The sequence below is a fragment of the Numidum massiliense genome, assembly GCF_001375555.1.
GTDB classification, from domain to species: Bacteria; Bacillota; Bacilli; order Thermoactinomycetales; family Novibacillaceae; genus Numidum; species Numidum massiliense.
The window spans coordinates 1,381,694-1,612,379 of record NZ_CTDZ01000009.1; the positions used below are offsets into that span (position 1 = coordinate 1,381,694).

Annotated in this window: 208 protein-coding genes and 2 pseudogenes (2 of these 210 cut by a window edge); 39 read left to right on the top strand and 171 right to left on the bottom strand. The window is 51.2% G+C overall.

The window, feature by feature from the left end:
- On the bottom strand, window positions 1-784 hold the 5' portion of the coding sequence (locus BN1247_RS07030) for a phosphoenolpyruvate hydrolase family protein (protein WP_054949745.1). The gene continues 35 nt to the left of window position 1, outside the view; the window shows 784 of its 819 coding nt (coding positions 1-784); the start codon lies at window positions 782-784; its stop codon lies beyond the left edge, outside the window.
- 23 nt (window positions 785-807) lie between these two features.
- Complete coding sequence (locus tag BN1247_RS07035; RefSeq protein WP_054949746.1) at window positions 808-2,049, bottom strand: Tm-1-like ATP-binding domain-containing protein; 1,242 nt, start codon at window positions 2,047-2,049, stop codon at window positions 808-810.
- Window positions 2,050-2,268: 219 nt separating this feature from the next.
- Here BN1247_RS07035 and BN1247_RS07040 point away from each other — a divergent pair, with 219 nt between their 5' ends.
- Window positions 2,269-2,655, top strand: coding sequence for a DsrE family protein (locus tag BN1247_RS07040; protein WP_222705237.1), 387 nt, complete (start codon window positions 2,269-2,271; stop codon window positions 2,653-2,655).
- Window positions 2,656-2,903: 248 nt separating this feature from the next.
- On the opposite strand, the gene BN1247_RS07045 is transcribed toward BN1247_RS07040, so the two are convergent.
- The 4 genes from BN1247_RS07045 to BN1247_RS07060 form a co-directional block, all read right to left on the bottom strand.
- Entirely contained in the window at window positions 2,904-3,356 is a 453-nt protein-coding gene (locus BN1247_RS07045) for a DUF441 domain-containing protein (RefSeq protein WP_054949747.1), read from the bottom strand.
- A gap of 227 nt (window positions 3,357-3,583) precedes the next feature.
- Window positions 3,584-5,209, bottom strand: a complete 1,626-nt coding sequence (gene abc-f, locus BN1247_RS07050) for a ribosomal protection-like ABC-F family protein (RefSeq protein WP_054949748.1) — start codon at window positions 5,207-5,209, stop codon at window positions 3,584-3,586.
- A gap of 500 nt (window positions 5,210-5,709) precedes the next feature.
- The gene (locus tag BN1247_RS07055; RefSeq protein WP_054949749.1) at window positions 5,710-6,321 is read right to left on the bottom strand and encodes an NUDIX hydrolase; all 612 of its coding nucleotides are present in this window, start codon (window positions 6,319-6,321) and stop codon (window positions 5,710-5,712) included.
- Window positions 6,322-6,547: 226 nt separating this feature from the next.
- Entirely contained in the window at window positions 6,548-7,111 is a 564-nt protein-coding gene (locus BN1247_RS07060; RefSeq protein ID WP_082415837.1) for a GNAT family N-acetyltransferase, read from the bottom strand.
- Window positions 7,112-7,498: 387 nt separating this feature from the next.
- Here BN1247_RS07060 and BN1247_RS07065 point away from each other — a divergent pair, with 387 nt between their 5' ends.
- Window positions 7,499-8,053, top strand: a complete 555-nt coding sequence (locus BN1247_RS07065) for a DUF3221 domain-containing protein (protein WP_054949751.1) — start codon at window positions 7,499-7,501, stop codon at window positions 8,051-8,053.
- 252 nt (window positions 8,054-8,305) lie between these two features.
- On the opposite strand, the gene BN1247_RS07070 is transcribed toward BN1247_RS07065, so the two are convergent.
- On the bottom strand, window positions 8,306-9,229 hold the full coding sequence (locus tag BN1247_RS07070) for a S66 peptidase family protein (protein ID WP_054949752.1): 924 nt from the start codon (window positions 9,227-9,229) through the stop codon (window positions 8,306-8,308).
- A gap of 354 nt (window positions 9,230-9,583) precedes the next feature.
- Here BN1247_RS07070 and BN1247_RS07080 point away from each other — a divergent pair.
- Window positions 9,584-10,752, top strand: a protein-coding gene (locus BN1247_RS07080) for an IS3 family transposase (protein WP_261796013.1) whose coding sequence is annotated in 2 segments (ribosomal slippage) — window positions 9,584-9,845 and window positions 9,845-10,752 — 1,170 coding nt in all. Because the reading frame shifts where the segments join, the coding sequence is not laid out codon by codon here.
- Window positions 10,753-10,911: 159 nt separating this feature from the next.
- Here BN1247_RS07080 and BN1247_RS17960 read toward each other — a convergent pair.
- The 3 genes and pseudogenes from BN1247_RS17960 to BN1247_RS07095 all read right to left on the bottom strand — a co-directional run bounded on the left by BN1247_RS17960 (window position 10,912) and on the right by BN1247_RS07095 (window position 11,847).
- Window positions 10,912-11,247 carry a hypothetical protein gene (locus BN1247_RS17960; protein WP_054949753.1) on the bottom strand — a complete coding sequence of 112 codons (336 nt, stop codon included), beginning with the start codon at window positions 11,245-11,247 and terminating at the stop codon, window positions 10,912-10,914.
- 31 nt (window positions 11,248-11,278) lie between these two features.
- Window positions 11,279-11,479, bottom strand: a pseudogene (locus BN1247_RS07090) (ATP-binding cassette domain-containing protein); the annotation flags it as partial.
- Window positions 11,479-11,847, bottom strand: a complete 369-nt coding sequence (locus BN1247_RS07095) for a GntR family transcriptional regulator (RefSeq protein WP_054949755.1) — start codon at window positions 11,845-11,847, stop codon at window positions 11,479-11,481. The pseudogene BN1247_RS07090 and the gene BN1247_RS07095, both read right to left, overlap by 1 nt.
- Before the next feature lie 300 nt (window positions 11,848-12,147).
- Here BN1247_RS07095 and BN1247_RS07100 point away from each other — a divergent pair, with 300 nt between their 5' ends.
- Together BN1247_RS07100 and BN1247_RS07105 are read left to right on the top strand one after the other, a co-directional pair.
- On the top strand, window positions 12,148-12,387 hold the full coding sequence (locus BN1247_RS07100) for a hypothetical protein (protein ID WP_054949756.1): 240 nt from the start codon (window positions 12,148-12,150) through the stop codon (window positions 12,385-12,387).
- A gap of 48 nt (window positions 12,388-12,435) precedes the next feature.
- Window positions 12,436-12,885 (top strand): TetR-like C-terminal domain-containing protein, encoded by a 450-nt coding sequence (locus tag BN1247_RS07105; RefSeq protein WP_261796062.1) that lies wholly within the window; start codon window positions 12,436-12,438, stop codon window positions 12,883-12,885.
- 213 nt (window positions 12,886-13,098) lie between these two features.
- On the opposite strand, the gene BN1247_RS07110 is transcribed toward BN1247_RS07105, so the two are convergent.
- The 11 genes from BN1247_RS07110 to BN1247_RS07155 all read right to left on the bottom strand — a co-directional run bounded on the left by BN1247_RS07110 (window position 13,099) and on the right by BN1247_RS07155 (window position 29,535).
- Window positions 13,099-14,007 carry a Gfo/Idh/MocA family protein gene (locus BN1247_RS07110; RefSeq protein ID WP_054949758.1) on the bottom strand — a complete coding sequence of 303 codons (909 nt, stop codon included), beginning with the start codon at window positions 14,005-14,007 and terminating at the stop codon, window positions 13,099-13,101.
- 96 nt (window positions 14,008-14,103) lie between these two features.
- Window positions 14,104-15,351 (bottom strand): DegT/DnrJ/EryC1/StrS family aminotransferase, encoded by a 1,248-nt coding sequence (locus BN1247_RS07115; RefSeq protein ID WP_054949759.1) that lies wholly within the window; start codon window positions 15,349-15,351, stop codon window positions 14,104-14,106.
- Window positions 15,352-15,432: 81 nt separating this feature from the next.
- Complete coding sequence (locus BN1247_RS07120) at window positions 15,433-17,250, bottom strand: hypothetical protein (protein WP_054949760.1); 1,818 nt, start codon at window positions 17,248-17,250, stop codon at window positions 15,433-15,435.
- A 132-nt stretch (window positions 17,251-17,382) separates the two neighbouring features.
- Entirely contained in the window at window positions 17,383-20,946 is a 3,564-nt protein-coding gene (locus BN1247_RS07125; protein WP_054949761.1) for a heparinase II/III domain-containing protein, read from the bottom strand.
- A gap of 152 nt (window positions 20,947-21,098) precedes the next feature.
- Window positions 21,099-22,715: an extracellular solute-binding protein gene (locus tag BN1247_RS07130; RefSeq protein WP_054949762.1), complete on the bottom strand. Its 1,617-nt coding sequence runs from the start codon at window positions 22,713-22,715 to the stop codon at window positions 21,099-21,101.
- A 65-nt stretch (window positions 22,716-22,780) separates the two neighbouring features.
- A complete protein-coding gene (locus BN1247_RS07135; protein ID WP_054949763.1) occupies window positions 22,781-23,671 on the bottom strand; it encodes a carbohydrate ABC transporter permease in 891 nt (296 codons plus the stop codon).
- A 14-nt stretch (window positions 23,672-23,685) separates the two neighbouring features.
- Window positions 23,686-24,645 carry an ABC transporter permease gene (locus BN1247_RS07140; protein ID WP_054949764.1) on the bottom strand — a complete coding sequence of 320 codons (960 nt, stop codon included), beginning with the start codon at window positions 24,643-24,645 and terminating at the stop codon, window positions 23,686-23,688.
- A 113-nt stretch (window positions 24,646-24,758) separates the two neighbouring features.
- Window positions 24,759-26,036 (bottom strand): DegT/DnrJ/EryC1/StrS family aminotransferase, encoded by a 1,278-nt coding sequence (locus BN1247_RS07145; protein ID WP_054949765.1) that lies wholly within the window; start codon window positions 26,034-26,036, stop codon window positions 24,759-24,761.
- A 198-nt stretch (window positions 26,037-26,234) separates the two neighbouring features.
- A complete protein-coding gene (locus tag BN1247_RS07150; protein ID WP_054949766.1) occupies window positions 26,235-27,437 on the bottom strand; it encodes a response regulator transcription factor in 1,203 nt (400 codons plus the stop codon).
- Window positions 27,438-27,467: 30 nt separating this feature from the next.
- The gene (locus BN1247_RS17655) at window positions 27,468-27,623 is read right to left on the bottom strand and encodes a hypothetical protein (protein WP_157360853.1); all 156 of its coding nucleotides are present in this window, start codon (window positions 27,621-27,623) and stop codon (window positions 27,468-27,470) included.
- A 151-nt stretch (window positions 27,624-27,774) separates the two neighbouring features.
- Window positions 27,775-29,535: a sensor histidine kinase gene (locus BN1247_RS07155; protein ID WP_054949767.1), complete on the bottom strand. Its 1,761-nt coding sequence runs from the start codon at window positions 29,533-29,535 to the stop codon at window positions 27,775-27,777.
- 562 nt (window positions 29,536-30,097) lie between these two features.
- Here BN1247_RS07155 and BN1247_RS07160 point away from each other — a divergent pair.
- The gene (locus BN1247_RS07160; protein ID WP_231633188.1) at window positions 30,098-31,222 is read left to right on the top strand and encodes a mandelate racemase/muconate lactonizing enzyme family protein; all 1,125 of its coding nucleotides are present in this window, start codon (window positions 30,098-30,100) and stop codon (window positions 31,220-31,222) included.
- Between the two features lie 110 nt (window positions 31,223-31,332).
- Here BN1247_RS07160 and BN1247_RS17660 read toward each other — a convergent pair whose 3' ends face one another.
- On the bottom strand, window positions 31,333-31,509 hold the full coding sequence (locus BN1247_RS17660; protein WP_157360854.1) for a hypothetical protein: 177 nt from the start codon (window positions 31,507-31,509) through the stop codon (window positions 31,333-31,335).
- 280 nt (window positions 31,510-31,789) lie between these two features.
- Between BN1247_RS17660 and BN1247_RS07165 the strand changes: the two genes are divergently transcribed.
- The 3 genes from BN1247_RS07165 to BN1247_RS07175 all read left to right on the top strand — a co-directional run bounded on the left by BN1247_RS07165 (window position 31,790) and on the right by BN1247_RS07175 (window position 35,145).
- Entirely contained in the window at window positions 31,790-32,080 is a 291-nt protein-coding gene (locus tag BN1247_RS07165; RefSeq protein ID WP_054949768.1) for an ACT domain-containing protein, read from the top strand.
- Window positions 32,081-32,090: 10 nt separating this feature from the next.
- On the top strand, window positions 32,091-33,452 hold the full coding sequence (locus tag BN1247_RS07170) for a PFL family protein (RefSeq protein WP_054949769.1): 1,362 nt from the start codon (window positions 32,091-32,093) through the stop codon (window positions 33,450-33,452).
- Window positions 33,453-33,951: 499 nt separating this feature from the next.
- On the top strand, window positions 33,952-35,145 hold the full coding sequence (locus BN1247_RS07175) for an MFS transporter (protein WP_054949770.1): 1,194 nt from the start codon (window positions 33,952-33,954) through the stop codon (window positions 35,143-35,145).
- A 132-nt stretch (window positions 35,146-35,277) separates the two neighbouring features.
- Here BN1247_RS07175 and BN1247_RS07180 read toward each other — a convergent pair whose 3' ends face one another.
- The 3 genes from BN1247_RS07180 to BN1247_RS07190 form a co-directional block, all read right to left on the bottom strand.
- A complete protein-coding gene (locus BN1247_RS07180; protein ID WP_197278548.1) occupies window positions 35,278-36,453 on the bottom strand; it encodes a cytochrome P450 in 1,176 nt (391 codons plus the stop codon).
- Window positions 36,454-36,726: 273 nt separating this feature from the next.
- Window positions 36,727-38,163, bottom strand: a complete 1,437-nt coding sequence (locus tag BN1247_RS07185) for a hypothetical protein (RefSeq protein WP_054949771.1) — start codon at window positions 38,161-38,163, stop codon at window positions 36,727-36,729.
- Between the two features lie 48 nt (window positions 38,164-38,211).
- Entirely contained in the window at window positions 38,212-38,691 is a 480-nt protein-coding gene (locus tag BN1247_RS07190; RefSeq protein ID WP_054949772.1) for a helix-turn-helix domain-containing protein, read from the bottom strand.
- 311 nt (window positions 38,692-39,002) lie between these two features.
- Here BN1247_RS07190 and BN1247_RS07195 point away from each other — a divergent pair, with 311 nt between their 5' ends.
- Entirely contained in the window at window positions 39,003-39,872 is an 870-nt protein-coding gene (locus BN1247_RS07195) for an SDR family oxidoreductase (RefSeq protein WP_054949773.1), read from the top strand.
- Window positions 39,873-40,014: 142 nt separating this feature from the next.
- On the opposite strand, the gene BN1247_RS07200 is transcribed toward BN1247_RS07195, so the two are convergent.
- The 6 genes from BN1247_RS07200 to BN1247_RS07225 all read right to left on the bottom strand — a co-directional run bounded on the left by BN1247_RS07200 (window position 40,015) and on the right by BN1247_RS07225 (window position 46,608).
- A complete protein-coding gene (locus BN1247_RS07200; protein WP_054949774.1) occupies window positions 40,015-40,788 on the bottom strand; it encodes a class I SAM-dependent methyltransferase in 774 nt (257 codons plus the stop codon).
- 1 nt (window position 40,789) lies between these two features.
- Entirely contained in the window at window positions 40,790-41,305 is a 516-nt protein-coding gene (locus BN1247_RS07205) for a DUF6886 family protein (protein WP_054949775.1), read from the bottom strand.
- Window positions 41,306-41,473: 168 nt separating this feature from the next.
- Window positions 41,474-42,415 (bottom strand): CvfB family protein, encoded by a 942-nt coding sequence (locus BN1247_RS07210; protein ID WP_315969592.1) that lies wholly within the window; start codon window positions 42,413-42,415, stop codon window positions 41,474-41,476.
- 572 nt (window positions 42,416-42,987) lie between these two features.
- The gene (locus BN1247_RS07215; protein ID WP_054949777.1) at window positions 42,988-44,307 is read right to left on the bottom strand and encodes a helix-turn-helix domain-containing protein; all 1,320 of its coding nucleotides are present in this window, start codon (window positions 44,305-44,307) and stop codon (window positions 42,988-42,990) included.
- A gap of 394 nt (window positions 44,308-44,701) precedes the next feature.
- Complete coding sequence (locus BN1247_RS07220; protein ID WP_054949778.1) at window positions 44,702-45,868, bottom strand: ABC transporter permease; 1,167 nt, start codon at window positions 45,866-45,868, stop codon at window positions 44,702-44,704.
- On the bottom strand, window positions 45,865-46,608 hold the full coding sequence (locus BN1247_RS07225) for an ATP-binding cassette domain-containing protein (protein ID WP_054949779.1): 744 nt from the start codon (window positions 46,606-46,608) through the stop codon (window positions 45,865-45,867). The genes BN1247_RS07220 and BN1247_RS07225 overlap by 4 nt, the downstream gene beginning before the upstream one ends.
- Window positions 46,609-46,892: 284 nt before the next feature.
- Between BN1247_RS07225 and BN1247_RS07230 the strand changes: the two genes are divergently transcribed.
- Window positions 46,893-47,606, top strand: coding sequence for a LytR/AlgR family response regulator transcription factor (locus BN1247_RS07230; protein WP_054951548.1), 714 nt, complete (start codon window positions 46,893-46,895; stop codon window positions 47,604-47,606).
- A gap of 16 nt (window positions 47,607-47,622) precedes the next feature.
- Complete coding sequence (locus BN1247_RS07235; protein WP_054949780.1) at window positions 47,623-48,765, top strand: sensor histidine kinase; 1,143 nt, start codon at window positions 47,623-47,625, stop codon at window positions 48,763-48,765.
- A 111-nt stretch (window positions 48,766-48,876) separates the two neighbouring features.
- Here BN1247_RS07235 and cls read toward each other — a convergent pair whose 3' ends face one another.
- The 7 genes from cls to BN1247_RS07270 all read right to left on the bottom strand — a co-directional run bounded on the left by cls (window position 48,877) and on the right by BN1247_RS07270 (window position 55,068).
- Window positions 48,877-50,394 carry a cardiolipin synthase gene (gene cls, locus BN1247_RS07240; RefSeq protein ID WP_054949781.1) on the bottom strand — a complete coding sequence of 506 codons (1,518 nt, stop codon included), beginning with the start codon at window positions 50,392-50,394 and terminating at the stop codon, window positions 48,877-48,879.
- A 127-nt stretch (window positions 50,395-50,521) separates the two neighbouring features.
- Window positions 50,522-51,064 (bottom strand): RNA polymerase sigma factor, encoded by a 543-nt coding sequence (locus BN1247_RS07245; RefSeq protein ID WP_054949782.1) that lies wholly within the window; start codon window positions 51,062-51,064, stop codon window positions 50,522-50,524.
- 224 nt (window positions 51,065-51,288) lie between these two features.
- A complete protein-coding gene (locus tag BN1247_RS07250; RefSeq protein WP_074011075.1) occupies window positions 51,289-52,278 on the bottom strand; it encodes an ABC transporter permease in 990 nt (329 codons plus the stop codon).
- Window positions 52,271-53,197 (bottom strand): ABC transporter ATP-binding protein, encoded by a 927-nt coding sequence (locus BN1247_RS07255; protein WP_054949783.1) that lies wholly within the window; start codon window positions 53,195-53,197, stop codon window positions 52,271-52,273. Before BN1247_RS07255 ends, BN1247_RS07250 begins: the two co-directional genes overlap by 8 nt.
- Window positions 53,187-53,915 carry an ATP-binding cassette domain-containing protein gene (locus BN1247_RS07260; RefSeq protein WP_054949784.1) on the bottom strand — a complete coding sequence of 243 codons (729 nt, stop codon included), beginning with the start codon at window positions 53,913-53,915 and terminating at the stop codon, window positions 53,187-53,189. Before BN1247_RS07260 ends, BN1247_RS07255 begins: the two co-directional genes overlap by 11 nt.
- Window positions 53,912-54,283 carry a GntR family transcriptional regulator gene (locus BN1247_RS07265; RefSeq protein ID WP_054949785.1) on the bottom strand — a complete coding sequence of 124 codons (372 nt, stop codon included), beginning with the start codon at window positions 54,281-54,283 and terminating at the stop codon, window positions 53,912-53,914. Before BN1247_RS07265 ends, BN1247_RS07260 begins: the two co-directional genes overlap by 4 nt.
- 5 nt (window positions 54,284-54,288) lie before the next feature.
- The gene (locus BN1247_RS07270) at window positions 54,289-55,068 is read right to left on the bottom strand and encodes a hypothetical protein (RefSeq protein ID WP_054949786.1); all 780 of its coding nucleotides are present in this window, start codon (window positions 55,066-55,068) and stop codon (window positions 54,289-54,291) included.
- A 361-nt stretch (window positions 55,069-55,429) separates the two neighbouring features.
- Between BN1247_RS07270 and BN1247_RS07275 the strand changes: the two genes are divergently transcribed.
- The gene (locus tag BN1247_RS07275) at window positions 55,430-55,705 is read left to right on the top strand and encodes a hypothetical protein (RefSeq protein WP_054949787.1); all 276 of its coding nucleotides are present in this window, start codon (window positions 55,430-55,432) and stop codon (window positions 55,703-55,705) included.
- Between the two features lie 91 nt (window positions 55,706-55,796).
- Here the strand turns inward: BN1247_RS07275 and BN1247_RS07280 are convergent, their stop codons facing one another.
- The 5 genes from BN1247_RS07280 to BN1247_RS07300 are packed head-to-tail and all read right to left on the bottom strand — an operon-like array spanning window position 55,797 to window position 62,344.
- Entirely contained in the window at window positions 55,797-56,627 is an 831-nt protein-coding gene (locus BN1247_RS07280; protein ID WP_187119740.1) for a TorD/DmsD family molecular chaperone, read from the bottom strand.
- 44 nt (window positions 56,628-56,671) lie between these two features.
- Complete coding sequence (locus BN1247_RS07285) at window positions 56,672-59,839, bottom strand: molybdopterin-dependent oxidoreductase (RefSeq protein ID WP_231633190.1); 3,168 nt, start codon at window positions 59,837-59,839, stop codon at window positions 56,672-56,674.
- Window positions 59,832-61,271, bottom strand: coding sequence for an NrfD/PsrC family molybdoenzyme membrane anchor subunit (nrfD, locus tag BN1247_RS07290; protein WP_231633191.1), 1,440 nt, complete (start codon window positions 61,269-61,271; stop codon window positions 59,832-59,834). The genes BN1247_RS07285 and nrfD overlap by 8 nt, the downstream gene beginning before the upstream one ends.
- 30 nt (window positions 61,272-61,301) lie before the next feature.
- The gene (locus BN1247_RS07295; protein WP_054949789.1) at window positions 61,302-62,159 is read right to left on the bottom strand and encodes a 4Fe-4S dicluster domain-containing protein; all 858 of its coding nucleotides are present in this window, start codon (window positions 62,157-62,159) and stop codon (window positions 61,302-61,304) included.
- Window positions 62,156-62,344, bottom strand: coding sequence for a twin-arginine translocase TatA/TatE family subunit (locus BN1247_RS07300; protein ID WP_054949790.1), 189 nt, complete (start codon window positions 62,342-62,344; stop codon window positions 62,156-62,158). The genes BN1247_RS07295 and BN1247_RS07300 overlap by 4 nt, the downstream gene beginning before the upstream one ends.
- A gap of 320 nt (window positions 62,345-62,664) precedes the next feature.
- Between BN1247_RS07300 and BN1247_RS07305 the strand changes: the two genes are divergently transcribed.
- Both BN1247_RS07305 and BN1247_RS07315 read left to right on the top strand, forming a co-directional pair.
- A complete protein-coding gene (locus tag BN1247_RS07305) occupies window positions 62,665-65,526 on the top strand; it encodes a DUF2339 domain-containing protein (RefSeq protein WP_054949791.1) in 2,862 nt (953 codons plus the stop codon).
- 400 nt (window positions 65,527-65,926) lie between these two features.
- Window positions 65,927-67,276, top strand: a complete 1,350-nt coding sequence (locus BN1247_RS07315) for an ISLre2 family transposase (protein WP_187119684.1) — start codon at window positions 65,927-65,929, stop codon at window positions 67,274-67,276.
- Window positions 67,277-67,708: 432 nt separating this feature from the next.
- On the opposite strand, the gene BN1247_RS07320 is transcribed toward BN1247_RS07315, so the two are convergent.
- From BN1247_RS07320 to BN1247_RS07330, 3 genes are all read right to left on the bottom strand, one after another.
- Window positions 67,709-69,100, bottom strand: coding sequence for a sigma-54-dependent transcriptional regulator (locus tag BN1247_RS07320; protein WP_054949793.1), 1,392 nt, complete (start codon window positions 69,098-69,100; stop codon window positions 67,709-67,711).
- Between the two features lie 78 nt (window positions 69,101-69,178).
- The gene (locus BN1247_RS07325; RefSeq protein WP_054949794.1) at window positions 69,179-71,278 is read right to left on the bottom strand and encodes a PAS domain-containing sensor histidine kinase; all 2,100 of its coding nucleotides are present in this window, start codon (window positions 71,276-71,278) and stop codon (window positions 69,179-69,181) included.
- Window positions 71,279-71,292: 14 nt separating this feature from the next.
- The gene (locus BN1247_RS07330; RefSeq protein WP_054949795.1) at window positions 71,293-72,321 is read right to left on the bottom strand and encodes an ABC transporter substrate-binding protein; all 1,029 of its coding nucleotides are present in this window, start codon (window positions 72,319-72,321) and stop codon (window positions 71,293-71,295) included.
- A gap of 214 nt (window positions 72,322-72,535) precedes the next feature.
- Here BN1247_RS07330 and BN1247_RS07335 point away from each other — a divergent pair, with 214 nt between their 5' ends.
- The 4 genes from BN1247_RS07335 (at window position 72,536) to lexA (ending at window position 77,468) form a co-directional block, all read left to right on the top strand.
- Window positions 72,536-73,903 (top strand): S8 family peptidase, encoded by a 1,368-nt coding sequence (locus BN1247_RS07335; RefSeq protein WP_054949796.1) that lies wholly within the window; start codon window positions 72,536-72,538, stop codon window positions 73,901-73,903.
- Between the two features lie 287 nt (window positions 73,904-74,190).
- The gene (locus BN1247_RS07340) at window positions 74,191-75,465 is read left to right on the top strand and encodes a BaiN/RdsA family NAD(P)/FAD-dependent oxidoreductase (RefSeq protein ID WP_054949797.1); all 1,275 of its coding nucleotides are present in this window, start codon (window positions 74,191-74,193) and stop codon (window positions 75,463-75,465) included.
- Between the two features lie 212 nt (window positions 75,466-75,677).
- A complete protein-coding gene (locus BN1247_RS07345; protein ID WP_054949798.1) occupies window positions 75,678-76,766 on the top strand; it encodes a tyrosine-type recombinase/integrase in 1,089 nt (362 codons plus the stop codon).
- Between the two features lie 81 nt (window positions 76,767-76,847).
- Complete coding sequence (gene lexA, locus BN1247_RS07350; RefSeq protein ID WP_054949799.1) at window positions 76,848-77,468, top strand: transcriptional repressor LexA; 621 nt, start codon at window positions 76,848-76,850, stop codon at window positions 77,466-77,468.
- 278 nt (window positions 77,469-77,746) lie between these two features.
- Here lexA and BN1247_RS07355 read toward each other — a convergent pair whose 3' ends face one another.
- From BN1247_RS07355 to yfmF, 37 genes are all read right to left on the bottom strand, one after another.
- Window positions 77,747-79,018 carry a methionine gamma-lyase family protein gene (locus BN1247_RS07355; RefSeq protein ID WP_054949800.1) on the bottom strand — a complete coding sequence of 424 codons (1,272 nt, stop codon included), beginning with the start codon at window positions 79,016-79,018 and terminating at the stop codon, window positions 77,747-77,749.
- Between the two features lie 145 nt (window positions 79,019-79,163).
- On the bottom strand, window positions 79,164-80,102 hold the full coding sequence (locus BN1247_RS07360; RefSeq protein WP_054949801.1) for an AAA family ATPase: 939 nt from the start codon (window positions 80,100-80,102) through the stop codon (window positions 79,164-79,166).
- An 87-nt stretch (window positions 80,103-80,189) separates the two neighbouring features.
- Entirely contained in the window at window positions 80,190-80,423 is a 234-nt protein-coding gene (gene hfq, locus BN1247_RS07365) for an RNA chaperone Hfq (protein WP_054949802.1), read from the bottom strand.
- Window positions 80,424-80,467: 44 nt separating this feature from the next.
- Window positions 80,468-81,472, bottom strand: a complete 1,005-nt coding sequence (miaA, locus tag BN1247_RS07370) for a tRNA (adenosine(37)-N6)-dimethylallyltransferase MiaA (RefSeq protein ID WP_231633193.1) — start codon at window positions 81,470-81,472, stop codon at window positions 80,468-80,470.
- Window positions 81,473-81,553: 81 nt separating this feature from the next.
- On the bottom strand, window positions 81,554-82,312 hold the full coding sequence (locus BN1247_RS07375; RefSeq protein ID WP_187119742.1) for a class I SAM-dependent methyltransferase: 759 nt from the start codon (window positions 82,310-82,312) through the stop codon (window positions 81,554-81,556).
- A 127-nt stretch (window positions 82,313-82,439) separates the two neighbouring features.
- Complete coding sequence (gene mutL, locus BN1247_RS07380) at window positions 82,440-84,500, bottom strand: DNA mismatch repair endonuclease MutL (protein WP_054949804.1); 2,061 nt, start codon at window positions 84,498-84,500, stop codon at window positions 82,440-82,442.
- Window positions 84,501-84,628: 128 nt separating this feature from the next.
- Window positions 84,629-87,292 carry a DNA mismatch repair protein MutS gene (gene mutS, locus BN1247_RS07385; protein WP_054949805.1) on the bottom strand — a complete coding sequence of 888 codons (2,664 nt, stop codon included), beginning with the start codon at window positions 87,290-87,292 and terminating at the stop codon, window positions 84,629-84,631.
- Between the two features lie 143 nt (window positions 87,293-87,435).
- Entirely contained in the window at window positions 87,436-88,800 is a 1,365-nt protein-coding gene (locus BN1247_RS07390; RefSeq protein ID WP_054949806.1) for a putative amidoligase domain-containing protein, read from the bottom strand.
- Window positions 88,801-89,030: 230 nt separating this feature from the next.
- Window positions 89,031-89,612 (bottom strand): outer spore coat protein CotE, encoded by a 582-nt coding sequence (cotE, locus tag BN1247_RS07395; protein WP_054949807.1) that lies wholly within the window; start codon window positions 89,610-89,612, stop codon window positions 89,031-89,033.
- Between the two features lie 138 nt (window positions 89,613-89,750).
- A complete protein-coding gene (locus BN1247_RS07400) occupies window positions 89,751-90,191 on the bottom strand; it encodes a YlbF/YmcA family competence regulator (protein WP_054949808.1) in 441 nt (146 codons plus the stop codon).
- A gap of 1 nt (window position 90,192) precedes the next feature.
- Window positions 90,193-91,668 carry a tRNA (N6-isopentenyl adenosine(37)-C2)-methylthiotransferase MiaB gene (gene miaB, locus BN1247_RS07405; protein WP_054949809.1) on the bottom strand — a complete coding sequence of 492 codons (1,476 nt, stop codon included), beginning with the start codon at window positions 91,666-91,668 and terminating at the stop codon, window positions 90,193-90,195.
- A 149-nt stretch (window positions 91,669-91,817) separates the two neighbouring features.
- Window positions 91,818-92,606, bottom strand: coding sequence for a hypothetical protein (locus BN1247_RS07410; protein ID WP_054949810.1), 789 nt, complete (start codon window positions 92,604-92,606; stop codon window positions 91,818-91,820).
- 65 nt (window positions 92,607-92,671) lie between these two features.
- Window positions 92,672-93,634: a dipeptidase gene (locus tag BN1247_RS07415; RefSeq protein ID WP_054949811.1), complete on the bottom strand. Its 963-nt coding sequence runs from the start codon at window positions 93,632-93,634 to the stop codon at window positions 92,672-92,674.
- 132 nt (window positions 93,635-93,766) lie between these two features.
- Window positions 93,767-94,027: a stage V sporulation protein SpoVS gene (gene spoVS / locus BN1247_RS07420; protein WP_054949812.1), complete on the bottom strand. Its 261-nt coding sequence runs from the start codon at window positions 94,025-94,027 to the stop codon at window positions 93,767-93,769.
- 84 nt (window positions 94,028-94,111) lie between these two features.
- Window positions 94,112-94,909, bottom strand: coding sequence for a TIGR00282 family metallophosphoesterase (locus tag BN1247_RS07425; protein WP_054949813.1), 798 nt, complete (start codon window positions 94,907-94,909; stop codon window positions 94,112-94,114).
- 60 nt (window positions 94,910-94,969) lie between these two features.
- Window positions 94,970-96,514 (bottom strand): ribonuclease Y, encoded by a 1,545-nt coding sequence (gene rny / locus BN1247_RS07430; protein WP_054949814.1) that lies wholly within the window; start codon window positions 96,512-96,514, stop codon window positions 94,970-94,972.
- Window positions 96,515-96,866: 352 nt separating this feature from the next.
- Window positions 96,867-97,628 (bottom strand): succinate dehydrogenase iron-sulfur subunit, encoded by a 762-nt coding sequence (gene sdhB / locus BN1247_RS07435; protein ID WP_054949815.1) that lies wholly within the window; start codon window positions 97,626-97,628, stop codon window positions 96,867-96,869.
- Window positions 97,615-99,393, bottom strand: a complete 1,779-nt coding sequence (sdhA, locus tag BN1247_RS07440; protein ID WP_054949816.1) for a succinate dehydrogenase flavoprotein subunit — start codon at window positions 99,391-99,393, stop codon at window positions 97,615-97,617. Before sdhA ends, sdhB begins: the two co-directional genes overlap by 14 nt.
- Before the next feature lie 103 nt (window positions 99,394-99,496).
- The gene (locus BN1247_RS07445) at window positions 99,497-100,102 is read right to left on the bottom strand and encodes a succinate dehydrogenase cytochrome b558 subunit (protein ID WP_054949817.1); all 606 of its coding nucleotides are present in this window, start codon (window positions 100,100-100,102) and stop codon (window positions 99,497-99,499) included.
- A 158-nt stretch (window positions 100,103-100,260) separates the two neighbouring features.
- A complete protein-coding gene (aspA, locus tag BN1247_RS07450) occupies window positions 100,261-101,721 on the bottom strand; it encodes an aspartate ammonia-lyase (protein WP_054949818.1) in 1,461 nt (486 codons plus the stop codon).
- Window positions 101,722-101,752: 31 nt separating this feature from the next.
- On the bottom strand, window positions 101,753-103,075 hold the full coding sequence (locus tag BN1247_RS07455; RefSeq protein WP_054949819.1) for an anaerobic C4-dicarboxylate transporter family protein: 1,323 nt from the start codon (window positions 103,073-103,075) through the stop codon (window positions 101,753-101,755).
- A 351-nt stretch (window positions 103,076-103,426) separates the two neighbouring features.
- Window positions 103,427-104,923, bottom strand: a complete 1,497-nt coding sequence (gene glpK / locus BN1247_RS07460; protein WP_054949820.1) for a glycerol kinase GlpK — start codon at window positions 104,921-104,923, stop codon at window positions 103,427-103,429.
- Window positions 104,924-104,962: 39 nt separating this feature from the next.
- Window positions 104,963-105,781 (bottom strand): MIP/aquaporin family protein, encoded by an 819-nt coding sequence (locus BN1247_RS07465; RefSeq protein ID WP_054949821.1) that lies wholly within the window; start codon window positions 105,779-105,781, stop codon window positions 104,963-104,965.
- 198 nt (window positions 105,782-105,979) lie between these two features.
- Window positions 105,980-106,543, bottom strand: coding sequence for a glycerol-3-phosphate responsive antiterminator (locus BN1247_RS07470; protein ID WP_054949822.1), 564 nt, complete (start codon window positions 106,541-106,543; stop codon window positions 105,980-105,982).
- Between the two features lie 168 nt (window positions 106,544-106,711).
- On the bottom strand, window positions 106,712-108,244 hold the full coding sequence (locus BN1247_RS07475; protein WP_147675204.1) for a solute symporter family protein: 1,533 nt from the start codon (window positions 108,242-108,244) through the stop codon (window positions 106,712-106,714).
- Between the two features lie 3 nt (window positions 108,245-108,247).
- Complete coding sequence (locus tag BN1247_RS07480; RefSeq protein ID WP_054949823.1) at window positions 108,248-108,553, bottom strand: DUF485 domain-containing protein; 306 nt, start codon at window positions 108,551-108,553, stop codon at window positions 108,248-108,250.
- Window positions 108,554-108,755: 202 nt separating this feature from the next.
- Window positions 108,756-109,433: a RecX family transcriptional regulator gene (locus BN1247_RS07485; protein ID WP_054949824.1), complete on the bottom strand. Its 678-nt coding sequence runs from the start codon at window positions 109,431-109,433 to the stop codon at window positions 108,756-108,758.
- 243 nt (window positions 109,434-109,676) lie between these two features.
- Window positions 109,677-110,735, bottom strand: coding sequence for a recombinase RecA (gene recA, locus BN1247_RS07490; protein ID WP_054949825.1), 1,059 nt, complete (start codon window positions 110,733-110,735; stop codon window positions 109,677-109,679).
- A gap of 199 nt (window positions 110,736-110,934) precedes the next feature.
- Complete coding sequence (locus BN1247_RS07495; RefSeq protein ID WP_054949826.1) at window positions 110,935-112,521, bottom strand: DEAD/DEAH box helicase; 1,587 nt, start codon at window positions 112,519-112,521, stop codon at window positions 110,935-110,937.
- Window positions 112,522-112,529: 8 nt separating this feature from the next.
- Entirely contained in the window at window positions 112,530-113,786 is a 1,257-nt protein-coding gene (locus BN1247_RS07500; protein ID WP_054949827.1) for a competence/damage-inducible protein A, read from the bottom strand.
- Window positions 113,787-113,807: 21 nt separating this feature from the next.
- On the bottom strand, window positions 113,808-114,383 hold the full coding sequence (gene pgsA / locus BN1247_RS07505; protein ID WP_054949828.1) for a CDP-diacylglycerol--glycerol-3-phosphate 3-phosphatidyltransferase: 576 nt from the start codon (window positions 114,381-114,383) through the stop codon (window positions 113,808-113,810).
- 80 nt (window positions 114,384-114,463) lie between these two features.
- Window positions 114,464-115,306, bottom strand: coding sequence for a helix-turn-helix domain-containing protein (locus tag BN1247_RS07510; RefSeq protein WP_054949829.1), 843 nt, complete (start codon window positions 115,304-115,306; stop codon window positions 114,464-114,466).
- Window positions 115,307-115,373: 67 nt separating this feature from the next.
- Complete coding sequence (locus tag BN1247_RS07515) at window positions 115,374-116,147, bottom strand: DUF3388 domain-containing protein (protein WP_054949830.1); 774 nt, start codon at window positions 116,145-116,147, stop codon at window positions 115,374-115,376.
- Window positions 116,148-116,306: 159 nt separating this feature from the next.
- On the bottom strand, window positions 116,307-116,558 hold the full coding sequence (locus BN1247_RS07520) for a DUF3243 domain-containing protein (protein WP_054949831.1): 252 nt from the start codon (window positions 116,556-116,558) through the stop codon (window positions 116,307-116,309).
- Window positions 116,559-116,676: 118 nt separating this feature from the next.
- Window positions 116,677-117,426 (bottom strand): elongation factor P 5-aminopentanone reductase, encoded by a 750-nt coding sequence (ymfI, locus tag BN1247_RS07525; protein WP_054949832.1) that lies wholly within the window; start codon window positions 117,424-117,426, stop codon window positions 116,677-116,679.
- Window positions 117,410-118,711: an EF-P 5-aminopentanol modification-associated protein YfmH gene (gene yfmH, locus BN1247_RS07530; RefSeq protein ID WP_054949833.1), complete on the bottom strand. Its 1,302-nt coding sequence runs from the start codon at window positions 118,709-118,711 to the stop codon at window positions 117,410-117,412. The genes ymfI and yfmH overlap by 17 nt, the downstream gene beginning before the upstream one ends.
- Before the next feature lie 3 nt (window positions 118,712-118,714).
- Window positions 118,715-120,001, bottom strand: a complete 1,287-nt coding sequence (yfmF, locus tag BN1247_RS07535) for an EF-P 5-aminopentanol modification-associated protein YfmF (RefSeq protein WP_054949834.1) — start codon at window positions 119,999-120,001, stop codon at window positions 118,715-118,717.
- A 170-nt stretch (window positions 120,002-120,171) separates the two neighbouring features.
- Between yfmF and BN1247_RS18390 the strand changes: the two genes are divergently transcribed.
- Together BN1247_RS18390 and BN1247_RS07540 are read left to right on the top strand one after the other, a co-directional pair.
- Window positions 120,172-120,300: a hypothetical protein gene (locus BN1247_RS18390; RefSeq protein WP_261796032.1), complete on the top strand. Its 129-nt coding sequence runs from the start codon at window positions 120,172-120,174 to the stop codon at window positions 120,298-120,300.
- A 38-nt stretch (window positions 120,301-120,338) separates the two neighbouring features.
- Complete coding sequence (locus BN1247_RS07540; RefSeq protein WP_054949835.1) at window positions 120,339-121,925, top strand: alkaline phosphatase family protein; 1,587 nt, start codon at window positions 120,339-120,341, stop codon at window positions 121,923-121,925.
- A gap of 160 nt (window positions 121,926-122,085) precedes the next feature.
- Here BN1247_RS07540 and BN1247_RS07545 read toward each other — a convergent pair whose 3' ends face one another.
- From BN1247_RS07545 to istA, 3 genes are all read right to left on the bottom strand, one after another.
- Complete coding sequence (locus tag BN1247_RS07545) at window positions 122,086-124,545, bottom strand: S8 family serine peptidase (protein ID WP_054949836.1); 2,460 nt, start codon at window positions 124,543-124,545, stop codon at window positions 122,086-122,088.
- 539 nt (window positions 124,546-125,084) lie between these two features.
- Complete coding sequence (gene istB / locus BN1247_RS07550) at window positions 125,085-125,807, bottom strand: IS21-like element helper ATPase IstB (protein ID WP_054949837.1); 723 nt, start codon at window positions 125,805-125,807, stop codon at window positions 125,085-125,087.
- Window positions 125,804-127,297 carry an IS21 family transposase gene (gene istA / locus BN1247_RS07555; RefSeq protein ID WP_231633401.1) on the bottom strand — a complete coding sequence of 498 codons (1,494 nt, stop codon included), beginning with the start codon at window positions 127,295-127,297 and terminating at the stop codon, window positions 125,804-125,806. The genes istB and istA overlap by 4 nt, the downstream gene beginning before the upstream one ends.
- Window positions 127,298-128,288: 991 nt before the next feature.
- Between istA and BN1247_RS18560 the strand changes: the two genes are divergently transcribed.
- Complete coding sequence (locus BN1247_RS18560) at window positions 128,289-128,570, top strand: response regulator transcription factor (protein ID WP_054949839.1); 282 nt, start codon at window positions 128,289-128,291, stop codon at window positions 128,568-128,570.
- A 21-nt stretch (window positions 128,571-128,591) separates the two neighbouring features.
- Here BN1247_RS18560 and BN1247_RS07570 read toward each other — a convergent pair whose 3' ends face one another.
- Window positions 128,592-129,032, bottom strand: coding sequence for a hypothetical protein (locus BN1247_RS07570; RefSeq protein WP_054949840.1), 441 nt, complete (start codon window positions 129,030-129,032; stop codon window positions 128,592-128,594).
- A 366-nt stretch (window positions 129,033-129,398) separates the two neighbouring features.
- Window positions 129,399-129,770, bottom strand: a complete 372-nt coding sequence (locus BN1247_RS07575) for a hypothetical protein (protein ID WP_054949841.1) — start codon at window positions 129,768-129,770, stop codon at window positions 129,399-129,401.
- Window positions 129,771-130,579: 809 nt separating this feature from the next.
- Between BN1247_RS07575 and BN1247_RS07580 the strand changes: the two genes are divergently transcribed.
- Entirely contained in the window at window positions 130,580-131,560 is a 981-nt protein-coding gene (locus BN1247_RS07580; protein WP_187119743.1) for an ISLre2 family transposase, read from the top strand.
- A gap of 90 nt (window positions 131,561-131,650) precedes the next feature.
- On the opposite strand, the gene BN1247_RS07585 is transcribed toward BN1247_RS07580, so the two are convergent.
- Entirely contained in the window at window positions 131,651-132,271 is a 621-nt protein-coding gene (locus BN1247_RS07585; protein ID WP_054949843.1) for a hypothetical protein, read from the bottom strand.
- 513 nt (window positions 132,272-132,784) lie between these two features.
- On the opposite strand from BN1247_RS07585, the pseudogene BN1247_RS17670 reads away from it, so the two are divergent.
- Window positions 132,785-133,264: pseudogene (locus BN1247_RS17670) on the top strand (transposase); the annotation flags it as partial.
- Window positions 133,265-133,298: 34 nt separating this feature from the next.
- On the opposite strand, the gene BN1247_RS07595 reads toward BN1247_RS17670, so the two are convergent.
- Entirely contained in the window at window positions 133,299-134,147 is an 849-nt protein-coding gene (locus BN1247_RS07595) for a hypothetical protein (protein ID WP_187119744.1), read from the bottom strand.
- Window positions 134,148-134,865: 718 nt separating this feature from the next.
- Between BN1247_RS07595 and BN1247_RS07600 the strand changes: the two genes are divergently transcribed.
- Entirely contained in the window at window positions 134,866-135,750 is an 885-nt protein-coding gene (locus tag BN1247_RS07600) for a DMT family transporter (protein ID WP_054951554.1), read from the top strand.
- A gap of 235 nt (window positions 135,751-135,985) precedes the next feature.
- Here BN1247_RS07600 and BN1247_RS07605 read toward each other — a convergent pair whose 3' ends face one another.
- The 18 genes from BN1247_RS07605 to BN1247_RS07690 all read right to left on the bottom strand — a co-directional run bounded on the left by BN1247_RS07605 (window position 135,986) and on the right by BN1247_RS07690 (window position 154,816).
- On the bottom strand, window positions 135,986-136,918 hold the full coding sequence (locus BN1247_RS07605; protein ID WP_054949845.1) for an ABC transporter permease: 933 nt from the start codon (window positions 136,916-136,918) through the stop codon (window positions 135,986-135,988).
- 1 nt (window position 136,919) lies between these two features.
- Complete coding sequence (locus BN1247_RS07610) at window positions 136,920-137,990, bottom strand: ABC transporter permease (RefSeq protein ID WP_054949846.1); 1,071 nt, start codon at window positions 137,988-137,990, stop codon at window positions 136,920-136,922.
- On the bottom strand, window positions 137,991-139,520 hold the full coding sequence (locus BN1247_RS07615) for an ABC transporter ATP-binding protein (protein WP_054949847.1): 1,530 nt from the start codon (window positions 139,518-139,520) through the stop codon (window positions 137,991-137,993).
- Window positions 139,521-139,601: 81 nt separating this feature from the next.
- A complete protein-coding gene (locus BN1247_RS07620; RefSeq protein ID WP_054949848.1) occupies window positions 139,602-140,678 on the bottom strand; it encodes a BMP family lipoprotein in 1,077 nt (358 codons plus the stop codon).
- Window positions 140,679-140,969: 291 nt separating this feature from the next.
- Window positions 140,970-143,315: a DNA translocase FtsK gene (locus tag BN1247_RS07625; protein WP_054949849.1), complete on the bottom strand. Its 2,346-nt coding sequence runs from the start codon at window positions 143,313-143,315 to the stop codon at window positions 140,970-140,972.
- A gap of 150 nt (window positions 143,316-143,465) precedes the next feature.
- Window positions 143,466-143,693 carry a YlzJ-like family protein gene (locus BN1247_RS07630; RefSeq protein ID WP_054949850.1) on the bottom strand — a complete coding sequence of 76 codons (228 nt, stop codon included), beginning with the start codon at window positions 143,691-143,693 and terminating at the stop codon, window positions 143,466-143,468.
- Entirely contained in the window at window positions 143,690-144,454 is a 765-nt protein-coding gene (locus tag BN1247_RS07635; RefSeq protein ID WP_054949851.1) for a ClpP family protease, read from the bottom strand. Before BN1247_RS07635 ends, BN1247_RS07630 begins: the two co-directional genes overlap by 4 nt.
- Window positions 144,455-144,684: 230 nt before the next feature.
- The gene (locus BN1247_RS07640) at window positions 144,685-146,292 is read right to left on the bottom strand and encodes a ribonuclease J (RefSeq protein ID WP_390622063.1); all 1,608 of its coding nucleotides are present in this window, start codon (window positions 146,290-146,292) and stop codon (window positions 144,685-144,687) included.
- A gap of 200 nt (window positions 146,293-146,492) precedes the next feature.
- Window positions 146,493-147,371, bottom strand: a complete 879-nt coding sequence (gene dapA / locus BN1247_RS07645; protein WP_222705238.1) for a 4-hydroxy-tetrahydrodipicolinate synthase — start codon at window positions 147,369-147,371, stop codon at window positions 146,493-146,495.
- A gap of 12 nt (window positions 147,372-147,383) precedes the next feature.
- The gene (gene dapG, locus BN1247_RS07650; RefSeq protein WP_054949853.1) at window positions 147,384-148,613 is read right to left on the bottom strand and encodes an aspartate kinase; all 1,230 of its coding nucleotides are present in this window, start codon (window positions 148,611-148,613) and stop codon (window positions 147,384-147,386) included.
- A 96-nt stretch (window positions 148,614-148,709) separates the two neighbouring features.
- A complete protein-coding gene (locus BN1247_RS07655; protein ID WP_054949854.1) occupies window positions 148,710-149,744 on the bottom strand; it encodes an aspartate-semialdehyde dehydrogenase in 1,035 nt (344 codons plus the stop codon).
- Between the two features lie 54 nt (window positions 149,745-149,798).
- On the bottom strand, window positions 149,799-150,401 hold the full coding sequence (locus tag BN1247_RS07660; RefSeq protein WP_147675205.1) for a dipicolinate synthase subunit B: 603 nt from the start codon (window positions 150,399-150,401) through the stop codon (window positions 149,799-149,801).
- Window positions 150,401-151,297 carry a dipicolinate synthase subunit DpsA gene (gene dpsA / locus BN1247_RS07665; protein WP_054949856.1) on the bottom strand — a complete coding sequence of 299 codons (897 nt, stop codon included), beginning with the start codon at window positions 151,295-151,297 and terminating at the stop codon, window positions 150,401-150,403. Before dpsA ends, BN1247_RS07660 begins: the two co-directional genes overlap by 1 nt.
- Before the next feature lie 65 nt (window positions 151,298-151,362).
- The gene (locus BN1247_RS07670; protein WP_054949857.1) at window positions 151,363-151,617 is read right to left on the bottom strand and encodes a YlmC/YmxH family sporulation protein; all 255 of its coding nucleotides are present in this window, start codon (window positions 151,615-151,617) and stop codon (window positions 151,363-151,365) included.
- A 92-nt stretch (window positions 151,618-151,709) separates the two neighbouring features.
- Window positions 151,710-151,892, bottom strand: coding sequence for an aspartyl-phosphate phosphatase Spo0E family protein (locus BN1247_RS07675; protein ID WP_054949858.1), 183 nt, complete (start codon window positions 151,890-151,892; stop codon window positions 151,710-151,712).
- A gap of 48 nt (window positions 151,893-151,940) precedes the next feature.
- The gene (gene dut / locus BN1247_RS07680; RefSeq protein WP_054949859.1) at window positions 151,941-152,384 is read right to left on the bottom strand and encodes a dUTP diphosphatase; all 444 of its coding nucleotides are present in this window, start codon (window positions 152,382-152,384) and stop codon (window positions 151,941-151,943) included.
- Window positions 152,377-153,756, bottom strand: coding sequence for a M16 family metallopeptidase (locus BN1247_RS07685; RefSeq protein WP_074011084.1), 1,380 nt, complete (start codon window positions 153,754-153,756; stop codon window positions 152,377-152,379). Before BN1247_RS07685 ends, dut begins: the two co-directional genes overlap by 8 nt.
- 40 nt (window positions 153,757-153,796) lie before the next feature.
- Window positions 153,797-154,816, bottom strand: coding sequence for a polysaccharide deacetylase family protein (locus BN1247_RS07690; RefSeq protein ID WP_054951557.1), 1,020 nt, complete (start codon window positions 154,814-154,816; stop codon window positions 153,797-153,799).
- Window positions 154,817-154,890: 74 nt separating this feature from the next.
- On the opposite strand from BN1247_RS07690, the gene BN1247_RS17675 reads away from it, so the two are divergent.
- On the top strand, window positions 154,891-155,046 hold the full coding sequence (locus tag BN1247_RS17675) for a hypothetical protein (RefSeq protein ID WP_157360855.1): 156 nt from the start codon (window positions 154,891-154,893) through the stop codon (window positions 155,044-155,046).
- A gap of 101 nt (window positions 155,047-155,147) precedes the next feature.
- On the opposite strand, the gene pnp is transcribed toward BN1247_RS17675, so the two are convergent.
- The 3 genes from pnp to BN1247_RS07705 form a co-directional block, all read right to left on the bottom strand.
- A complete protein-coding gene (gene pnp, locus BN1247_RS07695; RefSeq protein ID WP_390622034.1) occupies window positions 155,148-157,301 on the bottom strand; it encodes a polyribonucleotide nucleotidyltransferase in 2,154 nt (717 codons plus the stop codon).
- Window positions 157,302-157,372: 71 nt separating this feature from the next.
- Window positions 157,373-157,642: a 30S ribosomal protein S15 gene (rpsO, locus tag BN1247_RS07700; RefSeq protein ID WP_054949860.1), complete on the bottom strand. Its 270-nt coding sequence runs from the start codon at window positions 157,640-157,642 to the stop codon at window positions 157,373-157,375.
- 251 nt (window positions 157,643-157,893) lie between these two features.
- Window positions 157,894-159,243: an ISLre2 family transposase gene (locus BN1247_RS07705; protein WP_187119684.1), complete on the bottom strand. Its 1,350-nt coding sequence runs from the start codon at window positions 159,241-159,243 to the stop codon at window positions 157,894-157,896.
- A gap of 685 nt (window positions 159,244-159,928) precedes the next feature.
- On the opposite strand from BN1247_RS07705, the gene BN1247_RS07710 reads away from it, so the two are divergent.
- Entirely contained in the window at window positions 159,929-160,783 is an 855-nt protein-coding gene (locus BN1247_RS07710; protein WP_054949861.1) for a C39 family peptidase, read from the top strand.
- Window positions 160,777-162,039 carry a hypothetical protein gene (locus BN1247_RS07715; protein WP_147675206.1) on the top strand — a complete coding sequence of 421 codons (1,263 nt, stop codon included), beginning with the start codon at window positions 160,777-160,779 and terminating at the stop codon, window positions 162,037-162,039. The genes BN1247_RS07710 and BN1247_RS07715 overlap by 7 nt, the downstream gene beginning before the upstream one ends.
- Before the next feature lie 206 nt (window positions 162,040-162,245).
- On the opposite strand, the gene BN1247_RS07720 is transcribed toward BN1247_RS07715, so the two are convergent.
- The 29 genes from BN1247_RS07720 to BN1247_RS07855 form a co-directional block, all read right to left on the bottom strand.
- Entirely contained in the window at window positions 162,246-163,202 is a 957-nt protein-coding gene (locus tag BN1247_RS07720; RefSeq protein WP_054949863.1) for a bifunctional riboflavin kinase/FAD synthetase, read from the bottom strand.
- A gap of 6 nt (window positions 163,203-163,208) precedes the next feature.
- Window positions 163,209-164,135, bottom strand: coding sequence for a tRNA pseudouridine(55) synthase TruB (gene truB / locus BN1247_RS07725; protein ID WP_054949864.1), 927 nt, complete (start codon window positions 164,133-164,135; stop codon window positions 163,209-163,211).
- Entirely contained in the window at window positions 164,132-165,175 is a 1,044-nt protein-coding gene (locus tag BN1247_RS07730; protein WP_082415846.1) for a DHH family phosphoesterase, read from the bottom strand. The genes truB and BN1247_RS07730 overlap by 4 nt, the downstream gene beginning before the upstream one ends.
- A complete protein-coding gene (gene rbfA, locus BN1247_RS07735) occupies window positions 165,153-165,515 on the bottom strand; it encodes a 30S ribosome-binding factor RbfA (protein WP_054949865.1) in 363 nt (120 codons plus the stop codon). The genes BN1247_RS07730 and rbfA overlap by 23 nt, the downstream gene beginning before the upstream one ends.
- 12 nt (window positions 165,516-165,527) lie before the next feature.
- A complete protein-coding gene (locus BN1247_RS07740; RefSeq protein ID WP_054949866.1) occupies window positions 165,528-165,809 on the bottom strand; it encodes a DUF503 domain-containing protein in 282 nt (93 codons plus the stop codon).
- Entirely contained in the window at window positions 165,806-168,220 is a 2,415-nt protein-coding gene (infB, locus tag BN1247_RS07745) for a translation initiation factor IF-2 (protein ID WP_054951560.1), read from the bottom strand. Before infB ends, BN1247_RS07740 begins: the two co-directional genes overlap by 4 nt.
- 34 nt (window positions 168,221-168,254) lie before the next feature.
- On the bottom strand, window positions 168,255-168,578 hold the full coding sequence (locus BN1247_RS07750; protein ID WP_054949867.1) for a L7Ae/L30e/S12e/Gadd45 family ribosomal protein: 324 nt from the start codon (window positions 168,576-168,578) through the stop codon (window positions 168,255-168,257).
- Entirely contained in the window at window positions 168,575-168,853 is a 279-nt protein-coding gene (rnpM, locus tag BN1247_RS07755) for an RNase P modulator RnpM (protein WP_054949868.1), read from the bottom strand. The genes BN1247_RS07750 and rnpM overlap by 4 nt, the downstream gene beginning before the upstream one ends.
- A 67-nt stretch (window positions 168,854-168,920) precedes the next feature.
- Window positions 168,921-170,075: a transcription termination factor NusA gene (gene nusA, locus BN1247_RS07760; protein WP_054949869.1), complete on the bottom strand. Its 1,155-nt coding sequence runs from the start codon at window positions 170,073-170,075 to the stop codon at window positions 168,921-168,923.
- Window positions 170,076-170,123: 48 nt separating this feature from the next.
- Window positions 170,124-170,582, bottom strand: a complete 459-nt coding sequence (gene rimP / locus BN1247_RS07765; protein ID WP_054949870.1) for a ribosome maturation factor RimP — start codon at window positions 170,580-170,582, stop codon at window positions 170,124-170,126.
- A gap of 138 nt (window positions 170,583-170,720) precedes the next feature.
- Window positions 170,721-175,019 (bottom strand): PolC-type DNA polymerase III, encoded by a 4,299-nt coding sequence (locus BN1247_RS07770; protein ID WP_054949871.1) that lies wholly within the window; start codon window positions 175,017-175,019, stop codon window positions 170,721-170,723.
- A gap of 214 nt (window positions 175,020-175,233) precedes the next feature.
- The gene (rseP, locus tag BN1247_RS07775; RefSeq protein WP_054949872.1) at window positions 175,234-176,487 is read right to left on the bottom strand and encodes an RIP metalloprotease RseP; all 1,254 of its coding nucleotides are present in this window, start codon (window positions 176,485-176,487) and stop codon (window positions 175,234-175,236) included.
- 77 nt (window positions 176,488-176,564) lie between these two features.
- Window positions 176,565-177,728: a 1-deoxy-D-xylulose-5-phosphate reductoisomerase gene (locus tag BN1247_RS07780; protein WP_054949873.1), complete on the bottom strand. Its 1,164-nt coding sequence runs from the start codon at window positions 177,726-177,728 to the stop codon at window positions 176,565-176,567.
- Window positions 177,729-177,745: 17 nt separating this feature from the next.
- A complete protein-coding gene (locus BN1247_RS07785) occupies window positions 177,746-178,537 on the bottom strand; it encodes a phosphatidate cytidylyltransferase (protein ID WP_054949874.1) in 792 nt (263 codons plus the stop codon).
- A 31-nt stretch (window positions 178,538-178,568) separates the two neighbouring features.
- A complete protein-coding gene (locus BN1247_RS07790) occupies window positions 178,569-179,339 on the bottom strand; it encodes an isoprenyl transferase (RefSeq protein ID WP_054949875.1) in 771 nt (256 codons plus the stop codon).
- A 123-nt stretch (window positions 179,340-179,462) separates the two neighbouring features.
- Window positions 179,463-180,020: a ribosome recycling factor gene (frr, locus tag BN1247_RS07795; RefSeq protein ID WP_054949876.1), complete on the bottom strand. Its 558-nt coding sequence runs from the start codon at window positions 180,018-180,020 to the stop codon at window positions 179,463-179,465.
- Window positions 180,021-180,746 (bottom strand): UMP kinase, encoded by a 726-nt coding sequence (gene pyrH, locus BN1247_RS07800; RefSeq protein WP_054949877.1) that lies wholly within the window; start codon window positions 180,744-180,746, stop codon window positions 180,021-180,023. It lies immediately after the preceding gene.
- A gap of 159 nt (window positions 180,747-180,905) precedes the next feature.
- A complete protein-coding gene (tsf, locus tag BN1247_RS07805) occupies window positions 180,906-181,559 on the bottom strand; it encodes a translation elongation factor Ts (RefSeq protein ID WP_054949878.1) in 654 nt (217 codons plus the stop codon).
- 156 nt (window positions 181,560-181,715) lie between these two features.
- The gene (rpsB, locus tag BN1247_RS07810; RefSeq protein WP_054949879.1) at window positions 181,716-182,450 is read right to left on the bottom strand and encodes a 30S ribosomal protein S2; all 735 of its coding nucleotides are present in this window, start codon (window positions 182,448-182,450) and stop codon (window positions 181,716-181,718) included.
- A gap of 215 nt (window positions 182,451-182,665) precedes the next feature.
- Window positions 182,666-184,069, bottom strand: a complete 1,404-nt coding sequence (gene hslU / locus BN1247_RS07815; RefSeq protein ID WP_054949880.1) for an ATP-dependent protease ATPase subunit HslU — start codon at window positions 184,067-184,069, stop codon at window positions 182,666-182,668.
- A gap of 21 nt (window positions 184,070-184,090) precedes the next feature.
- Complete coding sequence (gene hslV / locus BN1247_RS07820; RefSeq protein WP_390622035.1) at window positions 184,091-184,636, bottom strand: ATP-dependent protease subunit HslV; 546 nt, start codon at window positions 184,634-184,636, stop codon at window positions 184,091-184,093.
- 38 nt (window positions 184,637-184,674) lie between these two features.
- On the bottom strand, window positions 184,675-186,018 hold the full coding sequence (gene trmFO, locus BN1247_RS07825; RefSeq protein ID WP_054949882.1) for an FADH(2)-oxidizing methylenetetrahydrofolate--tRNA-(uracil(54)-C(5))-methyltransferase TrmFO: 1,344 nt from the start codon (window positions 186,016-186,018) through the stop codon (window positions 184,675-184,677).
- Between the two features lie 64 nt (window positions 186,019-186,082).
- Window positions 186,083-188,155: a type I DNA topoisomerase gene (topA, locus tag BN1247_RS07830; RefSeq protein WP_054949883.1), complete on the bottom strand. Its 2,073-nt coding sequence runs from the start codon at window positions 188,153-188,155 to the stop codon at window positions 186,083-186,085.
- An 80-nt stretch (window positions 188,156-188,235) separates the two neighbouring features.
- Window positions 188,236-189,327: a DNA-processing protein DprA gene (gene dprA / locus BN1247_RS07835; protein WP_054949884.1), complete on the bottom strand. Its 1,092-nt coding sequence runs from the start codon at window positions 189,325-189,327 to the stop codon at window positions 188,236-188,238.
- 17 nt (window positions 189,328-189,344) lie between these two features.
- A complete protein-coding gene (locus BN1247_RS07840) occupies window positions 189,345-189,527 on the bottom strand; it encodes a hypothetical protein (RefSeq protein WP_054949885.1) in 183 nt (60 codons plus the stop codon).
- Between the two features lie 100 nt (window positions 189,528-189,627).
- Window positions 189,628-190,533: a succinate--CoA ligase subunit alpha gene (gene sucD, locus BN1247_RS07845; protein ID WP_054949886.1), complete on the bottom strand. Its 906-nt coding sequence runs from the start codon at window positions 190,531-190,533 to the stop codon at window positions 189,628-189,630.
- Between the two features lie 45 nt (window positions 190,534-190,578).
- A complete protein-coding gene (gene sucC / locus BN1247_RS07850) occupies window positions 190,579-191,739 on the bottom strand; it encodes an ADP-forming succinate--CoA ligase subunit beta (RefSeq protein WP_054949887.1) in 1,161 nt (386 codons plus the stop codon).
- Between the two features lie 115 nt (window positions 191,740-191,854).
- Entirely contained in the window at window positions 191,855-191,995 is a 141-nt protein-coding gene (locus tag BN1247_RS17680) for a hypothetical protein (RefSeq protein WP_157360856.1), read from the bottom strand.
- A 158-nt stretch (window positions 191,996-192,153) separates the two neighbouring features.
- On the bottom strand, window positions 192,154-192,426 hold the full coding sequence (locus tag BN1247_RS07855) for a hypothetical protein (RefSeq protein WP_054949888.1): 273 nt from the start codon (window positions 192,424-192,426) through the stop codon (window positions 192,154-192,156).
- 155 nt (window positions 192,427-192,581) lie between these two features.
- On the opposite strand from BN1247_RS07855, the gene BN1247_RS07860 reads away from it, so the two are divergent.
- The gene (locus BN1247_RS07860) at window positions 192,582-193,046 is read left to right on the top strand and encodes a cupredoxin domain-containing protein (protein ID WP_054949889.1); all 465 of its coding nucleotides are present in this window, start codon (window positions 192,582-192,584) and stop codon (window positions 193,044-193,046) included.
- Window positions 193,047-193,254: 208 nt separating this feature from the next.
- A complete protein-coding gene (locus BN1247_RS07865; protein WP_054949890.1) occupies window positions 193,255-193,743 on the top strand; it encodes a hypothetical protein in 489 nt (162 codons plus the stop codon).
- A 45-nt stretch (window positions 193,744-193,788) separates the two neighbouring features.
- On the opposite strand, the gene hflX is transcribed toward BN1247_RS07865, so the two are convergent.
- A complete protein-coding gene (hflX, locus tag BN1247_RS07870; RefSeq protein WP_054949891.1) occupies window positions 193,789-195,108 on the bottom strand; it encodes a GTPase HflX in 1,320 nt (439 codons plus the stop codon).
- Between the two features lie 100 nt (window positions 195,109-195,208).
- Here hflX and BN1247_RS17085 point away from each other — a divergent pair, with 100 nt between their 5' ends.
- Window positions 195,209-195,532 carry a hemerythrin domain-containing protein gene (locus BN1247_RS17085; protein ID WP_261796063.1) on the top strand — a complete coding sequence of 108 codons (324 nt, stop codon included), beginning with the start codon at window positions 195,209-195,211 and terminating at the stop codon, window positions 195,530-195,532.
- 131 nt (window positions 195,533-195,663) lie between these two features.
- On the opposite strand, the gene BN1247_RS07875 is transcribed toward BN1247_RS17085, so the two are convergent.
- On the bottom strand, window positions 195,664-197,103 hold the full coding sequence (locus BN1247_RS07875; protein WP_054949892.1) for an amidase: 1,440 nt from the start codon (window positions 197,101-197,103) through the stop codon (window positions 195,664-195,666).
- A 245-nt stretch (window positions 197,104-197,348) separates the two neighbouring features.
- Between BN1247_RS07875 and BN1247_RS07880 the strand changes: the two genes are divergently transcribed.
- The 4 genes from BN1247_RS07880 to BN1247_RS07895 all read left to right on the top strand — a co-directional run bounded on the left by BN1247_RS07880 (window position 197,349) and on the right by BN1247_RS07895 (window position 202,470).
- On the top strand, window positions 197,349-198,878 hold the full coding sequence (locus BN1247_RS07880; RefSeq protein ID WP_054949893.1) for a YifB family Mg chelatase-like AAA ATPase: 1,530 nt from the start codon (window positions 197,349-197,351) through the stop codon (window positions 198,876-198,878).
- A 193-nt stretch (window positions 198,879-199,071) separates the two neighbouring features.
- Entirely contained in the window at window positions 199,072-199,902 is an 831-nt protein-coding gene (locus tag BN1247_RS07885) for a transglycosylase domain-containing protein (protein ID WP_054949894.1), read from the top strand.
- A gap of 114 nt (window positions 199,903-200,016) precedes the next feature.
- Window positions 200,017-200,751 (top strand): CAP domain-containing protein, encoded by a 735-nt coding sequence (locus BN1247_RS07890; RefSeq protein WP_054949895.1) that lies wholly within the window; start codon window positions 200,017-200,019, stop codon window positions 200,749-200,751.
- A gap of 177 nt (window positions 200,752-200,928) precedes the next feature.
- On the top strand, window positions 200,929-202,470 hold the full coding sequence (locus BN1247_RS07895; RefSeq protein ID WP_054949896.1) for an aldehyde dehydrogenase family protein: 1,542 nt from the start codon (window positions 200,929-200,931) through the stop codon (window positions 202,468-202,470).
- A gap of 291 nt (window positions 202,471-202,761) precedes the next feature.
- Here BN1247_RS07895 and ytxJ read toward each other — a convergent pair whose 3' ends face one another.
- Window positions 202,762-203,103 (bottom strand): bacillithiol system redox-active protein YtxJ, encoded by a 342-nt coding sequence (ytxJ, locus tag BN1247_RS07900; protein WP_054949897.1) that lies wholly within the window; start codon window positions 203,101-203,103, stop codon window positions 202,762-202,764.
- A 510-nt stretch (window positions 203,104-203,613) separates the two neighbouring features.
- Between ytxJ and trhO the strand changes: the two genes are divergently transcribed.
- Window positions 203,614-204,537, top strand: a complete 924-nt coding sequence (trhO, locus tag BN1247_RS07905) for an oxygen-dependent tRNA uridine(34) hydroxylase TrhO (protein WP_054949898.1) — start codon at window positions 203,614-203,616, stop codon at window positions 204,535-204,537.
- Window positions 204,538-204,614: 77 nt separating this feature from the next.
- Here the strand turns inward: trhO and spoVAE are convergent, their stop codons facing one another.
- Together spoVAE and spoVAC are read right to left on the bottom strand one after the other, a co-directional pair.
- Complete coding sequence (gene spoVAE / locus BN1247_RS07910) at window positions 204,615-204,965, bottom strand: stage V sporulation protein AE (RefSeq protein WP_054949899.1); 351 nt, start codon at window positions 204,963-204,965, stop codon at window positions 204,615-204,617.
- A gap of 30 nt (window positions 204,966-204,995) precedes the next feature.
- Entirely contained in the window at window positions 204,996-205,490 is a 495-nt protein-coding gene (gene spoVAC / locus BN1247_RS07915; protein WP_054949900.1) for a stage V sporulation protein AC, read from the bottom strand.
- A gap of 216 nt (window positions 205,491-205,706) precedes the next feature.
- On the opposite strand from spoVAC, the gene BN1247_RS07920 reads away from it, so the two are divergent.
- Window positions 205,707-206,270 carry a YhcN/YlaJ family sporulation lipoprotein gene (locus tag BN1247_RS07920; protein ID WP_187119746.1) on the top strand — a complete coding sequence of 188 codons (564 nt, stop codon included), beginning with the start codon at window positions 205,707-205,709 and terminating at the stop codon, window positions 206,268-206,270.
- A 75-nt stretch (window positions 206,271-206,345) separates the two neighbouring features.
- On the opposite strand, the gene BN1247_RS07925 is transcribed toward BN1247_RS07920, so the two are convergent.
- Both BN1247_RS07925 and BN1247_RS07930 read right to left on the bottom strand, forming a co-directional pair.
- Entirely contained in the window at window positions 206,346-206,942 is a 597-nt protein-coding gene (locus BN1247_RS07925) for a GNAT family N-acetyltransferase (protein ID WP_054949902.1), read from the bottom strand.
- A gap of 513 nt (window positions 206,943-207,455) precedes the next feature.
- Window positions 207,456-208,529: a tetraprenyl-beta-curcumene synthase family protein gene (locus BN1247_RS07930; RefSeq protein ID WP_231633197.1), complete on the bottom strand. Its 1,074-nt coding sequence runs from the start codon at window positions 208,527-208,529 to the stop codon at window positions 207,456-207,458.
- A gap of 185 nt (window positions 208,530-208,714) precedes the next feature.
- On the opposite strand from BN1247_RS07930, the gene BN1247_RS07935 reads away from it, so the two are divergent.
- Window positions 208,715-209,275, top strand: coding sequence for a hypothetical protein (locus BN1247_RS07935; protein ID WP_054949904.1), 561 nt, complete (start codon window positions 208,715-208,717; stop codon window positions 209,273-209,275).
- A gap of 69 nt (window positions 209,276-209,344) precedes the next feature.
- Here BN1247_RS07935 and BN1247_RS07940 read toward each other — a convergent pair whose 3' ends face one another.
- From BN1247_RS07940 to BN1247_RS08055, 24 genes are all read right to left on the bottom strand, one after another.
- On the bottom strand, window positions 209,345-209,710 hold the full coding sequence (locus BN1247_RS07940; protein WP_054949905.1) for a YraN family protein: 366 nt from the start codon (window positions 209,708-209,710) through the stop codon (window positions 209,345-209,347).
- 65 nt (window positions 209,711-209,775) lie between these two features.
- On the bottom strand, window positions 209,776-210,555 hold the full coding sequence (locus tag BN1247_RS07945; protein WP_054949906.1) for a ribonuclease HII: 780 nt from the start codon (window positions 210,553-210,555) through the stop codon (window positions 209,776-209,778).
- Window positions 210,555-211,421 carry a ribosome biogenesis GTPase YlqF gene (gene ylqF / locus BN1247_RS07950; RefSeq protein WP_054949907.1) on the bottom strand — a complete coding sequence of 289 codons (867 nt, stop codon included), beginning with the start codon at window positions 211,419-211,421 and terminating at the stop codon, window positions 210,555-210,557. The genes BN1247_RS07945 and ylqF overlap by 1 nt, the downstream gene beginning before the upstream one ends.
- Window positions 211,418-212,080, bottom strand: coding sequence for a signal peptidase I (gene lepB / locus BN1247_RS07955; RefSeq protein ID WP_054951561.1), 663 nt, complete (start codon window positions 212,078-212,080; stop codon window positions 211,418-211,420). Before lepB ends, ylqF begins: the two co-directional genes overlap by 4 nt.
- Before the next feature lie 124 nt (window positions 212,081-212,204).
- Window positions 212,205-212,552, bottom strand: a complete 348-nt coding sequence (gene rplS, locus BN1247_RS07960; protein ID WP_054949908.1) for a 50S ribosomal protein L19 — start codon at window positions 212,550-212,552, stop codon at window positions 212,205-212,207.
- A 118-nt stretch (window positions 212,553-212,670) separates the two neighbouring features.
- Window positions 212,671-213,582: a tRNA (guanosine(37)-N1)-methyltransferase TrmD gene (trmD, locus tag BN1247_RS07965; RefSeq protein ID WP_054949909.1), complete on the bottom strand. Its 912-nt coding sequence runs from the start codon at window positions 213,580-213,582 to the stop codon at window positions 212,671-212,673.
- Between the two features lie 6 nt (window positions 213,583-213,588).
- On the bottom strand, window positions 213,589-214,116 hold the full coding sequence (gene rimM / locus BN1247_RS07970; protein ID WP_054949910.1) for a ribosome maturation factor RimM: 528 nt from the start codon (window positions 214,114-214,116) through the stop codon (window positions 213,589-213,591).
- Window positions 214,113-214,526: a YlqD family protein gene (locus BN1247_RS07975; protein ID WP_054949911.1), complete on the bottom strand. Its 414-nt coding sequence runs from the start codon at window positions 214,524-214,526 to the stop codon at window positions 214,113-214,115. The genes rimM and BN1247_RS07975 overlap by 4 nt, the downstream gene beginning before the upstream one ends.
- A 171-nt stretch (window positions 214,527-214,697) precedes the next feature.
- Window positions 214,698-214,925, bottom strand: a complete 228-nt coding sequence (locus BN1247_RS07980; protein WP_054949912.1) for a KH domain-containing protein — start codon at window positions 214,923-214,925, stop codon at window positions 214,698-214,700.
- A 121-nt stretch (window positions 214,926-215,046) separates the two neighbouring features.
- Window positions 215,047-215,331 (bottom strand): 30S ribosomal protein S16, encoded by a 285-nt coding sequence (gene rpsP / locus BN1247_RS07985; protein WP_054949913.1) that lies wholly within the window; start codon window positions 215,329-215,331, stop codon window positions 215,047-215,049.
- Between the two features lie 42 nt (window positions 215,332-215,373).
- Window positions 215,374-216,723: a signal recognition particle protein gene (ffh, locus tag BN1247_RS07990; RefSeq protein ID WP_054949914.1), complete on the bottom strand. Its 1,350-nt coding sequence runs from the start codon at window positions 216,721-216,723 to the stop codon at window positions 215,374-215,376.
- Between the two features lie 12 nt (window positions 216,724-216,735).
- Window positions 216,736-217,077 (bottom strand): putative DNA-binding protein, encoded by a 342-nt coding sequence (locus tag BN1247_RS07995; protein WP_054949915.1) that lies wholly within the window; start codon window positions 217,075-217,077, stop codon window positions 216,736-216,738.
- 169 nt (window positions 217,078-217,246) lie between these two features.
- Entirely contained in the window at window positions 217,247-218,236 is a 990-nt protein-coding gene (gene ftsY / locus BN1247_RS08000; protein ID WP_054949916.1) for a signal recognition particle-docking protein FtsY, read from the bottom strand.
- 27 nt (window positions 218,237-218,263) lie between these two features.
- Entirely contained in the window at window positions 218,264-221,848 is a 3,585-nt protein-coding gene (smc, locus tag BN1247_RS08005) for a chromosome segregation protein SMC (protein ID WP_054949917.1), read from the bottom strand.
- 48 nt (window positions 221,849-221,896) lie between these two features.
- Window positions 221,897-222,592 carry a ribonuclease III gene (gene rnc, locus BN1247_RS08010; protein WP_054949918.1) on the bottom strand — a complete coding sequence of 232 codons (696 nt, stop codon included), beginning with the start codon at window positions 222,590-222,592 and terminating at the stop codon, window positions 221,897-221,899.
- Between the two features lie 5 nt (window positions 222,593-222,597).
- Window positions 222,598-223,839, bottom strand: a complete 1,242-nt coding sequence (gene fabF, locus BN1247_RS08015; protein WP_054949919.1) for a beta-ketoacyl-ACP synthase II — start codon at window positions 223,837-223,839, stop codon at window positions 222,598-222,600.
- A gap of 121 nt (window positions 223,840-223,960) precedes the next feature.
- Window positions 223,961-224,194, bottom strand: coding sequence for an acyl carrier protein (gene acpP, locus BN1247_RS08020; protein ID WP_054949920.1), 234 nt, complete (start codon window positions 224,192-224,194; stop codon window positions 223,961-223,963).
- Window positions 224,195-224,365: 171 nt separating this feature from the next.
- Window positions 224,366-225,115, bottom strand: coding sequence for a 3-oxoacyl-[acyl-carrier-protein] reductase (fabG, locus tag BN1247_RS08025; RefSeq protein ID WP_390622036.1), 750 nt, complete (start codon window positions 225,113-225,115; stop codon window positions 224,366-224,368).
- A 119-nt stretch (window positions 225,116-225,234) separates the two neighbouring features.
- The gene (gene fabD, locus BN1247_RS08030) at window positions 225,235-226,200 is read right to left on the bottom strand and encodes an ACP S-malonyltransferase (RefSeq protein ID WP_187119747.1); all 966 of its coding nucleotides are present in this window, start codon (window positions 226,198-226,200) and stop codon (window positions 225,235-225,237) included.
- Window positions 226,193-227,215 (bottom strand): beta-ketoacyl-ACP synthase III, encoded by a 1,023-nt coding sequence (locus BN1247_RS08035; RefSeq protein WP_390622064.1) that lies wholly within the window; start codon window positions 227,213-227,215, stop codon window positions 226,193-226,195. The genes fabD and BN1247_RS08035 overlap by 8 nt, the downstream gene beginning before the upstream one ends.
- Window positions 227,209-228,204: a phosphate acyltransferase PlsX gene (gene plsX / locus BN1247_RS08040; protein ID WP_054951563.1), complete on the bottom strand. Its 996-nt coding sequence runs from the start codon at window positions 228,202-228,204 to the stop codon at window positions 227,209-227,211. The genes BN1247_RS08035 and plsX overlap by 7 nt, the downstream gene beginning before the upstream one ends.
- Complete coding sequence (gene fapR / locus BN1247_RS08045) at window positions 228,188-228,775, bottom strand: transcription factor FapR (protein WP_054949923.1); 588 nt, start codon at window positions 228,773-228,775, stop codon at window positions 228,188-228,190. The genes plsX and fapR overlap by 17 nt, the downstream gene beginning before the upstream one ends.
- A gap of 241 nt (window positions 228,776-229,016) precedes the next feature.
- Entirely contained in the window at window positions 229,017-229,190 is a 174-nt protein-coding gene (gene rpmF / locus BN1247_RS08050) for a 50S ribosomal protein L32 (protein WP_054949924.1), read from the bottom strand.
- Window positions 229,191-229,232: 42 nt separating this feature from the next.
- On the bottom strand, window positions 229,233-229,754 hold the full coding sequence (locus BN1247_RS08055) for a YceD family protein (RefSeq protein WP_054949925.1): 522 nt from the start codon (window positions 229,752-229,754) through the stop codon (window positions 229,233-229,235).
- Between the two features lie 162 nt (window positions 229,755-229,916).
- Here BN1247_RS08055 and BN1247_RS08060 point away from each other — a divergent pair, with 162 nt between their 5' ends.
- Window positions 229,917-230,686, top strand: partial view of a tRNA(Met) cytidine acetate ligase gene (locus tag BN1247_RS08060; protein WP_074011092.1) — the 5' portion only. It continues 613 nt past the right edge of the window; 770 of the gene's 1,383 nt are visible here — the first part of the coding sequence; its start codon is at window positions 229,917-229,919; the stop codon falls past the right edge of the window.

The following is a 230,686-nucleotide window of genomic DNA, read 5'->3' on the forward strand; positions in this document are numbered from 1 at the left end:
TCGCCACTTCCGTCGGCAAACGTTCCATACTCGAAGCGCCGAAAAATCCGACAACGCCCTCTGTGTGCTTAAGCACGTGGCAGGCATCGTCGGGAGTTGCAATCGGTCCGCCGTGACAGAGGACGAAAATGTCGGGATTCACTTCTTTCGCCGCGTCATGCATCGCTTGCACCCGTTCCACAGCCTCATCGAGCGTCATGGCCGTCTTGGCGCCGATCGTTCCCGATGTCGTCAATCCCATGTGCGGGACGAGCACATCTGCTCCTGCTTCAGCCATCTTTCGCGCTTGCTCTTCGTCGAAAACGTACGGCGCCGTTAGCAGTCCAATGCGATGGGCTTCGTGAATCATGTCGACTTCTAAGTCATACCCCATCCCTGTTTCTTCGAGATTGGCGCGAAAGTTCCCGTCGATGAGGCCAACAGTCGGAAAGTTTTGTACGCCAGTGAAGCCCATTTCCTTGAGTTGTTTCAAAAAAACAGGCATGAGCCGAAACGGATCTGTGCCACATACGCCGGCAAGGACAGGTGTATTTTTCACGACTGGCAACACTTCACCCGCCATTTCGGTAACAATTGCGTTTGCATCGCCATAAGGGAGTAACCCTGCGAGCGAACCGCGCCCAGCCATCCGGTAACGCCCCGAGTTATAAATGATGATCAAGTCGGTACTGCCAGCCTCAGCACACTTGGCCGACAGACCCGTTCCTGCCCCGGCGCCGATAATCGGGCGGCCGGCTTGTACTTCTTGCTGGAGCCGAGTAAGTGCGTCTTCTCTTGTGATCATTGTTTATGACCTCCATTGTTGTCTTATCGTTGTTGATACAGCTCGTGTAAACGATCGGCCATAGCCTCTGCAAAGGCGGGATCGTTAATGTGTGCGTCCACTTCACGTACGTCGACGACATGATCGTCAATTGTTTCCCGCAATGCTTTAATGAGGACGCGGTCAGCTTCCGGATCATAAAATGGCTGCCCCACTTGATCGATAGCAGAAACGCCTTTAAGCGGGATAAAAAGCGTAACCGGCCCTTTGGCCCGATTTAACTTGGCAGCGATGCGTCGCCCCAACTCCGCACATTCCTCGGCGGTCGTTCGCATCAGAGTCACAGTCGGGTTGTGTTCGTACAACAGCCTGTCCGAAAATTTGTCAGGTACAGATGCCTTAGGGCCAAAGTTGACCATATCGAGTGCGCCGAGAGAGACGACTTGGGGAATGCCTATTTCCCCAGCTGCTTCTAGACGATTTGGTCCCGCCGACAGTACCCCGCCTACGAGATCGTCCGCGAGTTCCGTCGTCGTTAAATCAAACGCCGCCGAGATAAAGCCATCTTTTATTAACGCCTCCATCGACTGCCCGCCTGTTCCCGTCGCATGAAAGACGAGCACTTCATAACCGAGCGCTTCAAGCCGCTCGCGACCCGCTTCCACTGCTGGCGTCGTAACCCCGAACATCGTCGCTCCGACGAGCGGCTTGTCTTCTGGCCGTGCCGCGGCGTGCATTAAAGTGGATGTTTCTACCATTCCGGCGATCGCACCAGCTGCATTTCCCAAGATACGGGCAGATAATGCATTAATACCTGCAATGTCGACGACGGAATACATCATCGTTATATCGACCGCGCCAACATACGGACGCGTTTCGCCGGAAGCCATCGTCGACACCATCAGTTTTGGCACCCCGACGGGAAGTTCGCGCATCGCCTGAGTGACGAGCGCGGTCCCTCCCGAACCGCCTAATCCTAAAATACCGTCCAACCGATTGGCACTATATAACTGTTTGACGATAGCAGTGGCACCAGCGGCCATCGCACGAATGGCAGCACCGCGGTCCCCTGCGGCGATAAGGTCCTCTATATTGTAACCGACCGCGCGTGCGACTGCTTCATTCGAAATGTCAGGTTGAACTTGCGGCGCACCGATGACGCCTACATCGACTAACAACGTATCGATGTCTTGCTCATGTAAACAGTCTCGTATAAAGGCATACTCCTTCCCTTTTGTGTCCAACGTACCAAGTAAAACGACGGTCGACCTTCTTTGCTCACTCACCTAATCACACCAATCTACAAAATGTTATCCTTCGTATACCCATATTATATGCGAAAGCCGTCTTTTTACATAATTGAAGCTTAAGTATCACCTGAGCTTCAGTTGTTTACTACTGTCACTACTACGCTTGCATAATATACCTATGGGGGTATATAATGAAGTATGAACAAACACGGTAGCATTGTCACGCTACGAACTAAGTCATACGACGAAAGGAAGATGAACGAGATCATGACATTTCCAACGTTTCTCGCAACGTTAACGGCTGACAAAGAAAACCCAAACAACATCACCATCGCCTTCACGATGGCCCTCAACGCGCAAAAAAAAGGGCACCGCGCGGCTGTGCTACTGTTGTCTGACGCCGTCAAACTCGTGCAAAAAGGTTATTCCGACGACATCGACATTGGGGAACCTTTCAAGCCGATTAAACCATTAATCAATGAGTTTCAAGCTGCTGGTGGAACGATTAAAGTTTGTTCGGCCTGTATGATTCACAACAACATATCCACCGACGATGAGTTACTCGAGGGTATTGAAATCGTCAATGCAGAAGACGTGATCGATTTGCTTGACAACGCGAAAACGACGCTACAGCTCAACTAAGCATCACTAAAGCAGTCGCCTCATACACAAATCTAAGTAAAAGCACTGTACGTAGCAAAAGAGAAGGCCCGGACACTAAGTTCCAGGCCTCTCTTTTTTTATTCGATTACTGTACGGACTACATTAAAAGCTTCCGTCTGATGCTTATACCCTAAAGGAAATTCTCGGCAAAAAATATATTGAAAGAACGTAACCATAGTTGTTGTTTCCTATAAGGTAGCGGGCACATAAGTCCTAAGATCCAAGTCTTAGGACTTCCCAATTAACAAAGAGAGAATCCCAGCGGCAATAAGGGGACCGACAGGCACACCGCGAAATAAGGCCACCCCTAAAACGGTGCCGATGAGTAAGCCGGCGACGATCGTTGGCTGGTGGCTCATTAACGTGACCCCGCGTCCGCCTAAATAAGAAACGAGCATACCGACGGCAATCGCCAGCAGTGATTTCCAGTGCAAAAAAGAACGCAGAATCGTATCGAGCGATATCTTTCCACTGGCGAGCGGCGCCATAACGCCAGCAGTCAAGACGATAATGCCGATCGTTAAGCCGTACTTTTCAATCCATGGGAATGTCTGGTGCAGGTTCATCACGCGCAAAAGTAACAAAATGAGAACCGCAATTGATATGGTAGCGTTGTTGCTCAATAGTCCGATCGCTGCAAAAAGCAATAGCAGCAAGGCTGTAATATCGACGTTTGCCATAATCTGAAATAACTCCTTTAGGTCGCTTAGAACGTTAAGATTGCAGCGGATGCTACAAAATAACATTACCGTATTTTTAATGGGGAAGCAAAAAAAGAAGAGAAGTCAGCGCGTGCACCGCCTGACTTCTCCTTGGTATCGAACGACATTAGACCTCCTCGGCCGGAAAGTCATGGACGGATGGCATAGACCACGCTGATCGCCTTGGAAAATGACCGCAAACCACTTTATAAGCGTTGCTTGCCTCTTGCAAAGGAGTAGTTCCCTTCATACCGCGTCAACTGCTGCTCCGCGAGCCAGTACGTCGTGTCGAAGAGCTGGTCGAGAAAGTAGCGGTCGTGGGAGACGGCGACAATCGTCCCAGGAAACTCACTTAGCGCCTCTTCTAGCACTTCCTTTCCCGCCAAATCTAAATGGTTTGTCGGTTCATCGAGGATTAACACGTTGTGCTGTTGGCAGGCGAGCTGCGCGAGGCGCAACCGCATCCGCTCTCCGCCGCTTAAGTCGCTCACTTGGCGAAACACAGCCGCACCGTAAAAGAGAAACCGCGCCAACAGTCCACGTGCTTCCCCTTCTGCCACGTGGACTTTATCCCGAAATTCCTCCAAGACGGTCAGCTCCGGTGTCAGTTCTTGCCCGTGCTGGGACAACACGCCAATTGATAAGTTGCTGCCCCGCCGGATCTCTCCTTTATCGACTGTTTCCTTACCTTGCAACATGTTCAACAACGTCGTTTTTCCGCTGCCGTTGGCACCGACGATGGCGACGCGCTCTTGAAAGCGGATGGTTAGATTCACCCCGCGAAACAGCGTACGGTTGCCGAATCGTTTGCTGATATCTTCCACAATGAACACGTCGTTGCCACTGCGCCGCTCCGTCTGCTGATTGAGTGCCATTTTGCGTTGTTCCAATGCTGGCTTTGCCAATACGTCGATACGAGCCAACGCCTTTTCCATGCTCTTGGCGCGGCGGTGCATCCCGTCGTTCGGCGGATTGGAACGGTTGGCCCATTCTTTTAACCGTTTAATCGCTTCTTTCATTTTCTTTATTTTCTTTTGCTGGTCGTGGTACTGTTGGAACTCCCGTAATAGCCGTTCCTCGCGTTCGAGAACGTAGGCGGAATAATTACTGTGGTAAACGTGAAGTTCCCCTTGCTCCAATTCGACAATTCCGGTGACGACTTCATCTAAAAAGTAGCGGTCGTGAGAAACGATGACGACCGTCCCGTCGTAGTGCTTAACAAAATCGCTCAACCATTCAAGTGCCGGCAAATCCAAATGGTTCGTCGGTTCATCCAGTAACAGCAAATCGGGGGCCTGTAGCAGTAGTTTCGCCAGCCCTACTTTCGTCCGTTCACCCCCACTGAGCTGCCGCCACTGTTTATGCAGTAACGGCGACAGTCCTAAGCCGCTGGCGATGCGGCTAATGTTGGCATCGATCGCGTACCCGCCATTTTCTTGAAACTGTTCTTGTAAGGTGCCGTACTTTTCCAGTAGTGCCTCTAATGTAGTGGGGTTCTTCGTTTGCGCTAATTCGTTTTCCAACTCGGCTAGTCGTGCTTTCATGTCTAGCAGCTCGCGGAACGCGTCACACAACACGTCGTACACCGTCTCGTGGGGTGGAACTACCGGCAGTTGTTCCAGTAAGCCGACAGAAAGGTCTTTTTTCCAGACGACTTGCCCTTCACTCGGTTCTGTTTTTCGCGCCATTAACTTTAAGACCGTCGTCTTTCCTTCCCCGTTGCGACCGATTAGGCCGATCCGTTCCCCTTGTTTCACTTCACAACTTAAACGACTGAATACTGTATGTGAACCGTACGTTTGCGTGACTTCCTGCATCGAACAAACGATCATAATTTCTCTTCCTCCGTAATGGGAAAGAGACATCAAAAAAAGACGGTAGAGCGACACGCCCCCCGTCTTTACAGCCCTATTTGGCTATACTGATTGGTACTGTGACATTGTACCAATTTGCTGTACTGACTAGCTGTAGGTAGCCGAAGAAAAAATCGATTGGTGTTGTACAGCTCATCACAGCTTTTACAAAAACCGTTTGTGGGTAGATGTCTCTTCCTAGTATTTTTTCTATGCGAATGTGTAAAAAAAGGCATACTTATCCTGTTTCACACGCGCAATAGAAAAAATGGCACGACGGATCCACAAATACTTTTGTATCGCTGTCATGCCGTTACTAGGTTGATTCATCTTCCCCACCTCCTTCGAATGTTAATCACAGTTTAAGCGAAAAATAATAGGGCGTCAAGTCCATTCAACTGCCGTGACGGTCAATTGTCATACGGATGAATCGACTGACATGCCGAAGAATCGTTTGTTACCGGCATTGTTGGTTACCGTTACGGTGTGAGCAATTTTTTCCGTATCAATGTGGCTACTTGCTCGTGCGGCACAAAATCACTCCTGCCAACTGTCTTGTCAATCGCCACCTTTTTCCCGCTCCCGTTAACCATAAATCCCTCGGCGGGAATTTCTTGTGCGCCCCCATACCACAAGTTATAAAAGTCGTCGAACGCGGTACGCAGGATTCCCGCCACTTCCTCTTGTTGTAGTTGGCAGTCGTCTAATGCCTGATCATTTTCGTACAAAAAAACATTCGTCAATTCGCGGTCGACGAACTCGTTGCAGGCGATACAATCTTTAATGACGCCTAAAGGTACTAACTGCTCGAATGCAACTTCGAGCCCTACTTCTTCTTTAATCTCTCTGACACCGTCGGCAATCGTTTCATCAGCTTGCAAATGTCCAGCAACAGTGATGTCTAATAGGTTCGGATAGTCTTTTTGCTCACTGCGAATTTGTAAATAGATGTAGGCGATGTCAGCTTCTAGGCTGACGAACCAACAGTGGAACGTTTCATGCCAATAGCCCGCTCGGTGTACGTCTTCGCGATCTGCTACGCCGAGGTGCTTCCCGTCCCCGTCAAATATGTTAAGCATTTCGTGTGTCATTAGGTCCATTCCTTCTTTGTTATACCGTGTGATAGACTGTCTCACATCATCCAATCTAGTCAACGGAACCCGCTTCTAGTCAACGGAACACACGCGATCTCTACGTGATCCGAATCAGGATTCGTTCCTTCGGACGCATGGTTACCATCGTCGAGCAAGGCACATCTGAAGTAAACTTATACTTGATGGATTTCAGAGCCCCACTCAGCAAATACGGGATTCTCGCCTATGTATTCTCCCCGTTTTTCAGATACAACTGTCTGTACTCGTCTTCCAACATACTCATAATAATTAAGTCGTAATAGCGGTGGTTATAGAAAAGGTGCTCCCTTAATACCCCTTCTTTTGTAAAGCCGAGTTTTTCGTACACGTAAATACCACGTGTGTTATGATCATACACGCCGAGCTCGATACGGTGTAATTGCAACATGCCAAAACCAAAGTCTAACATTAACCGCAGTGCTTCCGTTCCATAGCCTTTATTAAAGTTGGCATGGTCAAAAAGCGCGATACGAATATTCGCGTTGCGTCGCTCGATGTCATTTAAAACAACTTCACCGACCGCTTTATCGTCCATTTGCCGGACGATGACAAAATCGACCCGTGATTCATCGCCAGTCGCGATTCTTTCTAAATGTTGCGCGATTTGTTTTCTTGAGAAGGGCCTTGTTGTTCCCGTAAATAAATTGGACTCCTGCACAAACATTGCCTGATACAGCGTTTCCCGATCTTGTTCCGGTTCATAAGGTCTTAAATATACTTTTTTCCCTTCGATATATTTTATCGACATGAAACGCCCCCCCTTCATTTTGACTCGGGTACAAAGATTGTCATCCCAACTCCCGTTTCGAGATATTTAACTAGCATCTTGATCGTTAAGGACACTCTCAGACATTGAATGCCAGCGGGTCCAAGGAAAATTTTGACGGCGCATCCATCGCTGCGGTTGATTGCAAGTAGACAACTTTCGTGCGATATTTTTTAATCTTACCATATACATTCTAAAATAGAAACATAACTCCTACAAAAAATGAAACTGACGATGACATTGTAAGTGAATCGTCCTTGCAAGAATCAGGAATAACGTGCAACTAATCGCATGCTAAATCGTCTATGTTACAGTAGCGTCAATTGAAGTAGTTCCACAACTTCCATTGAAGGAGGATTGGTTTTCAACGTGAAAACGAATCGGTGGATCCGCCATCTAAGGATAATCAAAAGGAAGCGCTCGATCGTCTTTGCGCTATTGCCGCTATTTACCGTCGGTATTGTCGTAACAGCCCTTGTCGCCTGCGGTACGAAGCCGGAGCAGGGCGGCGACCAACGTCCTCACACCCGAGACGAGAAGGTAAACATCCGCGGAACAGTGACGGATCTAGAACGATACACACACACTAACGTCCCTCCCACCGAGGATCAGGGTAAAAGCAGCAATCCGGATGACTCCGTTTCAAGTGACGATCCCGTAACAGAAACCCCTCGGCTGAAAGACCAGCTTGGGTATATTTTTGTCGAAGGAAAACTGGAAGAAGATACAACCGACGATAAAGCATCGATTAGTGTGAAGAAAAGCACAGTCATTCTCCAGCAACGGAGGAAAGACATTGTTCCAGCCGAGTTTAAAGATTTAGCACAGGGTGCAAAAGTGGAAGTGACGTTTACCGGTCCCGTTCAAGAGTCATACCCAGTCGGTGCCACCGCAGGTAAAATCGTTATTTTGGAGAACGATTAACATTGTCTGGACGATAACGTCTAAGCGTTCGAACCCTTGAACCGGGGGCACCTCCAACGTTACGTGCCACTGCTTTTTTTTTTGGAAAACATGGCAAAAACGATATGGATCCATGTCCCCATTCGTTTTCATCGTTAGCACTCCCGTTTAGAAGAAAAAGCTCATTCATTGAAAACGTATGTTTATGTGTGACAGACAGACGCCTCCTTTTTGCAAACAAGTGACTGCTCGTCAACCGAGTGCATGTACGCGTCATGTACTGACGGTTGGTTCCTGTACCGTTAATGTATTATTTTCCGTATTTAAGTTAACGACGGCACCGATCGGGATCGCGGTTTTGTACGTACCGTGTCCGGTCGTAAGATTGGTCATCAGTGGTTTTCCGAGTGGCACGACGAAATCGGTGATCAAATCTTCGTAAGACTTACCGTAAGCGATTTGACAACCTGTACACTCCCCCATGATAATTCCTATGCAGTCTTTGAATTTACCAGCCAATTTCAAATGATTCATATACCTGTAGACCGTATTGATCGATTCATGAGTGTCTTCTAGGAACAAAATCTTTCCCCTTGTGTCAATTTCATAAGGTGTCCCTAACGAATCGACAAAAGACGATAAGTTACCCCCGACAATTGGACCGGTGACATTGCCGGGGATTCTACTCACAAGTGGAATGTCTGGGGGATTTTGGATGCGCCGCGGAGACGTTAATGTCGATGTGGCGATAAATAGTTGGTCAAAATTGTACGACGGAGTCGCCACCTGGAAGTTAATGAGCATTAAACTGTGAAAAGTAATTAAATTAGCGTACTGATACAGCACATTTAACAAAATGGTTATATCGCTATAGCCTGAAACAATTTTTGGGTGGCGTTGAATCGTATCGTAGTTGAGGTAGGGGAGTATTCCTGCAACCCCTACCCCACCCCTAGAAGCTAAAATCATTTTGACCTGCTCATTTTCAAACATGCGCATAAGGTCTCTGGCTCGCTCCTCGTCCGTACCCGCGAGAAACCCGTTTTGCGCATACACGTGGTCACCTAATAGAACGTTAAACCCCATATTCCGGAGGGTGTTTATGCGTGCGTCAATGACCGTCGCGTCTAGTGGACTACCTAAAGTAACGATCCCAATCGTGTCACCCGGCTGCAAAATAGGCGGTCTAATGGCCATAAGTTATTCTCCTTCCAAGAAAAAGCGTGTTTGCGTGTTGATCGCTGTTAAAAATATATTGAAGAAGGAGCGCAACCATAACCGTAAACCACTTTAATCTAGGATATTGTCATCGTTGCGATTAAACACTCGCTCTTCGCAGCATCGCATACGATGCGCACATATAAATCGCAGTGACTGGAACCGTCCACAGAGCGAGTTCGAAGGCGGAATGACGACTAAACCAGCCAAACATCTCACCCCACCACGCATTGTACGTACAGACGCTAATAGTTACAACCTAGTGCTAGACTAAAAAGTAGACACACCGAATCGGGGGATTATAATAAAACTAAATGATTCGAGGTGTTCTACATGAAACGTCGAAAGAATTACGATCGTGAGTTCAAGCGTCAAACTGTCGAATACGTATTGGAACAAGGTAAAGCCGTGGCACAAGTTGCTCGCGAATTAAGCATATCGGAAAACACACTGTATCGCTGGGTCAATGAGTATAAACAAGACCCAGAAAATGCTTTTGTCGGAAGTGGCAACTTAAAGCCTGAAGATCAAACGATGCGTGACATGCAAAAGCGTATTCGGGATCTAGAGGAGGAAAACGCCATTCTAAAAAAGGCCATGCACATCTTCGCCAAAGACCGGCGCTAATATATTCCTTTATTTACAAACACCGCTTCAAGTTCCGTGTCGAGAAGATGTGCCAGGTGTTCAAGGTTTCCCGAAGCGGTTATTATCGTTGGTTAAAACGACCCGAAAGTGCGCGTGACAAACGGCGAAAGAAACTCGTTAAGCGCATTCATCACTATTACTTTCATTCGCGAAGATTATACGGTGCCCCAAAAATCACCGCATTGTTGCGAAAGGAAGGAGAACAAGTGTCCCAGCGAACGGTTTCCCGCTTAATGAGCCAACATCATTTACGGTCCCGAACGGTTAAGAAATACAAGGCGACGACGAATTCCAAGCATTCGTTTCCTGTTCACGCGAATACGTTAAATCAACAGTTTAGTGCGGAAACACCTAATCGCGTATGGGTCGCGGATATTACCTACGTGCCTACAGATGAAGGTTGGCTTTATCTCGCGAGTGTTATGGATTTATATTCACGTAAAATCGTTGGCTGGCATGTCGCCAAGCGAATGACCACGCACCTCGTATTAAAAGCGCTCGACAAAGCTTATCGTGTACGACGTCCTCAGCCATCACTGCTTCATCATTCGGATCGAGGTAGTCAATACGCGTCACACGACTATCAAGCGCGATTAGCCAAGTACGGTATGCAGTGCAGCATGAGTCGAAAAGGTAACTGCTTTGATAATGCGTGCATCGAATCGTTTCATAGTGTCATTAAACGGGAATTGGTGCACCTAACGTCATTTAGAACCCGTAAAGAAGCTGGGGTGGCTATCTTTGAATATATCGAGCTCTTTTATAACCGCCAAAGAATCCATTCGGCTATTGGCTATGTGTCACCTTGTCAGTTTGAACAAATGTATGATGGCCGCATGGAAGCGATCGCGTAGACGGCTTTATATGGAGAGGCGGGCATGATAGGCTTGTCTGCCAAGCGATCACTCGATACGAGGAGATCGCCCGATCGCTAACAGTCATACCCACGAAGGCTCCGTGTCAAGCCGTCACCTTAACCCGTAGGTAGTTGCATATTTCTCGATTTAATGTGTCTACTTTATTGACATAGTACCAACCGTGACGATCATGAAGACAAACATGCCCACCTTATCGAATCGCTGATATACACTGGCGATGACAAAGCCCAAGAAATACAGGTGGATCATGGAAGTAAAGTAGACACACAGTTGCTCGATCACCGTCCCGTCATTTACATACGGTAAGTGGAAAAAATGTACATCGACACCCCATGCACCTGATAACTTTTCTACGAAAGATAATAGTAGTAACACGATCGTAGAAGCGGCGCTTATGAGGGCGACTGCCGCAGTTGTCCCCCAGAAAAAATCGATCCGCCGTACGCTAAAACCGAGGGCAAACGGAAACATTTGCGCTAAAGTAATAATTCCGATGGCAAACATGTTCTCCGAACACTTTTACCTCGCCATTCGTGGCAAACAACTGCGCTGTCAGCATGCGCATAAGCGTCGTTTTTCCAGCCCCGTTTCTGCCGAGCAACCCGTATATTTTGTTCGCTTCCACCCTAAAGCTGACCGCATCTACCGCTGTAACGTTTCCGTACGATTTTGTTAACTCTCTCACTTCGATCACGTTGCTCATCACACGTTATCTCCTTTCGCGATCATGTCTGTTAGTTGTTTTGTCGTAATCCCTAGTTTTTTCGCTTCGCGGAGCATCGTTACGACATACTGCTCAAAAAACAGTTGCCTTCGCTTCTCCATCAATATGTGCCGCGCCTCTTTAGTGACGAACATTCCAATCCCTCGCTTTTTGTACAAAATGCCTTGCTCGACTAACACGTTCACGCCTTTCGCTGCGGTCGCTGGATTGATCTGGTAATAGGAAGCAAACTGGTTCGTAGAAGGAACTTGGTCCTCTGCGGACAGCCTCCCCTCAATGATGTCGTCTTCGATCCGTTCAGCAATTTGGAGGAAAATCGGACGGCTGTCATCGATCAACACACTCACCCCTTCAGTACTCCTTCGGTTAGTTACTCATGTAACTAACCATATACGTGTTAAACCTCCTCGTCAATAATTATTTTTAAAAATAGATTGGTCTATGACCGTCCCGAACGTCGGCTACTTCGCTTACATAGCAGATGTGAACGGTCTCGTTTTCGGCGTCATCTTGCCGCCCTGATTACGTTGTAGCAGCGAAAGGATACACACCCGATAACAGACTTAAGAATGTTCCGAAATGACCGATTTACGCGGGCGACCTTCGCCGGATACTGATCACATTCGTTTTAGAAGGCTTACTGTTTAATGGTTGCGCAAATGAGTCAATCGCTCAGCGTAGCTACGGAAATGGCGGCAAAACTTGAAACTCCGCTCGGTGAACAACTATTATTAGTAATAGATAATGCTTTTTTGGAGGGGATGAGTGCTGCGCTCTTGACGTGTGTCGGCGTCATCGCGATCGGGATTGTCCTAACGGCTCTCTTCCTCCCTTCGCGCGCCGAGCGCGTTGCCAAAAAAGCGGACCAGACGGAGGTGTCCAGTTAAATTAACCGATGAAAATATCCGACTATACGAACCGCAGACGACATAGAAATCCCCGATACCGGACATACACTAACCGACTTCATTGCGGTGCTGAAGGGCATGATGGACGCAGTTAACGACATTGCAGCTAAGTCGTCGCTAGCGGTGCAAAAAGTTGTTGTCGGCATAATCGACAACGAGCAATTAATGGACGTTTACTGGGAGCAGTTCGCCGCCCCTCGGCGTGAGGCTCTCGCCCACATTTTACAAAAAGGAATCGCCCGCGGCGAAATCCGTCCTGATGTCGATGTGGAAGATGTGATTGACATCGTTGAGGGCGTCTACTTCTATGCATTGCTTTTTAAAAAGGAAAAAATAGACCCCGCACATTGGTTCCAAAAGACGGGTGCACTTCTTATACGCGGTATTTCTAATGAAGCGACGAAAACGGTGAAAAATACGTCGAACGATGCGACGGCAGAACGTATGGACCAGTCACACGACGATGGACAATGCTAAGGGGGACAACACAGCAGAGGACAATGTGGATGAACCAAATGGCATACGAAGCAAACAAACGTTAAAACTTGGACCGGATTTGTACGACATGCGATCAATTAGCTTGCCACTCCTTAGCTACTCGTCAAGGGGTGGCAAGCGTTCGATCACCGTGACGCTATTAACTCTGTTAATTAACTCTGTTACCTGTTGCGGAACAGTACAATAATTCTATTACAAATAAACAACCCTCCCGTCCTTACGGCTTTCGTTAGCCGCTTCGATGAAACGGACGATTTCTAGCGTTTCAGCGGGATCGATCGGCGCTTCCCCTGTCCGGAACATCGTGATAATGTGTTCCAACATACTGGCGTAAAACGGTTTGTCGTCAGCGGACACATCGACGTAAGACGTCGCCCTTTCCCGGTGAAGGAGCGCTCCGAACGCCATGTTCCCTTTGCGATTACCGCGAATCGTACCGATTCGTCCATCCGACCACACCCCGACGACGAGATCGTGATCCTCGTTGGATACGGCGGTTACTTGCCGACACCCTTTACCTAGAGCGGCATACAGCATTTCTACCGTATGAATCCCGTACCAAAACAAACCCGGCTGGGTCGGTTCAATTTCCATCGGACCGTAGGCATCACAGGCAATAATGTCACCGCTACCGCCCGAATCGTTAAGTGCATACGTGAACCCTTCCGAGTAGCGCAAGGCGGAACAACTCATGATCGGAATGCCGTATGTGTAAGCCTCTCGCGCGATCGCCTTAGCTTCGGCGGATGAAACGGCAAAAGGCTTGTCGATAAATACTGGTTTTCGGTAAGGTGCGATGCGCTTAAACTGCTCAAGGTGAACACGGCCGTCGACCGATTCTAACAGTATCGCATCACACTGCTCGGCAACTGCTTCCGGTGAATCGACAATGTTGACGTTGTACCCCTCGCGCAGTTTGTTCGCGATGCCTTCGATGCGCGTGTAACTTAACGCAAAATCGGGAGAGCCACCCGGGAAAGCGGCCACGACTTTGCCACCCGGCACGTGATGCGCGGCGCTTGTATCGTTGAGTAGTTGGGTGAAAGCCGGAACGTGCGACGTGTCACACCCGATGATGCCGATGTTTATGCTAGTAGACATTGTTAATCCTCCATTTGGTGTCAATCCCTCATTAGTTACAGGACAATTTATAGTCGCGATTCGATACATCTGTACATTTTGCAGTACAAAATTGGCTCATTTGGCGTAATGATGGGCGACCTTACGAATCGCCTCAATGATATCTTCGACGTCGCGCTCGGAGTAAAACTCACTAACCGGCATGTTGATTGCTGTCCGTAAAATTGCTTCGGCGTGAGGGCAAAGGCCAGTCTCATAGCGAACGTCGCTCAAGTCGAATGGAAAGTGGCTATTTTCATATGCTTGTCGCTGTCTAAACAGTCCGTGCTCGTAAACGGCGTGCGGGATGTAACCAGGCGAACACGGAATGCCTTCGGCACTTAATGCCGCGGCAAACGTATCCCGCGCACACGTTAGCTCTTGTTCTTCGATTCGAAACATGTAAAACCAATAGGAGCACTTCCCTCCCGCTGTCACTTCGTGTGGGAAAATGCCGGGCAATCCCGAGATACTTGCTGTAATGCGGTCTCCGTAGCGCCGCCTCTTTTCACAAATCGCGGGTAGTTTTTTCAGCTGGGCAATCCCGACCGCACCTTGAAGTTCCGTCATGCGGTAGTTCGGCGCTAATGTGTGAATGCTGCCTGTAACATTTTGGCTAAAACGTCGATAGTTTTTATCGGCAAACGCATGCACGCGATAGTGATCTGCCTCTTCCCCGGAGTTGACAGTGACGATTCCCCCGTCCCCCGTCGAAATGTGTTTAAAATCATTCGTGCTAAAACAGCCGTAGTCACCGATCGTCCCGACAAGTTTTCCTTTGTAGTAAGACAAATAACTTTGTGCGCAATCTTCCACGACTTTTAGCTTATGTTCCCGGGCGATGGCCATGATCTGATCCATGTCACAAGGGTTACCTGCGAGATGGACGACGAGAATCGCCTTCGTCCGCGGCGTAATACACTGTTCAATCGACTTCGGATCCATGTTGTACGTGTGCGGGTGTAGATCGGCGAACACCGGTATCGCGTTTTGATACAAAATGCCGACAAGCGTTCCCATATCCGTAATCGGGGATGTAATGACTTCATCGCCTACCGTTACTCCGGCGGCGAGCAACGCGACGTGAATCGCCGCTGTACCGGAAGACGTTGCCACACTGTAAGGCACACCGTACATCTGATTAAAATCATCCAGAAACGTTTTCACTTTACCCCCGGAGTGGTAGAACAACGTGTTTTGTTCTAGTGCCTCTAACAACTGTCTCGCTTCCGCCAATCCAAACCGCTTACCCGTTCCAAACGACGTCGTTTTAACTTTCGGGCCACCGTCAATCGCTAACGCGTCATTCGTCACGCTCTTATCCATAATTTCGCCTCCTAACTCATATAAAAGAGGTTCGCTTAAACCTCCATTATTTAGGGGGTTCCCCTTACGCGCCTTCCACGGTTAAAAAGCATCCAGTTTAACAGTTTTCTCACCCGGGACGAGATCGACAACTAGCCGCTGGCACGGAATTCCGCGATACATGACGATTGCACTACCCGAATTCGCTTCCTCCGTTGTATCACCTAGTCTTGCATCACCCTTTACCGGTATATAGACGACAGCTTGTTTTAATTCAGCAGCGCTCACAATTTTGATGGCGGACGATCCGTCTGTAGCTTTCACCACTTCGCCGACCACATCATCCGCTTCGGCGCGATCCACGCCTTCGATGTGGACGGTACGGCGCGCCCGCTCCCATTCGTTAATACGTTTCGTCGTCCACCAAGGTATACCGCGTCGCATCGTTTCATGGAACAATGACTTGATCGCTTTTCTTACACTTTCGTTGTTGTGAATGTGCACTTGGTGAAAAAGAAAGTGAGCGACACCGCCGACCCGCTCCACCTGAGCGAGTAAAGGGTACATAATATCACTTCGACCCCAGTAATCCGAAAGGTCTAAGTCTTGTGTGAGGAAGCCGATCTCTAGCACGTTATATAGGCGATTCTCCTCGTCAAACAGTGCAATCGGTCGGTACGGGTGACACGTGCCGAATACGAAACCGCGGTTACCACCTTTGCTCGGGCCCCGCGTCTGGTCAACCTCAATCCCAACATCCTCACACCAGGCAAACAATTCGCCCCACCCTTCAAAACGGGTGTAATGGTTTTTGTTGCTCGTGACTTCTTCTAAACCAGTCGCTTCTCTCAACCAACTGAACTGACGCTTAAATTCTGCTTCCCTCCACTTCCCCCCTTGATCTTCCATGGCATTATAGTGAAAAGCGAGTTCATGTCCCGCTGCTCGCACGCGGTCGTAAATATAGGAGCTGTAACCCGGTTCAATCATGCACCAAGTTGATGTAACACCGAAGGGCTCTAACAGCTTCAACGTCGTCTCTGCCGACTCGTCAATATTGTGATCGCTATCGTGGGATAAGTGGGCGACTGCGCTAATGCCGGCAGGCAAGTATCCTAAAATCGGAACAGTATAGCCCTGTTTTAGCGAAGCGTTTACGATTAAGCGCACGACCGCCTCCCGCCACAAATCACAGTAGGGCAAGGCGAAGTATGCACCTCCCGAAGGGGTAAATCGGCGGTCCCACTCCCAATCTTGCTGCAACGTGTCTTCCGCTTTTAAGATGCCATCGTCGAGTGGCGCCGTACCGTCCGGGGCGGGCATGCCGTCTTCAGTCACTGGCTGATCGCCTTGTTGAAGCAACACCATCGTTCCAAAAACGTCAACGGCGCAAACGATGGCCCTCCCGCGCACGAACGCCGCTTCATAAAACACCGCTTGCAGCGCTGAACCGTGTGGTCCATAGCGTAGTTCACCGGAGGACTTCCAATCAAGTTGCCAGTGCGCGTCTTCGCGGTCACCGACAACGAGCGACTTCGCCCCTAGAAAACGAAGTGGTTCCGGATTGTTCTGCTCGTCTGGCAATGACGCATAGCCAGAAGGTAACTGACGGAGCGTAAACAGACCGAGACGATTACCTAACGCCCCCGCACCGCCAAATTGAATTACCGTCCCGCCAGCGCGGACAAAATCGATGATTTCCGGTACATCTTCCCTTTCTACTAACGAAGCGTCGGGAATAAGGAGCACATCGGTTACCGAGGGACTAATCGTCCGTGGTTTCACGAAATGGTACGATAGCCCGGCATGCTGTAAAACTTCTTGTGCGAACAAGGAAAAACAATTTTTTCCTTCTGTAAACCGCCGCCGATACGTTTCTATAGGGTGAAAGACCCCTAATCTTGCAATATCGAGTCTCACGGACGTCATCTCCTTTATTTCGCCATAACATTTGCCCCATTTATCTTCATTGTGTCGCATCGTATTCTACGGGGCAAGGACTTTAAAGTGGCGTAAATTAGTTTCCCCTCTGCATCCTCGCCCCGTCTATGACTATTTTTGGACCGACCACGTTTTCGTCAGCGGTATTGAAAATGCTGCCCCCTTGGAAATGTCATACACATACCCTTTCGCAAAATCTTCGTCGTCGACAAATCGCCGTACGAGCGTCACATCGCCGATCTTGAGCGTGTAGCGGTTTCCCTTTTTGCGCTTGATCCCTTTAATTTCGTACACCGCGTTGCGCTCCCCGTCGTTGGCGACGTAAATGTAGGCGCCCGTTAGGTTCAGCTGCTTCGGAAGGGCAGATTTGTCAAAGGTTACCTCGATCTCATTCGCTAGGCTGAGATCCTTTGTGAAATTCGTTACTTTTCCATCGAGAGAACCGTAAGGCATGCGCACGAGTGGCTTGTCTTTTTTCGCTAATAAAGTACCATCGTGAAGGTAACTGTGCAGTTGACGGTCGTCTTTTTCGCTATAAACTCCGAAAAAGCCTTTGAACGTAAACGTATCGTCCACCGTGTACGTCGCTTGCGGATTAAGCGAGTTAACGATGTAATCGACCCGCCCGTTTGTAAGTTCTACTTTCACGGCCACCGCTTCGCTCCCGGAAACAACTTTACCCTTCACTTTTAGCGGCACTTGCGTGATTGCGCGAATAAAACGTTCACCTTTATACGGTTCGAGCACTGAAGTAAACAAGCTGTCCAAGTTCTCTCCGCTACGATGGGCGATTAAATAACGTAAGTTTTTCGGATTGCCCGGTTTGTTTTGCGGCGGAACCCCGTCGGCCAAAGCAACTTCATCGAAGTCACCTAGCATCGTCAACCTTAAGTGAACGTCCTCATCTTTTTTTAACACATTCCACGTGTCCACCACATCCCAATCGGCACTAAAACGACTACCCGGATCTTCGTCCCGCGCGGCGTTTGCCAAATAATGAAATCCACTCCCCATATATCCTGGGCCGTCTACACTGTCTACCCGTTCGCCGTACGCCACATCCGGTCCGGCATACGTGCCAGTCGGCTGTTCTACGAGATTGAGCCCATCCGTAGTGACCACACCCTCCGCACCGTGGAAACTGAAATGGTGGTCGTCGCCACCTTTCACGCGGAAAAAGTCAACCGTATACGCATTGGACTCATTCACTTTGATCATCGCCGTCGTCCGCCGATACTGTTCTGTTTGCGGGTATACGTGCGGCGCTTCTACGTCGATCAGCTTGACCACTTCCTCGTCGGAAAAATGGTGCGGAAAGCCACCCCACTGCGCCTGTTGCTTCGATTTATCGACGACGACCGTATTATGGCTCACCGTGTTATTCACCCACTGGTGCCGATGTTTGTCGTTAGCGTCAGCAAATTCGGGATACCCGAGATCAGGTGCTAAATCGAGTCCAAAGGCGTGAAGGCCCACATTTAACGTGTCGCGGTGGCCGTGTCCGCTGCTGCGACCGTAATACGTCCACACATCGCGTAACGTGTTACTTTTACCGGCCATTTCGTCGCGCTCTTTTCGGGCCTCTCGATCTAGCAAGGACAAGTTGCGAATCCCCATTTTGTAATTCGTCGCTGCCTCGTGCTTGCCGATCCCTGTGAAGGTCATCGTATGGGTACCTTCGGTTAAGGTCATAGTGGCAATTGTGGCAAAGTCGTCGGTTCGTTCACCATAAAAGTCAAATTCTCCTACGAGATGATCATCGATCCTTATTTCGTAAATACCGTAAGAAGGCGCTTTAAACGGTAGTAGCGCGATTTCGTATTCGTCCGTTTTTGGCACGTCGATAGCAAACTGAATCATCGCCCCAGTGTCATTCGCTTCCAACTGAATCGTTCCTGAGTCTTCGAAAAATTTATAGTCCGTGTTCTGCTCTACCACTTCCAATTGGGGAAACGGGTAAGTGATGCCGAAGGAATCGCGGACACCCCTCCCATCCCGTAATGCGGTAAAACCGTAACCCGTCAAATGTGAGCTCTTTAAATTTAAGGGGCCGTGTTCATCGATGACAGCTTTAATCCCGTTTGCTACCGCTTCGGGGTGATCAGAGAACACATCACCGTGTAACCCTTCTGTTCGGTTACTATTTAGAAAATAGGCGAGCTGTGCAAAGATCGGATCGCCAAACTTTTCAAAGGCCTTCACCATTTCGTTGAGCTTGAGCACATTTATATTCGGGGCACCAGTTTTTCCGTGATCACCGATTGAAGGTATATATTTTTCACTTAGGAGCAACGGGTACATACTGGAAAACATCTTGCGAAACTTTACATTTTGATACAAATCAGCAACAGGGTAACGGTCATAGTCGTCGAGGATGTCGGCCGTCATTAAAAATTGCTGCAGCCACAGTTGGTTGTATTCGGGCGCTGCTTCGTTGCCATGTCCATCGCGATCAACTAAATTGACGAGTGTCGGAAGTATGTTGCCGCCGGTTACGCGGTAAGGATTCGTTAACCGCGTACCCGCTTGGAAATTAAAGTCGAGCCATTCCTTCGTTTCCGGATTCGTATCGAGAACGACAGCTGCCATGGCGAGGGCACTTTGATGCATGCCGTTGTTACCGAATATTTGTGCCTTCTTCACCGCGGGAAACACTTGGCGTACGATACCGTCTTCGATGTTGCGCCTAATCCCTTGCGCGCTGTCTTTCGGGTTAGTTAACTGGTGTTGCGCCGCTTTTTCCCGCAAAAACGCAATGAGCTGTTCGTCGTCCATCGCCGGGTAAAACGCGTCGTAGGCACTTAACAAGTCTTTCACAAGGGACGTTTCCCAAATGGACCCAATCGCTTTCCCCAAACCCGTCCCACCGTGTGAATTGAGGTAAACCGATTTGTCAAATTGTGCAACGTCTAAAGTCGGATAAATGTCCGCCACGCGATCGAGTAAGATGGAGCCTGCCCGGGCGTATTTGACATCTCCTGTGTACAAATAAGCGTCCCGGAACGCCCGTAACGCATCGTGAATGAGCGCCGTTCCTTGTCCATACCACAAATTCCAATGGACATAGTAAGCGATAAACGTGTACCGGTTACCTTCTTCGTCGACCCAGCCAAACCCGTCGTCTACGCCCCACGTCTCTCCCTTTTCCGGATAGAGCGTGTTGACGAGTAAACGGCGATCGGCTAACTCGGGACGAAAAATGCCCTGCTCGTCCAATCCGCTTTCATAGTAGGCTCCAAAGTCATTCGTCGGAAACTTGTACCCACTACTCGGATCGACAATTTTCCACGGTTCATTTACCGGATCGGCTTTATATGGGTAGTTGCCGTATTTGTCAATCTCCCTTCCCGTAATCGGGCTACCTAACTGCTGATTCACCCCGTAGCTACGTGGAAGCGTTTGTGCGGGGACTGCTTGCCACAAAAAGTCATACCCTTTCGCTAAGTACTTATTCGCTTTTTCCACCGCCCCATCGCGTAAGCTTTTTGCCCAATTGTACTTCGCGACATTTTCCCGGGCCGCTGTCACCTTTGCTTCCGTATAAATGGTGCTGCGGGTTTTATCATTCGTTAGCTCTTCTTTTTTCGCCGCGATAAGCGTGACGGTGGAACTCGTAAAATATGTTCCTAGTAACAAAGAGATAGTTAACGCAACCGGCGCTAGTTTTCTTAACACCTTCATCCCTCCCGTTTATTACCCCTGTTAATAGCCGCATTGTCGCGTGGGGGGGAGTAATCCCTGTCCTTCTCCCCCACCTTGTGCGTTTACTTGAAGACGTGAAATTTTGGTGTAAAATTGTAACTTTATAGCCAGTATTACGAATTCGTTCACTCAAAGTCGGCGATTTCAATGCCTACTTTGCGAATTTGTTCAACGTACGATTGGAACGCTTGTTTCCCCTCATACTTCGTCATCAATTCTTCGCGGTATTTGGACCAGTTTTTCCCCGACTTTTCGTCAAACACCATTTGTGCATGTCGCTCGTGCATCATCGTACGAAAGGCAGCCAAATCGAAGCCGTCGGGAGGTGCGACATTCGTACCGATCGATGGAATCAATTTGTACGAATTAATCGTTTCGGCGATTTTGCGATCGCGCTCGGTCATACGCGGGTCGATCACTTCCAAACCTAGCACTTCTGGTTCCGGCGGCGTGAAGAAATCGTAAATGTCGAGGAAGTTGCCTTGCTCCAAAACATCCTCTTGAATTGCTTCTGGAATAAGCGTAATTTTGTTCCCTTCACGGGTGTATTGCTTGCCTTCCACCCCGTAATGCGTCAACAGAAACCCTTCTTCACTCGCTAGCCAATCCAATATTTCCACTGTTCGTTTAATGTTTTCAGGCCTTTCCTCGGCTGCCGCTTTTGGAAAGACAAAGGGATTACCCGGTAAGTTCTCTGTCCATACACCTGGCTTGTCTGGAAAGGGGTTAAACGGAACCCATGCGGCGTCGGGTTGGATCGCTTTCGTCTTATTGTGAATGCTATTCGGATTAGAGTCGAAAAAGCCGTCTAACACACCACTCGCTACGATACCTACTTTTCCTTGTGCCGCTTTGTCAAAATGGGCACTGCCGTCGTTCAAAAACCAATCGGGATCGACAATCCCTTCGTCCAGCATCGCGATCACGTCATCAATCACTTTCTCGACGCGTAAATCAGTCAACACGTCGATAAACTCTTTATTCTCGATCATAATTGCGCCGATTAAATCGTGGTGGATCCATTGTGGAAAGTCAATAGAAACCACACGTCCTCCACCCGACGCTGACATCCCGTACGTATCGTTCTTCCCGTTTCCGTCTGGGTCTTTAAACGTGAAAGCACGCATGACCTCGATCATTTCGTCGTAATTTTTCGGGATATCCAATTTTAATTTGTCGAGCCAGTCCTTGCGGATGTAGTACGAGCGGTACACATTTCTGGCGAAGGGAATCGGTGCCCGTACGAAGGAATTGTGAATCGCGTAGCGCTCTAATTCCGTCTCTGTCACCCATTTAAAATAGTTTGGCATCGTTTCGGGAGAAACGAAGGGGGTCATGTCACCTAAGATCCCATCAATGGCATACGTCGCGGAACGATTCCCATCTGTTAAAAACATATCCGGAGCGTCCCCACTAGCGAGTTTGACGTTCGTCTGGTTTTTGAAGTCTTCGCCCCACGGTAAATACTCGATGTTCAACTCGACGTTAAATTTCTCTTCAATCGCCTGTTTGACAAAGTCCGCCTTTGCATCAGGTAATACACTCGTCGCCTGATCGACAGCTGTGAACCAGTGTAACGTCAGTTTTTCCCGCGAATCGCCTTTCCCTTTTTTCCCTTCCTTGTCGCTAGCCGGGTTGTCTGCCGCTGGTGAACACGCGGTAACGACAAGGGCAAGTAAAACAAAAAAGACCAACCAACTGTTAAACTTCGTACGAAAAATTCTCTTCTGACCATTTTTCATTGTGTAACCCTCCCACTATTATTTTTTCCGCAAAAACCGTCCTGCAACTAGCCCTTCACCGCACGTCAACCTTTAATCGAACCGAGCAAGAAACCTTTAACGAAATACTTTTGCAAAAACGGATACACGATAATGATCGGGGTAATCGTTACGACAACTGCGGCCATTTTCATCGTTTCCGGGGGCAGTTGCTGAATGAACATCGGATTTTGAATCAGCAACTCCTGGCTCACGTTTTGTGCTTGCACCATATTCCGGAGGACGACTTGGATCGGTTGCAACGCCCGATCCGTAATGTACATAATTCCGGCAAAGTACGCATTCCAATGGCTAATACCGTAAAACAAACCCATCGTCGCCATTATTGGTTTCGATAACGGCAACACGATACGAAATAGAGTTGCCAAATCGCCGCATCCGTCTACTTTAGAAGCTTCTTCAATTTCATCCGGCAAATTTTCAAAGAACGTTTTCATGATGAGCATATTGAAAGCGGAAACTAAACCGGGGATGATTAACGCCCACACTGTATTTAAGAGTCCGGTGGCCCGTACGACGAGATAGAGTGGGATTACCCCCCCAGAAAAGAGCATTGTAAACACGACCGTAAACAGAAAGACGTTGCGGCCGGGCAAGTCTTTTTTCGATAGCGGATAGGCGAGTAAGGTCGTGACGAGCAGATTTAATAACGTGCCGACCACAGTAATAAAAATCGTCACTTTCAGTGCTTGTAACACAACTTCGCTCTTAAAAATCGCAGCAAAGCCTTCAAATGTCATTTTTTCGGGGAAAATGACGAACCCCCCATTTTTGAGTACGACGTCGATCGGCGTCACGGACATTACGAAGACGTAATAAATCGGGAAAAGTGTCACTAAGGCGAACAACGTCAGTACGATGTATAACGATGCGTCGACGATGCGGTCGCCTTTCGTTTTATGCAGAACAAAGGACATCTATATTTGCCTCCTTACCATATGCCGCCACCGAAACGTTTGGCGATGCGGTTGGCACCAATGATTAAGATCAGGCCGATCACTCCTTTAAATAAACCGACAGCAGTGGCGATACTGAATTGCAGCTGCTCTAGCCCTCTACGGAATACCCACGTATCGATAATGTCACCGGTTTCATAGACGCGCGAATTGAGAAAAATGTACACTTGCTCGAAACCGGCGTCCATAATGTGACCGATGCGCAAAACGAGCAGTAAAATAAACACGTTGCGAATCCCCGGAAGCGTAATGTGCCAAATTTGTCGCCACCTGCTCGCCCCGTCGACGACTGCTGCTTCGTACAGGTGAGGATCGATCGCCGCCAGCGACGCCAAATAAATAATCGCGCCAAAGCCGGTACTTTTCCACACGTCTGACGAAACTAAAATTGTGCGGAAATATTCTTTCACCGTCAAGAAGTCGATCGTTTGCAAATCGAAGTTCTTAAAAAAGGTGTTTACTAAGCCGGAATCGGGAGCGAGAAACGCAAACACGAGCGAATAAACAATCACCCACGATAAAAAATACGGTCCATAAGTTATAGTCTGTACGGTTCGCTTAAACCAGCGCACCCGTATTTCGTTCAAAACGATAGCGAGGAGGACATCCGGAATCATCCCGAACACAATGCGGTAAAAACTAATGATTAGCGTGTTGCTAATCGTACGGTAAATGTCCGGCGAAGTAAAAATCTCTTTAAAGTGGTTGAATCCTACCCAAGGGCTGCTCCAAACACCTTTGAACAAGTTGTAATCTTTAAAGGCAATGATCACGCCGCCCATCGGAATGTAATGGTAGATCAAGAAATATAGTAACCCGGGGAGCATCATGACATAATACCAGCGGTAACGGTAGACGGTCCGCCAAAGTTGCGCGCGCGCTCGCTTTTTAACGAGTGGTTCAACGGCCGATTTCGTTGCTACGGAATTGGGCATTGTGTAGGATCAACCCCTTTCTCGTCCAAAATGTGTGCAATACCTACTCTCTTTTTCTACTCTTGAGTCTCTAGTGTTACCCTACATTGTGATTCCTTAGTGCCTCCTATGAGCTACACTGAAAATGCTCCCTCATTGTGTAAACCGCGATACACTTTGACGATCCCGGTAGCTATTTCCTCCAGATCTTGTGCTGTAAGTAGCGGGCTAATCGGTAAAAATACGGTTCGCGGGATTAAGTCCTGCGCCCGGGGACACATATCTTCTGTATAACGTACAGGGTGTTTGAACGGATAATTGAACGGAAAGCGGTCGCGTTCTACCGTCTGTTGCCGGAAGATCTGCGGCGCCATATAAATCGGTTGACCACCGTACAACGTGTAAACTTGAATGTTCTCGGCGTGAAGCGCCTCCGTAAAGCGTGCGGCTATTCCCGGTGTCGGCAAGATCATGCCTAAGTTTGAACCGATGTCTCCCGCTTGATCAACAATCTTGCGGTACGTTAGCTGCGGAATTTCCGCAAGGAGCGCTTGCTGGACTGCGTGACAATTTTCTCTCATTTTTTTAACGATATTGTTTAATTTTGCCCACTGCGCGCGTAATACGGCCCCAGATATTTCGCTCATGCGGTAATTTTGTCCGATAAATGCGTTTGCGCCTTCAGGCGAGTCAATACTGTACCGTTCTTTGTCCCGAAACAGCCCCTGGTCGTGGTAGCGCACGACGCGATCGAAAGTGTGACTATCCTGAGTGACGACGGCGCCACCTTCACCTGCTGTAATAACTTTGTTCATTTGAAAACTAAAGGTGCCGACATGACCGATCGTCCCGGCGTACTTCCCCTTATACATCGTCCCACACGATTGGGCGACATCTTCGATGACGTAAATGCCGCGTGCGTTGGCGAAGGCCATAATCGGATCCATATCGCACGCATTGCCTAAAATGGGCACGGTAATAATCGCCTTCACTTCGTCGTCAACGACTCGTTCCAGGTCGTTCGGATCGACGTTTAAACTGTCGTCGACATCGGCGAACACGGGCACGGCATTGGCACAAACGACAGCGCCAGCCGTAGCGATAAACGTATTGGCTGGGACGATCACTTTATCCCCGTAACCAATCCCTAACGCCTTCAAGGCGACGATCAACGCAGCTGTTCCCGAAGAGACGCCTAATGCATAAGGCACGCCTAAGTCGCGAGCCATTGTCTCTTCAAATTTCCGCACTGCACCTTGCACCTCGGGGCCGTAATAGCGGAACGGCGATTGGGCGAATAACGTTTGCACCGCTAAGTCCACCTCTTCTTTCCCGATGAGGACTGCCCCGGGATAATTTTCTGGAAGGGATTTCCTCCTTGCCGGTGCACCACCGTCAATGGCTAGTTGCATCTTCCATCACCTTCCCACTTTTAATAGTAGTGAATATTTACTCCCCTTTATTATAGTAAAATCACCACCCGCACAAAAAGGTGGTGATTTTAACGTCCTCGTCTATTTTCTTAACTACATGGGGGCGACCGTTTCTTTTTTTGCGCTTAAAGGTGTCTTATTTTGCTCAGTAAATGTGTCGCCTCGACCAATGTTACCCTATCGACTACTCGCTTTACGACGAAACTCACCCGGAGTGACCTTGAATTGCTTTTTAAACAATTTGATGAAATATTTACTGTTGTGATAGCCGACGTGGCTTGCAATATTATAAACTTGCAGGTCTGTTTGCACTAATAATCGTTGTGCCTGTTTTAAGCGGTATTCAGTCAAGTAATCGATAAATGTTTTGCTCATCTGTTTGTAAAATAAGCGGCTCAAATAAGAGGGACTGACGTGTACAACAGCGCCCACCTTTTCTAGCGTCACGTTTTCCATATAATGCTCGTGGAGGTAAGTGAGCGCCTGCTGAATGACGGGATGACGCGCCGCATTCCGCGCTTCTTGCGCTAACCGTTTCGTTAAGCATACCTTTAATTCGTAATACCGCTTACGCAAATGCCCTAATCGGCACGGTTCGGTTGAATATTCACACAGGACGTCTACGCCATTTACATTTTTTCCTTGCCCTCGCGGGCTAGTGAGGTTGGTTACGACTTCCTCTAGATCTTCCTCGGCTAATAGGAGGATGCACCCGTCGCTTACCTCGAACAAGTAAATCTGTTCGCCATTCCCGAGTAACTGGCGAACAACTTCCATATCTGGTAAGGTACGGTAAAGCCCTTCGGGTTGCATACATTTCAGTAAGCCGACATAAAACGGCTGCTTCATCGGATTGTCACTACCGAGTAATTGATCCATTCGGCTTTCTGCAAACCCATTGCGGTCGCTCAACAATTGCTTAACGACTTTCTCGACCATTAAGCGCTTATTTTCCTGCGCCGTCTGTACAACGATCTCTTCGTAACGTTCAATTTTCCTTTTGTAGCGAAGGTCTGCGGCAACCTCTTGAAGAGTCTGTACGAGGTCGTCGGGTGAAATAGTCGGCTTATGAATATAGTCGCGAACACCATGCTTCATCGCTTGACGGACGTAGGCAAAGTCATCGTAACTACTTAACACAATAATTTCACACGGGAGGTGCCGCTTGCGGATTTTCCTGATTAAGGCTAGGCCGTCCATTACCGGCATGCGAATGTCTGTTAAGACGATGTCAATCGTCTGCTCCCGTAAAATGTCGAACGCTTCAGCCCCGTGCGTCGCTTCCGCGGCCAAATGAAAGCCGTGTGCCTCCCAATCGATAAGGGTACGCATACCTGAACGAATGAGGAACTCATCTTCAACTAGTAACACGTTTATCATAAGGCGATCCTCCCCCGTGTTTTTTCATAATCATCCGTTGTTAGTCACTCGTTCCTTACGTCGCTGGCGCTCTGTCTCACGCTCTCGCTCGGTGATACGGTACATGGCATCGCCGACTGTTTTCCACGTTAACTCCGGGTTTTCGGCGCGATAGTCGTTCCCTTCCGAGCCACGGTACCCCCACACGAGATTAGTCTCGACGAATACATTTTTTACAGACGTGGCAACGCTTACATATTTATGCGGTTACATGGCAGGGTAGTTAATTACTATATCACGCTATAGTGAATCGTCAATACAATATACGCTACCTTCTCATTAATCACATATTAAAGACTCATAAACACTCACTGTTAGTAGAATTAGAGGGACATTGTTCGCACGTCTGCGTCTTAGGCCAGATCATACGCACTTCTGTGCCCTTACCGGGCTCACTCGTCACCTTTAACGAGGCGGATTGTCCAAATTGCAGTTGCAAGCGGTCGTACACGTTGCGTAAACCGATTCTGTTAAAACTATCTCCTGGTACTCGAGCTTCTGTAGTAGACAGTATAGTGGCTAATTTCTCTGGTGACATACCGACCCCGTTGTCCCTCACAAGAGCAATATTCATCCTGTCGTCTGTATACAAACATACATCGATGCGGCCCATTATATTTAGTGGCACAATGCCGTGAAAAATAGCATTTTCTACCGCCGGTTGCAAGAGGAATGGAATAACTAGCTGACGGCTCATACCTCCTTCTATTTTCAGGTGGAATGCAAACTGTTCATGCCTCATTTTCATTAAATCGACATAATGGTTAAGGAGATCGATTTCGTGTTGCAAGACGATCAAAGTGTCCTCGTTTTTTGCGCTAAATCTTAAAAGACTGACGAATGAGCGAAGCAAATCGGCCAACTTGTGGTGACCTTCCATCATCGCCACCCAGCGCATCCCGTTTAATGTATTGTACATAAAGTGAGGATTAATGCGCGCCTGTAAAGCATTTAGTTCTGTTTCTTTTTTCTTTCTCTCTTGTACGCGAATTTCTTCGACTAATGTGGCGATTCGTTCGACCATATGATTGAATCCGTTCGTCAATTCCCCAATTTCGTCAGGAGTACCGTCCAGAACCCTCTGTTTACTATGGAAATTCCCATTTTCGACTTCCTTCATGTTCTTTTTTAAGCGCGCTAACGGTTTTACGATTCCAGCGGAAATAAATTGTGCGGAAATTAATGCTAAAATGGTGAGGACTGCGGCGACAGCGATTGTCACATTCCGAATATATTTCGATTCCTGTAATAAATCGTCTTTCACCGTCGCATATGTCGTTTTCCAGTTTGTAAATGGAGAAACTGTACTAACCTGCACCAACTCTTCTTTTTGCACGCGTTCATCCAAATCTCCCCGTGATACGACTGGGTGCCCTTCCTCATCCAAAATGACGAGCTTACTCGGCCCGGTATTAACCCCCGTTAATTCCTCTAACGTTTCAATGTTGACGTTGATCGCCAATACGGCAAGTGGCTTAAACGATTCGAGATCTTTAATCACGCGACTAAAGGTTATGACGTCTTCCGGTTTGCGGTCATACTTGTTGTAAAGTTGGTGTTCTTTCCTTTTTCCACTAATTACCCATGCACCATCTTTCGCCAACGTTTTTTTATACCACGCCTCGGAGGTACTATCAAAGGATGGATTCCAGCTGCGGTGTGGGTGATAGTAGTAGTTGCGTTTATTATTTCCGTAAATGACAATGCTCGAAAGGCCAGGTTTTAAACGGTAAATGCCCTTCAAAAAATGAGCCATTTCTTTTTCCGTCAAGTAATAACTATTCGAAGGTACAAATGATTGCCGCAAGTGGGCTTGTACGAGTGAGCTGCGCATGACGTTGAGCGATAAACTGTCGAGGTCTTTAAAATACTGATCAAACTGCTGGCTAGCGAGCTCCGAGACGGTGTTAAACTGTTGTAGCGCATTTTTTCGTAAAATGTTGGCGCTACCATTATAACTAGTGAGCGCGATTAACGACAAAGGGATAATTAACAAGATGACATAACTAAAAAATATTTTGTCTTTAACTGTGTTAAAGTGTAAAAATCGTTTTTTCACGACGCTCCCCCCGTCACTTGTTTTTTTAAAGCGATATCAACTCTTTCACTACTGGGCGATAAGGGCCACTTATTTGGAGAGAATTACCAAACTATGTTCGCAATTGGCATTAAACTCATTCTACCAGAATTACGACTTTTATAAAACGATATCGTGTTTTCGCCCGGGGGAAGACTTTCTTATGATTCGACATGGTCATACCGCTGAATACACAAAAAAAGTGGCGCAAACTTATGTTTATCTACGCCACTCTTATAATGTTTAGAGTGTATCCTATTTCTTTTTAAAAGTTAAGTAGTCTCTTCAATTCGCCGTTTAAGAAGTTTCCTTGTTGATATGACTTCCTTTTTACTACGACATCTTTACTACGACATCGCGAATAACAACATCCGGTAAAGATGGTGCTTATAACCTTAAACTATCCGGCAAGTCTATTAAATGACTTTTATTAAAAATGCCCCTTTGTAACATATATCGCCCTATTATCGTCAGACGGAATATTGTAAAATACATGTTAAATGCTTGTGAGTTTTAATATAGTAAACCAACAGGAGGGGATCTTTTGAAAATACAACATGTGGAAGCGTTCCCAGTGCTACTCCCGATGAAACGCAACTTCTCGACCTCCCGCGGTTCGGTAGGAAGTAAGCAGACGGGTGCAAGTCACGTTTATGTAAAAATAACGAGTGACGACGGCACTGTCGGATGGGGGGAAGCACGACCGAGTCACCGCTGGAGTTATGAAACGTTAGAAAGTGTGACTAGTACGATTCGCCACTATTTAGGCCCTGCTTTGATCGGAGAGAATCCGCTTCACATACGGCAACTCCATCACATAATGAACCGCGAAATTGCTGCAGGCATCAGTATCGGGCAACCGATTGCAAAATCGGGAATCGATTTAGCCTTACACGATCTCATCGCGAAACGCGAACGTAAACCGCTGCCTCACCTATGGCAAACAGCCGCTACGCAGCCGATAAAATTGTCCTATCTCATTAGCACGAACGATCCGCAAGAAGCCGCCAAACTTGCCACGATAGCACGAGAAGAAGGGTACGAAGGAGTAGATGTAAAAATCGGCTTAACTCCGGCGCGCGATTACGATGTTTTGCAAGCGGTTAAAGAGGCCGCACCTAATCTCTTCTTTCGGGTCGACGCGAATCAAGCGTACACATTGAGCCAGGCGATTGAGCTCATCAAAAAAATGGGGCCACTCGGAGTTGACGTATTCGAACAGCCCCTACCGGCTGACGACTTGTTAGGCCACGCCAAATTGCGCGCCCGCTCAAGTATACCGATCGCCCTCGACGAAAGTGTGTGGTCACCGCGCGATGTGTTACGCGCGATTCGACTAGACGCTGCCGATACGATCGTCATTAAAACGTCGAAGATGGGCGGCCTTTACTACAGCAGACTGAGCGGAGAAATTGCCCGTGAAGCTGACTTATCGCTACTCGGCGGCGGTTTGACGGAGTCGACGCTCGGTTTGACAGCGAGTGCCTATTTGTTTTCGGCCTTACAAATCTCAACGCCCGTCGATTTAAACGGTCCTTTCTTTCTCGCAGACGATGCCATACACGCGGGAGCCACGGTGAGAAAAGGGAATGTGCATTTCCCCGTAGAAGCGGGAATCGGCTGTCTAATCGATGAGGAAAAACTAGCAACATACGCAGCGCCAATTTAAATAAAACCAGGAAGTACATCACGCGAAACGGACGCCTCACAAACGAAGCGTCCGTTTGCACACGGCTTTAACCTTTCGAAGTCATGAAACTATTTGTTCTTTTCCCTAGCTTAAACGGCAATCGTCCGCTCCATGACACCATCTCTAATGCCGATGAGCTCAACGGTCAATTTAACCGTTGGACAGACGTGATTAGGGGCAATTCCGACGACAGTCGCATAAATGGACAAAGCGCAGTCAGCGACAGTGGCGACGCCTTGCGCGACTAAGCCGGCATCGTTAAACACGTATGTACCCGGCCGTATTTCCGTGACCCCGGTCGGTTGTTACAACTGTGTAAACGCCTCATACCGATCAGGCCATAAAATCACCGAATTATAGAAAAAATTTTGTCAAACGGCCGGTCCGACTCGGCAATTTCAGACAGCTTGGCGGACCTAGACAGCTGTCCCCCATTTCATACATATGTAGATTTTCATGAAACGTAATATCACACGCGTACAGTTGACAAGCGCGCTACAATTTCTTAAGCTGTAATAATATTTATGTTAGCTGGAGGTACATGTGATGACGCGTGAACAGAAAAATCGGGCGATTATTAACGTCACCGGCATTGACCGTATCGGGATCATTGCCCGCGTTACAAACATTTTAGCCGAAAACAACGTCAATGTGTTAGATATTCGGCAAACCATTCTCGATGACTTTTTTACGATGATGATGTTAGTTGACTTGTCGACAGCGTCGCTAGCGATTGACGGCGTACGCGACCAATTACACCTTGCTGCCGAGGAACTAGGCGTGACGATTACCGTGCAACACGAAGCCATTTTCCACTACATGCACCGCATAGATTGAGGGGTTGACGATGACGTATAACATGAAAGAAGTCACAGAGACGTTGCGTATGATTCACGACGAAAACTTGGACATCCGCACCGTGACGATGGGAATCAGTTTAGAAGACTGTGCCGACCAGCGTCTCCATGTGGTGCAAGAGAACATCGCGAATAAAATTAAATCGTACGCAAAAAACTTAACCACAGTCGTCGAACAGGTCGAACGCGAGTTTGGCATTCCGATCATTAACAAACGTCTCGCGGTCACGCCGATCGCCAAGTTGGCCGGTCCTTTTTCCGTAGAGGAGTGTGTCCAGCTTGCCCGCGTCCTCGACGAGACCGCTGCCGACTTGGGCGTCGATTTTATCGGCGGTTACTCGGCGCTCGTCCATAAAGGATTTCACCGAGGGGATCGCACCCTCATCAGCTCGTTGCCGACTGCCCTTGCGGAAACGTCGCGATTGTGCGCCTCCATTTCGGTCGCTAGCACGAAGGCTGGCATTAATATGGATGCTATTTACGAAATGGGTCAGGTCATTAAGCAGTTGGCGCACAACACGCGGGATACACGCAGTCTCGGCTGCGCGAAACTCGTTGTGTTTTGCAATCCGGTGGAAGACAATCCGTTCATGGCTGGCGCTTTTCACGGAGCGGGAGAGCCGGAATGCGTGATTAATGTCGGCGTCAGTGGCCCCGGCGTCGTCTTAAATGCAATCAAAAAAGATCCGGACGTCGACTTAGGCACGCTGGCAAATACGATAAAACATACCGTTTTTAAAATTACGCGCATGGGCGAACTCGTCGGGCGCATTACTGCCGAACGCTTAGGCGTGCCGTTCGGGATCGTCGACCTGTCGCTCGCCCCGACGAATGCGGTCGGCGACAGTGTAGCCGATATTATTGAAGCGATGGGATTGGAAAAGTGCGGCACTCACGGTACGACGGCTGCGCTTGCGCTAATGAACGACGCCGTCAAAAAAGGCGGGGCGATGGCGACGTCTCACGCCGGCGGGTTGAGTGGCGCGTTTATCCCCGTCAGCGAAGACAACGGCATGATCGCGGCCGTAGGTGCTGGAGCTCTATCTTTGGACAAGCTAGAAGCAATGACGTGTGTCTGTTCGGTCGGTTTAGATATGGTCGCCGTTCCCGGGAACACGCCAGCCGAAACGATTGCCGCCCTCATCGCCGACGAGGCTGCGATCGGGATGATCAACAAAAAGACGACCGGGGTGCGCATCATACCGGTAGCTGGCGCTAAAGAAGGCGATATGGTTGAGTTTGGCGGCCTGCTCGGTCGCGCCCCCGTCATGCCTGTCCACCCGTTTAGCTCGGCACATTTCGTCGGGCGCGGCGGCAGAATTCCTGCCCCGATTCAGGCGCTAACGAACTAAGTTAGTACGATGAGAGTTAGTGGTTTTGTTAAACGTTTTGTTTACGTTGTTCCAGTTTTTGTACAAAGAGGGGCGATCGTCCCCCTTTGTACACGTGTCTGAGCAGGCGCTGTTGTTGTTGGACACTACTGCGACACAAGCCTCCATGGTAACAAATGACGGATTCGATGTCACAGCTTATATAGCACGGAGACACCATTAGCGATTTGCATCTTGATCCCTTCCTTACTGTAAGTTCTATAAAACTGTAGCTGCTATAAACACTAGCTTCATTGAAAAGTATCGCTACGGCGTACGTGTGAATGCAACCGGATCGCGAGTCGGCCGCGAGTGGCGACTACCTTTTTTAAAGATGCAGCGCACCGTGTTCCCCAGAGCGCAGTGTTGACCAGTTTACAGCATTTCTGCTACGATAGCCCTATGCGCGGAGCATACGTTGTCACGTTTAAAAAAGATTACGCTACATATGATTACGCTACATATAAGGGATGATCCACCGATGACGTCAACGCCGGCAAAGAACAAGCGCGCGTTATTTTTTTTAAAGCCGTTTAATTTTCTCGCCTTCGGGCTCACGGCACTTCTTACCCCGTTTTTGCCACTTTACTTACAGCATCAAGGGTTTAACAGTATCGAAATCGGCCTACTCCTCGCCATCGGACCGTTCACGTCGCTGTTTGCGAACCCGTTCTGGGGTTACTTGAGCGACCGCTGGCAAAATACGCGTCTCGTGTTAATTGCCATGTTGTGCGGCAATTTGCTCATGAGCTTCTTCGTGTTCGGCCTGCATAACTTTTACGCCCTCTATGCAGCTATGATTGGCTTTTTCTTTTGCTACACGGCGCTTTTTTCGATGACGAGCAGCCTCATTTTACACGGCATCGAAGGCACACCCTACCAATTTGGCTCGTTCCGTCTGTGGGGGTCAATCGGCTTTGCCGTTACTGCCCTTGTCGCTGGCCCGCTGATGAAAGGGTTGGGCATTTCCTCCCTCGGCATTATTTACGGTGTCATGCTCGTCGCCAACCTTGCATTAAGCTTTTATCTCCCGCGGCAAGGTAGCCAAGCTGATAACGCGAGCTTGCGCGAATTAGGAAAAGTGTTCGCCAATCGCTATTTCGTCGTGTTTTTGCTGTTAAGTGTACTCGTCTCGATCCCGAACCAGATGAACTACATTTTTTTGCCGCTTCATATGACGGCGATCGGCGGTTCGGAGGCGGCAGTCGGCACGTCTTTTTTCTTAGCCGCCATCGGAGAAGTTATCGTCTTTGTCTTGCTCGACCGCTATTTACCGCCGACGCCGAAAGCGATGACCGGCTTATTGGCACTTACGAGCTCGCTCTTTAGTCTTCGCTGGTTTTTAATGAGTGTGGCGACTGATCCTGTGCAGCTGATCGCGATCCAGTTTCTACACTGTGTCACTTTTGGGACGTATTTTTACATTGGCACCCAATTGTGTGCCAAGCTCGTACCGAGTAACTTCCGTGCCTCCGGTCAGGCGCTGTTCGCGATGACATGGGCCGGGTTCTCAGGCATCGTCGCTGGATCGCTCGGTGGATGGCTGTACGACGCATACAGTGCGCTCGGCATATACGGTGTCGGAAGTGTCATGGCCGCTGCCGCCGCTGTCTGTTTCGGCACGATGTGGTGGCGCTTGTCGACGGCACCAACATCATACAATGAGTTACTTTAGCAGAAGGAGACGTAACAGATGAGTAACGTAACGAAATTAAACCCGCTGTGCACGTTGGACCAACAAACGTGAAGCCCAACACGGCAGGCGACAAGTATTATGCCGTTCGCGGTTGCAGGTCCCCCGTCCAATTTACGCGTGCGTCTCAAATGTAATCGGCAACTGTTTAACGCCGTGGACGACAAAGCTAGGGATCATCTCGAGCGCCGTTTCTCGTACGGAGTGAAACGTGTGGAACTGAGCCAGTAGCGCCTCGAGGGCGATCCGCGCCTCTAAGCGGGCGAGTGGCGCACCGAGGCAAAAGTGTATGCCGTGACCGAACCCAAGGTGTTGATTCGGTGAACGGGTTATGTCGAATGTGTCGGCATTAGGAAACTTTTCTTCATCCACATTGCCGGAGGCGATATAGGCGACGACTACAGCGCCCTCCGGAATGTCGCGATCGCGCAAACGGATCGGCGCCTTCGTTAAACGGGACATCGCTTTAACAGGCGAGCGAAAGCGCAGCACTTCCTCGATCGCGCTAGGAAGCAACTCGCGATTGTCCTGTAGCGCTTGCCACGCCTCGGGGTAGGCGGCAAAACATAGCATCGCATTCGCGATTAAGTTCGTCGTCGTTTCATTGCCCGCGACGAGCAACAGTTCGCAAAAACCGATAATCTCCCTTTCACTTAACTGCTGCCCCGCTTCTTCAACGGCTACGAGCCGACTGATCAAGTCTTCGCGCGGCTTAAGGCGGCGTTCCGCCATGATCCGCGGAAAATATTCCCCCATTTCTTGTTCCGCCTGAATGAATGCCGTCTCATCGTCTTCGACGACCGCATCTGACCAACGCTTAAATTGGTGCAAGTCTTCGCGCGGAATGCCGATCAGTTCAGCGATGACGATGACCGGCAGGGGAAAGGCCAAATCGCGAACGACGTCCATCGCTCCCCGCTTATTTACCGTGGCCAGTAAATCGTGCGTAATGTGCTGAATTTTTGGCGCCAACTGTGCAATCGACCGCGGGGTAAACGCTTTAGATACGAGTGAGCGGAGCTCACGGTGGCGTGGGGGATCGAGATTTAATATACTCGCGTCAATCGGGGAGGTGTGATCCGTCTCCACACCTTCTAACATATATTTTTGTGCCGAAAAAACATCGTAGTCCGATAGCACCCGTTTGACGTCGTCATACTTAAAGACGCGCCACATTCCGGCTTCTTCGTCGTACCACACAGGGTTCGCTAACCGCATGTCCCGATACCACACATAAGGTGCGTTGAAACCACTGTTCGTCACATGCGTTAACGTATCTAATTTCTTCAATTTCGCTTCCTCCTCCTTTTTTTAAGACCCCGTTTCCGTATAACTCCTGACATATTTAATCGTACATTCAGTATGTTTAACGACCTTTGCAGGGATATAGTTTCATTATATTTTTACAATACTTACAGACGTAATAGAACACGACAATTATAACATCACACGCGGCAAACGCGGGGGCTATTTTTCCTTTTTAAAAAGCAATGCATAGAAGTAGGCGCCCCCAACGATGTCAATAACATCTTCGACGTGGGGGCCCACCGATAAAGAAGGCGTCTAATCGTTCGTTTGTTCGGAATTGTACTTCATCGTCATGCGGACGTGATCCGTCTCACATATTTTTCCCGTTAACCCGTCTGCACGAAACGTCAGGAGTCCGTCTTTCGATTCGAGTATTGGTTTTTCAGTGAGTCCGGAAAAGGTCACCTGTAGTATTCCGTCAAACAACGGGTGGTCCCCCGCGCTGACGGTTAGTGCCTGCCCGTCGATCATGTCGAGTTCGCACGCACCGTTCACAAGGCGAAGGTGACGGTTGTGTCGTATTTCCTTAGAGGATAATTTTTGCACATTTTGTGGATCGAAACTTGTGACCCGTAACGGTTCTACACCACCAGTGGAGCTGGCGGAAACAATCTCAACCGTACACTGCCAACCGGACTGTGTCGCAAATTGTCTGCGGGCCTCCGAGCAGCGCCTATGCCAGACGGCAATATCGTTTGCCGCTTGCCTGTCAGCATGTGTGTCTTCAGCTTCAGTAAATATTGCTGCATCCCCACTGTACGATGTGCATGTATCTCGTAACAGTTGATCGAGCGAGCGAAAACGTTCGGTATTCAATGTATCTTTCCACTGAGGGCGGTGGCGGTCGAGTAAAAAAGCGAGTGCCGTACCGATCGTATAACATCGCGAACGCACCGCTTCAGGTGCGAATTCAGCCACCGGAATGGGCACTGTCGTCTGTCCAAGGGCGCGCAACTCGACGTATTGCGCGAGCCCTTCTAGCAACTCCGTCCCCCGTTCAAATTGTACAGATCCTTGTGGTAAGCGCTCAAAGCGGTGTGCGCGCAACGCCATGGCCGTGCGGCACCAGGCCCTGCTCTCCATCTGCTCGTTTGCTTGTATTGCGCGTCGAAGCGCCTCCGTCTCAAGTCGACGCAGTTTAAGCGACTGTTGATCGGGCGCCGGATAGACGAACATTTCCATCGTATCGCTACACCACTCAGGGTGGTGCTGCTGTTGGTAAACGTGAAACATTTCGTGAATGACAATGGCCGCCAATTCCGATAAAGACTGCCTTCGGACAGCTGTGAGCATGACTGTCGCGGTGGCCACCCCGTCTAAATCTATGAAGGAATTTCCGCGAATCGTCGGATGGAGCCCGTCGTATGCGTAGAACATTCCGAATGCGGCTGTTTTTGTGTCAGTTATTGTTGCTCTAATTGCTTCTACAGACTTATTTATAGATTTCACTGTAGATGGTGTTTCCCCTAGTTTAGTGTACGCATGATCTCGATGCTGCCGCCACTCGGCCGAAGGGTGTGGATGATTGAACAGCCACGTCCGCTGACCGTCAAATACGGCGACAGGTATTTTTCTTGGCTCGAACCCCGGCCACCACGGATGCGACGCATGAGCGTTGGCGGAAGCGAGCTGCTCCACTTTTTGCATGATCGTCGCGGGGTTCACATGCTCCATCTCATTATGACACGTCATCACTTGTTCTCCTTCTAAATACGCCATGTGGGATCGTAATCTACGACTTTAACCTTCACGATGATCGTCTTCTTTCTCACCGATCGCCGATAACACTTTCCCGATAAACAGCGGTTTGCCCCACAAAATGTAACGTCCTTTCTCCGCTTCGCCGTCGTAGTGGTATTGAAATTTCGCCTTGCCGCGCGCGGGATCTTCCGCATTCATGTAAGTAATGATAATATCCGCGATCCGCTTCGCTTCCTCTGTCGTCCCGTAGCAATCGAGCACAGAACAAACAGTTAGTTCCCCCGCTTGCCCGCTACTTTCCCCCGTCAGGTAAGACGTTACCTCGTCCAGTGCATGTTGCTGCAGTTCGCCGCCTTTCATGCCGATGAACGCTTCAGCGTCTTCGCGCCGAATGCGCCATTCCCCGCCAATTTTCGTCGCTGCGAGCTTTCCTTCGCGAATGTAGCGGCGAATCGTGCGCGGGTGCATAGAGACGATTTGTGCCAGTTGATCTACGGAAAACAAATCGTGTTCACTCATATGCTAGTCACCCCTTACAAAATAAAAATCGCCTATGTTAGCCCCATACCCTTAAATGACTCATTACCGAGTGTTACCCTTCAACATTAAAACGAAGGTCTTTCTATTACCTTTAGTTACATTTAGACCGAATTAGTACGTATGATTACATTTTAGCACATCATTACCGATATGCAACATTTACTTTTTCCTTCGCGAATAAACGGACGGTTATAATCGCTGAAATGCTACCGTATAAAAATGGTCCGCTCTGGAAAGATGAATAAGACATCGCTTATCGATCGAATCGAAGAAAAGGAGTGTTAACCGACATGCCGACACATACAAATCTCGGCCCCCCGTTTCCGCCACAGCACCAAAACGATCAACCCGGTCTCGAATCACTAATGAACCCGCGCCCGACGTACGACGATCCAAATCTCATCGGCTGCGGCAAATTAAAAGGGAAAGTGGCTATTGTTACCGGCGGCGACAGCGGGATCGGGCGAGCCGTTTGCGTCGCTTTTGCCAAGGAAGGTGCCGATGTCGCTATTGTCTACCTCAACGAGCACAGCGACGCGGCAGAAACGAAACGGGCGGTTGAACAATTAGGGCACCGCTGTCTAACGATCGCAGGAGACGTTGGAGATGAGTCGTTTTGTCAGCAAGCTGTAACCGAAACGGTTACCGCTCTTGGTCGGCTTGATATTGTCGTTAACAACGCCGCCGAACAACACGTGCAAACAGCTTTCGAAAACATCTCGGCGGAGCAATTGCAACGTACCTTCGCGACGAACGTCTTCGCTGCCTTTTATTTGACGAAAGCAGCGCTACCCTATTTACAGCCTGGCAGCGCGATCATTAACACAGCTTCTGTTACCGCCTACGAAGGAAACGAGCAGTTAATTGACTACTCAGCGACAAAAGGTGCACTCGTTACATTTACGCGCTCTCTCGCTAAAGCGCTCGTCGGACGAGGCATTCGCGTCAACGGAGTCGCCCCGGGGCCAATCTGGACGCCGCTCATTCCGGCGTCGTTTTCCGCACAACAGGTGGCCACATTTGGGAGCGACACCCCGATGAAACGGGCAGGTCAGCCAGTCGAGGTAGCTCCCGCGTACGTTTTTCTCGCCGCAGACGATGCTTCTTACATAACCGGACAAATGATCCACCCTAACGGTGGCACAGCCGTAAACGGATAAGCACGAAAAGTACCTGTACGGTACGATCCGGCTTTCTGCGCGTACGCGATTAAGCGAGATCGGTACGCGCACGCCACGCTTAATCCCGCTTATACTAAAAAGTATTTTTTGGTCGTCTACCATCGGTCCACAGATACGTAACCTATTGCTTTTCGGCGATCCAAATCGTCCAGCGGTCTTTCTCGCGGATCGACTCCCTGTCACCGAGCTGCCGTGCAATGAAATCGCACAGATCCGATAACTCGCGATCCGTCAATTCGTGTAAAATCGATCTGCCTGTACGCTGCATTAAATCCGCTTTCAATTGTGCGAAGTTATCATATACTTTGCGCGTTTCCCAATACGACGTTTCGGGTATTACCTTTAAGCCATTATCTTCGAGTCCTCGCGTTACTTTCCTCTGCGAATGACGCCGCTGCAACTCGATGTCCAAAAGACGTGGATACTTCTCAAAAAAATACCCTCTCAGGTGCATAGGACTACCCGGTAGCGCGCAATCTTCCGGCGTTCGGTCTTGGATGATCAGCCTTCCCTTACTTTTCAACACTCTGTTCGCTTCGCGAAAGCATCTGTCTAAATCGCGCAAGTGATGAATGAGGGCGCGTTCTAGTACAATATGGAACGATTTCGCCTCACATCCGGTGTGCAAGGCGTCTCCTTGGATCAATCGGACATTACTAAGTCTACGGCAATTTTCCGCGGCTCCGCGCAGCATTTCTGCGGAATAGTCTACCCCTGTTACACGCCCCCCCGCTTGCGCTAACGCCTTTGTATAGATCCCTCCGCCGCAACCGACATCGAGGATGTAGCTATCTTGAATGTGACAATAGCGATCGATTAGCTCTATCCATTCGTTCGCCGCCCTTCGCGCAGCGTAAGATTCTCGGTTTTTTCGATCGTGAAAATCGATAGACATACTAATGCTCCGTATTCCGAAACCGAATAATCGAAAACTGGCGTAACGTCGAGTTGACGAGTGCATCGCGCAAGCGGTATAAATTCGGGGTAAAACGAAGGTCGACCCCTGTCCGCACAATCGCCTGTATTAAATCCCCCATCGGTTCGACTGCCAGTGGCCGTACTGTGCTATTAGAGACGTAATAGCCAGCGATCTCGTCACACAGCTGAAAATTGCGTCCGTCAAACGTATATTTATAAAGCGTCGTCGACCGGATCGCCTCATACCACTTACTTTCTACAGTAATCACCGTATGCGCTTCTGTATGGCCAAAAAACCGTTCCTCATCTTCCCGACTAATATTTGTTGTGCGCGAGTAGACGATGCGCGGACAGTCGCGTGGGAAGTAATAGTTGACCGCATGAGCCGCGTCAATCGCCCACACGACTGGCTCTAAATGTTTCCGAGAATTAGTCGCGCGCGGGACAAATTCGTCGATATGTGGGTCCTCGCTAAAATGGTATAAGACGTTCATAACGTAGCACCCCTTCGCTTCCTTATAAACATAAGCATACTGCAGTTTCTGCATAAGTAAATAACAAATAAATTATACGATATGATAAGAAATACTTATGTATCTTGTCATGTATCTCATGATCATGTCCTTGCTATCGTCTCACTCCTTTTATGCGTACGGCGATGATCACTCCTCGTCTATATCTATGTCTTTGTCCGGAAACGTCGCCTGTGCCATATGTTTTGTCAAATATGTCCAGCCATCCTCCTGATACACCTTACGCTCTTTCAGCAACTTACCGAGTGCGCGTTTGAACGCTGCTTTACTGATGTGAAAGACGCGTTTAATATCGGCGGGATCGCTTTTGTCGCCGTACGGCATTCGCCCTCTTTGCGCGATGAGATAGTCTAAAATCGCCTGTGCATCATCGGCGTAGGCGTGCTCTTTGCGGGGCAACTGCGAAATGTTTACCCGCCCGTCGCCCCGCACGTAGGCGATGCGTCCTGTTACCTTCTCCCCTAAGCGCACGCCACCCGTCATTTCCTCGCGGTGCAAAAAAGCGATGTAATGTTGATCTGTAAACAAAAAAGCGCCGTCGGCAATGAGTTTGTAGACGGACCCGGTCACCCAATCGTTTAACGCCGTGGACGGTGCCTCGCGCATGAGCGCTGCAAATTCACTTTCTTCCGCTAGGGCAATCAAGAGGCGCCCTTTGCGATCGTCTTTTAAACTGCAGTACAGGTTGTCTTCTACTTGTGGCCACTTCCTGCGGTCGCGCGGCAAGTCGTCTTTGGACAAGAGCACGTCTTTTTGGATGCCAATATTGATGAATGCCCCGAGATGCGGTTCGACCCCGACGACTTTCGCCCACGCAAAGTTGGTAAAAGTCACCTCCGGGATCGTCATCGTCGCCGCCAGGCGGCCGCTGTGGTCGTGATACAAAAACACCTCCACCGTCTCACCTTCTTCCAAGGTGCGCACCGCTTCGTTTTGGTGCAGTAACACATCTTGCGTGCCGTCCGTCAAAAAATAGCCAAAGTCGCTTTTACGCGCCACCTCTAGGTCGACTATTTCTCCCGCTAACAACGTCGTCGTCATCGTTTGTTCCTTCTTTCTTGTTTTAATCAACGTTTATCGCCGATTGATCGGCAAATATGTATAACCCGCACTTATTGTACCACAGCACGGCGACGATCCATGCACATCCATTGACAAGTTTCATCACCTTAAAGATAAGAAAAAAATCTTCAAGAGACACAGGAATAAAACACCACTTATGATCCCTAAAGTAGCGATCGCTAGCCACCAAATGGCATTTTTAAACTGTCTAGAGGTAAATCATATGAAAGGAAGGATAATTAAGGTTATCTAGATTGTCGAGTGGAAACTGTTAAAGCTAACTGATTTTTGTTAAACTGAATCTACGTCAATCTTTTGACATGGATACTGTAGATAATGGTCTATCTGCTTAATAGTATTTTTCATTAATCATAGGTCATCTTCTGCATATCCTCCGGAATAATTATAATATATAATAAGAATGCCCATTTTTGATACAAATGGGCATTTGTCATATTCTTACTTACCCTGCTGGGTCGAGTTTGCACGCACAATAGGTTTAGCATCATCAACAGCAAATGCAGACACTGGGATAGAGAGAACAGCAACAACTACGACGGCAAACAATAGCTTTTTCAAGTTTACAGTCCTCCTCTACTCATTGTTTCAACCAGCATAATCCCCTTCATTGCATCAAGGCACTTGTCCTTATCTCCAATTTTATCGTAATATTGACTTAAAAGGAAGTGCAAATCTTTTGCTTGGTCGTGGAGATCGTGCGTGTCAGCAAGACCGAGTCCTATTTCGCACGTTTCAACATTCGACTTGCCGCTATGCAATTCCATACGCGCCTTAAATACTAGCAAATGTAGATAATCCCTTGGCGTGGTCAAATAACGTTGAAATTCATGCGCTTTCTCCAAGCATTCTTTTGCACGATCATACACCTTTTGATGAAAGTACATTTCACCACACGCAACATAAGCTAATGCCCTACGTTCCTTGTTACCTGTAAGCTTACATAGATCGTGAACAATGCAAAAACATAGTTCTGAATCTTTCCAACGCCGCATAGTCGCATATGCATAACCCATATTTAAATACAGTCTGCTGGCTAAGTCGTTGTCATTATGACATAGGTCAATTCCTTGTCGAAATGCGTCAAGTGCCTGCTCATACACCCCCTGCCGTCTTAAAATAATCCCCTCTAAATTGTATGCGCTCACAATCGTCTGCATGTCATAATATTGCTCACACAAACCTTTAAGTTGAAGCAAACAATGGTACGCACTAGCGTCTTTTCCAGCATGGAACAAATAAATACTCTTGTTAAAGATAGCGTCACCTTTGAGGTATGGCCGAAATCCTTCCGGATCGAACACCTCTAATGCCTTGTCTGCATAGTTCACAGCTTGCATGAAATCATTATCACCATAGAAAGCACAGGCGGACAAACGATTATAAGCAAGCGTCATCACGTTTAACCCAGGGGACGTTCCATATTCCTCCACATCGCTAATAACATCGGTCAATTGAGCATAAGCCTTCTTCCATTCTAGCTGACGACATAGGAGAGACGCATACGCGAGGTTGATACGAATCTTTAAACCCTCATCTTCAACCGCTACTTCATTGCGTTCCAATTGGCAAATTAGTTTTTCCGCACGCTCACAAAGACCACTAGCAATCAGTTGTTCGATGAGCGACAACGTGGACTCAATTTCCCGTTTCGCATCTTTACCGGGAGACATCCTTTCCTTTAATGTGTCTTCATCAAGCCTTAAAGCGTTCATGACATACCGAACCTTGTCACTGCTGGCATTTTGCACAATGCCACGTTCGATGTTGCTAATTGTAGGTACGGAAATACGTTCACTTGCTAGGTCGCTAAGAGTTAATCCCAACTCCTTGCGACGCTGACGAATAATCCTACCAAGCTCAATTCCGTCAATGTTTTTCACTTCCACACTCCCCCTTTAATGACCTGATGAATGTAATATTCGACACGCATCAAAATAATCCTTCTCCTTTTTTAAATAAAATCGTGATCGTAGACAAATATTTAACAATATGGAGATGCGTGACTCAGCTCCTTGTATAAGGCAAACCATGTTGTACTCACATCGGGATTTTAAGCCACATGCACACTACATACTGCTTGCTAATTAAAAACATGGATGAAAATTTCCCTAGTATACACAGGGATGCAGTCATTTAATGTATTTAACGTATTTCGACACGAGCGGCACCATGTCTGTGCCATACACGAAACGGAGGTTTCGCCCAGCGAGAACCTCCGTTTCCGTTCACCCCAACAGCCTGTATACGACGGTCTTGCTACAGATTAAGACAAGATTAAGACTTGCCGAGTACCCACTTCCCTTTTTTGAACATCGCATAGGCGATGCCGAACGTGAGACCGATAAAGACGAGCGAACTGGCAACGACGTAGACGACACTCGTCACATCGTACACGCCGAAAATCAACTGCTTAATTAAGGCACACACGTTCATCACCGGAATGAGGAAGTGGTAGGTCGCCAATTCGTTAACCGACGTATTGATGAGTAAAAAGTACGGCACCATGACGAGCATCGAGATCGGTGCGATATAGTTTTGCGCTTCCTTCATCGTATTCGCGGCAAGGCTGGCGATCATTTCGATGCTGGCGAGTAAAAAGGCGAGTGCCACAATGCCGATGAGTAACGTCCCGATGAAGGGGAACAAACTGTCGTCTAACTTTAACGCCGCCGATAATTTTTCCGTAAAAAAGGTCACCGATACGATTAACGTTACGACGGAGAAGATACCGCTTATGATCCCTAAAGTAGCGATCGCTAGCCACTTGCCGACGATGAGGTGCAGCCGTTTCACCGGAGTCATGAGTAACGCCTCCATCGTCTTCCGCTCCTTCTCTCCGGCGAACAAATCGTTCGCCGCTGGCATGCCGCCCATGAGTACCGCAAACACGATGACCATCTGTGCAAACATGCCAAGCATCATGAGCGAGGCGTGTTCTTCTTCGCCGCCGATATTCTTTTGGGCAAGCTGAAACGGTTCAATCGTCTTTACATCAATATTGTTTGCCGCGAGGCGTTCGTAAATGAGCGTTTGTTTTTTTCCTGCAAAATAACTGCCTAACAGTTCTGCGGCTTCATTCCCCTTTTGGCTTCCCGGATCAATGACGGTAGCGATTTCCGGAGTTTCGTTCGCCGCCATTTTTTTCGCAAAATTGGACGGCACCTTGACAGCAATTGCCGCTTCTCCGTCTTTTACTCGCTGTACGGGGTCACTAACTGCGGTGACACGAAACTTATCTGATTCTTTCAGCCATTCGTGCACCGGGGTGTTGCCTTTGCTCACCGCAACCTTGATCTGATCCGTACTGTCCGCGAACATCACGAACTCAAACAAGAAAATAAGCCCGACCATGAACATAATAGGAAACATAATGCTAAGCAGAAGTGTTTTGCGGTCGCGCATCGTATCGACCATTTCCTTGTAGTAAACGTGCCCCGTCATGCGGTAGCCCCCCTCACGAGTCTCGACATGAAAATGTAGTTCAGATCGTCGCTCTCTTCTTGCCGGAACAGCTCGGCCTTCGTGCCACTGTACACGAGACGCCCTTTGTGGATCATGACGAGAGACTCGCATAGCTGCTCGACTTCGTCCATGATGTGGCTGGAAAAAATAATTGTTTTCCCTTCTTTGCGCAAGCGGTGAATCACTTCGCGAAACATGTTCGCCGACGTGATGTCGAGCCCAGTCGTCGGCTCGTCGAGCAAAATGACGTCTGGATCGTGTAGCAACGTACGCGCGATGGTCACCTTTTGCCGCATCCCTTTGGAAAAGCCGCCGACTTTGCGGTCGAGGTAGTCTTTCATCCCGAAGCGGATCGCCAAGTCGTTAATGCGCACATTCGTTTCGTGCTTACTCAACCCGTACATTTTCGCAAAGTACTTTAAGTTTTCCCGCGCCGTCAGTCGGTCGTACAACCCGGTTTCACTTCCGAACAGCACGCCGATGCGCCGTTTAATTTTTTCTGGCGCACGCGTCACGTCGACGCCGCCTATGGCGATCGTCCCCGCGCTGGGCTCGAGCACCGTCGAGATCATGCGCAGCAGCGTCGTTTTGCCGGCGCCGTTTTCGCCGAGCAACCCGACGACCTCCCCTCGCTTCACTGTAAACGACACGTCTTGTACGGCGTGAATCGTTTTATTTTTCTCCCGGAACTGTCGGGAAACACCGTTAACTTCGATCACGCGAATCGCCTCCCCTGCGGAAAAATGTCCCGCATTATTTTTACGTCGTTAATTTTTTTTCCTTCGGTTTGCGTCCTTAACAACGCGTTTTGAGCTGTCTTCATTATATAAAAGAGCCACTCTAGGGGCTGCGATCCTGTCGCGAAAAGGCCTTTTCTCGTCGCGAATGCGCCAGATGCCGTCGAAAACGTGTTAAAATAGTAAAAGGGATATCCTATAAGTAATAGACGTATGACAAGCGGAACGATTGAAGTGTGAATAGGATGACTTAAATAGTGAATGGAATGATAGAAGGAACGATTAAAGTCGGCTTAGTTGACGACCACCCGTACGATTTGGAAAAAATGTCGCTTATTTTGTCTAAGGAAGACGATGTCGACATCGTCTTTGCGACGAGTGACGCGAAAGCAGCTTACGAAAAGCTCAAAACGGCGAACATCGACTTGCTTATTACCGACATCGAAATGCCGCACCTATCGGGCTACGAACTCGCCGATTTCATCAACAGTTACGCCCTCGACATAAAAGTGATTTTCGTCACGGGCCACAGCGGTTACGCTGTGCACGCCTTTGAGATCGCCGTGCTCGATTACATTATGAAACCTTACTCCAAGGAGCGGCTGTTAAAAGGGATCCAGCGGTTACAACGAACAGAGCCTACCGCCCGCGAAAGGGATAAACTCGTCTTAAAAAGCAAAACTGACATCGTCTTTATTCGCACAAAGGATATTATATTTATTGAACGGACGGGTCGGCGGACGACGATTGTCGCAATCGACGGCGAGTATACGACGTATCAATCGCTCAACGAGTTGGAAGAGCAACTGTCGAAGCGAAACTTTTTGCGTGCACACCGGGGATTCATTATTAATATCCACTTTATAAAAAACTTCTCCTTGTACGCGAAAAATTCGTACACTGTCACCTTTCAACAGACGGATCAAACAGCGATGATTACGAAAGCGAATTTGGATAAACTGCAACAGCAATTTTTTTAAGTAGGAGTAATGATTCGTGATTTCTACCTTGCATTGGCTGACAATCTTCTTTATTTACGCCGGCGCGCTTGCTGCGCTTGCCTTAAACCCGAACATAACGAAATCTGTTTCTGTGCTGGCGAGTGTCTGTACGACGTTCCTCTGTTTTCTATTGTGGTACGGACGCCGTTTACGCCAGCTGCACATTTATTTACGCACATTGCCACCGCGGCTTACCGTACCGTTTTTATGTGTGCAGCTCGTCTTTTTGCTTCTGCTCGCGCTACCCGCACCAACTGCGAGCACACTCGTCAGCTGGTTTGGCCTCCTTCTCGCCGGTGGGTTGCGACAGCAATTGTTTCCACAGTGGTTTCGGGACACCCGTAACGGACAAGCCCTGCGTGCGGAGCAGACTGAGCGCGAGGCGGCGTTTCGCCGCGTGCGCGCCGAGCGGCACGACTTTTTAAAGCACGTTAACGTCCTGCAACATTTGTTAACTGAACGAAAGCATCGGGAAGCAGAGCAATACATCGACGCGCTCTGCGGGGAGTATACAAAAACGAACGCGTCGCTCAAAGGGGAGGAAGGACACATAGCCGCTATTTTGCTTCGTTATGCGACGTTGGCCGAGCGACAGCAAATCGCCCTCACTTACGATTTGCGCCTTCCGCTGTCCCAATTGCCGCTGCCAGCGGTCGAGCAAAGTAAACTCCTCGCTAACTTGCTAGCTAACAGTTTCGAGGCGGCGGAAAAAGTTGCGGAAGAAGTCGCCAGTAAAGAAACGAATGAGGGATCCGAATCGGTCGTCGAAACGACAGTAGAAGCTGCTAAGGAATCCGCTTCCGCAGTGACAGCTGAGACAGTGCCGCAAATACAAATTGACGACGCACTGGGGGAAACGTCTTTCGTCCGTCCTGCGATTGCTCTCAGCACGGAATACTACAGTGGGATTTACATCTTAACGATTAGCAATACGACTCTGCCGATCGCGAGCAACCGCCTCGATTCGTTGTTTAAGACGTTTCATCCATCGGAAAAAGGCGGGGAGCACGAGGGGCTCGGCACGTTCATTATCGCCGACATCGTCGCCCGCCACAGAGGAAAGCTGTCCTTTACGTACGAACCCCCGCTGTTGACGATAAAAATTAAGTTACCAATCGTCGTTAAAGAGCATCAATAAATCAATAAGGGTCAATCCCACGTTCATGAAATCATGTTGGCAGCCGTACGTTAGGGAGTAAGGTTAGTCGTGCGTGCGTCAAAGGTAACGGTTAAACTCTGTACGCTTACACTATAACATTGGCGACAACAAACTCGACAAGTTCTCTTTTAAGCGCTGCCGCACTGGTTTGTTCTTCATGTCGTCGATTGTATACTTCCTACTAGCTGCGAGGTCATTTTCAAAGTCCCGTTTCAACTGTGTGACAGCCTCGTTCTGTTCGTATAGAAAGACCATTAATTCGTGATTTAAGCGAAAACTGCGGAAGTCAAAATTGGCCGTCCCGACTGCGGCGCGCTCCTCGTCGATGAGCACAACCTTCGAGTGGATGAACGAATCGTCGCGGTACGCGTACACTTCTGCTCCCGCGGCGAGCATCGTATCGACGTAGGCGTTACTTCCGTGGAAGGAGGTGAACGCATCACCTTTTCCCGGAAGTAAGAGCTTCACGTCAATCCCGCTCATCGCGACGCGGCGCAAGACAGCTAACGATTCTTCGTCGGGCACAAAGTAGGGCGACGTGATCCAGACGGACGATTTAGCGGAGTCAATTAAATTGAGCATTGCGTCGCGCACGCAATGTTCTTTGTCGTAAGGTCCGCCGTACACGACTTGCGCCCAGTCGTCGCCCGCGCGAGTAGGGTTAAAGTAACGCTGTATGCCTGCTTCGCTAATAAACGGATCCGCAGCACCCGCTTCGTTCTCCATATAAACCCAGTCGGTTAAGAACGCCTCCTGCAGTCCGCGCACACCGGTTCCCTCTAGGCGCAAGTGCGTATCGCGCCAAATTGTAAACTCGTCCGTATTGCTACGGTATTCTTCACCGACGTTCAAACCGCCCGTAAAACCGATCTGTCCGTCGACGACGACCGTTTTGCGGTGGTTGCGAAAGTTGGCCGTACGAGCGACCAAGATAGAGCGAAAGGGATCGAAGGCGTGCACGTCGATGCCAGCTTCGCGCAGCGGCGCCAAAAACGACTCCGTCAAATGTTTGGAACCTAAGTCGTCGTACATAAAGCGCACCTCGACGCCTGCGCGACTTCGCGCGATCAGTATGTCGCGTATTTCCGTACCGATCTCATCTTCGCGGTATATGTAAAACTGCATGTGAATATGGTGTCGCGCTTGCTTAAGTGCCTCTAACATGGCGGGAAACGTTTCTTCGCCATTAGTTAAAAGCTGTACGTCATTGCCATACGCCGCCCGAAATCCCGTTAAATGTTCCATGCGCAGGGCTAGCTCTGGAGCTGTTTTCCCAAAATCGCCGCGTGGCAACGCTTGAACAGCGTCCGATAACTTGGCGATCTCTGACGTTTGGTTGACGTGGAAAGGTCGTCGTTGCGGGTTTCGTCCAAAAAATAAATAACAGAGCACGCCTATAATCGGTAGAATGAAAATGACGGCAATCCAAGCGACTTTAGAATTCGTACTCCGTTTATCCCAAAGGAGTAGTCGCACGGTGATGACCATCCCGACGAGTTCAATGACGATTCCTGTCACGTATAAGATAACGTCCGACCATTGTTTTAAAGCATAGCCAACAATGAGTGTCACAATGACGATCCCTAACAGTTGGAACCTCTTTTTCATACTTACCTGCTCCTTTTCTCAACTCGGCAAGCGTCGTAAGTACGGTTAGACAGTGAACGATTATTTGCATAAAAAGTAAAAAGACGCGCCTGAAGGCAACGTCATTTTACCATATAAGGACAAGCGATTAAAGGCTCGCACTGTTCATCATCCGTTTGCGCTGCATCGAGAGGCGCAACTCTTTTTTTACGCGATACAGTCTCGACTTGACGGTACCGACTTTTAAATCGAGAGCCTCTGCAATCTCGTCGTCTTTTAGTTCGTGTAAAAATTTTAGGATCGCGACCGAGCGCGCTTTCGGACGTAGGGTGTCAATTTTGCGGAGGACTTCCTCAACCGTGAACGCATTTTCTACTTGTCGCTCAACCGACGAGGCAACTTCGCGCCTCATTGCATTCGCTTCGATTATGGCTGTATCTAAAGGCACAGCGGGTCGCCTGCTTTGCTTGCGGACAAAATCGATTGCCGTGCGCGAGGCAATCGTCGCTAGCCACGCCCCTGCCTGTTCACCTTCCGGACACCGCTCAATGTGGCGGAATGCTTTTATAAATGTCTCCTGCAACACGTCCTGCGCTAAGTGGACATCTTTTACGACGTAAAACGCCGTTTGATAGACGCGTTGATAAAACTTTTCAAACATACGCCGCAATTCTTGCTGTTGGTCGTTCATGACGGTAACCTCCTTTGTGCCCTACTAACGAATGGACGCCTCACTTTATATGGCATGGACATGGACGCGTCCGCGAACAGGCAACTGCTTCCTATCGGACATTTACTCCTACGTCCCCGGACGTCGGTTTCGCATAACGTCTATATAACATCTATGTTTTCTTTCGTCTACGTAGCGACTAACGCGACTAAACAGTACGCAAGACGAGACAGTGACGGCAATGACTACGCGGCGACGTCGCGTTTTTTAAACACGAGCAGCGACGTGACGAAAAAGACAGCAAAGTAGATGAGCAGGACGGTGACGGAAAAGCCGAGCGTCATCCCTTCGACGATGGGCTGGCCGTCAAAGTACACGCTAAGATCCGTATTGGCGAACAAAATGTATTTCACCCACTCGTACTTACTTAAGCTGAAGACGAGTGTGTTACCGGTAAACATGAGAAAGATGGACAAGCCAATCGCCAGCGCATCCGTGCGAAACACAGTCGAGATCATGAACGCGAACGTCACCATCATCACGAGACTGACACATTCGAGACTGTACTTCGTGAACAAGTGTCCGACCATGCTCTTTTCGACGACCTTGCCGTCGACGAAGGCGAGATACGGATCCCCCAAACCGCTAAAGCCGAAGAAGATCGCGCCGATAAGGAAGGTTGCTACACATAAGACGATGAGCAGCGTCAGGGCGAACATCAATGTCGCCGCATATTTCGCTAGCAATATTTTCGTCCGCCGCACCGGGCGAATGAGCAACAACTTAACGGTTCCCCAAGAAAACTCCGAGGCGACAATGCCACCCGCCACGATAATCGTAAACAGTGTCACGAGACTGGTGAGGTCGACGCCGTTGTTCATAAAACCCCACAGTGTCGTTTCCGACGGTGGGATGTCGTGTTCGAGGCGGTAGTTGTTTATGGCATACATATGTTGGTCGAAGGCGTCCATGTTATCGCCGATCGCCGCTTCGCCCCCAGCTTCACTTGCTTGACCACCTTCGACTTCGGCTGCCTCTTCCTGTGTCCTCTCCTCAATCTCCTTATTTTGTTCGCGCAATTCTGTTTTCCAATCTCCAGTTTGCTCTTCAAAAAACTTATGGATCATCCCGACGCCGATGACGGCGAGGACGAGTAAGCCAATCATGACATACGTACCGAGACGGCGGTACAGTTTCATATTTTCATTGCGTACGAGTGAAAAGAAATTAGACAACTTGTTTCCCTCCCGTCACTTCGATAAACTTGTCTTCTAACGATTTTTTCACCGTGGCGATTCCGTAGACGCGCACACCTGCTTGCACGAGCTGTGTAGTCAGTTGCGGGATTTGTTCCCGTTCCAGTTCGACGACAAGCGCGCTTTGCTCGCGCTGCACCGTATGTTTCGGGAACGACTGCTGCACGACTTTTTGCGCTTCCGCGAGTGGCTCCACGTTGAACGTTACCGCCATTTGCTGTTCTTCGCTGACGAACGCTTGCACCGTCTGCACGTCGATGAGCCGCCCGTTTTGGATGACGGCGATGCGGTCACACATTAACTCCATTTCCGAGAGCAAGTGACTGGACACGAGCACAGCGACGTTTTCTTCGTGAGCCAGTTTGCGCAAGTACTCGCGAATTTCGCGGATTCCGGCCGGGTCGAGGCCGTTCGTCGGCTCGTCGAGGATGAGCAGTTTCGGCGAGTGAAGCAGTGCCTGGGCCAACCCGAGCCGCTGTCGCATCCCGAGGGAATACGTCTTCACCTTTTCTTTAATTCGCTTCTCGAGCCCGACGAGGCGGATGACTTCGTCGATACGCCGCTTGTCGATCCCCTTAATCATACGCCCATAGTGGACGAGGTTCTGATATCCGCTTAGAAATTTATACATTTCCGGGTTTTCGACGATCGCCCCGACGTGCGCTGCTGCTTGCACGTACTGCTTTTCGATACTGTAGCCGTTAATGACGATATCGCCTCTCGTCAGCCCCATAAGGCCGACGATCATGCGGATCGTCGTCGTCTTCCCAGCGCCGTTCGGACCCAACAGACCGAGTACTTCTCCTGGATAAATGTCGAAGGACAAGTCGTCGATAATTGTCTTACTGCCGATTTTTTTAGTGACGTGTGTCAATTGAACGATTGGTTTAACTGGCATCGTTGCGCCCTCCTAACCCATTTGTTTTTGTTTCATACACATTTTTTAACCAAGCGACTAAACTTTGCCCTGCCACTTCGCGCACCGTTTCCACATCGGACATCGCGACGATCTTTCCGGCGCGAATCGCGACGACGACGTCGAGAATCGTCTCTAACTCCATCAATTCATGGGTCGTCAAGATGACCGTTTGTTTTTCTAAATCGAGAAAGGAAAGTAAACTTTCAACGATGGCACTGCGCACGAATTGGTCGAGCCCAGAGAGCGGTTCATCGAGTAAAATGACCGGCACGTCGCGTGCGAGGACGAGTGCCATCTTTAAGCGGCCGCGGTGTCCTTTTGACAAGTGCGATACTTTTTTTTGCGGGTCGAGTTGCATAAAGTGCATGAGCTCGGTCGCTTTTTGCAAATTAAAGTCACGAAATTGGCTGGCGAAAAAATTGACCGTCTCCGCAATCGTAAACTGGCGGTACAACGTTTCCGACTCGGATAGGTAAGCGACCGTATCGCTAATGCGCCGCGTCGCGGGGCGGCCGCTGATCGTCACCGTTCCTTTGGACGGGCGGATGAGGCCGGCCATTAACTTCAGCAGCGTCGATTTGCCACTGCCGTTTTCCCCGATGACGCCGACGATTTTTCCTGTAGGAAACGTCGCGGTCACATCGTCGACGACGACTTTCGTCAAATACGTCTTCGTCACGTGCTCTAGCTGGATCATCTGTCTCCCTCCCCATAGGCGTCACGTACAATGCGCATCGCTTCCTCGAAGCCGACGCCCATCTCTTTCATGTCGTTAACGAACATGTTTACATGCTCGCGCTTGAGCTGTTCGCGAAGCTCGGCGAGGATAGCTTCATCGCTCGTCACAAATGTGCCTTGGCCCCGTCTCGTCGCCACAATTTCCATCCTTTCCAATTCGCTGTACGTCCGTTGAATCGTGTTCGGATTGACTTTAAATTGCAGCGCCAATTCGCGCACGGAGGGCAATTTGCTACCCGGTTGCAGATGGCCGCGCACAATTTTCTTCATCACCCGTTCAGCGATTTGCAAGTAGATCGGCTTTGAAGTAATGAACTGTTCCCCCATCGCATTCACACCTCTACCGCGTTGTCGATCAACCAGCTGGAGATCGCGAATAAAATGGCGCTCACGAAAATCTGGTAGACGATGTACGGTGCGTTTAACGACATGTTTAAATCGAGCAAGAGGTGAAAATGATCGCCAGATATTTTTAAGGCGGCCTTGTTCATTTCACTTTCCGTGGCGGCGAACAATTGCTCAAATAGAGGCAACGTTTCTAACTTAATAAACAACCAGCCGAGCAAAATCATGAAGGCCAGTGTGAGCCAAAAGCTCCAGCGACCGAACCGCTTGCGCAGCACACAGTAAAACGACCACGCAAATACGTACCAAATGGCGCATCCCACGGAAGCGAGGATAAAGACTGCTCCCGTTTCAAACAAAAACGTTCCCCCACCGACTTTCGCCAGCCAGTCTTCCTCCCAATACTTGCTGATCAACAAGTGCAACAAATATACGCCAGAGATAATAAAGACGAGACCCTTCCCTGTCGCTACGAGTAGTTTGACTGCGAGCAGCTTCCACGCCGGCTGCGGGTTGTGTAGCCATAGTTGCAGCTGTTTCCGCTCTTCGCCGAGGCTTTTCACCGTGAATACAGTGACGATAAACATGCACACCAGCAAAATGACAAAGGAGCCGAGCATTAAAAAGATTTCCGCCCGCGTGCTCCCTTTCGCTATTGGCCAGCTAAAAAGTGTGAGCGCACCGAGCAAGTAAACGCCTGCGAGAAAGAAAAACACATTGCGCGTTAAACGTAATTCTTTACGTAACAGACCAGAAAAAGGGTGCATTATACCACCTACTTTCCAAAATGAGTGAGTGTATTAGTAGCCTCATACACTAGATCGTTAAAAAAGTGCACTTGACGTGCAGCACGTTACGTGTCGCACGCGTGTCGTGTGCAATGCGAGCAGCGATTAGCATTTGGACGGAAGACAGTATGTAGATCTGCGTGTTCGATCAGCTGCTGTGTCAGCACTGTATGAGTGTACTATTTGTATAATACACTCATACAGTTCTAGTTGTCAACTGCTTTTTTGCACGATTTTCGAAAGAGGTGGTTTATATCCTCTCCTACGTCTTTAACTGTTTGTTCCACCATGGACTATAGCAGTCATCTTAATAATTGTTATAATATTAGGAGGTTATTATGTGAAGAGTAATGTGATGATTGACAAAAAAATTGCCGAGAAGGCCAAAGAGAGTGTTGAGAAGCATATTCGAAAAAAATACGAGGGTATAGAAACAGTCGAATTTATACGTGTTAAGAGGAGTTCACTGGGTGGACTAATGGTCGAAGGAATTGTAAATGGTAATGGAGGGTTTTCGGCAAGTGTCGACGAATTGAGCGGTTGTCGAGTTGGCAGTATAGGCGCAAAAAAAAGATTCCCCCAATTGAAGGAAGAGTACTTGGAGGAGGACAGTTAACAGTTAACAATCAATGACTGTCCTCCTTCGTTGACGATCTAAAAAAGCACGGCTTCTTGTGTAATTATTGGAATGAACTAATTAGTGTACGTCACAAAAACTGGGCGTAGTCGCGGGCGATGAAACGGCGCATGTACGCCGCGACGTCGCGCATAAACCCACGCGTCAACTTTTGTCCGACTTGTCTTGCAAACGCATCGACCCAAACGCTCAAGTGTTGCGCTAAAAACGCATGTTGCAACGTGTGTAACTGGGGGCTTTTTTTCGCCTCGCCGTTTACTAAGCTGGCGATCTCGCCTTCGATCAAGAAGTGCATGAACGCTAGTTCGCAGCCGATGTGATCCAACCGCTCCAGTTGGGTAAACGGAAAGTGAAAACCGACCGACGTATAAAACTGACTGAGCTGCTCATACCCTTCCCACGACTCAAGGCGATGGTGTGCTTCAAACGGCGGGACGTAGTGCGGCCCGGGTGCAACGAACAAATTGTCATACTGCAGTTTCAAGTCGAACAGCGACGTGACCTTTAGTTGCCGCACAAGTTTAAGTAAGTCTTGCTCTTCTCGTTCAAGCACGACCGCTAGCGGCTTGGCCGCCTCAACTAACGGTTCGAAGTTGCCAAAAAACGTTTGCGCGAGCAGGAGATAGACGTGACTGCGTGCCCGAAGTATTTCCAAGCGATCGTCGTCGTCAGCTTCTGTCACTTCCTCCCCTTTCCTGCCAGACGCACGACTCCCGTGCAACTTGCTTTCCTTCCCACAGCTTTCCTTCCCGTAGCTTTTCTTCCCATAGTTTTTCTTCTTATGGTCTACGATCTTATGGCCAACTTCCTCGTGGCCTACGTTCACTGTGCACCCGGGTGTACGACCAGTGCTTTCTCTACTTTTCGTCCCACACGCCACTTCCGGCCAAGTGCCGTTCATCTCATCACTACCATCTATAATAGCAGTTCCTGCATTTATACGTTTCACGCCTTCTTCACCTCCACCCGGGTAAACAGTTGCGCCGCTGCGCCTCCAATCGGGTCAAACATCGCGTTGTTGCCGAGGCTCGGATCGATGCTCAATAAGTTGTTGGCGGAAAAGCCGGTGTCGCGCCCTTGCGCGTATTGACGCACCTCGTGCATCGGCTTGGAAAACTCAAACGACGTATGCCCGTACCGCTTCGCCGCTCCGGTCCAGTTGCCGTCGATTTTCACCGGTTTGGAGCCGTAGGCGAAGTGCCCGAAGTTGTAGCTACAGCCGATGACACCAGGTCGGATCCCTTCCGTCACCATCACTTCTCCTTTGGCGGTGAAGCTGTCGGACTTAATTTCAATCCCATCGCCGTTTTTAAGGCCGCGCTGCTTAGCGTCGCGCGGATTCATCCACACTGGGTTAGCGGAGCGAATTTCTCGCAGCCAAGCGGAAGAAATGTTGCGGTGAGTGCCGACGTGGCGCGCCTTCCAGTTCGTCATAATTAACGGGTACTTGCTCTCGTACGCATCGCCGTCGTACATTTTAATTTGTTCCACGAGGGGAATGCCGCTGTAGTACTCCCCGCTGAAGGAATGTTTTTGTCCGGCCACTTTTTCGTCGTAAAAGTCCGCTTGCCCCGCAAACTGGTACTTCAGTTTCTCCCCGACGTATTCGTTGCCCGCCGCTTCAAATCGCCCGCCGCGGTTTAACACGTAGACGACCTTCGCCCACTCTTCCGGCTTCACCGCTTTTTTCCATCGCTCGTCGTCGAAGTAGTTGCCGAGCGCTTTTTGCCGCGCCTTCGCAAACAGTTTGATTTCTTCGCTGTTTGCATCAGGCACCGGTTCGTCGTTGTAGGCGATGTTGGCGGCCATTTTTAAGTAAAAGTCTGCGGCGGAGTCGAGGGGACTGCCGTCCGTAAAGGCGCCCTTGCCGACGCCTGGCAATTTCATTTCCTTTAACAAGTCGATAAAGACGTCTTCGACTGCACGCGCTTCTTTGACGACGCGCGTCACCGGCTGCATCACACTGCTGAGCTTCAGCGGGAGGTTCGGGTAGATCGTCTCTTGCCCCCACCGTTCGAGATACGTCAAGTCGGGTAGCACGTAGTCCGCGTATTTTGCCCCTTCGCTAAGCGTGACGTCAAGTGAGACGAGTAGCGGAATTTTTTGCTGATCCCGTAGCACGTCGATGTTTTTATGGCCAGCTGGCATGGATAAAATCGGGTTCATGCGGTAAATGAACAGTGCCTTCAGCCCGTACGGATAGCCTTCGCCAGCGCTCGGAATGAGTTCGTGGGACGAGTTCCCCGTCGTCGGGAACCACGGCCGGAGCGCCGGATACCCGCCGTCGCGTGCATAGACAGAGCTGTTTTCATACGCTGACTGTTTGCGCGTGATCGGAATGCCCCATGGCGCATGCCCGTTCGGCACGTTTAATAAGTCGTAGTTGCCTTCGAACGGCGCATAATCAGCGCCCCCGGACAAACTGCCGCCCTTCCAGTCGTAGTTGCCGATCAAGTGGTTGAGGCAGTTGATCGCCCGCGTGTTGTAATAGCCGTTCGTATGCATCGCCGGGCCGCGGTACAGCCAGGCGACCGCTTTTTTGCCGTAGGACGTAAATTGTTTCGCCAACTCGATAATTTGCGCCTTACTTATGCCGGTAATTTTGGCGTATTCCGCGAGTGATTTTTTCATCACTTCTTCTTTGTACAGCGCAAAAACTGATTTGACGCGCATCCCTTTGACTGTCGTATCGACTTCCAGCGTGCCCTCCGCCGCTTTGTCACTTACCGTTGGCTTACCGCCTGAAAGGACGACAAACTGTTCCTCTGTGCCGATTCCTAAATCGGAAGCGCGTAATTTCGGCCGCTTCTCGTCGCTCAAATTGACTAAGTGGGTCGCGTCGCTCCACGTCGGTTCGCCGTCTTTCGTCGCTGCCTCGGCATTCGGATTCGTCAAATACCGCTCGTCGAATTTTTTGTGCTCGATCATCCAACGAGCAATCGCGTGTGCCAGTGCCCCGTCCGTCCCGGGAATGATTGGCACCCAAATGTCCGCTTTTTCCGCCGTTTTACTCATGCGCGAGTCGACGACCGCCATCTTCATGCCGCGCTGTTTCGCATTCATCGTTTTCGGGGTCAGCCACGTCGGCCCTTTGTTCGCCACGAGTGGGTTCGTGCCGAAGACGAGCATGAACTCCGCGTTGTCCAAGTCGGCGTACGTGCGCCGCTTACGGTTGACGCTGAACGAGTTTTGGTTGCCGATGACGCTGCTCACACCGCATATGGACCCGTGGTCGTCAAAGTTGACGCTGCCGAACCCTTGTGCCCAAATGCGCTCTTGCATGAAGTCGCGCCGATCGCCGCCGAGGCAAGCGATTTGGTTCGCTTTTGGCCCGAAGTCGGGGTGCTTCGTGTCAATTAGCACATCGCTGTATTTTTTATCGAAGGCTTCTTGCGTCATCTTGCCCTCTTTCACTTTTTCCCAGTCGGCCATCACTTTATCTTCCGGCGCGTACGCCCATAACTGTTTCAAGCCAGGCGTACCGAGGTCGGGACTGCCTTCGAGAATTTCTTTGTACGCTTGCTCCCAACTAATGCTGATCCACTTTTCACTGCCTCGCGGGCCAACCCGCTTCAGCGGCGTGCGGACGCGAAAGGCGTCGTAAGCCGTCTGAATGCCTGCCTGCCCTTTCAAACACGTCCGGCCACCGCGAAACCCTCTTCCCGCTACGGCGACGCTACCCCCGCCGAGCGCCGCTTTGGCGATGGGAGTGTCGTAGTCGATTTGTCCGAACGGTACCATATTGAGTGGACTGTACGGGTTGCCAGCGATTTTGCGTACGAGTGATGTGTGCCCGTTTCGTTTATTTTCCATAATGTACGTTTTGATTGTGCAGTGGGTGTTACATTGCTCGCACGTCGTGTACAGCACGTTTTCCGCCGTGTAATCTTGGTAACTCGTGCCGATGCCGTGATCTTTATCTTCCCACACATTGTGCGTCAACTGGCGCAGCGGACTCGTAAAGAACGGGGAGACGAGCGCCATCGCCCCTAAAATACCGGCCCCTTTAATAAAGGAACGACGCGACATTTTTTTGTCCGACTTCCCGTCATTCTCGACAAGTTCTTGTAGCACACCGTCTGGCGTTTGTTTACGATTGTGTTGATCAGCCACGGGTCATCACCTCTTCCTCTTCCGCTTTATCTTCCACTTCTAGCGGCAACCACTTCGCACCAAACGAGTAAATGATTAAACCCATTGCCACGACACCGATCGACGCTAGCCACTCGACGAGGTTCGGGCTGTAGTACCCGTGCGGCATTCCTTCTAGCGGGTGTACGATTTGCGTCGGGACGACGATGTTGAAGCGCACTCCGATGATGCCGATGACGATGAGGATCGCTGCCGCCATAAGCCACCACACGTTGTCGCGCAATTTTTTGCTGGCGACGATGACGATCGGGACGACGGAACCGAGCAATATTTGTACCCCCCAGAACGACCACGAGAACGGTCCGGTAAACATTACTTTAAAAATTGCCATTTCCGCTGGTTCCAAGTTGTAAAAGCCGACGAGAAACTCGTAAAACTCGAGCAGTAAGTCGATTGCTAGGAAAAAAACCATTAAGTTCGCTAACCCTTTGACCATTGGCACGTCGACTTCGCGGCCGCGCACTTTATTTTGAATGACGTACATCGCTGTAAGTAGCGCCGTGCCGGAAACGAGAGCGGAGACGACGAAGACGATCGGGAAAAGGGCGCTGTTCCAGTACGGCTGTGCTTTGACGAAGGCGAACAGCGTCCCTGTGCCGCCGTGCACGCCGATGATCGCGATCGGAATGCCTAAAATGCCGAGAATTTTCATCCAACGGTGATCTTTCTTCTGCGATTCCTCGGACGTGTCGGTACTGCCGAGTGTCAACCATTTACTGAGCTTCGCCACCCATCCGGTACCTTCGCGGGAACGCGTAATTAAATCGACGCGCATGGAGAAGTACAACTCCGTCATGAGCAGTACGACGTACACAAGGTAAAAGCGCACTTCCCACGACAGCATGCTAAGTATGTTCCAATAAGCGAGTGAGTGCCAAAACCGTTCCATCCGCCCGATGTCGAGAAAGACGAAGGTGAGCGCGACGATCATGCAGACAAAAGCGGTAAATAAAGCGTAACGCCCCACTTTTTCATACTGCTCCATCCCGAATACGAAGATGAGCGTCGACAATAGAAAAGCGCCTGCGCTCAAGCCGACGAAAAAGATGTAAAAAACGATCCACGCACCCCACGGCACGAATTGGTTCAAATTAGTGACGGAAAGCCCTTCGACTAAGCGGTACACGATGGCGCTGCCGCCGATGACGAACAGGACGGCTAGCACAGCGATCCACAGTTTAAAGCCTCGCTGCCCTTTCCGAGACTGAACCGCTTCGGCCTGCTGTGCTTTAGTTCCTGTCACGGTAGACGGCTGCACGCCCGCACCGTTCCTCGTAGACGGCTCTGCCTCGGATGGCTTCTCGGATCGCTTCGCAGCTGGCTCGCTCATTGCCGTGTCCTTCGTTCCGGGGCGCCTTAACCCCCGCATTTTTACACTATCCGTTGTGGACACGTTAATCGCTCCTTTCATTCGTTAATTTGTTCACATTAAGTAAATGACGCGCGGTTCTGTGCCTAACTCTTCCTTCAGGCGGAAGGCGCGCGGGCTGTTGGCCAACTTGGACACGACGCTGTTCGGGTCGTCGAGGTCGCCGAAATAACGGGCGTCGCCGATGCACGTCTCTACACAAGCCGGTTCTTCGCCGCGCTGCAAGCGGTGGAAACAAAATGAACATTTGCGCACGGTGCCAATCGGCGTTTTGTTTTTCTTCCGCTCGCCGCGCTCCATGCCGTACTCCGGCGCCTGTACCGCGTCAAAGCTCGTCATCTCTTCTTCGTAACTGTCGCCGAAATCGTACGTGCGCGCGCCGTACGGGCAGGCGACCATGCAATAGCGGCAGCCGATACAACGGTCGTTGTCGATAGCGACGATCCCGTCTTCGCGCTTATACGTAGCGCGCACGGGACAGACGGCGACACACGGCGGTTTGTCGCACTGCATGCACGGCCGTGGCAAGTTGACGCGGCTGACGTTCGGAAACGTCCCCGTCTCCTCTTCTAACACGACGTTGTAGGACACGCCGGGCGGGGTGCGGTTTTCCGCTTTACACGACACTGTACACGTGTCGCAGCCGACACACTTTTGTAAATCGATCACCATTCCCCAGCGCGGCCCTTTCCGCTTCGACTCTTCTACTAGCTGGAGACGTTCGCCGAACTCTTTTTTCACTTGTGAGTCGTACTTTTTAACAAATTGCTCGCGCGTCATTTTCCCACTTGATAGACGGCGTGCATCTTCGGCCATATTTAAGCCGAGGGCGGTGCTGTACGGCGAGTCGGCGAGAATTTCTTGTGCCCCTTGCACGAAATTGTTCAAAAGGCGATGATAAACGTCCTTCATCGTTTATCTTCCCCCTCTTTTTGTGACTTGTCGCTGTCGTCCGCGGTCAGCTCACGCGTGGCGCGCTTAAATTCTTTCAGCGTCGTCCCGACGGCGCGACCGAGTTCCGGCAACTTACTCGGACCGAATAGAAGTAAGGCGACAACTAATATAATGATCAAACCAGGAACACCGATGCTCGGCATGTGTGATCCCTCCATCACCTGTTTTTGAACGGCTCACCCTATAACAAGCAAGTCGTGTGCCAAGTGCTAAAACAGCTGTATACGCAATGTGTTAGCGCTTTATAACATCCTCGCGATGCCCCACCCTGACAAAATGTCACAGTGCGGTATGACATAATGGCGTATGGACAACTTCCGTTGTTTACGATAGATGGACATAAGGATGTGTACGGGGAAGGGATGCCTTTCACGCAAGATGTGTTGGTAAATGCGTCGGAAAATGGTAAAATGAAAGGAATGATGCTACAAGTTAAACAACGTCGCGATTGGAGGTTGAAACGATGAGCGAATCTGACCGGATCGCAAACATCGAAAAACAGTTGTCAGCGATCCGCCAAGATCAAGCAGAAATTGTCAATGCGATCAAAGGGTTAGAACAATTTGTTCGCGCAGCGGTTGCCCAAGGGAAAAGCAGTGGCGCCGTGCCTAACCGTAGCATACCGCTGTCGTCCCCCGGCCAGCAGTCGCCTGTCGACGCGGTACGGGGACAGCCAGTTGTTCCGCCGCACAGACACGCAGACGATACGCATCCGATCCCGCCGCACGGACAAGCAGGCGATGCGAGAGACGGGCATCCAACCCCGCCACATAGGCAGCCGGGCGATGCGAGACACCGACATCCGGCTCCGCCACCACGAGAACGACCGGGTGACGTTATGTACGGACATCCAAAACAACCGTCTCATGAGCGACCAGTAGATAACAGGGACGGAAAACAAGTGGTGCCACCAGGTGGGCAGCCGCATGATCCGAGACGTGAACAGCCAATCGTACCACCACAAGGTAAACTAGCGGAGCACCAAGGACAACAACCTGTGAAGCCAGGGCAACAGCTTGCTCAACAAAGGCAACATCCCGCACAGCCATCTAAGCGAGATGAACGTCATGTGGCAGCGACTGGACAGCAAGTCCAGCACATGCAGAAACGCGAGCAACAGCCTGTACAGCAAGAGCCACCGCAAGCCGTGCAGCAAAGGCAACAGGCTATGCAACAAGTGTCATCGACTGCCCAGCAAACCGGACGCGCACAGCAGACGCAACGCGTCACACAACAAAAAGATAAGCCGAAGCAAAACTGGGAACAGCGCATCGGTGGAATTTGGCTTAACCGCATCGGCGCGTTTGCCGTCGTCGTCGGACTCGCGTTTTTCCTGAAGTATTCGATCGACCAAAACTGGATCGGTCCAGTCGGACGTGTCCTAATCGGCATCTTTACGGGTCTTGCGATGAACGGGCTCGGGGAAAAATTGGGCAAACGCTACCCGTTGTACGCGCAAGGGCTATTCGGCGGCGGAAGCCTTGCACTGTTCTTTTCCGTCTATGCAGCCTACAACTTTTACGGGTTCATCTCCCCACCTTTCGCCTTTATTTTTTTCGTCTTCATTATGGCGTTCACTGTGTTTATGGCGATTAGACACGATGCGTTACCGATCGGAATTTTAGGGATCGTTGGCGGGTATACGACGCCGTTTCTGATCGGCGGTTTACAAAACCAAGGGCTGCTGTTCGGCTACTTGATCTTGTTGACACTAGGCGTGTTGGCTGTTTCTATTTACAAAAAGTGGGCTTCATTCGTCCATCTTAGCTTTGTTTTCAACCAACTGATCATTTTTGTCGTCTATGCAGCGGACTTCTTGTTCGTGTTCTGGAGGGAACGAGGGCCGATCGGATCGCTATTGACGTTCGTTACGGTCATTTACGCCCTGTATTGGCTCATCGCGAGCGGGTACAACTTCTTACGGAAGAAAAATGCGTCACTCGGGGACATCGTCTTATCGGTAGCCAACCCGGCCATGTTCGTCGTGTGGGCGATGTCGTTGTTTGACAGCTCGCCATTTTTGTCCGACTACAAAGGGGTGTTCGCCGCGTTCTTCGGGCTGACGTACATCGTGTTCGCCCGTCTAGCAGCGCGCCTACTCCCGAAAGATAAGCGCCTGCGCGAAACGTTTTACGGCATTGCCATCGTCCTGTTTACTATCGCTCCACCGCTACACTTTGGCGCATGGTTGGCGAAACTGTTCAGCTTTTTAACGGCTGGCACACTAGCGTCACTCATCGTCTGTATGTATAAAAAGCGGCGCGACTTAGTTATTTTAAGTGCCTATATCACTTTCGTCGTCAACTACTACGCCTTTTTCGCGGTACGGAGCTGGATCACGTTCCACAACCGTTTAGATTTAGGCACGATGTTCTCTTTCTTAGTCGTCATTTTTGCCGCTTACACTGTCTCCGTAACGGGTTATGGCATTTATAAACAAAAGACGCCCGTTTCTAAAGAAGTTGTGGTCTTTTCGATATTCAATGCGTTCGCCTTCGTGTTCGGCAGTACGCTGTTACTCGGCGAGACGTTTATGGCCGGTAACAAAGGCATTTGGATCGCCTTGTGGGCAGTTTTCTACGGCTATCTCGCCTACAGCTGTCACACGCGCCTCCCGCAGGACAAACAACACTTTTATGCACTTGGGGGTACAGCGTTAACCTTCTTAACCGTCTCTATTCCGATGCAATTTGACGGCGCTGTCATCGGCATTGGTTGGGCGATCGAAGCAGTGGCCCTGCTCCTTATACTATACAAAATTGCCGATCGGTACTTGGCTAACAGTGCGCTTGGCATTCTAGCCCTTGCGATGTTGACCGCATTCACCTATTTGGTTGAGTTGTATAGGGAAAGTCGCTTCTTTCTCAATGAGCCGACGTTCCTTTGGTTGGTCGCCTCCGTCGCGCTATATGTGTTTAGTAAAGGCTTAGAACGCGCAAAAGCAAACGTGTACGCGGACTTGAAAGTCGACATTGTCTTCCTTTTACGGGGAGTGCTCCTGTTTTTCATCTTTATCGGACTGTCGTTCCAAAATAACCACTTCTTTACGCTCAAGACGTTCAAGGCACTCGTTTCGCCGGAGCAATTGACGCTCAGTGTGATTTGGCTGACGTACGCGTTCATTTTGTTCGTCCTCGGCGTACGCAAACGGCTTAACTATTTGCGCTACGTCGCCCTCGCACTGTTTGCTCTCGTCATCGTCAAAGCGTTTCTCGTCGACTTGTCCAGTGTCGATACGGTCTTGAAAATCGCGCTATTTTCTTTGCTTGGCGGTTGTCTATTAATCGTTTCTTTCGTCTACCAGAAGAAGAATGACTCGCTGTAGGGGCAGCCGAGAGGTACGGTGTCCGAAATACAGTGTCTAATGAGACGATAAAAGGAGATACTTGTCTAAAATGCGACAAGTATCTCCCCACTTATGCTAACAGGATGGTTAGCTTCGATCCTTTGGATGTAGTCTTCTGAATGACCTTTGGCACTAGTCATTAGGCCGCTCCATTTCTTTTTCTCGTTGTGTTTCAAATGTTTCATGAAACCAAACCCGTAGCTGGTCTTCTCGGCACCTAGTATGTGTAACATTTCTCTCGAAGGGTTTTAGCAGGAATTTGGAGGGAGAATATAGAAAAGGAAGACCTAAATAGTACTCCTAACCACCACGAAAGGAGAGGTCTTCCTTGAAAACCATTATACCAGAAATCGCTACTATCTTGGAACAGTCTACAGATATGTTGTCGTTTTGGGAAAGCTTACGTATTCGCCTGATGGAAGTGATGGCTGATCTGTTCGGAGAATTTTTGGAGCAGCTCGATCAGATGATGACGACGCATTACAAGGAAAAATACGGTTGGAAAAGTGAGCGATTGGACAGCCGGGAGTTCACCAGTTTTTTTGGGACAGTGTCCTATAAACGCCACTTGATGTACGACCGAAACGGAAACGCACATTACCCTGTCGATGAGGCAATCGGTTTAAAACGCCGTAAAAGATACAGCCCAGACCTTATGATGCTCGGAGCAGAGTTAGCTGCAGCGCCGGGAATGACCTACCGCCTCGCCTCAGAGGTCACGCAAAAACTTGCCGGTATAACGATCAGCCATACGACGTTTCAGCGCTTAGTAAAAGAAGCAGGTGAAGCTCAAGCTGTCATGGATGCTGAAAAAAGGGATCGAATTTTTGAGGATACGGTAATTCCTAACTCTCCGTCCGTTAAGCACTTATATTGCGAAGCAGATGGCTTATACGTCAAAGGGAGAGGCAAAGGAATAGAGATCAAAAATATGCTTGCCTATACCGGGTGGGAGCAAAACGGACAGCGTGTCTCGTTAACAGATCGTCACGTCTTTTCTACCGTTGAATCGGTGGATGACTTTTGGGAAATAGGTTATGCAGCGATTCGACATCGTTGGGATCTCTCACATACACATGTGGCGACTAATGCGGATGCGGCTTCATGGATCTCTGAGGAACGCGTTCAAAATACCTTTTCTGAAGCGACATCGGTTGTCCGCCAATTGGATCCTTTTCACGTAAAGAGGAGTATTCGTCGCGGGTTGAGCCGCCAGCCAAGGCTCATTCCTCAAATTGAAAAGGCAATATCCGAAAAAAATAAGGATAGGTTTAAAGCGGTGATTGATACGGCACAGGGAAATGCAGAGACGGAGCGAGAGGAAAAGCGTATCGAGAACATGCAGAAGTATCTTGAAGGGCACTGGGAGATCCTCTGCGACTGGCGTGAGGTTAGTCCAGACGTGCCAAAAAATGCTCGTAGGATGGGATGCATGGAATCGAACCAGAGACGTCTGGCATACCGCATGAAACGTCGTGGCATGTACTGGAGTGAAGAAGGGGCTCAAGCCATCGCCAAAGTACAACAAGGCGTTACCAATGGGACGTTGAGACAGGCATTATTAACTGTCTGGCCCAACCGCCAAGTGACACAAAAACTAAAACGCCATGCGAGGCGAATAGGTAAGTCGGATCACATTGGGGTTCAAGTTGGCAGGATCCAAGTAGGTGCCGCATCAGCTTCAAGTGCTATTGGGTATTTGGATAAGGTGGTTAATCGCCGTCCTTGAAGAGTTAACTCCTCAAGGGCGGACAACAAGTGAACGTTAGGGAATGACATATTTAGGTCTTTAAATCCTTGATCCTGTAAGGTCGTCGAGTAAAGCTTGACACATACCGGCACCTAAAATTTATTCAAATCGTATTTTTCTTATGGTATAATAAGACGGATTCGCTAATAAAGAGGAAAGGGAGTTGATGTTATGACGTGTGGTAATTGTGGTAACGAGTTAATGAAAGCGGATACACTGTGTCCGCAATGCGGACATGCCGTTAATCAAACTGCAATTATTGCAGCAGAGGAGCAAGTGCCTTCGGATCTGTTACAACAGGAATGCTTGTCTGTTTATGTAGGAGAGAAGTATCCGTACTACGCGAAAAAGTGGACGCGTGCAGAAACTAAAAACGGGGGATCCCCGGATCCCCCTCACCAACCTTGCATCTCATTCCTTCAATTCATACTGCTCGATTTTGCGGTATAAGTTACGCACGCTGACCCCTAATATTTGCGCTGCCTCCGTCTTGTTCCACTCGGTATGACGCAACACTTGCCGGATGTGCTCCCGCTCGAGCTCAGCTAAGGAACGGTGGGCGTCATTGGCATCGGCGCCTGCGCCTGCCCCCGCACCTGCGCGCGTGCCAGCAGCTCCTCCGACCGCCTGCTGGGGCAACAAATCGGCAGCTTCGACGGTATCGCCGCGGGCGAGTAAAAAACCGCGTTCCAACAAATGGAACAGTTCTCGGACGTTACCCGGAAAGTCATACGCTTGCAAGGCGGAAAGGGCACTTGGGGAGATGCGTTTCCCTTTCCAGCGCGCCTTGTTGGCAACGTAGTAGTCGACGAGTTCCGGAATGTCTTCCTTGCGCTCGCGCAGTGGAGGCACGACGATTTTGATCACGTTTAAGCGGTAGTACAAATCTTCGCGGAAGCGCCCGGCCGCCACTTCCTCCGCCATGTTGCGATTCGTCGCTGTGACGACGCGCACGTTGACGTGCCGCAGTCGTACGTCGCCGACGCGGCGAAACTCGCCAGATTCTAAAAAGCGCAGTAGCTTCACTTGCACCGTAGGTGGCATTTCACCGAGCTCGTCCAAAAACAACGTCCCCCCTGAAGCGACCTCCACTAATCCTTTTTTGGCCTGTTGCGCACCAGTAAACGCCCCTTTCACGTGGCCGAACAATTCGCTCTCGAGTAGTTGTTCTGGCAATGCGCCGGCGTTAACAGTGACGAACGGTTCGTCCTTGCGGTAACTCCAGTAGTGCAGTGCTTTGGCAAACAGTTCTTTGCCCGTACCCGTCTCTCCTTCGATGGCGATCGGCACGTCACTGTCCGCCACTTGTTTTGTCAATCCTTTAACTTCGCGCATCGGCGCGCTCTCGCCGACGATGTGAAACCCAGACTCTTTCGTCTCGATCAGTTGCTTCATATCTTCATTTTTCTCGCGCAGCCGCTTTTTCTCATACGCTTTGCCGATCACAACCTCCAACTCAGACAAGTTGTACGGTTTCGTCAAGTAATCGTAAGCGCCTAACTTCATCGCCTCGATCGCCGTATCGATTGTGCCGTGCCCCGTGAGCATCAACACTTCCACTTCTGGTTGCAGCACTTTTGTCTTTTTTAGGAGCTGCATGCCGTCCATTTTTTCGAGGCGAATGTCGTAAATCGCGACATCGAACGTTTCGTTTTTTATGAATGGCAGCGCTTCTTCCGCTGAAGTGACCCCTTTGGCCTGAAAACCTTTACGGTTGAGGCGTCGCACTAACAACTGCAGTAGATCAAATTCATCGTCGACGATGAGGATGCGAACATTCTCCGTCTGTCCTTTATCTCCCATATGCGTAACCTCCATCCATTAAGCATCGATCAAGCATCCATCGAGACATCTTGCAGATTAATCGTCTTCCACCTGAGATTATGCGGGGATGCGGATGTCCACTGTCGTCCCCTCGCCAAACTCGCTGTCGATGAGAATCGTCCCGCGAAACTGTTGGATGACACCGTAACAGACCGATAACCCGAGTCCGGTTCCTTTGCCGACCGGCTTCGTCGTATAAAACGGATCGTACAGTTTCGGTAAATGCTCTTTCGGGATGCCGATGCCGGTATCGGCGACGCGAATCGCAATTTCTCCCGCCGCGAACGATGTCGCAACCGTTAATGTGCCGCCGCCCTCCTCCATCGCATCGAGCGCGTTATTCAGCACATTGACGATCACTTGCGTCAATTTGAGCGAATCGCCGGCGACGAACGGCACATCGGGTGCAAGCTCAGTGTAGAGCGTCACCTTGTACCGCGCGAGCACGTAGTGTACCATCGCGATACTATCGCGTACGACTTGATTGACGTCGACTTCGCTCTCCCTCCACTCCGCCTTGCGGGAAAAGTTTAACAAGTTGGTCGTAATGTCTTTACAGCGATCCGTATTGTCTTTAATGACCCGTAAGTAGTCGTCTAACTCGCCGGAGCGGAACAGCGTGTCCCCTTCTTCAACGAGGCGGTCAGCCAAATCTTCGGCGTACACTTTAATCGTGGCGAGCGGGTTGTTCACTTCGTGTGCGAAATTGGAGGCCATCAACCCGAGCGCGCTCAATTTGTCAGTCTGCAATAGGTTCTCCTCCATCTGCCGCTGTTCGGTAATGTCTTCGATGACGATGAGTGCCTCCTTCTCGCCGTCCGACGGATGTTTTAACGGGTAGACGCGGTGTCGGAAAATGCGTTTCTCCCCGTTTGGCTGCATTTTCGTCATGGTGCGGTCGATGTCACACACATCGCTTGCGCCGAAGCCTGGGCAATCTGCACAAGGCGCCGCTCTGTCGTTAAAGAGGGCATAACAAGGGACGTCCGTATCGGATTGCAACCAACTTTGCAGTAGCGGATTCATCCACGTCACGCGGTAATCGTCGCGCACGATCGCCAGCCCAGCGCCGATTCCACCGACAATAATGTCGAGCCGCTCTTTTTCTTGCAGTAACCGTTCAGATTTATTTTTTAGTTCGACGCTCATTTCGTTAAAAGAATGTGCCAGCTCGCCGAATTCGTCGCTGCGGTTCACCTCGACCCGTTTTGGCCATTCGCCCGCTTTTACCCGCCGCATCGCCTGTTGTAGGGTGACGATCGGACGCGTAAAATAGAGCCCTGCGTATACGCTAATTAGGCTGACGGTCAAAATGACGAGTAGTACCGCCAACACACTTCGCTTTACCATCTCGTAGATCGGAGAAAACGCCTCCCGCGTCGGCTGTTCCATCACTAACTCCCAATTAAAATCGTCGAGCGTCGTGTGCACGCCTAACATTTTTTCTCCGTTATCCCCTGTTTGCACCGCTTGTGCGACATGCTGTAGGTTGGAAGGGCCTGATGTGTCGGAAATAACGCGTCCCTGTTCGTCCCGTAAATAGATGCGCTCACCTTTTTGGACGTGTTGCGAAGAGATTTCGCCAACGAGCTTTTGCAACTGCAGTTTAACCCCGATACTGCCCATTAAGCGGTGACCATCGGTGGAGTGAACGGGAACGGCCCATTTCATAACCGGTTGCCCGAAGTCATTCAACTCGATCGGACCGTGTACGCGCTCGCGCTGTTTAATTTTGCGCATCATCTGCTGCTCGAGCCATTGTTCGCCGCTGCCCGCTTCGTTTAACGAGAAGCGAGACACTTTTCGCGCAACGCGTCCTTTCGCGTCGAGTAACACGATTTCTTCGATCGACTCACTTTGGCGGAGTACATCGTAAAACAGCGCCCGCTGTTCATCGATGTGCCTCGCAGTCGATAAAAACGTCATCCGGTTCGACATTTCATTTAGCTCCATTGTCAATTGGTAGGCGATGTTTTCCACTTTTAACGTCTGCCGCGCCGTAATGTTTTCTTCTAAATCACTATTGATGCGCAGCAAATAGTAGCCGCTAATAAGGATGAGCGGAACGGTCGACATGAGCAAACCGAATAGTAACACTTTATTGCGTATTTTTGACAATGATGCCAGCTTCTGTGTCAGTTTCTGTGTCAGTTTCACGCCCGACCCTCCCCTCAATCGTCTGTCGCAATGTGCGGCACAATGTTGGCCATGCGGATGAGCTCCCCATTAATTCGCACGTCCAATCGTTTTCTCACTTCGTCATTCACGCTAAAGGTAATCGTATCCGGCAGTTCGACCGGCACGTCATTCGGGGCACTTCCTTTGACGATCGCGCTCACGTGGCGCGCCGCCTGGTAACCCAAGCTGTAATACGACGCCCCGTAGCCGAACAAGAAACCGCGCGCCACCTCTTGGTCAAAAATGCCCATTAGCGGGACACCGTGTTTTAGCGACAAGGCAGCGAGCGCGTCCGTGCGCGCTTCAATGTGGTAACTCGGTAAGACGAGGATCCCGTCGTTTTTCTTTAGCTTGCCTTCAAGTCGCTTAAGTGCTCCCTCTTCGTCTAAATCGTAGGTGACGATCGGGACACTTAGAGTCTTCGCCGCTTGCCGGGTCGTTTCTAAACTGATGCGGCTCGCCGTCACCCCACCGTTGTATAAAATGATGACACGCTCCATATCGGGCAAGAGCTGTACAAACATTTCAAGCCGTTTTGCCGACAAATCTTTGTGGTAGTTGTCGACTCCGGTAAAAATGTCGCCCGGATGTTTATAGTCGCTGATTAGACCTAACTCTTTCGGTGCGGCGATACCGGCAAAAACAACGGGGACGGAGCGATCCGCGCGTGCGAGTTGCCGTTTCACCTCCAACGTTTCCACCGCTCCTAAACTAACGATGACATCGACCTCTTGCTGCACGAGTTGTTCCGCTTTTTGTACGAGTAGCGTTACGTCATCTCGTGCGTCATACGTGAGAAACTCACAGGAATCACTTGCATACCCTAAATCGCGCAGTCCCGCCTTTAAGCCGTTCAATTTTTCTTGTCGGCTGTTCCCTGACATTAAAATCCCGATGCGACACGTATCGGCATCCGACGTGCGTAAGTCATTAAATACGAATAGTAGCACGAGTAGCACAATACCACTGACTAACAACGTTACACCGATTTTTTTCCTCTGCTTTCTCCTTTTTCCTCGCATGGCGTGGACACAACCTTAAGTGACTTAATGTTATTTAATGTGACTATATCGTATCGGCGTCTAGTTCGTCACCGTAATAACCCACAATTGTTTGAACGTTTCCTTGTCCGGTGTCTTGTACCGCTGCCATCAACTGGATACGTTCCTAAATCCTCATAATTCGCTGCCCGAATACCCACTCTAACAAAAAAGATCAATGTTGGGGTGCAAACACATGCGGAATAAAAGGATCATTGCAGTCGTCGTCGCGTTTGTATTCGTTGTGGGCATTTTCGCTCTCATCCGTCCCGCAAACCGTGGCAATGAGGCGATCCAGAACAATCGCGCGGTGCAACTAAAGGTGGAAAACATTCAACAACCCGGAAAGAAACTTCGAAAAGTCCAATCGTTCAGTAACCGCCCGTTAAAAACGCAACTCAATAAACACCCGCAAATTAAAACGATTGACCACAATGCACGCGCGCAAAGCCATTACTATGTCAATGAAGTGGCGGTTAAATTCGTCGTTCATCCGAACGAGGCACAAATGGCGAAGATCGCGCGAGAAATTGACGGAAAACTCGTCAAAAACACTGGTACACTCTGTGTATTCGCCTCCAAAAACACATCTGCTACAGATATGATTCGCTACTTTAATCAAGACGACAATGTCGCCTACGTCGAACCCCACTACATTTTGATGAAGCAACAGCCGAATGATGAATTGTATAAACCGTATCAATGGAATTTGCCCGCGATTCAAGCGGAAGGTGGCTGGCAGTTTACTCGCGGGGCGGACTTCGTAAAAATCGCAATTATCGACACTGGTGTGGAACTCGACCATCCCGATTTGGCGCATCGCTTGACACGCGGGTACAATGCCGTCGCCGACAACGATCATGCAAACGACGACAACGGACACGGCACGCACGTCGCCGGGATCATTGCCTCGGAAACGAACAATCGCCGCGGTACTGCCGGGATCACGTGGCGCAACCGCATTATGCCGGTAAAGGCGATGAACGCCGACGGTTACGGAGGATCATTTGACATTGCGCGGGCGATTATTTGGGCGACGGACAACGGGGCAGATATTATTAACATGAGTTTAGGGAACTACCAATCTGCTGCAGTCATAAAAGACGCCATCGACTACGCCTTCGCTAACGACGTCGTCGTGATTGCCGCCTCGGGGAACGACAGTACGGATCAACCGAGTTACCCGGCAGCCTACCCGGAAGTGCTCAGCGTATCGGCCGTCGACTGGGACGGAAAACGCGCCGATTTTTCCAATTTCGGAAAATATGTCGATGTCGCTGCACCTGGGGTAGACATTCCGAGTACGTACCTGGGCAAGCATTATGCGATGTTGTCCGGCACGTCGATGGCGGCACCGCACGTAACTGCGCTCGCGGGACTGATCCGCTCGCTCAACCCGCAGCTCACGAATACGGAAGTGATGGCGATCATTAAAAGTACAACGCGGGATTTCGGAGCCGCGGGCATTGATGTGTACTTTGGACGCGGCATCATCGACATCGGACAGGCGCTAAAAACGACGTTCAAACAAAAATACCCCTTACGTGGAATATTTTTACCCTAGAAAGTGTGACGTAACGATCGCTTATTATGAGGCCGCAATGCTGGGCGCACGAGACGCGATCAGCATATGTAACGGCGACTGTCTGGCCCACCCCTGTTTTGTCTGTCGGGTGGGTTTTTCACATATTACAGCCGCTCTCGCTCATCAAACCGCGAGCGCCCAGCAAGCGACCGCCTCTTTCCACTCCCAGACACAATGATGTATCATTACTTAAGTATGCGATGCTTAAAAGCAAAAGTAATAAAATTACCTATTTTATGACATATGGAGAACAGGAGTTATTGGCAATGACTTATGATGTAATTGTAATTGGTGGCGGCCCCTCGGGGCTGATGGCGAGTATCGCTGCCGCGAGGGAGCCGGGGACGAACGTGCTCCTCGTCGATAAAGGCGACCGTCTCGGACGGAAGCTCGGCATATCCGGCGGCGGTCGCTGTAACGTGACGAATGCGAAACCGATCGACGAACTAATTAAAAACATCCCCGGCAACGGACGCTTTTTGTACAGTGCGTTAGCCACCTTTAGCAATGCGGACATTATCGCCTTTTTTGAAGGGTTGGGCATTCAATTAAAGGAAGAAGACCGCGGGCGCATGTTTCCCGTGTCAGACAAAGCGAAGACGGTCGTCCAAGCGTTAATCGCGAAAGTGCGCGCCCAAGGGGTACATATCCGCGTTAACAGTCCAGTGGAACGCGTCTTATACGGAAAGGGGGGCGTCCAAGGGGTGAAGCTAACGAACGGCGAAAGGATTCACGCCACGTGTGTCATCGTCGCTTCCGGTGGAAAATCGGTGCCGCAAACGGGCTCGACCGGGGACGGGTACGCGTGGGCAGAGACGGCCGGGCATACCGTCACTGAGCTGTATCCGACAGAAGTACCGCTTACGTCAGACGAGCCGTTTATCGCCAACCGCGAGCTACAAGGGCTCTCCTTGCGAGACATTACGCTAACCGTTTGGAACCCGCGCGGCAAAAAAATCGTCACCCACGAAGGCGACCTCGTGTTTACTCACTTCGGGCTCTCCGGTCCGACCGCGCTACGCTGCAGCCAGTTCGTCGTCAAGGCACGTAAAACGTTCAATGTACCGACGGTTACGCTGACGATCGATTTATTCCCGCAGCACGCGCTCGATCACCTGCACACGGAATTATCGCATCTAGCGAAACAAGAGCCAAAAAAATCGCTGAAAAACGCGCTCAAACGGTACATACCGGAACGACTTAGTAACGTCGTCTTGCAACAAGCAGAACTTTCACTCGACGTCACTTGCGGCAACGTCGCTAAGCAGAAATGGCTGGAGTTATCACAATTACTAAAAGCTTTTCCGGTGCGAGCAAACGGTACGTTACCGCTGGAAAAAGCGTTCGTCACTGGCGGCGGAGTGCACCTGAAAGAAATCGATCCGAAGACGATGCAATCGAGGCGAATGCCGGGTTTATTTTTTTGCGGTGAAATTTTAGACGTACACGGGTATACAGGTGGCTACAATATTACGGCTGCCTTCACGACTGGCTACAGCGCCGGAAAAAGTGCGGCGGCACAGTGCGCGGCAAACACGTGAGAACCGTTTGCACTACCTGCGGCCCGCGTGACGTACTGCGCACATTATTTCTATAAAGCACCTCGTTACAGTGGCAATGTAGTGCAAATGTACGTTCATCGGCATGCACTTATCCGCTCGACAGTTCTTGCGCTTGTCCTGCATCTCGTTTTCCAATATGCTAAACATACAGCAGAAGATGCCACAATGTCTACGAAGGAGGCGTTCGGCCAATGACGACACACCCTTTCTCCCGGCGTCTTTCGGAAAGTGTCAACCGGATCGTCGCCCGCTTCCCAGCGCCGGTGCAAGAGTTTTTTTATGAAATGATTAGCGCGGAGCGCTCCGAGCGGACGATTGCGAATTACGCCTATGATTTTGACCTCTATTTTACGTATTTAAACGAACAACACGTCGCTTACGACGACGTGTCAGCGCAACACATTCGCGGTTTTTTTCGCCATATTGAAAATGGCTATGAACGGACGATCGAAGTGAAAACGACGCACACCGACCGCGTGACAGGCGAAAAAAAAGAGAAGTGGATCACGCGCACCCACTTTCGGGAAAATACGCGTAGCGGCAAAGCGCGCAAACGGTCTTCCCTCCATTCGCTGTACCGCTTTTTAGATAAGAACGGCTACATTTCTCGCAACCCGATGCAGGATTTCGAGGACAGCTCGCTCAAAACGAGTTCGCAAACGCGGGCGCCAGTCTTCCTCTCTCTCGAGGAAGCGCGGCGCTTAATTCACGCCGTCACTTCCTACTACGACGAAAACGAAGACGACCACCGCTTCCTCCCTGAATTGGCGAGCCGTGATCGCGCGATCATGTTGCTCATGTTAAACACGGGCATGCGCGTCTCCGAGCTCGTTCAGCTCGACGTGCATAGTATCCAAAGGAGTGAGAACGAGTCCCACGTCACTGTACTCGGCAAAGGGAACAAAGAACGGGTCCTCAAGTTGAACAGTACCGCGACCGGAGCGCTTGCGGCGTATGAGGCGGATCGTGCGACGCTCATTCGAGATCGAGAGCAAAAAGCGCTATTCGTCAACCGCTTCGGCCGACGCATGAGTCGAAAAGCTGTGTACGAAGTCGTACAAAAATACGTAGAAGCAGCTGGTTTACCGCCCAAGTCGGCGAAAATATCGCCGCACAAACTACGCCACACACTCGCGACGTTACTCCTAAAAAACGGAGAAAACTTGCGTGTCGTACAAGAGATTCTCGGACATTCGAGCATTCAGACGACTGAAATTTATACGCACGTCATTAATACGGAAAAAGATCAAGCACTCGACCAGCTCGACCGCTTCTTTTAACAATAAGAACTTATGTTTGTCCTTTGTCCACGTTTTTGGTATAATAAAAAAAATGAGCTGCCTCAAGGAGTGTCCACTACAATGACGAATTTGACGCCGCGCCAGCAAGCGATCCTCGACTTTATCCGCGAGCAAGTGCGCGAGAAAGGCTACCCCCCGTCCGTACGAGAAATTGGCGAAGCAGTCGGACTCGCGTCCAGTTCGACGGTACATGGCCATCTGTCCCGCTTGGAAAAAAAGGGGGTTCTGCGCCGCGATCCGACGAAGCCGCGCGCGATCGAACTATTGGATGAAGACAGTGCAGCCGATTTCGATTTACGCGTGACGCGCGTGCCACTACTCGGCAAAGTGACAGCGGGTGAACCGATTACCGCAGTGGAAAATGTCGAAGACTACTATTACTTGCCGAGGCGCATGGTCGGAGACGGAGACAACGCCTTTTTACTGCGCGTGCAAGGGGAAAGCATGATCAATATCGGTATTTGTGACGGTGACTACGTCGTCGTTCGGCAACAGCACGACGCGATTAACGGAGATGTTGTCGTCGCCATGACTGATGAAGACGAAGTGACGGTCAAACGTTTTTACAAAGAAAAAAATCGCATACGCTTGCAACCGGAAAACGATGCGATGGAGCCGATTTTTTTGAGCAACGTGACGATTTTAGGTAAAGTTACTGGACTGTTCCGCACGATTCATTGATGTTTTTTTATAGATGAACACAACCCTGTCAAAAATGAAAGGGAGCCCGACATACGGTAAAGCGGCGGGCTCCCTTCAGCAATCTGTTCTTCATTCCATTCGATTTCCCATGCTTTTCTAGTCACGTGCCTCGATATCCTTAATCTCGATATCCTTAATATCGCGTACGATCTTCCCTATCTCGTACGATCTTCAATATCGGGTACGATCTTCTTTACCCGTTCCCACCTCTCTAGAAACCTATTATGTAAGCAACCGCCTCGACAAGTCGTTAACCGCTAAATAGTTCCTGCTGGTACATCCTTTATCTGTCCTTGCGCCGCCATGTGCGCGAGCGCCGTTTCGAGCGCAATTTTCACGTGAGCGTACGTTAGACCGCCTTGCATATACCCGGTGTGGGGCGGTCGGAGTGGCCCGTCCACTGACAGCTCGATCGTCGACCCTTGCACAAACGTCCCCGCCGCCATAATGACCGGATCTTCATAACCGGGCATTGGACCAGGAACGGGCACCACATGGGCGTCGATCGGCGAGGCCATCTGAATCCCTTGGCAAAAGGCGACGAGCGCCTCCGCACTGCCAAAATTGATCTGCTGAATGAGGTCGGTACGCGTATCATGCCACCTCGGACTCGTGTCAAACCCGAGCTTTTCTAACACAGCAGCGGTTAACACTGCACCTTTTAGCGCCTCCCCGACGACGTGCGGGGCGAGAAAGAACCCTTGGAAGTAGTCGCGCGTGTATCCGTACATGGCACCGCCTTCCACTCCGACACCCGGCGCAGTTAGGCGCGCGGCAACTTGTTCGAGCAAGGTACGCTTGCCGGCGATGTACCCGCCGGATTTTGCCAAGCCGCCGCCCGGGTTTTTGATTAAGGAGCCGGCGATTAAGTCTGCCCCGCGGTGTGGGGGCTCTTCCGTCTCGACAAACTCCCCGTAACAGTTGTCCACAAACACAATGACGTCTCCTTTAATCTCCTTCACGAAGCGGACCATCTCCGCGATTTCTTCCACGGTGAAGGACGGACGGTCGCTATAGCCGCGCGAACGCTGAATACCGATACACTTCGTCTTCGCACCGATGCTGCGCGAGATTGCTTCCCAGTCGGGACGCCCCGCTTTTAGGGGTACATCGTTATACACGATGCCGTAATCTCGGAGTGAACCCCTACCGTCACCTTTTTCCCCGATCACTTCTTCCAGTGTGTCGTACGGCTTCCCGGTTATGTACAACAGTTCGTCACCAGGCCGGAGCACACCGAACAGACTAGCGGCAATGGCGTGAGTCCCCGACGTGATGCTCGGGCGTACAATCGCACCTTCAGTCCCGAACACGCGGGCGTACACCGCTTCTAAGGCGTCGCGACCCGTGTCGCCGTAACCGTAACCGGTCGAGGCCGCGAAATGGAATTCTTGCACGTACTCAGCTTTAAATGCGTCTAACACGCGACGTTGATTTTGTTCGACCTGCTTCGCAATGTGGATAAAAGAGGGTAAGACTTGTTGCTCGATTCGAGCGACGAATGCGACTAACGATGACTGACTGATCATTTCATTCTCCTTCTGCAATCGATAGATCCATTTATCATATCGTGATATCGTGACATAACAACATCACGCGATAACTTAAATAATCACTTAACCGTTGTGGGCATATATAAAAAAACTCCCCCGCGCAGGAGGAGTGTGGCGGACGTCACCTAAGGTCGTTCGCTTCAATTTGCATCAGTTGCTCGCGCGTCGGGACGTCTGTCTGCATGAGTCGGAACGCGTGGCGGCGAATTGCTTTTTCGATTTGGTTACGAACTTCGCGCGCATTGCCGAAATTGTGCAAGGCGTGCGCACTCGCCAGTTGCAAATACTTCCTGAGCTGCTGTTTGGCTTGCGGCGTCATCCGGTATTGCCGCTCTTCGAGCATCGCGTCGGCAATACACATTAACTCATCTAGCGCATAGTCGGGAAAAGTGATCTGAACGGGGAAGCGCGATGGCAGCCCGGGATTGGAGAGTAAGAATTGCTCCATTTCTAACGGGTACCCGGCAAGGATCAATATAAATTTATCTTTTTCATCTTCCATTGCTTTGACGAGCGTGTCAACCGCTTCTTTGCCGAAATCTTTCTCGCCGCCGCGGGCGAGCGAATAAGCTTCGTCGATGAACAAAATACCGCCAAGCGCCTTTTTCACCCACTCGCGCGTCCGTTGCGCCGTGTGGCCGATATACTCCCCCACGAGGTCTGCTCGCTCGACTTCGATTAAATGCCCTTGGCTGAGGACGCCCATATCGCGAAATAAGCGACCGAGCACGCGGGCGACTGTCGTCTTACCGGTACCCGGATTCCCTTTAAACACCATGTGGAGCACTTGCTGCTCGGCGGATAACCCCGCAAGTTGCCGCTTCTGTCCAATTTTGATCAGCGCGTAAATTTCGTACACGAACCGTTTAATCTTTTTTAGCCCGACTAAACAGTTCAACTCTTCCAAGCAGTTTTGCAGCGTACGATCTTCTTGCAACATCTTCTGTTCGCGTTCGAACGGAAGGGCGATCGCCCCGTCGCGCGTGGCCGCAGCATCTTTTCCTTGATGCAACACGACGTGAATACGGTGTTGTTCACGCGTAATGACGTGCTCGCTCACGTGTACTCACCTCAATCGTTGAACTCAACTTAAGTATACGCAAGAGCCCAGATAGAGGTGAAAAACCAAGTGATGAAATCACTTGGTTTATTCGGTCTTATCTTGTACTAACGACACAGAGCGACTCGGTGTAAAGGTGGAAATCGCGTGCTTGTAAATCATTTGTTGTTTTCCGTCACTTTCGATGACAATAGTGAAGTTGTCAAACCCTCTAATGACTCCCCGCAATTGAAAACCGTTTACCAAATGAATGATCACCGGAATACTCTCTTTGCGAATTTGATTTAAAAATGTGTCCTGGATGTTAATCTGTTGTTTCAACGTAGGAACCTCCTATGTATCTTTATATTAGGTGACTATCTCACTTATTCTTTATGCCCTACTAACTTTCCTGCTACAAACTGACAAATTTGTGCAATCTTTTTTTCTCGCGAAGACTCATCCGTCAGATCCCACCAATAAATATCCTTATTGCGGCGGAACCACGACCACTGACGTTTCGCATAACGCCGCGTATTTTGTTTAATCGCTGCGATCGCCTCGCTTAAGCTCCACTCCCCTTCTAAAAACCCTATAATCTCTTTATACCCTAAACCTTGCATGGATACAAGGTCTAATGCGTATCCTTTTTCTTTCAAAGCGCGAACTTCGTCCACCATACCCGCTGCGATCATCTGATCGACGCGGTTGTTAATGCGTTCGTACAGGACGGCGCGATCCATCGTGAGCCCGATCCACAGCAAATCGTACGGCGATTTTTTTTGCTGTGCCGCATGGTACGCGGTCATCGTGTACCCGGTCGTCTCAAAAATTTCTAGCGCGCGTACGATCCGCCGTACGTCGTTCGGATGTAAGCGTGCCGCTGAATCGGGATCCACTTCGCGCAATTTGTCGTGTAGCGCCTCGTTACCGCGCTGTTCGCGATAGTGGTGCCAGCGCGCGCGAACAACCTCGTTCGCCGTAGCCTCGGAAAACGCGTACGCCGAGGTGACAGCCTGCACGTACAACCCAGTACCCCCGACGAGAAGCGGCAGTTTTCCGCGCGCGTGGACATCGCTAATCGCCTCGCGGGCACACTTTTGATACTCCGCCACGGAATACGGGTAATCCGGGTCGACGCAATCGATCAAATGGTGCGGCACTTGTGCGCGCTCGGCCGGCGACGCTTTCGCAGTTCCAATATCCATACCGCGATACACTTGCATCGAATCGGCAGAAATGATTTCCCCGGAAAACTTTTTCGCTAGCGTCAGGCTAAGTGCCGTTTTTCCTACGGCTGTCGGACCGACAAGAACTAACAGTAGCGGCTTATCTCCTCGTTTCTTGTCGTTTTTCACTCGCGTAGGGAGGCGTTCGTCCGTTTCCTTCACTGACACCTCATTTGCTATTACATTATTTACATTATTCGCTTGTCGTGCTTGTTGTTCCTTCACTAGTTCCTCAGTTCCTCACTAAATGATACCGTAACACACACCGTCTGTTTTCTTTGTCAACAGCTCGAAACCTAAGCGCGTAAACTCACCGCTGGCAACTGTCTCTTTTAAAATGACAGCTCGCCGTGCCACCCGCCGCGCCTCGCGTACCGCTTCTTCGGACAAAGGGCGGTCGTCGGCTAAGTGGCGGAGCGGGTTCATATGCGCGGACTGTGTGACGCCGCGGCGAAACATCGGATCAAAATAAACGAAATCATATGCGTTATTAGGGCACTTTCGCAAATAAGAAAGGTGATCCACGGCTCGGATACGCACCCGCTGCATCGCTTCCGCTACTTCCGGCACCGCCGTAGGATAATGGGTAAGTCCGTACGCGACGACAGCGGCGATCCGCTTTTCGCTCTCCAATCCGACGACCGTGCCGCTCCGTCCGACGATGTGCGCCGCGGTAATCGCATCGGCCGCAAAGCCACACGTCGCATCGAGCCACGAGTCGCCCGCCCGCAACCCGACGATGTCATAGAACACATCCCCTTCGCCGCGCAATAACCGTTTAATGCGCACGACCGACAAACTCGGATGATAAGTGAACGCCTCGTCCACACCGACCCAACGCGCCCCGCTTGCGGAGAGGACGATTAACTCCTCGGTACCGAACCGCGCACGTATTTGGGGTAAAGAATACTTCTTACGCTGTTCGTAGGGCCAACCCCACGCGGCAGCAAACGCGCGAGCCTCCTGTTCGAACTGGGGCGTTACGCGATAAGACGTCGTCACAATCATACCATCACCTATTATGGGCGGTTGGGTTTAACTCCAGTTTACCCAAAATCGTTTTTATGCATAATCGTACAGTTTCCAATCATAAACGATAGCGACATTTATTGCAAATTAATGCATAACACTACATGACTCGCTTGAACAACTTTTCCAATTCGTACGCGGTAAATTGGATGAGCACCGGGCGTCCGTGTGGACATGTAAACGGGTTAGCCGCACGTTGCAACTGGGTGAGCAACGAGTCCATTTCGTCTTGACGCAAGTGTCTGTTCGCTTTAATGGCCGCTTTGCACGCCAGTTGAGCCGCGCTCTCATCGCGCAAGTCGGCAAGTGATAAGCGGCGGTGCTCGAGCACCCAATCGACGATCTCGCGGATCAGCGCTTCTTCGTGCCCTTGTGGAAACCACGTCGGATGGGAGCGGACGATAAACGTTTTTTCACCGAACGGTTCGAGTACGACGCCGACCGCCTCCAGCAGCGAACGCTTCTCGTGCAGCACGGCGCTCTCCTCCGCCGTCAATTCAAGTTGCAGCGGAAACAGCAGCTCTTGTAACCGGCGGTCCTCGTTCGCTAAGCGCCGACGAAAGTATTCGTAGTAGACGCGTTCGTGCGCCGCGTGTTGATCAATGAGGTACAGACTGTCCGCCGATTGGGCGACAATATACGTCCCGTGTACTTGGGCCAGTGGCGTTAAGTCGGGAAGGCGCTGCGCGCTTTGCACGGCACTAGCTGGGGCGTCGGACGTGTCTCCAGTCTGTGTGGCTGCGGAATAACTTTGCGTATGCGATGTCGCCCGTTCGGCATGTTGGTCGTTCACATCGTCAGACGTCGCCTGCCGCACGAGATCATCTGTCTGTTCGTGATTCTCTGTCTGTTCGTGATTCTCTGTCTGTGCGCGATCCTCTGTCCGTGTGCCCCCCCAGTCCTTGCGGTTCGCCCTGCTCGATTCACTGTCAGTGGCAGCAGTGGGACGATCCGACGCACGCGGTACGGATGAACCTGTACCTTCCCCCGGGTTTATATCGGGCCTTGCGGAAGTCGGCCGTTGCCTGCTCGCGTTCCCGTTCACCGGCCGAGCGTCGGCCGCAAAATGAGGTTGTTGTTCTTTTATCGCCTCGTGGGTAAATTGGAACTCCGTTTGTACGCTTTTTTGCTGCCGCGGGGAACTCGTATCGAAACGGAGTTGCGGGATGAGCGATTCTTCCATTAACCGCTCTTTAATCGTTTGCGTTAGCCACTCGGCAAGCGTTTTTTCTTTGCTGAAGCGCACCTCCAATTTCGTCGGATGGACGTTAACGTCGATGAGGCGCGGATCCATGTGGATGTTCAATACGGCGAGCGGTAGGCGGTTAATCGGCAACAGTGTATGGTACGCCTCGATAATCGCTTGCGTCAACGCATAGCTGCGCACGTAGCGACCGTTGACGAGTGTCGTCATGTAGTGCCTAGAGGCGCGCGTGACTTCTGGTTTACAAATAAATCCATCCAACGAAAAATCTAAATGTTCTGCGTGTATGCCCAGCATCGCGCGCGCTACCGTCTGTCCGTAGATCGCTTGGATGACGTGCAGTAATCTGCCGTCGCCCAACGTGTGCAACAACGTTCGCCCGTCGTGTTCTAAGCGAAAAGAAACTTCGGGGTAGGCGAGCGCTAAGCGGTTGACCGCATTCACGACGTGACTAATTTCGGTGTTCACCGTCTTTAAATATTTTAAGCGGGCCGGCGTGTTGTAAAATAGGTGGCGTACTTCGATGTCTGTCCCTTGCGGACATGCGACATCTTCTACTTTTTCACTATTGCCACCGTGGATGACAACTTGTGTGCCGACCACCTCGTCCACTGCTTTCGTCCGACATTGCAGTTGGGAAACCGAAGCGATGCTCGGTAACGCTTCGCCGCGAAACCCGAGTGAGCGGATGTTAAACAAATCTTTCGCATGGGCGATCTTACTCGTCGCATGGCGCATAAAGGCACGTGTAACGTCGCCTTTCGCCATTCCGTCTCCGTCGTCGCGCACGCGGACGAGGGTCAAGCCGCCCTCCTCGAGCGCAATGTGAATTTTTGTACTGTGTGCATCTAGTGCGTTCTCCACGAGCTCTTTTACGACGGAGGCGGGCCGCTCGACGACTTCCCCGGCGGCGATTTGGTTCGCCAGCGCCGCGGAGAGCACACGGATCTTTTCCATATAGTGTAACCTCCTGCTTCATTCTTGTACGTCAGCCACCTATGCCTCTCCCCGTATCCTGCCAGCAAGCGTTTGAAACCAACTTGCCCGCCTTAAGTGACGTTGCAAGCCGCCGACGTCGGGCGCCGCTAGCTGTTCAGCTTTTCCCGCATAAGTTTCCGCTGTAGTTCGCTGACGAGCTGAGCCGTCTCTAGCGGGGTGCGGTTATTTACATCCCAAGCCGTCAATTCCGCCAACACGCCACGGACGCGCGGGTCAGTTTCTACGCTTACTTGCCCTGGCGGCGCTGTTAACTGCCGCGCTGGCTCGTCCTCTTGCTCCGTACGACGTTCGGTTTCCGGCTCGGGCCAAGCAAAGCTCAATTGCCCACGCGTCGTCCCTCCCCCGTAACGCCCCCGTTCGAGGTCCTCTAACACTTCTCGCGCTCGCGCGATTAGCGCGTCCGGCAAACCTGATAGCTCGGCGACGTGTACCCCGTAGCTGCGGTCGGCGCGCCCCGGTTCGATGCGGTGCAAAAACAACAGTTCGCCGCCGCGCTCCTCGCAACGGGCGTGCACGTTGCGCACGCGCGGCAGTTCGTCAGCCAGCTGCGTCAGTTCGTGGTAGTGGGTGGAAAATAACGTCATCGCCCCGACGCGGTCGTGAATGTACTCGACGATGGCGTGGGCAATCGCCATTCCGTCGTACGTCGATGTGCCGCGGCCGATTTCGTCTAACAAAATGAGGCTGCGCGCCGTCGCTTGTGTCAGCGCCTGTTCCGTCTCCACCATTTCTACCATAAACGTACTTTGGCCCGAGACGAGGTCGTCTGCTGCGCCGATGCGGGTAAAAATGCGGTCGACGAGCGGTATGCGCGCGGCGCTAGCCGGGACGAAGCAGCCGATGTGCGCCATTGTGGCAATTAACGCCACTTGCCGCATATACGTACTCTTCCCCGCCATATTCGGTCCGGTAATGAGTAAAACTTGCTCTGCTGCCGCATCGAGTGTCGTATCGTTCGCCGTGAAATCACCGCTCGCGATCATCTGTTCGACGACAGGGTGGCGTCCTTCTTTAATTTGCAGTGGCCCGGAAGGGGCGATTTCCGGGCGCACATAGTCGTTTTTGGCACTAACTGTTGCCAGCGACTGCCACACGTCTAACGTCGCCACCCACTGCGCCAACGTTTGCAACCGTTTAATCTCGGTGCCGACCGCTTCGCGCAATTGAATAAACAGGTCGTATTCCACCTCGACGGCCCGCTCTTCCGCTTCTAAAATAAGTGCCTCCTTCTCCTTCAATTCCGGTGTAATGAACCGCTCCGCGTTTGCTAGCGTCTGCTTCCGCACATAGCGCCCTTCCGGCAGCAAGTGTAAATTGGCTTTCGTCACTTCCAAGTAGTACCCGAACACGCGGTTATAACCAACTTTTAACGACTTAATGCCAGTAGCGGCGCGTTCTTCTTGTTCTAAGCGCGTGAGCCACGCTTTGCCGTCGCGCTTTGCCGTCAATAGCCGATCGAGTTCAGCACGATAGCCTTCGCGAATGAGGCCGCCCTCCTTAACGGAAACAGGGGGGTCATCGACAAGGGCAGCCGCTATTTTTTGCTGCACATCTTGGCACAGGTCGGGCACACCTAGCGTCGCGTAAAATGACGGGGCGGCTCGCTTTAGCGTGTTGGCAAGCGTCGGCAACTGTTCTAGTGATCGCTTCAGCGCATTGAGATCGCGTCCATTGGCGGTGCCGTAGGCGATCCGGCCTGCCAACCGCTCTAAGTCGTACACATTCTTTAAAATGTCGCGCACATCTTCCGTAAGCAGCATGTCGTCAACGAACACCTGTACGGCCGTTAACCGTTCTTCAATCGCCTGCACGCTCAAGAGGGGCTTGTCCAACCATTTCTTCAACAGGCGCCCACCCATCGCTGTCGCCGTATGATCGAGTAACCACAATAAAGACCCGTATCGCTTCCCATCGCGAATCGTCGCCGTCAACTCCAAATTGCGGCGCGCAAACTGGTCGAGTGCCATAAAGGCGTCCGTTTCATAACGATGAACCGACTGTAAATGAGAGAAGCCCCGTTTTTGTGTCTTATGTAGATAGTGTAGCAAACAGGCGACTGTCGCATACGCCAGCGGATCGTCGCTCAGTTGTTCGCTCTGAGTTGGAAATTGCGCGTTAAGTAGCGCGCCTGCTCCTTCGGCCGTCAGTTCGTCTGCCGCCAGCACTGTCAGTGGCGCCGAAAAGTGCGACTTAAGCTGCTCGGCATCGTCGGTTGCAAATTCGGAACTCGTCACGATTTCGGCTGGCGCGTACGCTGCCACTTCGTCGAGGAGCGCGCGCAGCGACTCAAGCTCCGTATAAGCCACTTCCCCCGTCGATACGTCGGCCGCGGCCAAACCGTACATATTCCTTCGCTCATCGACAGCTACTAAATAGTTGTTCTGTTTCTCCTCGAGCATTTGGTCTCCTAGCACTGTTCCTGGCGTGACGACGCGAACGACTTCGCGCCGCACCACCCCTTTTGCTTGTGCTGGATTTTCCGTCTGTTCACAAATAGCCACTTTAAAGCCGCGCGCAATGAGGCGGGCAATATATGAATCGGCGGAGTGGTAAGGCACTCCGCACATCGGGATGCGTTCTTTTTTACCGCCGTCGCGGCTCGTCAGTGTAATCTCTAACTCTTGCGACGCGCGGCGTGCATCGTCAAAAAACAGCTCGTAAAAGTCCCCTAGCCGAAAAAAAAGAAAGCAGTCGGGGTAATCTGCCTTAATTTGTAAATATTGGCGAATCATCGGTGTATAACCGCACATGGGCACATCCTCCGTATTAGGTAAAACGTTTATTCTATTAGTATAGCAGGATATTTACAGGCACAAAAGGCTCTTATCCCCATCGCCCTTGCCTATCGCCCACCATAACAACGAGTGGCCCTTCACCTACAGTGCGTGACAGCTTACAATTTGCGGCTGTGGTGAAACGGCGGTATGCGCCACTTCTTCCGAATGTCCTCTGTTTCGTCCCACGTCTTTCCGGATGTTAGCAACTGATAGTACGCATCGAGATTTTTTTGTTCTTCACGATACGTATCGAATTGTGTAAGCGTCCGCCACAGCCGCGGCACGATGTTGCCGATCACTTCTTTATTTCCGTCGTAGTATGCTTTTTGAACCGCAACGTCGCTAAGTGGCCAGTCATTGAAATACGGATAATGGCACGCAATCAGTTTAGCTAAGCCAAATACCCCTTTCGTTAGCGTCGGCGAGATCAGCCAGCTCGGCAGTGTCCGGTATTCGAAGCCGCCGTGCAACTTTTCTCGGAAATCACCGAGAAAGCCGTATTTTGGGCGCCGCTTGCGGCCGCGCCTGTCTTCGACGAGTACGAGCGGGAGCGCCAAATAGTTGTCGAGGGCGCGTAGGAAAGCAAAAGTGAGTGGCACGCGACTGAAGTGAATGTGCCCGCCGATCGGAAAGCCCGGATATGGAAGGGCACCAGCTAACCAGCGCACATTAGGGTCGTTAATTTTTTTGGCCGCTAGCAACATGGCGCGGTGCAAGCTAAGCACGAGTTCCCGCGGACTGTTGCTCGGGCGCGGCCGCAGCTCGACGATCGGCTTATCGGCCCGGTTACTGCCGCGCCAAATCGCATCGCAACCGACGAGTCCGCGGTACGGAAAATAATCGGACGCGAGCTTTAACCTTCCCGTGGCGTCGCCCATAATAAATTCCGGGTCAGTCCCGAGGAGGACATCCTTTGACGACGGCACGATGTCCGGCAAGCGCTTCGCGTAGCTGGCAAACGCCTGCTCAAAAGCGGTCGTCATATAACTCGTTAACTTCGGACGCGCCAACACATCGAGCACGACCGACTTTCCTCCCGTCGCCTTGCCGAGCCGCACGACGCCGTAATCTAATCCAAGGGCGTACACAGCGCGTTTCGCTAACCGTTCTACCGTGCGCACTTCTTTCGTCCGTTCTGCGCGTTTGACAACCTTGAAGCGTTCCGGCGTCTGCACTTTACCGCCCGCGAGCCAGTGCGCCCGATCGTGAGACACATAAGCAAACAGTGCACGACATTGAAACACGCCAATCACGTACTGCCTAACGAGTTGACGGCTCGCGCCGGCATCGGGAACGGGAATCCCGTGTAAGTGTAGGTGTTTGAGGCGGATCAAGCGAGTTGGAAAGCGGGAAATCGTTTCTTCGCTGTTCAATGTATATAATGAAAAGTGGTAACCTTTTTGCAGGTGATCTAACGCGATCGGCGCAGTTAAGCGGTGATCGTCAGTCACAAGCGATTGTTCCCTTTGCACTAGCGTCATGTGGATGCTCCTTTCAGTGAAAAGACGACCCACTTAACGGTGTCTCGTAAACTTTTTGCACTATACTTTTTGCACTATATCGGATAAGTTCAATAGAAAACGGACAGACACATGTTGTGCCTCATAGTGAAAATGACGGTTCGTGTAAAGAAAGTCTCTCGACATGTTATGAAGGGAACAATAAGTTGGTGAAAAAAAGGAAAAGGAGGCGCCCAGAGCCTCCCTAGCGGTTAGCCGTCCAAGTCGTCGAGGATTAGGTCGGGATCGAGATCCTCAAAGTCGGGGCGCTCGTGATCGGTGAACGCTTCCATGCCTAGTTCCTTGTCTTCGTAGCCGTCCAGTTCCCTGTCGACGACGGCGACGTTCAATTTCGTTTCGCCGACCACTTCTACATGAAATTCCCGCTCGACGCGAACGATGACCATATTGGAGTCGTCAGTAATCGTCGCTTCAATACAGTTTGGCGGCTGCGTCGCTAGTGCGGTCACTTCCTCCGATCCTTCTCGCACATTTTTGTCGAAGTAACTGAGCGGCACGTGATCGATGTAGGAGACAGTGCGCTTCACTACGTCGGTCTTCGTGTTTTTTTGGTACGAATACCAAATGTTGATGTCATAATTCCCCGCAATTTCTATGACATCCCCCGCTTTGGTCGCTTCGAAGGAGTGGTTGATAATCCAGGCCCCCAAAATGGTCGAGATCGAATCAGGCGGAGCTAACTGGTGCGCATCCTGTGAAAACTTACGACCTTTGCCACAGACGGCTTTCGTAAGCACTTCCCGGAAGCTAAAATCTGTATCTGTATTCGCCATAATGTTACCTCCTCCAACGTTCGTTCAGTAACATGTTTATGCAGGGCGAATAACTACGGTGCAAAAAAAACCTACAGAAAGATTCTGTAGGTTAGTCAATATGCATACACTAATTGATTGCAAGAGTTGCCTCTATGATCAGCTTTTACAGCCACAAGGGCCGCCGCTGCCACAACCGCTCCGCACCTCGCCACCTGTTTCTACCTCGAGTGCTTGCGACACGCCGGAGGCGATCGTATGTTGGATTAGTTGCAACAGATCGTTCATTTCCACTTGACTCTGCTGGTACTCCCGCACGATCGGCAAGTTGTCCAACTCGTCGTTCAGCTGGGCGAGTTTTTGTTCTAATCGCTGCTTGTAGCCAGGCTTTACGTAATGTTCGGCGTGGACGAGCTCTTTTTGCGTCCGTTTGATGTCCGCGATTAACTGCTGCACGCGTGCACTGTCGTTTACGCTTCGCTCAGCGGTGCGAAAGCGGCTCACCTCATCCGTCAGCTGCAGTTTTTGCGCAAACTGCTCCACCCGAGCCAACACATGCGCGTGTCCACCCGCATGATCCAGACCACGTTCCCGTACCATCTCATAGCGCCTCTCTTTGCGCGTCACAGACGAGTGTACCGCCGAGCGTATACGTCTTCGGTTCGGTAATGCGCACCTCGGCGAACTGGCCGATCAACGTTTTTGATCCCCGGAAGTTGACGAGTTTATTCGAACGCGTCCGTCCAGAAAGCACGTCGGCGTTCTTCTTACTTTCACCCTCGACGAGTACTTCGACGACTTCGCCTCGCAGTTGCTCGTTTTTGCGCAAGCTGATCGCGTCTTGTATTTCGTTCAACTGCAGCAACCGCTCTTTCTTCACTTCCGGCGGTGTCGTATCTTCCCACTTCGCTGCAGGGGTGCCTTCGCGCGGCGAATAAATGAACGTAAACGCCGAGTCGTACGCCACTTCGCGCATGAGCGATAGCGTGTCAGCGAACTGTTCGTCCGTTTCTCCCGGGAAGCCGACAATAATGTCGGTCGTCAGTACGACGTTCGGAATCGCCTTTTTTATTTTTTCGACTAAGCGCATGTAGTCGTCGCGCGTATATTTGCGCGCCATCCGCTTTAACATGAGCGAGTTGCCCGACTGCGCCGGCAGGTGGATGTGCTCGACCAAGTTGCCCCCTTGCGCTAATACTTCGATTAGGTGGTCGTCAAAGTCGCGCGGGTGACTCGTCGTAAAGCGCACGCGCGGAACAGCGATTTTCGCGATGTCGTCCATGAGATGCCCGAAGCGGTAGTCGATGTCGGTCAAGTCCTTGCCGTACGCATTCACGTTTTGCCCGAGGAGCGTCACTTCTTTATAGCCGAGGCGGGCCAAGTCGCGCACCTCGGCGAGCACGTCTTGCGGTAGGCGGCTGCGTTCTTTGCCGCGCGTGTACGGAACAATACAGTACGTGCAAAACTTGTCGCACCCGTACATAATGTTTACCCAAGCCTTTAAGCGGTTCGCTCGCGCTTTCGGCATGTTTTCGACGACGTCGCCTTCTTTCGACCACACCTCGACAACCATCTCTTTCGCAAACAGCGCCTCTTTCAATAAATGCGGCAGGCGGTGAATGTTGTGCGTGCCGAAAATGAGATCGACGTGTTGGTGTTTTTGTAAAATGCGGTTAACGACCGATTCTTCTTGCGACATACAGCCACACACGCCGAGAATTAAATCCGGATTCTCGATTTTGAGCGGTTTAATGCGTCCGATTTCACCGAACACTTTGTCCTCGGCGTTTTCCCGAATCGCGCACGTGTTAAACAAAATGACGTCGGCGCTCTTTTCGTCGTCGGTCGCCGCATAGCCCATCTGTTCGAGAATGCCGGCGATCGTCTCCGTATCGTGTTCGTTCATTTGACAGCCATACGTTTTAATCAAATATTTTTTTCCGACGCCGATGTGCCGTACGTCTTCCGGAATTTGTTCAAAGTCCAAAATTTCGATGTCTTCTTTATATCGTTTCCGCGCTTTTTTTAAGTTAGGCGCGGTAAAGTATTTCGCATAGTCAATCGTACGTTTCGTCACTGCTAAAAACTCCTCTCAAGCAACCTCACCGCTATTGTAACATATTTTCGCCGTGTTTTCGCCGTGCATGATCGTTCTCGGACAAGCGAACAAGGTGCCTTCGGCATGCGACCGGCATGCGGCACTTTGCTCTACAGAAATCGTGCCGCTTACTGGAAGACGGCCATCACTTCTTGCACGTGGCGCGGTACTTTCACCTTGTGAATCGTCCCGTAAAAGCCGTCGCGCGCCGGCTGCAACGTGATGTGAGCGATTATTAAGCCGGCATGTTCGAGGTGGCTAATGTAGCCGAGTACGGTCGCTTCGACGTCTAAGTCTTGTCCACTCAAACGCGTGCGATCGATCCAGTCGTACGTCGCTAAAAATTGAGCCACTTGGTAGAAAGAAATGTCGTCGCGTCGGTAGTGATGTAAAAATTGCAACACAGACAGCAAGATCGGCTTGGCCGTAAATAAACGGTAAATCGACAGCTGCTCCAGCAAGTGCGCTTGCTCAGCAGTATCGCTCGCACGATTGACGCGCTCGAGCAAATTGTGCTGCCATTCGTCAACTGTCGCGGGATCCGCTCCTTCCTCGGTCGGCGAGGTGTGCGTTGCAGTCGCATATGTAACGACCGGGTGGGCGTGTCTAGTGAAAGCTGTATAGCGCACTTTGTTCAGTACTTGATATAAATCCCCCGTCTTGATCAACCAAATACAGACGATCAGTACGAGACCGACGGGACTGAACACAGCTTCAGCGACAAATAAGACGATGTCCTCGATGGAGGTGAGAAACGTCACGAGCCATTTGCCGAAAAAGTTTTGCGGTGTCCCGATCGTTTTTAATAATGCATATAAAATTAAAACGACCATTACCACAAAGATCCCTTTTTTTCCTTTTGATTTTAACCAAGAGAAGCGAAACGTCTTTTTTAATTTTTTCTTCTGCCTTTCCATGCTCGTCCTCCTTTGCTAGCTCTAGTTTAGCGAAAAACAGGCGGTGTGGGAATAGGCTAAACGCTTTAAAGAAAATCGTGGTAAAACCGCAGCCAATTGTCAGACATAAACCGTTTGACTTGCGCCTCCGAGTAATGCTTAAGCAACATCTCGCGTAAATAGGCGCTATCACTCGCATCGATGAGGTTGTCCATTTTCGGTGTGAAGCCGTCAAAGTCAGAGCCGAACGCTACATGATGTTCCCCACCTAAACTGCAAATGTGGTCGATATGTTTTAACAACGTCGTCGCCTGTGCGCGATTGTCGTTTTCCGTACACCGATCGTCGACGAACCAAGGGACGAAGGTCAGGCCGATGACACCGCCTCGCGCGATAATCGCTTTAATTTGCGCGTCGTCCAAATTGCGCGGATGGGAACACATGCGGCGTGCGTTCCCGTGTGAGGTGTAAACGGCAAGCGGTTCCCCTAGCTCGAGTACGTCCCAAAAACCTCGTTCCGATAAGTGTGCCACGTCGAGCAGCACGCTTAGGCGCGCCATTTCCCGCACGAACTGCCGTCCGAACCGCGTCAAACCGCCGCCGCGAGCCTCTTCCACGCCGTCCGCAACTTCGTTCGCCCAGTTCCACGTCAAGCCGATCGACCGTACGCCTAGCCGGGCAACGGTTCGCAAGTTGTACAGTTCGCCCTCTAGGGCGTCGGCTCCCTCGAGGTGGAGCAGTGCCGCTATCTTCCCCTCTTGCCTGGCGACCGCGGCCAGTTCACCGTACGAGGTAACAGCTGTCACTTTGCTTCCATCGCCGACGATGCGCTCATAGAACATATCGATCATTGCTAGCATGGCATGTAACCGCCCGCCGCGCGGAACGTGCGGGGGCACGAACACGGCAAACGTCTGCATAAAGTAATTAGCAGCGATCGCCTTATCATAAGTGACATCGAGTGGGCTAGCGGGATCGTAAAAAGATACTTTTCCTTGTCGTTCGTACATTTTCCATAACACGTCACAGTGCCCGTCAATGTATTTCACACTAACTCCTTCCTTTCTGTACAAAGAAAACCCGGGGTGGCATCCCAGGTTTGTCCGTTTGCAAAATATTTCATATGCGACCCTATTATTTGTACGCAAACCTGCCGAACTGCCATGAATCGTGCCGCCAAGTTAGCGCGGTTCGACGATTAACTTAATCGCCGTCCGCTCTTCGCCGTCGATGACGATGTCGGTAAAGGCAGGAATACAGATGAGGTCAACACCACTTGGTGCTACAAACCCGCGGGCAATCGCTACTGCTTTAACAGCCTGATTTAAAGCACCGGCGCCAATCGCCTGTATTTCAGCAGAACCGCGTTCGCGTAACACTCCAGCAAGTGCGCCGGCAACCGAATTAGGGTTAGACTTTGCTGAAACTTTTAATATATCCATGGTTGTACCTCCTTGAATAATGGCAATGCTACCACTTCTCTAACCATGTATATTCGCGTTGGCGGTATGTAATTCCTGCAATGTTCAATCCATCCACGGGTGGTCGTCGTCGATGCGGATACGGCGGATACTTTCAGCCTGTCCCGTGTCTTTGTTAAGGTCGATGAGGACAGCGTTCAGTTGCCAACGCCCTGTCTGCACCTGGAAGCGCACCGGCAATTGTGTCAAAAACTTCGTGCGTACGACGTCGCGGTCTATGCCGATGACGCCGTCGTAGGCCCCTACCATGCCAACGTCGGATATGAACGCCGTGCCGTTCGGCAAAATGCGCTCATCCGCCGTCTGCACGTGCGTATGTGTACCGACGATCGCCGAGACGCGACCGTCTAAATGCCACGCCATCGCGATTTTTTCTGCTGAAGCTTCGGCGTGGAAATCGACGATAATGTGTGACGTTTTCGGACGTAGTTTATCGATTAATTCGTCTGCTTTGCGAAACGGGCAATCTAGCGGTGGCAAAAAGGATCGCCCCATTAAATTGCAGACAGCAATCGTACGGTTGTCCCGTTCGATGAGCACGTAGCCGACGCCTGGAGTCCCTTCGGGGTAGTTGGCCGGTCGCACGATGCGCGTCTCGCGGTCGAGGAAATCGAATATTTCCTTTTGATCCCATGCGTGATTGCCGAGTGTAATAACGTCAATACCCATTTGATAAAACGAGTGAACAATTTCTCGCGTGATACCTTTACCACTCACATGCGCATTTTCCCCGTTCGCAATGACGAGATCCGGTTTTAACGACTGCGTCAGCTGCTTAAGCATTTGCTTTAACGCGGTCATTCCCGGTTGTCCGACGACATCACCTAAAAATAAGCAACGCACAACGTACAATCCCCTCCTTTCCAGCAATTTTAAAAAAGAAAGTGGCGAAAAATCGCCACTCTATTTCGCGTATTCAACTGCACGCGTTTCGCGGATGACAGTCACTTTAATGTGACCAGGGTAGTCTAATTCGTTTTCTATCCGTTTCGTAACCTCACGCGCCAAGCGGATCGATTCAATGTCGTCGACCTTATCGGGACTGACCATAATTCGAATCTCCCGACCGGCTTGAATAGCATAAGATTTCTCGACGCCTTCAAACGAATTCGAAATGTCTTCTAGTTTTTCGAGGCGACGAATATACGTCTCTAACGTTTCGCGCCGCGCCCCAGGCCGAGCAGCCGACAACGCGTCAGCAGCACAGACTAAGGCAGCAATCACCGATGTCGTCTCGTAGTTTCCGTGGTGAGACCCGATGCCGTTTAACACGGGTTCCGGTTCGTTGTACCTCTTGGCGAGTTCAATACCGATTTCCACGTGAGACCCTTCCACTTCGTGGTCAATCGCTTTGCCGATATCGTGTAACAAACCAGCTCGCTTGGCCAAGTTGACGTCCTCGCCTAATTCACTGGCCATGAGACCAGCCAAGTGGGCGACTTCCATAGAATGGAGTAACGCATTTTGGCCGTAGCTCGTACGGAATTTTAAACGGCCGACAATTTTGATTAAATCGGGGTGTAAGCCGTATACGCCCGTGTCGAATACCGCCTGTTCGCCGTATTCGCGAATGCGCTCGTCGACTTCACGGCGCGATTTATCCACCATTTCCTCAATGCGTGCCGGGTGAATCCGCCCGTCCGCTACTAGTTTCTCCAAGGCTGTTCGAGCAATTTCACGACGCACCGGATCAAATCCGGACAAAATGACAGCCTCCGGCGTATCGTCAATAATTAAATCAATACCCGTCAGCGTCTCTAACGTGCGGATGTTTCGACCTTCCCGCCCGATGATCCGCCCCTTCATTTCATCGTTGGGCAACGTGACGACTGACACGGTCGTCTCCGCCACGTGTTCAGCCGCAAACCGCTGGATGGCGATCGATAAAATTTCCTTGGCGCGTTTGTCTGCTTCTTCCCGCGCGCGAAGTTCCGTCTCGCGAATCATTTGCGCGGTTTCGTGTTTGATCTCGTCTTCCACGTTTTTAAGCAGGACTTGCTTCGCCTCGTCGCGCGTCATCCCGGATACGCGTTCGAGTTCAGCTTTCTGTTCGTGATAGAGCTGATCCACTTTGCGCTGTCTGTCGCGCATTGACGATTCTTTGTGGCTTAAGTTTTCTTCGCGTTTCTCTAGGGTTTCTAATTTCCGATCTAAACTCTCTTCTTTCTGTACCAGCCGCCGCTCTTGCCGCTGCACTTCGTTGCGACGGTCGCGGATTTCGCGGTCCGCTTCTACACGTAAGCGATGAATATCGTCCTTCGCCTCTAACACCGCTTCTTTTTTCTCGGCAGCAGCTTCTTTGCGCGCGTCCTCCAAAATCCCTTGCGCAGCTTCTTCTGCACTCGAAATTTTCGCTTCAGCTAAACGCTTCCTTATAACATAGCCGATTCCGACACCTACAGCAGCACTGGCAAGGAGTTTGAGGATTTCGATTAAGCCCTCAGTCACGTCTTTCACCTCCTCGCCTATAACGTTTTTCTCATGGAACAGTTCATGCGAACGGGAGTTTCCATCCCGTCTTCATCGGTCCTCACGTTCAATCATCGGTTAAAATCCAGCTTTTTGTTTGCCGATTGTGTTCGCTGTATCTTCACATAGGTTAAAAATGAATAGATACAAAATTATTGTATACGTTCAGGAGACGTGTTGTCAAGATACACCAATTTTTACGGCCATCTATCCAATTTAATGCCATCACGGAAAAACCCCGGTCTGCTGTGACCGAGGTGTAAGGTGTACACATTCAAAAGATTCGCTGTAACTTAATTGTCATTTTAACGTTGACACGGAGTTTTTACCGTTAATAAAAGCTGCCAAAGAAATTTTTAAACGACTGCCGCACCGTTTGCCGGTTGAGGTCGGCGAGTGACGTCGTGAGCGAAATTTCTTTCGGGCAGACGCGGACACAGTTTTGTGCGTTGCCACATCCGGTTATGCCGTCTTGGCCCATAATCGTCTGCAACCGTTCTTCCTTATGCATGGCCCCGGTCGGGTGTGCGTTAAACAGGCGTACTTGCGATAGCGGCGCTGGCCCGATAAACGGCGACTTGTCGTTGTAGTTCGGACACGATTCCAAGCATAAACCGCACGTCATACACTTCGACAGCTCGTACGCCCACTGGCGCTTGCGCTCGGGGAAGCGCGGTCCGGCGCCTAGATCGTGTGTGCCGTCAATCGGAATCCACGCCTTCACTTGTTTAAGCGCATCAAACATGCGGGAGCGATCGACTTTCAAATCGCGTATGACCGGAAATTTTGACAGCGGGGCGAGGCGGATCGGTTGTTCCAGTTGATCGACGAGAGCCGAACACGCTTGACGCGGCTCGCCGTTAATGCGCATCGAACAGGCGCCGCACACTTCTTCTAAACAGACTGCTTCCCATTCGACAGGCGACGTCACTTCGCCCGCCGCATTGACCGGATGTTTGCGAATCGCCATAAGTGCCGAGACGACATTCATGCTCGGACGGTACGGAATGACAAACCGCTCCTCGTACGGCTGCGCCGTTTCATTCTGCTGCCGCGTGACGATCAACTCAATCGTCTGTTTATTGTCTGCCACTGTTATTTCCCTCCTTCTTATCGACAGAGTAGTCGCGCTTACGCGGTGCGATCAACGACGTATCGACCGCTTCATACGAAAACTCGGGGCCGTTTTTCTTACTGTTGTACGTAGCGATCGTCGTCTTCAACCACTCGTCGTCGTCGCGTTCCGGATACTCTGGTTTGTAGTGAGAGCCGCGGCTTTCATTGCGCAAGTACGCGCCCTGCGCGACGATGCGCGCCAACTGTAGCATGTATTTTAACTGGCGCGCAAACGATACGCTGCTGTTGCTAAACGTCGTCGTATCGTTAATGTTAATGTGTGCGAAACGCGCCATCAGTTCCTCAATTTGTTCGTCTGCGGCGCGTAGGCGCTTGTTTTCGCGCACGACGCCGACGTGACTCGTCATGACGCGACCGAGTGCATCGTGTAAGGCGAAAACATTTTCCGTCCCGTCAAGGCGGAGCAGCTCCTCGTATGCGTCTGTTTCGCGCCTTAGCTCGCGTTCAAAGACAGATACCGGAATCGCCTCTGCCGTCTTTTCCAACCCGCTCACGTAGTTTAAGACGCTCGGACCGGCCACCATCCCACCGAACACAGCCGAAAGCAAAGAGTTCGCCCCGAGTCGGTTCGCCCCATGCAGCGAGTAGTCGCATTCTCCTGCGGCGAACAGGCCCGGGATGTTCGTCATTTGTTGCTCATCGACCCAAATGCCGCCCATCGAATAGTGCGGGGCGGGAAAAATTTTCATCGGTATTTTGCGCGGGTCGTCTCCTGTAAATTTTTGATAAATGTCGAGCAACCCGCCTAACTTCACGTTTAATTCATCGTCCGGGATGTGCGACACGTCCAAGTACACCGCGTTTTCTCCGTCAATTCCTAAGCCGAGATCGACACACACGTGGAAAATCTCCCTAGCGGCGATGTCCCGCGGCACGAGGTTACCGTATGCGGGGTATTTTTCCTCTAGGAAGTACCACGGCTTCCCGTCTTTGTACGTCCAAATGCGGCCCCCTTCGCCGCGCGCCGACTCGCTCATGAGGCGGTTTTTGTCATCGCCCGGCACCGCTGTCGGGTGGAATTGAATAAATTCGCCGTTCGCGTAATGAGCGCCTTGCGTGTACACTTTCGCCGCGGCATAGCCGGTATTAATCGTCGAATTCGTCGATTTTCCGTAAATGAGTCCTGGACCGCCGGTAGCAATAATGACCGCGTCGGCCGGAAAACTAACGATTTCCATCGTGCGTAAGTTTTGCGCGACGATGCCGCGACACACTCCAGCGTCGTCGATGACGACGGACAGAAACTCCCAGTTTTCATACTTGTTGACGAGGCCGTTCACTTCAGCCCGTCGCACTTGTTCGTCTAACGCATACATAAGCTGTTGACCGGTCGTCGCCCCAGCGAATGCGGTGCGACGATGCTTCGTACCGCCGAAGCGGCGTAAATCGATGAGCCCTTCCGGGGTGCGATTAAACATAACCCCCATGCGGTCGAATAAATAAATGATTTTTGGCGCTGCCTCACACATCGCCTTAACCGGCTTCTGGTTCGCTAAAAAATCGCCGCCGTAAATCGTATCGTCGAAATGTATGTCAGGTGAGTCGTTTTCCCCTTTCGTATTGATGGCGCCGTTAATGCCTCCCTGTGCACATACGGAATGGGACCGTTTCACCGGAACGAGCGAAAACAAGTCGACGGTCACGCCCGCCTCCGTCAGTTTCAGCGTACTCATTAACCCAGCCAAACCTCCGCCGACAACGACAACTCTTCCTTTGCTCACGATCGTCTCCTCCTACACAATTACTCGCTTCCTTGACTAGGACCTTCGTTGAACACGTTTTCCCCTACACGAAGACTAGGACCCCCGTTGAACACGTTTTCCACTACACGAATGCGAATAACGCCGACAAGCCAAACACTGTTATTGCGACGAAAAAAGCTCCCGAGACGTACGCACTCACTTTTTGCGACTGCGGCGTCACCGTGATCCCCCAAGTGATGAAAAAGCCCCACAAACCGTTCGCAAAATGAAACGTCGCCGAAACGACGCCGATCACGTACAACGTCAAGTAAAGCGGATTGCTCACGATGTTGGCCATCATCTCAAAATTGACGGGTGCGCCCAGCGCCGCCTGTATACGCGTCCCCCATACGTGCCAAACGACGAACAGGAATAAAATAACGCCGCTCACGCGCTGTAACAGAAACATCCAATTGTGGAAAAAGCCATATGTGTTCACGTTTTGCTTCGCTTGTAGCGCAATGTACACGCCGTAAATCGCATGAAAAAGAAGCGGCAAAAAAATGACGACGACTTCTAAAAAATAGCGCAGCGGCAAATTGCCCATAAAATTAGCAGCTGCGTTATAGGCGTCCGGTCCACGCGTTGCAAAAAAGTTGACTGTGAAATGAACGATTAAAAAGACGCCGACAGGTATAACCCCTAATAGCGAGTGAAGTTTACGGTAAAAAAATTCCCGCTTACCCATGTCCTCTCCTCCCATTTTTCCCGATTGCCGCAACCCGACTGCCTCTAACTTTCGCTCCACATCCGCCTCAACCGCCTATTAACATAAAAGCCTCTGCGGGACGAACCCTCCCCGCTTTTGCGCGGCAGAAGGGCCCGCTCGCAATCCTTATTTCCCGCTTACTTTTTCAACAGTTCTTTGCCAGAGATGCCGGGGTGAGTCATCTCATACGGATCTAAAATCGTATGGAGTTCTTCCGCGCTAAGCACGTCACTTTCGAGGCACAGGTCACGTACCGAGCGCCCCGTTTCGAGCGCTTGGCCCGCAAGGCGCGAAGCGGTCTCGTAACCGACGTGTGGATTGATCGCGGTGATGACGCCGACGCTCCGCTCCACATATTCTTTCATCGTGTCCGCGTTTGCGGTAATACCGTCTAAACAGTACTCATCAAACACGCGTAAGACGTTCGTTAACACTTTAATCGATTGCAACAAGTTGAACACGAGCACCGGTTCCATCACGTTCAACTCGAACTGCCCTGCTTCCGAAGCTAAGCAAACCGTATGATCGTTACCGATCACTTGAAACGCGACCTGATTCAACACTTCGGCCATCACCGGGTTCACTTTCCCCGGCATGATCGACGAACCGGGTTGCCGGGCAGGTAGCGTTATTTCTGCCAAGCCGGCGCGCGGGCCTGAAGACATTAAGCGCAAGTCGTTCGCCATCTTCGATAAATTGATCGCACATATTTTGAGTGCCGCCGACACTTGCACGAGCCCATCCGTATTTTGCGTCCCGTCGACGAGGTTGTCTGCCGTCTGGAACGGGTATCCGCTTATTTCTTGCATGTGAACGACGACTCGTTCAATGTACTTAGGGTCGGCATTTAGCCCAGTACCGACGGCAGTCGCCCCCATATTGACGGCGTACAGCCCGCGGCGTGCTTCTTCTATTCTTGCGATGTCCCGCGCGATCACTTGTCGGTAAGCGGCAAACTCTTGTCCGAGGCGGATCGGAATGGCGTCTTGCAAATGTGTGCGACCCATCTTAATTAAGCCGTCGAACGCCTGCGCTTTCCGCTGCAACGTCTGGTCGAGGGCTGCAAGGACCTCGAGTAAGCGGTCGAGCATTTCCAATGCCGCGAAGCGCACAGCTGTCGGAAAGGCGTCATTCGTCGACTGCGACATGTTGACGTGTGTATTCGGGCTCAACTGCCCGTAACTGCCTTTCGCTTTTCCTAACAGTTCCAACGCCCGGTTGGCGATCACTTCGTTGGCGTTCATATTGACCGAAGTCCCGGCGCCCCCTTGAATCGGGTCGACGATAAACTGGTCATGCCACTTGCCGTCGATCACTTCTTGCGCCGCTTGCACGATCGCCTCACCCATCGTCCGCTCCAGTTGCCCGACGTCCATGTTGGCCAGTGCCGCCGCTTTCTTCACGATGGCAATCCCTTTAATGAGTGACGGCTCTAAGGCGTAACCGGTAATCGGAAAGTTATCGACAGCGCGCAACGTCTGTACCCCGTAGTAAGCGTCTTGCGGTAGCTTGCGCTCACCTAAAAAGTCTTTCTCGATCCGGTAGTCGCAGTCTGTCGCTAAACGGTCTTCCCGCGCTTTTACCACTGTCTCCGTCATTTTGGTCCGCTCCCATCCACTAAATATTTTTTTAAAACATAAACGTAATAAGTAACATCCCAATGACAACTGCCGAAATCGTTGCTACGAGCCCGGGGAGCATGAAACTGTGGTTTAACACATACTTCCCGATACGCGTCGTTCCGGTGCGGTCAAAGTTGATCGCTGCGACAATCGGCCCGTAGTTCGGGATAAAGAAATACCCGTTGACCGCTGGAAACATCGCAATAAGTAAGGCTGGCGAAATACCTAGGGCGATCCCTAGTGGCATTAGCGCGCGCACGGTCGCCGCCTGACTGTTCAACAAAATGGAAAGGATAAACAAGGCGATCGCAAATAGCCACGGGGCAGCCTTGACGAGCCCTTCGATCGAATCTTGCACTAACTCGAGGTTTCCGTTGAAAAACGTATCGCCCATCCAAGCGATCCCGAAAATAGCGACGACAGCGGTCGCGCCGGCCTGAAAGACGTTCCCGCTAATTACAGTTTCCACTTTTGGGCGGCAAGTGAGAATAATGGCTGCCGCAGCTGTCAACATGACGATCTCAATCGCCGTCGGCATGTCCATGCGCACGAGTTCACCTTCGACGTTCCATACAGGGCGGAGGCTTTCAAACGAACCGAGTAACACGACTAAAAGGGCGGCTGTGAGGAACAGCGTAACCGACACTTTCGCCGCCTTCGTCGGCACGTAAACTGTTTTTTCCTCTTTTTGGGACGGTTCTAGTCCTTCTTTTAACCGTTTTAAGTACACTGGATCTTCATTAAGTTCCTTACCGACCTTACTCGCGACGAACGCACCGAGCATACAGCCGATAAATGTCGCCGGAATAGAAACTTTAAGTATGTCGAGCAGCGAAATGTCAAAACCGGAGAGTAGCGCGAGCAAGGCAACTGTCGCCGCCGAGATCGGACTAGCGACGATCGCTTGCTGCGAGGCGATAACCGCAATCGACATCGGCCGCTCTGGCCGGATCCCCGTTTCACGCGACACTTCAGCGATCACCGGGAGCACCGAATATGCGACGTGCCCCGTCCCAGCACAAAACGTAAACAAGTACGTCACCATCGGCGCGGCGTACGTAATGCGCTTCGGGTATTTACGCAACGCCTTCTCCGCCAAATACACGAGATAGTCTAGCCCCCCTGCCGCTTGCAAACAACCAGCAGCAGTAATGACGGCCAAAATCATTAACATGACGTCGATCGGTGCCGATGTCGGCTGTAGCTGAAAGACGAACGTCAAAATCGCAAGACCGACACCCCCCATTACCCCGAGACCGACTCCGCCGAGGCGTGCCCCGATAAAAATACAGAGCAACAGGATAAAAAATTGCAGCCAAAATAGAAACAACGTCGTCACCACCTCACGTTTTTTTACTTGCACAAACAGGATTTGTCAACAGGTTCATTAGTATCACCATGTCGAAAAAAACAAAAACACCATGTCGAACGAACACACCAAATACGATACACCGTAACAATACGCCGTGTACAATACACCGCATACAATCCTACATGTGATTTATTTCACAAGTGGACATGCCATCGATCCGTTTCATTGAACACGGTGTCAACATCAAAATGAGCGGTAAAAAAAGAGAACTACAGCTCACCGTCTAACTTACAACGATTTACCGTAGATCTCTCCCTGTCTCAACCTGTAATTATGAACCTGTACTTTTAGTATAACATCATTTCGACGCTACAACTTGAAAACTTGTGTCGCTTCAATGGCCTTTTGCCAGCCACGGTACAGTTGTGCTCGCTCTTCCTCCTGCATGTGTACGGCAAAACGGGAATCGACTTGCCACTGTGCAGCGATTTCAGCAGTATCTTGCCAGAAGCCGACTGCTAAGCCCGCTAAATAGGCTGCGCCGAGCGCCGTCGTTTCATTGACGACCGGCCGTTCGACAGGTACACCGAGAATGTCGCTCTGGAACTGCATGAGAAAGTCGTTCTTTACGGCGCCGCCGTCGACTCGCAGCGCTTTTAGATCGATCCCAGAATCGGCTGTCATCGCCTGTAACACATCTTTCGTCTGATAAGCGAGTGACTCCAAAGTCGCCCGCACGAGGTGCTCTTTTTCTGAACCGCGCGTAAGGCCGAAAACCGCGCCGCGAGCTTCGCTATCCCAATACGGTGTCCCTAAACCGACAAACGCGGGCACGACATACACACCGTCGGTAGAGGATACTTTGCTCGCTAATTTTTCACTTTCCGCCGCCGTTTTTAACATCCGCATCCCATCGCGTAGCCACTGGATAGCCGAACCGGCGACAAAAATACTCCCTTCGAGCGCGTATTCAACTTTTCCGTCGACGCCCCAAGCGATCGTCGTGAGGAGTCCGTTCTTAGAGCGCACGGCTTGCTTTCCCGTATTCATGAGCATAAAACAACCGGTTCCATACGTGTTTTTCGCCATTCCTTTTTCATAACAAGCTTGCCCGAACAGCGCCGCCTGCTGATCGCCGGCTACGCCAGCGATCGGTACTTGCTGGCCAAAGAAGTGGTAACCGACTGTCTGTCCATAAATGTGTGATGACGGTTTCACGTCCGGCAGCATCGCCTTTGGCACGCCGAGCATCTCCAGCAAGTCGTCGTCCCACTTTAAATCGAAAATGTTGTACATGAGCGTGCGCGAAGCGTTCGTATAATCCGTCACATGTACCTCGCCGCCGGACAATTTCCAAATGAGCCACGTGTCCATCGTGCCGAATAAGAGATCGCCGCTTTCCGCCTTCTCACGCGCGCCTTCTACGTTGTCAAGAATCCACTTCACTTTTGTTCCCGAAAAATAAGCGTCGATTAACAAACCGGTTTTTTCCCGCACCATCTCATCGTAACCTTGTGCGCGCAGTTCGTCGCAAATGTCGGCCGTCTGCCGCGACTGCCACACAATGGCGTTGTAAATCGGCATTCCCGTATGTTTGTCCCAGACGACAGTCGTCTCCCGTTGGTTCGTGATGCCGATCGCTGCTATTTCTTCTGGCAACGTATTCGTATACGACATCACCTGCGCGATGACCGCTAACACGCTACTCCATATTTCCTGCGGATCGTGTTCGACCCAACCTGGCTTCGGAAAGTACTGCTTAAATTCTTGTTGTGCGACAGAGACGATTTCCCCGTCCTTGTTAAATAAAATCGCCCGCGAACTCGTCGTCCCTTGGTCAATCGATAAAATGTACTTTTTATCCACTAGTATCCCTCCGCATGAGAATAAATTAATAATAGCCTGTTACTGGGTGACTGTGTCAGCACCGCTACCGCGCCCTCGATCGGCGACGCGCGTCAGCAAAACGCTACCGACTGTAATGGCCGTCCACAACCAAAACGACCCGCCGTACGCACCGTCAAAGACGGCCCGATACAAGACAGCTCCGTATATGCCGCCGATTATCGGCCCGACGACGGGAATCCACGCATACCCCCAGTCAGACCCTCCTTTTCCAGGAATAGGGAGGATAAAGTGGGCGATGCGCGGCCCGAGGTCGCGCGCCGGATTGATCGCATAGCCGGTTGGTCCCCCGAGGGATAAGCCGATGGCGACGATGAGAAAGCCGACAATAAACGGGTTCAACCCTTCCGTAAACTCGTTGGAGCCGATCGATAACAAACCGATGAGCAACACCGCCGTGCCGATAATTTCACTTAACAAGTTTGCAGCTGGGTGACGAATGGCCGGCGACGTAGCAAACACCCCTAACTTGACCGCTGGATCGTCAGTCGCTTTCCAGTGAGCAAAAAAGTGGAGATAGACGATTACCCCGCCGATCACGCCGCCGATCATTTGTCCGGCGACATACGCGGGGACGTCGGCCCACGGAAAATCGCCGATTGCCGCAAAGCCGATCGTCACTGCGGGATTGAGGTGTGCACCACTAATTTGGCCGACGGCGTAAACGCCCATCGTCACCCCGAGACCCCAAGCGAGTGTAATTACAATCCAGCCCCCGTTTTGTGCTTTTGACTTGTTTAAACTGACGTTGGCCACGACGCCACACCCTAAAATAATTAAAATCATCGTGCCAAACAGTTCCCCTAAAAACGGTGTCATACTTTCTCCTCCTCAGTCATCTCCATGTTAGGCGATTTGAACGCGAAAAAAAGCAGAGATCCCACAAACTAAACCCTTGTTCAAGCACAAGGATTTCATTGTGGGATCTCCGCTGTCTCCGCTTTCAATATGAACTTCTTACCTTATTAAATCACAGTGCGAAAGCGCCGTCAAGACTTGTTTAATAAAAAACGTTGCTTACGGTGTTGGCTGAAACTGTTTCCACAAATGTTTTGCCGAACTCGTCGCCGCAAGTGCGCCACCGTCTAAGGCAGCCTGTACGTCTTCTGATGTGCGAATGAGACCACCAGCAAAGATGGGAATACGTGTCTTGTCGTACACTTCTTTAATGATGTTCGGCATGATGCCGGGCAGTACTTCAATGTAATCCGGGTTGTTTTTTCCCAAAATTTGGTAACTCGTCTCTAAGGCGAGTGAATCGAGTAAAAACAGACGTTGAACGGCGAGCAATCCTTTTTTCTTCGCCGTCGTGACGACACTGGAGCGGGTGGAAATAATCCCTGCTGGACGAATCTCTTCACAAATAAACTGCGCGCCGTACTCGTCGCCTTTCAGACCACATATTAAATCCGCGTGCAGCAGTAATTTTTTTTCGGATTGCTTCGCGTAAGCGACGATACTTTTTAGTTGACTGATGTGTGTGTCCAACATGATGATGTATTCGTAATGACTCTCGAGCAACCACTCGAAGTCGCGCATTTTGCGCACGGCTGGCACAATTTCTTGTCCAAAAAACGCCACGTCCCTACCCCTTTCCGATTGACAAATACAGCGGCGAGTGGCGCCTTTAAACGGGCGCTCACACGCCGCGTTTAACTCACAAATGGTTACCGGAAAGAGTATAACACAAAACGTGCTGCATTTGTACAAGTGTGACCGCTGATCGTCATTTTGCCCTTTGCACAGGACTCATAGTTCTGCTTCAATGCCCGTATTCGCTTTGACGTACATTTCTTTGTACTTTTCATCCGCTGTTTCCGGACGGCTTAGTAGACAAAAGACGATTGAGGAAAGAAAACCGAGTGGAATACTGACGATTCCCGGATTGGCGAGCGGAAAGATCGCGCTCTCCCCGAGCACACTCGGGCCGAGGACGACGAGTGTCACTGCGGATACGAGACCGACCAACATCCCGGCTACCGCCCCAGTCGTATTGAAGCGTCGCCAGTAAACGGAGAAAATGATCACTGGCAAGTTGGCACTCGCAGCCACCGCGAAGGCCAGCGCCACAAGGTAGGCGACGTTTTGCCCCTTACCTAGTATGCCGATGACGATCGAAATCGCCCCGATGACAAAAGCAGTATAGCGCGCCACGCGAAATTGCGTCTTTTCGGAGGCTTTACCTTTTTTAATGACGTTTGTGTAAATGTCGTGCGCAAACGCACTGGAAGCGGTAATCGTCAACCCGGCGACGACAGCGACGATCGTCGCGAACGACACAGCAGCAATCGCCGCCATAAATAAATCGCCCCCGACCGTGCCCGGTCCGCCGCCGATGGTTTGCGCGAGCAGTGGCGCAGCCATGTTACCGCCAGCGTCTGCAGCAAGAATTGCATCGCGTCCGACGAAAAGCGCGGCACCGAAGCCGAGGAAGGTCGTCATAATATAAAAGAGTCCAATGATGACCATCGCCCAAATAACCGACTTGCGCGCCTCCATCGCTGTCGGCACGGTGTAAAAGCGGATGAGGATATGCGGCAAACCGGCCGTCCCGAGCACGAGTGCAAAACTTAAGGAGACGAGATCGATCGGGTTTTTGTACAGCATCCCGGGTTGTAAAAATTCCACGCCTTGTTTGGCGACAACCTCCCCGAACAGTGCCGAAATGTTGAAGCCGAACGACATTAGTACGAGTAGGCTAATCAACACCGTCGCAAACATGAGCAACACCGCTTTTACGATTTGCACCCACGTCGTCGCCAGCATGCCGCCGAATACGACGTAGACAATCATGAGCACGCCGATGATGAGCACTGACAATTCGTACGGAATGCCGACGAGCAAATGAATAATCGCTCCTGCGCCGACCATCTGCGCAATCATATAAAACGTACTGATTACGAGCGTGTTCACTGCAGCCATCGTCCGTACCGGCTTCTGTTTTAAGCGGTACGCCAACACGTCGGCAATGGTGTATTTTCCCGAATTGCGGAGCGGTTCAGCGACAACGTACAACACGATGAGGTAGCCGACTAACCAGCCGACAGAATACATAAAACCGTCGTACCCGTTCAACGCAATGAGCCCAGCGATCCCTAAAAAGGAAGCGGCACTGAGGTAATCGCCGGCAATGGCGACCCCGTTTTGCCAACCGGAAAGTGAGCGGCCGGCAGCATAAAAGTCGGCCGCACTCTTATTGCGCTGTGACGCCCAATACGTAATGTAAATCGTTATACCGACGATTAGCAAAAACAAGATGACCCCAAACATTTCTGTCGGCATAAATCAAACCCCTTCCCCGTCGTATTTTTGGCGAATATCTTCTGCTTGTGCATCGAAGCGCTTAGCGCGGGCAACGTACAGAAACGCAAGCAGCCACGCCACGAAAAACTGTGACGTAGCAAAGGCGTAGCCAAACGTAATATTGCCGACGACGAACGTGTTCATAAGCGGTTTAACGTAACCGGCCATGAGTGGCAGTGACAAGTAAAACAAAATAAAGACGACGACGATCGGCCAAATGAAACGCGCTTTGCTGCGTTCCAACGCCTTAAACTCGTTGGATGTTGCAATTTTTTCCCACTTATCCACGCGTTGTCCCTCCCTAATGACATATTTGCTCAAACCTGTTGGCGCTCGCCTATTGTAAGTGCTTTCAATAATAAACAAAATTCGTCGCGTATTTGTCATAAGTTGCGCGAATGGCGCTCACCCGTGCGCGAATGGCAAAAAATCGGCCCTGAACGGAGCCGATTCCATTAATTCGCGTCTAATTCGCTGTCGAATGACTAGTCTATTCATTTCCATCGCTACCATCTTCTCCATCGCTACCATCTTCGTCATGGGCGCGGCGTAACTCGCGTAGCGCTGAGGCAATGTCAGAGTAGGAATAACCTTTGCGGGCAAGGAATGAACCGATGCGCCGCTGCACCGTCTGCCAATCGAGGTGACGTACCCGCGCATACCGTTTGAACGCCCATTCGCGCGCGAGATCGGCCTCGTCGGTTGCGGAAAGGTCGGCTAACGCCTCGTCAATTGTCTGTTCCGCAATACCTTTCTGCCGCAATTCCATGCGCAGCAGTTCTCGCGACGCGCCTTTCGTACGGCGCCGTTCCCCGACCCACGCGTTTGCGTAGGCGCGGTCGTCGAGATAGCGGTATTGGGTGAGCCAGGCGATCACAGTCGCGACGATCGCGTTAGAAAAACCTTTTTCTCGTAAATATCTTACGATCTCTTGTTCCGTGCGCGGTTTGTAAGCCACGTACTTAAGCGCCAATTGTTTCGCTTTCGCTTCTTCTTCCTCCCTGAGCACGCCCCGCCAGTCATCTTCGTGTACGGTTTGTCCTTTGTGCAAACGGCACTTAACGAGCACGTCTTCGTGCACACTCAGCGCAAACTCCCCGTCGAGAAAAATATTAAACCGCTCGGGATGGCGTTTCCCCTGCTCAATTTTCGTAATCGTGCGCTCCAAGGTTCCGTCCCCCTCTCCTTACGCTAAGATCATCCGTAGAACTCGCAACTAGGCTTGCCGTATGCAGGAACTACCCGCAGGCGCAAAGATCGCATCCGTATCGTTACTATTAGCATCCGTAGTTTCCCATTAGCATTCGCAGTTACTATTAGCACCCAAGTTACAATTAGCACCCTGGCGAACGACAGGGTGCTAATCAAATGTGTGTTTCTAAAACATGCAAGGTAAAAGCGGCCGTTCCCCCTAATCGAGGAGGGTTGCTTCCTCTTGTTCCTGTTCAGGTGTGTCTTTGTCGCTTCCCGCGGATGCGGCGCCCCCTTCGAGACCGTAGTGGCGACGCACTTTTGTTTCGATCGTTTCCGCAATGTCCGGATGCTCTTTTAAGTAGTCTTTCGCATTTTCCCGACCTTGTCCGAGCCGCTCCCCTTCGAAAGAATACCATGCACCGCTTTTGTTGACGATGTCTAATTCGCTGCCGATGTCGAGCAAGCTCCCCTCGCGGGAGATCCCTTCACCGTACATAATGTCGACCTCGGCCTGTTTAAACGGCGGAGCTACTTTGTTCTTCACGACCTTAATCCGCGTGCGGTTGCCGACCATTTCGTTCCCTTGTTTGAGTGTCTCGGCACGACGCACTTCAAGCCGGACACTGCTGTAAAACTTGAGCGCCCGTCCGCCTGGCGTCGTTTCCGGGTTACCGAACATGACGCCGACCTTCTCGCGCAACTGGTTGATAAAGATGGCGATCGAACGCGATTTGTTTATCGCTCCCGACAGCTTGCGCAACGCTTGCGACATTAAGCGCGCCTGCAGGCCGACGTGTGAGTCGCCCATCTCCCCTTCGATTTCCGCTTTCGGCACGAGCGCTGCCACCGAGTCGACGACAATAATGTCTACTGCGCCGCTGCGTACGAGCGCCTCAGCGATTTCCAGCGCCTGTTCGCCCGTATCGGGTTGCGACAAGAGCAACTCGTCGATGTCGACCCCGAGCTTCCCGGCGTAGACCGGATCTAACGCGTGTTCAGCGTCGATAAACGCGGCTTGTCCACCTTTCTTCTGCACTTCGGCAATCGCGTGCAGGGCGACCGTCGTCTTCCCCGACGATTCGGGACCGTAAATTTCGATCACGCGGCCGCGGGGAAAGCCGCCGACACCGAGGGCAATGTCGAGGGCAAGTGCGCCGCTCGGAACGGTAGAAATCGGCGCGTGCGCCGCCTCGCCGAGTTTCATAATCGAGCCTTTGCCGAACTGCTTTTCAATCTGACGCAGCGCTTGCTCCAAAGCTTGTTTGCGTTCTGACACGTCCACCTCTCCTTTTGTCGTTCTTTCATCTACTATCTATGTTCATCTTAATCGTTTTCCACTCGTTTGCCAACCCTTTTTACGAACATTTATTCCCCTTTTTTTATCGCGTGACCCCTGCCGTGTACTGATGGCCATAACCCAAACAGCAGCTCACATAAACTGGGTACTCCGAGCGTAAACTAGCTAGCATTCGCTGTTAGCGGCGCCCTTCCCGCGGTCTTGCCGGTTCTAAGTTTATGCGAGCGCCGTTGATGCGCGATTTTTGTAACGCTTCGAACACGAACGGGGCCGCTTTTTCCGGAATTTCGACAAAAGCAAAGCGGTCAAAAATGTTAATCTTTCCGATGTCGCGATCAGTGACTCCAGTCGCGGTTTCAATCGCAGCGACGAGGTCGCGCGGCCGGATGTTGACATTTTTTCCGGCGTTAATAAAGAAACGCACCATCCCCGGAGCCGCACCTGTCTCGCCGAAGTGGTACCCTTCCTCGTCTGCGGGACGCTCGTAGAAGGCTAGTTTTACGGCGGCAGCGGCGATCTTCAGCGGGTCGTGCCCAGCTGTGACTAATTCGTGTACTGTTTCGTCGAACAAGTGGGTATCGCCCTCTTCTTCAATCGCATGCGCCAGTTGCTCCACCCAGCTCGCCTGCATTTTCTCTGCCACTTCTTCCGGTGTCGGCAAGTTACGCGGTTCGAGTGACGACTTCGTCGCCCGCTGTAGCAATTGCAGTTGTTTTATTTCCCGCGGCGTGACGAGCGTGATCGCTTCACCGCTCTTCCCGGCACGCCCCGTGCGCCCGATGCGGTGCACGTAGCTTTCCGCATCTTGTGGTATATCGTAATTGATTACGTGCGACACGTTGTCGACGTCGATGCCTCGCGCTGCCACGTCCGTCGCCACCAGTAATTCGACACGTCCCCCGCGAAAATCGTTCATCGCGCGGTTGCGCTGCACTTGGTTCATGTCGCCGTGCAGACCAGCAGCTAAGTACCCCCGCGACTGGAGGGCGTCCGCCAATTCGTCGACTCCTTTTTTTGTGCGGCAAAACACGATGCCGAGTTCGATGTCGTCACAATCCAAAATGCGGCAAAGGCCATCTAATTTATTGCGCTCTAACACTTTGTAGTACACTTGCTTGACGAGTGGCGCCGTCACATCGCCCCTGTTCACCGAAATGCGTTTGGCGTTGTTCATATACCGTTTCGACAAGCGCAACACATCCGGGGACATCGTCGCCGAAAACAACAACATTTGCCGTTCCGCTGGTATGTGGCGCAGCACTTCTTCAATGTCGTCAATAAAGCCCATGTCGAGCATTTCGTCCGCTTCGTCTAACACGATCGTGTCGATCGCCTGTAGCTTCAGCGTGCGGCGGTGGATGTGGTCGAGGACGCGTCCCGGCGTCCCGATGACGATGTCGACACCTTGCTTGAGGGCGCGAATTTGGTGCCCGATCGACTGTCCGCCGTAGATCGGTAAAACTTTAGTCCCCTTATATTTAGCAATGCGACGTATTTCTCCGGAAACTTGGATCGCTAATTCTCGCGTCGGTGTAAGAATGATGCTTTGCACGTGATGGGCGCGCGATTTAACACGCTGGACGAGGGGGATGCCGAAAGCGGCAGTTTTTCCAGTCCCTGTCTGTGCTTGTCCGATAAGGTCGTTGCCGTCGAGTATGTGCGGAATGCACGAGGCTTGAATCGGCGACGGCTCCTCAAAGCCGAGTTGTTCAATGGCGCGTAAAATAGTTTGTTCAATGTGTAGATCTTCAAAACGTTTGGTCAAAGTACACGTCACCTTTCATTTTTGAGCGTATGCGTAAAATATTTGTATAAAAGAAATAGCGCTTGTTTTGCTGCGTTTGCTTGAATTGTCGGCCTTAAGCCAGCCAACTTTAACAATTTAACGACGGTCTCTCCCGTTGGACGGGCTAAGGCGATAAAAACGTGGCCGACCGGTTTATCTTCGACCGCATCGGGGCCAGCAACTCCCGTAATGCCGATGCCGTAATCGCTGCCGAAGCGTTCCTTCGCGCCTTCGGCGAGGAGGCGCGCTGTCGTTTCACTCACCGTGCCATACGTGGCGAGTACCTCTTCTGGAACGCCGAGTAGCTGTCGTTTGCTGGCGACACTGTAGCACACAATGCCGCCGCTGAAGACAGCGCTGCTGCCAGGCACTTGCGTAAACATATGACTCGCAAGGCCCCCCGTGCAACTTTCCGCCACCGCTACCGTTTGCTTGGCAGTGCGCAACTGGTCGACGACGACGTCTGCTAGCGACGTGTCGTTCACACCGTACAAGTAACGGCCGACGCGCGCGCGAATCCGCTTCTCCGTCTCCGCCATAAGTGCCTCTGCCTCCTTGGCGGTAGATGCTTTCGCCGTCAGTCGTACGGTTACTTCTCCTTCTTTCGCCAGCGGTGCGATCGTCGGGTTGCGCTGCGCGCGAATGATGTCCACGATCTCGGTTTCGAGCTGCGACTCGCCGATGCCGAAAAAACGCAACACGCGGGAATGAACGACTTCCTCGGCAGGCAATAAGCTGCGCAAATACGGGAGGACGTCATTTCGGAACATCGGTTTTAACTCGCGCGGCGGTCCTGGCAACAACACGTAATGATGCGCACCTGACGTTAGCGCCACGCCTGGCGCTGTCCCGTTGTCATTCAGGAAAACCGTTCCGCCCGCGAACACGAGCGCTTGTTTACGGTTGTTGTCCGTCATCGTACGGCCGCGCGACGAAAAAAAATGTTCCATCCGCCGCAAGCTTTCCGCATGTATCTCAAGCGGTACGCCGGCAATGTCTGCCACCGTTTCCTTCGTCAAATCGTCTTCCGTCGGGCCGAGACCACCGGAAAAAACGAGCAAATCTGCTCGCGTCTGCGCTTGCTGAATCGCCTCGCACAGCCGTGCGCGGTTGTCGCCGACGACCGTGTGAAAGTAGACGTCAATTCCTATTTTCGCCAGTTCTTCCGATAAATATTGGGCATTCGTGTTTACAATTTGCCCTAACAACAATTCTGTTCCGACTGCAATAATTTCTGCACGCAACTCGTCTCCTCCTCCATTACCTCAAGAGTGCATGAGAATTTCTTTGTTTTTATAAAAATAATCGATACCCGACCAGACGGTAATCACGACGGCAGCCCAAATCGCAATTTGTGAAAACGGAATGGAAAAAATACTAAACGGGAAATTATTCAACATGAGACTAATGACCGCTACAATTTGTATCGTCGTTTTCCACTTGGCGAGTTTGCTCGCGGCGATGACGCGCCCGTTTTCGATCGCGATTAGTCTAAGGCCGGTAACGGCAAATTCGCGGCTAATAATGACAATGACAATCCATGCGTCGATGCGTTGCATTTCGACGAGAGAAACGAGTGCTGCGGTCAAAAGTAACTTGTCGGCTAGTGGGTCGAGCAACTTTCCTAACGTCGTCACGAGTTTGTGTTTACGCGCGATGTAACCGTCTAAACCGTCCGTACTCGCGGCAATAATAAACACAATTACCGCGACTAATTCGCTAACGGTAACGACTGAACCGGCGAATTCTACCTTGCCGAAGTCAAAAGGTACCGATAAAAACACGATAATGACGGGAATTAACACGATCCGCGACAACGTAATTTTGTTAGGGAGGTTCACAGGCGCTCCTCCTCCTTATACGAACGAAAACGCCACAATTTCACAACTATTTCAACCTCACTTTTTTAATCGCTGCCTCGTCAGTCTTTCACCTTCATAAGGAAATCGCGCGGTTGATCATATTTAGTCGATATTTCTTTACCGTTGACTTTAAGCGTGACACCGCTCGTATTGCCGACGCGAATCCACAACCCTTTGTTTGAAGTATATTTTTGTTTAGCGCCTTTTTGCACTTCTTTTGAGGCTAAAACATTTCCGTTGTCTCCGCCATCTTTTACCTCGTACCAGACGCGTTCGTTCGCTTTTAGCTCCAACTCTACTTTTTTCGCCCCAGACACGGCGTAAGTGATCAGACTACCTTGCTCATTAACTTTTTTAACCTTTACAGCTGGCTTAGCCGGCTTCTTTGCTTCTTTCTTATCTTGCTCCGCTGTCTTTTCTTTTCCTTCCTTTTTTACTTGTTCTTGCTGAGGCTTGTCCTGTACCGTTTTTGATTGATCCGAATCAGCGATGTCGCGGTCGCCGAGCGCTGAACCTTTTAGTGCCGTATAAAGAACGACACCGACGAGAATGAGAAATAAGATGAGCACCCCCCGTGAAAACCACTTGGCAAGCGAAAATGACGGTTCGCGGTCACGCTGTTTTTGCTCCGAGAACTGTTTTTGCAACTCCGGGATCTGCTCTAACCCATCCTCTTGCGCATCTTTCAGTTGCTCGAGAATGGACTGAACGTCAACATCGACAAATTCGGCATAAGTGCGAATGAAAGCACGCGTATAGAAGTTACCCGGTAATGATTCAAGTTTATCTTCTTCTATAGCTTTTAAATAGCGCATTTGAATTTTAGTCGCCTCTTGAACGTCGTGCAAGCTTAGGCCTTTCGCTTCACGCGCTTCCTTTAGCATTTGGCCTACACCGGACATCCGTGTACCTCCTTGTCGTCAATCGCGATTATCGGTGTATTCGTTTCGTTAACTAGTGTCGGGTACGTTAACTAATGTCAAATGAAGAAAACCCCGCGTTAAGCGCATCGTAAGTAATTTCTTCGTGCGGCTCGCTCCGCAGTTCGACAATGTAATCGAAGTCATCCAGCGCATACTCTGTTTCGCGCACAAAAACGTCTGGGTGTTCGACCACTTTGCTCACTGGCCGGCGTAATATTTCTCGTACTAACGCTTGATGTTCTTCCGTTCCGCGCATGGCCGAAACGATCCCGTCTATGATGTAGACGTGGTCTTGAGACATCTCGTCAGCAGCCAATTGGCGGCGCACCGTTTGCCGCAACAACGTGGAGGAGACGAATGTCCAACGCTTGCTCGCACACACGCTGGAGGCGACGATCGACTCGGTTTTTCCGACGCGGGGCATGCCCCGAATACCGATCAGTTGATGTCCATCCTTTTTTAACAGTTCGGCTAAAAAGTCAACGAGCAGTCCGAGTTCGTTGCGGATAAAGCGGAACGTGCGTCGGTCGTCTGAACAACGGTCAATATAACGCCCGTGGCGGATCGCTAACCGATCGATAATCGTCGGGTTGCGCAGTGCTGTAACAGTTACTTCATCCACGCGATTTAACAGTTCGCGTAACGCATCAATTTTTTCGTAATCGTCTGTTTGTAGCAACATGCCGCGGCGCCTGTTTTCCACACCGTTTAGCGTTAAAATATTAATATTCATCATCCCGAGAATCGAAGAAATGTCGCCTAACAACCCAGGACGATTTTTGTGAATTTGATATTCTAAGTACCATTCTTGTATATCCATTCACAACCGCCTCATTTTCAGACCTTTTTCCCATTCTCCCTTTACGAATACACATTACAATGATTATAACATAAGAACACATAACAAATTAAACCATCAATTTGCCTTCTAAGCAAGTAAAAAAACGCCCTTCTATGAGGAAGGGCGCAAGACGTTCATTTAGTGGTCATGTTCGACTAATTTAACCATGACACTAGCGAGCGCGCGTTGCTCCTCGTCTGAACTGACGGACCACATGTCTTGTAGCAAGCGCTGTTCGCGGTTTTCAGGGTCAACTTTTTGCGCTAAGTAATCCCCTATTTGGTAAGCGACGTTTGAAATCGTGTCGTCGCTCATCCCCATCCCGTGCGCTTGCTGCACACGATCTTGCAAAAATTGTTTCCAATCAGCGAAGTTATCCATGACTGACATGCATATTCCTCCTTTAACACTAACATAACACGCGATTAAGCATACTATTCCTCAGCTTGCGCGTTTTATGCGTAATGAGGGCATGTCGCACACTATATCGTTACGGCGTACTATGTCGTTACGGCGTGTACCAGCCGCCGTTGACGTGTAAAATTTGCCCCGTCATGTAGCCACTTTCCGGACGGCACAATTGCAACACCCAGTGGGCGACTTCTTCCGCCGTGCCGAAACGGTCGAGCGGGATGTCCGCAGCAGTTGCCGCTCGCTCTGCCGCGCTGAGTGACTGAAGCATGTCCGTATCAACCGCTCCTGGAGCGACCGCGTTCACCGTGATCCCGGATGGCGCCCACTCCGCAGCGAGCGCCTTCGTCAAGCCGTTCAACGCCGCTTTTGCAGCGGAATAAAGTACTTCGCACGCCCCGCCAGCACTGCCCCATATTGAGGAGAGGACGACGACGCGCCCCTGTTTTTGCTGAAGCAAATGAGGTGCACTAGCCTGAAGGACGTGGAAGGCGCCACGCACGTGTGTATCCATTAACGCATCGTAATCGGCGTCGCTCATGTCTTGGAACAGCCCCGTGCGACTAATGCCGGCGTTATATACGACGGTATCGATGCGTCCCCAAACAGATAGGACCGTTTGCACCATGCGGTTAACCGCCTCGCGATCGCGGACGTCGGCTGCGAGACACAGCACGTCGCTCCCTTTGTTCCGGCAGTGAGCAGCAACGGCAGCAGCCTTGTCGTGTGACGACAAGTAGTTTAACGCCAGTCTGGCACCGTGGGCGCTAAACTTTTCCGCAATTGCACGACCGATGCCGCGGCTCGCACCGGTCACGAGGACGACTTGTTCACTGAGTGGCCGCATCGTTCGCAACCGGACGCACGACCGAGGCGCAAAACTGTTCGGCGTTGACGTGATCAGCGAGACGCGCTTGCACGTCCTCGAGAGTCAACTGTTCCAGTACCGGGACGACGCGGAACAGATCGGCCGCGTTAAACCGATAGCGCGTAAATTGGTTGGCGATAAACTCAGGGGAATTGAGCTGCCGCAAAAACTCGCCGATCTTCTTCCGCTTTAACCGTTCGAATTGCGCCGTGTCGATAATGAGGGCGTCAGGTTTGGCGAGTGCCTCTTTCACGCGGTTTAAGAGTGCGTCGGGGTCGTTCGTATCGCCGCCGAACATGCTGAAGGCATAACCCTCTTCGAGTGAATAGTCAAAACCGAAGCCTTGATCGATTAGGCCGTCGTCGTACAGCGACTGGTACAAATCGGAGCTCTGCCCGAACAGTGCTTCCAAAGCAATCGCCGTGGCAAACTCCCGTTTTAGGTATTCGTCGCCTTTCACGTGTACGCCCGTTTCCTTAAAGCCCATCAAACACTTTGGGATACCGACAGACAGTTGCACTTCTTTCAGCGGTTCGGCGACCACTGCGTCCTCCTCAGGGTAAAACCGTTCGATCGCCCCTTTGTCTTTGTACGGTTTAGCCGCTTGGTTGTCGCGAACGAGCCGCATGGTCTCTTCCGGATCGACGGCACCGACGACGAACAAGAGCATATTGCTCGGGTGGTAAAACGTCTCGTAACACGCGTACAGCGTTTCCTTCGTAATCTTGCTAATCGATTCGACCGTACCGGCAATGTCGATGCGCACTGGGTGGGCGGCAAACATCGCCTCAATCAACCCGAAGTAGACGCGCCAGTCGGGATTGTCGTCGTACATGCGAATTTCTTGCGCGATGATCCCTTTTTCCTTTTCCACATTTTCATCGGTGAAATACGGATCCTGTACGAAGTTTATTAACGTCGTCAAGTTTTCTGGTACGCGATCCGTGCAAGAAAATAAGTATGCCGTCCGTTCGAAACTCGTATACGCGTTGGCGGACGCCCCTTGTTCGGAAAAGTCGTTGAACACGTCGCCGTCTTCCTGTTCGAACATTTTATGTTCCAAAAAATGGGCGATCCCGTCTGGCACGCGCGTGCGCTCGCCGTTCGGCGGCTGAAAGTCGTTGTCGATCGACCCGTAACGCGTCGTAAACGTCGCATACGTCTTTTGAAATCCTTTTCGCGGTAACACGTACACTTCGAGCCCGTTCGGCAATTTTTCAAAGTAAAGTGTCTCCTGTAGTTGATCGAAAGTGATCGCTTCCACTAGCTATTCCTCCTTGCGGTCGCGTAAAAAGTAAATCGTGTCTAAGGCGATTTTACTCGCTACACGCACAACGTCTTCTTTCTGTACAGCGTCAATTTGCTCAAGGTAAGCGGGCAGCGAGCGCTGCTTGCCGCTCAATACACCGTTATAGTAAAAGTCGATCATCGCCTGCGGCCGGTCTTCGATTTCCCGCAGTTGGTTCGCGAGCATCGTCTTCGTCTGTGACAGCTCGGAATCGCTAATGTTGCCGTTCGTCATTTCCGCTAACTGCTGGCGCATAATAGTTACGGCGCGTTCGTAGTTTTCGATCTCGATCCCCGACTGAATCGTGAGTAATCCTTTGTGCGATTCGAGGCGGGAAGCGGCGTAATAGGCGAGGCTCTCCTTTTCCCGCACGTTGAGGAACAACTTCGAGTGTGGGAACCCACCGAGAATGCCGTTGTATACCATTAACGCAGCGTAATCGGAGTCTTTCATGTCGGTTTGCGTGCGGCAGCCGAGGTTTAACTTGCCTTGCGCCACATCGAGCCCTTCGACAACCGTGCGCACATCTTTCACCGGGTGCGTCACTGGTGCAACTGCCACTCGCTCGCGTGCACCTTGCTCTCGCGCGAACCTGAAGTGGCGAGTGACCGCTTCCTGTACCTCAGAGACATCGACGTCCCCGACGACGAATACGTCGATAGGCGCCGTACGCAGCAAGTTTTCGTACGCTTCGTACAGCGACGTGCGGTCGATCGCCGCTAACTGTTCCGTACTTCCGTAATTAAACACACTGTAAGGCTCGCCGTGACACATCTCGCCGATGCACCGTTCCGCGGCATACCGTATTTTATCGTCGATGAGGCTGTCGATGCGCTGGCGCAAGTTTTGTTTTTCTGACGCTATGTACTGTTCGACAAATCCGCCGTCTTTGGTAGCCGGTTTCGCTAGGATCTCCCCTAAAAAAGCAATCCCTTCATCTAACAGTGGCGTCTGATCGCTTAAAAAATTTTCGTTCGCAATTTCTAAGCCGAATTGTAAAATGTGGCGCTCGCCGCGTTTCGCGACACTGCTGTAAAAAGTGGCTCCGTACAAATCGTCCAAATGTTGTTTGATCGCTTTTAGTGACGGGAAACGAGCCGTTCCGCGACGCAACACTTGCGCCATGAGGGCGTGTTCGGTCGCGTATTCGGTGCTGAGCGGACGTTCGATGTTCACGACGATCGTATTCGTCTTAAACTTCGTTGTCGACCAAACGTAACTATTGATCCCGTTCGTTTCCGTCTGCTTAAAATATGTGTCTGTCAAACGATCTGCTCCTTTCCATCCTCCGTAAAAGGTTGTGCCACGCGGGCGTTCCTTTGAAAAGCTTAACCTAAGGCATATTTTTCATGCAGGATACCCATCATAAATGTGTGTCTGCAAAAAGGCAACTGTTTTGTTTGGATCCTCTTTCATTATATACCAATCGTTACCGCATGAACACAACCGCGCGCTTATACGACATAATCGCTGGCGTAGAAACGGAGTTTTTCACTTGTGGAGAAGGGCGCTATTACGACTTTGTAACAAAAGAGCGTTATCGCTATTATGTGCCACGGGCATAATGCTCATCGTGCCTTATTCAGGCGGAAAGGGAGTAAAAATGAATGCATCCGTAACGCACGAACCGCGCGTCTTACTCATCGTTGCCGATTCGCTCATGCCTGGGCCGCTGTTTAAATTAATGGAAGAAGGGAAACTACCGGCATTTTCTTTTTTAGCAGCGCACGGCTTTACTTCCGAAATGGTCAGTGTATTTCCGACGATGAGTGTCGTTAACGACAGTACGATGCTAACCGGGACTTATCCGGACGCACACGGTATACCCGGCCTCGTCTGGTTCGACCCAAACGAGAACCGCTTAATCAACTACGGCGATTCGTTCGGCAATATCCTAAAGCAAGGACTTTTGCGCGTAGCTAAAGATGCGATGATTTTTTTAAACGAACGCCATTTAAAACGAGACGTACAGACGATCCACGAGGTGCTTGCCGAACGCCATTTGTTATCTGCCTCAGTCAATTTAATGACGCGCCGCGGGTCTTACCGCCACGAATTGCGCTTTCCGTTCGACAAGCTTCTCGGAAAGGAAGACATTACCGGCCCCGCCGAATTGCGCAGCGGTTTTTTTACGCGCAGCGGCCATCGAGGGCTACCGCATCCGTTTAACCAATACGGTTACAGCAACAAAGTGACGGAGCAAATGACGCTGGAAATTATGCGTGAAAAAAGTCCCCCCCGCTTACTCGTCACTTACCTTTCGGATCCCGATAAGAAGATCCACAAGCACGGGCCAGAGAGCGTCGAAGCGCTGTACGACATCGACCGCTTTATCCAACATATTCTCGACGCATACCCGACGCGAGAAGCAGCCTTAAAGGAGTGGCAAATCGCAGTCGTCGGCGACAGTGGACAAGCACCGGTGGTGGCAAATAAGAAGCGAGCGATCGTTTCCTTGGAAAAGTTACTCGCACCGTACAAGCTGCGCGGCATGGGCAAAGCAGTGAAAGACGCTGACTTAGCCCTCGCGGTTAATGAGCGCATGGTGTACGTGTACCCGCTACATGAGGACATCAGTTTGCCGCAACTCGCCTCAGAGATCGTGCGCGACGACCGCGTCGATCTCGTCGCCTTTGCGGGACGTCACTTGCCGGAAGGGGAGAATGCTGGAGACAGTAACGAGGGGAATGTCACAGACGTTCAGGCAGGACGCGACGAAATTGGCACAAGTGAAATAAATACTCTTCCCGGTCGCGTCTACGTGTACACTGCGCACGGTCACTTGCATTTTCAAGCGGGTGGGACGCGCGTTGACCCTTATGGAAATCCTTGGGAGCTGACGGGTGACGCCGACTTACTCGACTTGAGGCAGCAAGGCGGACAGTGGGTATTCGGGGAATATGTCGACGTGTTTCGGCAACTGTACGGCGCTGTTCATGCGCAGCAAATTCCCGCCCTCGCTGTCACGGCTAAACCAGGGTTTGAATTTAAATACCAGTCAGCGCCGACGCACGTCGGGGGCGGCAGCCACGGCGGGATTAGTAAGCAGGAGATGATCGTTCCGCTCATCGTCGGTGGCACAACCGTTAAACCGATGCACAATCGACTTGTCGATCTGAAGGACTATTTGCTGACATTGCTCGGCGAAGACCCGGAACAATCGCCTCCGGAACAATCGCCTAAAGATTAATGATGAAAAGGATTCAAAAGGATTCAACAGTAAAAAAACGTAAAAATAGAAAGCAGCCCGACTCCCACGAAAGAGTCCGGCTGCTTTTCAACGAAAGCGTGGGAAGCGTGTGTTCGCTTTCCATTTTATCGTACGTTCATCATACGTTGTTACGACAGCGTTATTTTTTCGCTTTTTTCACGGTTACCGTTCGCGCGAAGCTCACTTGCCCTTTCGTGTTTTTCGCCGTGACGGTCAGCTTCGTGCCCGCTTTTTGCGGCTTAATTTTTACACTGAAGGCGCCTTTCGAGGTGGCTTTCGCACTGCCGAGCTTCGTTTTGCCGCGTTTGACGGTGACGGTCGCCTTAGCGCTTGTCTTCCCTTTTACCGTCTTGCTGCTGCTGTAGACCGCGTTTACCGTCGGTGCAGCGGGCTTCGCTTTTTTCACGGTTACCGTGCGCGCGAAGCTCACTTGCCCTTTCGTGTTTTTCGCTGTGACGGTCAGCTTCGTGCCCGCTTTTTGTGGCTTGATTTTTACACTGAAGGCGCCTTTCGAGGTGGCCTTCGCACTGCCGAGCTTCGTTTTGCCGCGTTTGACGGTGACGGTCGCCTTAGCACTCGTCTTCCCTTTTACCGTCTTGCTGCTGCTGTAGACGGTGTTTACTGTTGGTGCAGCGGGCTTCCCCTTCTTCACCGTCACGTAAGCGGACGATTTATGTTTCGTCTTCGCATCTTGGGCCACAACGGTAAGCTTTGTGCCGACTTTTTGCTTCTTAATCTTTACTGAAAATGTACCTTTACTGTTCGCCTTACCTTTACCGAGTACAGTTTTACCTTTTTTGACAGTGACTGTCGTCCCTTTTTTCGCCTTTCCAGTTACCGTCGTTTTTGTATGGTAGACGGTGTTGACCTTCAGCTTGATCGTGTCTGCTGCGTTAAACACTTTCGAGGCGTGCAACCGTCCGTATCCGTAGGTCGTGTCATACCCTTTTTTGCCGAGGTCAGTGCTGTTCTTCTGGAAGTACGACTTCGCTTTAGCCGGCGTCATGTCGTCGCGAACCGAATACAAGTACGCGGCGACTGCGGAAACGTGTGGTGTTGCCATGGACGTACCGGACAAATATGCGACTTCCCCGTTCACGATCATGGCAGGTATTTTTTCACCGGGCGCAACTAAAGTGAGGCCTTTACCGTAGTTGGAAAACTTGCTCCGCTTGTCCTTATTGTTCGTCGAACCGACGGCAATGGTGTATGTCGAGGAAGCTGGGTAGCCAATCGTACCTTTCCCGGCGTTACCGGTTGCGGCGACGACTGTCACTTTTTTCTTGTTCGCATACTTTAACGCATCTTCGACCACTTGGCTTTTGCCGCTCGTTCCTAAACTGAGGTTAATCACTTTGGCGCCTTTGTCAGTAGCGTATTTAATCCCTTTCGCAATGTCGCTCGCCCAACCGCGGTTGTTGCGATCGAGTACTTTCACTGGAATAATCGTCGTTAGGTCGTTCACCCCGGTCATCGAATAACCGTTGCCACTTTTTGCCCCGATAATGCTGCTCACGTGTGTCCCGTGGGAATGGTCGTCCATCGCATCCTTGTTGTTATGGACATAGTTTTTACCGTCTTTTACGCGGCCACTGAAGTCAGACGCCGTATATTCAATGCCCGTATCGAGGACAGCAACTTTCGTTTTACGTAAGTTTTTCCCTTTCAGCGCATTTTTTAGCGAGGCATATTTAATATCTGCCCCTTTGGTCGCTTTGTTGGCGAGCGGCCACTGATAGCTGTAATTGACATCGTTAGCGAAGCCTTCAAATTGTCGGTTCGCTTCTGCGTACTCAACTTCCGGCAGTGCGCTTAATTGCTTTGCCACGTCGGTGACCTGTTTTTTGGCTTGCGCTTTCCCGTTGAGTTTGACGACGTACAAATTATCAATGAATGTTTCACCGCTAAAATCACGGTACGTTGCCACATCGACTGATTTTTTCGTTAACGACTTCGTTTTCTGGCCGACGAATGCTTTAGCAGCGCCTTCTGCTTTCGCGCCGTCTTTCATTTTGACGAACACGAGGTTCGCTTTATCGGCATCGCTTAGTTCTCCCGTCAGCCCTTTGTGATCCAACCGCTTTTGCTGTAGATCTGCCGGTAGCCCTTCCGCTTGTGCGGCACCGCTCGCCGAACTGCCCGCTATGTTGCGCGGACCTTTCTTGATTGCACTTACTTTCACCGAGAATGAGCCTTTACTGTCGGCTACTACATAGTACGGACCCTTCCACGCGATCGGGAAATCGTAAGAACCAGTCTTGCCAGCGTTAATTTTTTTGTAGTGGTAAGTCAAACCTTTGTCCAATCTCTTTTTGTCCGGGAACAAGAAAATTTCCGTGGTCGACTTTGCCTTTACCGTCACGCGCATGTGCGTTTTAGCTTTAACTTCACTCGCTTTAGGCGTAACCTTGTAAACTTTCAACGCCTGTCCTTGCATCGAACCTTCGACTTCTTGACCGAGTGCGAGATCCTCTTCCCCAGATTGCGCGCCACTCGTATTCGCAGCAAAACTTTCGAGCGGGATGAGCGCAACGCACATTACGACAGCGAGTGCGAGGCACAACGCTTGTCCGAGACGTTTCGTCATGGATTCTTTCATTCTATCGTTTTTCTCCTCTCTCAATGAAAACTTCTCCTACACAAAATCGACATCACGCAAAAGTCGCAAAATTAAAGGTAGACAACGCCACTTAACAAACTTGCTCTTCACACCCTTATTTTGCGAAAATCGGCCACCTAAACATACAGTTTCAGACTTGTATACGATCCCGCTCACCGGTTAGATTATTCTATACTCGAATCTTCCGTTTACTAAAACGCCAGTTTTAACCGCTACATATGCCCTTTCTGTAAATTCTATGTGTAACCAATTAAATTATAGATTTTTGTGTCGATTCGTAGTGTATGTAGGCAATGCTGAAAACTTACACTACCAATAGTACCCAATACTATGGCTGAAAGTCAACTAGATCGTTTAATGGTAAAATAAACCAATGGGAATTGCTGTTTTTGCTCTGTAAGGGCAGTCGGCACACACTTGTCGACCTCCCGCATCTGCCACTTTGGCGACATTTGTATTATGCAAGTAGAAAATCCAGCAAAGTGCAATTAAAATTTCCAGCACCCCGGTTTCCAAATCTACCAATTCATGTAAGAATGCTTCAGTCGGTAACTCGTGCCACTAAATGTGATCAAGTAACTGTAATGCACAAGGCGATCGATGATCGCGTTCGTGAGTCGTTCATCGTGAAAGACACTGTTCCACTTACTAAATTCCAAGTTAGTCGTGAGGATGACGCTTCGCTTCTCATAGCATCCGGCAATGACTTGAAACAATAACTGCGCGCCTTCCCCGTTAAGGGGGATGTACCCCCATTCGTCGCAGATGAGCAAGTCCACCTTCTCCAACTGCTGTATAAATCGTTGCAATTGCCCCTTTTGGTTAGCGTCAATCAATGCATTCACGAGCGCCGCTGTGCGGTAAAACTTTACGCGCTGCCCTTGGTTGCAGGCTGCCACACCGATGGCTGTGGCAAGATGCGTCTTCCCTGTGCCGACTGGGCCGTAAAGAATTAGGTTTTCTTTACGCGCAACAAAAGATACCTCCTTTAATGTATCGATACTGAGGGGGCGGGGGAGCTCGATCCCTTCGAACACATACCCCTCAAACGTTTTGATCCTATCAAAATTCGCTTGCTTGAGTAACCGGTTTTTACGGTTCACCTCCCGCTGTGCCACTTCACTAGCGAGTAATTGTGCAAGGAACTGTTCATGTGTCTCTGCCTGAATAGTCGGATAAACATCGACGATGTGACTGCCGAGTTTTAGCGCCTTGCAGTGGGCGGCAATCATGTCTTTCATCGCCCATCACCTTTTCTTATTCTTAGCAAGTGATCGTAAGATCCAAGATCCGTCTTGTAAATAGCATGTGACGGCACGTCGTGTGAGACAGCAAGTGTAGAGCACTCATTCGCACGCCCGGTGAGACGGTACCAAGTGGCAAGTAAGCTATCCGCGTCATCCACGCCTTGGGCGAGTGTTTCTTCCAATGCCGTCGTCGCAAGTTGCATGTCTCCTTGGCTTAGAAATTCCGCAAGTAATCGCAACCCCTTCGGTCGTCGCTCCTTGACCGTTAGGTACTCGCGCCACGGGTCGGGCAGTTGTCTGTAAAACGCCGTATACTTCATCGCATTGGGCCGTTTCGCCATGAGTGACAAATACGGTGTCCATTTCATCGCTTCTTTCCCTTCTCCGTAGATACGGGAGTGCGTGACGATGGTGCGATAGGACTCATCTTGTACAATGACGCGATCGCAGGTCACTTTGAGCCATACTTCCTGACGTGCTAACCCCGGTGATGTCGAGTAACGGTTTTTCTGAAAGCATACTTTTCCGTACTTATCAGTTTTCGCTTTGACCATGCGGTGGACGTCAAAGGCTGTGCGCGGCAGTGGCTTGAACTGTGCAGCATCTGCTTGAAACCGTTCGGCGATCTGCTCCTGATGCTTATAGTGCGTACGCTGCATATCCCGTTCGCATCGCTGTAGTAGATCAGCGTTATAAGCATCCAGATCCTCAAATTTAGGGATCGGGACGAAGAAGTTTCGCCGGTGGTAGCCGACCTTATTTTCGACATGCCCTTTTTCGTTCCCGCTATTCGGGTTGCAAAAGGTAGGCTCGAAGCCGTGGTGATAGGCAAACCGGGCAAACGAATCGACGAGTTGGCGCTCACCGTTTTTACAAATCGTCGCTACAGCCGCAGATAAGTTGTCAAACCATAGACGCGTAGGGACGCCACCGACATGCGCAAAGATTCGTTTGAGTCCTTCCAGTAAACACTCGGTATTTTGTGCGCGGAAGACTTGGACGTAGGCCGCATTGCTGTATGGGAACGACACGTTTAAATAATAGCCTTTAAAGGCTTGTCCCTTTTCTTCAAACGTAGCCTCTCCGAAGTCGACCTGTGCCTCCCCCGGCGTATGTTCGAGCGGGATGTAACCGCGCGTCTTCTCCTTAAGTGCTGTCTTCTTCTTGGCAACGTAGTACTGAACGGTCCTTAGCGATACATTGAAGGCCTCACCGTGCATTTCCTTAAGGCGTTCATAGACGCGTCGCGCAGTATGCTTCTGTTTACGCGGAGCTTTTAAGTCGCCCTCTAGCCAATCGTCGATCGTCTCCTTGTAGGGATCCAGTTTGGATCGACGCGGTTTCCGCTTCGGAGTTTCATTCCAATCCTCCATGTCGATGTACTTTTTAATCGTTTTGAAGTCGTGTGTTGTTCGCCGCTGAATTTCTCGTAAAGATAGCCCTTCCCTTTCGTATAAAGACTTGATATAGTGAACGTGAACCATTGTCAACACCTCGTGTTTTCCTCCTCTAACTGATTGCCGTCAATTAGAGGGTAGTAATTAATTGGGGTGCTGGCAATGGTCTTTTCGTTTTCCAGCTCAATGCGGGATTTTTAAGTTGCGTTTTGCTCCATTTCTATTTTGCACTAAACAGCGACATTGCCGTTGAAGGCTCTAACAAACTTGAACTGTCGACACTGGGTGCAACGAGGGGGTACCCTTTGTATTGGAAAAAAGTTAATAACGACACCGAAGCTCTTCGTCGTATCGAATCCCTGATAAACGTGTTAAAAAATTGATGAAGTTGGGAACGGTTTCCCAAGATTAATCGTCTTAATATGTGAATGCATGAATGCCACGAAATTCGAGAGAGTGCTAGTAATTACACAATGGAATTAAGAAGCATATCTTCATTGTTTTTGGAACGTTGGTAACACAAATTATAACTATTACCGTCGAAATTACCAAAAAGTTATTCATGACGGCGAGTCAACAAGAGCCAGTTATACTTCCATATGAGTCAACAGCGCACAATCGATCGTCAAACGACATTTTAAGGGATAGTCGTTTGAGTTTTATTAAGGAATTGTTTGTTTCCTTATTGTCGTGAACTGGATGCTATACGATTAATGGAAGGGGCTTAAAAGTTGGAACATGTAAATGTTTTATTATTAGGAGAGAAAAGAGAACGCCTAAATGAAATATTCAAGTGTTTAGATAAGGAAAAGGACGTACATGTTTTCACTGTAGTTAGTTTGTCCAAGGCAACTAAAATTAACTTTCGTGTCGACTTCATTTTAGTTGATTGCGATTCTGTTAATGATTATGAACATCTTCCTTTCATTCGTGATTGGAATGCAGTAGCCATTTATACACGTTTCACCAAAAAAACAAACTTCTGGAAGCCTTCAAAAAGGGATTTGTACATTTTCTACTTGTCGAAGATATATATCATTTACCTACTCAGATTCGACGTTTACACCGCTATTCCAACATGACTAATATCGATTTTCTTAAATTGTTAAAGGAGGAATATCTCCGATTAAAAAGGATCGAAACAAAATATGAGTATGAAAAGAACTCAAGTAAATTGACACCATCAGAAATCAATATATTGAAATATATAGAAAAAGGATATACGCAAAGCCAAATCGCTGCCGAGTTATTTATTTCTATTAGGACGGTAAAAAATCATATTAGTAATATACTGAAGAAAACAAAGTTAAATAGTAGTAAGGAGGCTGCAATTAAAGCGAGGGAACTTGAGCTTTTGTAAAAGTTGTTTGGGGTAATAAATTTACTCCCGAGGACCTTTAGTATTTTCAATAATTGCCATTATAACTGAATAAACAAGCGCCAAGCTTATGAGCCCAAATCGAGACAGGCTGATATCTTTGATTAAATAGTCAAGTACATATATGTATCCTAGGACGTATAGAAAACTTATAATCTCTTCGATGATGAATTTTAATTTGTTATTATCCGGGAATAGTGATTCCAAAATCGTCACCAAAGCAATACCGATTACCAGTGAAGGTAGGATCGAAATAGTCATCCCTATTCCGAACCAAAAGACACCCAAGGATGTCATTAGTTCAATGTTTAAAGGATTTATTTTCGAGGCAAGTACTAATACACCCATATTAGTAAGAACGACAACACCTAATATAACTACGGCTAATAAAGCGATACCAATCCAAACAACTAGATGAGAAAAAATGCCTTTTATTGATTTCATTTATTAACTCCTTACTGATTTTTGATTTCTTTCGTCGGCCAGTCATTTATTTATTAATAATTTCCTTAGGTCATTATTATAATGGAATACTGGCTTTTTGAAAAGAAAACGCCCTTCACTTTTACCTTTGAAAAATCCTCACTTCAGTTTTAGTCCAATAAAGAGAGAAGGACGTTTTCATCATTTATTGCAGTCTTAGTCTTATTCAAGTTGCGCTTCTTCTCACCACTTAGAAATAGGCCCTTTAAATCAACCAAAGAAGAAGCTCGGCAATTCTATTGGCATCTCCTTTGGGGATCCCAGCTTTCGTTAACGCAGCCACTATTGCTTTTTTAGTTACTTTGCTAGGCCACTCAAGGGCTTTCCCTATTTTTCCTGAATATACTCTGAGTAGTTTAGCATTTTTCTTGCTAAATACCCAAGGATTTTGGATAATGCTTTTCCGCCAGTTCGAAATGCCCAACCAACATAACGGAGTACCTTAAGTGTACCACCAAGCACACCCTGTACTTGCGGATCACCGAGACTCTCTTTGAACTCGCTTTCAATAGCTTGGATTTCTTCCTCCGTCATGAATTGTTGAATAGTGACAATGAGCATTTCGTCGCTTATCTCTAGTTGTGATTCTGTTTCAGAAGATCCGCTAGCAAGAACCGTATACTCGCCAAACACAAATGCAAAACACGCAAACACAAGTACAAAGGCAACATTCCTTTGGAACCTTGGATTCAATAACATCTGTTAACCACGCTCCCATATTTTTTTGACTTGAAACTACATCGACCCTACGATCTGATAGCAAGGTGAAAAATGCCTCTTAGCACGCCCCCTCTATGTTTAAATACTCTTTATTTGACTGACTATTGATGTCTAAATTAAAGTATACTTATTTTTCGCAGATATTATAGTACTATTTTTTTATAGTACCCCTGATACTTTATTATGGGTCAAAGTTGTTTGCGGGTTCTGGGACTATATTGGTCAGGATGCCTTAAGGCGAACGCGTGTCGCTTTAAAACAACCTCCAGTGCGTCATGAGTCCGAGGCGTCACTGACCATCTACCGGCGACTCGAACGTTTCCCTCGTTATGCCAACTGAGCACTTGTATATTCCCGCAGTATTTTTATAAAGGCGTGCTCGGATAACTGGGTTGCGAGCGAAATTACCGTGACGAATGGATACTAGTGAAGCACCAATTGCACCGAAAGATCAAGCGGATGGATATCACAAGCTGATATAACTAAACAAAACGCCTAAAAGCTAACGATATTGCATATCCCACAATTGACGGATATAATGGCCGTGATATGAGCTCATTGAAAAGACGGTGTTTTTTGTTAGGGGCGGAGCAAGTTCCTTGTCTTTCCTGCTGCGAGCATCTTCGCGTGTATGTGTAACATTTCTCTCGAAGGGTTTTAGCAGGAATTTGGAGGGAGAATATAGAAAAGGAAGACCTAAATAGTACTCCTAACCACCACGAAAGGAGAGGTCTTCCTTGAAAACCATTATACCAGAAATCGCTACTATCTTGGAACAGTCTACAGATATGTTGTCGTTTTGGGAAAGCTTACGTATTCGCCTGATGGAAGTGATGGCTGATCTGTTCGGAGAATTTTTGGAGCAGCTCGATCAGATGATGACGACGCATTACAAGGAAAAATACGGTTGGAAAAGTGAGCGATTGGACAGCCGGGAGTTCACCAGTTTTTTTGGGACAGTGTCCTATAAACGCCACTTGATGTACGACCGAAACGGAAACGCACATTACCCTGTCGATGAGGCAATCGGTTTAAAACGCCGTAAAAGATACAGCCCAGACCTTATGATGCTCGGAGCAGAGTTAGCTGCAGCGCCGGGAATGACCTACCGCCTCGCCTCAGAGGTCACGCAAAAACTTGCCGGTATAACGATCAGCCATACGACGTTTCAGCGCTTAGTAAAAGAAGCAGGTGAAGCTCAAGCTGTCATGGATGCTGAAAAAAGGGATCGAATTTTTGAGGATACGGTAATTCCTAACTCTCCGTCCGTTAAGCACTTATATTGCGAAGCAGATGGCTTATACGTCAAAGGGAGAGGCAAAGGAATAGAGATCAAAAATATGCTTGCCTATACCGGGTGGGAGCAAAACGGACAGCGTGTCTCGTTAACAGATCGTCACGTCTTTTCTACCGTTGAATCGGTGGATGACTTTTGGGAAATAGGTTATGCAGCGATTCGACATCGTTGGGATCTCTCACATACACATGTGGCGACTAATGCGGATGCGGCTTCATGGATCTCTGAGGAACGCGTTCAAAATACCTTTTCTGAAGCGACATCGGTTGTCCGCCAATTGGATCCTTTTCACGTAAAGAGGAGTATTCGTCGCGGGTTGAGCCGCCAGCCAAGGCTCATTCCTCAAATTGAAAAGGCAATATCCGAAAAAAATAAGGATAGGTTTAAAGCGGTGATTGATACGGCACAGGGAAATGCAGAGACGGAGCGAGAGGAAAAGCGTATCGAGAACATGCAGAAGTATCTACCATAGTCGATAGTCGAGTGCTTCAAGGTAACGCTGGATGTCGAAAGGATATGTCATAATATCAGCTCATTGTACCGGTCACACTTATTGCAGTTATCACTCAAAAACTTTCAATGCATATCTCGTGTACAGCCACTGTATTGGCAACTGTACGAGAAGTAGCAAAACGGCAGGAATGACAATTAATTTCCAATGGAGGTGCTGGAACTGTGTTTCAAATCCGAGGGCCATTACGTAAATTAGCATGAAACTTAGTGCAAAGTAACGCAAAAGCTCCCGCAACACTTTACGGTCGTAACGGTAATAAAATAGCGTTCCTAAACTGACGAAGTAAAAAAAGACGAGTGAGAGTACGTGTGGCCATAACTCGTGGTATGCCTCTTTCTGCAAACCTTGTATAAAACTTGGGGTGATGATAGAACCAAACATGAGTATAAGGGGCATATTCGAAAAGAAACGTTTTATAGACTTAGTGAATGAGTCGTTATTCGAAGTATTTTTTGTCTGATGCTTCACTATTTGTTCCGGATCCCCAAGCTCACGTAGCATTCGTTTCATGTTCTCTTCAGAAGGAGTTGACGATTCCTGCATAAAATCATCCATTTGTTTTTTTACGGTAGTTAGTATGGCGTTTTTTTCTGCAGTCTTCAGTTCACTTAACCACAAATAATAGTTAAGTGCTTCTAAGTAACGCTGGAAAATAGGAGGATAATGCATATGGTCATCTCCTTTGGGTTAGATTATTCAATCCCGAATCTATTTGTACAATTTCCTTCAGGTACCGATGACGCGTAAAGGCTGACCACAGAAAGAGCAAGGAACTCCCCCCCCGTTGCCCCCGATCAAAGAACACTTGTTGCCTTTTCAATTTCTCCTCCTGTTCTGTTAAACATACACATCAAAACAGTAGAGGATTATTTGGAGGCTGGCAAGCCTTTTTTGTTCTGCAGACTATGTACGTTTTCTCTGCAAGACTATGTACCTCTATTTTGCACTAAACATTGGGATACGTCTCTAATTGTATCTGCGCGTACAAGTACACGTCAACAGAGATGTCCCTTCCTTTCTGTAAGGTTAAACAATCGTGGTCATTATATCCGGCATCTCTTAGAAGTTGAGTCCGTATAATTGTGTAAGAAGGACTTCCAAAAAATAAAGGGAGCCAGTTTCAAAAATCCTCGGTTAGAATGAAAGTTGAGAGACCACATTCTAGAGAGGATAAATTTTGAAATGGCTCAATACAAGATTACCGTAGATCAGGAATTACTGCACCAGCTTTTTTTAAGAAATTCCAAAGAAGCCGGTGTCGCTAAGTTGCTCAAATCGGTATTAAACCAAGTACTTCAAGCCCAAGTGACGGAACAGGTGGCTGCTGAACCTTATGAGCGCACCGAAGATCGTCGCGCCTATCGTAACGGGTCATACCCCCACCAGTGACGACGCGTGTGGGCACGCTGACCTTACACGTCCCACGGCTCCGAAACGGTCAATTTTCCACCGATCTGTTAACACGTTACCAGAGGAGCGAACAAGCCATAATGCTTGCGATGATGGAGATGGTCGTTACGGCTTTCCACACGCAAGGTCTCCCAGGTAACAGAAGAACTTTTTGGAAGAAGCTTTTTCAAGTCTACCGTGTCGGATCTGTGCAAACGACTGGATCCGATCGTGGCGGCATGGAATGATCGTCCGCTTTCGGACAACCAGTTTTGACCTTTTCGGGCAATAACCATTGTATGCTATCCTATTTTGCCCTTTTACAAATACCCGTATCCCAAAAATATGAGCAGGCCCAGTAACAAATTCGCGCTAATACAGGGTTTAAAGAAAAGGCAACGCAAGCGCCAAAACAACCAACCCGACCAGCAAATTGGCACGCGAACTCTTCCCAACTATAACTTGGCGCAAGATTACCCATCGTAAGAGTAGTCTGACCTATGTTATTACCATCAAGGTTGGACGTGCACCCACACCCTGAATTACCCGATGACCCTTCTACCCCATTGTTTTCCTTGAATTTCTTAAAGTCCTCAAGAGTGATCTTGCTAAAATCGCCCTTGTAACCTTTCTTCAAAGTTTGCACTTCAAACCAAATATCGGCATCGTTTTTTACGGTATCATTCAAGTGTGTCTTTACGACTGACAGTGATTCAATTTTATTATCCGATTCATTGAATATTCCAGCTACACCTACGTTGCTGTCTTTAGTGTTAAAGACAAACGTATAATACACCGCATTATTTTTCTTATAGTGTATAATGACCGGTGTACGACTTAGGTCTTCTTGATCTTCAATAGCTTGAGTCAGTTTCGCATACTCTCTGTGATTCGATATCTTTCTAGCAATGACAAGCGCTTCATTGCCTTTAACCTCCCTCAAATCCTCAACCCCACTACTCTTCCCCACCTGTTGAATTGTATCGGCGTACGGTTTATGCTCCATAGCTGTCGCTGCAACAAAACTCGGACCCGCAGACGTGACTAGAAGAGCAATTGCGACTACTAACACAAAAAGAAACCTACTCGGCCTTTTGAACTGTAAACTTCCTAACATTTGTAATCCCCCCAAAATAGATTGGCTCTTCAGTTGCATCAGTTACTTGAGTCAGCGCAAAAAAGCGACACGTGCTAACATACAATTAAACGATGAGTAACCGCTTTAAAACTTTGAATTAAATCAACTACCTAATCATGCCCCTCCGCTCAGATAATGAATATGACTGACGAATGAAGTGTATATCAAGTGTACTTAAAAATCTGTAACTAAGACAGTACTATTTATTTATAGTACTAGTATCATTTGGCTCGCATTGACTAGAACGATGGTCGATAGTTAGTGTACACCGTAATTTTCATGACCGTCCCCGAATGAAGCAGACGATGTTTAACATATATACAGCTTACTAATCGGTATATTTATAATACACCTTACCTTTTAAAAATATAATATGATAAAATCCTCGTAAAAGAAAGGAGGTGAGACACCATTATCAATCCTTACCCGGATCTTGGTAATGAGTAAAACACGACATAAAGAATCGAATAACTCCATGAATGGGGAGGCGAATTTGGCAAGTTGCAAAAAGATAAATATAAATGTAAAGAGCGTAAACCGCCGCACCGAACTGATGCTCTTTACCCCATTTCGTTCCACGAGTTTCATAGTTTTACGGTATTATTTTTTTGCCATGCAAAATATAATAACCTTCGGTAGACTAAGTTTAAGGAGATGTCAGTGTAAAGGTTATTGTAAACGTTATCGTAAAGGTTAATCCTTAACGATTGAGGTGATTGCGTTGCCGCGCAAACAAATGCCCCCGTCTGTAGTCGCCGCACTCATCCTAGCAATTACGGTCATTTGGGGCTTCGCTTGGGTGCTCATGAAAGTATCGCTTCAGTACATGGGGCCGTTCACGTTTTCCGCTCTGCGCTTCGGCGTCGGTTCGGCGACGTTGTTCGCCGTCTTAGGCTGGCACAACAAAAAAGCGCTCTGTCCACGCAAAATTGACATCGCTCGCTTTCTATTACTCGGCACGCTGCAGACGGGGATCGTCTTTGCCCTCGTCATGTACAGTATGCGATTTGTGGCAGCGGGCAAGTCTTCTGTGTTGCTCTATTCGATGCCGCTGTGGAGTATTATTTTCGCCGCTAAGTTTCTACGAGAGAAAGTAACGCGACCACAAGTTTACGGCGTGTGTCTCGGCAGTTTAGGTCTCGTGTTACTCATCGGCTTCGACATCGTGTTGGTACAAAGCGCACGCATTATTTTCGGAGAAGCGTTGCTCGTGCTCGCTGCCATGTCGTGGGGGCTTGCCAATGTGTATTACAAACGAGCGTTTCCACAAACCGATCCGCTGCAAGTGTGCGCCTACCAAATGTTGTTCGGTGCCGCAGGCATCGCCCTTGTTGCGGTCGTTACCGAATGGGGCCGACCGCTTACCTGGACAGGGACGAGTTTGTTTGCCCTCCTATTTACAGGGGTGCTCGCCTCTGCCTTTTGCTATGCGGTGTGGTTTTTTATTCTCACCGTCGTGAATACGGCACAAGCGACAATTGCTACGTTGCTCGTCCCTATTTTTGGCCTCCTGTTTAGTTGGCTTATGTTGGACGAAGCGTTGACTTTGCAGATGCTACTTGGGAGCGCATGCATCTTGGGTGGCATTGTCGTGTCACAATTGCCGCCGCTGCGCAACTAAAATATCCCCCCTCACGCGAGGGGGGATCAAAGCTATCGACAGCATCTGTCGTTAGCATCTGTCGTTAGCTGCTGTCGTTAGCTGCGCCGATGGCATCTGTCCTTAGCTGCTTTCGTTAGCTGCTAACCGTATCGAAATGTGTGGCCAACGGTTCTTTTACTAACCGGACGAGTTGTCCGTATACGTGAGACGTGCAAATGTCGTTAAACGTACGAAAAGGTTCTGACCGTCGTCCTTACCGTCCTTTGTTGTCGTACGGTTTGCCTAGCGCACTCGGCGATTCGGCGCGTCCGACGAAGCCGGCGAGGGCGAGAATGGTCAAAATGTACGGCACCATGCTGAGCATCTCACTCGGCACATATTCCGACAAGCCGAACACTTGCCCCGTCAGTGCCAGCGACACCGCAAAGCCGAAAAAGAGCGACGATCCGAGCACGCCAAACGGGTGCCACTTACCGAAAATCAGAGCGGCCAAGGCGATAAACCCTTGTCCGGCAATCGTCGTTTCACTAAATTGGCTACCGATGGCAATCGACAGGCCAGCGCCACCGATCCCGGCGAGCGCACCGCTAATGAGTACAGCGGTGTAGCGCATGCGTACGACGTTAATACCCATCGTGTCCGCTGCGCGCGGGTGTTCGCCGACGGCGCGCAAGCGCAGGCCGAAAGGCGTCTTGAACAGGACGAAATAAGAAATAAAGACGGCGGCAAAGGCGATGTACGTCGTCGGATAAACGGCGAACAACGCTTTCCCGATAATCGGGATGTCGCTCAACCCGGGGATGACGATCGTATCGAACGTCCCCTTAATCGCTGGGGTACGTCCCGCGTCGTACAAACTCTTCACTGTGTACATCGCAACGCCGAGCGTCAAGAAATTAATCGCCACCCCGCTGACGACTTGGTCTGCCTTGAACGAAATCGTCGCGACGGCGTGCGGAATCGCAAATAACACGCCGGCGACAATCGCCGCGAGCACACCGATCCACGGGTTGCCGGTCGCAATCGTCGTCACTGCCGCACTAAAGGCGCCGATCGTCATTAACCCTTCCAAGCCGATATTGACGACGCCGGAACGCTCCGAAAACATGCCGCCGATCGCCGTTAACATGAGTGGTGTCGCATACCATACCGCGTTTTGCAAAAGACTCGTTAATATGTCGATCATCTCAAGCGGCCTCCTTTCGCTTGCGTGTCAATTTACTTTTCGCCCAGCCGACAAACGCGCTCGAGGCGACAAATAAAATGATCGAAGCGATAACGATGCGCACGACTTCAAACGGAATCTGCTGATCAAACTGCATGTTTTGTCCACCGTACGTCAAGAAGCCGAATAGTACCGCCGAGAGCAAGATGCCGATTGGCGCGCTCGCCCCGAGGAGCGCCACGGCGATGCCGTCAAAGCCGATGCCGGTAAACGCGCCTTGGATCGCCATGTAGTGCGATGTTCCAAGCAGTTCGACCGCACCGCCTAAACCGGCGAACGCACCGCTAATCATCATCGAGGTGACGATTTTGCGCGACACGTTAATGCCCGCGTACTCCGACGCGTCGCGGTTGAAACCGACAGCGCGCAGTTCAAACCCAAGCGTCGTTTTCCACAAAATGTAGTAGAACAAGCCGATACAAAGAAGCGCAATGAGAACACCTAAATGGATGCGCGCCCCTTCAAACAGATCCGATAAAAATCCGACTTGCAACGAGGCAGAGTCTGCGATCATCGGAGTCGTGTCGGCCCCGACCGTTAAAAACTTGCGAATGACAACGTTGGCAGTGTACAAACCGACGAAGTTCAACATGATCGTCGTGATCACTTCGTGCACGCCGAGTTTCGCTTTGAGTAAACCGGGAATGAACGCCCACAACGCGCCGCACACGACGCCTGCGACGAGGGCGACGAGGGCGTGCAACACGGGTGGCAAGTCGAGTTTCAGCCCGATGACGACGGCGACTAACTGGCCGATCATGAATTGCCCTTCCACCCCGATGTTGAACAAACCGGTACGAAAGGCGAAAGCGACAGCTAAACCGGTAAAGATGAGCGGCGTGATCGTACGAATTGTCTCCCCGATGTCGAAGGGCGTGCTCACGACGCCGGAAAAGAGCGCACCGTAGGCGCTGATCGGGTTAAAGCCGACAACCAACATTGCGACCGCACCGACGAGCAATCCTAAAAAGATCGAAACAGCTGGAACAACCCACTTGTTCGTCTGTTTTTCTTCCCCTAGCTGCTGTTCCATCTAGTTTCCCTCCTTACTGTTGGCTACGGCTCCGCCGGCCATAAGTAAACCGAGTTCTTCTTCGGAAGTATCGGCTGGTTTGACATCGCCGACGATGCGGCCTTCGTAAATGACGAGCACGCGGTCACTCACATTAAGAATTTCGTCCAGTTCTAACGAAACGAGGAGCACCGCTTTGCCGCGGTCGCGCTGCGCGATCAAGCGGCGGTGAATAAATTCGATTGCCCCGACGTCGAGGCCGCGCGTCGGTTGTGCAGCGATGAGCAAGTTTGGATCGCGGTCGACTTCGCGCGCGATGATCGCCTTTTGCTGGTTACCGCCCGAGAGTGCCCGCGCCGGTGTATGTTCACTCGGCGTGCGCACGTCAAATTCTTCGATCAGCTGACGCGCCTTTTTATATATTTCCGGGTAGTTTAACTGTAATCCTGTCGCAAACGGCGATTGATAATATGTTTGCAAGGCGATGTTTTCTGCGACAGTGAAGTCGAGCACGAGTCCGTGGCGATGCCGGTCTTCTGGAATGTGCCCTAGACCTGATTCCGTTATTTGCCGCGGCTTATACCCTGCGACATTTTTTCTGTTAAGCAAAATTTGTCCCGAAGTCGCTTTTTGCAGCCCGGTGATCGCTTCGATCAATTCCGACTGACCGTTGCCGTCGACGCCGGCAATACCGACAATTTCCCCGGCGCGCACCTCTAAACTGAGTCCGCGCAGCTTCTCCACGCCGCGGCGATCGCGCAAGTGTAAATCTTTTACTTCCAGCACCGGTTGGGCCGGTTCCGCTGGCTTTTTGTCTACTTTAAACGACACTTCGCGACCGACCATCTTTGCGGCCAACACCGATTCGTTCGTCCCGGCAACCGGTAAGCGGTCGATAAATTTCCCGCGGCGAATAATCGTAACGGTGTCACAAACGCGAGTAATTTCTTTTAGTTTGTGCGTAATAAAAATAATCGATTTGCCGTTCGCGACGAGGTTGCGCATAATGTCGATCAGTTCATCGATTTCTTGCGGCGTGAGCACCGCTGTCGGTTCGTCAAAAATGATGATGTCAGCTCCGCGGTACAGCGTCTTCAAAATTTCAACGCGTTGCTGCATCCCGACAGAAATGTCGCGTATTTTGGCACGCGGGTCAACTTGTAGCCCGTATTTTTCCGATAACTCACGCACCCTCGCCTCTGCGGTCTTCATATCGATGACACCGCCGCCTACTGGCTCGTTACCGAGTACGATGTTTTCTGTCACTGTGAACGGCTCGACGAGCATAAAGTGTTGGTGCACCATGCCGATCCCGAGTCGGTTCGCTTCGTTCGGGTTAGTGACGTCGACTTTGTTGCCGCGTACTCGAATATATCCTTCATCTGGCGAATAAAGTCCAAACAAAATGTTCATGAGCGTCGATTTTCCAGCCCCGTTTTCTCCGAGTAGGGCGTGGATTTCGCCTTCTTGCACGATTAGGTCAATCGAGTCATTCGCGACAATGCCGGGAAAGCGTTTCGTAATCCCCTTCATTTCTACGATAGGCGCCATGACGGATCCCCTCTCAACTGTGTTGCCGAAAAATTAGGCTAGCAAATCGCTAGCCTGTGCTGTATACGGTTATTCTTGTAATTATTTCGCTTTGTATTCCTTCAGTTCATCAGGTGTAGCCGGTACCTCGATTTCGCCGTCGACGATTTTTTTCTCGAACTCATCCACTTTATCGAGCACGTCTTTCGGCACGTGCTTGTCCGAATTGTCCGCAATGCCGACACCATTTTCTTTTAAGCCGAATTGGACTTCTTTCCCACCTTGGAAATCGCCTTCTTTGAGTGCCTTCGTCATTTCAAACACACCGACATCGACGCGTTTGATCATCGACGTTAACGTGTGATCCGGCGCTAAGTGCGATTGATCCATATCGACGCCGATCACCCAGAACTCTCCTTGTTTCCGCGTCTTCACTTCGTCGAACAACCCTTTGCCGACGCCGCCAGCCGCGTGGTATACGATGTCCGCCCCGTCGTCAAACAGTCCTTTGGCGAGTGTACGCCCCTTCGCTACATCGTCAAAACTTTCGGCGTACGTCACGATCACTTTCGCATCCGGTTTAACGGCGTGTACACCAGCTTCAAATCCGACTTGGAACTTTTGAATCGTCGGAGAAGTGATCCCACCGATAAATCCGACTTTGTCTGTTTTCGTCATTTCAGCGGCAATGACACCGACGAGGAAAGACGCTTCGTGCTCTTTAAACATGACAGAAACGACGTTATCCGGAATATCGCCGCCAAGGTTCGAGTCGACGATACCGAACTTGCTGTCCTTAAACTGCTTGGCCACTTGCGGAATCGCTTTGTCGAATTTGTAGCCGATGCCCCACGAAATATCTGTTTTTTGACGAGCAAATTTCGTCAAGTTCGGGACGTAGTCTTCATCGCGCTTCGATTCGATAAAGTTAATCTTCGCACCGAGTTCTTTCTCTGCCCGCTTGACGCCTTCCCAACCTGTTTGGTTAAACGATTCGTCGTCGATCCCGCCTGTATCGCTAACCATGCCGACGGAAAATTCGCCTTCGGTCTTTTTATCCTCCCCTTTAGTGGCACCCTCTTTCTTCCCTTCGTCTTTCGCCGCGCCACATCCGGCGACGAGCAGTGCTGCCGTCAACAGCAACACGAGGGTGAGGAGAAGCGATTTTTTCTTAAACATACGTTCGGCCCCCTACATTTTTTCTAACTACCTTTGTGATTTCGTAAACGTTACCGTACGTTTACAGTAGAGCGGAAGGAGTGCCACTCCTTCCTAAATCATTTATACCATGTACGCATACTTTTTTCCAGATGCAGGTTCTAATCTGTTAAATCACGACCGTTCATCAGCAATCATATTTTTTTATAGAAATGGCCTTGATTGCTTTATTTTATTGAGTTTGTTAGGATCTACTAATTTAGTTTTTATGATATTAGGTAATTTTTACATGTCGGCTGCTACACAGTTTCACTAACTCGTCACTTCTTCCCCAGCGCGGAACTGATCTCGCGTAATGAGTACATCGCGCGGTTTACTCCCTTCATACGGCCCGACGATGCCGCGCGCCTCCATCTCATCGATCAAGCGGGCAGCACGCGTGTAACCGATGCGTAAGCGACGCTGCAGAAGCGAAACAGAAGCCGTCTCCGCCTCGACGACAAGCTTGACCGCCTCTGGGTAAAGTTCGTCTTCGACGTCTGCATTATCTTCTTTTAAATCTTCCTCTTGCACGATGATATCTTCATTGTAGTGTGCCTCCTGCTGTTTTTTGCAGAAAGTGACGATCCGATCGACTTCCTGATCGGACAGGAAGGCCCCTTGAATGCGCGTCGGTTTAGCCGCACCGACTGGTAAGTACAGCATGTCACCGCGCCCGAGCAATTTCTCCGCCCCTCCCATGTCGAGGATCGTGCGCGAGTCTGCTTGTGACGACACGCCGAACGCGATACGCGAGGGAATATTCGCTTTAATTAACCCCGTAATGACGTCGACCGAAGGGCGCTGTGTCGCAATAATTAAATGAATACCCGCGGCACGCGCCATTTGCGCCAGACGACAAATCGCATCTTCGACGTCCTGCGGTGCCACCATCATGAGGTCGGCGAGCTCATCGACAATGACGACGATGTACGGCAAAGCCGGGTACGGTTCTTCCGGGTGTTGCTCAGCCATCAGTTGATTGTAACGGCTGATGTCGCGGGCACCGCTTTCCGCAAACAGTTCGTAACGCTTTTCCATTTCCGCCACAATCTTCTTCAAAGCTAAGGCGGCGTGACGTGGATCAGTAACGACAGGTGCAATTAAATGCGGGATGCCGTTGTACACGTTCAATTCGACCATTTTCGGATCGACCATTAAAAACTTCACTTCGTTTGGTTTCGCTTTATAGAGCACACTGGCAATAATTCCGTTAATACAGACGCTCTTTCCCGATCCGGTCGCCCCAGCAACTAATAAGTGCGGCATTTTGCTCATGTCGCCGACGATCGATTCACCGGAAATATCCCGTCCGAGCGCAATGCTTACCTTCGATTCTGCTTCGTGAAATTGCGGACTTTCCAAAACGTCGCGCAAGTTGACGATCGACACTTCCGGATTTGGCACTTCGATGCCGATCGCCGATTTTCCGGGAATTGGCGCTTCCATGCGAATGTCTTTGGCGGCGAGGGCGAGCGCTAAATCGTCGGTCAAATTGACGATGCGACTTACTTTCACTCCGATGTCCGGCTGCACTTCATAGCGAGTCACGGCCGGCCCGCGGTGGATTTGCGTCACTTTAGCCCCTACGCCAAACGACTCGAGTGTCTGTTCAAGTTTTTTGGCGTTGGCGGTCATCCCTTTATGCTCGCCTTGTTTAATCTTTTTCGGTTTTTCCAACAAACTAAACGGCGGCAGCGAATAATTGCCCACTTCTGGGGCGCCACCCATCGGCCCGAGGACAGGTGCACCGTTCTCTGTAGCTAGTTCTTTCGTCCCCTGCTGTGCCGTTTCGCCCGACTCTGACAGCTCTGACCAAGCGAGCTGCCCTTGTTCGCGGGTCAACTTTTTCTCGTCTGATCCGTCTGTGCGTTCCGAGTAGTCGTGGATGACAGGGACGTCGCCGACCTTTGCATTCGCAGAAGAAGCTGGACCTCCTTCCTCCACATCTTCGTCCTTCTCTGTACGGCGCTGGTTGCGCTTCTCTTTGAATCCGAGGCGCCTCCGCTGCACACTGTCCCATGCGCCGTTCATAGTCTTCGTTGTAAACGTGCTAATCGCGCCCCCGCTGTTTCGTAGTTTTCGCCACAGTTGCGCATAAGAAACGCTCGTAACGAGCAACAGTCCTACTAAAATAAAGACGAAAGAAACGATGAGTGTGCCGACGTCATCGAATAAGTAACGCAGCGACGCATAGCCGATGGCACCAATCATCCCACCGCCGATATCTAACGGTACCGTAGAATCGATTTCGCGGGAAACGAGTTTCCACGTCTCCGCTAACACGCTACTGTTCCCGTCGAGAGATCGAAACAGCAAGTAATGACTAACAATTAACACCGCCGTTAACAATAAGGTAAAGCCGCTGTGGCGCGGCGTCCACTGCCGTGGCCAATCGCGCTTTACCATCATATGGATAGCTACGTACATACCGAGCAGTGGAACGATAAAGTTCCACGTCCCGACAAAAAAGCGAAAAACATAAGTAAATGATCGCCCAACCGCGCCAAAACTGCCAATCACGATCACACATATCGCGAACAGGACAATTCCGCACACTTCATACCATCGCCCGCTTCTTACACGCTCTTTTCGCGATGATTTCTTTTTTAGGGCCATTGAGACCGTTCCCCCTTCGCACAAGCAACCTTTCTCTTTGACAACCAAAATGTATGTATGGAAATCCATTAATTTGCCTGCACGTTTCTCCATTATAACACGGAAAAGAAAAAGAAGACCAAGTATACGTGCACCTGATCTTCATGAAAATCACGCGTTTGTTCGCGGGACAAAGCTGATCGTTTTTCCCGGTTCATAAGCCGGGTTGAGGAAGTGAGCGGGGTCGGGGCTAATGAGACGAACGATTTTTGCTTCTCGTTCGTTAAGCGGTTCGACGAGCATCTTGATTCCGCCTATGGAAATTTCTTGCGGCGCAGTCGTCAGTTCCTCCCATCCGTCAAACACAGCTTCTAGAGGTAACGGCGTATAATGGATCATTGCACCACGTCCTTTGCGCTCTGTTTTCGCGCGTCGATGAGCTCATTTAACGCTGCCATCGCTTCACCTAATCCCCCGACGGCATCGATCAGTTCGTATTTTACCGCGTCTTCACCGATCACGTTCGTCCCGATATCGCGTGTCAGTTCCCCCGTTTTAAACATCAGTTCTTTAAAACGTTCTCCACCTATACGGGAGTGTTTCGTGACAAACTTCACGACGCGCTCTTGCATTTTATCTAAGTATTCGAACGTTTGTGGCACACCGATGACGAGACCTGTTAAGCGAATCGGATGGACCGTCATCGTTGCCGTCGGAGCGATAAAGGAGCGATCCGCAGAGACAGCGATCGGCACGCCGATGCTGTGCCCACCGCCCAAAACGAGCGTGACGGTCGGTTTCGACATGGAGGCGATCATTTCGGCGATAGCGAGACCTGCCTCCACGTCCCCGCCGACGGTGTTAAGCACGATAAGTATACCTTCGATTTTGTTGTTTTGTTCTGCTGCAACGATTTGCGGAATGATGTGCTCGTATTTCGTCGTCTTGTTTTGCGGCGGTAAGACGACGTGTCCTTCGATCTGTCCGACGATAGAAAGACAATGAATATTTGTTTCCACCGCCGGCACACTCGTCTGTCCCAATTGCTGAATCGTGTTGACGACCGCGTTTTTCGCCGCATCCTCATTGTTCGTGCCCGGCACTCCCGTTTGCGGTTGTTTTGTCGGCTGCTCGCCGTCAGCTTGCTGGCCGTTGTCCATGGCGCATCTCTCCTCAGTTTACAGGTTTATCCGCTGGCCGTAGCATAACTTGTCCAGTCACCTGTAGTATGAGCCGCCTTCGGATGAATTATTTTACCCATAAAAAAACGTGAACTCCTGTATAACGTTCATGTGCTACAGAAGTCCACGCCTTTGTATAGCGATATTTATTTTACGGTCACAATGCCGATCTATGTTGCTCGTTCGACGCCTCTAACGCGCGACTTCACTTACACTTCCATGATGATCGGCAAGATCATCGGGCGGCGACGCGTTTTTTCGTACAGAAACCGTCCGAGGGCTTCGCGGACGTTTGTCTTCAGTGACGCCCATTCGTTAATGTTGTCGTTCATGCAGCGATCTAACGTTTCACTCACTAATTGATTCGCTTCATCTAACAACTTTTCCGATTCCCGTACGTAGACGAAACCGCGAGAAATAATGTCTGGACCCGATAAAACAATGCGTTTCTGCTTACTCAAAGTGACAACAACGACTAAAATACCATCTTGTGACAACAGCTTGCGGTCTCTTAGTACGATATTTCCTACATCTCCAACCCCGAGCCCATCGATTAGGACTTTTCCTGTCGGTACTTTCGACCCGAGGCGTGCGCCGTCTTTAGTAAATTCAACTGTATCGCCGTTATCTAATACAAAAATGTTTTCTGGTTTGACTCCTGTCGATTCGGCGAGTTGGGCATGAACACGTTGCATACGATATTCCCCGTGGATAGGAATAAAGTATTCTGGCTTGATCAAATTAAGCATCAGTTTTAAATCTTCTTGGTGGCCGTGGCCGGATACATGTACGCCGTGAGAACCACCGCCGCTGTATACGACGTTCGCGCCGATGCGGAACAGTTGGTCGACCGTACGAGACACGTATTTTTCGTTCCCCGGGATCGGGGTAGCGGCAATGACGACCGTATCCCCGGGTAAAATGTCAACCTTTCGGTGGGCGTTACGCGCCATCCGCGTTAGCGCCGACATCGGTTCACCTTGGCTTCCCGTAGACAAAATGACGACTTCGTGTGCCGGCAAGCGATTAACGTCGTCGACGTCGACGAAAATGTCGTCAGGCGCGTGCAAATAGTTTAGCTCGATCCCTAAGTTAACGACGTTAACCATACTGCGGCCGATGACGCACACTTTACGGTTATACTTCACCGCCGAATTGATCACTTGCTGAATGCGGTGCACGTTCGAAGCAAACGTCGCTACAACGATGCGTTGCGCCGCATTGTGAAACACTTCGTCGAGCGCTTCGCCCACACCTTGTTCCGAGCCAGTGAACCCGGGCTTCTCCGCATTCGTACTATCGGAAAGTAGGCAAAGTACGCCCCGCTCACCGAGCTGCGCCATTTTGTAGTAATCGGCTTGCTGGTTGTTCACCGGGCTCTGATCGAAGCGGAAGTCACCTGTGTGTACGACACGTCCAGCAGACGTTTCTAAACAAACACCGACACAGTCCGGTATACTGTGCGTCGTTTTAAAGAACGTCGCCGTCATGCCTCCCAGTTTGATTTTAGACTGATTATTGATCAAAATTCGTTTTGTTTCGTTCAACATGTAGTGCTCTTGTAATTTGTTTTCTACAAGGCCTAACGTAAATTTCGTACCGTAGACGGGAACATTGACTTCTTTAAGCACATAAGGCAGGCCACCGATGTGGTCTTCGTGCCCGTGGGTTAACAAAATCCCCCGCACCCGTTCCTTGTTCTCCACGAGATACGTAATGTCCGGAATAACGACGTCGATCCCGAGCATCTCCTCTTCCGGAAACATAATGCCGCAGTCGATGACCACGATGTCTTTCCCGTCTTCCACGACGTACATGTTCTTCCCAATCTCACCCAAGCCGCCAAGAGCAAAAACTTTTACCTGCTCTTTTTGCTTGGCCAAATAATAACACTCCTTACGTTATTCGTTTGTCGTCACAGAAAACCGCACATATGTCACTTAGGAATATTATAAGTCATATCGACTGCAAATAGCAAACAAAAAAATCGGCACCGGAAGAGGTGCCGCAAAAAAGCTTAGCGCGCGCGTACTTTTTTTACGATTTGCGCGAGCTCAATTTTTTGTTGTTCTGTCGCCGGGACAAGCGGTAAACGCACGCGCTCGTCGCCGTAACCGAGTGCCGCTAGCGCGTACTTGACCGGAACCGGGTTCGGTGCGATAAACAAGTCTTCAAACACGTCGAGCCACTGTTCGTGAAGCGCGCGAGCAGCCTGATGATCGCCCGCAGTGAACGCCGCGACCATTTGCTTCATTTCGTTACCGATCAGGTGACTGGCGACGCTGACGACGCCGTGTGCGCCGACGGCCATGAGCGGCAACGTGTTTTTATCGTCGCCGCTATACAAGTAAAAATCGTCGGGCGTTCGTCGCACGATGTCCGAAGCTTGCACGAAGTCGCCACTCGCTTCCTTGATCGCCACGATATTGGAGATTTCCGCAAGGCGCACGACCGTATCTGCGCTCATATTCACACCTGTACGGCCTGGAATGTTGTACAGCATGATCGGCAGTTCGGTCGCTGCTGCTACCGTGCGAAAATGTTCGTACAGTCCTGCTTGCGAAGGTTTGTTGTAATAAGGCGCGACGAGCAAAATCCCGTCGACGCCGCATTCGGACGCTTGCTTCGTCAGTTCGACCGTCGCCGCAGTTGAATTGGAGCCCGTTCCAGCGATGACGGTCGCCCTGCCGTTAGCGGTGCGCGCGACGTGGCGGAATAAGGCGATTTTTTCCTCGACGGTCAGCGCGGGCGATTCCCCCGTCGTACCAGCGACGACGATGCCGTCACTCCCCGTCTCTATTAGCCATTCCGTAATACGCGTCACTTCGTCCCAAGCGATGTTCTCATTTTTGTCAAATGGCGTCACCATTGCCGTAATGACTTGCCCGAAATTCAATGCGATTCCCTCCTAGTGAATGTAAAGTTTATGCAATTCAAATTGGTGGTGTAATGCACGAACCGCCCGTACCATGTGGTGCCCGTGCACGAGCACCCAAATCGTCGTATGTGAGTCAGCGGATTGTAAGATTGGAATTTCATTTTGCGTCAGCGCCTCGACAATTTTTGCCATCACGCCGGGTACGCCGGCAATACCCGCACCGACGGTTGACACTTTGGCACAGTTCGAGAGAACTTGCGGACGGTACCCCATTTCTTCTAAAATCGCTTGGGCTCGTTCTGCAACGTGATCGAACACTGTATAAGCGATGCCACTCGGGTTCACACTAATGAAGTCGACACTGATCCCGTGCGCCGCCATCGCTTTAAACACTTTCAAGTGCAAGTCGTAGTCGTCTTCCGCTGCCGTTATTTTAATTTGAGTCACACCGGGTACTTGCGTAATGCCCGTGATGAGGCGATCGTGCACATCGTTTTTCGTGCGGTTGATCTCGTTTAAATGTGTGACGAGCGTCCCCGCGTGATCTGACAGCGTCGAGCGTACGCGAATTGGGATGTTCGTCTGCATCGCAATTTCAACCGCACGGGGATGGATCACTTTCGCCCCTTGAAACGCTAAATTACTAATTTCCGTATAAGTCACTGTATCGAGTGGTGCCGCATCTTCGACGATCCGCGGATCTGCCGTCATAATTCCTTCAACGTCCGTAAAAATATCGACCATTTCCGCGTGCAATGCGACTGCGAGCGCCGTCGCAGTCGTATCGCTGCCGCCGCGACCGAGTGTCGTCACCTCGCCTTGTGGCGTCTGTCCTTGAAAGCCGGTGACAATCGCCACCGGCACTCGCGCGAGTTCTTCCATCAATCGTTTCGGGTTGACGGCAATAATTTGCGCATTACTAAACGTGTCGTTCGTGACGATTCCCGCTTGTCCACCGGTGAGGACACAGTTGTCAATATGCTCCATTTTTAGCATACTGGACAGCGTCGACGCTGAAATAATTTCGCCGCAGCTGAGTAATAAGTCCCTTTCGCGGGGATTTAATTCTTTCCCGTTATGATTAATTAAGTCCAAAAGTGTATCCGTCGCATATGGGTCGCCGCGCCGTCCCATCGCGGAGACGACAATGACGACGCGGTAATCTTCTTCGAGTGCTTTCTGCACGTGCTGGACGACCCGCTGGCGCAACTCGGGCGTCTTCAGCGACGTGCCTCCGAACTTCTGTACGATAATTCTCATGCCCAAATCCCCATTTTTTATCTAATCTGTACGATTTTCCGTTTTGCCGCTTCAATGGCTTGTTTCAACGAGTGCCGCGCTGTAACAACACGCCGGTTATAAACTTTTCACGAGGTGTTCCGCGATTTGCACCGTATTGAGTGCCGCGCCTTTTAATAAATTGTCGGCGACGACCCACATATTGAGGGCGCGCGGCTGGTCCAAATCGCGACGCAAGCGGCCGACGAACACATCGTCCCGCCCGGCAGCATCTAACGGCATCGGGTACGCTTGCTGTGCAATGTCGTCGATGACTGTCACACCGCCCGTATCGGCTAACAGTTGGCGTACGTCATCGAGATCGTAATCTGTAGCGAGTTCGACGTAAACCGACTCCGAGTGACCGGTCGCTACCGGGATGCGCACACACGTCGCCGTTACGGCGAGCGACTCATCGCCAAATATTTTTTTCGTCTCGCGCACCATTTTCATTTCTTCTAACGTATAGCCGCCTTCGTCGGGGACATCGATTTGCGGAATGGCGTTAAACGCCATTTGGTAGTGGCGCTCCAACTTGCCCACGGGAAACGCGCGGGCAGACACGGCTTCACCGTTAAGAGCCGCGCGAGTCTCTTCCATCAACGCGTCGATCGCACTGTTGCCAGCTCCCGAAACGGCTTGGTACGTCGATACGATGACCCGTTTCACGCCGTACCGGTCGACGAGTGGCTTCAGGGCGACGACCATTTGAATCGTCGAACAGTTCGGATTGGAAATAATCCCTTTATGTTCTTTAATCTTTTCGCTGTTCACTTCTGGCACGACGAGGGGTACGTCCGGGTTCATGCGGTAGGCGTTCGTATTGTCAATCGCGACTGCCCCGCTCGCGACGGCATGGGGCACCAGCTGCTTACTGACGCTACCGCCCGCGCTGAACAAGGCGACGTCGACGCCGCTAAACGACTGCGGTGTCGCCTCTTCGACTGTCACTTTCGCGCCGTCAAACGAAACGGTCTGACCCGCGGAACGCTGCGACGCTAAACACTTTAACGTGCCTACCGGAAATTTTCTCAGCTCTAATTGACGAAGTATTTGCCCACCTACTGCTCCCGTCGCTCCGACGACTGCTACATTTACGGCTCTCTCACTCACTGCTATTCTCCTCCTACTCCCGGCTTCACGCCGAGACAAACACGTTTCTTTCTATTATGTGGGCAAGTAACGATATTTTTCAACTACCATTGGCTGGATTTGTTTGTTTTGAAGCGCTTCCCAGCACGTTTCCGGAATGAGTTCCATGCGCGCGACGAGCGAATTTGGCTTAGTTTCCGGCGAATCTTGCCCGAAGGGAACAAAATATAAATTTTTTGCGACCAATACTTTCGCCAGATTGGCCGCGTTAAATCCTAAACCGTCATTCGTCGAAACGGCGACGACGACGGGGCGGCGGTTGCGCATCGTCGCTTTGGCCGCCATAAGTACGGGGCTGTCTGTGAGTGCGTTGGCCAATTTCGCGAGCGAATTACCCGTACATGGCGCAATGAGCATGACGTCGAGCCGCTTGCTCGGACCGAACGGCTCTGCCTCCGGTATGGTGGAAATAATGTGCTCCCCAGTAATGCGCTTTATTTTTTCTAACCACTCTTTCGCCTCACCGAACTTCGAATCGACGTTTGCTACAGTGTAAGTGACAATCGGCAACACTGTTGCCCCTAGTTGCACTAAGCGTTCCATTTGCGGTAACACTTCGTCGTGCGTGCAGTGTGAGCCAGTTAACCCAAACCCAACCGTCTTGCCGGAAAAATCCATCATGCTCCCTCCCGCTCGTTCATCTGTTCATCGATCAACTGTGACAAAGTGATCGCCAGAATTCTCCCCGCGGATTTAGGAGCGACGAGTCCAGGCAAACTGGGTGCGAGCATTGCCTTAATGCCTCGCCTTTCGGCATAGCGAAAGTCTGTCCCACCCGGTTTGGAAGCGAGGTCGATGATAAGCGTGTGCCCTGGCATCTGTTTGATCACTTCAGCGGTGACAATCGCTGCGGGCACGGTGTTAAAGACGATGTCTGCGTCGTAGACGTGTGCTTTTAACTCGCCGGAGTAAAGGGCGGTAAATCCCATTTCTTCCGCCCGCGCATACTGTTCCGGTCGCCGTACGCAGACGTTTACTTTTCCACCGAGTGCTTTTAGCGTGCGCGCCAACGTCTGCCCGACGCGTCCCATCCCAAGCACGAAGATATTTGCGCCGTGCAACGTAATGTCCGTATTTTGGATCGCCATCATTAAGGCGCCTTCGACGGTAGGAATCGAATTGTAAATGGCGACGTCGTCCCGGTTCAACATCTCTACGAGGGGGATGTCGTGTTTTTTACACAAATTGTACAAATACGGTTTTGCCAACCCTGTATATACCGTACATTTTTTTGCAAGCGACATCATTAATTCGTCCGTCAGAAGAATCGGTTTGGACGTAAAAATACTTTCCACTACACCGGAATCGTCGGTGCCGACAATCGGTAAGACCAGGACGTCGATATCCCGCAAAACATCTGGGGTCAGATCACTTTTGCGCGAACCGCTGTACTGGCTATCCAAATTGTCGAACCCGATTAAATAAACAGTTGCATCTTGTTCGATGCAGTGCTTAATCACTTCGAGTTGGCGGGCATCACCACCGATGAACGCTATCTGGATCCCAGTAAGCATGTGCCTACTCCTTTCCTGTCGATCACTCATCTACCATCCATTGTATGATGATGCCTAAGCGCCGGTTACTCGCCCGCACGGTAGTGACGGTTTTTCGCTTCGACGATGACCATTTCTGGGCCGATCTTGCGAATGTACGCCCACGGAATTTCGATTTCCATGTCCGCTTTTTTAAACCACGACGAACGAACGGGCAAAATCATCGCTTCCAGTCGCCCTGAACGCGGATCGACCGCCAAATCCGCTTGCGCAACCATACCGAGCCGCTCCCCGTTCATCACATCGATAATTTCCTTACCAGCGAGATCGCTAAAACGCATCGTATGGCCAACTCCTTTCATTTTCCTTTCGCTTTCCTTTCTATGCCACCCTATGTACGTGTAAAAAAAAGTAGTACCACTTTAGCGCGGTACTACTTTTTGAGCATCATTGTCGTCTCTTTCATATATTCGGTTATAAGTCCATCTAGTTGTTTACTGAGCGGCAAAATCGCGGGATCAGCCAATTTCGTATAATCGCCGGAAACTTTGTGCATTAACTCCTTGCGCAGACGCTCCACCTCTGCCTCTAGCTTTTTTAAATGTACCCTTTTCACAACTCGTACGCTCCTGTTATCGTAATAATTGGTTAATCGCAACGCTATTCAGACGCCGGTATGTCCAAACCCTCCGCTGCCCCGCTCGGTCTCTGAAAGAGTTTGCACCTGTTGCCACTGAACGCGCGGGACTGCTTGTACGACGAGCTGTGCGATGCGCGCCCCTCGTTCAATTGTAAACGGCTCGCTACCGAGATTGATGGCAATGACCCTGATTTCGCCGCGGTAATCGGCATCGATCGTCCCCGGACTGTTGAGCATCGTAATTCCTTGCTTTAGTGCGAGTCCGCTGCGCGGACGCACTTGTGCCTCCAGCCCTTCTGGCAAGGCGATACGAATGCCCGTCGGGACGAGCGCCCGCTCCCCGGGCCGTAAGACGACGTCTTCGCGCACGGCAGCGACGAGATCAAAACCGCTTGCGCCCGCAGACATTTTTTTCGGAAGTGGTAAATCTTCGTTTCCTGGTAGTTGACAAATTTGAATGTTATACAAGTGCATCCCTCCGGAAGGTGTTAGGTAGTTTGTCGTTGGGGGAGACGATGGCAAAACTCACTTCTTGCGCAAAAAGCCGCTCTGCGAGCGCAATGACATCTTCCCAACGGATCGCATCAATTTTTGCTAGTACGTCGTCTGGGCTCGGATGTTCTTGTAACATCAATTCATTTTTCCCGAGTCGGCTCATGCGGTTTGCCGTACTCTCCATTCCGAGCACAAAACTACCCTTTAGCTGCTCTTTCGCCTTTTGTAATTCCTCGCGGGTAATGCCATTGGTGCGTACGTTGCGTAAAATATCGAACAATAAGGCGAGGACGCGTTCGCTTTGCTCAGCGCCGGTGCCAGCGTAAATCGCAAAAAAGCCGCAGTCTTTATACGTCGTATGATACGAAAATACAGAATAGGCCAGTCCTCGCTCTTCGCGAATTTCTTGGAACAAGCGCGAACTCATGCTGCCGCCAACAATATTGGAAAGCAAGGTCAAATGGTAGATGTACGGGTCGTTGACAGCTAGCCCGGGCACGCTTAAACATAAGTGCGCTTGTTCAGTCGCCTTCACCCGCTGCTCGACACCGGTGCGAAACGGCGGCCGCTCGCCGGGATAGTCGTTCGTTCGCCCATTTAGAGGCGCGTGCGAGGTTCCGTCGTAGGACAGATCGTGTCCGTATACTTGTGCCCTTGCTGCGCCGTCGTCCGTTTCCCCGTGCACCGTTCGGCGTGCGCCGACGCTCTCCGGCTCCGGTGCTGTAAATGCGCCGAACTTCTGCGCCAAATAGTCGTCTAACCCTTCGGGCACGTTGCCGACGACGGTAATGACGGTACGAGCAGGCGTATACTCAGCATCCATAAACTGCCGCAGCCGCTCCGCCGTAAAACTGCTCACATTCGCTACCGAGCCGAGGATCGGTAACCCGAGTGGATGATTTCCGAGCGCAGCTTGCGATAGCAACTCGTGCACGAGATCGTCGGGCGTATCCTCGACCATGCGAATTTCCTCGATGACGACCTGCTTTTCTTTTTCAATTTCTTCCGCGGCAAACGTGGAGTGGAAAAACATGTCGTACAATATATCGAGTGCTACATACGTGTGTTCGTCGAGTACTTTGGCGTAAAAACACGTGTACTCTTTGGCCGTAAAGGCGTTGACGTGACCGCCGATGCCGTCAAACGCTTCGGCGATGGCGCGCGCCGAGCGCGTTTTCGTCCCTTTGAACACCATGTGCTCAATAAAGTGGGACATGCCGTTCGTTGCGAGCGATTCAAAGCGTGAGCCGACCGCTACCCAAATGCCGATCGATACAGAGCGTACGTGCGGATTTTTTTCCGTAAGGATGCGCACGCCGTTCGCTAATTGGTTACGTTCAATCAACATACTCCTCCTCAAAATGGACAGCGATAGTCCTACTATATCAAAACAGATTTTGTGGCTCAATACGCGGGATGCGCTCCTCAGACAACACTTCCTCGACCGTTCCTAGTGTAAGTCCGTTTTGCTGCACCGTTTGAATAATTTGCGGCAACGCTTCCACCGTGCGGTCGGTCGGATGCATTAAAATGAGTGTCCCGTTGCCGAGGTCTCTACGGATGCGTTCGACCATTCGCTGCGGGGTTGTCGACGGTTTCCAGTCAACCGTATCAGCGGTCCATAGCACGGTGTACATGCCAAGGTCCGCTGCCGTCTGTACGACGCGATCGTTAAAATCTCCTGCCGGCGGCGCAAAAAACGGCGTCTCCACACCGAGCGACTGTTTGATTAACTCTGATGTCGCACTCATTTCCTGCCGCATTTTGTCCGTCGAGAGGCGGCTCATGAGCGGGTGGTGGTAGGCGTGGTTGCCGACCGCGTGTCCGGCCGCGACGATTTGCTTAGCTGTGTCCGCGTGTTTGGCGAGCCAGCTGCCGTCGAAAAAAAAAGTAGCGCGCACGTCTTCCCGTTCGAGAATGGCTAACATCGGCGCGATATGTTCCGTGCCCCACGCAACGTTGATCATGAGCGCGACCATCGGCTTATGCTCGTTGCCGCGGTAAATGGGGTTAGGCGGTAAATGCTTAAGCTGCACTTTTGGCGGTACTTCGCGATAAACGAGCTTAGGCGGTTTACTGCTCCCCCGATCGCGGGCGAGCGCGAGCGTACGCGATTCGTCGACGACAAGCCCGTTGTATCCTGGAATTGCCTTCCAGACGGAGTCGACGCGCGCGTCAATTGGGGGCTCGGAATGTTCCTTAGCCGCTTTTTTAACTAGCTGTTCCAACGAATCGCTCATTTTCGTCTCCCCGCCTGCAGTAGGCTGGGACGACATAACTGGTACTGCCTGCCCGTGCTTGACCCCGTCAATGTATGCCGTCAACGGTGAAAAAGTGGTCAACAGTAACGCGACAGCTACCCCGCTTACCGCTAATATCACTAGTTTTACTTGCAGCCGCGACATCCCGTTCACCTCGCCCTTCATTCGTCACCCTACGCCGTCAGTTCCTTACACTTTATGCTGCACGTGGACGCGCTATGAAGAAAAAAGGACAAATAAAAAAAGAGGCAGATGAACCTGACTCTTTTTTGTTACTCTTGTTGGTTAAAAGTAATCATACGTGGCATGCGCCGCCGAACGTTACCGTTTCGGGAACCGTTAACGCGGAGGGCGCTGCCAAATTACAGTGGTAAAATTCACAAGCTGTCGCCATTTGTCGCCACGTATCGACATAGCCGCTGACGCGAAATCGCAACGTAAAATACTAACATAAAAATTGTCTCGCCGATCAGTGTTAACGCTTCTGCGAAGCTTTCGCTTGCTCGTTCAACACCGCTTTACGCGACAAGTTAATGCGCCCTTGGTTGTCAATTTCGGTTACTTTGACCGTCACTTGGTCGCCGACCTTAACGACGTCGGTCACTTTTTCTACTCGTTTCGGCGCCAGCTGGGAAATGTGGACAAGCCCTTCTTTACCCGGAAGGATCTCCACGAACGCCCCGAACTTCTCGACGCGCTTCACCGTCCCCAAGTAAATTTCACCGACTTCTACTTCGCGTACAAGGTCTTCGATGATCTTTTTCGCTTTAGCGTTACCTTCGGCGTCCGCAGAAGCGATAAAGACGCGACCATCTTGCTCGATGTCGATTTTGACACCTGTTTCGTCGATAATTTTGTTCACCATGCGGCCACTCGGTCCTATGACGTCGCGAATTTTTTCCGGCGGGATTTGCACGGTAACAATTTTCGGCGCGTACTCAGACAGTTCCTCCCGCGGCGCGGCAATCGTTTCTAACATGTGGTCGATAATGTGCAAGCGACCTTGCCGTGCCTGTGCAAGTGCATCCGCTAAGATCGTGCGGTCGATCCCTTGGATTTTGATGTCCATCTGCAAGGCAGTGACACCTTGGCGCGTACCAGCCACTTTGAAGTCCATGTCGCCGAGGTGGTCTTCCATCCCTTGGATGTCCGTGAGCACCGCAACGCGGTCGCCTTCTTTCACTAAGCCCATTGCAATGCCGGCCACAGGTGCTTTAATCGGAACCCCTGCATGCATGAGCGCCAGAGTCGACGCACAAATGCTCGCTTGCGATGACGACCCGTTCGATTCTAACACTTCCGAAACGAGGCGGATCGTGTATGGGAACGTGTCTTCCGAAGGAATGATCGGTTCGAGCGCCCGTTCGCCGAGTGCCCCGTGCCCAATTTCACGTCGTCCGGGCGAGCGAATCGGCCGCGCTTCGCCGACACTGTACGGCGGGAAGTTATAGTGGTGCATAAACCGCTTCGATTCCTCGAGGTCTAACCCGTCCAATATTTGTACATCGCCAAGTGCACCGAGCGTACAGATCGACAGCACTTGCGTTTGACCGCGGGTAAACAGTCCTGACCCGTGTGTGCGCGGCAAAAGACCGACCTGCGACGACAGCGGGCGAATTTCATCGAGGCCGCGCCCGTCAGGACGGATGTGCTCAACCGTAATTAAGCGCCGCACTTCATCTTTGACAAGGTCGTCCAACACTTCGGCAACCGCACGCTGCTCTGTTTCCGTCTCTTCCGCGTCTTCCTTTTCGTACAAGGCGAAAATATCCGCCTTCACTTGTTCGATCGCTTCCTCGCGCGCGTGTTTCTCCTGCACTTGAATGGCGGCGATGAGCCTGTCTCCCGCTTGATCGCGCACTTGGCTCGCCAGTTCCTCGTCGATTTGATGCAACTCAGGCACCATCTTTTCCTGGCCGACCTCGGCAACGATTTGCTCTTGGAAGGCAATCAGTTTTTTGATCTCGTCGTGCCCGAACATAATCGCTTCTAACATCGTCTCTTCCGGCACTTCATCTGCGCCCGCTTCCACCATGTTAATGGCGTCTTTCGTCCCAGCGACGACTAAGTGGATGTCACTTTTTTCCGCCTCTGCAATCGTCGGATTTAACACGAATTCGCCGTCAATGCGGCCGACAGTGACGCCGGCGATCGGTCCCTCAAACGGAATGTCGGAGATGGATAATGCAGCACTCGCACCGATCATCGCCGCCATTTCAGACGAACAGTCTTGATCGACAGACATGACGGTCGTAATGACTTGCACCTCGTTGCGAAACCCTTCCGGGAATAACGGGCGCAGCGGGCGATCGATTAATCGGCTCGCCAAAATCGCTTTCTCACTCGGCCGTCCCTCGCGTTTAATAAACCCTCCAGGGATTTTGCCAACAGCGTATAACCGCTCTTCGTAATTGACCGTCAACGGGAAGAAGTCGAGGTTTTTCGGCTCCTTCGAAGCAGTTGCTGTCGCGAGTACGGCTGTATCGCCATAGCGCACCATCACGGCCCCGCTAGCCTGCTTTGCCAGCTTCCCGATTTCCAAAACAAGCGGTCGTCCGCCTAGTTCGTATTCATAACGTTTTTCCATGTTGTTACAAAATTCCTCCTCTCTGCTGTACACATTCGTCATAACTTATAGTATCTCCTGCTTGCGCGGGAAATAAAAGCATTGTGAAAAAGCGGGGTTCACCCCGCTTCTCGTTAACGTCTCAGTCCTAATTTTTGAATCACGGCGCGGTAACGAGCCACATCCTTGTTGCGCAAGTAGTTGAGCAAGTTACGGCGTTGACCGACCATTTTGAGCAACCCGCGACGGGAGTGGTGGTCTTTCTTATGTTCCCGCAAGTGCTCGTTCAGGCTGTTAATCCGCTCTGTCAAAATGGCGATCTGCACTTCCGGAGATCCGGTGTCACCTTCTTTTTGCTGAAACTCGTGAATGATCTCCGTTTTCTTCGCTTGATCGAGTGCCATGTCGTACGTTCACCTCCTAATGTCTAAACCCCTTAACCCAGAAAGCCGTCGAGGTTATCGGCGATCCGCGTCAAGGTTGTGTCTCAAAGACCGTTAATAAGTATACCATAAATAAGCGGCCGTCTCTAGTCGTAGCCGTAGTACGTATGTGTCAAGCTTTACTCGACGACCTTACAGGATCAAGGATTTAAAGACCTAAATATGTCATTCCCTAACGTTCACTTGTTGTCCGCCCTTGAGGAGTTAACTCTTCAAGGACGGCGATTAACCACCTTATCCAAATACCCAATAGCACTTGAAGCTGATGCGGCACCTACTTGGATCCTGCCAACTTGAACCCCAATGTGATCCGACTTACCTATTCGCCTCGCATGGCGTTTTAGTTTTTGTGTCACTTGGCGGTTGGGCCAGACAGTTAATAATGCCTGTCTCAACGTCCCATTGGTAACGCCTTGTTGTACTTTGGCGATGGCTTGAGCCCCTTCTTCACTCCAGTACATGCCACGACGTTTCATGCGGTATGCCAGACGTCTCTGGTTCGATTCCATGCATCCCATCCTACGAGCATTTTTTGGCACGTCTGGACTAACCTCACGCCAGTCGCAGAGGATCTCCCAGTGCCCTTCAAGATACTTCTGCATGTTCTCGATACGCTTTTCCTCTCGCTCCGTCTCTGCATTTCCCTGTGCCGTATCAATCACCGCTTTAAACCTATCCTTATTTTTTTCGGATATTGCCTTTTCAATTTGAGGAATGAGCCTTGGCTGGCGGCTCAACCCGCGACGAATACTCCTCTTTACGTGAAAAGGATCCAATTGGCGGACAACCGATGTCGCTTCAGAAAAGGTATTTTGAACGCGTTCCTCAGAGATCCATGAAGCCGCATCCGCATTAGTCGCCACATGTGTATGTGAGAGATCCCAACGATGTCGAATCGCTGCATAACCTATTTCCCAAAAGTCATCCACCGATTCAACGGTAGAAAAGACGTGACGATCTGTTAACGAGACACGCTGTCCGTTTTGCTCCCACCCGGTATAGGCAAGCATATTTTTGATCTCTATTCCTTTGCCTCTCCCTTTGACGTATAAGCCATCTGCTTCGCAATATAAGTGCTTAACGGACGGAGAGTTAGGAATTACCGTATCCTCAAAAATTCGATCCCTTTTTTCAGCATCCATGACAGCTTGAGCTTCACCTGCTTCTTTTACTAAGCGCTGAAACGTCGTATGGCTGATCGTTATACCGGCAAGTTTTTGCGTGACCTCTGAGGCGAGGCGGTAGGTCATTCCCGGCGCTGCAGCTAACTCTGCTCCGAGCATCATAAGGTCTGGGCTGTATCTTTTACGGCGTTTTAAACCGATTGCCTCATCGACAGGGTAATGTGCGTTTCCGTTTCGGTCGTACATCAAGTGGCGTTTATAGGACACTGTCCCAAAAAAACTGGTGAACTCCCGGCTGTCCAATCGCTCACTTTTCCAACCGTATTTTTCCTTGTAATGCGTCGTCATCATCTGATCGAGCTGCTCCAAAAATTCTCCGAACAGATCAGCCATCACTTCCATCAGGCGAATACGTAAGCTTTCCCAAAACGACAACATATCTGTAGACTGTTCCAAGATAGTAGCGATTTCTGGTATAATGGTTTTCAAGGAAGACCTCTCCTTTCGTGGTGGTTAGGAGTACTATTTAGGTCTTCCTTTTCTATATTCTCCCTCCAAATTCCTGCTAAAACCCTTCGAGAGAAATGTTACACATACCCGTAGTACGCGCAGAAAAAATGGACGGATCACTGCGGAAGGTACCGAGTGATCCGTCAATGATTCGTGCGACAGCGTTATGAACTTAATCTCGCTTTATATTATCTTCCCCTATCCAATCATCAAATTCGATATATTTTTTTATGAAATGAGTTATTGACAACTTGTAGAATTAAGTGGTATCTTTAGGACACAAAACTATAAATGGAGAATAGAGCCACATACATCCTGGATTATACCGCACCAATCGGATGGACAGGCCCTCATTTCTGACAACGCATACACCTCCCACACCATTTGAGGACAGTGACAAGATCATTATGCGGTTAAACGCATCAAGTCTAACTACTTCTTTCCTGCGCACACATCGCACTCTCTCATTTATAGTTCCCATATTGAAAGGGGGAACGCGATCTTAAGAGTAACTTTCATTTTAGTATTTGAAAGTTCATGGAGTTGAAGTAGCACGGTCGTGTCACTGTCTCAAACTTTTTACCACTTTTCAAACTGTGAGGAGGATTTTCTAATGAAAAAAATAGTCGTTTTTACTGGGTTTCTAGTTATTTTCGCATTGACCATAGCCGCTGGTACCGCCTACGCGGATACGCCAGAACTCTATCCAAAGCTCAATCCGGACGGAACTAAGCCATACATTGATTATCCGATTGATGACGAAACGAAAGCGATCATCACTGAGAAGGAAAAGCTGGTTCAACTGTACTTGGAGGCTGAAGAAGGCAAGCGTTCGATTGCAGAAGTCGAAAAGGCATTACGTGCTTTTCAGGAGAAAATTGGTGAGGAGCCTGATATGACACTGACAGATAGTCTTAAGACGAACGCTGCCGCCAAGGGCATTAGCCTCACTCATCAGACGCAATCGAATTACTACTATTGCGGTCCTGCAACAGCGAGTATGATTATTCGAGCGAGAGGAGTGGCTAATACAACACAGAAACAAGCCGCTAAGAAACTTGGCACGACAAAAAGTGGTACACCTTGGTCTCTCGGGAAAGGAAAATACCCGATGAAAGACACGCTTAATCACTTTTTGAAAACTAAATATTACACACCTTACGGTGTTAACGTCAATGCGTCCAAGTTTAAACATCATGTAAAGTACACGATTGACAACGGTCGTGGCGTCGCTGCGAATACGTGGGAGGTCAAGGACGGTCCAAAATTAAAGGGACATCCCAAAAATGGGGAAATTCTTCATTGGGTTCCAATCTCCGGATACATGAAAAACGGGAACTCAATCCAATATGCAGATTCATCCCATAAGGCTCTTGGAATTAGCTGGGGCAAAAATGTGCCGAAGTATTCCTGGATTGACTACAAAAAAATGGCGACTATTTGTGACGGACGTGGGATCATATGGTAACTAAGCGATCTTTCGTCGACATTAAGTTGTTACTTACCGCGTTAGCTCTTCTTTTCCTTGTCACTGTAGGGTGTGAGAACGGGGCGACTTCGTCACCTCCTCCTCCCTCAAAAAAAACACCATCACAAAGCAAAGAAAATAATAATCACACGACTAAGAAAGGCAGTGTTTCTCAGAAAGGCAGTACCCGACAATCGGGTACTCTTCCAGAAGTCGTTTCGAAAGAAGATGTGTGGCGGGACGAAAAGATAATAACGTTTGATCAAATTCTTCATGATCAAAGGGCTTGGTCCGCGGATATTATCTCCGAAGAAGGCCTAATCGTTGGCGTAGTTCCGCATCAGAATAAAAAGCCCGAACAAATGATCCTATTTGATCCTACCACTCGCACACATGACGTGATTCTATCAGTGAAAAACTCTGAAGAACTTGGTGGCGCGCAAGTTGGCGGGGTCGATATGAATAAAAAATGGATCGTTTGGAGTGAGCCTCTCGACCAATCGTTTGACAAATGGAATATTCACGTATACGACCGCAGGAAAAAGAAAGATCGTATCGTGACCACTAACCCTAAAGATGCTAACGGAGATGGTTTCGGAGGTACATTCATGTACCCAAGCTTATACGGTGACGAATTTGTTTGGAGTCCTGTCGTCGCGCCCCCGCTCGAGATCGGGCCTTCCGTTGCTGTAAAAAAATACAATATTAAGACAGGAAAAAGTACCGATATCGCGCCACTCGGTGGCAATCCGATTATCACGAAAGATTTTATCATCTGGAGCGGACCGGACAAAAAAGCAGACGATACGGGCGCTTTATTTTGGAACAAAAACGGCAAAATAGAACAAATCACCAAAGGATACGAAATACACTTTTATGCAACGGACGGTAAAGCGGTCGCTTGGTCCGGACACGACAAAAATGAACCTGGTTGGTCGCTTGGCATAATCGAAAACGGGTCGGAGCGTAAGATTTTTTCTACTAGTAAACCAGAGGATGTTCCCCAGTTTTTATCGATGAGTGAGCGCATCGTTGCTTGGGAAGGAGAAGATAAAGTCCAAGTATACGACCGCAAACTGGACAAGGTGGTTACATTGGAAGACGACGAGGAAATCGCTGACATGTGTAACGTGTATACACGTGGTAACTACCTATTCTGGACCACCCCGATTTCGGCAACTCCAGAGGATATCCGTGCGGCGAAAGATAAAGGCATTCTCCCCCACCGCATGCACTTGATCGAGTTTAAAGATTAAATCGTGCCTTATAGATCGCGATAGATAGCGATAGATCGCGCCGATGCTGGGCGCACCCGATAAAAACACCTCCCGTTCAGATCGAGAGGTGTTTTCTTCCAAACCGTAAGCTTATTCATCAGTCCCTACTTACTGCACCATAGCTAACTCAATCACCGCTTAGTCGCTCGAGTTAATGTTTATCTTTAGCCGGGCGTTAACGACAATTATCCCTTAAGCTGAGCCTGCTCCCGTTCGCCCCAAGCGCGCGTGTCTGCCACGTCTTTTTGCATTTGCGCAATTAACTCTGAGACGTCGTTAAATTTCTTTTCCGGACGTAAATAATGTAAAAAATGAATGCGCAACGTCTGGCCGTACAAATCTTCATCGACATCGAGTAGGTGCACTTCGAGTGAAGGAACCGGCATTTGATCGTCGAAGGTCGGATTGAAACCGATACTCATCGCGCCGTAGCGCGTGCCGCTCAATGTATCGACGCGAACGATGTACACGCCGACGCGCGGCACCGCGTATGAGCCACACAATTGCAAGTTTGCCGTCGGGAAACCGAGTAGTTTCCCTCCCCGTCCCTTGCCGTGCACAACTTCACCGTCGACGGCGTACGGCCGTCCAAGCAAGTCTGCAGCACGCCCCATGTCTCCTTGTTTGAGTAGCTCGCGGATCGTCGTGCTACTCACATGTTGTGCCTTGAGTTGCACCGGTTGTACGATGTCGACCTCGTATCGCCCTTGGCCTAAGTGAATTAAATCTTCCGTCGTCCCGCTCGCCTTGTGCCCGAAGGCGTAATTGTAGCCGACGACAATCCCCTTCACTTGCAACGGAATGAGAAAGCGTTCCACGAAATCGCGCGGCGCGAGCTGAGCTAGCTGCTGGTCGAAGTGTACGACGTACGCGATATCGAGACCGCACTGTTCGAATTGCCGTAGTTTTTCTGCGAGCGGTGTTAAATATTCTCCATCCGTCTTTCTCCCTAAAACTTCGCGCGGATGCGGATCGAATGTCATCGCCGCCGACGATACGTGTAACTTTGCGGAAAGCTGCATCGCCCGCCCGAGTACTTCGCGGTGTCCGACGTGCACGCCGTCAAACGTACCGATCGCCAAAACGGCGGCGGAATAAGTGATATTCTGATCTAACGGATAACGTAAATGGATAACTTGCATCAGCTGTCACCTATTTTCTGCAAATACTTTAACGGCTTTCGCCTGCTTGCCCGTCGCGTCCGTTAAGTATAGGGCGCGAAAAGTATCCCCGACGTAAATGCGCACGAGTGTCCCGGGCGAGACAGCCTCCGGCTTTGTCTCGCTCCCGCTGGTCAGTTGCAGCGGCATACCGTTAGCGACGCGACGCGCGTCGCTCGCAGCAATTGTATAAGCGGGAAAGTGCGCCACGCCTGCCTCGAGTGGAAACAGCCATCGCTCGCCCCACTTCTCGCGCGGTGTCTCTTCCAACTGAGCGAGTGTGACGCACTGCTCAGCGCAAAACGGACCACTTTGCACGCGCACGAGGCGCGACATGTGTGCCGGATAGCCGAGGGCTGCCCCCATGTCGACACAGAGCGTTCGCACGTACGTCCCTTTGGAACACGTGACGGAGAAGTCGACTTCGGGAAAGGCACCTGCACGCATCGCGAGTAGTTCGAGGCGTTCAATCCGCACGGTGCGCGCTTTCCGCTCCACCACTTTACCTTCGCGCGCCAGGTCGTACAAGCGGCGCCCATCCACCTTCACTGCGGAGAACATCGGCGGCGTTTGTGTGATCTCACCCGTAAACTGCCGGAAGACGCGCCGGATGTCCTGTTCGCTAACGTCGCCTACTGCCGCCCGTTCGAGCTCCTGTCCTTCTTGGTCTTGCGTGTCGGTAGCGATCCCGAGCGTCATCGTCCCTTCATACGTTTTTGCTAGTTGTTGCACGTATTCAACGACGCGAGTCGCTTGTCCGAGACAGAGTGGCAATACCCCTTCGACGGCTGGATCCAATGTCCCAGTGTGACCAACTCTTTTTTGCTGAGCCAAGCGGCGGACTTTGGCAACGACGTCGTGGGACGTCACATTGGCCGGTTTCCAGACGGGTAAGATGCCGTTTAACGTCGTCACTCGTTAAGCGCCCTCCTCGTCGCCGCGATCACTCGCGCCTCGACTTCTGGAAGCGTCCCTTCGACGTAACAACCGGCCGCGCGGGCGTGTCCACCGCCCCCGAGCGCTTGCGCGATTTGCGCCACGTCTACTTTATGGCGCGAGCGCATACTCACTTTTACCCCGCGGCTGTCGATTTGTTTAAACAAAATACCGACTTCGACCCCTTCGATGTTGCGGGCGACGTTCACGAGGCTGCCAAGATCTTCGTCTGTCGCGCCTGTGTCTTCTTTCTGCTGTACCGTCACTGACATCCACGCGATCCGTCCGTCCTCGGCGAAGGACAACGCATTTAACGCTTCTTTCGTGACGAGAAGTTGCGCCTGAGACACACTTTCGTATACGTGTTCAGCGATACGGTACGGCACAACCCCGTAAGTAAGTAAATGTGCAGCTAACGCCATTACCGCAGGCGACGTGTTCGCATAGCGAAAGCTGCCTGTGTCGGTCATAACCCCCGTATAAATCGCTTCCGCAAATTCGCGATCCCACGCAAGTTGTAAATACTCAGTGAGGTCATACAAAATTTCCGCGGTAGCCGCCTTTTCGGGAGCCACGGCATTGACGGTCCCAAAGTTGTCATTCGTCGGGTGGTGATCGATGTTTAACATTGGGTATTTCCCGATCACTTCCGTCACCGCGCCAAGCCGCTTCTGATCGGCGCAGTCGACACTGATGACGGCTTCAAAATGTCCGTGCGCCTTTGCCTCCGGCCACGGAACGATCGAATCGACATGTGTTAAAAAACGGTACCTCTTTGGCACAGGGGAGTCATTCGTCAGCACGTACGATTTACCGAGGCGCTGTAAAATGTGCGCCATCGCCAAAGTAGACCCGATCGCATCGCCGTCCGGCTGAATGTGTGCCACGACTAAAAACGAGTCGTAGCTCTGCAAAAAGCGCGCCACTTCCTCCCAAGCGATGGTTTGTTCGTCCCCGGTACGACCTTCCTGGTTCAGTTGCGCGGGAGCGGCGTTCTTACTCGTCTTGCGGCTGTCCATCCGTTTTCACTTCTTTCAGCAACTTTTCGATGCGGTTACCATACTGAATTGATTCATCCACTTTAAACGAGAGTTCAGGTGTGTGCCTTAAGCGAATGCGCTTGCCAATCTCGCTGCGAATAAACCCTTTCGCTTTTTCCAGCGCAGTCAGTGTGTTCTCTTTCGAATCATTGTCCCCTAACACACTAATGTAGATCGCTGCCTGCTGTAAATCTCCGGTGACATCGACTCCCGTAACCGTCACGAAGCCGATGCGCGGGTCTTTTAACTCTTGCCCAATAATTTGTCCTAGCTCTTTCTTGATTTGCTCTCCGACGCGACTAGGGCGAATTTTGCTCACGTCCGTCACCTCCTACCCTAACCACTGCTCGACTGCGACGACTTCTAATTCGTGTGCTGCATCCAACACGTTTAGCGCGTGTTGCAACTGCTGCTCCACGCGCCGCCGTTCGTTGGCGACAGTCGCAATACCGATTGTCGCCAACTGAATCACATCCTGATCCGCCACTTCAGCGATGGCCACGTTGTGCCGCGCGCGCAGGCGCTCGATGACACTTTTTATGACGCGCCGCTTGTCTTTGAGCGAAGTAGCAGCAGGTAGGCGGCATGTACATTCTAGTGTCCCGACGATCATTTTTTCTTCACTTTAGGTGCGACTTCTTCCATAATATACGCTTCGATGACGTCGCCCTCTTTAATGTCGTTAAAGTTTTCGATCGTCACCCCGCACTCGTACCCTTGGGCAACTTCTTTCACGTCGTCCTTAAATCGTTTCAGCGTATCGACAGCACCTTCGTGCACGATGACGCCGTCACGCAACAAGCGCAGTTTTGCGTCGCGCGTAATTTTTCCGTTCGTCACGTAGCAACCGGCAATCGTCCCGATACTCGATACTTTAAACGTTTGCCGCACTTCCACTTGCCCGATCGTCGCTTCGCGGTATTCGGGGTCGAGTAGTCCCGTCATCGCTTGTTCGATCTCTTCGATGGCATCGTAAATGACGCGGTAGAGGCGAATATCTACTTTCTCCGCTTCGGCCATCACGCGCGCATTCGGTTCAGGACGGACGTTAAAGCCAATAATGATGGCGTTGGAAGCAGAAGCTAAAATGACGTCCGACTCCGTTACCGCACCAGCGGCGGCGTGGATGATTTTCACCTTGACGCCTTCGATGTCAATTTTTTCGAGGGAACCTTTCACTGCCTCGACTGAACCGTGGACATCACCTTTAATAATGACGGGCAATTCGCGAATGTCGCCTTCTTGAATTTGTTTGAACAAGTCGTCGAGTGTGACGCGGCTACTCTCACCTAAGTCGGCTTGGCGCTGTTTAATCGCCCGCGCTTCGGCAATCGCGCGCGCTTTCCTCTCGTCAGGAAATACCATAAAGGCATCGCCCGCACTTGGCACGTCGCCTAACCCTAACACGGAGACCGGGGTAGACGGGGTCGCTTTTTTCACGCGGCGTCCGCGGTCGTTGATCATCGCCCGCACTTTCCCGAACACGTTACCGGCAACTAACGCGTCGCCGACGGATAACGTCCCGTGTTGGACGAGCATTGTCGCCACCGGACCGCGCCCTTTATCGAGCTCGGCCTCGATGATCGTGCCGCGCGCCCGTTTGTTTGGGTTACTCTGCAACTCTTGCATTTCGGCCACGAGCAAGACCATCTCTAGTAAGTCGTCGATCCCTTCCCCTTTCAAGGCGGAAATCGGCGCAAAAATAGTGTCGCCGCCCCATTCTTCCGGCACCAGTTCGTATTCCGTCAACTCTTGTTTAATGCGATCCGGGTTGGCCGTCGGTTTATCCATTTTGTTCACTGCGACAATAATCGGCACTTGCGCCGCTTTCGCGTGGTTGATCGCCTCAACCGTCTGCGGCATGACGCCGTCGTCGGCAGCGACGACGAGGATCGTCACGTCTGTCACGCGTGCCCCGCGTGCGCGCATCGTCGTAAAGGCCGCGTGTCCCGGTGTGTCGAGGAACGTAATCGGCTTGTCGTTTACCGTCACTTGGTAAGCACCGATATGTTGCGTAATCCCGCCTGATTCGCCCGCGGTCACCTTCGAACTGCGAATGGAGTCGAGTAGTGTCGTTTTCCCGTGGTCGACGTGACCCATGATCGTGACGACTGGCGGCCGTTCGCGTAAGTCCTTCGGATCGTCCACTTCTTCGATCTCTTCGAACGCTTCCTCGTTAATGACGATTTTCTCTTCGACGTCGACTCCGTAGTCGCTCGCTAAGAGCGTAATCGTGTCGAGGTCTAATTCTTGATTAATCGTCGCCATGACGCCGAGACCGATCAGTTTCTTAATCAGTTCCGACGGTTCGCGGTGCAACATTTTCGCTAGCTCGCTAACAGTTGCACTGCCCTCGATCTCGACTTTTTCCGGCAACGGCTTCGGTGCCGGCTTAACTTGCGGCGCTGCTTGCCTTCTTCCATTCCGCTTACCGCCCCGCTGTTGTTGGTTGCGCGATTTTTGATTGCGCCGCCCTTGTGACTTGTTGTTATTTTTATTACCTGGCTTAAATTTATTGCCTTGGGTTGTTTTGTTTGTCGACGTGCCTTTCGGAGCGTTCGTCCGCTGTGCCGAGTCTGCACGCGTTCGTCCATCGCCTGTACGTCCATTTCCCTTCGACGCATGCGTACGCGCATCCCCCCGCGCACTTGTACGCTCGCCTTTTGGCGCATTCGCCCCAGCTTGCCGGGCGTGAGCCGGTTTTTTCACATCGCGGGTCGGCTTCCCGCTTTGCGCACGCCCACCAGCGCCGCCCGCACTGTTAGCGTTGTGCGTGTGATTGGCTCCTTGTTGCCGCGGTTTTCCGCGATGCGTCCGCCGTTCTTTCTGTTTGCGTTCCTCTGCTGCTGTTTTCGTTCCGGCCGCCTCCCCAGTTGTCGCTGCTTGTTTTCGTGCCGCGTTCTCTTTTACATTTTTGAAAAACTGTTCCACTTGTTGAATCATGTTGTCGTCCATGACACTCATATGGTTACTAACTTTTATGTCTAAACGTTTTAAAATCGCCAATATTTCTTTACTGTTCATATTCAATTGCTTCGCGTACTCATAAATCCGCAATTTAGCCAAAAGCGTCACCCCCTGAATACAATTGAGACAGTTTTAACAGTTGCCGCGCAAATCCCACCTCTGTCAATGCAACGACAACGCGTTCGCCTTTGCCGATGGCGCCGCCGAGCTGCCCGCGATCGAGCAACCGCAGCACGGGAACGCAATTCGTCGCTGCTTTATCGGTAATTTTTTTCGCCGTTTGCATGCCGGCGTCGCTGGCGAGAAAGACGAGTCTCGCCTGTCCCCGGCGCATCTTTTGTACGACCTGTTCTTCCCCGCTAACGATGTAACCTGCGCGCATGGCCAACCCGAGCATGTTCGTTAGCTGCTTCATTGCCTCTCGGTCACCGCCGCTAACTCTTGTTGCAACCGTTCGTATATATCATCGGGAACGTCACCTTTAAACGCCCGGTTGAGAGCCTTCTTTTTGCGTGCGCGTTCGAGACAGTCGGCGTCAGGACAAATATAGGCGCCGCGCCCCGATTTTTTACCCGTCGGATCGAGTAAAATCTCGTCTTCCGGTGTGCGTACGACGCGGAGGAGCGATTTTTTTGGTTTCTGTTCTTGACAACCGACACATTGACGAAGCGGTACTTTCCGCTGGCGCATCGCGCGTCCCTCCTTCTCAACTCTGTTCGATAACGACACACTAAAGGATTCCTTTACAAACTATGTGTTACTCCGAGTCGTCACGCGTCGCTTCGTGAACAACGTGGCCGTTGCCCGTCTCGAGTTCCTCACCTTCATTGAGGGAGCCACCGTCGTCAGCTTCCGGTTCATCATTGGCCATTTCGAGCTCATCGGCTTCCGACTGGCTCTTAATGTCGATTTTCCAACCGGTCAGTTTGGCAGCGAGGCGGGCGTTCTGCCCCTCTTTGCCGATGGCGAGCGACAATTGGTAATCGGGTACGACGACTTGGGCCAACTTATTGTCTTCATCGATGTCGACAGAGACGACCTTTGACGGACTAAGTGCATTGGCGACGTAAGCTTGCGGGTCGTCAGACCAGCGGACGATGTCAATTTTTTCACCTTTCAACTCACTGACGACCGTTTGTACGCGCATGCCGCGCGGCCCGACACAAGCGCCTACGGGATCGATGTCGTCTTGTTGTGAGTAAACGGCGATTTTTGAGCGATAGCCTGCCTCCCGCGCGACAGATTTGATTTCGACAATCCCGTCGTATATTTCCGGAACTTCCAACTCGAACAACCGCTTAATGAGGCCGGGGTGGGTGCGTGAGACGAGAATTTGCGGTCCTTTTGTCGTCTTTTCCACCTTAGTAATGTACGCTTTGACGCGGTCGTGCGTTTGGAAGCGCTCCGTCGGCATTTTTTCCGCTAGCGGCATGAGCGCTTCCGTTTTTCCAAGCGAAATGTAGTAATAGCGACTGTCGTGCCGTTGCACCGTCCCCGTGACGATGTCGTCTTCGCGATCGACATACTCTTCGTAAATCATGCTGCGCTCTGCTTCGCGAATGCGCTGTGTGACGACTTGCTTCGCCGTCTGCGCGGCGATTCGCCCAAAGTCGCGCGGCGTCACTTCGATTTCAACGACATCGTCTAAATTGTAGACGGGGCTAATTTCGTTGGCAGCGACGTGCGAGATTTCCAAGCGGGGATCGAGGACATCCTCGACGACCGTTTTCCGTGCGAATACGCGTACCTTTCCCGTTGCCCGGTCAATGTCGACACGCGCATTTTGTGCAGAGTTAAAGTTGCGCTTGTAAGCGGATATTAACGCTTGTTCAATGGCGTCGAGCAAAATATCTTTCCCGATGCCTTTTTCTTTTTCCAATTCGTCAAGCGCATCGATAAACTCTGTGTTCATTGACATCTCCTCCCGTACTGTGCGCTAATAGACGTTATTCCCATTGCCCTAAAAAACGATAGCCAAACGCGCGTTGGCTACTTGGTTTAACGGTACGTTCCACTGCTTGCCACCGCTCGCAATGACGAGTATTTCATCGTCGTAAGCGTGCAGCTTTCCTTCGAACACTTTTTGACCGTCTACAGGGGCGTATGTCGTCACGTGTACGTGCTTACCGACAGCGTGTAAGTAATCCCTCTCGTTTTTAAGCGGTCGCTCCGCCCCTGGGGAAGACACTTCTAAAAAATACGGGCCCTGAATCGGATCTTTTTCGTCGAGTTGTTGACTCAAAGCTTCGCTTACGCGCTCGCAATCGGCGATGTCCACCCCACCTGGTTTATCGACAAAAACGCGCAAAAACCAGTTGCTTCCTTCTTTCTTATATTCGATATCGACGAGTTCTAGTTGTTCCTGTTCGGCGATCGGGGATGCTAATTGTTCCACAATTTCTGTAATTTTTCGACTCAACGTGAGCCCTCCTATTTAATTGTAAAACGGAAAGAGTGGGTTGCCCCACTCTTTCGACGATCGTACCTAACAGTATATCCTGCTACAGTATATCATAAACGTCATGTAGCGGCAAACAGACGAGCGGCACTGACGTGTTTAAAACAGTGACAGCTGGTTTGATTCGGGCATCCCCTCTAGGCAGCCGTGCTGCTGCAACGTTTCGACCACGGTGCGCGACACGCGACTGCGTTTCTGCAAGTCTTCGATCGAGAGAAACTCCCCTTCTTCCCGCGCCTTGACGATGTTCTGAGCCGCTTGCACACCGACGCCAGCTACAGCGGAAAAGGGCGGTAACAGCTCGTCGCCGTCGACGATAAAGCGCCGGGCGTCGGAGCGGTACAGATCGACGTTCGCAAACGACAGGCCGCGCGCCGTCATCTCCCGCGCTAACTCCATCACAGTCATGAGGCTCTTCTCTTTCGGGCTCGCGTCGAGGCCTTTTTTCTCAATCTGCTCGATTTGTCCATGAATCGCCTCATAACCTTTGACGGCTGTGGCGAGGTCGAAATCGTCGGCGCGCACGCTGAAGTACGTCGCGTAAAACTGGATCGGGTAGTACACTTTGAAATAGGCGATGCGTACGGCCATCAGCACGTAAGCTGCGGCGTGCGCCTTCGGGAACATGTATTTAATCTTTAAACACGAATCGATGTACCAGTCGGGGACGCCGTGCGCTTTCATGACGTCGATCCACTCATCTTGTAGTCCGCGCCCTTTGCGCACGCTCTCCATAATTTTAAAGGAAAGGCTCGCCTCTAGTCCTTGATGAATTAAGTAGGTCATAATGTCGTCCCGCGTCGAGATTACTTCCGCTAACACGGCCGTACCGGAGCGCACGAGGTCTTGCGCGTTGTTGAGCCACACGTCCGTACCATGCGACAACCCCGATATTTGCACGAGTTCAGCAAATGTCTTTGGCTTCGTATCTTCTAACATTTGTCGTACAAAGCGCGTGCCGAATTCCGGGATGCCGAGGGTCCCCGTCTTCGAGCCGATTTGTTCCGGGGTCACGCCGAGGCTCTCCGTCGACGCGAACAGCGCCATCACTTTGTCGTCGTTCAGCGGCAGTTGCTTCGGATCGACGTCGGTTAAATCTTGCAGCATGCGGATGACCGTCGGATCATCGTGTCCGAGAATGTCCAGTTTCAGTAAGTTGTCGTGAATGGAGTGAAAGTCGTAATGGGTCGTGCGCCAGCGCGATTCCGTGTCGTCGGCCGGATATTGAATCGGGCAGAAATCGTATATTTCTAGATCGCTCGGCACGACGATAATGCCCCCCGGATGTTGTCCCGTCGTCCGCTTGGCCCCGGTACAGCCGGTTGCGAGGCGACTCACTTCCGCATTGCGCCACGTGTGACCGAACTCTTCCGCGTATTTTTTGACAAAGCCGAAGGCGGTTTTGTCGGCGACGGTCCCGATCGTCCCGGCACGGAAGACGTGGTCTTCCCCGAACAACTCTTTCGTGTAATCGTGGGCGACCGGCTGGTATTCGCCGGAGAAGTTCAGGTCGATATCCGGCACTTTATCCCCTTTAAAGCCGAGAAACGTTTCAAACGGAATGTCTTGTCCTTCACCGATCATCGCCGTCCCGCACTCGGGACACGCCTTCGCAGATAAATCGAAGCCACTGGCGATTTCCCCTTTTGTGAACCATTCCGTATGCTTGCAACTCGGGCAAATGTAGTGCGGCGCGAGCGGGTTGACCTCGGTAATGTTCAGCATCGTCGCCACGAACGACGAACCGACCGAACCGCGACTCCCGACGAGGTAACCGTCGTCTAGCGACTTTTGCACCAGTTTTTGCGAGATCAAGTAGATGACAGCAAAACCGTGTGTAATGATGCTGTTCAACTCTTTTTCTAGCCGCTTCTCGACGATGTCCGGGAGCGGATCCCCGTAAATGTCGCGGGCGCGCGTGTAACTCATGCGGCGAATTTCTTCATCCGCACCTTCGATCGTCGGCGTATACAGTTTATCCGGAATAATTTGAAGCTCGTCGAACTGTTCCGCCAATCGGTTTGGGGCGCCGATGACGACTTCGTAGGCTTCTTCCTCGCCGAGATAGGCGAACGCTTCGAGCATCTCTTCCGTCGTACGCAAATGGGCATCCGGTTTGCGCATATTTTTTAGCGGACTAAATCCGGTAATGCCGTGGATGAGCACGTCGCGATACCGTTTTTCCAGCGGGTCGAGATAGTGCACGTTACCCGTCGCCACGACAGGCTTCCCTAATTTTTTTCCTATACGCACAATCGTCTCGTTCGCCTGACGCAAGACGTCTTCACTCGCGACGAGTTGCTTGTCCACTAAGTGCAAGTTAATGTCGCTCGGCTGAATTTCCAACACGTCGTAAAATTTCGCGACCTCTTCCGCCTCAGCATAACTTTTATTGAGCACTGTTTCAAAAAGTTCTCCTTTTTCGCAACCAGAAAAAACGACGAGTCCTTCCCGGTACTCCTCTAGTTTGCTACGCGGAATGCACGGCACGCGATAGAAAAATTCCGTATGCGACAAGGAGACGAGCTTGTACAAGTTTTTCTTACCCGTCTCGTTTTTGGCGTAAATGTTGCAGTGAAACGGGCGCGAGTTCTTCAAATCTAAGCCGACGAAATCGTTGAACTGATCGAGATTCGCAATATCTTTCGCCTCGGCCTCTTTCAACATGTGAAACAGGATGTGCCCCGTCGCTTCCGAATCGTCGACTGCCCGGTGGTGGTTGTCCAAGGTCACTTTAAAATTGGCAGCTAACGTGTTCAAACGGTGGTTGCGCATCTTCGGGTAAAGAAAGCGCGCCAGCTCTAGCGTATCGAGAACCGGATTTTCCAAGGTCGGCACACCGACCTTCTCGCACGCAGCGTGCAAAAAGCCCATGTCGAAGCGGGCATTGTGCGCCACGAGGACACTGTCGCCGACGAAGGCGGCAAAGTCTCGAACGACGTTTGCGAGTTCCGGTGCATCGTGCACCATGTCGTCGGTAATGTTCGTCAGTTCCTGAATCTTCGGCGGAATCGGGCCGTGTGGGTTGACAAACGATTCGAAGCGGTCGATCACTTCGCCACCGCGCATTTTCACCCCGGCCAATTCAATAATCGTGTGGTGCACAACCGACAGGCCCGTCGTTTCGACGTCGAACACGACGTATTCCGCCTCTTTTAGCGAACGCGATTCCGGGTTCAGCACGATGGGCACCCCGTCGCGCACGACGTTTGCTTCCAGGCCGTACAGCACTTTAATCCCGTGTTTTTTGGCAGCGTTGTACGCTTCCGGAAACGCCTGTACGACGCCGTGGTCGCTAATGCCGATTGCCTGGTGCCCCCACTCGGCGGCGCGTTCGACCAGTTTTGCTGGCGCACACAGGCCATCCATCGCGCTCATCGTCGTGTGCACGTGCCATTCGACGCGTTTCTCAGTCGCTGTATCGATGCGCGCTTCGATCAACGGTTCAATCTGTTCAATGTCGTTCGCGATCATGACGAGCTCGCGCGCAAACGTGTCGTGTTGCACGCTGCCGCGCACTTTCACCCACATCCCGTCTTTCAGTTGCTGTACCATCGCTGTCTCTTCTCTATCGCGCGCAAATAGCTTAATTTGCAGTGAATCGGTATAATCGGTTAAGTTAAACATGAGTAGCGTCCGGCCACTCCTCAGTTCGCGCGTTTCGACGCGAAACACTTCTCCTTGCAAGGCGATGCGCCGCTCTTCCTCGACGATTGTCTGAATCGGCACCGGTTCCTCGCGAATGCCATGGCCGATGACGACTTTCGTTACAACTTGTTCAGACGGACTGTTTTCCGGGGCACTGTCACGTTGCTTCAGCGCTTCTTCGATTAGCTGTTGTTCTTCGTCCCGCTTTTGCGATTCAAACCGCTCCTGTTCGTCTACTGCCATCTCTTGTAACGCCAAATGAACCGTCACGTGCTTACCGGCAATGTGCGAAAAGTAACGCTGCACGAGTTCGTCTATTTTTTTGGCACGCGCGATCTCGACGGCGGAAGGTGCACGAAACAACAGCGTCAGCTCGTCACCGCGTACGCGCCGCTCACTATTTTTTAGTAGATTAGCGGCATATACAGACACTGTATCGATCTGGGTGACGAAATCGCCCCAGTACTCTTCAACTAATGTATGTAGCTCAATCTCACACTCGTAGCAAACGACGATGTCGACAGTGGCTACGTGGCGCAAGCAGTTTTTCACACCCGCAGTGAACTGGCGGTACGTTTTTTGCGGGAGTAGCTGCGGGAAGCGGAAGTGAAACGTCCACGTCTTGCTCTCTTTTTTCACTTCAACTTTCTCAATATAAGCGTGCCGCAGGTCGCGCAGAATTTCCTCAGGGAGGTTTGCCCTCTGTACTAACATGTTAAATCGTTCTTTTTTGTCCTCAAGCACACTCATTAATAATATCCCCCCACGTGTTGCATCTCTACTATTCTAACAAAGCTATCTGCCTTATGCTATGGAATCTCTCGCGGCGCGTACATAACACAAATCGCCGATCTTCCGAGGTGTATCGGAATGATCGGCGCTTTAAAAGTAAAATTGGTACGTTGAAAGGGGTTTAGGGTGGACCCCATTCCTACATTGAGGGGTAGAGAAAACCGATGTGCAGCTACGAAATCAAGCGCATAATGTCATTATACGTGACGACGAGCATCAACATCATTAAAAGCGCAAACCCGATTAAGTGAACCATGCCTTCTTTTTGTGGGTCAATCGGTTTGCCGCGTACCGCTTCAATGCCGACGAACAAGAGGCGGCTACCGTCGAGCGCTGGGACGGGCAGTAAGTTAAAGATCCCTAAATACAAACTTAAAAAGCCTGTCCACTGCAGCGAATTGGCAAAACCCGTCGCCGCAATTTTACCTGTAAAGTTGGCGATACCGACTGGACCAGTTAAATCGTTCAACTGTGCTTGTCCGGTCAACATGATCCGAAAGCCGTCAAAGATCGCCAATGTCATGTTGTACGGGTGGACAAATCCCATCTTAAACGCAGTTACGACGTCCGCCGGTTTGTTCACTTCTTCCGGGATGACCCCGATAATGTACTTCTCGTGCTCCTCTTCGTACTTCGGCGTCACGTTCGTCGTAAACGCCTGCCCGTTACGCTCCAGTTTTAGCGAGATCGCCTCCCCGCCGCGTTCCTGGATAAACGTCGTAAAGTCCGCGCCACTCTCGACTTTTTTATCGTCTACAGCGAGTACGCGGTCTCCTGTTTTTAAGCCGGCCGCCGCCGCGGGGCTATCTTTACTAATTTCGCCGAACTTGACGTAATCCGGTACACCGACGATGGCGAAATAGGCAATAAACAAGATGACAGCTAACACGATGTTAAACAGCGGACCCCCAAACAAGGTAAGGGCACGCGCCCCAACCGATTTCGCTGAAAATTGCCGATCGAGCGGGGCGATTTGCATTGCGCCGCGCTCGGTGACGACAACCGCTTCCCGTGCGACGGCATACCGCGTCTCCCCGCCGTCTTCGTCCGCTAACAACACGTACAGGTCGCGTTCTAGGTCAATGTCCATGACGCGACCCCGTGCCGCATTACCACCTGCGAGCTCCGGGTTTAACAGTATGTGGGTGACCTCGCCGCGTTCATTTTGCCGCAGTGCGACTTCTTTTCCCGTTTTTACATCACTGATTTCCGGATCTTCCCCGGCCATGCGCACATAACCGCCTAACGGCAACACGCGTACCGAATAGAGCGTCTCCCCTTTCTTATGGGAAAACAACTTCGGTCCAAAGCCGATGGCGAATTCGCGCACTAAGATGCCAGCGCGTTTCGCAAAGACGAAGTGGCCCAGTTCGTGAATAATCACGATCGTTCCAAACACGATAATAAACGCGAGCAGTGTTTGCATAGTCGATCACCCTCTCTTTCATTTATACAGAGTCGTTCCAAAACAGGCTGTCTCTACAATCTTATTGTACACGCCTTTTAGGCAAATGTGTTCATCATTATGTCGCGGGCTGCGGCGCGAGCTCTGGCGTCGACTTCTTCTAACGCCTCCAGCTCTTCGACTGGTTGCGGCGTGTGTGCCTCCATCACGCGGGCCACGATTTGCTCAATCCCTAAAAACGGAATGTTCCCTTGTAAAAACTGGTCAACCGCCACTTCGTTCGCCGCGTTCATGACAGCTGGCATCGTACCGCCGGCTTTTCCAGCGTCGTAGGCCATTTTTACACATGGATAGCGCTCGAAGTCAAGCGCTATGAAGTGTAGTGTGCCCATCTGCGCCAGATCCAATCGTTCGCCGTAAGGCGCCGGCAACCGCTCGGGATAAGTGAGCGCATATTGAATCGGAATGCGCATATCGGGTGTACCGAGTTGTGCGATCACAGAACTGTCGACAAACTCGACCATGGAGTGGATGATACTTTCGCGGTGGAGGACGACGTCAATTTGTTCGAAGGGGATATCAAACAGCCAGTACGCCTCTAACACTTCCAACCCTTTGTTCATCATCGTCGCCGAGTCGACAGTCAGTTTTTGCCCCATCGCCCAGTTGGGGTGGGCGAGAGCCTGTTCGACTGTCACGTTATGTAACTCTGAGCGGTCAAAGTCGCGAAACGCGCCACCTGACGCCGTTAAGATGAGGCGGGACACTTGGGCGCGCTTTTCTCCGTTTAGACATTGAAAAATCGCCGAATGTTCGCTGTCGATCGGCACAATCGGTACGCCTTTCTTCCGCGCCGCGCGCATGACGAGCTCGCCGCCGGCGACGAGGGATTCTTTGTTCGCTAGCGCAACCGTTTTGCCAGCGGCAATGGCGGCGAGTGTTGCCCTTAGGCCAATGCTACCGACGACTGCGGCCACCACTGTATCGGCCTCAGCATCTTGGGCCACCGTTTCCAGTCCATCTTTTCCCCACACAACGTCAATCTCCGCAGGAAGAGCTTGCCGCGCCTCTTCCGCCCCCTCCTTCGTGGCGAGGGAGACGAAGCGCGGCCTAAATTTGAGTGCCTGTTCGACGGCTAGGGCGACGTTTTTGCCGGCTGCGAAGGACGACAACTGAAATTTTTCGGGGTGAGCGGCGATCACGTTTAGAGTATTTTTTCCGATTGAACCTGTAGATCCGAGGAGTGCGATTGATTTTGGCATATGCTTTTGTCACCTCATTAACCGATTAATTGAAACAAATACAGGAAAATAAAGCTGTAAATTAAGCTGTCGAACCGATCGAGTACACCCCCGTGCCCCGGCAAAATGCGCCCTGAGTCCTTCACATCGTTCGTTCGCTTCAGCGCTGATTCGATCAAATCGCCCAGTTGACCGAAGACCGAAATGACCGCGGACAAAAAAAGCGTATACGAAAGGGTGTACGGCCCACGGACGATGAGCCAAAACACGGTGCCAACGACCATCGCCGAAGCAATGGCACCGAGTGATCCCGCAATCGTCTTGTTTGGACTAACGACAGGGGCCAGCTTCCGCTTTCCCCACGCTTTTCCGATAAACAAGGCACCACTGTCGCTCGCCCACGTGCTGAACAAAATTAATAAGGTGATCACAAAGCCGTCCGTTAAAAACCGCGTTTGGGCCATAAAAGCGAACCCGATCCCGACGTACAGCGCGCCGGTGAGTAAATAGCCGATCGTATGAAACGTCGCCCGGTTACGACTAAATACTGTCCACAGTAAACCGACGAAAATGAATCCGACAGTTGCGGCAAACGGAGTCACGGCCGGAAGAAGCTTCGGTTTTACCATACTGAATAAAAGCAACCAAAGGTAGACGGTGGCAAGGAGGCTTTCGACGCGCAGGGAGGATATACGCACCATTTCACAAATTTCGCGGAGTGCAATGGTCGCTAGTAAGACGATTGCTGCTAAATATAGATTGCCTCCTACGTATAGGACCGCGAGAAAGCCGGCCCCTCCAATCGCTCCAGTTACAATTCGCTGCCACATTATGCATCACACCAATCTGTTATACAGCTGTCTAAATCGAACCGTACCGCCGCGACCGCTGCTGATATGCTAAAATCGCTTGCCTGAACGACTGCTCGTTAAAATCCGGCCACAAAATATCCGTAAACCACAATTCTGCGTACGCCATTTGCCATAACATGAAATTGCTGAGGCGGATTTCCCCACTCGTGCGAATGAGTAAATCCGGATCGGGGAGCGCGTGACTGAGCAGCTGTTCGCCAACGAGTTGCTCGGTAATATGTTCTCCCTTTAGCTCACCTGTCTCGACTCGCGCGGCAATTTTTTTTACTGCCTGAACTAATTCAGACCGACTGCCGTAGTTGAGGGCGAAATTTAGAATCATGCCGGTATTATGTGCTGTTTCACTTTTAAATTTATGCACCGCGCGTATCGTATGTTCCGGCAGTCCCTCTTCCGACCCCATCGATCGCACCTGTACGTTGCGTTCGATTAACTCGGGAAGTTCGGTCGCTAAAAAATCGACGGGTAATTTCATCAAATAGGACACTTCTTCAGCGGGCCGCTTCCAGTTTTCCGTAGAAAAAGCGTATAACGTTAACACTTCGATTCCTAACTCGTCCGCAACTCGGGTGATTCGCCTGACCGTCTTCATTCCTTCTCGATGTCCCGCGACGCGCGGGAGCCCTCGCTTTTTCGCCCATCTCCCGTTTCCGTCCATAATAATCGCGACGTGACGTGGGATCAGTTCAGGATTGAGTGCAATTTTTTGCCGGCTTTTCTTATTCGGAGACGAGAAAAGTTGTTTCAATTTATGAATCATAAACGTTTTCCTCCGCTATGGTTGCATCTTTTCCCAATCTCTAGTATAAACGATGACTGTCAGTCTAAAAAGTATTAAAAGCCCCCTCGTGTACAGAGGGGGCAAGATTTGCGAGCCTCACCGTCAAACAGTCATCACTTCTTTTTCCTTATCGGCAACTGTTTCGTCAATTTGTTTGACGAATTGGTCGGTAAGCTTCTGAATCTCTTCTTGGTGACGGCGACCCTCGTCTTCCGAAATGTCACCAGCTTTTTCCATTTTTTTCAGTTCATCATTCGCATCGCGGCGAAAACCGCGGATCGACACTTTTGTTTCTTCGCCCGCTTTTTTTATCACTTTAACTAATTCGGCGCGCCGCTCTTCGGTAAGTGCTGGGATGTTGATGCGGATGACGTTTCCGTCGTTGTTCGGCGTCAAACCTAGCTCCGACTTTTGCAACGCTTTTTCGATATTCGCTAGCGCCGACTTGTCCCACGGTTGTATGAGGAGCAGCCGCGCTTCCGGTGCGGACACATTCGCCAGTTGGTTGATTGGCGTCATCGCCCCGTAGTAGTCGACGAACACTTTATCGAGTAACGCCGGTGTCGCACGGCCGGCGCGAAGTGAAGCCAATTCTTTTTTTAACGCTTGTACGGCTTTTGTCATCTGTTCTTTCGCTTCATTTTTTACACTACTTGCCATTTAAACATTCCCCCTTACGACAGTACCGATATCTTCGCCGCATACGACGCGCTTAATGTTATCTCTCGTTGAAATATTGAACACGATGAGTGGAATGTCGTTGTCCATACATAACGATGAGGCCGTTGAATCCATGACGCCCAACCCCTGGTTTAAAACGTCTAAATACGTCAGTGTGTCGTATTTAACGGCATCGGGGTCGAGTGTCGGGTCAGCCGAGTATACCCCGTCGACGTTGTTTTTCGCCATCAAAATGACATTCGCTTCAATTTCTGCCGCACGCAGTGCCGCCGTCGTATCGGTAGAAAAATACGGATTCCCCGTGCCAGCGGCAAAAATGACGACACGACCTTTCTCCAAATGGCGAATCGCGCGGCGCCGAATGTAAGGCTCCGCTACTTGGCGCATTTCGATCGACGTTTGTACACGGGTAGGGACACCTGTTTTTTCCAACGCATCCTGCAAGGCGAGTGAGTTCATTACTGTCGCTAGCATCCCCATGTAGTCAGCCGTCGCCCGGTCCATCCCTCTGGCGCTACCGGCCATGCCGCGCCAAATGTTCCCCCCGCCGACGACGATGGCCACTTCGACTTTCATGTCGACGAGTTCTTTAATCTCCTCGGCAATGGCGGATATGACGGACGGATCAATGCTCGTATCTTGCCGTCCAGCTAAGGCTTCCCCGCTTAATTTAAGAACAATCCGCTCATATTTCGGTAGGCCCATGAAAACGTCCTCCACTCTATAATACTTATTCACTGTTTAGTTACCCATTCCTGCTACTTAACTCACATAAACTTCGCGCTTATGCGAATATATGAATAAATTAGGCCTTACTGGTCAATTTTTCTTGCACAAAGGGGACACACCGTGTCCCCTTTACATTTAAGAGCCTTTAACTTGAGCCATCACTTCATCGGCGAAGCTTTCTTCCTTCTTTTCGATCCCTTCGCCAAGTTCAAAGCGGACAAAGCGTCGAATGGAAATATTTTCGCCAATTTTAGCAATTTTTTCCTTTACTAACTGCTCGACTGTTTTGTCACTATCCTTCACAAACGGTTGTTCCAAGAGACAAATATCTTTAAAGTATTTATCTAAGCGGCCTTCGATCATTTTGTCGACGATGTGCGCTGGTTTCCCTTCTTCCAACGCTTGTTCCCGCAAGAAGGCACGCTCCTTGTCTACGACGTCTGCCGGCACTTCCTCACGGCGAACGTACGACGGGTTCGTTGCGGCAATGTGCATCGCCACGTCGCGTACAAACGCCTTAAAGTCGTCCGTCTTCGCGACAAAGTCCGTTTCACAGTTAACCTCGAGTAATACGCCGATTTTCCCGCCCGCGTGTATGTATGACTCGACTAAACCTTCTGCAGCGACGCGTCCAGCTTTTTTATCTGCAGCGGCGAGACCTTTTTTACGCAAAATCTCACTCGCTTTGTCCATGTTCCCGTCAGCTTCTTGTAGTGCCCGCTTGCAGTCCATCATGCCAGCACCCGTTTTTTCTCGCAATTCTTTGACCTGTGCTGCCGAAATTGCCATGTCACAACCTCCTCAGTACGACTTCTATGATGCGTTTGGTTCCAGATAAGAATGACACGTTTATGGCAAGGGTGGTGTGCGCCGCATCAACCACCCTTGCCGTTACGTCGCTTCCATTAGCACTGTTAGCACCCTAAAGTGCACGTAGAACTACGTTTAAGAAACGGTTTGTTCTTCACTTTGCACTTGCTCTTCCTGTTCGTCTTGCTCCCCTTGTTTGCCTTCGAGAACTGCTTCCGCCATCTTCGACGTCAGCAAGCGTACCGCGCGAATCGCGTCGTCGTTCCCAGGAATGATGTGATCAATTTCGTCAGGGTCGCAGTTCGTATCGACGATGGCGATAATCGGGATGCCCAACTTGCGCGCTTCGGCGACGGCAATCCGTTCTTTACGCGGGTCGATAATGAACACGGCATCGGGTAACTTCTTCATGTGTTTGATCCCGCCCAAGAACTTCTCCAACCGCGCTCTTTCTTTGCGCAGCAAGATCACTTCTTTTTTCGGCAAGACGTCGAAGCGCCCGTCTGTTTCCATTTCGTCCAGTTCGTGCAAGCGCTGAATCCGCTTCTGGATGGTGGAAAAGTTCGTTAGCGTCCCACCTAACCAGCGTTGGTTGACGTAAAACATACCGCAGCGTTCTGCTTCTTCGCGTACGGAATCTTGCGCCTGTTTTTTCGTCCCCACGAATAGCAAGGTACCGCCAGATTGCGCGAGATCGCGTACATAGTAATAGATTTCCTCAACCTTGCGCACAGTTTTTTGCAAATCGATGATGTAAATACCGTTTCTTTCGGTGAAGATGTACTTTTCCATTTTCGGGTTCCAACGCCGCGTTTGGTGTCCAAAGTGTACACCAGCTTCGAGCAGTTGTTTCATGGAAATAATGGCCATCTTCACTCACCTCCTCTGGTTTTTTTCCTCCGCCCACCTCATCTTTGCCCAATAACTGCCGCTGTAGACAGCACCGACTGGGCAAATCGGCAGACGTGTGTAATATACCGTTGATTAATATACCATACCGTTTTATTGATGGCAAGTTCGTATGAGTCACAACTTGTTGTCGCACACAAAAAATCGTAAGTTTTCCGCCTGCGCTCTGTGACACCCTACAAGATGTACTGACTTAAATCGCGGTTGCGTGCGAGGTCTGACAGCCGTTTACGCACGTATTCCGGTGTAATCTGGATGTGCTCAAGTTGTATGTCCGGCGCTTCGAACGACAGTTCCTCTAACAAGTATTCTAAAATCGTATGCAGCCGCCGTGCACCGATATTTTCTGTCGTTTGGTTCACTTCTTGCGCCAGTTCGGCAATTTCCCGAATCGCTTCCTCCGTAAACTCGACGTTGATCCCTTCCGTCTCCAGCAGGGAGATGTACTGCTTTGTCAGTGCGTTTTGCGGTTCGGTCATAATGCGGACGAAGTCGTCAGCCGTTAAGTTTTGCAACTCGACGCGAATCGGAAAACGCCCCTGCAGCTCCGGAATGAGGTCAGACGGCTTCGCAATGTGAAACGCGCCCGCCGCGATGAAGAGAACGTGATCGGTTTTAACCGGTCCGTACTTCGTAACGATCGTCGAACCTTCGACGATGGGCAAAATGTCGCGCTGTACCCCTTCGCGTGAAATGTCGGCACTCGCTTGGTGCTCTTTGCCCGCGATTTTGTCGATTTCGTCGATAAATATAATGCCGCTCTGTTCGGCGCGTTCGATCGACTCTTGGATTAATTCGTCTTCATCGATCAATTTTTGTCCTTCTTCTTGCGTCAACACTTTGCGCGCGTCGCGAACAGTTAGTTTGCGTTTTTTTGTCCGCTTCGGCATCATGTTGCCGAACAGTTCTTGCATGTTGATGCCCATTTGCTCAACGCCGGATCCGGAAAAAATTTCTAGCATGTTCGGATACGTGTCTTCTACTTCGATTTCCACTTCCGCGTCTTCCAACTCGCCGTTGTACAGTTTAAAGCGGACTTGTCGCCGTTTCATCTCCAAGCTGCTCGACTCAGCTTTCCCTTCTTCCGCTTCCTCTTCTTCTTGCTGCCCGAACAGCATTTCGAGCGGGTTTTTAAAGTTTGCCTCTTTTTTGCCGCTCGGTACTAAGATGGAGACGAGTCGTTCGTTAGCAAGTTGTTCCGCTTGGTCTTTGACGCGCTCGATTTTTTCCGCGCGGACGATGCGTATCGCCGTCTCGATGAGGTCGCGCACCATCGATTCGACGTCGCGCCCGACATAACCGACTTCTGTAAATTTGGTCGCTTCTACTTTAACGAACGGCGCCCCGACGAGTTTGGCTAAACGGCGCGCAATTTCCGTCTTTCCGACGCCGGTCGGCCCGATCATTAGGATGTTCTTTGGCACAATTTCATCTCTGAGCTCTGCGGGAAGTTTTGTCCGCCGATAACGGTTGCGCAAGGCGACCGCCACGGAGCGCTTCGCCTTCGTCTGCCCAACGATGTAGTTATCCAACTGTGCGACGATTTGTCTCGGGGTTAAGTCGTTTCGTTGCTTGGACACGTGACTCCTCCGTTCTGATCGTTAGTCTAATTGTTCGACGACGATGTTCGCATTCGTGTAGACACATATTTCGGCCGCGATCTCCAGCGCTTGGTGGGCAATGTCTTTCGCTTCCAAGTGCACCGCGTGTCGCTTGAGTGCGCGCCCCGCAGCTAAAGCAAAAGCACCACCTGAACCGATCGCCATGAGGCCGTCGTCAGGTTCGATCACTTCGCCGTTCCCCGACACGAGTAATAAGTGTTCTTTATTTAGAACGAGCAGCATCGCTTCTAAGCGACGTAACATTTTGTCGGTGCGCCATTCTTTGGCAAGTTCCACCGCTGCCCGCTTCAAGTTGCCGTGAAACGTTTCTAACTGTGCCTCGAATTTTTCAAACAAGGTGACCGCATCGGCCACCGATCCAGCAAAACCGGCGATCACTTCGCCGCGGTACAGACGCCGTACCTTCTTCGCCGCTTGTTTCATAATCATTTGATTGCCAAACGTGACTTGTCCATCGCCGGCCATCGCCGCTTTTCCATTATGTTGGATCGCGAAGATCGTAGTCGCGTGAAACGTCGTCTCCACTTGCGTTCCCCCCATCCTGTTTTTGTTACCGATTTTTGTTACCGAGTCCCTTCGTTCATCGTATCATACGCCGGATCGATGTGCCTAGCTGCAGCCGCCATTTGTTCAAGCGCTCGTGCGGCTAGGGCGCTATACCGTTCTTTTTTGTTGCGAATTTTTTCTTGGAGCGGCGGAAATAAGCCGAAGTTGACGTTCATCGGCTGAAAGTGTTCCGGATCGGCTGTCGTAATGTAGTGGGCCAAACTGCCGATCGCCGTCTCCTGTGGCAACGTGACGAGTGGTTCGCCCCGGACGTAACGCGCAGCGTTCATGCCAGCGATTAAGCCTGCTGCCGCCGATTCGACATAACCTTCTACGCCGGTCATTTGTCCGGCAAAAAACAAGTCGTCGCGCCGTTTAAACTGGTATGTCGGTTTCAGTAGCCGCGGCGAATTAATAAACGTGTTGCGGTGCATGACGCCGTAGCGCACGATTTCCGCCTCTTCTAGTCCCGGAATCATGCGGATGATGCGTCTCTGATCGCCCCACTTCAAATGTGTCTGAAAGCCGACGAGATTGTACAGTGTGCCCGCACTATTATCTTGGCGCAGTTGGACGACGGCGTACGGCCGTTTTCCGGTCGCCGGGTCCGTGAGGCCGACAGGCTTTAGCGGGCCGAACGTCAGCGTCCGTCTACCGCGCTTCGCCAACACTTCGATCGGAATGCACGCTTCGAAGTATATTTCTTTCTCAAACTGCTTAAGTGGCATCGTTTCTGCTCCGATGAGCGCCTCGTAAAATACGTCGAACTCGCTTTCCGTCATCGGGCAGTTCAAGTACGCAGCCTCTCCTTTATCGTAACGCGAGGCGAGAAAGGCGCGTGTCATGTCGATGCTCTCTTTTTCAACAATTGGTGCGGCCGCATCGTAAAAGTACAAGTAGTCTTCCCCCGTCAATTCCTTGAGTGCTTGAGATAACGGGTCAGAAGTCAGGGGACCGGTGGCAATTACCGTCGGACCGTCCGGGACGGCAGTCACTTCCTCATTCACGACCTCCACGAGCGGGTGCTGGTGCAGCGCGTCAGTCACCGCATCGACGAACCCATCGCGATCGACGGCGAGCGCCCCGCCCGCAGGCACACTGTTCGCATCCGCACTTCTAATAATAAGAGAGTGCAACTTTCGCATGTCTTCTTTTAACACGCCGACCGCATTCGTTAACGAGTTCGCCCGTAGCGAATTGCTGCAAACCAGTTCGGCGAACTTGCCGGTAATGTGGGCTGGTGTCTGCTTCACCGGCCGCATTTCGTACAACCGGACGGGGACGCCGCGCGAGGCGATTTGCCACGCGGCTTCGCTGCCGGCGAGTCCCGCACCGATGACAGTCACTTTTTGTTCTTGCATGCCGTGCTCCTTTCTTATAGCAAAACGCTTTTAATTGCGTTCGTCGTCTCTACTGCACGATGCATTACGCCTCTTTGTAATCACAGTTGACGCACTGCACGGTCGTACCTTGCTTCTTCGATTTTTTCTCGACTAACATCGCGTCACACTTCGGACAGCGGCGCGCGATTGGCTTATCCCAAGAGACGAAGTCACACTCGGGGTAGCGGTTGCAGCCGAAAAATTTGCGCCCTTTTTTCGATTTGCGCTCCACAATTTCCCCTTGCTTGCACGTCGGGCAGGTGACGCCAATGTGTTTCACGATCGGCTTCGTGTTGCGACAATCGGGAAAGCCGGAACAAGCGAGGAATTTGCCGAAGCGTCCAAACTTGTAAACCATCGGCTTGCCGCATTTCTCACACACTTCGTCCGACACTTCGTCGGCCACTTCCACTTGCTTCATTTCTTCTTCAGCTACTTCTAACCGTTTCTCAAAGTCGCCGTAAAAGACGTCGAGCACTTTGATCCAATCCGCAGTCCCTTCTTCGACGCTGTCGAGGCTTTCTTCCATGTGTGCCGTAAACTCAGTATCCAATATTTCCGGAAAAAACTCTGCCATCAATTCGATCACGATTTCTCCGAGTTCGGTCGGTATGAAGCGGCGCTCTTCTAAGGCGACGTATCCCCGTTTTTGAATCGTGTCCAGTGTTGGCGCATACGTACTCGGGCGTCCGATGCCGAGTTCTTCTAACGTCTTCACGAGGCTGGCCTCCGAATAACGCGGTGGCGGCTGGGTAAAGTGCTGCTGCGGATCGATTTTTTGTGCCTCGTATTGCTGGCCTTCTTCCAGCGGCGGTAAAAACTTATCCTCTTCCCGCTTCGCGTCGTCTTTCCCCTCCACGTACACTTTCATAAAGCCAGGGAATTTGAGCTTCGAGCCCGTTGCGCGAAAGAGTGCGTCGCCGGCGTGCAAATCGGCCGACACTGTATCCATGACCGCTGGCGCCATCTGACTGGCGACGAACCGCTCCCACACGAGTTTGTACAAGCGGTATTGGTCGCGGCTTAAATGCGCCTTAACTGACGCCGGCTCGCGCCATACGGACGTCGGACGTACCGCTTCGTGCGCGTCTTGCGCACCCGCTTGTTTTTTCGTCGCCCGCGGTTTTGCCTGTAAATACGGTTGCCCGTATTTATCGGCGATGTAGCCGCGCGCCTCTTCGCGCGCCGTCTCCGAAATGCGCGTCGAGTCTGTCCGGATATAGGTGATCAGTCCGACCGTTCCCTCTTTCTTCCCGAGGGCAATCCCTTCGTACAGCTGTTGCGCGATCGCCATCGTCTTCCCGGCGCGAAATTTTAACTTGCGGGCCGCTTCTTGCTGTAAAGAACTCGTCGTAAACGGCGCTGCTGGATTGCGACGCCGCTCGCTTTTTCGGATCGACGTAATTTTAAACGTCTCGTCCGCGATGTGGGCAAGCAGCTTCTGCACCTCTTCTTCGTTGTGCAGCTCCATCTTTTCTTTCCCGTAACCGTGAAACTTGGCGGTAAACGTTTCGTTCCCTTCTTGGAACGTCGCGGTGACCGTCCAGTACTCTTCCGGTTTAAAGTTGCGTATTTCTTTTTCCCGGTCGATGACGATTTTTACAGCGACCGATTGCACGCGCCCCGCACTGAGCCCTTTCTTTACCTTTTTCCATAAAAGGGGGCTAATTTTATAACCGACGAGGCGGTCTAAAATGCGGCGCGCCTGTTGTGCTTTTACTAAGTCCATATCGATGGCGCGCGGGTGTTTAAAGGCGTCTTTCACCGCCTGTTTCGTAATTTCGTTAAAGACGACGCGGCACCTTTCGTTTTCATCAATGTTTAAACTGTGCGCCAAGTGCCACGCGATCGCCTCCCCTTCGCGGTCCGGGTCAGCGGCGAGGTAAATGCGTTTTACTTTTTTCGACGCGTCGCGCAACTCTTTTAGCACTGGTCCTTTGCCGCGAATCGTAATGTACTTCGGCTCGAAGTCGTTGTCGATATCGACTCCCATTTGACTGCGCGGCAAGTCGCGCACGTGCCCCATCGACGCTTTGACAATATATTTTTTACCTAAATATTTTCCGATTGTTTTCGCTTTGGCTGGTGATTCGACTATGACGAGTGAGTCAGCCATATATCGGGTCCTCCCCTCAAAAAAGCACAATCCCTATTATTCATTATCGAACTCCTCTTTGTCAAACTATGCACGATTTTTTATACGCGCACAAAACGGGAGCCCGGCAGTTGTTTCACGAGCCGTTTCATTAACAGCGATAAGAGGAGCGGGTGGATTTCCGCGAGTGTGAAGCGCGTCTTGGCGCATAGCTCGTCGACGTGGAGCGGCTCCGCGGTGATCGCGTTTAACACCGCTGTCTCTTCTAACGTCAACTGCTCTGGCGGTTGTGGTTCAAGTGAGGCTGCCGGTTGCGCGACGTCCGGGTATTCGTCTAGTATGTCCGTTAACGTCATGACACATTTAGCCCCATGCTGAATGAGGCGGTTTGTCCCTGCGCTATGCGGTGACGTAATTGGACCGGGAACAGCGAACACGTCGCGATTTTGTTCTAAGCTCGCATCGGCGGTAATGAGTGAACCGCTTCTCGCCGCCGCTTCGACGACGACCGTGCCGCGACTCAATCCGCTAATGATGCGGTTGCGCAGTGGAAAAAAAGCGGGGTGTGGCTTTGTCCCCGGCGGGAATTCGGAGACGACCGCTCCCGTGCGGAGGATGTCGCGGTAGAGCGCGTGATTCCGCTGCGGGTAGACTACGTCGACGCCACTGCCGAGGACGGCCACGGTCGCCCCTCCTCTTTCTAGCGCCCCGCGGTGGGCGATACTGTCAATGCCACGCGCCATCCCGCTTACGACGGTCCAGCCGCAGGTAGCGAGTTCGGAGGAAAGTTTGTGCGCGACGGCTTCGCCGTAAGGGGTTGGCGTCCGCGTTCCGACGACCGCGAGTGCCGGCTTCTTAAGTAACGCAGCGTTCCCCAATATGTATAGCACCCACGGTGGCTGCGCGATTTCCCGCAACAGTGGAGGGTAGTGTGCGTCGAACACCGTCAGTGTCCTAATATTAGACTGCTTGAGGGCAACGACTGCCTGCCGCGTTTCGGTCGCCTTAAGCTGCGCCACGATCGTTTGCGGGCGGAGGCGTCGTCCGGCAAGCTCGTCGCCATGGGCGTTCATTGCCTGCGGTAAATTGGCAAACCCACCACATACTTCGTCAATCTTCGCGATCGTCTGCCAACCGACGCCGGCGATATGCGTCAAAGCGACTAGCCAGTCAGAAGCGGAAAAAGTAGTCATTAATTAAGCCCTCCCATTTATACTCCATCGTTCACCATCAGTCGTTCCCAATGCGCGTGTGCAATGTACGTGTGCAATGTGCGTGTCCGATGCGCAAATCGCGTCGATTCACACAGCTTCGCTTCCGCGCATGTGCCGGAAGTGCCGACAAGCGCCGCAAAGACGGCGTAAAAACAATCTTTCGCGACACGCGGGGACAATTCCTTCCTTCATATTAAAATTTTTTATACAAAAAACCTCTCCAAGTAAAAAACTGGAGAGGTTTTCCCGCCCTAAACAGCGGAAAAAGTGCATGTTACATTATTTGTTTGTTAGACACTTCTCGTACAAGCCGCGTTCTTTAATGACAGCTACGAGCGTTTCCCCGATTTCCGCAGGCGATTTGGCGACTTTTACGCCACACGCTTCGAGCGTCTTCATTTTTTCCGCCGCTGTCCCTTTACCGCCGGAAATAATCGCTCCGGCGTGTCCCATCCGCTTTCCTGGCGGTGCCGTTTGTCCGCCGATGAAGCCGACGACTGGTTTTTTCATGTTCGCCTTAATCCACTCGGCCGCTTCTTCTTCCGCCGTACCCCCAATTTCACCGATCATGACGACGGCTTCCGTATCGGGGTCTTCGTTAAACAACTTGAGTACATCGATAAAGTTCGTGCCGTTTACAGGGTCGCCGCCAATCCCGACTGCCGTCGACTGGCCGATGCCGCGCTGCGACAGTTGGTGTACGGCTTCATACGTTAGCGTCCCGCTGCGCGAAACGACGCCGACGTGTCCTTTCGTATGAATGTACCCCGGCAAAATGCCGATTTTGCACTCGCCTGGCGTAATGAGACCCGGGCAGTTGGGCCCGATTAAGCGCGTTTTCTTCCCTTCCATGTAGCGCTTCACTTTCACCATGTCGAGCACCGGGATGCCTTCCGTAATACAGACGACTAAGTCCAACTCAGCGTCGACCGCTTCCATGATCGCGTCCGCGGCAAATGGCGGCGCAACGTAAATGACGGATGCCGTCGCGCCCGTTTCCGCAACCGCTTCAGCGACTGTATCGTAAATGGGGAAGCCTTCGATTTCTTCTCCACCTTTGCCCGGTCGCGTTCCCCCGACCATTTGTGTGCCGTAATCTCTACACCCTTTGGCGTGGAACAGTCCGGTTGCCCCGGTAATTCCTTGCGTGATCACTTTCGTATCTTTATTAATTAAAATACTCATCGGTTAATTGTCCCGCCCTTCCTTCACTCATATTACATGACACGTTTATTGCACTGCCGCGACAATTTTTTCAGCTGCGTCGTCCATCGACGTTGCCGGCGTAATGTTCAGTCCGGATTTAGCCAAAATCTCTTTCCCGAGGTCGACGTTCGTCCCTTCGAGCCGCACGACGAGCGGACGGTCGATACCGATTTGTTTCGCCGCTTCGACGACACCGTTAGCAATAACGTCGCACTTCATAATTCCGCCAAAAATGTTGATTAAAATACCCTTCACTTTTTCGTCTGCCAAAATAATTTTGAACGCTTCCGTCACTTTTTCTGTCGTCGCCCCGCCGCCGACGTCGAGGAAGTTTGCCGGCTCGCCGCCGTGGTGTTTAATAATGTCCATCGTCGCCATCGCCAGACCGGCACCGTTGACCATGCAGCCGATGTTGCCGTCTAAACTGATGTAACTGAGGTCGTACTTCGACGCTTCGACTTCTTTCGGGTCTTCTTCGTCGAGGTCGCGCAACTCGGCAATGTCTGCGTGGCGGAACAACGCGTTATCGTCAAAGTTCAACTTCGCGTCGAGTGCCATCACGTCGCCGTCACCCGTCACGACGAGCGGGTTAATTTCTGCGAGCGAACAGTCTTTTTCCACAAAAGCGTTATAAAGCGCGATCATAAATTTAACCGCTTTGTTCACGAGTGGCTTCGGGATGCCGATGGCGAACGCTAATTTGCGCGCTTGGAAAGGCAGTAAGCCAGTAACTGGATCGATCACTTCCGTAAAGATTTTTTCCGGTGTTTTCGCCGCCACTTCTTCGATTTCCGTACCGCCTTCGGCCGATGCCATCATCGCCACGCCCCCGCTAGAGCGGTCGACGACCATCCCGATATAGTATTCTTTTTTAATGTCACACCCTTGCTCGATTAAGAGCCGCTTCACTTCTTGACCTTCCGGGCCCGTTTGATGCGTAACGAGCGTTTTTCCGAGTATTTCTTCGGCGTATGTACGCACCTCGTCCAAACTTTTGGCGAGCTTGACCCCGCCGGCTTTCCCGCGGCCCCCGGCATGGATTTGCGCCTTTACAACGGTAACATCTGTGCCGATCTCTTCAGCCGCTTTAACCGCTTCCTCCGGTGAAAAGACGACTTTCCCTTGCGGCACGACGACGCCGTATTGTTTTAACACTTCTTTTGCTTGGTACTCGTGAATATTCATAACGATCCTCCCATTGTCGTAGTAAACCTATGCGACATTGTTTAATACCGATATAGGTACAGAAAAAAGAACGTCCGAAAACGTTCACGAATGGCTTGTAGGTAGATGCTTTAAATTAGTTAACTAATATTTCAATGACGGTTGCAACTGCCGCAATACCTAAAAAGAAGATGACAGCTGTGGCGGTCCCAACCACCATATCGTTAAAATCGTTCTCTCTGTTCTCTCTCCGGCGCTCCGGTTGTGCGTCAGTCATACGGCATTCCCTCCTGTGACGATATTGTTACGACACTGTTAAGTATAAACGTCATTTGGGCGAAAGGCAAAGGGGGAATGAACTTAACACCCCCCTTTTTGCACATTTTACTATTGTAACGTTCACGAAATCGTCACACCCGTACGCATTTTGCTCCCTTACAGTGGCGTTCGCTGTTGCGGATGCGTACGGCATGGTTGTAGTAGTGTTGCTTGGCTGCGAACGCTGTATGCATCGATTTGTGCGGCATATATGCGCGCGATACGGAACGTGCGCACGCCCTTGCGACTGAAACAGTACGCATACACGCAGTCGTCGGCAATGGTGCGAATGCGAATGATCCGCTGCGACCATTTCCCACTCGCATCGACGTACACAATTTGCACGGGCACTTGTTGGGCAAACGCCCATTGTAACACGCGATCGATCATTCGTTACGCCCCCTTGCGCAGTAAGAACATTTGTTCCTATTTTATGCGCAAACATGTGTGAGCGTCAACAGAAATAACTGGGAATCTTGTATATGTAACGAGGAAGTTGGAAATAAATCTAAATAGTTGTACAAAAAATAAAGGAGGTGCACCCGATGAAATCAACATCGCGCCAGTGGCTCATCTTGTCACTCGTTACCGGATTGTTAGTAATTGGTGCGACTGTCATCGTCGCGGGTAACGCGCTCAATTGGACAAGTGCCAAAACAACGAGCCAAAACGACCCATCACAAGTGACGAAGACGTTTCACATCGTAACCGGCGAGTTTAAGACGAAAACGGCTGACGGCCAGGAAAGAGACGTTTATCGCTTCAGTCCCGGACATTTAACCGTATTGAAGGGAGACCGCGTTACACTAAATATTCACGGTATCAATGGACACGCACATCATTTCAAGATCAAAGAATTCGGAGTTAGCGGAACTGTGAAGCGCGGCGAAGTGGCGACGGTCACATTTGACGCCGACCAAGCGGGAACGTTCGAACTCGTCTGCACGAATCATAGGGCGGCGGAAGACGGTGGTCCGATGATTGCCTACATTACCGTGCTAGATCAATAGGACCGTTCTGGGATTAATAAGGCAAGAAAAAGGGGCCTCGCCACTAATATGGGGAGGCCCAAACAGTATTGGGGTAATAAAGGAATTGTGAAGGTTCACTTATACAGACGTATACGATCCGCAAAAGGTTCCCTCATTTTAAGGATTTAATACAAAAAACTTTTCTTTTGCCTCTTCGCGCGGTATTGTGTATGAAGAGGTGAAAGCGATGCAACTACAGTTTCGTACCCCGCACCAATATTTTTTTGTTCACGAACAAGTGAAGCACTTATTGTTACTGTGGTCGAAAGATCGGCACCGCGAGCTGTACTTAGTCGAAGAAGACGACGATCGCCTCGTCTTGAACTACCCAGGCGAAGTATACCGCGAGCTACTTCTCGATCAATTAGGAGACATTTTTTTCCAGCGCCTCGAAACGGATAGCGAGTCGTTTCGCGCGGCGCTCGCAGCGACGTTTCGGTACGACGGACGCCTAATTGGCGCCTACTACTGCACGGCGGACGATGCAAGCAGTGTAGGCGATGCGAGCGCAGGAGATAATGCAGACGAAGCGCGTACGCGCGGTCCGATCGAGCAGCTGTACTTTTTTGAAATCGCACACGGGCGACTTTGCGAACTCGAAAGCAGCGAATACGAAGCGGTAGCCCAACTATTTTTTGAGACTTTTCCCGAGTACGCAAGTGAAACGGTTGACTAAGGGTGCGCAGCGACAGACACGTTCGCGACCTTAGTTTCGCATCTGTTAACGATCGCCTTCTCGTTGTTGCCCCTTTGCTGTCAAGTGCGCGTGCAACTGTTTCGCCAACCCTTTTTCCAGTTCGGCGCGGACGTAAATGCCGTCGACGCGATGTGCCTCCTCGAGCACGTGACCGTGTGCGTACAGCCACGGCACCCACGACGCGTCGGCGTAGGGGATCGTACACGCTACCGTTTCGCGCCTTCTGGCTAATACTTGCTGAATCGTTCGTTGGAGCTGGTCGAGATTTAAGTGATGGCGCGCCGAAACAGCGATGGAAAGTTCCTTTCCGTCCTCTGGCGCGGCCTCGCCACTAGCTACGCCTTCTCCCGCATCGGGGGACGCTTGCCGTAACCCGTCTTCTGATTTGTTGTAAACAACGATAGTCGGCTTGTCCCCCGCGCCTAATTCGGCAAGTACTTCTTGTACGGTCTGCATTTGCTCGTGCCGCTTCGGGTGCGTGGCATCGACGACGTGGAGCAGCAAATCAGCAGCTTTAACCTCTTCCAACGTCGAACGAAAGGCGGCGACGAGAAACGTCGGCAATTGGTTAATAAAACCGACTGTATCGATGAGTACGTATGGCTCACCGTCCTCTGGCTCAACTTTGCGCGCCGTCGCATCGAGCGTCGCAAATAAGCGGTCCTCTACTAAAACAGACGATCCGGCAAGTACGCGGTGTAACGTCGATTTACCCGCGTTCGTATAACCGGTCAGGGCGACGACAGGAAGCGACCCCTCTCTTCGCTTCGCGCGCAGCATCGTCCGATGCGCTGTAACCTCCGCTAACTCCCGCTTCACGGCGGCGATGCGATCGCGGATGCGTCGCCGATCGACTTCGAGCTTTGTCTCCCCCGGCCCACGCGTGCCGATCCCTCCACCGAGACGCGACAGTTCCGTCCCTTTCCCTACAATGCGTGGCAAGCGATATTGCAATTGTGCCAACTCGACTTGTAATTTTGCCTCATTGCTACGCGCCCGCTGCGCGAATATATCTAAAATGACCGTCGTGCGGTCAATGACTGGACAGCCCGTTAAGCGCTCCAAATTGCGCTGTTGCAGCGGCGACAATTCTCCGTCAAAAATGATGAGGTCAAACCCGAGTGCCTGCTGTAGGCTACCGAGTTCGATCGCTTTCCCCTTGCCGATGTACGTCACTGCGTCGCGGTGAGGACGCCGCTGAATCTCGCGCCCGACGACAGTAGCTCCAGCCGTACCGGCCAAGTTCTCTAATTCGTCTAGCGACTCGGACGCCGTCCACCCGCCGCCGTCCCCGTATGTCTCCAGTGCAACTAAAAGAGCGCGCTGTGTCTCGCTATGTGTCATTCATGTTCACCTCTTCGTTTATAAGCCCTCGCGTTCACGATAGTGCCATAAAGCGCTAACGATTTGTGACTGCCGTCACAGAAGCGAACGCCATTTTTTTATATCGTCGGTAACGAAAGGACAATTATTTTTTTGTGACGAGGAAACCGACGTTTTTCCGCACATTGTCGCTTACGAACAGGCGCCTACGGCAGCAAAGCTAACGGCACTGCGGCAAACGATCGTCGACCGAGAAAGCGAACACGCCGCTACCGGTGACATCTTGAAACAAATACGCGCGATGACAGACGGTTTTGAGCCGCCGCAAGGCGCCTGCACGACGTACCGCGCCACATACGGGCGCCTCGCTGAGCTCGAAGCCGATTTGTTTCAGCATTTACACCTCGAAAACAACATCTTGTTTCTCCGCTACACACAGGCATAAGCAATCGCAAAGCGTCGTCATTGAATGTCGCAATAAAGCCGTTAAAAGACACGAAAATTGTTGTGCGCCGCCGAGTGCAGTGGGGGGCTATTCCGCCCCCTAAGTGTCGCGTACTGCCCAAACCCGATCCGTTAGTTCACTGGTGCAGCTGCAACAGTCGACGGTACGCCACTCGTCCCGTAAGCAGACTCAAAAGCGTGCGATAACCTTAAGACGGTGCTCTCGTTAAACCGGTCAGCCGCTATTTGCAGCCCGATTGGCAGCCCATCTGCTGAAAAGCCGACCGGAAGCGATGCCGCGGGCATGCCTGTGACGTTAAACATTTGCGTTAGCATCCAATCAGAATCTCGCTTAATCGCCCGGCCGTTAATTTCGCGCGGCCCTAACAACTCGTGTGGAAATGCCGTCACCGCTAGCGTCGGCGAGAGCAGTGCGTCGTACGTCTGCATCACTTCTTGCACCTTCAGCCACAGTTTTGTCCGCGTATATTCCAATTGCCGGAACTCGACCGCGCTTAAGGCATACCCTTTGCGGATCATATACTGCATCGACTCCGAAACGAGTTCTGGATGTTCTTCCAGTAACGCGCCGCTCCCCGCCGCCGCTGCAGAGTGCCACATACTTTCAAAGAACGTAATAAACGTACGCAAATCCATCCCGAAATCGAGTGATATTTCTTCAACCGTACAACCGAGGGCGCGCCACTGAGCCAACGTCTCCCGCACCTTTCGCTGCACGTCGGGAGCGACTTCGTACATCCCAAAATCGGGCGTATAGGCCAACTTCAGGCCCGCAACACTTTTTTTCATTTCCTCGCGGTAAGAAACGTCCGTCCTGGGGAGAGAAAAAGGGTCTGTCGCTGTCGGTCCCTGCATCACCTGCAGTAACAACGCGGCGTCCTCTACCGCGTGCGTCAATGTCCCGTGGTGCAAAAACGGTTCGTGCGCACTAAACACGTTACTTAAGTTGCTGTCGTACGGGATACGTCCGAACGTCGGCTTAAACCCGTACACACCGCAAAAACTGGCTGGGATGCGAATCGAACCGCCACCGTCACTCCCCTCGGCGACGGGCACGAGTCGCGCTGCTACAGCCGCTGCCGCACCACCGCTCGAACCGCCAGCGGTCATTGCCAAGTGCCACGGGTTTTTCGTCGCGCCGAATAACAGGTTGTCCGTCGTCCCTTTATGTCCGAACTCTGGCGTATTTGTTTTACCGACGACGATCGCTCCCGCTTGCTTTAGGCGCTGTACGACTGTCGCATCGCGATCGGGAATGTAATCTTTGTAAGCGGGAGAACCGTATGTCGTGCGGATCCCCTTCGTCACTGTCAAATCTTTAATCGCCACCGGAACACCGTGCAGCGGCCCGAGCGCTGCTCCGTGGACAACTGCCTCTTCCGCCTGTTTCGCCGCTTGGCGCGCCTCCGCGTCGGCAAGAGTAACAAACGCGTTAATTTGTGGGTTAAGCGCCGTAATCCGCCCTAAGAAGTGATCCATCACTTCGACAGGGGAAACTTCTTTCGCTTTAATTTTGTCGACTATTTCTGTCGCCGACCATGCATGAATCATGTATGTAAGCACACCTTCCGTTTTTTATATTGAGAAGCCCGCATGAAGGGCCTGTCCATTTTTTTTGACTTGCTGAGCTGTCCCCGCCAGAGCGGTTAAGTCCATTATAGTCATTGAGGGCGTTTTATTAAAGGCGCGTCGAGAGCAGGAATTTGAACCTCCATATGGAACTAAGTATATACGAACACGATCGACATTGCCGGATACGAACGACATATGTCCGATCGAGGAGGTGAGTCCCTTTCATGTACGCCAAATTATACAGCGCGGCCGTCCACGGAATTGACGGCTATATCGTAGAGGTCGAAGTGGACATTTCCAACGGGTTGCCGCAATTCGACATTGTCGGCCTTCCCGATTCCGCCGTGCGCGAATCGCGCGACCGCGTGCGCGCCGCGGTGAAAAACAGCGGGTGCCAATTTCCGATGCAACGCATGACGACGAACTTAGCCCCAGCTGACGTGAAAAAAGCAGGCTCCGGCTTTGACCTCGCCATCTCTCTCGGCGTCTTACTCGCCAGCGAACAGTTGCACACCACCGCACTACGCGGCGCGGTCGTCATCGGGGAGATGGCGTTAGACGGCACGCTCCGCCCATTAAACGGCGTCTTGCCGATGGTCATCGCTGCAAAAGAAGAAGGATTCACTGCCGCCTACGTGCCTGCAGCAAACGCTGCGGAAGCGATGTTAGTCGACGGGATTCGAGTTTTTCCAATACACACGTTAAAACAAGCCGTTGCCCACTTAAACGGTTCTAAGACGCTCGCGCCGACATCCGCCAAACCGGTTACTACCGCGTCTACAGAGCCGGGAATGACTGATGACTTTGCAGACGTCAAAGGACAATTCCACGTAAAACGCGCCCTAGAAGTCGCCGCAGCCGGCATGCACAACATTTTACTCATCGGCCCACCCGGCGCGGGCAAAACGATGCTCGCGCGTCGCATTCCGTCCATCTTACCGCAACTCGCCAAGTCGGAAGCGCTCGAAGTGACGAAAATTTACAGCGCGGCCGGCCTGCTCGCCGACCGCGGTCAACTAATCGCCGTACGGCCGTTTCGCGCTCCCCACCATACGATTTCCCGCGCTGGTCTCATCGGTGGCGGCGTCATTCCAAAGCCGGGCGAAGTAAGTTTGGCACACCGCGGCGTTCTCTTTCTTGACGAAATGCCTGAATTTTCCAAGAGTGCCTTAGAAGTACTGCGGCAACCGTTGGAGGACCGTGAAGTGACGCTCAGCCGCGCGCGCGTCTCTTTAACCTTCCCGACTAAATTTATGCTCGTCGCTTCGTTAAACCCTTGTCCGTGCGGTTTTTACGGTTCCACAGACGACACGTGTACGTGCACGCCGTATCAAATTCAACGTTACCGCGCGAAAATATCTGGCCCGTTACTCGACCGCATCGATATCCACATCGAAGTGCCGAAAGTAAACTATCAAACGTTAACAGTATCGGGCACGAGTGAATCGTCTCAGGCGATCCGCGAACGAGTTAATCGTGCACACGCGACCCAAGCGGCGCGCTACGGGGACGACGGCTTTTCGACGAATGCGACAATGTCTCCCCGCGCCATTCGCCAGTACTGCCAATTAACGAAACAGTCTCGCGCCTTACTCGAGCAATCGTTTGACACCCTCGGGTTAAGTGCCCGCGCGCACGACCGCATTTTGAAAGTGGCGCGTACGATTGCCGACCTCGAGGGCAGTGTAGAGATCGGCACGCCACACGTCGCCGAAGCGATTCAGTACCGCAGTCTCGACCGCAAATATTGGTGAGTTAATGTAAACTTAAGGTTCACCTAAGTGCGAGTTAATGCCCCCCACCTACAATTAAACTATAAAACCAAACGGCGGAATCAATCGTCTTATGACGTACAAGCATATATCCGTCCTATTGCGTACAGCTGGCGTCGAGGTAAATATATGCACCGCATGTCATCGATACAATCTCGGAGTGGGGGCGCTTCTTATGAACGCTATGACAAACGAACAAACGCGTCGTCGAACGATCGAACGGACGAAAGAACACACGAAGAAACGCACGAAAAATAGGCAACGCCGTCCGCGGCGTCTGCTCGCAATCGCCATTGCCGCCGTACTCGTCGCGTTAGTTGCCATGCCTGCGCTCGGGGTCATAGGAAATGTACTCATTGACGATCAAAAACTGTTAGAACTCGAACGTCCTGTCTTTCAACAACAAAGCGACTCGCAGGCATTCGTCCATTATAGCGATATGCCCGACTATTTGTGGCAAGCGTTTATCGCGATCGAAGACCACCGCTTCGAACGCCACAACGGTGTCGATCTGCAGGCACTCGCGCGAGCGCTAGTCGCTGACGTCGCCGCGGGAAGTAAAGCTGAGGGCGGCAGCACCATCACGATGCAACTGGCGCGCAACGTCTTTTTGTCGCACGACAAAAGTTTCAGCCGCAAGCTAAAAGAAATCGCGATCGCAATCCATTTAGAACAACGGTACACGAAACAACAACTATTAGAAATGTACCTTAACCGCATCTACTTTGGTCACGGGCAGTACGGCATCGAAGCAGCGGCTAATATGTATTTCGGCAAAACCGTCCGCGCCGGAAGCGCAGACAGAGCGACTATTACTTTGAACGAAGCGGCCCTACTTGCCGCCCTGCCGAAAGCGCCGGAAATATATTCGCCAAGGAATAACTTTGCGAAGGCGATCGAGCGCCGCAATCTCGTCTTGCAACGCATGGTCGATGTCGGGTTTATTACGAACGCCGAGAAGGAAGCTGCCATGAGTGAAGACGTCACCGTATTACCAGCAGAATGAAGATAATGCCCCTCTCAAAATCTACCAACAAGAAATTACCAGACAAATAGGCGATAATCTTATGTTACGATAAAAACCACAGAACGATCATCCAAAAATTCTGGGAGGGGTACAATGAAGAAAACACTCGTTATGTTCACAGTATTCGCCCTGTTACTCACCTTTAACGCCGGGGCGGCACTCGCTTTTGAAAAACCTGTTGACGGCAACTGCACCGTCATATACGGCCAAGTTACATATGGGGGGAACCCGTATGGGCAAACTGGCGATTGGAACCATTCGATTGGACAGCGAGATGTTGAAAAGTGGCTGAACGATCTTGCGGATCGCTTTATACGAGACCAAGGCAAGCAACCAGCTCAACCAGCCAAACAAGCACCGGCCGCAGACAAACCAGTCAATCAGCCTTCAAAACAACAACCGAAGCCAACCGAACCGAAACAATCGACCAAGTCAGACCAAACGGGGATGACCACAGCTGAGCAGCAAATGCTCGATCTCGTAAACAAAGAACGGCAAAAAAACGGGCTGAAAGCCTTAAAAGCGAATAACGAACTCGTTAAAGTTGCCCGCGTTAAAGCGAAAGACATGATCGATAAAAACTACTTCGATCACCAATCTCCGACCTACGGTTCGCCGTCGCAAATGCTCGACAAATTCGGCATCTCCTACCGCCTCATGGGTGAAAACTTGGCCGGTCACCAGTCGGTCGAAGGTGCCCACAACGGCTTAATGAATTCGCCGGGCCACCGCACCAACATCCTCAAAGCTGATTTCACGGAAATCGGTATCGGCATTGTCGACGGGGGACCGTACGGTAAAATGTTCGTCCAACTGTTCAAAGGTTAAGCGCGTCGTTAACGTGCGCAACTCGTGAACTCAACTAGCAAACGCAAGGGATTGTCTACAAGAGTTACCGCTCTTCGTAGGCAGTCCCTTTTTTTAGTTGGTACCGCGATTAAAAGCGCGCTACAATGAGACATATACATGACAATAAGACTTACATAATCGGAGGAGGGTTTTCTGTTGGAGAAGTTACAGGTGATCAACCCGGCTACGGGAGAAACGATCGGCGAAATACCGGCCACGCCTCTAGAAGAAACGGACGAGATCATGCGGCGGGCGCGAAAAGCCTTTACTAACTGGCAGACGCAGCCACTCGCCACCCGCCTGCACGTGTTGCGAAGACTGCGGCATTATCTCATCGATCACCTCGACGAAGCGATCGCCCTCATTGCCGAAGATACCGGAAAACCGAAAGTCGAGGCCATCACCGCCGACATTTTGACCGTCGTCGATATGATTCGTTATTTAGAGAAAAACGCGACGAAATCGCTACGCACGAGAAAAGTAAAAACGCCTCTGACACTCATCGGCAAAAAATCTTACGTCACCTATCAACCGCGCGGCGTCGTTCTCGTCATCTCCCCTTGGAACTATCCGTTTCAACTGGCGATGATCCCAGTACTAAACGCACTTGCCGCAGGCAACAGCGTCATCCTCAAGCCGTCAGAAGTAACGCCCCGCGTCGGCGAATGGATGGCACACCTGTTTCGCGCCTGCCGCTTCCCCGACGACGTCGTCCAAGTCGCCCACGGCGGCGGTGCACTAGGCGCTGAACTCGTCGCCGCCGGACCCGACTACATCTTTTTCACTGGTTCGGTGGCAACGGGTAAACGCATCCAGCAAGAAGCAGCTAAACGGCTCATCCCGACGACACTCGAACTCGGGGGCAAAGACCCGATGATCGTCTTTCGCGATGCGCCTATAGAGCGCGCCGTACAAGGGGCTATATGGGGAGCGTTTACACATAGTGGCCAAGTGTGCATGTCCGTCGAGCGCTTGTACGTCGAGCGGCCGCTGTACGTCGATTTTTTGCACGCTTTGAAGGCGGAGCTCGACCGCTTGCGGCAAGCGGACGACGCAGACAGCGATCTCGGCGCCATGACCTCCCCTAGCCAACGACACATCGTACACACCCACATCCGCGACGCGATTAGTAAGGGAGCTACCGTCGCTTGGGGGAGCGAACCGGAACAGTGGCCCGAACGGCGAGGCTTGCAACTGCCGCCGACCGTTTTAACGGACGTGACGGAAGAAATGGACATCGCGCACGAAGAGACGTTCGGCCCGGTGCTGTCCGTCTTGCCGTTTGACGACGAAGCGGAAGCGATTCAGTTGGCAAACGATTCCTCGTTCGGACTGAATGCTAGCGTATGGAGCCGCGACTTGAGCAAAGCGAAGCGCGTCGCCGCCGCCCTCGTCTCCGGCAACGTCGTCATTAACGACGTCATCGTTTCTGTAGCCAACCCGTACTTGCCGTTCGGGGGCAGCAAGGAAAGCGGCATCGGCCGTTACCACGCCGATGTCGGCCTGAAGGCGTTTTGCCATGAAAAATCGCTCCTCGTCGATCCGGGCAAGAAAAAAACGGAGGTCAACTGGTTTCCATACCGCGGGAAACTGCCGCTGTTTCGCACCCTCGTCGCGAGCTTATACGGCAAAAAACGGAGCCCGCTCCGCTTCGTCAGCTCATACTTGCAGCTTCTTAAGCGCGCGAACAAACGCTAGCTCCTCTCAAGCACCCGCAGCAAACGCCGCGGGGCACTCCGCCCTACGTATGCCGAGCGAGGCATCTCTTAGAGCGGCATCTGGCGGTATTTGCTGCGCATGTGGCGGTCTTGCTGCGCATGTGGCGGTGCTTGCTGGGCATGCGGCGGTCTTGCTGCGCATGTGGCAGTCTTGCTGGGCAGGTGGCGGTGCTTGCTGCGCATACGGCGGTCTTGCTGCGCATGCTTACGACGGCGCCCTTGCAATATGCGCCCTTCGCGCTACGTGCGATTGTGCGATTACGTGGATCCGTTAGCCGAGAGCTTCGCGAATCGCTTGTTCTGTTATGGCGCGATGCGAGGCATGCCATACTTCTTTTTTATTTTTGACGACGAACGCTTGCGGCGACTCGTGCTTGACATCTAAATCTTCAGCAACCTGATTCGAAACCGGTCGGGATTCGATCACTTTGACGAGTACGTACGTTGCGTCCTCGCGCGGATCGTTTTGCAAGTACGCCTCTGCCTCTTGATAAGCACCCGCACTAATCGGACATTGTGTACTATGCTTGAACACGAACAACGGCGCTTCGTGCGAACGTCCCACAACTTCTTCCCAATCGGCAACTGTAACGATTTCTTTCCATTCTGCCACTTGTGCGACATCCTCTCTTTATTCTCTGACAGTCTAATCAAATACTACATGTCCCTCGGTTATGGTTGAAAATTCCCTCGTTATGGTTGAAAATATCCGGTTAAGGAAGGCCTTCCATTCCACTGCGGAAATATATCTCCTGTGCGAAACATGTGTGAGAAACATGCCTTCCTAGTTTACCATATTTTTTATCCGTATGATCACCATGATCACCGAACCGTCGCGGTCTTTTAACGGCGTGCATAAACGATCTGCCATTCGCTCGCCGTCATCTGACACGATTCGCCAAACAGAGACAAGCAGGGGCGATTCGCGCGGTTTTTCTTATTTTCCCGGCAATAATCTGCTGCACCGACCGTGCACGCGCGTTAATCTTGTGATAACATATATAACGTTGTAAACGCAAACGCTAATAAGTGGGAGATAACCGGGAGCGAGGTAATTGAAAGCGCCGGTTCAACCTGACCGCGCATATGCGGAAAGCGAGACACGAAAGATAGGTGATATTCGATGTGTACAAAAAACCCGTACAGAGTCCTGTTATATTATAAATACGTGCCGATCGACAACACAGAAACGTTTAAAGAGGAGCATCGCACCCTTTGCGAACAACTCGGCTTGCGCGGTCGCATCATCGTCGCCGCAGAAGGGATTAACGGCACCGTCTCGGGAACGAAGGCGCAGACAGACGCCTACGTCAAAGCGTTGCACGCCGACCCGCGCTTCGCCGACATGCCGTTTAAAATTGACGAAGCGACTGAGCACGCCTTTCCTAAGTTAAAGGTCAAAGTGAAACGCGAAATCGTCAACTTAAACTTAAGCGACGATATCGATCCAAACATCCTTTCCGGAAAGCGGTTATCGCCCGAGCAATTTTATGAAGCGCTGCAGGACGACGATTGTATCGTCATCGACGGGCGCAACGACTACGAGTACGACATCGGCCACTTCCGCGGCGCCATTCGCCCCAATGTGAAGACGTTTCGCGAATTCCCAGACTGGATTCGCGAAAACTTGCAACCGTACAAACATAAAAAAGTGCTCACTTACTGCACCGGCGGCATCCGCTGCGAGAAGTTATCCGGGCTGCTTTTGCGCGAAGGGTTTACTGACGTCTCGCAACTTGACGGCGGAATCGTCACATACGGGAAACACCCGGAGGTTCAAGGTAAACGATACGACGGAAAATGCTACGTGTTTGACAATCGCATTTCTGTTCCCGTCAACCAAACGGAGGATGTCGTTGTCGGTAAATGCTACCACTGCGGTAAACCGGAAGATCGTTACGTTAACTGCGCCAATCCGGAATGCCACTTGCAACACATTTGCTGTGACGCGTGTGAACGAAAGTATAGACGGTCGTGTTCTGACGCCTGCCGCGCGCACCCGCGCAACCGCTATGAACTAGAAACGTCTGGCCACGCACACTCGTAACCGTTTCGCACGATTGCCTGTCGTAAGTTAGCAACCTCCCCCATTAGGAGGAGTCCCGCGAGTGGCGACTTTTTCCCCTACCCTTTTGGCTTAAATACGAGCGCGGCAAAAAAACTAAAAATGATTGCCGCGGAAATACCAGCACTCGTCACTTCAAAAATACCAGTAATGACCCCGATCGGTCCGTGGCGTTCTGCCTCGGCCAACGCCCCGCGCACGAGGGAGTTACCGAAACTCGTAATTGGTACGCTTGCACCGGCACCAGCGAAATCGGCCAACGGCTCGTACAACCCGAGCCCACCCAATATAGCGCCGATGACGACGAGCGTACTCGTCATGTGTGCGGGGGTAATTTTTAACACATCTAACATTAATTGTCCAATGACACAAATTAACCCACCGACGACGAATGCCCACACAAAAGTCATCTTTTCCACTCCTTTTATTCGCGACACAGGTTACGACACTAGTCCTAATGATTGTAGGATAATTTTTATCATCGCCATAAGAAAGGCGGCTACGACGCCGAAGACGATGACCGATCCAGTCAACTTAAACATATTGCCCCCTACCCCGAGTACAAGCCCTTCCGTGCGGTGTTCGAGCGCCGCAGCAGCTGTCGCATTAGCAAAACCGGTGACAGGCACCCCGGCGCCTGCTCCGGCCCATTGCCCGAGCGAACTGTACTGACCTAAACCTGTCAACAACACCGCGATAAAGATGAGTGTCGCTACCGTCGGGTCACCGGCGTCCTTTTCCGTAAAATCAAAGTAACGCATATACATGTAATGGAGGACTTGTCCAAACAGACAAACTCCCCCGCCGACGAAAAAAGCGCGCACACAGTTGCGGCCGACAGGACGTCCAACTTCCCACTTTTTTACAAATGCTGCGTATTGTCGCTGTTCTTCTTGTTGCTGTTCTTTCGTTCCTTTGCTGCGCGTGCCAATCATCGTCTCACCTCAAATGCGTTAGTCACTCTTTTTGATTGTGATACATATTTAGCGATTTTATGCAAACAATGTTAAGCAAACGATGAACAGAGACGATTGCGAGGAGTTACGACGATGAGCAAAACGATGAGCAACGTACGGTCTTTAAAAAAACAGGACGCGAGGGCTAGGAAAGTTAAGACATTCGTTAGTCGTAAGGGTTACAAGGCGCTTTCGATGATAAGCACTGTCGCGGTCACCGTTACAATCAGCTGTGTGCTGACGTTAACAGCAACCGGCTGCACCAAAACAGCGCCGCCGAAACAAGGCGCCACGACGAAAGGGACGCAAACAAAAGATAAGCGCACGGACAAAAAACGTGCGACTATGAAGCAAACGGAAAAGAAGCTGCAGGCGGAAAAGAAGCATACGGCACAGAAACATACCGTACAAAAGTATACGGTGCACAACTTTAGTCACGACAATTTGTCTAATGTGGCCGAACAAATCGTCAAACAGGACAAGCGCGTCACTGACGCCACCGCCGTCGTACGCGGTGATGACTTATACACGGCGCTCAAAGTAACGAATTTTAATCGTTTGCGCATGAAACAAATTCGCGAGAAGGCACACAGTAAGTTGCGCGCCCAATTTCCCGATCACGAGATTCACGTGACGACTGACAATAAATTATTCCTCGAACTACAGCGGATCAACACCGAAGCGAAAAAGAAACGCCAACCAAAAAAGAAGGACTTAATGAAAAAACTACAAAAAATTCACGATGGCATGAAAGGTTAACTACTCGTTGTACATCCCAACGAATAGTTTTTGTTCATACGACTCCTTCAGGCGGCCGTCATGTCCGTAGACGACTCATTGACCTCGTTCTTCCTCCAATTTTTCCCACTCTTCGCGCAGGATACCCATATTGACCGAATCGTAGTAGCGGCCATTCACTAAGCGCGCTTTGCGAATGCGGCCTTCGTGCTGCATGCCTTGCTTTTTCGCCAGTTTGATCATCCGCTCATTACCGGACCACGTCGAAATGCCAAGCCGCACGATATCCATTTGCGCAAACAAATAGCCGATCCACAGGCGAAACGCCTCGGAACCGTATCCACCGCTCCAGTAGTGTGGGTCGTAAATACAGATCCCGATGTTTAACCAGTTCGTACTTTGGTCAATCCAGTAGCGGCGCACGATCCCAATAAACTGCCCATCCACTTCAATCGCTAGTTTTTTCGGTACCACCAGTTTGTACGATTGGGCAATATCCCACGTTTGCTCTATAAAAAACTCGTCCTTCGTACTTTTTTCTATCTTTTTAAAAGGCGTGTACCATTTCATCCACTCCGGCTCAGCGCATTCAAAATGCCAATACCACAAAGCTGCAATATCGGATTCACTCACGTCTCGCAACACGACTTTTTTTCCTTCTATACGTACATCTCCTCGCTTTTTTTCAGCCATTGTAAACGCCTCCTACGTTTCACTTAGCATAAGTTTACCTCAAAAATGGCGGTTGCGGCACACCTGTCCTACTGAAGTAAATAAAAAAAGTGTCAACCGCAACTTTTAATCGTTGGCAAAAAACTTTCGTTTATAAAGCGCTTACGACTCTAATGGTATCCGTCCTGCCCTATTTTAGAATTTAAAGGCCCCCGGAACATTTTTTCCTCTCGAAAGCGATATTACGCCGATATACAGCATACTGATATAATAAGCCCCCATATTCAACGCATTACCAAAAATTGTACACAAAAATTGTACATTAACGCGCGAAGAAAGGTGGTGAATCGCGATGGGTGATTGGATCTTGCTCCTTGCTGCCCTCATCAAGCTAGCAGACACGATCATCCAATTTAAAGGCAGTAAGGGAAAAAACCCCCCACCGTGCGATGAGTAAAGGCCTTTTCCCTGTGAGAACCTAGAGAAGCCCCCCTTCTCTAGGTTCTTACTTCATTATATTCTACCACGTCATTTTTATGTAGTCCTAAAAGCTGCGAACCGGTGCAAACGGCTGTACACATAAAGCAACATTGTGAGAGAACGCGATTTTTTCATGACAGCGCGGGAAACGTCACGCACGTGCGGCTGCTCGCGCACTTTGTTGTCTGATAAGTACAAACCTAAGAGCCCTTCAACGATCATCGTATGGTACGCCTTGTCAGGTAGGGAGGCGAGGTGCTTGCGTGACTGCTCGCGGAAATAAGTGAGGCGCTCGATCGTATCATCCGTCCCGAAGTAGTACGAGCAAAAATTCAGATCGCCCCCCTCTTCATCTTCTTTTTGGTCGATTAAGTAGTCTAACAAAATATGCAAGGCGGCAATCCACGGAAAGTAAGCGCGGGTTATGTCCTGCACCCGCCGTTCACTCACACCTTCTTCACATGCGACTTGAAAGAGCATAAACACACCGAGGGTCGATCCTGTCGCTGCGGCAAACTCGTACCACCTCAGTTGCGGATATTGCGCCGCGTGCGCCTGCCACCAGTCTTTTAGCTGTTGCTCACGCGCACTCGGGTGGATATGTTTATACACTTGTAAATCCGAGTAAAGTGAGACGAAACGGACGATCGGCTCCTGCACGAGCCCGTAATGCGGCAACGTCGCGATGTGCTGCTGACACGTCTCGACGAGTGCGCGTAAATAGCCACTATCGTCTTTCTCCTGGCGGTATTTATAGTAATCGGCACACGTCGCCTCAGGGTCGACGGCATCTAACATCGCTTGGTGCAATTGGCGAAAGTCAGTAGGATCGAGCGACGTACTGCGGTCACACAAGTTATCCAAATAGTCGCTGATCGTCTGAAAGGCGACGATGAGCGGCACTAATTTGTGGCGGTGACGCAAATCGGCGGCCGCGTAAAAGCTACCGCCTTCGCAATGAAATTGTTTGCTTTTTATGCTCGCCAACGCTTGCTTGCGCAATTCGGGGTCGTTAATGTGCTCCGCCTTTTGTCGCCAAAAGCGCAATTGTTCGTGCACGAGTGGAAACACGTGGCGGTACATGCGGAAAAGTAATTTAAACGTTGAACGCGGTGTTTGATCTGGCACTACAACAATCGCTCCTTAACTAAACAGGTTCTTATCTATAGTTTACACGACTTATCGGTGAAAGGCTGTTAATTATAGGCGACATTTTCATAAAAACTGGATTGATTCCGATGGAATCTTTATTGTGTAAATCCCCGTTAAACTATATAATAACAGCAGATTAAATGTACGAGGAGGGAATTCGCTTGCTATCGAAAATTAAACAGTTGCTCGACGATCACAAACGCGAACCGTTAGAGAACGAGCAACTCGCTCTACAAGAGCTGCAAAAATTACAGGCCGAAAACGAGAGGTTACAAGAAAATATAACGTCGCTCCGCGAGCAAACGTTACCGCCGCGACTTCACCTCGAATTTTTTTACTATCATGTGCAAGCCAACGCACATGAGCAATACACCGAACAACAATTGGACCATTTCCCTATTATGGCTATCGCCGTTCATTTTATGGACGAGATTCGCGCCGTTCCGTATTGGTTACAAGCGTTACTCAGCGGGCTGGAACAGACGCTCCACGCGATGCGCACACGCTGTCAAACCGTCAAACAAAAAGACGTGTTCAGTTTGTTCGTCGATACGAAAGTGTATCCACAGCAAGAAGTGAGACGGGTTCTACAATACGCCGTTAAGCAGTTGCAACAACTACAACAGTTGAGCGACAATATGATGACCGTCCGCGTACACGTCGGCGGGGACGATCTGTACGATCAACTACTCGAAACGTACGCACAGTACACGCGAGGTTAACGGGCATTCATTTTCTTTAGCATACTTTAGCATACATAGGTCGTACAAGGCGCATAAACCACGCGCGCCTCAAAACGCGGCGACGATATGCGTGACTTGCGGACGTTCCGCAGCCGACGGGATGTACACCGCAATGACGTCGAAACGTAACGGATGATTCAAGAGGCCGTGCATTTGGGCGTATTGGAGACCGAGACGGCGCAGTTTCTGCTGTTTGCGGTAGTCGACCGACTCTGCTGCGGTACCGTACGCCTTGGAGCGCCGCGTACGCACTTCGACAAACACGACATGCGCATCTTCCGGGCTTTTGGCAACGATGTCAAGTTCTCCGAGGCGCGTACGCCAATTCATCGCCAATATCGTCCAACCTTTTCCCTCTAAATATTGCCGGGCCAACCGTTCCCCTCTTTGCCCCGTCTGTTTCCGCTGATCCACTCCGTGCGCCCCCTTCTCCCGTCCCCACTGTTCTCGACTGACGACTATATGGTTACTACAGCTTGCTACTTACTGCGGCACACTTCCTTCACCGGCGCGAAGGACCGGCGGTGTTCCGGTGTCGGGCCGTTTGTGCGGAGCGCCTGCAAATGTTCTGCAGTCCCGTACCCCATATTCCGTTCAAATCCGTACCCTTCGTACGTCTCGGCGAGTTTTGCCATTAACCGATCACGCGTCACTTTCGCCACGATCGAAGCGGCGGCGATTGAGATACTCCGCGCGTCGCCAGCAACAATTTTCTCTTGGGCGATGGCGATCTCCTTAAGGTGTACCGCATCGTTTAGCAACAGCTGCGGCTCACTGCGCAGCGATTTAACGGCCGCTGTCATCGCCTCGAGCGTCGCGTGGTAAATGTTGACCTCGTCAATGCGCGCAACTGGCACGATCGCCGTTTGCCAGTCGAGAGCCACGTGGACGATTTCGCCGTACAGGCGCTCCCGCTCGCTAGCTGAAAGTTTTTTTGAATCGTTTAACCCGGGAAGGTATGCATCAGGGGGGAGAATGACGGCAGCTGCGACGACTGGGCCTGCTAGCGGGCCGCGACCGACTTCGTCGACGCCGGCGAGTAACGTCTTTCCTAAGCGCCAGTAGTGTCGTTCGTACGTCGTCATCGCGTGCCACTGATCTCGTAGCGTCTGCTCGCGCGTTTGGCGACGTTCCCACTGCGCCAACAACTGCTGGACGCCGCGACGTTCATCGGCTTCGAGAGCGTCGATCCACTCGCGCGACACGTCCCCTTGCGCTAACTGTTCTTTAATTTCGCGAATCGTAAGTTGAACGCGCATTAGCTGTCCGCCACCCAATCGGCGGGCTGCTCAAAGCTTATGCGCCCGAGTTTGCCGGTCTGTAAATCGTGCAGTAACAGTTCGGATGCTTTTTCCAAATCAATTGTACCCCCACTTCTCATACAGCCGCGTTTTTTCCCGATTTCTTCTAGCAGTTGCCCGCTGTCATCGGGAAGTTCACTCAGGCGGTAACGCGATTGCAAGGCGTCGGGATAACGGTTACGCAGTAATGTAAGTGCATAAAAAGCGGCCTCACTGGCGGCAAAGATCGTCGACTTAATCGCCCCACTCGCCGCTAACCGCTGTCCGACGACCGGATCGTCGAATTTTGGCCATAAAATACCCGGCGTATCGAGTAGTTGGATGTGCTTGTCCACCTTAATCCACTGCTGCGCCTTCGTCACCCCCGGCTTATTTCCCGTTTTCGTCGCACTGCGCCGCGCTAGCCGGTTAATGAGCGATGACTTTCCGACGTTCGGGATTCCGACGATCATACAGCGGGCGAGTTGTTTGCGAATGCCTTTCGCCTCTAGCGCCTCCCATTTCCGTTGCATTAGCGTGGCAACGAGCGGTGGCAGTTCGCGCACGCCAGCACCCGATTGCGCGTCAATCGGTACGACGTATACACCGTCGTTACGGAAATAGTGCACCCATTCCCGATTGACCGCTTCGTCTGCGAGGTCGCGCTTATTCAGCACGACGACGCGAGGTTTGTCCCCTAATATGTCATGCATCATCGGATTGCGGCTCGACAGCGGCAGTCGCGCATCTAGCAATTCAATCACGACGTCGATCCGTTTTAAATTTTCTTCTACTTCGCGCCGCGCTTTCGCCATATGGCCCGGAAACCATTGAATCGTCGTCATGAACCATCACCTAACATGCGAAATTGAGGTAGCGGCCACAGCACGACCTCGGCCCGTCCAACCACTTTGTCTAGCGGGATCGTTCCGATCGCGCGGCTGTCTTCACTTCCCGGCCGATTATCGCCGAGGACGAACAGCTCGCCTTTCGGCACACTAATCGGTCCGATGTTTTCTGTATAGTGAACGCCACCGCCCGTTTCTTGCAACTCGTCATTGTTGTTACTTTCTGTGTTTTCCCTTCCTGTTTGGCCGCTACTGTTTTTTTGTTCTTCTTCACGGTACTGCTTTTTTGCTTTCTCTATGTATGGTTCGGCAATTTTTTTGCCGTTCACGTACAGCGTATCGTCACGCACTTCCACAGTGTCACCCGGGACGCCGATGACGCGTTTAATGTAATCCCGCCCTAGTGGGGCGTGAAAGACGAGAATTTCCCCTCGCTCCGGTTCCCGCATCTTATATATGACCTTGTTCACGATGAGCCCTTCACCGCTTTCGAGATTCGGCTCCATTGACTGGCCGGATACGAAATACGGCTCAAATAAAAACATCCGAATGACGACGGCCAATCCGATCGCGATCAAGATCGCCTTCGTCCATTCCCACAGTTCGTTCCGCTCTGAATTCGCCTTGTCCGCCGAACGGGAACCTTCTGCAGTCATGCGCACTCCTCGCTTCCTTTAAACACGTATTAAAAATTTACAGACCACTCTCGCGACACGTGATATGTACACGTACGATATATAAGAAAAGGGACTTGTTTCCCAAGCCCCTCCCTCTTGTCGCTTATCGACGTGCTTCCTTAATTCTTGCTGCTTTACCGCGCAAGTTACGCAAGTAGTAAAGCTTAGCCCGACGAACCTTACCGCGGCGAATCACTTCAATCTTATCCAGTTTCGGCGAGTGTAGCGGGAATGTCCGCTCGACGCCTACACCGTAAGAAATTTTACGAACAGTAAACGTTTCGCTAATGCCGCCGCCGCGTCGCTTAATGACGACGCCCTCGAACACCTGAATCCGTTCGCGTTGGCCCTCGATGACCTTAACGTGGACGCGCAGCGTATCCCCAGCGCGAAAGTCGGGAATGTCGCTCTTAAGCTGTTCCTGTCCAATTTGACGTACTAATTCGTTCATCGGTGTCCCTCCTTCCGCACGAGCGTTCATACCAGGCTCGATTAGTCCCGGTAGCGGACCGCCGTATTCACATGTGATATTCTACCACACGCATTACAAAAAAACAACGACACACCCTCTACGTATTGTCCGTTTCATTGGCGAGCTCAGCTAAAAATTCCCGGTCGTCATCACTCAAGCTCGCTTCGCGCAGTAAGTCCGGACGCCGCTCCCACGTGCGCCTGATCGCTTCTTGGCGGCGCCATTTGGCGATCTCGGCGTGGTTACCAGAAAGGAGCACATCCGGTACCGTCCAGCCGCGAAACGAGGCTGGACGCGTGTATTGCGGATATTCAAGCAGCCCTGCCGCGTGTGAATCGTCATGTGCCGATTGCTCGTTGCCGAGCACGCCCGGTAGCAGCCGAGTCACGCTGTCGACGACGACCATCGCCGCAAGTTCGCCCCCCGTGAGCACGTAATCGCCGAGCGAAAGTTCATCAGTCGCTAAATGGGTGCGAATCCGCTCGTCGAACCCTTCATAGTGCCCGCAAATGAGAACTAAGTGATCTTCTTGCGCCAGTTCAGCCGCCTTGCGCTGCTCGAAGCGCTCCCCTTGCGGCGTCAGCAACACGATGCGCGTACCGCGCCGCGGTTGAGGTTTACCTGTGGGGAAAGGCAGCTGTTCACTTTTGGAACCCAACTGCGCTTCGGCTGCTGAACGCGACTGGGGCTCGCCCACTGAAACCGACTGCCCTTCACCTACTGGGCACGTCGGTCGTTCACCTGTAGATGGTGTGTCGCTAGGCTGCGCACCATCTCTTGTTGCGAGTACGTGTTCCACTGCACTAAAAATCGGCTGGGGCCGGAGCAGCATCCCCCCGCCCCCTCCGTACGGCGGTTCGTCGACGGTGCGGTGTTTGTTGTCGCTAAAGTCGCGAAAATTGACGACGTCGACGGAGACTTTGCCATTCGCGATCGCCTTCCCTATAATACTCGCCTGTAACACGGGCGCGAACATCTCCGGAAACAGCGTTAAAATATGTATGTGCACCGTCAGTCACTCCAACCCCGGCATCCATTCAATCACCACTTTTTTTTGTTCGGGGAGCACTTGTTTCACGACGTCGGCGATGTACGGTAAGTAGAGCTCTCCGGCTTTAGCCCCTTGACGCTTGACGACCCACACGTCGTTCGCACCCGGTTGCAAGATGTCAGTGATCGTCCCGACGCGCTCCCCGTCCGTCGTGACAACTTCGCAACCGACGATCTCGTAAAAATAGTATTCGTGTTCGTCGAGCGCATGCGCGGCTGCAGCGGCAATTTTTATTTCGCCACCTCGCAACTGTTCCACCTCGTCAACCGTTTCGAATTCGCGAAATTTAACGACATACTGACCCTTGTGCGAGCGGCTGTGCGCCACTGTCACTTGCAAGGGCTTAAGCTCGCCCTTCGGAAATACGAACAGTGCTTCACCGCTAGCGAAGCGCTGCTCCGGGAAATCTGTCGCTACTTTTACGCGTACTTCACCAGCTAAGCCTTGTGGTTTCGATATATATCCTACCGTTAACCATTCGGGTGCGCTCATGTTGTCCCCCCTTGGCGAATGTCGTGGACGAAACCGTCTTTCAACACAATTTCCGTCTGTCTCATTAGCTCGTCCCAATTGTCGCCGATCGTTACATCGACTTCACTATCTACTTGACTGTGAATAATTTCACTGCCTTCAGCGAGCTTTTCAATTTGCGCATACTGCAGCCGCAGCCGCTCCATTTTTTCTTGCCTACTCGACACTTCATCGTTCAAGCGCTCTTCTGCTTGTTGTAGTGCCTCGCGGCCATGCTTCTCGGCGCGATGAAGTAATTTCCGCCGTTCAAACGACAATTGCTCCAGCTCTAATTCCAATTGCCTCAGCGCCTGTTCACATTGCTTAAGTAAGTCGTTTTTAGTATGTTCAGTTACGAGCAACTTTACTGTCACTGGGCGTTTAATGCGCACGTGGCCACCTCCCTCTCGCAACCGTCTGCCTATTCACACGAAGCGGATTCCCGCTCAAGGTTCGATGCGATCGCGTTCAAAAAAGAGGACAAACGTCTGTCTACATCTCCCCACTTCTCTGAACGACCTTTCGTTGGACGACGAAAAGGGTTGGCACCCCAACCCCTCACTTTAAACGATTTCAATCGTCACCCGCTTATCCTCTTTAACCGCTGCTGCACTGAGCACGGTACGCATCGCTTTAGCGATCCGCCCTTGCCTGCCGATCACCTTCCCCATGTCTTCGGGGGCGACGGACAATTCGTATACGATGGTACGTTCACCGGGCACTTCCCGAACGCGCACCTCTTCGGGGTGATCGACGAGTGCTTTCGCCAACGTTTCGACAAGCTCTTTCACGGTCAGACCCTCCATTTTAAAAAACAGAGGTGCCCTAAGGCACTCTCTAAGTCGACTCACTAACTGACGATCACCGAGTTAACTTTTCGAGCTCCTTAAGGTCCTCCTGCGCGAGCGCCAGTTACTTATTCGCTTTGGCACTCGTTTTTGCCTCGTGAAATTTCTTCATCAACCCCGCGTCGCTGAACAAATTGCGCACCGTGTCAGACGGTTGGGCGCCGTTTTGCAACCATTGCAACGCTTTTTCTTCGTCGATTTTCACTTGCGCCGGTTGGGCAACCGGGTTGTAATAACCGATTTCTTCGATAAAACGTCCATCGCGCGGCGAACGAGAGTCGGCGACGACGAGACGGTAGAACGGCGCTTTTTTTGCACCCATTCTTTTTAAACGGATTTTTACAGCCATGATGTGTTCACCTCCTGCTTCTAGTAAACAAAGGACAGCCGTTTATTGCATAAACGGAAAATTAAAGCCTTTGCGGCGCTTTTTGCCGCCTTTCGACATGTTCGTAAACTGTTTCATCAGTTTGTTCATGTCGCCGAACTGTTTGATTAAGCGGTTGACGTCTTGTACTTTCGTACCACTGCCTTCGGCAATGCGGCGCCGCCGGCTGGCATTAATAATTTCTGGGTTTTGTTTTTCCGCCGGCGTCATCGAACGGACGATCGCTTCGACATGGGACAGCTGTTTTTCGTCGACTTGCATGTTTTTGAGCCCTTTTACTTTGTTCATCCCGGGCATCATTCCTAACACTTGGTCGAGCGGCCCCATATTGCGCACTTGGTCCAACTGTTCCAAAAAGTCGTCGAACGTAAACTGCTGTTTGCGGATTTTTTGTTCCAGTTCTGCCGCGCGCTCGGCGTCAATGTTCGCCTGCGCCTTCTCGATCAACGTGAGCACGTCACCCATACCGAGAATGCGACTCGCCATGCGATCAGGGTGAAACGGTTCGAGCGCATCGATTTTTTCACCCATCCCGGCAAACTTAATCGGGCACCCGGTCACCGCTTTAACGGACAACGCGGCACCGCCGCGCGTGTCGCCGTCTAGCTTCGTCAGCGCAACCCCAGTCAATTCGAGCTGCTGGTGGAAGTTTTCTGCGACGTTTACCGCGTCTTGCCCGGTCATCGCGTCGACGACGAGCAAAATTTCGTCAGGGGAGACCGTCTCTTTAATCGCCGTCAACTCATGCATGAGCGCCTCGTCGATGTGCAGCCGTCCGGCCGTGTCGATGAGTACGTAGTCGTAATGGTTCGCTTTCGCCTCAGCGACAGCTGCTTCGGCGATTTTCACCGGGCTCACTTTATCCCCTTCTGAGTAAACGGGTACGTCTAGCTGTTCGCCAAGCACCTGTAGCTGTTTAATCGCCGCCGGCCGGTAAATGTCACAGGCGACGAGCATCGGACGGTGGTTTTGCTTTTGCAACAGGCGGGCTAGTTTCCCCGTCGTTGTCGTTTTCCCCGCCCCTTGTAATCCGACCATCATAACGACTGTCGGCGGCCGCTTCGCCGTGTTCAGCTTCGCCTGGGTGCCACCCATGAGCGCCGTCAACTCTTCGTTGACGACTTTGATCACTTGTTGTCCGGGAGTGAGGCTTTTCATTACTTCTTGTCCGACCGCCCGCTCGCGCACTTTGTTGACGAAGTCGCGCACCACTTTAAAGTTAACGTCTGCTTCTAACAGCGCCAGCCGCACTTCGCGCATCGCTTCTTTAACGTCAGCTTCGGAAACTTTTCCCTTGCCTCTCAGTTTTTTAAATGTCGCTTCCAACCGGGCGGCTAAACCTTCAAATGCCATGCTGTTGCCTCCTTAATCGACGGCTAACAGTTGGTCGAGCAACGGCCGGACGCGCTTTGCCACGTCGGGGCGATCGGCAATCGCCCGTTCCACCTGTTTGATCAGCTGTTTGCGCGCTGTATGCTTTTCGACCAACCGCAAGGCGTCTTCCATATGTGAGAGCGTCTTTTCCGTTCGCTTTATATGATCGTGCACCGCTTGGCGACTAATGCCGTAATGTTCGGCGATTTCGCCGAGCGACCAATCTTCCGCATAATATAACGCCATAAACGTCTGTTGTTTCTCATTTAACAGCGGACGATAAAAATCGTACAGTAAATTGAAGGTAGTCGTTTTGTCCAGCAGTTGGATCATCCCATTTTTATTAAAAAAACGTCAGTTTCCCGTCACACGCTTCTCCATATTACCTGTCACGTGACGCTGTCATATGGCAATAACATCACCTGATGTGTCACATGTCAACGTCCATATCACGATCACGGTTATAAACTATACCGTACCGTTATGCAGCTGTCAAGTACTTTTACTTGTCGGGTTTGGCGTCCAGTAGCGGTTCGAATAGCGCGTACACGAACTCTTCCGCATCGAACGCTTGCAAATCGCTCATTTGTTCGCCGAGCCCGACAAATTTCACCGGAATGTCTAGTTCGTTTTTAATAGCGACGACGATGCCGCCCTTCGCCGTCCCGTCCAATTTTGTCAACACGATTCCGGTGACGCCAGCCGCTTCTTGGAACGTTTTCGCTTGCGTCAGCGCGTTTTGGCCGGTCGTCGCATCTAACACGAGTAACACTTCGTGCGGCGCGTCCGGCACTTCGCGCGCGATGACGCGGAACACTTTATTCAGCTCTTGCATAAGGTTCACTTTATTTTGCAACCGGCCAGCCGTATCGACGAGCAGCACATCGATACCACGCGATTTCGCTGCTTGAATCGCGTCGAAAGCGACTGCCGCGGGATCGGCGCCGCTCTGGTGGCGAACGACGTCGACGCCGACGCGCTCTCCCCACACTTCTAACTGTTCGATCGCCCCGGCGCGAAACGTATCGCCCGCCGCAAGGAGCACGCGCTTTCCATCTGACTTCAGCTTGTGCGCCAGTTTGCCGATCGTCGTCGTTTTACCGACGCCGTTGACGCCGACGAACAAATAGACCGTTAAGCCGTCACTGTTCCACGCAAGCTCCGGATCGCCGCTCGTTTCATTCAACAAGCTGACGAGTTTTTCCGAGAAGAGCGGGCGCAAGTCCGCCGGATCCTCGATTTTCTGCTCTTTCACGGCGGCGCGCAAGTCGTCGACGAGATCCATCACTGTCGCGACGCCGACGTCGGCTTCGATGAGGATCTCTTCTAACTCTTCGTAAAATTCCTCGTCGATCCGTTTGCGCCGTAAGATGAGCTCTTCCATTTTGCCCATTAAACTTTTACTCGTTTTCGCTAATCCCCGCTGAAATTTCGTAGTGACTTCTGCCGTTTTTTTGGACACGCTTTGCTTCAATTTTTGAAAAAAGTTCATCGACATCCCCCTTTAATGAATGTTTACTTACTCCGCGGCGGCAGCGACTTCTTCGTCCGCTGTACGCTCTTCTAGTTTAACAGAAACTAACTTGGAAACGCCGGATTCTTGCATCGTCACACCGTATAATACATCGGCTGCTTCCATCGTCCCTTTGCGGTGAGTAATGACGATAAATTGCGTTTTATGACTGAATTCCTGTAAAAAATTCGCAAAGCGCACGATGTTCGCTTCGTCTAACGCCGCTTCTACTTCGTCGAGAATACAGAACGGCACCGGCCGCACGCGCAAAATGGCAAACAACAAGCCGATCGCCGTCAACGTGCGTTCCCCACCGGAAAGCAAGCTCAAATGTTGCAGTTTTTTTCCCGGCGGTTGGGCGACGATGTCAATGCCCGTCGTCAGCGGTGCCTCCGGATCGGTCAACTGTAAGTCGGCGCGTCCACCGCCGAACAGTTCGCGAAATACACCGTGAAACTGTGTACGAATGGCAGCAAATGTCGCGTTGAACCGCTCCGACATTTCCGCGTCCATTTCCCGGATCACTTCGTACAATGTCGCTTTCGCTTCGATCAAATCTTGTTGCTGGCTTTCCAAAAACTGCAGCCGCTCAGTCAGACGGCGGAATTCGCCGATCGCGCCTAAATTGACATCGCCGAGTGCCGCCAGTTGGTCTTTCAATACGCGCACGTCACGTTCCGCGATCTCCGGGTCGTCGGGCACCGCGTAACGGGCTTTGGCCAGTTCAAAACTCAATTCGTATTGTTCGCTAAGCGCATTTAACCAATTGTTTAAATTGACGTCGAACCGGTTCACTTTCACTTCTAGTTCGTGGAAAGCAGCGGCGACCCTGCGCGCCTTTTTTTGCGCCTCGCGATAGGCGGCGTCGCGGGTGGTTAGTTTGCCCTGCACGTCGGCCCGCTCGGTGCGCAAGGTCTTAAGCCGCTCTCCGACCTGTTCTTTTTCACGCTGTAGCTGTTCGATTTGTTCGCCACAACTCTTCTGTTCCGCGGCGTTGTCGGTCACCTTCGCGGCAAGCGCCTCTCCTTCTGCCACAAGGCGAGCGAGCGCTGCATCGGTGGCGTCTACTTCGCCCGCTACACGCCTACAGTTCTCCAGTAAGTGTTCGTGTGCTTGCACCGCTTTGGCTAGAGCGACTTTTAACGATGTGACGTGCTCACTCGCGGCCTCTTTCGCTTGTTGTTGCTCCGCGAGTAACTCGGTTAACCGGGCGATGTCGCGAGATAATTCTTCTTCTTGCGCGCGTTTGGCAGCAAGAGTTTGCTTAAGTTCACTGCGCATCTGTCGTTCGTTCACGCGTTCGCTCGTCACTTGCTGAAGCTCCTGTTCGAGACGCGCGAATTGTTCCTCGGCTTGACGGCATTCACTTCGCTTATGTGCGCAATCACTTGCTAATTGTTGTTCTGCTAAGCGCAAGTTCTCACCTGTCTTCCGCGCTGCCTCGAGCTGCGCCTCAAGCGTCTCGCGGGCGTCCCCCTGCTGTGCCACTGTGGCTTGCAAGCGGCGGCGTTCCTCCTCCGCCCTCTTAAGCTCCTTCGTGAGCGACTCCAATTCGCGTTTGCGGCCGAGTAAGTTCGCCTGCCGCTTAAATTTACTTCCCCCGCTCATCGAACCGCCCGGGTTGACGATATCGCCGTCCAGCGTCACGACGCGATAACGGTAATTGAGTAAGCGGGCAAGGCGGTTGGCGTCGTTTAACGTTTTTGCAACGACAATTTGTCCGAGTAACCACGAAATAATATTTTCATACGCGCGGTCGTAACTGACGAGGTCGACGGCCACCCCAACGAAGCCTGCTTCACCGTCTAACCGCCGCCGATCTCCCGCGGCGAGTGCGCGCGGGCGGATCACTTGCAACGGTAAAAACGTCGCCCGCCCGAGGCGGTGTTGCTTTAAGTAGGCGATACACGCCCGACCGTCCGCCTCACTGTTGACGACGATATGTTGCAACGCCCCGCCGAGTGCCGTTTCAATCGCAGACTCGAGCGCCTCCGGCACAGTGACGAGTTCCGCGACCGCCCCTTCGACACCAGACAGTTTGCCGCGCTTTTCTGCCTGCAATATTTCTTTTACCCCTTGTAAAAAACCGGAAAAGTCCGCTTCCAATTCTTGCAAAACATCGCGGCGCGAGGCCAGTTGGTGGAGTTTTTGTTCCACCGCTCTGAGAGCGGACAGCTGTGCCTCACTGTCGCGCGCTAACTCGTTTTTCCGTTTCGCTATCGCCTCAAAATCGGCGCGAGCCGCCGCAAGGCGCTCGCTCGCCTGCGCTTTTCTCCGTTCTAGCGCCGCCAACTGTGACGTCATCTGCTCGACGTAGGCCGCTTGTTCCCTGTGCGCTTCACTGAGTACCTCGCCCCGCTCGCCGCTCACCCGTTCCCGGTCGTCGGCGTGGCGCAGTTCGCTCGCGAGTGCGGCCACTTCCTGCTGCAACCCCGCTAACTGCTCTTTCGCCCGCTCTAACGTTTTTTCTGTTTCGTATGCGCGCTTGCCCCACTGCTCGCTATGTGCCGCCAGTTGTCGCTCGAGGTCGGCAACTTCGGCCGCCTTTTGCTCGCACGCGGCAGTTAGGCGCGTCACTTCGGCAGCTGCGGTCTCCCGTTTTTGTTGCAATGTTTCCTTTTGTTCCGCAAGGCGCTCGCACTCCGCCGCTAAGTTGCGTTCCCGCTCCGCAAGCACGTCGCGCCTGCCTTCCGCTTTTTCTACTGCCTCACTGGCTGCGAGTAACGCTTGCTGCTCCGTCTCGAGCTGTGCATCGAGTTGCTGCAGTTGCCACTTTTGCTGCGTCATTGCCGCCTCGATGCGGGAGAGTGCCGTCTGTGCCGTCACTTTTTCCTGTTCGCGCGTTTTCAGCTCCGCAGCAGCCGCTTGCCACTGGGAGTGCACCTCAGTGATGCGGTACACGTACAAACCGATGTCGCGCGTCTTTAATTGCGACTCTAATTTGCGGTACTTCTCAGCCGTTTCCGCCTGCTCGGCCAGCGGGCCACGCTGTTGTTTTAACTCAAAGAGCAAGTCGTTTAGTCGCGCTAAGTTTTGTTCGGTTTCTTCTAACTTTTGTTCCGCCTCGCGCTTGCGCGTCTTAAATTTGACGATGCCCGCCGCATCTTCAAAAATGGTGCGCCGATCTTCCGGTTTCGTACTGAGCACTTCGTCGATGCCGCCTTGCCCAATAATCGAATACGCCTCTTTGCCGAGTCCAGTGTCCATCAACAGTTCGGTAATGTCCTTTAAGCGACAAAGCTGTTTGTTTAAGTAATATTCACTTTCTCCGGAACGGTAGAGGCGACGCGTCACAGTCACTTCACTGTACGCGAGAGGCAACTCTCCTTCGCTGTTGTCTAGCGTCAAAGACACTTCGCAAAAGTTGACCGCTTGTCGGCTGTCGCTCCCGGCAAAGATGACATCTTCCATTCTCCCACCGCGTAGCGTGCGCGCACTCTGTTCGCCAAGCACCCAGCGCACCGCATCGGAAATGTTACTCTTCCCACTGCCATTCGGACCGACGACTGCCGTGATGCCGCGGACAAACTCTAACTCGGTCCGCACGGCAAAAGATTTAAAGCCGTTTACTTCGAGTTGTTTTAAATACACTCCGGTTCTGTCACCTCCTTAAGCGCAAAGAACCCAGGGAGAGAGACCCTAGGTTTGATTATTTAACCTGAGTTTTAGCAACGCTTCGGAAGCGGCGCGTTGTTCAGCTTCCTTTTTCGACCGTCCACTTCCCTTTCCGAGCACTTGCTCGGCGAGCCGTACTTCGGCTACGAATTGGCGGTCGTGTGCCGGTCCCTGCTCGGAGACAATCGCATAATGCAAACTGCCGAGTCCCTCGTGTTGCACAACCTCTTGCAGTTGACTTTTATAATCCATCACGTAAGAAAAATGACCCGCGCTAATGCGCGGATAAATCGTGGTCTGAAAAAAGTGTTGCACCGCGGGAAACCCTTGATCCAAATAAAGTGCACCGATAAACGCTTCAAAAACGTCTGCTAGCAAGGAGGGCCGCTTGCGCCCTCCCGAAAGTTCCTCCCCCTTGCCCAGTAACACATACGCACCAAAATTTAGCTCGGCAGCAAAAGCGACGAGGGATGCTTCACACACAATATTCGCTCTTAGTTTCGTCATTTCGCCCTCACTCATCCGGGGGAAACGGCGGTACAGAAATTCGGAAATGATCAGCTCTAACACCGCGTCCCCTAAAAACTCTAACCGTTCGTTATCTTTAAAGCGCCGTCTACGGTGCTCGTTCACGTAAGAAGAATGGGTAAATGCTTGACGAAATAAAGCACGGTCTTTAAACGTTATTTGCAATTGTTTTTCGAGGGCTCCTAAGTCCACAACGATCACCTGTCATACTTTTTCAAAGCGAGTGTCGCATTGTGTCCGCCAAAACCGAGCGAATTGGAAATAGCGGCATCGAAGGTGAGCTTGCGCGCAACCTTCGGCACGTAATCTAAGTCACATTCTGGATCCGGTTCGTCGAGGTTAACCGTTGGCGGTACGATTTGCTGCTCCAGCGCGAGTGCCGTCGCGATCGCTTCAATGCCACCCGCTGCGCCGAGCAAGTGGCCCGTCATCGATTTCGTCGAACTGATGGCCATGCGGTACGCGTGCTCGCCGAAGGCGTTCTTGATCGCGAGTGTCTCTAACGGGTCGTTGTAGTCGGTCGACGTCCCGTGCGCGTTCACATAACCGAACGCTTCCGGCGTTAGGCCGCTGTCTTTAATCGCTCGCACGATTGCTCGCTTTGCCCCTTCACCTTCCGGTGCAGGACTCGTCATGTGATAGGCGTCGCCACTCATTCCGTATCCGATAACCTCGGCATAAATGTGGGCGCCGCGCGACTCGGCGTGCGACAGTTCCTCTAACAGCAACACGCCCGCTCCTTCTCCCATCACAAAGCCGTCGCGGTTCTTGTCGAACGGGCGCGACGCTTTCGTCGGTTCGTCGTTGCGGGTGGACATGGCCTTCATACTGCAAAAACCGGCAAAGGCGAGTGGAGCGACTGTCGCTTCGGCGCCGCCGGCGATCATCGCGTCGGCTTCGCCGCGCTGAATGATGCGAAACGCGTCGCCGATTGCGTGTGTCCCAGTCGCACAGGCAGTCACGACCGCACTGTTCGGACCTTTCGCTCCCGTGGCGATCGACACTTGGCCAGAAGCCATATTGGCGATCAACATCGGAATAAAGAAAGGACTTACCCGCCGCGGGCCTTTTTCCAACAATTTCTTATGCTGTTCTTCTAACGTATCTAGCCCGCCAATACCGGAACCGATATATACGCCAATCCGATCGGGATCGTGTTCTTTTATGTCAAACGCGCCGTCTTGTAACGCCATTTGTGCAGCTGCTACCGCAAACTGCGTAAAGCGGTCCATCCGGCGCGCGTCTTTTTTCTCCATGTAAGTTAAAGGGTCGAACTGCTTCACTTCTGCAGCGATGCGCGTCGAATACTCGCTCGCGTCAAAATGGGTGACCGGTCCGATCCCTGACTTTCCAGCAAGTAGGGATTCCCAAAATGTTTTCGTGTCGTTTCCTAACGGTGAGACAACACCCATTCCCGTAATCACGACGCGATGTTCCATCCTTTTCCACCTCTCATTTTGCTCAAAATCCATCCCGGTCATTCACTAATGATAATGTTTTTGGCAGCGCCCCGCAATAAAGCTTACTTAGGTGGGGCACTGCCGCGCACGCGATTAAACGTTACTTGTGCGCTTCGATGTAATCGACAACCTCTTGTACCTTGGAAATTTTTTCTGCCTCTTCGTCAGAAATCTCTAGGCCAAAATTATCTTCCAACTCCATAATGAGTTCCACGACATCGAGTGAATCGGCACCTAAATCGTCGCGAAACGAAGCTGTCGGAACAACTTCAGCAGCGTCGACATCTAACTGCTCGACGATAATATTTTTTACGCGTTCAAACGTATCAGCCACACGCTCACCTCCTCTCAAGGTATTATACGAAAAACATGGTTAAAAAACTAGGAATTTACATTCTGCCAATATCATACATTCAGGCGCACCAACCGTGTTGCCCGGACTTTTTGCAAGACATTACTAACGCATGATCTTACTAACGCATGATCTTACTAAGGCATGATCTTACTAAGGCATGACCATACCGCCGTCGACGTGCAACGTCTGCCCTGTCATGTACGCCGCTTCGCTCGAGGCGAGAAAACGGACAACGCCCGCGACATCTTGCGGTTGCCCTAAACGGCCGAGTGGAATTTGCCCCTTGAGCTGCTCTGCCGCTTCCTCTCCTAACTGCGCCGTCATATCTGTCGCGATGAAACCCGGTGCGACAGCGTTGACGGTAATGCCGCGACTCGCTAGCTCGCGCGCTGCCGTCTTTGTCAAGCCGATGACGCCCGCTTTCGCCGCGACGTAGTTCGCTTGTCCAGCATTGCCGGCGACTCCGACGACGGAAGACAAGTTAACAATGCGGCCATACCGCTGTTTCATCATCGGGCGCGACACGGCTTTAATCCCGTTAAACACGCCTTTTAAGTTCGTCGCGATGACAGCGTCCCAATCGTCTTCTTTCATCCTCACGAGCAAATTGTCGCGGGTTATACCTGCGTTGTTCACCAGTATGTCCAAGCGGCCCCATTCGCGTACGACGCGCTTCACCATCGCTTCCACTTCCGCGTAAACGGCGACGTTCGCTTGCAACGCGATCGCGCGACGGCCGAGCGCCGCAATTTCGGCGACAACAGCTTGCGCCTTCTCTTCACTTCCAGCGTAGTTGACGACGACGTCGGCACCCGCGGAAGCTAACGCAAGGGCGATTTCTCGCCCGATCCCGCGCGAAGCACCGGTTACGAGGGCCGTTTTTCCCGTTAGCTCAATCACTTGTCACATTCCCCCAGGCTATAGTTTAACAAAAATCGCAATGTACGGCTGCCCCATGGACAAAATGCCGCAAAAACGTCTCTTTTAACTGCGCATCCGCATGTTGTCGCGCGAATTGTTTACTGTACTTTTTCTGCACTTTGCTGCAACTCCTGCAACTTCTCCTGTGTCTCGCGCAACGTTTGGACGTCTTCCACGCTGTACACTGTCGTACGGCGGGCGATTTTGCGCACGAGTCCGCTTAGTACGCGCCCTGGGCCAATTTCGACGAACGTATCGACCCCTTGTGCAATCATCCAGTTCACACTGTCTTCCCACAGTACGGGCGAAGCAACTTGCCGGACAAGTGCCGCCCGAATGTCTGTGGCACGCGTGAGTGGTTCGGCGGATACGTTACTGACAACTGATACATTCGCATCGCGTACGTCGACTTCATTTAGTACGTCGCCAAGCCGTTCTGCCGCTGGCGCCATAAGCGACGAGTGAAACGGTCCACTCACCTCGAGGGGCAACACGCGCCGTGCCCCGGCCGTTTTCGCTTGTTCGCTGACCGCTGCGACACCTGCCGCTGTTCCGGAAATGACAATTTGTCCCGGACAGTTGAGGTTTGCTAGCTCTACTGCCCCGTGCACCTTGCTCGCATCGCGGCAAATGTCCGCCAGCTGCTCGCGCGCGAGCCCGAGAACAGCGGCCATGGCCCCTTCACCGCTCGGCACGGCTTCTTCCATTAACTGCCCCCGCGTACGCACCGTCCGTACCGCGTCGGCAAACGCGAGTGACCCGGCAGCAACTAACGCCGCGTATTCGCCGAGGCTGTGGCCGGCGACGTAATCTGGCGCGGGTGCACCCGCTTGAAACGCCTGCCACAAGGCGATACTCGTCGCTAAAATCGCTGGCTGTGTGTTTACCGTCTGCCGCAGCGCCTCCTCCGGCCCGTGAAAACAGAGCGCGGATAACTTCTCGCCGAGTGCACCGTCCGCCGCCGCGAATACGTCTTGCGCAGCGGCGAATTCGTCTGCAGCCGCCGCACCCATGCCAACGTATTGCGAACCTTGACCCGGGAAAATATAGGCAATTTTACCCATCGACACACACACCTTGCGGGGCCCACGTCAACGCTGCGGCACCCCACGTCAACCCGCCGCCAAAACCGACTAAGATCACGCGGTCGCCGTCATGTACGCGGCCAGTCCGCACTGCTTCGTCCAATGCGACCGGAATCGACGCCGACGACATGTTTCCGTAGCGGTCGACGTTCACGACGACACTGTCTTCCCGCATTTTTAGCCGGTTAGCTGCGGACTCGATGATGCGAATATTCGCTTGGTGCGGTACGAGAAAATCGATCGCGTCTTTACGCCAGCCCGCCTTTTCTAACACCTTCTCCGAAGCGGTCTGCATGACGCGCACAGCGAACTTAAACACTTCGCGTCCGTTCATGTACGTATACTGCATGCGCTCATCGAGCACCTCTTGACTAATCGGATGCCGTGAACCGCCGCCGCGCTGATTGAGCAAGTGGCCGCCCGAGCCGTCGGCACCTAAATCGAACGCTTGGAAACCGCGGTCTTCAGCTACTGGGCCGAGTACCGCTGCGCCAGCGCCGTCGCCGAACAGCACACACGTATTGCGATCGGTCCAATCGGTAATTTTCGATAAACAATCGACGCCGACGACTAGCACGTAGCGGTACGTACCGCTATGAATGAATTGTGAGCCGACCGACAACCCGTACAGGAAGCCGGCACACGCTGCCGACAAGTCGAAGGTCGCGGCGTTTTTAGCCCCCAATTGGTCTTGTAAAATGCACGCTGTCGCAGGGAAAGACATGTCCGGCGTCACCGTGGCGACGATGATTAAGTCGAGTTGTTCGGCACTAATGCCCGCCGCTTCTAAGGCGCGCTGTGAAGCGGGCAATGCCAAATCTGACGACGCCTGGTCTTCCCGCGCAATGCGCCGTTCGCGAATACCCGTCCGCGTCGTAATCCATTCGTCGCTCGTATCTACCATCTTCTCTAAATCTTTGTTCGTTAATACTTTCTCGGGCAAATAAGCCCCTGTGCCGATAATGCCAGCAGCTGTTAAACGCGTAGTCACGATCGTTCACTCCCTTTTAAGTCTTCGCTAATTTGTGCAATCACCTGATGTTCCACATACTTTTTCGCTTGAACGACCGCATTTTTCATCGCTTTTTCATCAGAGGAACCGTGGCTTTTGACGACGGCGCCTTTGAGGCCGAGTAGCGGCGCGCCCCCGTACTCCGCGTAATCTAGCTGGTTCTTAAAGCGGCGTAAGCTCGGTTTTAAAACGGCAGCCGCCAATTTATTCGGTAATGTGCGCGTCATTTCCTGCTTCAATGCCGTTAAAATCGCTGCAGCCGCCCCTTCGATACTTTTTAACAAAATGTTACCGGAAAAACCGTCGCAAACGAGCACGTCACACGCGCCGTTTAACACGTCGCGCGCCTCGACATTGCCGACGAAGTGGAACGGCATTTCTTGTAGCAGCGGATACACAGATTTCGTCAGCTCATTCCCTTTCGCCGCTTCCGTCCCGATGTTCAGTAAACCGATCCGCGGTTTAGCTATGTCTCGTACCTTTTTTGCATATATATCGCCCATGAGTGCATACTGTCGTAAATGTTCCGCCTTGGCGTCGGCGTTCGCCCCGACGTCGAGCACGAGCGTCCCTCGTCCGTCCATCGTCGGAAAAAGCGGGGCGAGAGCCGGCCGCTCAATGCCGCGGATACGCCCGACGACGAACAGGCCAGCCGCCATGAGCGCGCCGGTATTGCCGGCGCTAATCGCCACATCGGCCTCCCCGTCGCGCACGAGCGCACAAGCTTTTACGAGAGAGGCCTCTTTTTTGCGCCGCACGGCGCGAACGGGTTCTTCGTCGGTTGCGATCACTTCTGTCGTATGGACAACCGACACGTTCGCGGGAAGCTTACCGGCGACTGCTGCGATTTTTTGTTCGTCCCCGACGAGAATGAGCGCGACATCCGAAAACGCCTCTGCCGCAGCGATTGTTCCCCGCACTGGTGCTTCCGGGGCGCTGTCGCCGCCCATGGCATCAATCGCTATGCGAATCATCTTCCGTCACCCTTTCCAACGGGCCGTGAAAAATGTCAAACGTCCCGTGACATACCAATTGTTGCTGAACGTACGTTTTTACTTCGATGTGTGTACGGTGCGACTTTCGCTGAATGACTTCGGCTTTAGCCACACACTTGTCCCCGAGTACGACTGGTTTTAGAAAACGGACCGACGAGGTGGCCGTCAAGGCGACTTCTTTGTTAATTAAAGCGATCGCCAGCGAATTCGCCTGCGCAAATAGATGGTGACCGCGCGCAATCCGATTGCGCGAAAAAACGTGTTTCGACTGCACGTCAAATACAGAAATGCCGCGATGATCTAATTCCAAATCGATAATTTCTCCAATTACTTCGTCTGGCGGCAACGAACGGACGTTGTCATACGTCTTCTCCGCCATACTCTTTACCCGCTCGCGCAGTTCGGGAATGCCGAGTTCCATCCGGTCAAGGCGAATCGTCTGAATACTGACATTAAAATGCGCGGCCATAGCTTCGTCGGTGATAAACGGATTGTCCTTCCAGCGCTCGCTAAGTGCTCGTTGTCGCTCCCGTTTGGATAGACGCACGTGTTCACCACCTCATTATAATACCAGGTACTAAACGTAGTATAAAAGAAACTGCTGCACTTGGCAAGCACAGAAGACAAAGAAAAAAAACGCCTATAGCCCGTTTTTAACGCGTAGCCGCGGGTGCCTTTTCTGTTTTCCGGCTGAACGTTTATTCAGGGAGAGGGGACTGTTTGACGTTGTTTTAAAAAGCAAAAAAGACAAAACCGATGCGGTTCTGCCTTTGCTTATGCGCCGAAACTCACACTTCGACAACTTCGTTACCTTTGTAGGTGCCGCAGTTTTTGCACACGCGGTGGGCTAATTTCATCTCACCGCACTGCGAGCAACGCACCATGCCCGGTACGGACAGTTTAAAGTGCGTGCGGCGCTTGTTTTTGCGCGTCTTCGATGTCCGTCTTTTCGGTACTGCCATGTAGACACCTCCTATTCACCATCCGACAACTTGACACGACGCTCACTTACTCGTGTCGTTTTCTTTGGAAAAAAACTTTTCAAGTTCTTGTAAGCGCGGGTCGATTTGCTCGATTTTGCAAGCGCATGTTGAAACGTTACGGTTGACGCCACAACGCGGACACAGTCCCTGGCAGTCGTCCCGACAAACAGGAACAAACGGAATCGCCAGTAGTAACGTCTCTCGCACGTAAGGTACCAGATCGATCGTATCTGAAGCAATCGCGTGTACGTCGGCATCGTCGGCAAACTGTTCCTGCCACTCGTCCTCGGGAACGAACACTTCGTGCCAATCGACCGCTAGCGGCAGCGGAAATGCCGTCAAGCATTTGGCACACACGAGTTCGAGTTCTGCTGTCAGTTCTCCGTCCAACACGTACCTGCCTCCGGCAAAGCGGAGTCGCGCTTTTGCGTGGACAGACGTCTCTTGCCTCACGTGTGGATGCACGTCCGATAAATCGACCGTCTCGCAAAAATCGACAGTTTCCTTTCCCCGCAGCCGTATGTCCCGTAAGCGAACTTGCATGAACCTCACTCCTAGCTGTGCGCCACATCGCTCGCTTCTCCGCCCGTTTTTACACTGAACATCCACCATTATAGCTGTGATCCGCAATTATTGTCAATGTGTGCACCGAAAATGATGTATAATAACGGCGACAAACTTCCATTTCCAGATCGAGGTGATTGCATGCGCACCGTCGGAATCGTCGTCGAATACAACCCATTTCACAACGGACACTTATACCATCTACAACAGGCGCAACAGGTAAGCGGCGCAGAGGCGGTCGTCGCTGTGATGAGTGGGTATTTTTTACAGCGGGGTGAACCGGCGCTGCTCGATAAGTGGATGCGGGCGGAAATGGCCCTCCGCAGCGGCGTAGACCTCGTGTTGGAAATTCCTACTGTCTACGCTTGTCAGCCAGCCGAATGGTTCGCCTACGGCGCCGTTGCCACGTTAGAGGCGACTGGCGTCGTCGATTACTTATGCTTCGGCAGCGAGAGCGGCGGGCTTGCACCTCTTCAGCGCGTCGCGCGGACCGTTGCCACTGAATCGAAGCAGCTAACGACTGCACTAAAACGCTTCTTAAAAAAAGGCTACAGTTATCCGCGCGCCTACAGTGCCGCTCTTACCGAACGGCACCCAGACGCCTTCACGGAACTGACACAACCGAATAACGTACTCGGACTTGGCTATTTAACGGCGCTCCATCAGTTAAACAGCCGGATCGAACCGCTCACCATTCGCCGCGAAAAAAGCGGCTACAACGAGACGCGATTGACCGACGCGCGCATCGCCAGCGCGACGGCAATCCGCAAAACGTGGCTCGAGACGGGCGATCTCACAGCGATCCACCCGTACGTGCCACAGACGACGTACGATCTCCTCACCCGCGCCGTGTCCAGCGGCGTACGGCCCGTTACGTGGGAAGCGCTGCGGCAGGCGGTCTTTACGAAAAT

Bases quoted from the DNA above. Each gene is read 5' to 3' on its own strand.
- BN1247_RS07945 (WP_054949906.1), bottom strand. From the start codon at position 210,555: ATGCGCGTTCAACTTACGATTCGCGAAATTAAAGAACAGTTAGCGCAA.
- BN1247_RS17960 (WP_054949753.1), bottom strand. From the start codon at position 11,247: ATGTTTCCGTTTGCCCTCGGTTTTAGCGTACGGCGGATCGATTTTTTC.
- BN1247_RS07145 (WP_054949765.1), bottom strand. From the start codon at position 26,036: ATGCAACTAGCCATTGACGGTGGTGCACCGGCAAGGAGGAAATCCCTT.
- BN1247_RS07280 (WP_187119740.1), bottom strand. From the start codon at position 56,627: ATGAACGGCACTTGGCCGGAAGTGGCGTGTGGGACGAAAAGTAGAGAA.
- BN1247_RS07620 (WP_054949848.1), bottom strand. From the start codon at position 140,678: ATGTTTAAGAAAAAATCGCTTCTCCTCACCCTCGTGTTGCTGTTGACG.
- fabD (WP_187119747.1), bottom strand. From the start codon at position 226,200: ATGGGTAAAATTGCCTATATTTTCCCGGGTCAAGGTTCGCAATACGTT.
- BN1247_RS07730 (WP_082415846.1), bottom strand. From the start codon at position 165,175: ATGGACAGCCGCAAGACGAGTAAGAACGCCGCTCCCGCGCAACTGAAC.
- BN1247_RS07410 (WP_054949810.1), bottom strand. From the start codon at position 92,606: ATGGAAAGGCAGAAGAAAAAATTAAAAAAGACGTTTCGCTTCTCTTGG.
- ylqF (WP_054949907.1), bottom strand. From the start codon at position 211,421: ATGACGACGATTCAATGGTTTCCGGGCCATATGGCGAAAGCGCGGCGC.
- BN1247_RS07705 (WP_187119684.1), bottom strand. From the start codon at position 159,243: ATGTTGTCGTTTTGGGAAAGCTTACGTATTCGCCTGATGGAAGTGATG.
- hflX (WP_054949891.1), bottom strand. From the start codon at position 195,108: ATGACACATAGCGAGACACAGCGCGCTCTTTTAGTTGCACTGGAGACA.
- ftsY (WP_054949916.1), bottom strand. From the start codon at position 218,236: ATGAACTTTTTTCAAAAATTGAAGCAAAGCGTGTCCAAAAAAACGGCA.
- BN1247_RS07400 (WP_054949808.1), bottom strand. From the start codon at position 90,191: ATGGTACGGGAACGTGGTCTGGATCATGCGGGTGGACACGCGCATGTG.
- BN1247_RS07270 (WP_054949786.1), bottom strand. From the start codon at position 55,068: ATGCACCCTTTTTCTGGTCTGTTACGTAAAGAATTACGTTTAACGCGC.
- trhO (WP_054949898.1), top strand. From the start codon at position 203,614: ATGTGTACAAAAAACCCGTACAGAGTCCTGTTATATTATAAATACGTG.
- BN1247_RS07790 (WP_054949875.1), bottom strand. From the start codon at position 179,339: ATGATTCATAAATTGAAACAACTTTTCTCGTCTCCGAATAAGAAAAGC.
- BN1247_RS07875 (WP_054949892.1), bottom strand. From the start codon at position 197,103: ATGATTCATGCATGGTCGGCGACAGAAATAGTCGACAAAATTAAAGCG.
- rpsP (WP_054949913.1), bottom strand. From the start codon at position 215,331: ATGGCTGTAAAAATCCGTTTAAAAAGAATGGGTGCAAAAAAAGCGCCG.
- cls (WP_054949781.1), bottom strand. From the start codon at position 50,394: ATGAAAAAGAGGTTCCAACTGTTAGGGATCGTCATTGTGACACTCATT.
- BN1247_RS07070 (WP_054949752.1), bottom strand. From the start codon at position 9,229: ATGGCCATTAGACCGCCTATTTTGCAGCCGGGTGACACGATTGGGATC.
- BN1247_RS07925 (WP_054949902.1), bottom strand. From the start codon at position 206,942: ATGGCTGAAAAAAAGCGAGGAGATGTACGTATAGAAGGAAAAAAAGTC.
- BN1247_RS07710 (WP_054949861.1), top strand. From the start codon at position 159,929: ATGAAAAAAATAGTCGTTTTTACTGGGTTTCTAGTTATTTTCGCATTG.
- BN1247_RS07245 (WP_054949782.1), bottom strand. From the start codon at position 51,064: ATGAACGACCAACAGCAAGAATTGCGGCGTATGTTTGAAAAGTTTTAT.
- rplS (WP_054949908.1), bottom strand. From the start codon at position 212,552: ATGAACGAATTAGTACGTCAAATTGGACAGGAACAGCTTAAGAGCGAC.
- BN1247_RS07610 (WP_054949846.1), bottom strand. From the start codon at position 137,990: ATGGAACAGCAGCTAGGGGAAGAAAAACAGACGAACAAGTGGGTTGTT.
- BN1247_RS07045 (WP_054949747.1), bottom strand. From the start codon at position 3,356: ATGGCAAACGTCGATATTACAGCCTTGCTGCTATTGCTTTTTGCAGCG.
- BN1247_RS07200 (WP_054949774.1), bottom strand. From the start codon at position 40,788: ATGTCTATCGATTTTCACGATCGAAAAAACCGAGAATCTTACGCTGCG.
- BN1247_RS07100 (WP_054949756.1), top strand. From the start codon at position 12,148: ATGGTTGCGCAAATGAGTCAATCGCTCAGCGTAGCTACGGAAATGGCG.
- istA (WP_231633401.1), bottom strand. From the start codon at position 127,297: ATGGTTCACGTTCACTATATCAAGTCTTTATACGAAAGGGAAGGGCTA.
- BN1247_RS07060 (WP_082415837.1), bottom strand. From the start codon at position 7,111: ATGTCGATAAAATATATCGAAGGGAAAAAAGTATATTTAAGACCTTAT.
- BN1247_RS07170 (WP_054949769.1), top strand. From the start codon at position 32,091: ATGACGTATAACATGAAAGAAGTCACAGAGACGTTGCGTATGATTCAC.
- istB (WP_054949837.1), bottom strand. From the start codon at position 125,807: ATGAAAGACATGATTGCCGCCCACTGCAAGGCGCTAAAACTCGGCAGT.
- BN1247_RS07865 (WP_054949890.1), top strand. From the start codon at position 193,255: ATGCAACTACAGTTTCGTACCCCGCACCAATATTTTTTTGTTCACGAA.
- BN1247_RS17675 (WP_157360855.1), top strand. From the start codon at position 154,891: ATGAAGAAAAAAGGACAAATAAAAAAAGAGGCAGATGAACCTGACTCT.
- BN1247_RS07230 (WP_054951548.1), top strand. From the start codon at position 46,893: ATGATAGAAGGAACGATTAAAGTCGGCTTAGTTGACGACCACCCGTAC.
- frr (WP_054949876.1), bottom strand. From the start codon at position 180,020: ATGGCAAGTAGTGTAAAAAATGAAGCGAAAGAACAGATGACAAAAGCC.
- BN1247_RS07520 (WP_054949831.1), bottom strand. From the start codon at position 116,558: ATGTCAGTCATGGATAACTTCGCTGATTGGAAACAATTTTTGCAAGAT.
- rpsB (WP_054949879.1), bottom strand. From the start codon at position 182,450: ATGGCCATTATTTCCATGAAACAACTGCTCGAAGCTGGTGTACACTTT.
- dapG (WP_054949853.1), bottom strand. From the start codon at position 148,613: ATGAGAATTATCGTACAGAAGTTCGGAGGCACGTCGCTGAAGACGCCC.
- cotE (WP_054949807.1), bottom strand. From the start codon at position 89,612: ATGGCGAATACAGATACAGATTTTAGCTTCCGGGAAGTGCTTACGAAA.
- BN1247_RS07255 (WP_054949783.1), bottom strand. From the start codon at position 53,197: ATGCCAGTTAAACCAATCGTTCAATTGACACACGTCACTAAAAAAATC.
- BN1247_RS07860 (WP_054949889.1), top strand. From the start codon at position 192,582: ATGAAATCAACATCGCGCCAGTGGCTCATCTTGTCACTCGTTACCGGA.
- BN1247_RS07615 (WP_054949847.1), bottom strand. From the start codon at position 139,520: ATGGCGCCTATCGTAGAAATGAAGGGGATTACGAAACGCTTTCCCGGC.
- BN1247_RS07110 (WP_054949758.1), bottom strand. From the start codon at position 14,007: ATGTCTACTAGCATAAACATCGGCATCATCGGGTGTGACACGTCGCAC.
- infB (WP_054951560.1), bottom strand. From the start codon at position 168,220: ATGAACAGTAAAGAAATATTGGCGATTTTAAAACGTTTAGACATAAAA.
- ymfI (WP_054949832.1), bottom strand. From the start codon at position 117,426: ATGCGGCCACTCAGTGAACAAGTCGTCCTCGTGACCGGTGCGAGCCGC.
- BN1247_RS07300 (WP_054949790.1), bottom strand. From the start codon at position 62,344: ATGCCGAGCATCGGTGTTCCTGGTTTGATCATTATATTAGTTGTCGCC.
- BN1247_RS07135 (WP_054949763.1), bottom strand. From the start codon at position 23,671: ATGTCCTTTGTTCTGCATAAAACGAAAGGCGACCGCATCGTCGACGCA.
- BN1247_RS07770 (WP_054949871.1), bottom strand. From the start codon at position 175,019: ATGAGTGTGCTTGAGGACAAAAAAGAACGATTTAACATGTTAGTACAG.
- BN1247_RS07720 (WP_054949863.1), bottom strand. From the start codon at position 163,202: ATGCAAGTTATCCATTTACGTTATCCGTTAGATCAGAATATCACTTAT.
- sucC (WP_054949887.1), bottom strand. From the start codon at position 191,739: ATGAATATTCACGAGTACCAAGCAAAAGAAGTGTTAAAACAATACGGC.
- BN1247_RS07885 (WP_054949894.1), top strand. From the start codon at position 199,072: ATGAACGCTATGACAAACGAACAAACGCGTCGTCGAACGATCGAACGG.
- BN1247_RS07165 (WP_054949768.1), top strand. From the start codon at position 31,790: ATGACGCGTGAACAGAAAAATCGGGCGATTATTAACGTCACCGGCATT.
- BN1247_RS07265 (WP_054949785.1), bottom strand. From the start codon at position 54,283: ATGGGGGAACAGTTCATTACTTCAAAGCCGATCTACTTGCAAATCGCT.
- BN1247_RS07305 (WP_054949791.1), top strand. From the start codon at position 62,665: ATGAGCGAATCTGACCGGATCGCAAACATCGAAAAACAGTTGTCAGCG.
- BN1247_RS07995 (WP_054949915.1), bottom strand. From the start codon at position 217,077: ATGATCCAACTGCTGGACAAAACGACTACCTTCAATTTACTGTACGAT.
- BN1247_RS07465 (WP_054949821.1), bottom strand. From the start codon at position 105,781: ATGACACCGTTTTTAGGGGAACTGTTTGGCACGATGATTTTAATTATT.
- BN1247_RS07475 (WP_147675204.1), bottom strand. From the start codon at position 108,244: ATGCCGACAGAAATGTTTGGGGTCATCTTGTTTTTGCTAATCGTCGGT.
- dprA (WP_054949884.1), bottom strand. From the start codon at position 189,327: ATGACTACTTTTTCCGCTTCTGACTGGCTAGTCGCTTTGACGCATATC.
- BN1247_RS07630 (WP_054949850.1), bottom strand. From the start codon at position 143,693: ATGATCCATTATACGCCGTTACCTCTAGAAGCTGTGTTTGACGGATGG.
- pnp (WP_390622034.1), bottom strand. From the start codon at position 157,301: ATGACGAATGTGTACAGCAGAGAGGAGGAATTTTGTAACAACATGGAA.
- BN1247_RS07515 (WP_054949830.1), bottom strand. From the start codon at position 116,147: ATGGATATACAAGAATGGTACTTAGAATATCAAATTCACAAAAATCGT.
- BN1247_RS07600 (WP_054951554.1), top strand. From the start codon at position 134,866: ATGCCCCCGTCTGTAGTCGCCGCACTCATCCTAGCAATTACGGTCATT.
- BN1247_RS07575 (WP_054949841.1), bottom strand. From the start codon at position 129,770: ATGTTATTGAATCCAAGGTTCCAAAGGAATGTTGCCTTTGTACTTGTG.
- BN1247_RS07390 (WP_054949806.1), bottom strand. From the start codon at position 88,800: ATGACGCTAGTGCAAAGGGAACAATCGCTTGTGACTGACGATCACCGC.
- BN1247_RS07740 (WP_054949866.1), bottom strand. From the start codon at position 165,809: ATGATCGTCGGGACACTAGAATGTACATGCCGCCTACCTGCTGCTACT.
- BN1247_RS07785 (WP_054949874.1), bottom strand. From the start codon at position 178,537: ATGTGGCAGCGAATTGTAACTGGAGCGATTGGAGGGGCCGGCTTTCTC.
- BN1247_RS07585 (WP_054949843.1), bottom strand. From the start codon at position 132,271: ATGCATTATCCTCCTATTTTCCAGCGTTACTTAGAAGCACTTAACTAT.
- BN1247_RS07640 (WP_390622063.1), bottom strand. From the start codon at position 146,292: ATGTACGTCGTGGAAGACGGGAAAGACATCGTGGTCATCGACTGCGGC.
- nusA (WP_054949869.1), bottom strand. From the start codon at position 170,075: ATGAACACAGAGTTTATCGATGCGCTTGACGAATTGGAAAAAGAAAAA.
- trmFO (WP_054949882.1), bottom strand. From the start codon at position 186,018: ATGCAAGAACAAAAAGTGACTGTCATCGGTGCGGGACTCGCCGGCAGC.
- BN1247_RS07570 (WP_054949840.1), bottom strand. From the start codon at position 129,032: ATGAAATCAATAAAAGGCATTTTTTCTCATCTAGTTGTTTGGATTGGT.
- BN1247_RS07345 (WP_054949798.1), top strand. From the start codon at position 75,678: ATGACGACACACCCTTTCTCCCGGCGTCTTTCGGAAAGTGTCAACCGG.
- spoVAE (WP_054949899.1), bottom strand. From the start codon at position 204,965: ATGACTTTTGTGTGGGCATTCGTCGTCGGTGGGTTAATTTGTGTCATT.
- BN1247_RS07920 (WP_187119746.1), top strand. From the start codon at position 205,707: ATGATAAGCACTGTCGCGGTCACCGTTACAATCAGCTGTGTGCTGACG.
- BN1247_RS07340 (WP_054949797.1), top strand. From the start codon at position 74,191: ATGACTTATGATGTAATTGTAATTGGTGGCGGCCCCTCGGGGCTGATG.
- BN1247_RS07295 (WP_054949789.1), bottom strand. From the start codon at position 62,159: ATGAAGGACGTTTATCATCGCCTTTTGAACAATTTCGTGCAAGGGGCA.
- BN1247_RS08055 (WP_054949925.1), bottom strand. From the start codon at position 229,754: ATGCAAGTTCGCTTACGGGACATACGGCTGCGGGGAAAGGAAACTGTC.
- BN1247_RS07115 (WP_054949759.1), bottom strand. From the start codon at position 15,351: ATGGATAAGAGCGTGACGAATGACGCGTTAGCGATTGACGGTGGCCCG.
- BN1247_RS07690 (WP_054951557.1), bottom strand. From the start codon at position 154,816: ATGTCGCGGCTGCAAGTAAAACTAGTGATATTAGCGGTAAGCGGGGTA.
- BN1247_RS07660 (WP_147675205.1), bottom strand. From the start codon at position 150,401: ATGGATTTTTCCGGCAAGACGGTTGGGTTTGGGTTAACTGGCTCACAC.
- BN1247_RS07320 (WP_054949793.1), bottom strand. From the start codon at position 69,100: ATGGGAGATAAAGGACAGACGGAGAATGTTCGCATCCTCATCGTCGAC.
- mutS (WP_054949805.1), bottom strand. From the start codon at position 87,292: ATGTGCGGTTATACACCGATGATTCGCCAATATTTACAAATTAAGGCA.
- rimM (WP_054949910.1), bottom strand. From the start codon at position 214,116: ATGAGCGCACCCGAATGGTTAACGGTAGGATATATATCGAAACCACAA.
- BN1247_RS07040 (WP_222705237.1), top strand. From the start codon at position 2,269: ATGAACGAGATCATGACATTTCCAACGTTTCTCGCAACGTTAACGGCT.
- BN1247_RS07185 (WP_054949771.1), bottom strand. From the start codon at position 38,163: ATGACGTGTCATAATGAGATGGAGCATGTGAACCCCGCGACGATCATG.
- BN1247_RS07205 (WP_054949775.1), bottom strand. From the start codon at position 41,305: ATGAACGTCTTATACCATTTTAGCGAGGACCCACATATCGACGAATTT.
- BN1247_RS07855 (WP_054949888.1), bottom strand. From the start codon at position 192,426: ATGATCGATCGCGTGTTACAATGGGCGTTTGCCCAACAAGTGCCCGTG.
- BN1247_RS07175 (WP_054949770.1), top strand. From the start codon at position 33,952: ATGACGTCAACGCCGGCAAAGAACAAGCGCGCGTTATTTTTTTTAAAG.
- BN1247_RS07195 (WP_054949773.1), top strand. From the start codon at position 39,003: ATGCCGACACATACAAATCTCGGCCCCCCGTTTCCGCCACAGCACCAA.
- rpsO (WP_054949860.1), bottom strand. From the start codon at position 157,642: ATGGCACTCGATCAAGCGAAGAAAACGGAGATCATTCACGAGTTTCAG.
- BN1247_RS07715 (WP_147675206.1), top strand. From the start codon at position 160,777: ATGGTAACTAAGCGATCTTTCGTCGACATTAAGTTGTTACTTACCGCG.
- BN1247_RS07330 (WP_054949795.1), bottom strand. From the start codon at position 72,321: ATGCGAGGAAAAAGGAGAAAGCAGAGGAAAAAAATCGGTGTAACGTTG.
- BN1247_RS07335 (WP_054949796.1), top strand. From the start codon at position 72,536: ATGCGGAATAAAAGGATCATTGCAGTCGTCGTCGCGTTTGTATTCGTT.
- BN1247_RS07540 (WP_054949835.1), top strand. From the start codon at position 120,339: ATGAATGCATCCGTAACGCACGAACCGCGCGTCTTACTCATCGTTGCC.
- BN1247_RS07625 (WP_054949849.1), bottom strand. From the start codon at position 143,315: ATGGCCCTAAAAAAGAAATCATCGCGAAAAGAGCGTGTAAGAAGCGGG.
- BN1247_RS07750 (WP_054949867.1), bottom strand. From the start codon at position 168,578: ATGAAGCAGCTAACGAACATGCTCGGGTTGGCCATGCGCGCAGGTTAC.
- BN1247_RS17680 (WP_157360856.1), bottom strand. From the start codon at position 191,995: ATGACTGACGCACAACCGGAGCGCCGGAGAGAGAACAGAGAGAACGAT.
- fabF (WP_054949919.1), bottom strand. From the start codon at position 223,839: ATGGAACATCGCGTCGTGATTACGGGAATGGGTGTTGTCTCACCGTTA.
- BN1247_RS07190 (WP_054949772.1), bottom strand. From the start codon at position 38,691: ATGAGTGAACACGATTTGTTTTCCGTAGATCAACTGGCACAAATCGTC.
- BN1247_RS18390 (WP_261796032.1), top strand. From the start codon at position 120,172: ATGAACACAACCGCGCGCTTATACGACATAATCGCTGGCGTAGAAACG.
- BN1247_RS07260 (WP_054949784.1), bottom strand. From the start codon at position 53,915: ATGATCCAGCTAGAGCACGTGACGAAGACGTATTTGACGAAAGTCGTC.
- spoVAC (WP_054949900.1), bottom strand. From the start codon at position 205,490: ATGATTGGCACGCGCAGCAAAGGAACGAAAGAACAGCAACAAGAAGAA.
- sucD (WP_054949886.1), bottom strand. From the start codon at position 190,533: ATGAGTATTTTAATTAATAAAGATACGAAAGTGATCACGCAAGGAATT.
- BN1247_RS07670 (WP_054949857.1), bottom strand. From the start codon at position 151,617: ATGCGTTTTAGCGATCTCGCTGGTAAGGAAATTATCGATGTGATGAAC.
- BN1247_RS07890 (WP_054949895.1), top strand. From the start codon at position 200,017: ATGAAGAAAACACTCGTTATGTTCACAGTATTCGCCCTGTTACTCACC.
- lexA (WP_054949799.1), top strand. From the start codon at position 76,848: ATGACGAATTTGACGCCGCGCCAGCAAGCGATCCTCGACTTTATCCGC.
- BN1247_RS07580 (WP_187119743.1), top strand. From the start codon at position 130,580: ATGTTGTCGTTTTGGGAAAGCTTACGTATTCGCCTGATGGAAGTGATG.
- BN1247_RS07635 (WP_054949851.1), bottom strand. From the start codon at position 144,454: ATGGACAACGGCCAGCAAGCTGACGGCGAGCAGCCGACAAAACAACCG.
- rnpM (WP_054949868.1), bottom strand. From the start codon at position 168,853: ATGCGCCAGCGGAAAGTACCGCTTCGTCAATGTGTCGGTTGTCAAGAA.
- BN1247_RS07595 (WP_187119744.1), bottom strand. From the start codon at position 134,147: ATGCAACTGAAGAGCCAATCTATTTTGGGGGGATTACAAATGTTAGGA.
- dpsA (WP_054949856.1), bottom strand. From the start codon at position 151,297: ATGCTTACTGGGATCCAGATAGCGTTCATCGGTGGTGATGCCCGCCAA.
- BN1247_RS07545 (WP_054949836.1), bottom strand. From the start codon at position 124,545: ATGAAAGAATCCATGACGAAACGTCTCGGACAAGCGTTGTGCCTCGCA.
- abc-f (WP_054949748.1), bottom strand. From the start codon at position 5,209: ATGATCGTTTGTTCGATGCAGGAAGTCACGCAAACGTACGGTTCACAT.
- mutL (WP_054949804.1), bottom strand. From the start codon at position 84,500: ATGGAAAAGATCCGTGTGCTCTCCGCGGCGCTGGCGAACCAAATCGCC.
- BN1247_RS07510 (WP_054949829.1), bottom strand. From the start codon at position 115,306: ATGTCCGGTGTAGGCCAAATGCTAAAGGAAGCGCGTGAAGCGAAAGGC.
- BN1247_RS07445 (WP_054949817.1), bottom strand. From the start codon at position 100,102: ATGGGTAAGCGGGAATTTTTTTACCGTAAACTTCACTCGCTATTAGGG.
- BN1247_RS07355 (WP_054949800.1), bottom strand. From the start codon at position 79,018: ATGATCAGTCAGTCATCGTTAGTCGCATTCGTCGCTCGAATCGAGCAA.
- BN1247_RS07880 (WP_054949893.1), top strand. From the start codon at position 197,349: ATGTACGCCAAATTATACAGCGCGGCCGTCCACGGAATTGACGGCTAT.
- BN1247_RS07220 (WP_054949778.1), bottom strand. From the start codon at position 45,868: ATGACGGGGCACGTTTACTACAAGGAAATGGTCGATACGATGCGCGAC.
- BN1247_RS07780 (WP_054949873.1), bottom strand. From the start codon at position 177,728: ATGCCAAAATCAATCGCACTCCTCGGATCTACAGGTTCAATCGGAAAA.
- rpmF (WP_054949924.1), bottom strand. From the start codon at position 229,190: ATGGCAGTACCGAAAAGACGGACATCGAAGACGCGCAAAAACAAGCGC.
- BN1247_RS07605 (WP_054949845.1), bottom strand. From the start codon at position 136,918: ATGATCGACATATTAACGAGTCTTTTGCAAAACGCGGTATGGTATGCG.
- tsf (WP_054949878.1), bottom strand. From the start codon at position 181,559: ATGGCAATTTCGGCAGCACAGGTCAAAGAATTGCGAGAAAAAACGGGT.
- BN1247_RS18560 (WP_054949839.1), top strand. From the start codon at position 128,289: ATGACTAATATCGATTTTCTTAAATTGTTAAAGGAGGAATATCTCCGA.
- spoVS (WP_054949812.1), bottom strand. From the start codon at position 94,027: ATGGATATATTAAAAGTTTCAGCAAAGTCTAACCCTAATTCGGTTGCC.
- BN1247_RS07055 (WP_054949749.1), bottom strand. From the start codon at position 6,321: ATGACACACGAAATGCTTAACATATTTGACGGGGACGGGAAGCACCTC.
- rseP (WP_054949872.1), bottom strand. From the start codon at position 176,487: ATGCAAACACTGCTCGCGTTTATTATCGTGTTTGGAACGATCGTGATT.
- lepB (WP_054951561.1), bottom strand. From the start codon at position 212,080: ATGACTGCAGAAGGTTCCCGTTCGGCGGACAAGGCGAATTCAGAGCGG.
- BN1247_RS07150 (WP_054949766.1), bottom strand. From the start codon at position 27,437: ATGATAAACGTGTTACTAGTTGAAGATGAGTTCCTCATTCGTTCAGGT.
- topA (WP_054949883.1), bottom strand. From the start codon at position 188,155: ATGGCTGACTCACTCGTCATAGTCGAATCACCAGCCAAAGCGAAAACA.
- BN1247_RS07315 (WP_187119684.1), top strand. From the start codon at position 65,927: ATGTTGTCGTTTTGGGAAAGCTTACGTATTCGCCTGATGGAAGTGATG.
- BN1247_RS07130 (WP_054949762.1), bottom strand. From the start codon at position 22,715: ATGAAAAATGGTCAGAAGAGAATTTTTCGTACGAAGTTTAACAGTTGG.
- ffh (WP_054949914.1), bottom strand. From the start codon at position 216,723: ATGGCATTTGAAGGTTTAGCCGCCCGGTTGGAAGCGACATTTAAAAAA.
- aspA (WP_054949818.1), bottom strand. From the start codon at position 101,721: ATGACGGAGACAGTGGTAAAAGCGCGGGAAGACCGTTTAGCGACAGAC.
- pyrH (WP_054949877.1), bottom strand. From the start codon at position 180,746: ATGGGCCTACCGAAATATGAGCGGATTGTTCTTAAATTAAGCGGGGAA.
- BN1247_RS07140 (WP_054949764.1), bottom strand. From the start codon at position 24,645: ATGCCCAATTCCGTAGCAACGAAATCGGCCGTTGAACCACTCGTTAAA.